The following is a 230686-nucleotide window of genomic DNA, read 5'->3' as shown; positions in this document are numbered from 1 at the left end:
TGCGCATCATCAACGAGCCGACCGCCGCGGCGCTCGCCTACGGCCTGGACAAGGGCAAGGAGGACGAGCTCATCCTGGTCTTCGACCTTGGTGGCGGCACCTTCGACGTGTCCCTCCTCGAGGTCGGCAAGGACCCGGAGGACGGCTTCTCCACCATCCAGGTCCGCGCGACCAGCGGTGACAACAAGCTCGGTGGTGACGACTGGGATCAGCGCGTGGTCAACCACCTCGTGCAGCAGGTCAAGAACCAGACCGGTGTCGACCTGTCCAAGGACAAGATCGCCATGCAGCGTCTGCAGGACGCCGCTGAGCAGGCCAAGAAGGAGCTGTCCGGCGCGACGTCGACCAACGTCAGCCTGCAGTATCTCTCGATGGGGGAGAACGGTCCGATCCACCTGGACGAATCCATTACCCGTGCGATGTTCGAGGACCTCACCAAGGACCTCCTGCAGCGCACGAAGGCTCCGTTCGAGCAGGTCATGAAGGACGCCGGCGTCACCGTGAGCGACATCGATCACGTTGTCCTCGTTGGTGGTTCGACCCGTATGCCGGCCGTCACCCAGGTCGTGAAGGATCTCACCGGCAAGGAGCCCAACAAAGGCGTCAACCCGGACGAGGTCGTCGCCGTCGGTGCCGCGCTGCAGGCCGGTGTGCTGAAGGGCGAGCGCAAGGACGTGCTGCTCATCGACGTCACGCCCCTGTCGCTCGGCATCGAGACCAAGGGTGGGCTGTTCACCAAGCTGATCGAGCGCAACACCGCGATCCCGACCAAGCGCTCGGAGGTGTTCTCCACTGCCGAGGACAACCAGCCGTCGGTCGAGATCCAGGTGTTCCAGGGTGAGCGTGAGCTGGCCAAGGACAACAAGCCGCTCGGCAACTTCGAGCTGTCCGGCATCGCGCCGGCGCCGCGCGGCGTGCCGCAGATCGAGGTTACCTTCGACATCGACGCCAACGGCATCGTGCACGTGTCCGCCAAGGACCGCGGCACCAACAAGGAGCAGTCGATGACGATCTCCGGTGGCTCCGCGCTGCCGAAGGAAGACATCGACCGGATGGTCAAGGACGCCGAGGAGCACGCAGCCGAGGACAAGAAGCGGCGCGAGGAGACCGAGGCCCGCAACACCGCGGAGCAGCTGGTCTACTCGACCGAGAAGTTCCTGGCCGACAACGGCGACAAGGTCCCGGCCGACTCCAAGTCCGAGGTCGAGTCTGCGCTGACCGAGCTGAAGGACGCGCTCAAGGACGAAAACTCCTCTGCCGAGGACATCTCCGCCAAGACCACCAAGGTCAACGAGACCTCGCAGAAGATGGGCGCGGCCCTGTATGCCGCCGAGCAGCAGTCCGGTGGCGAAGCCCCGACGGGTGACGCCGCAGGTGCTGGAGCCGGTGCCGGTGACGGCGCCGACTCGTCGCAGGCGAGCAGCGATGACGACGTGGTCGACGCCGAGGTCGTCGATGACGAGGGTGACCAGAAGTGACAGATCCGACCAAGGGTGCGCGGTCGGACGCCGCTTCGGCGGAGTCCGGCCGGCGGCCGGAGGAAGAGGACCAGACCGGGCCGGTGATCCGTGACAAACGTCGGATCGACGAGAACGGTGACGTGCGAGCGACATCGGAGGACAAGGTGACGGACGAGACCGCCGCTGAGAATGCCGACGGTCAGGCGACCGGGGAGTCGGCAACTGCCGACGACGTGGCGGGCGAGGCCGGTGAGCACCCCGACACCGTGCTCGCGGCGGAGCGCCTCGACGCTCTGCAGCGCACCCAGGCGGAGTACTTCAACTACAAGAAGCGCGTCGAGCGTGACCGAGAGGCGCAGAAGGACGCGACCACGGCACGTGTGCTGGAGTCGCTGCTTCCGGTGCTCGACGACATCTACCTGGCGAGGGAGCACGGCGATCTCGAAGGTTCGCCCTTCGAGAAGATCGCCGACAAGCTCGAAGCGACGCTCACCAAGCTGGGGTTGGCCGCTTTCGGCGCTGTCGGAGAGCCGTTCGACCCGACGCACCACGAGGCCCTGATGCACATCGAGGCCGAGGTGCCGGAGGACGCGGAAGGCACCACCATCGTGCAGGTCATGCAGCCGGGTTACCGGCTGGGCGACCGCATGGTTCGCCCCGCCCGCGTCGCGGTCGCCGACCCGTCCTGATGAAGCCCATGTCGCCCACCGAGCGGGGATTCATCACGAATCCCCGCTCGGTGAGCAGCATTCGACGTACTGGAGTGATTGATGGCTAGTCAGGATTGGCTCGAGAAGGACTTCTACAAGATCCTCGGCGTCTCCCAGGAGGCGACCGACGACGAGATCAAGAAGGCCTACCGAAAGCTCGCCCGCAAGTGGCACCCGGACCAGAACCCCGGGGACGCCGCGGCGGAGCAGAAGTTCAAGGACATCGGTGAGGCCAACTCCGTCCTTGCTGACCCGGCGAAGCGTCAGGAGTACGACCAACTGCGTCAGATGGTCGGCGGTGGCGCTCGCTTCACCGCGGGCGGCCCGGGCGGCGGTGGCGGCGCCGGCGGCTTCGAGGACCTGTTCGGTTCGATGTTCGGCGGTGGCGGCGGCCAGAACGTCCGCTTCTCCACCGGTGGCGGCGGTGAGCAGATCAACCTGGACGACATCCTCGGCCACTTCGGTGGTGGAGGTGGCGGCTACGGGTCGCCATACGGCGGCTACCAGTCCGGCCCTCGTAAGGGCGCCGACCTCGAGGCACGCACCTCGCTGAGCTTCCGCGACGCCGCGGCCGGTGAGACCGTCTCGCTGCAGGCGGCCGACGGCCAGACGATCAAGACGCGAATCCCTGCCGGGGTCAAGGACGGTCAGACGATCCGGCTGCGCGGCAAGGGCCGCCCCAGCGCCAACGGCGGACAGCCGGGCGATCTGCTGCTGCACATCACCGTCCAGCCGCACCCGGTCTTCCACCGTGATGGCAACAACCTGACGCTCGACCTTCCGGTCACTTTCGCCGAAGCCGCGCTGGGCGCCACCGTGGCGGTGCCGACCCTCAGCGGCAAGAGCGTGAAGGTCAAGATCAAGCCTGGCACGCCGTCCGGACGCAAGCTGCGCGTCAAGGGCCAGGGCATCCAGGCCAAGAGCGGTGTCGGAGACCTCATCGCCACGGTGCAGGTGGTCGTCCCGGAGAAGCTGAGCAAGGAGGCCAAGCAGGCCGTCGAGACCATCGCGGAGCAGGATCATGCCGACGGCCACGACCCCCGTGCCGAGCTGAACGCGAAAGCCGCTCAGTGATGGTCCGGTCGTCCTGGCGTGGTGCCTCGCCGCCGCCGGAGGATGCGCCGATCTACGCGATCTCCGCGGCGGCGCAGCTGGCTGGCATACACGCGCAAACGCTGCGCCAGTACGACCGATTGGGCATCGTCACGCCGTCCCGCACGCGGGGCGGCGGGCGTCGCTACTCGATGCGCGACCTCGACATGCTGCGCGAGGTGCAGCGGCTCTCCCAGGACGAGGGCGTATCGCTCGCCGGCATCCGCCGGATCCTGGAGTTGGAGGACCAGCTGGACGCGCTGCGGTCCCGTGTCCGTGAGCTGTCCGACGAGCTCTCCCGGGAGCGGAGTAAGGGTATGGGCCGGGTCTTCGCTGCGGCGCCGGACGGGCAGATCACCCCGTTGCGCCCTGGCGAGCGGGTCACACCGGTGCGTGCCGAGCGCGCCCTGGTCGTATGGCGCAAGCGCTGACCTCTGGCACAGTGGTGCCCGTGATCGAGTACCTCATGGTCTTTCAGGAGCGCGACAGCGCGGAGGAGGTCGCGGACCAACTCTCCGAAAACGACGAATTCGCCTCAGTGCGAGTCCTTTCCGAGGCGCTTGCCGGCGAGGACGATGCCGAGGACGTGGACTGGCTGGTGCACGTGACGGTGGACACGATCGACGACCAGACCGGAGCCGTCGCACGTGCGCTGGCGAAGCGGTTCACCGCCCTCGCGAAGGATCACGAGGGGTGGCTGGACGAGCTCCGCTCGAGCGGCGAATGACACAGAACGCCCACGACCATTGCGGTCGTGGGCGTTTCGATGTGCTCCGGAGGTCAGCCGAGGGCTGTGCGGAAGGTGCATGGCACGGAGACGTTCGAGCCCAGTGCGCGCTCCGTCAGGCCGATGATGCGCGGTGAGTACGCCAGCTGCAGGTGGTCGCTGAAGTCGATGCCGCAGCCGTCCTGCAAGGTGATGTTGTGCACGGTCGCGCCGGGTCCGGCGCTGAGGAACGTCCGCGTGTATGGCGTGGACACCTCGTCATACTTGCTGCCGATGATCGTGTAGTCGATGCCGGGCATGGTGTCGCCGCCGGCATTGAGCTCGGTCAGGTATGCCGACCCGATCTCCTGGTCCACGGCAGCCTGACCCAGGGTGCTGGGAACGATCGGGTTGAGCCCGAAAACCTTTGCCAGTGTGGCGAGTCCGGACAGAGTGGTGCCGTGGTTCGTTGCGCCATACGTGATGACGTTGTCGACCTTGTTGGCGGCCGGATTCGCGGCGTTGGCGCCGCCGTAGAACTTCAGGTAACCGCGCGCGACGATGCCGCCCTGTGACCACCCGACCAGGTCAACCTTCTTCGCGCCGGTCGCCGCGAGCACCTTGTCGACCTCCTGGCCCAACTGCTGCGCCGAGTCCTTCACCGGGCCGGTCAGATAAACACCGGGGAACTTGCTGATGATGGCACCGCTGGCACCGAGGTTCTCGCCATAGACGCAGTAACCCTGTTTCTTCAGAGCGGGGGCGAGTGCGGCGAAGCTGTTGTAGCGGTTCGCCCAGGTGCCCTCCACGAGCACGACCGGGTTCGGGTGCGCGGCGGACGGCTTGCACGTCCAGTCGTTCATCCCCGACGGGAGCGCCGTCGGGTGGAAGGCGCCATACGCGAGTGCTGGGTAGAAGCTGGACTGTTGCGGACCGACGGGGTCGGGTGTGGCTGCAGACGCCGTGCCCGAGAGTGCCAGGCCCGCACAGGTGAGGGCCGCGGTGGAGAGAGTGATGCGTCGGAGGAGGGGCATTGCCGCTCGCTTTCATCGAAGTGTGATCTGGCTCACGATGTGACCCAACTCACCTTACCGACGGGTAAGTACGCGGGGGTGGCGTTTCGCCACTGAATATTCGGTGGCCTGCCATGTCATCGATGCCTAGCGTTCCTGGGGTGATCCGACTCATCGACCCCGCCGACGACCGTGACATGCGTGCAGTCTTCGATGTCGGCATTGCGGCGAAAACCTTTGACCTACCGTGGTTCTCGCCGATCAACTTCTCCTCGTGGCTCATTCAGATGCGCACTCCGGACCCCGAGGACGCGCAGGAGCTCTATGCCTACTTCGACGCCGACGGCACCTGTCTGGGCACCAATCTGTTGTTCATCCCGTTGGAGGACAACACCGACAAGGTCTATTCGCTCGTGGATGTCGCTCCGGAACATCGCCGGAAGGGCGTTGGCAGTGCTCTGGTCGAGCACGGGCTCGCTCGGGCGCGGGCGCTGGGTCGCACGAAGGTCTTCGCCGAGACGTTGGTGCCCGGAGCCTTCGACGAGCAGCACGGCTTCGTACGTTTCGCGCGGTCGTCGGGCTTCTCGCAGGGGTGGGACGACATCGCTCGGCATCTCGCTCTACCGGTCCCGCAGGAGCGGCTGAGCCGGCTCGCGCAGTCAGCCGCGGTGAGATACGTCGGTGACTACCGGATCGAAACGTTCGCCGGCCGGGTCCCGGAGGTGCACCTGCCCGGCCTGGCCGAGCTGATGCGCCTGCTGGCCGTCGACTCACCGTCGGGCGACATCGACTTCGACGCGGAGGCTGTCAGCCCGGATCGGCTCCGGCGGATGTACGACCGTGAGGAAGAGCAGGGACGAATCCACCTGTCAGCGCTGGCAGTCCATGACGAGTCGGGTGCCGTTGTCGCGCAGAGTGACCTGACCATGGAACCGCCGATCGATTTCGCGGTCCAGCTCGGCACCTACGTGCATCGTGAGCACCGCGGTCATCGCCTCGGTATGGCGGTCAAGGTGGCCAATCTGCAGCAGCTCCAGCGGGATCACCCGGGACCGGCATTCGTCCGCACGATGAACGCAGAGACGAATGTGCACATGGTCTCGGTCAACGTCGACCTCGGATTCGAGATCGTCGAGACATCGACCGAGTGGGTCATGGATCCGACGACTCGCTAGTCGGCTCAGCGCTCGTCGTCGGACGCGATCTCGTGCAACAGCTCGAGTGCTCGACGGGTGACCGGGTTGCCGGCTGCCGCATCGCGTACGTGCACCGAGATGCCGCGCTGCACCAGCGGATCGGTCAGTGGGACCGCTCGGGCCCGCCTGGGGAGCGAGCCGAGTGTCAGGCGCGGTGCGAGGGTCACGCCGATGCCCGCCGCCACCAGGGCGAAGCTGGTGTGGTGGTCCTGGCACTCGGCGACCATGCGGGGCGCCAGGCCGGACTTGTTGATCGCGCGACGCAGGATCCGCCCACAGGTCTGGTCCTCGTTGCTGTCATCGATCCACGGTTCGTCGGCGAGGTCACTCATCGAGACCTCGTCCTTGTCGACCAGCGGATGCTTGGCCGGAAGCACCGCGACATATGGCTCCGTGATCAGCTCGTGTCTGGTGTATCCCTTTGGGACCACTGGCGTTTCGGTCAGATCCTCGGTCCGGATGTCCAGATCGCAGTCCGGCCGCGCGGCTTCGTTGTGCTCATTGAGGTCGACGGTGATGAGCACATCCTTGAACTCACGCTGCAGCTTCGCCACCAGTTGCGGCACCCATTCCTCGCCGGCGGACGCGAAGCAGGCGATCGACAGACTCCCGGTGCGCCCGTGGCGCAGGTCGGTCACGACGTTGTCCAGGCGGGCCAGCGCACCCATCGCGTCTTCGCTCTGCTGGGCCAGCAGCCGCCCGGTCGGAGTGGGTGAGATGCCGCGTCCGGCCTTCTCGAACAGCGTCAGGCCGGTCTCTCGTTGCAGCTGGTTGATGTGCTGGCTGACGGCGGACGGTGTGTAGCCCAGATGTGTCGCGGCCGCCTGCACCGAACCACTGGCGACGACGGACCGGAAGACCCTCAAGCGGTGTATGTCGAGCATGGATCAAAACTACAGCATCACTTAAGCATTGTGAAGAAAACGGAGCTTGTGCTGAACAGTTAAGTCGGTCAGAATAGAACACATGAAAACGACACAGTCACTGAACGCCAGCCGCCACCAGCACCACGACCACGACCGGGCCCCGCTCGGCTTCTCCGGAAGGGTCCGCGCCCTGTGGCGCAACCAGGAAGACGCGCAGCAGTTGCTGCTCGAGAAGCAGGCGCCCTGGTTGCGTCGCCGTTGAGCGCCATACCCGTCCACTGTCCGGCGAGCGTCCCCTGACCGAGGTCAGGGGACGCTCTTGTGTGTGGGTGCCGTTGTCAGGCAAGCGGATTCGTCAACAGGAGTTCGGTGTTGCGGTCAGCGGTCGAGCCCATCCTCGTGGGGACGTGGTGGTGGATGTCGTTGTAGGAGAGCTCTCGATAGAGCGATGCCAGCGCGGCAGGTGACGCGTCGTCATACGCGGCCTGATAGGGAGCGGCCGACTCGATGAGCGTCGTGAAGAGAGACAGCGTGCCGTCGGCGTTGTCGCAGATGTCGAGGATGCGGGCGTGCTGCGGGAAGTCGATGTGTGACGCGGTGTTGATCTCCCAGAAGCTGCGGGTCGGATCGCTGTGCCGGTGCGGCGTGATCTTGTTCTTGTGCGAGTGGCCGTTGGCCCAGCCGATGACGTTCGGGTAGCGCTGCAGCATGCTGACCAGTTCGGTCCCGCTGTGCCGGGTCTCGAGCAGGTCGGGTGCGGGCAGCAGGTTGTTCATCGACTCGCTGGTGTGATGGCTGAAGAGCACGAAGAGGCTGTCCGTGACGTCGCGGCGGTGCTCCGCGCCCCGGCTGTCGTAGTAGCGGCTCGACGATGCCTCGAGTGTGCGCTGTATCCAACGGAATTGCGCGTCGCCGATCGAACCCTGGACGAAGCCGGCGCGGTTGGTCGAGTCCATTGCGATGCCGGTCACGCCGGGCGCGATCGAGAAGGCGTAGTAGCCGATGCCCTGTGCCAGCGCGTCCAGCGTGAAGCCGTGGCCGTGTGGCCCGGGACCGTCGGCGGTCGGGTCGAGGTGCGCGGCCATGAACTCACGGGGCGTGAAGGGCGCGCGTCGGTCGTCGGCCGTGACCTCCCAGCGCGACTTCGGCAACCTCGAGTGCTCCGGTATAGCGGATGTCGCGCCGGCCACCGCGCTGCGCAGGGCCGTATTGCCGCTCGCGTTGGCGAAGCCGGTGAACTTGAACCGACCGGTGTAGAGATCGGCGAGGACGGACGAGTCCGAAGGCATCATCCCGCCGATGGAATCATCATGGTTCCCGAAGACGCTGTACCACTTCGTCGCCAGCCCGGCGCTGCGGTGCGGTTGCATCGCACGATCGAAAAACCCTGGTATCTGCGGGAATCCGGCCTCCTTGTATGCGTCCTGCGCGGTCGTCTCCGGCAGGTAATAGAGCCTGTCGCCGGCGCTCTGGACGCCCTCCCAACTGTTCCGCGCGCCGGTGTTCGCGGTGATCGCGCCGCCACTCATCACCGCGAGGAACCAATCGAGCTCGATCTTCTCGTGGTTGTCGGAGCTGTCTCCGGTCGTGACCACGCAGTCGAACGCGCGGTCACTGAAGGACCCGGTGCGCAACGCGTTGACCCGATCCACCAGCTGCGTGGCGCCATGGGTCCCGAGCGCCTCCTGCGGCCGGAATGCGCTGCCGGTGAGCGGGTGCAGCCACTCGAAACGCACCGGCGATTGGGCATCGAGGACGTGCAGATCGGTGAGCTGGACGACCGAGGCTCGGCCGGTGCGCCTGTCCTCGCGCCCCGACCTCGCGGCGCTGAGGTCGGTACGCACGATCAACGGATATCCCTTGCCGGCGGTCAGCCTGGTGTACCCGTTCCTGGAGACCGGCCGGGCGGCCCGCTCCAGCGTCGTGCCTGTTCCTGCTGCGATGTATTCCTTCGGCGGGGGACTGGCGTCGGTCCGTGCCCGGGCACTCGCAAGCGTCGTCACGGCCAGGCCGCCGATGCTTCCGCCGAGCAGGGTCCGGCGTCGGATGAAGGTCATGTCACTCCTCGAGATCGTGGACGTGCACGTGCGTCCAGCGTTCCGAGGTGTGGCGGCGTCCGAGTGTCCGCAGGGCGAGGAGCCGGTGAAGTCGGAACGTCCCCTGCCCATCGGGTCAGGGGACGCTCGTCATGGCTCTGCGAAGTACCGGAGGAGCGTGTCGGAGTCCCCGCGAAGTATCGGAGGAGCGTGTCGGGGTCCCCGCGAAGTATTCGGAGGAGCGGAGCGGGGGAGAAACTTCGTGGGGTGACGGAGCGGGGGAGAACTTCGTGGGGAACTAGGCCATCGGGTTCTTCAGCAGCAGTTCGGTGTTGCGGTCGGCTGCGGTGCCGATCCGGTTGGGGTCGCGGTGGATGTCGTTGTAGGACAGCTCGCGGTAGAGGGACGCCAGGGCCGACGGCGACCCGTCGTCATACGCTGCCTGGTACGGCGCGGCCGACTCGATCAGCGTCGTGAAGAGCGACAGCGTGCCGTCGGCGTTGTCACAGACATCGATGATGCGGGTATGCTGCGGGAAGTCGACGTGCGACGCGGTGTTGATCTCCCAGAAGGAACGTGTCGGGTCGTTGTGGTGGTGCGGCGTGATCTTGTTGTCGTGCGTGTGGCCGTTCACCCAGGCCACGACGTTCGGGTAGCGCTGCAGCGAGCTCACCAGCTCCGAGCCACTGTGCCGGATCTCGAGCTTGTCGGGTGCCAGCAGCAGATTGTTCATGCTGTCACTGGTGTGGTGGCTGAAGAGCACGAAGAGTTGGTCGGAGCGATCCGTGCGGTGTTCGATACCCCATCCGTCGTAGTAGCGACTGGAGGATGCCTCGATCGTGCGCTTGATCCAGCGGAACTGCTCGTCCCCGATCGAGCCGTCGGTGAAGCCGGCCCGGTTCGTCGAATCCATCGAGATACCAACGACACCCTGTGCGATCTGGAAGCTGTAGTAGCCGACCCCGTCCGCCACTGCGTCGGCGGTGAAGCCGTGTCCGTGCGGTCCGGGCCCGTCGACCTTCGGGTCCAGGTGCGCAGCCATGAACTCGCGCGGAGTGAAGGTCGCCCGCCGTTCGTCAGGGGTGATCTCCCAACGAGACTTCGCAAGCGAGGACGACTTCGGTATGGCGGACTGCCCGCCGATCGACGAGCGGCGCAGGGCGAGATTGGCGCTGGTGTCGTCGAACCCGGTGAACTTGAAACCGCCGGTGTACATGTCGGCCAGGATGGGTGTCCCCGACGGGAGCGTGCCCTCGATGGAGTCGTCGTGGTTGCCGAAGACGCTGAACCATTCCGTCTTCAACCCTTCGCTGGTGTGCGGCGTGGTCGCGCGCTCGAAGAAGCCTGGGAGGGTTGGGAATCCGACCTTCTTGTAGGTGTCGGAGGCGGTGGATTCGGGCAGGTAGTAGAGGCTGTCGCCGGCGTTCTGGACGCCCTCCCATTCCGTGGGCGAGCCGGTGTTCGCGGTGATGGCGCCGCCGCTCATCATCGCCAGGAACCAGTCGAGCTCGACGCGCTCGTGATTGTCGGAGCTGTCGCCGGTGGTCACCACGCAGTCGAACGCCCGGCCGCTGAACGGCCCCTTGCCCAACTCGTTGACCCGGCGCACGAGCTGCGCGCCGCCCTGGGTGCCGAGCGCCTCGTGCGGCCGGAAGGCGGATCCGGTGATCTGGTGCAGCCACTCGAAGCGCACCGGTGACTGGGCGTCGACGACGTGGACATCGGTGAACTGAACGATCGACGCCCGGGCCGTCCGGGTGTCGTCCCGCTTCGCCTGCGCCGGACACAGGTCGGTGCGCACGGTCAGCGGGTAACCGGGACCCGAGGTCAGCCGCGTGTAACCGCTCGAGCCCACGGGTGCTGCGGCGGCTTCGAGCGCCGTGCCCTCGCCGAGTATGGCGCGCCGGCTCCACGAGGTGAGGTCGGAATCTGCCGCTCGGGCCGGACGGGTGCCGAGCGTCATCGCGGCGGCCGCGCCGATGCCGCCGCCGAGCAGGGTCCGCCGTCGAATGGAAGTCATCTCACTCCTAGTTACTTGGACGTTCGTCCATCATGGCGGCGGCGAGTGGTCGATGGGTGACTTCAGGCTGACAAATCGGCGAAATCGACACCGAAAGCAAAGTTGAGCGGAATACACTCAACTTTGCTCTCGTTGGACGAAGGGAGACGCATGCCGTGCTTGCCCGGTCACCTCTGTCGCGAAAGGGTGGACCGGAGCAGTGCGGCATACCGCTGGAACTGACGACATACCCGACCAGGGAGGACCAACCAACGTGGCTCTACAGCTGACCACCAAGGCGCAAGAGGCTGTTTCCAATGCGGTGCAGCTTGCGACCACCGCAGGCAACCCGCAGGTGGAGCCGGCGCACCTGCTGCTCGCACTGACCGACCAGACCGACACGACCACCGGCCCGCTGCTCGAAGCGGTCGGCACGACCGCCCAGGCCGCCCGCAGCACCGCGGAGCAGGCACTGCGGACGCTGCCGGCCACCCAGGGCGCATCGGTGGCGCAACCGACGATGTCGCGCACCCTCGCCAACGTGCTGGAGCAGGGCCGCCAGGCGATGGAGTCGATGGGAGACACCTTCGTCTCGACCGACCACCTCCTGCTGGCGCTGGCGCAAACGGGTGAATTCGGTTTGAACGCAGACGCTTTGGCGGCTGCTATCCCACAGACCCGCGGCGGTCGGAAGGTGACCAGCCCCGAGCCCGAGGGCAGCTTCGACGCGCTCGAGAAGTACGGCACTGACCTGACCTCGGCCGCCCGTGAGGGCAAGCTGGACCCGGTCATCGGCCGTGACTCCGAGATTCGTCGCGTCGTGCAGGTGCTGTCCCGGCGGACCAAGAACAACCCGGTCCTCATCGGTGAGCCCGGTGTCGGCAAGACGGCGGTCGTCGAGGGGCTCGCGCAGCGCATCGTCGCAGGCGACGTCCCGGAATCGTTGCGGGACAAGCGATTGATCTCGCTCGATCTGGCCGCGATGGTCGCCGGCGCGAAATACCGCGGTGAGTTCGAGGAGCGGCTGAAGGCTGTCCTGGAGGAGATCAAGGGCTCCGACGGCGAGGTCGTCACCTTCATCGACGAGTTGCACACGGTCGTCGGTGCGGGCGCCGGCGGTGACTCCTCGATGGATGCCGGCAACATGCTCAAGCCGATGCTGGCGCGCGGCGAGCTGCGTCTGGTCGGCGCGACGACGCTCGACGAATACCGGGAGCACATCGAGAAGGATCCGGCGCTCGAGCGCCGATTCCAGCAGGTGTATGTCGGGGAGCCGTCCGTGGAGGACACCATCGCCATACTCCGTGGGCTCAAGGAACGCTACGAGGCGCACCACAAGGTGGCCATCTCGGACGCGGCCCTGGTGGCGGCGGCATCGCTGTCCGACCGCTACATCACCGCCCGGCAGTTGCCCGACAAGGCGATCGACCTGATCGACGAGTCGGCGTCCCGGCTGCGGATGGAGATCGACTCCTCACCGGTCGAGATCGACGAGCTGCGACGCTCAGTCGACCGGCTGAAGATGGAGGAGCTGCACCTGGAGAACGAATCTGACGCCGCGTCCAAGGACCGGCTCGCCAAGCTGCGCTCCGACATGGCCGACAAGCAGGAGGAGCTCAGCGCCCTCACCGCGCGCTGGGAGCAGGAGAAGGCCGGCCTCAACCAGGTCGGTGACCTCAAGGCGCAGATAGACGAGTTGCGCACGCACGCGGACCGCTTGCAGCGCGATGGCGACTACGCCGGCGCCTCCAAGATCCTGTATGGCGAGCTGCCCGCGCTCGAGAAGCAACTCGAGGAGGCGCAGGCCGCGGAGTCGACCCAGTCGACCGCCGGCGGCGAGGCGCCGATGGTCAAGGAGGAGGTCGGGCCGGACGACATCGCGGATGTCATCTCGTCGTGGACCGGCATACCCGCCGGACGCCTGCTCGAGGGTGAGACCGAGAAGCTGTTGCGCATGGAGGACTGGATCGGCGAGCACGTGATCGGTCAGAAGAGCGCCGTGCAAGCGGTCTCCGACGCCGTACGCCGCAGTCGTGCCGGAGTCGCGGACCCCGACCGGCCGTCGGGTTCGTTCCTGTTCCTCGGCCCGACCGGTGTCGGCAAGACCGAGCTGGCCAAGGCCGTCGCGGACTTCCTGTTCGACGACCCGCGCGCCGTCATACGCATTGACATGTCCGAGTACTCCGAGCGGCACGCGGTCGCGCGGCTGATCGGCTCGCCTCCCGGCTACGTCGGCTACGAGGAGGGCGGCCAGCTGACCGAGGCGGTCCGGCGGCGGCCCTACTCGGTGGTGCTGCTCGACGAGGTCGAGAAGGCTCACCCGGAGACGTTCGACATCCTGCTGCAGGTGCTGGACGACGGGCGGCTGACCGACGGCCAGGGTCGCACGGTCGACTTCCGCAACGTCATCCTGATCATGACCTCCAACTTGGGCTCACAGTTCCTCGTCGACCCGACGCTGGATCTGAAGCAGAAGCACGATTCGGTCATGAACACCGTGCGGCAGTCGTTCAAGCCGGAGTTCATCAACCGGCTCGACGAGGTCATCATCTTCGAGGCGCTGACCAAGGACGAGCTGACGCGGATCGTCGACCTGCAGGTCGACGCGATCGCGTTGCGGCTGGCCGACCGTCGGATCACCGTCAACGTCACCGACGCCGCCAGGCAATGGCTGGCCGACGAGGGCTACGACCCGGCATACGGTGCTCGGCCGCTGCGCCGGCTGGTGCAGAAGCAGATCGGTGACCAGCTGGCCAAGGCCCTCCTCGGCGGCGAGATCCGTGACGGCCAGACGGTGACGGTCGACGCCGCACCCGACGGCGATGGCCTCGACATCCAGCCAGCCTGATCGCCGAGAGGACAGCGAAACATCGAGAGGACAGGCGATTTGACCCTTGAAAGGGCCAAATCGCCTGTCCTCTCAGTCATCGGGTGTCCTGTCGGCGAGGGGGGTGCGCGTGGTCGGCGAAGGGTGCGCAGGCTCGGTGATCGCGGTCGAACCGGGATGGCAGGATCTGACGCGTGGAACGAGTCGCGCTGATCTCCGATGTCCATGGCAACCTGACCGCACTCGAGGCGGTGCTCGCCGATATTGACCGGCGGGGCATCACCCGCATCTGGAATCTTGGCGACTTCGTCGGCAAAGGCCCGCGCGGCCGCGAGGTCGTCGATATCTGCCACGAGCGTTGTGAGGTCAACATCCTGGGCAACTGGGACGATTTCCTGCCCGATGCCGATCGCGAGTTCGACGACGAGGCACTGACCTGGTGGCGGTCGCAGCTGGGCCCCGGCCAGGGGGAGTGGCTGCGGGCGCTGCCGTTCAGCCACGACGAATGGGTGAGTGGCCGCCGGCTGCGCGTCTTCCACGCCAGTGAGGAGACCGTCCACCGGCGAGTGCGCTACGTCCGCACCCAGGCCGAGTTCGAGGCGCTGTTCACCAACACCCCGGCGACCGGAGATGGCCCGTTGCCGGATCTCATCGGGTATGCCGACACCCACGACCCGCACTACGAGGTCCAGCTCGAGGCGCGCACCGTCTTCAACACCGGTGCGGTGGGCAACTCGATGGGCGACCCGACACCGATGTACTGCATCCTCGAGGGCGAGTGGGGCTCGCGGGAGCCCGCGCCGTGGTCGGTCGCCTACGCGCGCGTGCCGTATGACGTCGATGCCGAACTCGCCCACGCGCGCTCGGCCGGCATGCCTCACTACGACGGCTACGAGGTCGAGCTACGGCACGGCATCTACCGCGGCAACCTGCAGGAGTGGCAGGCCGGCGAGAAGCTCACCGGCTACCACGAGCGCCCGGTCTGATCAGGGCCCCTTCGCCGAGAGGACAGGCAACACATCGAGAGGACAGGCGATTCGGCCTTAGAAACGGCAAATCGCCTGTCCTTTCGGTTATTCGGTGTCCTCTCGGCGAGAAAGCGCCGTCGCGAACGACGGAGCGAGTGGGAGTCCATCGCCGACGAGCAGACAGATCTGCAGGGCGTGGTAGACGTCCGGCTTGCCCGCCCACGTGCCGTGCGAGACCTGGTTGTGTTCATCGAGCTCGTGGTGCCACGAGCCGCGGTCGGTGTCGATCAGGTGGTCCTGGGCATAGTGCCACCAGATGAGCAGCGAGTCATCCCAATGCTTTTCGCCGGTCACCTGCCCGAGTGCGTATGCCGCGCCGATCGCTTCGCACACCACCCAGTGCATCCGCGCCCGGACGACCGGCACACCGTCCCAGTCGGTCGTGTAGACGAAACCGTCGGCGCCGTCGGCCGCCCAACCGTCGGCAACCGCACGAGTGGCCAGTTCCGTTGCGGCAGTGACCAGCTCATCCCCGTTGTATGACGCCTCCAGGCGCAACCGGCTCGCGCGTACCGACAGGGCCAAGCGCGACCACTCCAGCCCGTGCCCGACAGTCGCTCCGAACGGCCGGAACGCGTCCGCGGGCCGGTCGCGGTTGTAGTCGGGCAGGATCCGGCCATCGGAGTCGAAGTGCTCGGGGATCCGCCAGTCCCGATCCCGCGCCCAGCCGGCGACCTGCAAGGTCATGGCCTCGGCACGGTCCAGGTAGGAGACCTCGCCGGTCACGTCGTGCAGCGCGAGGAACGCCTCGACGGTGTGCATCGTCGCGTTGACTCCGAGGTACGGCTCGGACGTGCTCCAATCAGCCGAAAAACTCTCGTGCACCAGGCTTTTCGAGGGGATCCAGAAGTGCTCGTCGTGGACCTTCCGTGCTGCGGCCAGCAGTTGATCGGCGCCCGGCCGACCGGCCACGACCGCGCTGCTCGCGGCCAACAGCACGAACGCGTGCGGGTAGCCCAGTTTGCGGTCGTCGACGCCCGCACCCGTGTCGGCGTCGATCGTCGTGAACCAACCGTCGTTGACCGGGTCGCGGAACGACGAGGACAGCGTTTGCACGCCGTGGTCGACAAGTGCCGCGAATTCGGAACGGCCGCAAAGTAATCCGAGCGCCGCGACGTGCGTCATCCGGCAGGTGAGCCATAGCTCCAGCGGGCGGTCGGTGGGCCGGCCGTCGTCGTCGAGCCAGCCGAAGCCGTGCTCGGTCCGAGAAGCCAGCGCGAAGTCGAGCACTCGGTCCGCCTCGTCACGCAACTGACGGGCCGTGTCTGCAGCGACGCTCATCGTGCGAGGTCCTCGATCGCCTTGGCCACCTGATCGGGTGCCTCCCACGGGAGCATGTGACCGAGGTCGTCGAAGGTGGTCAGCTCCGCGGCGGGCAGCCCGGCCGCGATCCGCTGCGCGAGCGTGGGCGGCGTGAGCCGGTCGCGTCGTCCGACCAGGACCCTCGTCGGGACGTTCTGCATCCCGGCCAATGCCGCCACTTCGTCGTGCTGCATCAGCGCGTCGTAGAAACCGCCGACGACGCTCAGCCGGGTGCCGCGTGTGATGACGGTGGCGTCGTGCACGTCGGCCGGATCGGCCCCGCGGCCGAACGCCGCGGCTCGGTGCGCCTTCTCCGTCATACCTCTTCCGAGGGGCACACCGACGTGCCGCAGCGCGGACATCACCCGCCGCTCGCCGGGCCGACCGGTGCCACGCAGACCGCCGGCGGCCGTCGACACCAGCACGACGCCGCGCACGCGTGCGGCGAACTCTTCCGGGGCGATGCCGGCATAGGCCAGGATCGTCATACCGCCCATCGAGTGCCCGCCGAGCACCAGCTGCTCGTCCGCCGGCGTCAGCTCGGAGATCACTGACCGCAGGTCGGCGCCCAATCGCTTGATCGACTGGTGTCCCACCTTGCGCGAGCCGCCGGCCAGTGTCGAGCTGCCGTGGCCGCGCTGGTCCCACAACACCACCCGCAACGACGGGTCGAGCGTGCGCAGCACCGGCAACCAGGAGCGGTGGTCCAGGATCCAGCCGTGCCCGAGCACCACCGTGCCGGTCGGCGCACCGACCGGCTCGCGGATGTATGCCGACAGCAGTGCGCCGTCGTCGGTGGTCACGCGATGCACATGGAGTCCGGACATGCCGTCATTCTCCCCGACCCGCCCGGCCTGCGGCGGCCAGGGAACCGCGCGACCCACACGGACGTCAAGAAGGACAGTCCACCGTCATTGCCTCGGAAGCTGATTCCGAGCAAGCACAGGAGGCTTGGGATGCGTTGGCGTTGCAGGGAGCTTACGACTCGCAACGTCCGACGCAGAATAAGTCTCCCGGGAAAGATAGGTTGCTCTATATGCGACGTACCCTGACCGTCTCCAGCTCGCTCGCGATCGCGGCGGCCCTTGCGCTCACCGGTTGCAGCAGCGGCAGCAAGGATGCGCCCGCCACGGGCGCCTCCGGCGGCTCGCAGGGCGCTGTGACCCCCAAGGCGATGCTCGCCAAGGCGAAGAAGACCCTCGACGACACGTCGGGCGTGCACCTGAAGCTGACCTCGGACAAGATCCCGCCGAAGGAGAACGGCCTGATCAGCGGTGAGGGCGACGGCTCGCACGCGCCGGCTTTCAAGGGCAAGATCGCGGTGCGCATCCCGGCCGCGGGCACCATCAGCGTCCCGGTGGTCGCGGTGGGCGGCAAGGTGTGGGCCAAGACCCCGCTGAACCCCAAGATGGCCGAGATCGACCCCAAGCAGTTCGGCGCACCCGACCCGGCCCAGATCTTCGCCCGGGACGGCGGCTTCTCCACTCTGCTGGTCGCCACCAAGTCGCCGAAGTTCGGCGACAAGAAGCGCGACGGCAAGGACATCGTGCAGACCGTCACCGGCACGCTGCCGGGCAAGACGATCAAGCAGACGCTCAACTTCGGCAACGCGAACGAGACGTATGACGCGGTCTACCAGATCACCGACAAGGGAGAGCTGCGCTCGGCCGAGCTGACCGGCGCGTTCTACAAGGGTTCCAATGACACGTCATACACCGTCGAGTTCACCAAGTACGGACAGAAGGTTGCAGTCACCAAACCCTGAGGTCGCCGCACCCGGGCGCCACGCGAAGGCCCTGCTGGCAACGGCTTCGGTGGCCGTCGCGCTCGCCGCAGCCGACACCTACGTCGTGGTGCTGGCGCTGCAGGACATGATGAATGGCGTCGGCCTCGGCGTCGACGCCCTGCAGAAGGCCACGCCGATCATCTCCGGCTTCCTGCTGGGCTACATCGCGGTGCTGCCACTGATCGGCCGGTTAGCGGACCTGATCGACCGCCAGCGCATCCTGATCGGCTGTCTCGGGCTGTTCGTCATCGGCTCCGCCGTCACCGCGATCTCCGCCGAACTCCCGGTCATGGTCGCCGGCCGCTTCCTGCAGGGTGTGGGTGGCGGCGGGTTGGTGCCCGCGACGCTGGCCCTGGTCGCCGACCTCTGGCCACCGGGCAAGCGCGGCACCCCGTTGGGGGTCGTCGGCGCGGTGCAGGAGATCGGTAGCGTCGTCGGGCCATTGCTCGGCGCCCTGGTCCTCGCCGTCTCCGACTGGCGAATGATCTTCTGGCTCAACGGATTGGCCGGGATCGTGCTGGCCCTCGGCATCGTCGCCTGCGGTGGTCGTCGGGGTCGGGACCGGGTCGGCGCTCCGGTGCCGCAGTGGTGGCGTGCGCTCACCTGGCTGGCGGTGCTCGTCGCGGTCGTGCTGCTCGGCCTCGCCCTGTGGGCCCCCGATTCACTCACCACTTCCATCCGGTGGGGCGGACCGTTCGTCCCGTATGGCGACCACACCGCCCACCTGATGACACCGATCGGGGTGTGGGGCCTCTTCGCACTCGCCGGGCTGTTGGCCCTCTCGGTGCGCTTCTGGTGGCCGATCGCCCGCAGCGTCGACGTGGTTGGTGCGTTGCTGATCGCCGTCGCGCTCGGTGCGCTGGTGCTGACCTTCGCCGCCTCCAACCCGGAGAAGCAGGTCGTCGGACCGATGGGGTGGTGGCTGCTCCCGGTCGCAGCGCTCGCCGCCGCCCTTTATGTATGGCGCCACCGCGCCGCCCGAAATCCGTTGATCGCCAAGGGTGTTGTCGTTGGCCGGGTGCGACCGGCCCTCGTGGTCTCGTTGTGCGTCGGCACCGCCATCGTCGCGGTCGTCGTCGACATACCCGTGCTCGCGCGGCTGACGGTCACCGACTCACAGACCGAGGCGGCGCTGGTGCTGCTGCGTTTCCTCGTCGCGGTGCCGGTCGGAGCGCTGGCCGGCGGTTGGATGCTGCGACGGTTCGGTGCAGCGGTGATCGCGGCGCCCGGCCTGCTGATCACGTCGCTCGCGCTGTTTCAGATGTCCACTTGGGGCACCGACGCGCTCGATTCCTGGCTGCTGCCGACCACGATGCTGGTGCTGGCCGGTCTCGGCGTCGGTCTGGCGATCGCTCCGGTCAACGATGCCGCCTTGCACGACGCACCGCAGACCGCGCACGGTGTCGTGTCGTCGCTGCTGGTCGTCGCCCGGATGGTCGGCATGGTCGTCGGTCTGGCATTGCTGACCGCGATCGGGCTGCACCGCTTCTACGGCAAGGTGCAGTCGCTGCCGCACCCGACCGAGGCGCAGGTGACCGAGGCCGGTGTGTTGCAGGTACAAACGGTGTTCCTGGGCGCGGCATTGGTGGCGCTGGTCGCCGCAGCGGTGGCGCTGCTGCTCGGCATGCGCGTGGTCGGCGTGGCCGACGCGGACGAGGAAGACGGCACCGACGCCGAATCCGACGACGACACCGACGGGTCGGCCGGCGGCTATGACGCCGAGCCGGTGAATTCGTAGTCCACCAGCTCCGGCCGGGCGAGCTTGCGCTCGTATTCGCCGACGCCGCCCGGCCACAGCACGCGATTGCGACCCTCGTCGTCGAGATACCAGCTGCTGCAACCGCCCGCCTGCCAGACCGACGAGGCGCTGCGCTCGTCGAGCCGCTGCATGTGCGCGGGCACGACCTGCGGACGCACCTGCACCGCTGTGGCGCCTCGCTCGTCGCGCTCGTCGAGCAACCTGCTGATCAGCCCGATCTGCGCTTCGATCATCAGCACGACCGAGGTGTGCCCCAGCACGGTGTTGGGGCCGAGCAGGAAGAAGAGGTTCGGGTAGCCGGGCGCTGTCACGCCGTAGTAGGTCTGGATGTCCTCGGCCCAGTCGGTGTCCAGCGTGCGCCCGCCGAGTCCGGTGATGTTCAGGTGGCGGTAGGACCCGGTGACGTCGAACCCGGTGGCGAAGACCAGCACGTCGAGCTCGTGCGTGGTGCCGTCCTCGGTCGCCAACGACGTCACGTCGGCGTCCTGGATCGGTGACGTCTCCACGGTGACATGGTCCGACGCGAGCGCGGGGTAGTAGGTGTTGGACATCGTCACCCGCTTGCAGCCCATCGTGTAGTCGGGCGTCAGCTTCGCACGCAGCTTCGGGTCCTTGATCGACGAACGCAGGTGTGCGAGAGCAGCTTTCGAGGCTGCCTTCAGTGCGGCGGGCTGTTTGGTGAAGCCACCGACGCGCACCTCACCGGCGGCGCGCAACTTGGCGCGGTGCGCCTTCATCAGCCACGGTCGCTTCTCGTACTGGTCGATCAGCCAGTCGGGGTATGCCGGGTCGACCTTGGGCAGCACCCACGTCGGTGTGCGCTGGAAGACCGTGAGTGAGTGGGCGTCCTCGGCCAGCGGCGGGATCACCTGCACCCCGCTGCAGCCGGTGCCGATGACGCCGACCCGCTTGCCGACGACGGTCGTGCCGGGATCCCACGCGGCGGTGTGCAGCAGCTCGCCACGGAACGACTCGATGCCGGGGATCTCGGGGATCACCGGCTCGTGCAGCGCGCCGACACCGAGCGCGACGGCGCCGGCGACGAGTTGGTGCGTCTCGCCGTTGCCGGTCGTGACGGTCAGGTGCCAGGCGGCAAGGCCCTCGTCATACGTCATCCGCTCGACGACGCTGCCGAACCGCATGTGCTGGCGCAGGTCGAACTTCTCGACGCAGTAGAGCAGGTAGTCCTGGATCTCATCGGCGGTCGCATAGGCCTTGGACCAGTAGGGATTGAGCTCGAACGAGAAGGAGTAGAGGTGGCTGGGCACGTCGCACTCGCAGCCGGGGTAGCGGTTGTCCCGCCAGGTGCCGCCGATCTCGTCGGCCTTCTCGAGTACGACGAAGTCGCGCCTGCGGTTCTTGGCCGCGATCGCCATGCCGATGCCGGAGAAGCCGGAGCCGACGATGACCAGGTCGTGATCGACGCGCGCGTTCATGCGGGTGCCCATGGCGTCAGGTTACGTCGGCGTGTCGGCCCGGCCGACCGGCAACGCCGCGCGCGTCCGGATCAGCGGTAATAGTGCTGCTGTGGCGCCTGATTGACGACCACGACATTGGTCTGCTGATCTGTCCCGCAGGCCATGACGAGCGCGATGACCCAGCCGATGAAGGACCAGCCGAGCAGGAAGTTGAGCGCGAAGATGCCGCCCTGGTTGGACTTGTTGCGAGTCGCGGCGATAGCCCACGGCAACAGGTAGAAGAACGTACAGACCGCGAGGATCCAGGCGATCGCGACCACTGCGCCGGACGGGCCGGGTCGACCGGTCATCACGACGGAGTTGTATGCCGGGGGCGGCCCCACGGGCCGTGGGGCGTAGGACTGCATCGGGTACTGCGGCGACGGCCCCTGGGGCGGCAGGATTTGCGGGTGGGCCGGTGAGGCGCTCGGCGGTGGCGATCCGTAATGCTGCGGGGGCGTGGAGTAGGTGCTCGGAGCCGGCGGCTGTTGGAAGCGCTGCGTCTCGGGCGTCGTCGGGATGCGCTCGGTGTCGCTGCGCCGGTCGTCCTTGTGCAGCCGGACCGGCCGGGTCGTGTCGTCGGATGAACCTGCGTGATCAGTCATGCGCGCCCCCTGCTGATGAACTACCTGCGGCCACTGTATGGCCGCGGGCGCACAGGGCGCGAGGGTATGACGTCAGTCACCGAGCGTGACGACGACCGGCGCGTGGTCGGACGCGCCCTTGCCCTTGCGCTCCTCGCGGTCGATCGATGCATCGACCACGCGGGCCGCCAAGGTCGGGGACGCCAGCGCGAAGTCGATCCGCATGCCCTGCTTCTTGGGGAAGCGCAGTTGCGTGTAGTCCCAGTAGGTGTAGGTCCCGGGCCCGGGGGTAAACGGCCGGACCACGTCAGCGAAACCGGTGTCCACGACGGAACGGAACGCCGCCCGCTCGGCGTCGGTCACGTGCGTCTTGCCGTCGAAGAACCCGATGTCCCAGACGTCCTCGTCGACCGGTGCGATGTTCCAGTCGCCGGCCAGCAGGATCTGGGCGTGTGTGTCCTCGGCGAGCCACCCGGCCGCGTTGTCGCGCAGCCGGGCGAGCCAGTCGAGTTTGTAGGAGTAGTGCGCATGCCCGACCTCGCGGCCGTTGGGCACGTAGAGCGACCACACCCGCACGCCGCCGCAGGTGGCGCCGATCGCCCGCGCTTCCGCGGCCGGCGGCTCGCCATACCCGGGCATGCCGGAGAATCCGACACTGACGTCGTCCAGCCCGACGCGGGAGACGATGGCGACGCCATTCCACTGATTGAGACCGTGCATCGCGACCTCGTATCCCGCTGCTTGCAACGGCATCTCGGGGAACTGGTCGTTGCGGCACTTCGTCTCCTGGAGCAGCAGCACGTCCAGGTCGTGGCGGTCGAGGACATCGACGACGCGGTCGATGCGGGAGCGGATGGAGTTGACGTTCCAGGTGGCAATACGCACCCGACCAATCTACGTACCCGCCAGCGCCACTTCGCCGAGAGGACACCCGTTCGCCGAGGGGATAGCCGATTTCAGCAGATATCGGCCGAATCGCCTGTCCCCTCGATGCATCCCCTGTCCTCTCGATGAGGGGCCGCGACCTCGGTGCTGCGCGGAGTCGAGCCAGAAGATTCAGTTCGCGACAGTGAAGCGTGCGCGGCGGTGCTTCGGCTGCTCGAGCTCGTCGACGATCGCGACGGCGAAGTCCTCCGCCGAGATCTTGTCGCCTGCGGGAGTGTCGTCCGCGACCTGGTAGGTGCCGGTCCGCTCGCCGGGGGCGATCTCAGGGGCGGGCGACAGGAACGTCCAGTCGAGTGACTCCGGTGCCTGGCGGATGTTGTCGAGCGCCTGCGTGGCGGTCAGGGCTTCGGCCTTGTAGCCCTCGGGGAAGCCGGGCAGGTCGACGAGGCGGGTGCCCTCGATCAGCAGCGAACCCGCGCCACCAATGACGAAGAGGCGCGTGTCGGTCGCGTTCTCCTGCGCGGTCTGCAGCGCGTCAAGCCAGATCTGGTGGTCCTCGCCGGTGCGGCTCGGTCCGGTGGCGGACAGGACGACATCGTGGTCGGCTGCCAGGGATCGGACGAAGCCGGCGTCGCCGAGGTCGCCCCGGACGCTGGTCGCCTCCGGCACCTCGGTGCCGGATCGGGTGACGCCGGTGACCTCGTGGCCGCGCTGCGACAACTCGTGCACCACGCGGGACCCGACCATGCCGCTCGCACCGATGACTGCAATCTTCATGTCTGCTCCTCCAATTCGTTGATGTTGCGGCAACAGTAACTATTGGTACCCTGGTACCTCAAGGTAACTAAAGGGAGTTGGGCAGTATGACGTCCGCAACAGCTGCCTGGGTGGGCGACGGTTACGACCCGGAGTGCCCGACCCGGGTGCTGCTCGATCGTGTCGGCGACAAATGGACCGTGCTCGTCATCGGTGTGCTCGCCGACGGGCCGATGCGCTTCACCGCCCTGCGCGATCGCGTTGGGGGCGTCTCCGGGAAGGTCCTCACCGCGACCCTGCGAGCGCTGGCGCGTGACGGGCTGGTCACGCGCACGGCATACCCGACGATCCCGCCGCGGGTCGACTACGAGCTCACCGACCTCGGCAGGTCGCTGCAGGGGCCGCTCGACGTCATCCGGGACTGGTCCGAGCAGCACATCGCGGCCGTCATCGCACACCGCGACAAATTCGACGACGGAGCGTCCGAATAGACTCACGCCCCATGGCCACTGCACTCGTCACCGGCGCGAGCGCCGGCATCGGTAAGACTTTCGCAACCCAACTGGCACAACGCGGTCATGACCTCGTGCTCGTGGCTCGCACGCAGAGCCGGCTGGAAGAGCTCAAGGCTCACCTGGAGGACCGCTACTCGGTCTCCGTCGAAGTGCTGCCCGCCGACCTCAGCGACCGACTCGACATCCAGTCGGTCGCCGATCGGCTCGCCGACGTCACCCGACCGGTCGACCTCCTCGTCAACAACGCAGGTTTCGGCCTGAAGAAACCCTTCCTGCGCAACGAGATCCGCGACGAGGAGGAGATGCTCACCGTCCTCGTCCGGGCCGTCACGGTGCTCTCGCACGCCGCCGCGCTCGCGATGCGCGAACGCGGCCACGGTGCGATCATCAACGTGTCGTCCGTCGCCGGCTTCATGGCCTCGGGCACCTACTCGGCCGCGAAGTCCTACGTGACCGTCTTCTCCGAGGGCCTGGCGAGTGAGCTGCGCGGCAGCGGGGTGACGGTGACCGCCCTGTGCCCCGGCTTCACCCACACCGAGTTCCACGACCGCGCCGGCATCAAGGGCAACGGCGGTCTCCCCGGTTTCATGTGGTTGCAGGCGGATTCGCTGGTCAAGGAGTGCCTTGACGACGTCGACCGGGGCAAGGTCATCTCCATCCCGAGTCCGCAGTACAAAGTGGCGGCGACCGCGTTGCGCGTGCTGCCCCGTCCGATCGTCCGGATGGGCAAGCTCAGCCGCAGGCACCGACCGCAGTGAGTTCCGGAAAGACGTCCGATACCGCGAGCATCGAGGAGATGGCCTTGGCCAAGCAGGAGTTGTTGGAGCACATCACGTCCGAGGCGATCGTGCGCGGCAAGGTCACCTTGTCGTCCGGGAAGGAGGCCGACTACTACGTCGACCTGCGCCGGATCACGCTCAGCGGCGCCGCCGCACCCCTGGTCGGCAAGGTCATGCTCGACCTCACCGCCGAACTGTCGTATGACGCCGTCGGCGGCCTCACCATGGGCGCCGACCCGGTGGCCACAGCGATGCTGCACGCCGCGGCCGCGGAAGGCCGCACGCTCGACGCCTTCGTCGTGCGCAAGGCCGGCAAGGCGCACGGCCTCCAGCAGCGGATCGAGGGCCCGTCGATCAAGGGTCGTCGCGTCGTCGTCGTCGAGGACACCTCCACGACCGGTGCGTCCGCCCTCGAGGCAGTGGCCGCGGTCCGGGAGGCCGGAGCCGAGGTCGTCGCGGTCGCGGTCATCGCCGACCGGGCGACGGGCGCCCGCGAGCGGATCGAGGAGGCGGGTGTGGCCTATCTCACGGCATACGGGCTCGAGGACCTCGGGCTCGCCTGATCCCACCACCTCCCGCAATGACGCGGATCGACCGCACGCCGACCGTCGATCTCTCACTGCGACGGCATTGCCGGTGAGATCACCGTGACGAGCAGGTAACACGACGACGCTGCTCGCGAAACATCCCGTTCCTACGTTCGGGTGCCAGGCCCCACTCCGGGGCTCTGGCACACGGAGGTGGGTATGGCACTCGCGACAGACCTCGGCGTCGACGATCGGAAGACCGGTGACTCGAGCCGGCCGACCATCGGCAAAGGCCGGTGGATCTCCGGTTGGGATCCTGAGAACCCCTCGCAATGGGAAGGATTCGGCCGGCGGACGGCACGGCGCAACCTCGGTCTCTCGGTGTATGCCGAGTTCCTCGGGTTCGGTGTCTTCGCGATCTGGAGCATCGTCGTGCCGCTGCTGCCGGCGTACGGCTACACCGGCGCTGCCGCGATCTCCGACAGCCAGCAGTTCTGGCTCATCTCGATCCCGACCCTGGTCGGCGCCACCCTGCGAATTCCATACTCCCTCATGGTTCCCCGGCTGGGTGGCCGCAACTGGACCGTCCTGTCGGCGTTGCTGCTGCTTCTGCCGACGGTCGGTCTGGCCGTCGCGATCGGACAGCACGCGGGATTCCCGGTGTTGCTCGCGATGGCGGCTTTCGCCGGATTCGGGGGCGGCAACTTCGCGTCGTCGATGACCAACATCTCGTTCTTCTACCGCCATGCGGAGAAGGGCAAAGCGCTCGGAATCAATGCTGCCGGCGGCAATCTGGGCACCGCGGCGGTGCAGTTCGCCGCACCGATCCTTGTGACGATCGGGGCCGGCTTCTCCACCGGTAGGCCGAACCTGCCGGTGGTCGGCTGGGTCTTCGTGCCGCTGGTGCTGGCTGCGGCGGTCGGGGCCTGGCTGCGGATGGACAATCTCACCGACGCGCGTTCGGAACCCGGCACCTATGCCGCTGCGGTCCGCTCACGCCACACCTGGCTCCTCTCGTTCGTCTACGTCGGCACCTTCGGGTCGTTCATCGGCTTCGCCGGTGTCTTCCCCAAATTGATGCGGGATTCGTTCCCCGGGCGCGGCAGCTACGTGCTGCTCGGTGCCGGGATGACGCTGGCGTTCCTGGGAGCTTTCGTCGGCTCGATGTCCCGTCCCTTGGGCGGTCTCGTCGCGGACCGGGTCGGCGGTTGGCGGGTCACGGTGGTCAGCTTCGCGGCGATGGCACTCGGTGCCGCAGGCGTCGTGATCGCCTTGCAGGCAGGCAGTTTCGGCTGGTTCATGGTCGCGTTCCTGTGGATGTTCGTCTTCACCGGCATCGGTAACGGCTCGATCTACCGGATGATCCCGGCAGTCTTCGCGGCGACCGTCGGCGACGACACCCCGGCATCGATGGCCACCGCGCGCAAGGTCGCCGCGGGAGCCATCGGGATCGTCGGAGCAGCCGGCGCGTACGGCGGGTTCCTGATCCCGCAGGTCTTCGCGATGTCGAAGTCCATGACCAAGGGCGCCGCCCACCCGACCGGCACCATCGTCCCGGCGCTGTGGGGCATCCTCGCCTGTTATCTGGTGATGGGTCTGGTGACCTGGCTGGCCTACGGGCGCAAGCGTCCGGGTGGTGTCGTCGTATGACGACGGTCGACACGCATTGCCCCTACTGCGCTCTCCAGTGCGGGATTCGCCTGGGACAGAAGGGATCCGGCCGGATCACGCTGGCGCCCCGAGACTTCCCGACCAATCGCGGTGGACTCTGCCAGAAGGGCTGGACCGCTGCCGAGCTGCTCACCGCAGCCGACCGCATCACGACACCACTGGTTCGTGACGCGACCGGTGAGCTGGTCGAAGCGAGCTGGGACGATGCCTACGCGCGGATCGTCGCGGCGGTTCGCAGCGCCCAGGGCGCGGCCGGACCCGATGCCGTTGCTGTCTTCGGCGGCGGTGGTTTGACGAACGAAAAGGCCTACACGCTGGGCAAATTCGCCCGTGTCGCGCTCGGGACATCACGCATCGACTACAACGGCCGATTCTGTATGTCGTCCGCCGCCGCCGCGGTCAACCGCGCCTTCGGCCTGGACCGAGGGTTGCCGTTCCCGCTGACCGACCTGGCCGGCGCCGACGCAGTGCTGCTGGTCGGCAGCAATCTCAGCGAGACGATGCCACCGGCGGTGCAACACCTGTCCGGGGTGCGCAGCCGTGGCGGACTGATCGTGGTGGACCCGCGGCGGACGGCGACCGCTGCCCTCACCGAGTCGGACGGCGGCATACACCTGCAGCCGGTGCCGGGCACCGACATCGCCGTGCTGCTCGGGCTGCTGCATCTGGTCACGCTGGCCGGCGACACCGACGACGCCTACCTGACCCGTCGGGTTAGTGGGTGGGACGCCGTGCGTGCTGCGGTCACCATGTGGTGGCCAGAGCGCGTCGAACGCGCGACCGGGGTCCCCGTGGGCGAGTTGCGAGCAGCAGCAACGTTGCTCGCGGGTGCGAGTCCCAGCGCTGGTGGAGCCGGAGCCTACGTGCTTACCGGGCGCGGCGCCGAGCAGCACGCGCACGGCACCGACACCGTGACCGCCGCGATCAATCTGGCGCTGGCGCTCGGCCTGCCCGGCCGGGTCGGTTCCGGCTACGGCTGCATCACCGGGCAGGGCAACGGCCAGGGCGGCCGTGAGCACGGTCAGAAGGCGGACCAACTGCCGGGGTACCGGTCGATCACCGACCCGGCCGCACGGGCGCACGTCGCCGAAGTCTGGGGCGTGTCCGAGTCGAGCATCCCCGGACCGGGCCTGCCCGCGGTTCAGCTGCTGGACGCGATCGGCCAACCGGACGGGCCGCGGGTGCTCTTCGTCCATGGTGCGAATCCCGTTGTCAGCGCTCCCGACTCGGACAAAGTGGCCCGAAAGTTGGCGCAGCTGGAGCTGCTGGTCGTTGCCGACTTCGTGCCGTCGGAGACCGCCCGGCTGGCCGACGTCGTGCTGCCGGTGCCGCAGTGGGCGGAGGAGGAAGGCACGATGACCTCGCTGGAGGGCCGGGTGTTGCGGCGCCGGCGCGTCATACAGCCGCCGGAGGGGGTGCGGGACGAGCTGCGCATCTGGCACGAACTCGCGCAACTGCTCCACATACCAGTGCAGTTCGCGGCCACTCCGGTCGAGGTGCTGGAGGAACTGGCGCGTGCCAGCACCGGCGGCATCGCCGACTACACCGGTGTCGATGTGGCTCGGCTGGACGCTGGGGAGGGGCTGCACTGGCCGTGCCCGCAGGTGGGTCATCCGGGCACGCCGCGACTCTTCCTCGATCGCTTCGACACCGCCGACGGACGCGCCCGGATGGTCTGCGTGGACACCTCCCCGGTCGACGACGACGTACGACCGGACGCCCCGATCTACCTGATCACCGGCCGGATCCTGCAGCACTACCAGTCGGGGGCGCAGACCCGCCGGGTGCCCGAGCTGCTGCGCGGTGAGGCCGGCCCGTTCGTGCAACTGCACCCGGTCCTGGCAGCTCGCCTCGGCATCGAGGAGGGCGACTGTGTGCGCGTCACGTCCACTCGCGGCAGCGCGAGCGGTATGGCGCGACTGTCGGCCGACATCCGCCGCGACACCGTCTTCATGCCCTTCCACTTCCCGGGGCAGGGCGCCGCCAACGCCGTCACCAACCCGGCGACCGATCCGGTCTCCGGCATGCCGGAGTTCAAGGTGTGCGCGGTCAGGGTCAGCCGGGAGTGGGTGTCGTGACCGAGCGAAGCGAGCGACCAAACAAGCACGGGTCGAATGCCGGCTCCCGACGGAGGAGGGAGGCAGCATGAGCAGCCGCATCGTCGTCGTCGGCCACGGCATGGTCGCGGTGCGACTGCTGGACGAGCTCGGACGGCTGACGGCGGACCGGTCCACTCGGTTGCTGGACGTCACGGTGATCGGGGAGGAGCCGCACCGTCCCTACAACCGGCTGCTGCTGAGTGAGGTGATCGCGGACCGCGCCGATCTGGGACGGCTCACGCTGCCCACCGCGACCGACAGCAGCGGTATGACGGTGCGGGTCCTCCGTGGCGTGACCGCCACGGACGTGGACCGCGACCGGTGCGTCGTGCGATGCGACGACGGCTCCGAACACCCCTACGACACGGTGGTCTTGGCGACGGGCGCAGCCGCCCGCCGGCCGCTGACCGACAGCGACGAACGCGCCGGTCAGGTCCGCGTGCTGCGCACGATCGACGACTGCCGCGAACTCCTGGCCGCGTGCTCCTACCCACGGCGGGTGACCGTCGTCGGAGGTGGGCTGCTCGGACTCGAGATCGCGTGCGGCCTGGCTTCCCGAGGCGCCGACGTGCACGTGCTGCACCGCGGCGGTCATGTCCTGGACCGGCAGCTCCCGGCATCGGCGGCGGACATCGCGCGGGCGGCGCTGGCTGCAGCCGGTGTGCAGGTGGTGACCGATGCCGAGCTGCACCGCCTGCAACACGACGGCGACCGGATCACGGCGGTCCGGCTGCGTGACGGTCGGGAGATCCCGACGGACGTGGTCGTCGCGAGCGTCGGTGTCGCACCGCGCACCGAGTTGGCCCGCGCTGCAGGCTTGCCCGTGCGCGCCGGGGTCGTGGTGACCGACGAACTGCGCAGCCCTGGCGATCCGCAGGTCGCCGCGATCGGTGACTGTGCCGAGCCGCAGTCCGGCTGCAGCGGGTTGCTCGCGCCGGGCTGGGCGCAGGCCGATCTGCTGGCGCGGCAGCTCGCGGGGTGCGCCGTGTCCGACGTCCCTGCCTCGTCGGCCGGGACGGGTCAGGTCGTGAAGCTGAAGGCGGTCGGTGTCGACGTCGTGGCGATCGGGGACGGCCCCGAGCCGCCTGCGGAGGCACGGACCGTCACGCTCAGCGACCCCGCGCATCGACGGCATGTGCAGGTCTCCGTGCTCGGGGATCGAGTGGTCGCCGCGTGCTGTGTGGGCGCGAAGCGGGTGGCCGCGGACCTGACCGCGGCATACGAACGACGTACGCCCCTGCCGGACGATCCCGCGGTCCTGTTGCTGGACGGACTGCCGAACTCCGTCGTCCCGCTCACCGGTGATCCGACCACGATGCCGGCCGCCACGACCGTCTGCCGCTGCAACGGGGTCACCAAGAAGGACATCGTCGACGCGCACGTGGCCGGCGCACGCGACCTGGTCGCGGTGTCAGCACGGACGCGCGCAACCACCGGATGTGGCGGTTGCCGCGAGGTCGTCTGCGGCCTCCTCGAGTGGATGGACGACGTCAATCCCACGAAAGACGTTCCACAGCCGAAACATTCACGAAACGACCCCGGAAACATCCATTCCGTAGCGTCGTCCCTGATCGACAAGGAGATCTCTCGATGATGACTCAGCAGCACGTCGTGGTGGCCGGCGCGGGCATGGTCGCCCATCGGTTCGTCGAGGCATTGCGGTCCCGCGACGACGCCGGCCGCTTCCGGGTCACTGTCATCGGTGACGAGCCACGACCGCCGTACGACCGGGTGGCCCTGACGACCTACTTCACCGGGCGTGACCCGGAGGACCTGCACCTCGGCGGCGCCGGCCTCTGGCAGGACCCGCAGGTCACGCTGCGCAAGGGCACCGCCGTCACCGCAATCGACCGCAGCGGCCGGCGGGTGCGCACCGACCGCGGCGACGACGTCGGTTACGACCACCTGATCCTCGCCACCGGGTCGTATGCCGCCCGGCCTCCGGTCGACGGGTCAGATCTGCGCGGCTGTTTCGTCTACCGCACGATCGACGACGTCGCGGACCTGCGTGGGTATGTCGAAACGCTTCGGGTCGGTCACGATGACCGGCCGTTGCGCGGTGTGGTGGTCGGTGGCGGACTGCTGGGCCTGGAGGCCGCCGGTGCGTTGCAGGCGCTCGGTGTCGAGAGCACCGTGGTGGAGTTCGCACCACGACTGATGCCCTTGCAGGTCGACGACGGCGGCGGCGCCGTGCTGCGTCGGCTGATCGAGCAGCTCGGCGTCACCGTGCGCACCGCGACCGCCACGGCCAAGGTCCTGGGTGCGCGGCGCGGCCGGGTCGACGGTATGCGCTTCGCCGACGGCAGCTCGCTGCCGGCGGACGTGGTGGTCTTCGCGACCGGTGTCCGGCCGCGAGACGAATTGGCCCGGGACGCAGGGCTTTCCATCGGTGAACGAGGCGGTGTCGTCGTCGACTCGTCCTGTCTGACCGACGACCCGGCGATCAGCGCGGTGGGCGAGGTCGCCTGCGTCGACGGCCGGGTCTGGGGGCTGATCGCTCCGGGGAACGCGATGGCCGAGGTGGCCGTCGACCGGCTGCTCGGCGGCGCTGCGACCTTCCCCGGCGCCGATTCCTCCACCAAGCTCAAGCTGCTCGGGGTCGATGTCGCATCCTTCGGGGATGCCTTCGGCGCCACCCCCGGCTCGCTGGAGGTGTCCTTCGCGGACGCCGTCGCCGGTGTCTACAAGAAGCTGGTGCTCTCCGACGACGCCCGCACACTGCTCGGCGGGATCCTGGTCGGGGACGCGTCGTCATACGCCGCGCTCCGGCCGATGGTCGGTCAGGCACTCGGCACCGATCCGAGTGCTTGGCTGGTGCCGGCGACGGACGGCCCGCCCGGTGGCGGGGAACTGCCCGACGGGGCCACGGTCTGCTCGTGCAACAACGTGACGGCGGGCGACATACGCGACGCGGTCACCGCGCAGGGATGCTGCTCGGTCGCCGACGTGAAGTCGTGCACGCGTGCCGGCACCAGTTGCGGGTCCTGCGTGCCGCTGGTCAAACGGCTGACCGACACCGCGCTGGAGGAGGCGGGCGTCGCTGTCGGCAAAGGGATGTGCGAGCACTTCGAGCTGACCCGCGCCGAACTCTTCAACGCCGTGCAGGTCACCGGACTGCGCACGTTCAGCGAGATCATCGCCCGGCACGGCCGCGGCCGCGGCTGTGAGATCTGCAAGCCGGTCATCGCCTCGGTGCTGGCCAGCCTCGGGACCGGCCACATCCTCGACGACGACCGTGGCACCCTGCAGGACACCAACGACCACATGCTGGCCAACCTGCAGAAGGACGGCACTTACTCGATCGTGCCGCGCATCCCCGGTGGCGAGGTGACGCCCGACGGTCTGATCGAGATCGGCCGGATCGCAAAGGAATTCGACCTCTACACCAAGATCACGGGCGGGCAGCGGATCGACATGTTCGGCGCTCGCGTCGAGCAGCTGCCGACCATCTGGCGGCGGCTGGTCGAGGCCGGTTTCGAGTGCGGCCACGCCTACGGCAAGTCGTTGCGGACGGTGAAGTCGTGCGTCGGCGACTCCTGGTGTCGGTATGGCGTGCAGGACTCCGTCGCCATGGCGATCCGGCTCGAGCTGCGCTACCGCGGCCTGCGCGCGCCGCACAAACTGAAGCTCGGCGTCTCCGGCTGTGCGCGGGAGTGTGCGGAGGCGCGCAGCAAGGACGCCGGCGTGATCGCCACCGACAAGGGCTGGAACCTGTATGTCGGCGGCAACGGCGGCTTCAGCCCGCGGCACGCGACCCTGCTGGCCGAGGACCTGGACGACGAAGGACTGGTCCGAGCGATCGACCGGTTCTTCATCTACTACATCCGCACGGCCGATCGCCTCCAGCGCACCGCCGCCTGGCTCGAGGAACTGCCCGGCGGCATCGAGCACCTGCGGGACGTCGTCCTGCACGACGGGTTGGGAGTCGCCACGGATCTGGACGCCGCGATGGAGGGGCACGTGGCGTCATACCGCGACGAATGGAGCGAAGTGCTGCACGACCCGGTGAAGCTGGCGCGCTTCACCTCGTTCGTCAACGCGGCCGACGTGCCGGACCCCGACCTGCGGTACGAGACCGAACGCGGTCAACGCCGTCCGGTGCTCACCCCACGAAGTTCTCCCCCGGTTCGCTCCTCCGATACTTCGCCGGGACCCCGTTTCATCTCCGGTGACCGGATCGAGGTGCGCCGATGAACTGGACAACGGTGTGCGAACTCGCGGCCGTGCCACGGGACGGCGCGGTCGCGGTGCTGGTGGACGGAGCACAGGTCGCCGTCGTCCGATTGGCCGACGACTCGCTGTTCGCGATCAGTCACCGGGACCCCGTCAGCGGTGCCAACGTCATGGCGCGCGGCATCGTCGGATCCGTCACGGTCGACGGTGTCGAGGTGCCGACGATCAGCTCGCCGATGTTCAAGCAGGTCTACGATCTGCGCTCCGGCCGGTGTCTCACCGACCGGCGTGCCGTGCTCGCCACCTGGGAGGTGCGATTACATGGTGGTGACGTCCAGATCGGTCCAGCACTCGCCGTGACCGTCCGGGCGGCACCAGCAGACGACCCGATCGACGCCGAGGTGACGACATGAACGACGAGGATCCCGCGGTGGTGGAGGGCTCACCGATCGGCCGAGTCGTACTGGTCGGCGGCGGACCCGGAGCCGATGACCTGATCACGGTGCGCGGGATGCGAGAGCTGTCCAAGGCCGACGTGGTCGTGGCCGACCGGCTGGTACCCCAAGGCCTGCTGCGCGATCTCGGGCCCGATGTCGAGATCGTCGACGTCGGGAAGACCCCGCACCACCACCCGGTGCCGCAGGACGCGATCAACGAGCTGCTGGTCGAGCGTGCCCGGCGCGGGCAGTATGTCGTCCGCCTCAAGGGCGGCGACCCGTTCGTGCTCGGTCGCGGCGGCGAAGAGGTTCTCGCCTGCCGCGCTGCGGGGGTGCCGGTCGAGGTCGTGCCCGGTGTCACTTCGGCATTCGCCGGACCGGCGGCGGGTGGGGTGCCCGTGACACACCGGGGCGTCTCTCGCGGCGTGCTGGTGATCTCCGGACACGATGCACTCGATGTGCCGTCCCTGGTCGAGTGGCAGCACACGATCGTGGTGCTGATGGGCATGCGCCGGCTGCGCGAGCTCACCGCCGGCCTGATCCGTGGCGGCAAGTCGGCCGAGACCTCGGTGACCGTCGTGCAGAGCGCGTGGACCGAGGAGCAGCGGCAGGTGTCGGCGTCGCTGGCGGACATCGCGGACCGCGTCGACACCGAAGGCCTGGGCAACCCGGCCGTCATCGTGATCGGTGACGTCACCGCGGTGCTCGCCGAACCTCCGGACAATCCGTGAGTCCCTCGAGCGACACGTTGCTCGGTTGCCGGGTGATCCTGACCGGGCAGCGCCGCTCCGCCGAGCTGGCGGCGGCTCTCGAACGCCGCGGTGCGATCGTCGACCACGCACCGACCCTCTCGGTCGTGCCCCACGTCGATGACGCCGAATTGCTCTCTCGGACGAAGGAACTCATCAGCAGTCCTCCGGACGACGTCGTCATCACGACCGGCGTCGGTTTCACCGGTTGGATCGAGGCGGCCGATGCCGCCGGTCTGGCCGTCCCGTTGCTGGACCTGCTCCGCGGTGCCCGCCTCGTGGCGCGCGGCCCGAAGGCACGAGGCGCCATACAGGCTGCGGGGTTGACCGCCGACTGGGTCGCCGAATCGGAGACGAGCGCGGAGATCCGGGACTTCCTGCTCTCCGAGAGTGTCGCCGGACGCCGGATCGCGGTGCAGCACCACGGATCCGGCGCTGACGGCATCGACGACGACCTGCGGGCCGGCGGCGCCGACGTCAGCGCGCTGGTGGTCTACCGTTGGGGCCCCTCGCCGGACCCGGACGCGGTGCGCGATGCCGTGCATGCGGTTGCCCGTCGGGAGTGCGACGCGGTGACGTTCACCGCGGCGCCCGGTGCGGTCGCGTTCCTGGCCGCGGCCCGCGACGAAGGTGTGCTGACCGATGTCGTCGCCGCACTGAGCGACCCGGCCGGAGTGTTTGCGGCCGCGGTGGGGGACATCACCGCAGCGCCGCTGCGCGCCGAGGGCATCGAGCCCCTGGTTCCGGACCGGTTCCGCATGGGTGCTCTAGTGCGCACCCTGGTGGCGCAGCTGGCCGACCGGCACGGGCTGCGGGTCCGGACGGCGGCCGGTGAGCTACGCGTGCTGCGCGGCGCGGCGCTGCTCGACGGTGAGGTGCTCGCGCTGTCACCCTCCGGGCTGGCTGTGCTCCGCCTCTTGGCCGAAGCCAACGGTGCGGTCGTCTCGCGAGCCGGCATCCTGGACGCGTTGCCGGGCAGCTCGACCGATGTGCACGCGGCCGAGGTCGCGATCTCTCGGCTGCGAGATGCGGCGCGCGGCAGGCAACTGGTGACTACGGTCGTCAAACGTGGCTATCGACTCACCGTCCTCGAAGCGTCCTGACCGCGCCCTGGTGCTCGTCGCCCATGGCACGGACAGCCCGTCCGGTCAGGCAACGGTCACCAGCTTGCGAGACGCCGTGGCCGAGCTGGTGCCGGAGGCGCAGGTCGTGGACGCGTATGTCGACGTGCAACAGCCACGTCTGCAACAGGTCGTCGATTCGCTGGTGCAGCAACGGATTCCGACAGTGATCGTGCCTGCCTTGTTGTCCACCGGCTACCACGTCGAGGTCGACATCGAGCGTGCCGTCGCACGTTCCGAGCTCGTGACGGCGACCCCGCCGCTGGGGCCGCACCCGATCCTCGCGGAGATCCTCGCCGACCGGTTGCACGAGGCAGGTGTCCCGCCCGAGCAGGCGGTGGTGCTCGCCGCAGCCGGGTCGTCGCGCGCGACCGGTGTCGCCGCGGTCCGGCAACAGGCCGAGATGCTGGCTGCGCTGCGGCCCGGGACGGCCACGGCCGCCTTCATCTCCGCGGCTCAGCCGTCCGTGGAGGACTCGCTCGTGGCCGTCAGGGCCGAGGGGGGAAAGGCCGCCGTCGCGGCATACCTGTTGGGGCACGGGGTCTTTCACGACCGGTTGCGCAGTCACGACGCCGTGGTGAGCGAGCCGATCGGTGCCGATCCGCGACTCGCCGAGCTGGTGCGTTTGCGCTACGTCGGCGCGACCGACGGCTGAGCAGACGACGATGCCGACCGGGTGCCAGGGCGCCCGATCGGCATCGGCACGATCACTTGTTCCGCGTTACGGCTGGGCGATCAGGTTCCGGTAGGCGTTGATCGAGGTCGGCGCGTCCGGCTTGACCAGTTCCGGCAACACGTTGTCGAACTTCTTGGCCAGCCGAAGACTCGGCATCACCTTGTTCGGGTTGTTCGAGAAGGCGACCGTTGCGGCGCCCCAGGACGACGCGGCGCGCCGCTGGTTCGGGGTGCCGTGGTGGCCGGGAGAATCGAAGGAGCAGTCACCGACGTCGTAGAACGACTCCTCCACCTGCAGGATCTGGACCGGCTTCATGCCCAGACCCTTCTTGTGGGTCGCGAAGTAGGTGCCGAACGCGTCGGCCATCAGCTCGGTCCGGCGGGTCGCCTCCGCTCCGGTCAGCGGGCTGTCGAAGAGGTTGTCCTCATATTGCACGTGATGCGACATCTCATGGCCGAGAACGGCTTTCGGTCCGACCTTGTTGAGCCCGATCGCCTTGAGCGCAGCCAGAATGCCATCGCCGAAGACCATCTTGTCCTTCAACTTCCGGATCACCGGGTCGGGATCGCCCTCGCCGGAGAACGCGAATGCGTTGAGCGTGAAGATCGCGTTGTCGCCGTTGTGCAGCGCCGGGTCGCTCTGGATCATCGTGATGAGGTCCTTGGCGATGTCGGCGGCATCGGCGGGTCCGACGCCATACATGAACTGCACGACGGAGGTGACCCGGTTGACGTCGGAGAGCATCGAACCGTGCATCGCCATCAGCTGCACGTTGTTGAGTCGTACGTCCCAAAAGCGTTGCGCGGTGCCGAAGGTCGACGTCAGGGGCGTCTTGTACTCCGGCAGCAGCTGGAAGCCGGCACCCTTCGGCGTGCCGTTCAGGATGGCGTCGTATGTCGGGACGTCCAACCCACCGAGCAGCTGGATCAAGAACAGGTTGAAGGCGTCGACCGGCTCGAGGAGTTGATCGACGTACCCGTCCAGTTTGGTCGGGCCGCATTCGTACTGCGACGGGTCGATCGCTGCCGTCGACCGGCTGCCCGCGGCGGCGACGGCCTTGGACAACTTGGTCTTGACGACGGTCGCGACCGGAGACTGCTCGATCCCGAGCCGGGCACGCGCAGCGTCCCGTCGCGCCTGCCAGTCGGCTGGCAGCTTCTGCACGATGCGCTCGTAAATCGCTTTGCTGTCAACCTTTTTTGACTGTTTGGCGACAAGCCGATGGCTGTTCGCCGAGCTGGCCGACGCACTGGGGGTAACCGCTCCGGACAGCGACACGGTGAGGACGATCACGGTGGTGAATGCGCAGACGCGTGTCAGTTTCACGTTTTCTCCCTCGGACGGACCGCGACGGGGTGTGCGGTCGCGTGCTCATCGTGAGATCGACCCGCCAGTAGGGTTGCAGGCATTTACCGAACAATTCCCAGCCTTTTACCAAGTTATGACCAGGAACATTCCTGACGCGCTACGGCCGCGGCAGGTTGAGCCAGTAGATGGCCCGCTTGTGCGAGCCCGGGGGCGCGGTGTGCGGGTCGTGGCGGTCGTCGAAGCGTGCGAGCGCCTTGGACACGAGCGTGTCGAGCTGCTCCGCCTCCTCGTCGGTGAGGTGTATGCCGCTGGTCTGACTGATCGTCGCGTGGTCGTCGGGATCGTTGCGCTCGACCATCTCGGTCACGGTCCTGGTGACTCGTTTGATGAAGTTGCCCAGCAGCGAATTCGCCACGTTCGCAGGGATACCCGTGCTCGACTCGTCGCTGATCCGGATCGACTCGGCGGCCATCCGCCAGGGGCGCTCCCGGCCGTCGGCACTCTCGACCCGCTCGACGATGCCCCAGCGTTCCATGGCACGCAGGTGGTAGCTCATCGCGGACGGGGTGATCCCACAGCGTTTCGCGGCCTCGGTCGCGGTCAGCACCTCGCCGCCACTGAGCTCGTCCATCAACTGCTGCCGGACCTCGTGTGCGAGCACCCGTATCGCGCGCGGGTCCGTCAGCGTGAGGGTGCGTCGCTCCGTCATACCGCCATCGTGCCGCACCCCGATGCGGCGTGTTCTACGGTCGAGCACATGGAACGTGTGGTGGTGCAGATCGATGCGGACGCCACGCTGCCCTTCTGGCGTGGCGCGCAGGTCTTCCGGTTCGCATCGGTCGCCTACGCGATCGGTGCACAGGTCGTGTCGGTCAACGCCGAAGTGCCGGTCGGGTCGGGGGTCCCGGCATACAGCCATCCGCTGATCAGCTGGCTGCTGATCGCACTGCTGGTGATCTGGTCCGGCGTGAGTGGGCTGGTCTACGCCTTCGAGTTGCTGCCCCGGCCGCCGATGGTGATCACCGAGCTCGTCATCACCGTCCTGCTCATCGCCTCCACCATGTGGGTGGTACGGCCGGAGTACTACCACCATCATCAGAGTCTGCCGTCGACCTTCTGGGTGACCAACGCGGTCGTGTCGGTCGCGCTGCTGTGGGGTCCGATCGCCGGCGGCGTGACGGGCGTCGGCCTCTCGCTGCTGAGCCTCGGCGTCGAGGAGCAGTTCCACAACGTCGTCACGGACGCCACCACCCCGATCCTGCTGACCGTCGGCGTGACGCTCGGGATCGGCGCGCGGATCGTGACGCGCGCACAGCAGGAGTTGTCGGCGGCGGTGCGCATGCAGGCCGCGACCAAGGAGCGCGAGCGGCTGGCCCGCGAAGTGCACGACGGCGCTCTGCAGGTGCTGGCGCTGATGCGTCGCCGGGGCGCGGACCTCGACGGTGACGCCGCTGAGCTCGGCCGTCTCGCGGGGGAGCAGGAGCAGGCGTTGCGCACCCTGATCAGCCGGCAGGCTGCCATGCCGGGCATCGACGAGACCACCGAGCTGCGCAGTCGGCTGCAGGCGGTGCTGCCCGCAGACGTCGCGTTCTCCGGACCGGCCGACGCCATCCACCTCCCGGACGCCATGGTCACCGAGCTGGTCGCCGTGGTCGTCACGATCCTGGACAACGTCGCGCGCCATGCCGGGGACGGCGCACGCGCCTTCGTGCTGCTGGAGGACCTGGGCGACGAGGTCGTGCTGACCGTCCGCGACGACGGAGTCGGCATACCGGACGGCCGGCTGGGCGAGGCCGAGGCCGAGGGGCGGATGGGAGTCAGCAAGTCGATCCGTGGCCGGATGGCCGACATCGGCGGCGAGGCGTTGCTGGATACCGGGCCCGACATCGGCACGGAGTGGGAGCTGCACGTGCCGCGAGGGGACGGGCAGGATGGGGCCCGTGACTGACGACGCAACGACGATCATGGTCGTGGACGACCACCCGATGTGGCGCGACGGCGTCAGTCGCGACCTCGAGAGTGCCGGTTTCCAGGTCGTCGCGACCGCCGACAGCGTGGCGGCCGCCGCGACCCGGGCGCAGGCCACTCAGCCGCAGGTCGTGCTGATGGACATGCAGCTCCCGGACGGCAACGGTGCGGATGCGACGGCACGGGTGCTCGAGGTGGCACCGCAGGCGAACGTGCTGGTGCTGTCGGCCTCCTCCGAGCGGGACGATGTGTTGCAAGCGGTGAAGGCGGGTGCCTGTGGATACCTCGTCAAGAGCGCGTCGGCTACCGAACTGCTCGACGCGGTCAACGCCACGGCGCAGGGGCAGGCGGTCTTCACGCCGGGCCTCGCGGGGCTCGTCCTCGGCGAATACCGCCGTATGGCGAGCGAGCCCACCCCCGTCGGCGCGGAGCCCACCCCGAGCCTGACGCCCCGGGAGCTCGAAGTGCTGCGACTGGTCGCGAAGGGCCTGAGCGCCAAGCAGATCGGGCGCCGGCTCGATGTCAGCCACCGCACCGTCGAGAACCACGTGCAGGCCACGCTGCGCAAGCTGCAGTTGTCCAACCGCATCGAGCTCACGCGCTACGCGATCGAGCACGAACTCGACTGAGTGGACTCAGGATTCGCCGGTCAGCATCCGTCAGGCGATCGTCGGATCCGTGCCGACCCGCACCAGCGACTTGCCGAAGTTCCGGCCGGCGAGCAGCCCGCGGAAGGTTTCCAGGGTGTTGTCCAGACCGTCGACGACGTCCTCGCGGTAGCGCACCGAGCCGTCGGCGATCCAGCCGGCCATGTCCCGCAGGAAGTCGTCGTGATGCGTCGGGACGAATTCGCTCTGGATGAAGCCGCGCACGGTCAGGCTCAGCGTGAGGATCGCGCCCAGGTAGGCGGGCAGTTGGTCCGGACCCTCGGGCGCCTGTGTCGCGTTGTAGTTGGCGACCAGGCCGCAGACCGGGACCCGCGCGAACTTGTTGAGCCGGCGCGTGACCGCCGCACCCACCGGGCCTGCGACGTTCTCGAAGTAGACGTCGACGCCATCGGGTGTCGTCTCCGCCAGTTCCTCGCGGAAGGACTCGGACCGGTGGTCGACGGCCGCGTCGAAGCCGAACTCCTCGATCAACGCACGGCACTTGTCCGGCCTGCCGGCGATGCCCACAGCCCGGGCGCCCTTCACCTTGGCGATCTGTCCGACCGCCGAACCGACCGGCCCCGTCGCCGCGGCGACCGCCACGGTCTCGCCCGGTTGCGGCCGGCCGATCGCCAACAGTCCGGCGTATGCCGTGAAGCCCGGCATACCGAGCACACCCAGCGCCGTCGAGATCGGCGCAGCCTGCGGGTCGAGCTTGCGGGTATGGCGCGCGCCGGCGACGGCATACGTCTGCCAGCCCGTGTAGGCGAGGACGATGTCGCCGACGGCACGCTCGGGCGAGCGGGACTCCATCACCTCGCACACCGTGCCGCCGACCATCACGTCACCGACCTCGACCGGCTCGGCATACGACTTGGCGGCGCTCATGCGTCCGCGCATGTAGGGGTCGAGGGACAGGTAGATGGTCCGCAGGAGCACCTGTCCGTCGGCGAGCTCCGGGAGGTCGGTCGTCACGAACTCGAAGTCGGTGTCCTGCGGCTCGCCCACCGGCCGTGCGGCCAGCCGGATCTGTGTCGTAGTGGTCACTGGGTATGCCGTCCTTGTCCTGTTGCCTTCGCCTGGTGGGTGCCCGGATGCCGTGGGCCGCTTGCCGCCGACTGTATCCGCGGCCGTTTCGGCCCGAACACGAGCGGGTCCGCCCACGGGCGACGCGCGTGACTCTGCACGGGTCGCCGTTGCCGACAATCCCCACGCCTGCTGAGTAGTCGTACGCAGGCTCCCGGGGCCGCGCCGAACCAGGCTTGGGGACATGAACACGACACCGCAGAATCCAGGTCCCAATGGGCCGGGCGTGCCCCCGGCCAACCAGTTCCCCGGTCGGCCGGGTCCGCACCCGACCAACCCGTTCGCAGGTCCCGCGTCTCCCTACCAACAGGGCGGCGCGGGACCTGCCATGCCGCGCCCTGCACTGCCGCCGTACCCCGTGCGACCGCCGGTGATGAAGCCGCACAAGGCGCCCTGGTGGCAACGTGAGGGCGTCGTCAGCAAGCTGCTGGTCCTCGCCGGTGGCGCCATCACCCTCATCGGCGTCGTCATGCTGCTGGTGATCGCAGCCCGCGCGGGCCTGTTGAATCCGCAGGTGCGTGTCGGTGGTGGCGCGGCCCTGTCGGTTGCGCTGATCGCCGCGGCGCTGCGAGTGCACGGACGACCCGGTGGCAGCATCGGCGGCACCGCGCTCGCCGGCACCGGCATCGCCGGCCTGTTCATCGTCACCGTCGCGATGACCAGCTTCTACGAATGGCTCCCGGCACTCGCCGGACTGGCGCTCGCCGGTGTCATCGCCGGCGCCGCCGGTGCGCTGGCCGTTCACTGGCGATCCGAGTTGCTCGCGATCACGGTCACCGTGGCCGTCGCGTCGCTGGCGCCGGTGCTCACCGGTGGCGTGACGCTGTCGCTGGTGTGGTTCCTGGTGATCCTGCAAGCCGCCGGCGTCTGGCCCGAGCGGTTGCGTGGCTGGTGTTACCTCGGCTTCGTCCGCACCCTGCCCGCCGTGGGCGTCGCGCTGGTCTACATCTCGGAGTTCCGGTCGATCTCGTCCCTGCCTGCGGTGCTGACCATCGCCGGTCTCGGCATGCTGTCGTTGGTCGTCTCGATCGGTAAGGACGACGAGTTGCATGCCGCGTGTTTCGCGAGCGCCGTGTTGCCGATCGCCGCTCAACTCAGCCATCTCGACCGTCCGGTCGCGGTCCTCACCGGTGGTGCCGTTGCGGCCGTGATGGCCGCCGTCGCGTTCGCCGTCCCGCAGCTCGGCACCGTTCGTCGCATCGCCCTCGGTGGCGTCGCCGGCCTCCTCGCGATGGAGTCCGCGTTCGTCTTCACGGACGGCTCGTGGTTGCCGGTCCTGTTGCTCCTGCCCGGCCTGCTGGTCACGGCGATCGCGGTTTCCTCGAAGTCGATCGTCACCACCGTCTTCGGGCTGGCCTTCGGCGTCGTTGGCGGCGCGGCATACATCTACTTCGCCAACCCGGCCGCCCTGGCGTTCGCCGGTCGCGCCGACGTCGAGCTGTCGCACGCCACGATGATCGGCGGCGTGCTGCTGGCCACCTGGGCGGTGCTCGCGGCTCAGGCGCTGATGGGCTCGGCGCTCCAGGTGCGGCCGACGATCGCCGCGGTGGGTGCCGGTGTGGTCGGTCTGTATGGCGCGACCGCTGCGTTCGTCTCCTTCGGTTCATCGGTCGCCGGGACGGCCGGCTTCCACACCGCACACCTCGGCGTGACGGTCCTGTGGGTGTCGGTGGCGATGTTCCTGATGGGCCTCGGCATCCGCCTTCCGCGGTATGGCGCCGCGTCGCTCGGCGCCGGTCTGCTGCTCACCGGCTGTTCCATCGCCAAATTGTTCCTCTTCGACCTGCAGGCGATGAGCGGCGCGACCCGCGCGGCCACCTTCATCGTGGTCGGTCTGGTGCTGCTGTTCGCCGGCTCGCGTTACGCGCAGGCGTATGCCCGGATGCGCGGAGGTGACAAGGCGGCGCCCGTCGCGCAGCACTGATCACCAGCAGTACCTCGAGGACCGAAGGCGGTCCGACCTTTCAGGGGGAAGGTCGGACCGCCTTCGTGTGCGTTGCTGGACCGGCAAGTATGAAGCAGTAGTTTCATAAATATGAAAGAACACCTTCAGGGATCGGTATGGCGGCACCGCGACGTGCGGATCGTGGTGCCCGGACGAGCGCTTTCGCTGGTCGGTGACGGCATGCTGACCGTCGTCCTGCTGCTGCACCTGCACGACGAGGGTTATGGCGCGCTCGCGGTGACCGGCCTGATGGTGGTCGAGGCGGCGCCGCTGGTGGCGTTGATCGGGTTGGCCGGCCGCATCGCAGACGCGTATGACTCGCGGTGGGTTCTCGTTGTCGCACTCACGACGCAGGCTCTGGCGTGCCTCGCGCTGGCCGCCGACCCGGCCCTGCCGATGGTCTACCTGCTCGTAGCGGTCCTGCAGACGGCGCAGGCGGTGGTCTCGCCGACCTGGTCCGGGCTGACGCCGCGACTCGTCGGCCAGGACGAGGTCGGGCGCCTCGTCGCGCTGAACCAGGGTCTGGCGCAGACCTTGGTGCCGGTGGGCGCGGCGTTCGGCGGGCTGGCGTACGGCGTGGCCGGGATGCGGGTCGCGGTCCTGGCCGATGTGGCCACCTTTGCGGCGTTGGCGGTGGCGGCATACGGGGTACGGACGCGGCGGGGCGGTGCGAGTGCTGCCGATCGCGTGCGCTCGGACTGGCGGGACGGGTTGCGTGTGCTGCGCGCGGACCCGGTGGTCTGGCCGTTGTTGCTGGCCTCGATCCCGATCGTCGGGATGCTCATGGGCACCAACGTGGTCGAGGTGTTCCTGGTGCGCGACGACCTCGGGATGTCGGCGCAGTGGTACGGACTCGCCGACCTGGTGATGGTCGCGGGCGCCGTACCGGGTGCCGTGCTGGCCGGGCGGATCGCGTCCGACGGGCGACGCGTGCGGGCGGTCCTCGGCGGCTTCCTCGGGCTGGCGGTGTGCATCCTGATCTGTGGCCTGACACCGTGGTTCTGGTTGTTCCTCATCGTGGTGTTCGGCATCGGGGTTGCGGCGGCGGTGATGAACTCCTGTTTCGGCGCGTTGTTCATTCTGCGCAGTCCGGAGGAGTTTCGCGGACGGGTGAGTTCGGCGGTAAATGGCGTGCTGCAGGCAGCCAGCATCACGTCACTGGTGGTGGTCGGCAGCATCGGCGCGGCGGTGGGTGCCCGGCATACGTTCGTGGCCGCCGGTGCCGTCGCGGTCGTCGTGGTGCTGCTCGCCGCACCCCGGGTGCTGGCGCGAGTGCGTGACGACGGTCCTGGGACTACTCGCCGGCCGGAGCCGCTGCAGCCTTCTCGCGGCGGTGCTTGAGGTATTCGTAGGCCATCGGGATCACCGAGATGATCACCACGACCATGATCGCGATGTCGATCTTGTCGCCGAGGCCGGGGAATGCCTTGCCTAGCACGACGCCGGCGGCCACGACGATGCCGACCCACAGAACGGCGCCGACCGCGCTCCAGGTGAAGAAACGCTTGCGATCCATCCGGCCCGCGCCCGCGACCAGGGTGATGAAAGTGCGCACGATCGGCACGAACCGGCCGATCACCAGCGCCTTGTTGCCGTGCTTGTCGAAGAACGCGTTGGTCTTCTCGAAGTACTCCTTCTTGAGGATTCGGCCGTCCCGCTCGTAGATCGGCTTTCCGACCGCGCGGCCGATCTCGTAGCCGACGACGTTGCCGGCGAAGGCGACGATCATCAGCAGCGGCACCGACACGTAGAGCGGCACGTGGAAGTTGTACTTCGCGCTGGAGCTGAACAGGCCGATCGCGAACAGCAGCGAGTCGCCCGGCAGGATCGGGAAGAGCACACCGCACTCGATGAAGACGATCAACAGAGCGATGACGAAGAAGGCGCCCCCGAACTGATCGAGCAGATAGGTCGGGTCCATGAAACTCGGGCCGAGGGAGTGCATCACGGGCGCAAGCGTACGTGAGCGCTGCTGAGGGAGCGCTTAGAGCCGGAGGCGGTCCGCGGCTGTGCGGACGTCAGCGCCGACATAGGTGAAGGCCCCGGAAAGTATGAGTTTCCGGGGCCTTCGTTCCGAGCCGCCGAAGCGATTCGGAAACTGTTCCGCCGAAGCGGTGCAGTTCGATATTTCTACCGTGCGCCGTGCATGGCGCGCAAGGGTTTCGCGGAAAATGTTCCTGCGCCACGGCGTGTCGCCTTGCCGGCGTGGCGTTAGGGAGTTTGTCGCCGGTTATTCATCGGCGTCGCGGTGTGTCGCCACGGGTGTGCAGTCTAGTCGTTGTTGACTGCAGCCGAGGCCCTGCCATGTATGAGATGGCAGGGCCACAACTGTCATCGGGCGGTATGCCGTCGGCCCGAATGCGTCCCGTGTAAGAGGACAACTTCTGTCCTCAGTATCACCGATGATGGATCCCATGGCGACGACAACGGCACGACTGCTGCAGCTGCTCGGCCTGCTCCAGGCGCAGGCCGTCTGGACCGGCGAGGACCTGGCCGATCGGCTCGGGGTGACGACGCGCTCGGTGCGCAGGGACGTCGACAGGTTGCGTGAGCTCGGCTATCCGGTGCAGTCCAGCCGGGGAACCGGTGGCGGTTACCAGCTCGGCGCCGGGCGGGCGCTGCCGCCGCTGCTGCTGGACCAGGAGGAGGCGGTCGCTGTTGCGGTCTGTCTGCGGCTTGCTGCCGGCGGGACGGTTGCCGGCGTGGGGGAGGCCGCGCTGCGCACGATGGCCAAGCTGGACCAGGTGATGCCGGCCGCCATACGAGCGCATGTGACCGCCGTCCAGGAGGCGACGGTGGCGATCGATTACCAGGGCACTACCGTCGACTCGGACGCGCTGCTGGCGCTCGCCCGGGCCGTCCGTGAGCATCATCAGGCGCGCTTCGACTACATCGCCCGTGACGGCGCTGCGTCGTACCGGCGGGTGGAGCCCTATCGGCTCATCGCGACCGGAAGGCGTTGGTATCTCATGGCTTTCGACCTGGACCGGGACGACTGGCGGTCCTTCCGGCTCGACCGGATGACGGAAGTTCGCGGATCGACGTTCGGCTTCACCCCGCGGGAGGCGCCCGACGCCGAGGCCTACATCCGGCGGTCGATGCACTCCGGGTGGGAGTACGAGGCCACCGTGCGGCTGCACTGCCCGGTCGCGGAGGTCGATGAGTATGTCGCCCGGTGGGGCACTCTGCGCGCGGTCGACGACGCCCACTGCGACCTGCAGGTCGGCTCGCAGAACCTGGACGCGATGGCATGGTGGTTGCTGCGGCTGCCGCACGACTTCGAGGTGCTGGACAACGACGAGCTGGTGGCGGCATACGCGCGGCTGGCGACCCGGACGGCGGCGTTGGCGGGGAATGCGGTTGGCTGAGTGACCGTGAGTGAGCACGAAGTCGGCGTCGGGCCGTATGTCGGTGAGTGGCCGACGCTGCCCGACGGCAGGCCGGATCCGAGGTACGACCCCGAGTTGTTGGCGCAGGGCGACCGGCGCAATGTCGAGGATCGCTACCGCTACTGGACGCACGAGGCGATCGTCGCCGATCTGGACGAGCACCGGCACGACTTCCACGTCGCGGTGGAGAACTGGGGCCACGACTTCAACATCGGTTCGGTGATCCGGACCGCGAACGCCATGGGTGCCAAGGCTTTTCACATCGTCGGCAAACGCCGGTGGAACCGTCGCGGCGCGATGGTGACCGACCGTTACCAGCACGAGTTCCATCACCCCGACGTTGCAGACCTGGCGTCGTGGGCGGCCGGCGAGCGGCTACCGCTGATCGGCATCGACAACATTCCGGGCAGCAAGGCGATCGAGACCTATGAGCTGCCGCAGCGGTGCGTGCTCGTCTTCGGCCAGGAGGGCCCGGGGCTCACGCCGGAGATGCAGCAGGCGTGCGTCGACGTGCTGCACATCGAGCAGTTCGGCTCGACACGGTCGATCAACGCCGGCGCGGCGGCTGCGATCGCGATGCACGTGTGGGTGTTGCGGCACGTGCACGGCTTCAATGGGGCGGCTGACGGTCGAAACCGTCATTGACGGTGCAGCAGCGGTGTCAATCGCCGTCTGAAGCGTCATCCGCGGTTTCGAGCGTCTACGGGGGGCCGTCGGCGAAGATCTCGTCCGGCTGAAGGACTGCGTCGGATCGCGTTGGCCGGCAAGCGTCAGAACCCGCTGATCTCAACGGGTGGGTCCGGTATGCCGTGCTCCTTCAAGTCGGCCAGTAGGTCAGGGAGAGCGCGGGGTGCGAATGTCGCTGTCTCTGCGGCGATCTCGTCCGGTGACCACCATCGGACCCCGTGCACGTGCTCGGCGGCGAGCTGCGCGCAAGTCATCTCCGGGGACGGCTCGAAGCGATCCACGCGGTACAGGTGGATGTGGTCGATCTGGCCCTCCCAGTCCGACATCTCGAACGTCGCCGTCTTGGTCCAGAGCTCCGGGCCGAGATGATCGACGTGCAACCCGGTCTCCTCCCGGAGCTCACGCTGTATGGCGTCCAGCCGGGACTCACCGGGCTCGACACCCCCACCCGGGGCTCGCCCAGAATCCACCCGCGGGCTCCAGCCCGGGCCAGTCGAAGTGCACCAGTAGGACCCGGTCGTCCGGGTCGATGATCAACGCCCGCGCGCTCTCTCGCAGTCTCATGGGACTGTGACGGTATCGGGCGATGCGGCCGGCGCGGTGCCTCCCGGCAGCCCGAATCGTGGCGCTCTCGGGAAAAGTTTGCGCCGAGTTGTCGATTCCGGTGTCGTGCGCCCGTCATCGTGCTGTCAGAGGATGTGAAGGACGCGAGTTCGAAGGGAACGAACCATGACCGAATACATGATTGTCCTCGTGGGCGACGCCGATCGCTGGTGGACGACGATGTCCGCCGAGGACCGCAAGCGTGGGTATGCCGAATACGGCCGGTTCTCACAGGAATTGGTCGCACGCGGACACAAGATCACCGGCGGTGCGGAGCTGCACGCGACTACCGAGGCGCGGCACGTCTCCCCGGGGTCCCAGACGGTGACCGACGGACCGTTCGCTGAATCGGCCGAACAACTCGGTGGCTTCTTCACGGTAGAGACCGAGAACGTCGAGGACGTGCTCGAGTGCTGCAAGATCATCACCGCCCTCGGCGACGGTGTCGAGCTGCGCCGCTGCGTGGACCCCGCGGAGCGTGAATCATGACGAAATATCTGGTCCTCATCGCCTACGAACCCGGCGGTTGGGAGAGTGCGTCCGCCGAGGAACAGCAGGCGTTCCACGACCAGCACCACGCATTCGACGCGGCGGTCGGAGCCAACCTGCTCGGCGGCCAGGCGCTCGACGGACCCGACGCGGCAAGGACTTTGCGGCACGTCGACGGAGAGCCGGTGGTGACCGACGGCCCGTTCGCGGAGACCGCAGAGATGATCGGGGGCTTCTATCTTGTCGAGGCAGCCGATCCGGACCAGGTGGTCGAGTGGTGCAAGTTGCTGCCCCCGTCATACAGCCTGGAGATCCGACCGTGCATCACGATCGAGGGCTACGAGGAGTCGGCGTGACCAAGTATCTGGTCCTGCTGGCCGGGTCGGAAGGTGAGTGGGAGAACGCTGATCCGGCCGACCGGGAGCGCTGGCACCGGGCGCACGTGACATTCGGTCGGGAGGTCGGCGCCGCGATCCTCGGCGGCGAAGCCCTGGACGGCACCGACACCGCGACGACACTGCGCCGGCGCGGCGGCAGCGTCGAACTCACCGACGGTCCCTACGCCGAGACGGCCGAATACCTCGGCGGCTTCTATCTGCTCGAGGCAGCTGATCTCGATCAGGTCGTGAAATGGTGCGCCCTGCTGCCGGAGATCTATTCGATCGAGATCCGCCCGTGCATCCAGATCGAGGGTATGACCGATTGATGGAGCCGATCGAGGTCGTATGGCGCGACGAGTGGGGCCGGTTGCTGGCCCTGCTCGTCGCACAGACGCGCCGGTTGGACCTGGCCGAGGACGCGCTCGCGGATGCGTTCGAGCGTGCCGCGCGCAGTTGGCCGGATGCGGGAATGCCGGACAACCCGCCGGCCTGGCTGATGACCGCCGCCAAGCGGCGAGTGCTTGATCGGCTGCGTGCGGAGGCCGTCGCGGCCAAGAAGCAGCCGTTGTTGGCGGTGGAGGAGGTGAAGCGGCTGGAGGGCCTCGGTCGCGATACACCGCTCGTCCCTCGCGGCACTCGACCCGCGGGCTCTGACGATCTGTTGCGGCTGGTGTTGCTCGCCGCGCATCCGGCGCTGAGCCAGGAGGCCGGTGCGGCGCTCACCCTGCGCCTGGTGCTCGGCGTCTCCACCGCGGACATCGCACGACTCTTCCTGGTGCCCGAGCCGACGATGGCTGCCCGGCTCACCCGCGCTCGCAAGAAGGTCGTTGCGGCGGGGGTCCCGCTCGCCATACCCGATGACGAAGTGTTGCCACAGCGACTGGAAACCGTTGCGCGTGTTGCGTATTTGGCGTTCACCGCCGGATACGCGCCCGGCAGCGGGGAAGGTGTGCTGCGTGCCGAACTGTCGGGGGAGGCCATCCGACTCGTGCACCTCGTGCGGGCAACCGGGCGTGCCGCTGCGGACAACTCGGCGCTGCAAGCGTTGCTCGCGCTCATGCTGTTGCAGCACGCACGTCGGGACGCGCGCGTGGGTGCTGACGGGTCGTTGGTGCTGCTGCCGGAGCAGGACCGCAGCACCTGGCACCGCGACGAGATCGACGAAGGTATGGCGTTGCTCGGAGAGCTGGTCGGCACACGAGGTGTGACTCTGGAGAGCGCGCTAGCGGCGGAGTACGTGCTGCAGGCGCTCATCGCGGCGGAGCATGCGCGGGCCACCAGTGCGGCTGACACCGACTGGCTGACGATCGCCGACTACTACCGGCAGCTGGAGGACCTGACGGGCTCGCCGGTGGTCCGGCTGAACCGCGCGGTCGCCGTAGCAGAGGCCGGCGACTTGACGGGCGCGCTCGGTCTGCTGGACGGGCTGGAGGAGGCGCTGCCGCACTCGCACCGGCTGCCCGCGGTCCGTGCGGAGCTGCTGGCGCGGGCGGGTCGCCATACCGAAGCTGTGGCGGCATTCGACCTCGCGATCGAGCGATGCGCGAACGCGCGAGAGCGGCAACAATTGGCGGCTCGGCGCAACCGAGTCGCGACCTGACCATTCTATCGAAGGAGCCCGAAGTGAAATTGCTGTTGGTTCGTCACGGCGAGACCGGGTGGAGTGTCACCGGCCAGCACACGGGCCTCACCGACATCCCGCTCACGCCCAATGGGTTGGAGCAGGCGACCAGTGCAGGGAATGCCGCGCGGGTCGTTCTCGGGGACGAGTTCGCGCTCGCATCGGCGTTCTCCAGCCCGTTGAGTCGGGCGAGGGTCACCGCGGAGTCGGTCATGGGCGCAGACCGGCCGATCGGCCTGTGCGACGAACTGTTGGAGCTCGACTACGGCGAATACGAGGGTCTCACGCCGTCCGAGATCCGCGCACGTCGTGCGGGGTGGGACATCTGGGCGGACGGCTGCCCCGGGGGTGAGACCGTCGAGGCGGTCGGGGATCGCGTCGATCGCTTTCTGGCGATGATCGAGGACGTACCCACTGTCATCGCATTCGCCCACGGGCACGTCATTCGGATCTTGGCTGCACGCGCGGTCGGGCTGCCTGCACGGTGTGGGCAGATCTTCACGTTGGACACGGCGACGGTGTCGTTGATCGCGGACGTTCGCGGTAAACGAGTCGTCAAGATGTGGAACGTCGATCCGATGCTCGTGGCCGAGGAGCAAGCGGTGCCGCGAGTGTGACTTCGCTCCATCGGCCGACGATGGTTGGATGGTGGGACGTAACGTTCGCCGACGCCTGCAGGAGGGCCTTCATGCCGATCGCGACCCCCGAGAAGTACGCCGAGATGCTCGATCGGGCCAAGAAGGGCGGATTCGCCTACCCGGCGATCAACGTCTCCAGCAGTCAGACCCTCAACGCCGCGATCAAGGGTTTCGCCGACGCCGGCAGCGACGGCATCATCCAGGTCTCGACCGGCGGCGCGGAGTACTTCTCCGGCCAGGGCGTCAAGAACATGATCACCGGTGCGCTCGCGTTCTCGGCCTTCGCGCACGAGATCGCCAAGGCGTATGACGTCAACATCGCGCTGCACACCGACCACTGCCCCAAAGACAAGCTGGACACGTTCGTGCGCCCGCTGCTCGAGGCCTCGACCGAGCGCGTCAAGCAGGGCGGCCTGCCCTACTTCCAGTCGCACATGTGGGACGGCTCCGCGGTCGAGCTGCACGAGAACCTCCAGATCGCAGAGGAACTGCTCGCCAAGTGCCGTGACGCCAAGATCATCCTGGAGATCGAGGTCGGAGTCGTCGGCGGCGAGGAGGACGGCGTCGAGGGCAAGATCGACGACAAGCTCTACTCCACTCCGGAGGATGCCATCGCGACCGCGAAAGCACTCGGCACCGGCGACCACGGCTACTACATGACCGCGTTGACCTTCGGCAACGTGCACGGCGTCTACAAGCCGGGCAACGTCAAGCTGCGGCCCGAGGTCCTGCAGAAGGCACAGGCCGCCGTGCACGAGGAGTTCAAGACCGCTGACGGCAAGCCGTTCCACCTGGTCTTCCACGGTGGCTCCGGTTCGGACCCGAAGGAGATCGCCGAGGCGGTCTCTTACGGCGTGGTGAAAATGAACGTCGACACGGACACCCAGTACGCCTTCACCCGCCCGATCGCCGGCTGGATGATCGGCAACTACGACGGTGTGCTGAAGATCGACGGCGAGGTCGGCAACAAGAAGCAGTACGACCCGCGGGCCTGGGGCAAGGCGGGCGAGACCGGTATGTCGGAGCGCGTCGTCGTCGCCTGCGAGAACCTCGGATCGGCCGGGAAGCACTGAACCCCACGAAGTTTCTCCCCCGCTTCGCTCCTTCGAATACCTCGCGGGGACCCCAATCCCAAGAACGGTTAGATCGAAATGACTGAGAATCTGCTCGGCATACCCGAGACGAAACTACCTGTGGATCCTGCGTTTTCGCCTCTGGAGCAAGGTGTCGACCCGCGGGATGTGGCTCGGTCCTATCCGAGCTCGTCGCTCGTCTGGGCGACGCTCGCCGAGGACGCGCTGGCCGACGGCGACGTGATCGAGGGTTACGCATTCGCCCGCACCGGTTACCACCGTGGCCTGGACTCGCTGCGCAAGTCGGGTTGGCGCGGCCAAGGGCCGGTGCCGTGGGAGCACGAGCCCAACCGCGGCTTCCTGCGCGCTCTGGGTGCGCTGGCCAAGGCTGCCGGTGAGATCGGCGAGACCGATGAGCAGCGCCGTTGCGCCGACTTTTTGCGGGACTCGTCGGCCACGGCGGCGCGCGAATTGGGTTTGTAGGAGCAGACCGGTGGACGGCCGTCTCGGAGTGCTCGGCGTCGGTGCGCAGGGGGAGGAGCTCTACCGGCACGTGTTGCGCACGCCCGGCCAGACACTCGCCGCGCACGTGGCCCAGTTGGGCTGGACCGACTACGAGGCCGAGCACGCCATCGAGCAGCTGCGCGCCCGGCGGCTGGTCCGCCTCACCGACCTCGGCGAGGTGGTCGCCGATCACCCGCGGGCGTCGCTCGAGCGGGTCGTCAGCGCGGAGGAGGCTCGGCTCGCGACCCGGCGGCAGGATCTCGCGCGGGTGCGCGACGCGATCGACAGCTTCGTGACTGATCACCGTGTCGGACAGGAGCTTTCGACCTCGGACCAACCGTTGCGCGAGCGAGTGGACCAAGCGGTCCTGACCTCCGTCTACGAGCATCTGGTGGCGTCGACCGTTGGCGTCATACGGCAGGCGGCACCTGGTGCGCCTCGGTCGCTCGACGAGCACCCGACGGTGCGTCAGCAGTTGGGCGCCGGCCGGGAGCAGCGCACGCTCTATCTGCCCGACACGCTGCACGACCACGCGGACGCGTTGGCCGCCTGGGCCGAACTCGGCGAGCAGCAGCGTATCGCCGGCTCGCTGCCGTCGGAGTTCGTGGTGTTCGGCGAAGAGGTTGCGATCGGGACGACCGAGTGGGGTCGCGGCGGCGGTGACCACGTGCTGCTGCGCGACCCGATGGTGGTGGCCGCGTTCATCGAGCTCTTCGACCGGCTCTGGGCATCGGCGGCTCCTGCCGAGCAGGCCGACGACTCGTCCGGTGGTGCGCTGGTCGACTGGATGCAGCAGGGCCTGACCGACGAGGCCATCGCCCGGGCGATGGGCATCTCGTTGCGCACCGTGCGCCGGCGGATCGCCGCGATGATGAGCGAGCACGGCGTCAGCACCCGCTTCCAGCTGGCGCTGCGGATCGCGGAACGTCGGCACAAGTCCTGACGTCTCTTCATCGAACACCGTCGGGCAAACGCGCGTTGCGCGTGTGAGGATGAACTGCATGAGCGAGCGAAGCGAGCGACCGAACAAACACGGGTCGAATGCTGGCTCCCGTCGGATGAGGGAGGCAATATGACCCAGCTGACCAAGGGCTCGAACACACCGTTGGACGCCGGACAGGTCCGGATCACCTTGCATTGGAGTCCCGGGCCGGGCGTGCCGGACGTCGATGCTTCTGCACTGTTGGTGCAGGAGAGCGGCAAGGTCTCCTCGGACGACGACTTCATCTTCTACAACCAGCCGGGGCACCCCAGCGGCGCGGTGCGGCATCTCGGCAAGCAGCCCGGCGCCGACGCGCTCGAGGTCGATCTGGCGCAATTGCCATCAACCGTGGCGAAAGTTGTGCTCGCGGCATCCGCCGACGGTGGTGCGTTCGGGCAGGTGCCGGATCTGCGCCTGGTGGCGTCCGATGCTACGAGTGGCGCTGAGTTGGCGACCTTCGCGATGGATGCGGAGAACGAGACTGCGTTCGTCAGCGGCGAACTCTACCAGCGGAACGGCCAGTGGAAGTTGCGGGCTGTCGGGCAGGGCTACAGCTCCGGCTTGGCAGGACTGGCAACGGATTTCGGCATCTCGGTAGAAGGCGACCCCGAGCCGCCGCCGGCCGCCGTCGACCAGCAGGCCGCTGCGCCGCCGCCACCCGCTCCCATGCCTGGTGTGCCGCCACAGGGTCCGCCGCCGGTCGGCATACCGAACGTTGCCCCGCAGGGCGTACCCCCGGCTCCGATGCCCACGACCGGGCCGCCGATGCCGCCACCGGTCCAGCCGCCGCCACCGAACCAGCCGCCGCCGCCCGCTCAAGCTGCGCCGGCGATGCAGCCGCCGCCCGCGCCGGCGGGACCTCCGGCGCCGCAGCCGGGGTCGGCCGGAGTCGTCAATCTCGACAAGGGCCGCGTCGACCTGACCAAGAAGGCCCGCGTGGACCTCACGAAGACCGGCGCACCGCCGCTGGCCAAGGTCACCATGGGCCTGGGTTGGGACCCGGCGCCCGGCCGCGGCAGCATCGACCTGGACGCGTCGGTCATCGCCTATGACGGCACCGGCAAGAAGCTGGAGATCGTCTGGTTCATGCACAAGAAGGAGTTCGGCGGAGCGATCCAGCACTCCGGTGACAACGTGACGGGTGCGGGGGAGGGCGACGACGAGCAGATCAAGGTCGACCTGCTCGCCATACCGCCGCAGGTGACGACACTGGTCTTCACCATCAACTCCTTCAGTGGCCAGAAGTTCACCAACATCCGTCGCGCGTTCTGCCGCCTGGTCGACGATGCCACCGGGCAGGAGCTGGTGCGTTTCGACCTGTCCGACTCGCAGCCGGCGACCGGCGTGCTGATGGCAGCGATGCGCCGCACCGGTCCGCAGTCGTGGCAGATGCGCGCGATCGGCGACTTCCACGACGGCAAGACCGTCAAGAAGCTCGTCAAGCCCGGCGAGGAGCACGCGCTGGCTCCGTGACCGGGGGCGGTCCTGCGTCCGGGTCGTGATCGGGTCCTGCGGAACTGCTTGTCGCGCGCGACGAAGAGTGGTCCGATGAGGACATGAAAAAGTTGATCAACGACCCGGCGGATGTTGTCTCGCAAGCGCTGCTCGGGATGGAGGTCGCTCACGGCGATCGACTCCGGGTCGATCACGAGCACAAAGTGGTCTTCCGCAAGGACGCACCGCGCAGCGGCAAGGTCGGTCTGGTCTCCGGCGGCGGCTCCGGGCACGAGCCGATGCACGGCGGGTATGTCGGTCTCGGCATGCTCGACGCCGCGTGCTGCGGTGAGGTCTTCACCTCGCCGGTGCCCGACCAGATGCTCGCGGCGACGACCGGTGTCGACGGTGGTGCAGGCGTGCTGCACATCGTGAAGAACTACACCGGCGACGTGATGAACTTCGAGATGGCGGCGGAGCTGGCCGCGGACGGCGACGTGCAGGTGCGCTCAGTGGTCGTGGACGACGACGTCGCGGTGCAGGACAGCCTCTACACCGCCGGGCGCCGTGGTGTCGGCACGACTGTGCTGCTGGAGAAACTTGTCGGGGCGGCGGCCGAGAGCGGCCGATCGCTCGACGAGGTCACCGAGCTGGCGACACGGATCAACGGCGTCGGACGCAGCATGGGCCTCGCGCTCACCTCGTGCACCGTGCCGGCGGCGGGCAAACCCACCTTCGAGCTCGGCGACGACGAGATGGAGCTGGGCATCGGTATCCATGGAGAGCCGGGCCGTAAACGCGTACCCATGACATCCGCAGCTGAAGCCGCGCAGCTGCTCGTCGACCCGATCCTCACCGATCTGCCTTACGGCACAGGTGATTCCGTCATCGCGATGGTCAATGGCATGGGCGGCACACCGTTGATCGAGCTCTACATCATGTATGGCGAAGTGCAGCGGCTTCTCGAGAAGGCCGGCATCACCGTGGCGCGGTGCCTGGTCGGCAACTACATCACCTCCCTGGAGATGGCGGGCTGCTCGGTCACGCTGGTGAAGGCTGACGACGAACTCGTCGGTCTGTGGGATGCGCCCGTGAACACTCCCGGCCTGCGATGGGGAGTTTGAGAATGGGCGACACTATCGAGGTTGCCCAGTTCAGCGACTGGATGCGTCGGTATGCCGGCGTCATTCACGAGAACGCCGCGATGCTCACCGAGTTGGACTCGGCCATCGGGGACGCCGACCACGGCAGCAACATGGACCGCGGGATGAGCGCGGTGGTCGCAGCACTGGAAGCGGGCGAGTTCGCGTCTGGCGCAGACCTTTTCAAGAAGATCGGGATGACGCTTGTCAGCTCGGTCGGCGGAGCGAGCGGACCGCTCTACGGCACGTTCTTCCTGCGGTTCGGCGGCAAGCTCGGGGACGGACCAGTCGATGCGCAGGCGCTCGGTGTCGCGCTGCGCGCCGGTGTCGAGGGGATCGTCCAGCGCGGCAAGGCCGAGGTCGGCGACAAGACGATGATCGACGCGTGGGCGCCGGCACTCGAGGCGTATGACGCGGCGGCGCCGGACGGCCTCGACGCCGCGCTGCGGGCGGCCGCGGAGGCCGGAGCCGGAGGACGTGATGCTGCGACGCCACTCGTCGCACGCAAGGGACGCGCCAGCTACCTGGGCGAGCGCAGCGCGGGACACCAGGACCCGGGCGCCACCTCCTCGGTGTTGCTGCTCGAGGCCGCCGCAGCAACGCTCGCCTGAGCCGGCAGGAGTCGGACCATGATCGGCATCGTCGTCGTGTCGCACAGCCGCGCTCTCGGTGAAGCGGTCGCCGCGCTGGCCCGGGAGATGGCCGGCGGGAACCCTCCACCGATGACGGTGGCGGCGGGCCTGGACGAGACCACCTTCGGCACCGACGCGACCGCAGTCGCCGCTGCGATCGAGGAGGTCGCCGCCGACGGCAATGACGTGCTGGTGCTCGTCGACATCGGCAGCTCGGTCCTCAGCGCCGAAATGGCCTGTGAACTCATCGATCCCGACATCGCGGAGCGGGTGCGCATCTCCGCTGCGCCACTGGTCGAAGGCATCGTCCCGGCTGTCGTGTCGGCGGCGTCCGGTGCGAGTCTGGAGGAGGTCGCCGGTGATGCGGAGGAAGGGCTGGACGCGAAGCGGGTGCATCTCGGTGCTGACGCTGGTCTCGATACACCTCCCCCGCTGCGTTCCTCCGACACTCGACCAGCGAGTGAGTCCGTCGAGGTCGTCATCGCCGACCCGCACGGGCTGCATGCGCGGCCGGCGGCGAAGCTGGTCGCACTGGTCCGCTCGTATGACGCGGACGTGACGCTGGCCGACATCGACAGCGGAGCGGGCCCGGTCCCGGCGACCAGCCTCAGCAAGGTCGCAACACTGAACGCCGGTCACAACGCCCGGTTACGGGCGACTGCGGACGGGCCGCAGGCCTCCGAGGTGCTGGCAGCGATCCGCGACCTGGTGGCGCGCGACTTCGCGGATTCACCCCACGAAGTTTCTCCCCCGCTTCGCTCCCCCGAATACTTCCCGGGGACCCCGAAACACGCACCGACTGCAGATGCGGCGCGGTCCGTCGTCGAGCCGCGGAGCGACGCCCCATCGGCGCAGGGTTCCGGCCTCGACGCGGCGCTCGGGCCCGCGTACGTCCTTCGGAACGACGTGGATCTCGAGGCATACCAGCAGGGTTCGCCCGCGGAGGAGCAGCAGCGATCCGATAGCGCGGTCGTCGCGGTGGCGGGCGCCATACGACAGCAACAGGGGAGTGATACGGGCTCGACCAGCGAGTTGTCCGACATCCTCGGTGCGCACCTCGTGTTGCTCGGGGACGACACGATGCTCGACGACGTCGCCGGTCGCATCACGCGAGGCGAGTCGGCGTCCGCGTCGTGGCAGGCCGTGCTCAACGAGTTGGCAGCGGAGTTCGAAGGACTCTCCGACGCATACCAACGGGCGCGCGCCCAGGACGTCCGCGCGATCGAGCGGCAGGTGCTGCAAGCCCTGGTGCACGGGCCCGATTCCCTTGGACACCAGGACATTCCGGATGGTGCGGTGCTCATCGTCGACGAGCTGGATCCGGCCACCGCCGCAGGCCTGGACGGAGCAGGCGTGGCCGGCGTCGTCACGATGCGCGGCGGAAGCACCGGCCACGGAGTCATCGTGGCACGGTCTCGGGGCATCCCGATCTACACCGACGGTGGCGACGCGGTTACCAACGTCGAGGACGGGACGACCATCGGATTCGACGTGAATACAAGGAAACTCGTGGTCGCCCCGGACGAGGGCCAGAGGTCCGAGCTGGTCGAGCTGCTCGCCCGGCACCGGGCGGATGCCGATGAGGCTTCGCGCAGAGCGACGGAGTCGGCCGTCACCCGTGACGGCATGCGGATCCGCGTCGGCGCCAACATCACGAGCGCGAGCGACGCGGCAGCAGCCGCCGAACAAGGCGCCGAGGGCTCCGGACTCGTGCGCACGGAGATCCTCTTCGGTGCATCGCCGACCCGGCCATCGGCAACCATCCAGGCAGCGGCCTTCGTTGCGATCGGGCGGTCACTGGGCAGCGAGCCGGTCACCATTCGCACCTGGGACGTCGGCGGAGACAAACCTCTGCCGTTCCTCCCCGGTCCGCAGGAGACCAACCCGATGCTCGGAGTGCGCGGGTTGCGGCTGATGCACCAGCACTCCGAACTCTTCGACACGCAACTCGATGCGGTCTGCGCCGCCGCAGAACAGACACCGGTGCGGGTGATGTTCCCGATGGTCACCACCCGCGACGAGGTCGACTGGGCACTCGATCGGCTGGCGGCAGCGCGTGCGAAGGTGCCTGAGGTGAACCTCGCCGTCGGGATCATGGTCGAGGTGCCGGCGGCCGCCATACAGATCGCCGACCTTGCCGCCGGTCTCGACTTCGTGAGCATCGGCACCAACGACCTGACGCAATACACCCTGGCGGCCGATCGCGGCAACGCCGGCGTCAGCGAGCTGGCCGACGGACTCGATCCCGCTGTCCTGCAGCTCATCCGACGGGTCGTCGACGAGGTGCCGGACGGAGTGGAGGTCGGCGTCTGCGGCGACCTGGCCAGCCGCGTCGAAGCGGTGCCGCTGCTCGTCGGCCTCGGAGCGCACGATCTCAGCGTCGTCGGCCCGATGGTCCCGCGCGTGAAGCAGGCGATCCGGCGGACCAGCAGGACGACGGCACGCGAGCTGGCGGACCGGGCGCTCCAGGCCGGTTCGGCCAAGGCTGTTCGGGAGTTGCTCGTTGCTCACCGGATGCCCACCGGTAGCCTGAGACACTGCTGACGACGAGCAGCCCGACCCGGTCACTGCTCACCACCGACCGGAAGAGGGGCAGCAGCATGCCAGCGATCGTGCTTGTCGGAGCCCAGTGGGGCGACGAAGGCAAGGGCAAGGCGACCGACCTCCTGGGCGACCGCATCGACTACGTCGTGAAGTTCAACGGCGGCAACAACGCGGGCCACACCGTGGTCATCGAGCAGCCGGACGGCAGCCGGGAGAAATACGCGCTGCACCTGCTGCCCAGTGGCATCCTGTCGCCGGGTGTCACGCCGGTCATCGGCAACGGCGTGGTCGTCGACCTGGGCGTGCTCTTCGAGGAGATCGAAGGCCTCGAGAAGCGCGGCATCGACACCTCCGCACTGCGGGTCAGTGGCAACGCGCACGTCATCGCCGAATACAACCGCGTGCTCGACAAGACGGTCGAGCGGTTCCTCGGCTCCCGCAAGATCGGCACGACCGGCCGAGGCATCGGCCCGACATACGCCGACAAGATGAACCGCACCGGCATCCGGGTGCAGGACATCTTCGACGAGTCGATCCTGCGGCAGAAGGTCGAGGCCGCGCTCGAGGTCAAGAACCAGATCCTGGTCAAGCTCTACAACCGGCGCGAGATCCCGGTCGACGAGGTCGTAGAGGAGCTCCTCTCGTATGCCGACCGCCTTCGTCCGATGGTCGCCGACAGCTCCCTGGAGATCGGCCATGCGCTCGACGAGGGCAAGGTCGTGCTGTGCGAGGCCGGACAGGCGACGCTGCTGGACGTCGACCACGGCACCTACCCCTACGTCACGTCCTCCAACGCGACCGCGGGCGGTGCGTGCACCGGCGCAGGCATCCCGCCGACGCGCATCGACCGGGTCATCGGCATCTTCAAGGCCTACACGACCCGCGTCGGCGAGGGACCCTTCCCGACCGAACTGCTCGACGACTCAGGCGAATTCCTGCGCAAGACCGGTGCGGAGTTCGGTGTCACCACCGGCCGCCCGCGTCGTTGCGGCTGGATCGACACCGTCATCGGACGCTACGCCTACCGCATCAACGGCGTCACCGACTTCGTGCTGACCAAGCTGGACGTGCTGTCCGGGTTGGACAAGGTCCCGGTCTGTGTCGCGTATGACGTCGACGGCGTCCGCCACGACGAGATGCCCGCCGACCAGAGCGCCTTCCACCACGCGAAGCCGATCTACGAAGAACTGCCCGGCTGGTTCGAGGACATCTCCGCGTGCCGGACGTGGGACGATCTGCCGGCCAACTGCCGGGCGTATGTCGAGTTCGTCGAACAGCGCATCGGCGCTCGCATCTCGGTGATCGGTGTCGGCCCCGGCCGGTCCGAGGTCATCGTGCGTCACGACCTGCTCGAGGACTGAGGTGCTCGCCCAGCTCGCAGCGCGCACGGTCAGTGGGAAGACGCCGCCGCTGGCGTTCCGGATCACGCTGTGGATCCTGGTCGTGTTCTTCATCGGTGTCGCCGTCGCCGGTGCCGTCACCTGGTGGCGGCTGCGCCGTACGGCGCAGGACCTGCCCGAGGGGCAGGAGCGGCAAGGCAAGTCAGGGCAGGCGGGGTGCCTGATGGCGGGCGCCATACCGGCGCTGTTGCTGGGGCTCTTCCTGCTCGACTGGGCCATCCAGGTCAGCTGACCTGGGAAAACCTCCCCTCCTGTGGGACGCTTGACGGGCGTATCGACGAGTTCTGGGGAGGACTCATGGATGAGCACGACCGCGGTCTCGAACTCGAGCCGCCACTGGCGCAGGACGCGCAGCGCAAAGGGCTGACACCGGTGGTGGCCCCCGGGCTGCAGTTCGCCAGCTCGCTGCGACCGGACCACCTGACGCATCGGATCATCGCCTGGGTCGCCCTCGGGATGATCGCGGTGTTCGTGCTGGTGTGTGCGTGGACCGTGCTGAACGGCTGACCGCCTACCCGCACTGCTGCCTGGGGCTCTTCCTGCTCGATCGGGCGATCCAGGTCGGCTGAGCGGCAGTCTCCGACATACTGCGGGTATGACGTGGTGCGCGGCCTGTGAGACGGATGGCGACGTCGTTGCCGGACGCTGCGCGTTGTGCGGTGAGAGCACGGACGCACCCGACACGGCGGCGGTGGTCGCGATGCGCTATGCGTCGTCACCGACGCCGCGTCGCCCGGCGTTCCTCGTGATCGCCCTCATCGTCGCCGGTGCCTTCGTGGCGCTCGCCTTCGTGTCGGTGTTGTTCAAGGTTGCCGTCCACGATCCCTCGACCCAGCCGACCATTCAGTTCACCGACTACGTCGACGTGCCGGACTGACCCGGAGAACTCTGCTGGACGCAGGAGACTCACCGGGCGTGGACTGGGCAGCCTTGAGCGGCCCGTAAACTTCACTGTCGTGACTGATCAGCAACTTGACGACTGGGTGTCCCGACTCGCCGACGAGACGATCGCCGACGCCAAGGCCAAGGGCACCAAGGTCGTCTGCGCGTCCGGCATCTCCCCGTCCGGACCCATTCACCTGGGCAACCTGCGCGAAGTGATGACCCCGCATCTGGTGGCCGACGAGGTACGCCGCCGCGGCATCGAGGTCGAGCACATCATCAGCTGGGACGACTTCGACCGGTTCCGCAAGGTGCCCAACGTGCCGGGCGTCGACAGCTCGTGGGAGCAGCACATCGGCAAGCCGCTGACCGACGTGCCGCCTCCGAAGGGCTCCACAGCGACCAGTTGGGCGGAGCACTTCCGGGGTCAGCTCGAGGACAGTCTCGCCGAGCTCGGGATCACCTATCGCGGGATCAGCCAAACGGGGCAGTACCTCTCCGGCGCCTACACCGAGCAGATCCTCTTCGCGATGTCGCAGCGGTCGGAGATCGACAAGGTGCTCGACCAATACCGCACGCTGGGTCCGAAGAAGGCGAAGCAGCAGAAGCTCTCCGAGGAAGAGGCTGCGGCCGCGGCCGAGGCCGAGGAGGGTTCGGGGGCCGCTGCCGAGGACGACGGCCGCGGCGAGACCGGCTACTACCCCTACAAGCCCTACTGCACCGAGTGCGGCACCGACTTCACCACGGTCACCGCGTATGACGACGCGACGACCGCGATGACCTACACCTGCCGCTGCGGGCACACCGAGACCGTCAACCTGCGAGAGTTCCGCCGCGGCAAGTTGGTCTGGAAGGTCGACTGGCCGATGCGCTGGTCCTACGAGAAGGTTACCTTCGAGCCCTCCGGTGTCGACCACCAGTCGCCGGGGTCGTCATACGTCGTCGGCAAGGAGCTGGCGCCGATGTTCGGCTGGGAGCGGCCGCTCGGCCCGATGTATGCGTTCGTCGGCATCAAGGGCATGGCCAAGATGTCGTCGTCGCGCGGCGGTGTGCCGACGCCCGCCGACGCGCTGCAGATCATGGAGCCGCAACTGCTGCGCTGGCTCTACGCCCGCCGCAAGCCCGCGCAGTCCTTCAGTGTCGCCTTCGACGCCGAGGTCGAGCGGATGTATGACGAATGGGACTCCCTCGTCAAGAAGGTCGCCGCTGACAAGGGCCAGCCGGGGGACGTTGCGTCATACACGCGGGCTTCCTCGACGGCCGTCGGCTCGCTGCGGCTGACCCCGCGTCCGGTGTCCTACCGGACGCTCGCGTCCATCGTCGATATCACAACGGGTGACCCCGACCAGACGCTGCGCATCGTGGCGGCGCTGGACGCGGACAACCCCGTGGCATCGCTCGACCAGTTGCGGCCCCGGCTGAGCTGCGTGGAGCACTGGGTCGAGACGCAGATGACCGATGAGGAACGCACCGTGGTGCGTGCGTCCGCGGACACCGACCGGCTCGCGTCGCTGACCGATGGCGAGCGCGAGGGTCTGCGAATCCTGTTGGACGGCAACGGTGCCGACCTGCATGCGCTCGAGGAGTCCTGGTCGCTCGACGGGCTGACCCACCAGGTCTACGGCGTGCCGAAGGTGCAGCGTGGGTTGGCTGCCGACCAGATCGTCAAGGGCGACAAGGAGCTCGGCGCGGCGCAGCGGCAGTTCTTCAAGCTGCTCTACAACCTGCTGGTCGACAAGGACACCGGTCCGCGCCTGCCGACGCTGCTGCTGGCCGTCGGTGCCGAGCGCACGCGGAGTCTGCTCGGCCGCTGACCAACCCGCCGGTGGCTCCCCATTGCCGAGAGGACACCCGTTCACCGAGAGGACACCCAAAAGCGGCGATTTCAGCCGAAATCCGGTGTCCTCTCGACACAGTGGGTGTCCTCTCGGCAAGGTCGCTCAGTGGGTGCCCGGCTCGTGGGCGGAGTGACTCTCCGGCTCGAGTTGGAACGTGGAGTGCTCGACGTCGAAATGCCCGTGCAGGCACGCTTGCAGATGGTCCAGCAGCTGTGGCGCATGCCCGTCGGCGAAGCACTCGTCCTCCACGACGACGTGCACCGAGACGGCCGGCAGGTCCGAGGTCACCGTCCACACGTGCAGGTCGTGCACGGCGCGAACGTGCTCTGTTTCCAACAGATGCGCGCGCAGTGAGTCCAGGTCGACGTTGCGTGGAGCGCCCTCGAGCAGGATGCGCCCGCTGTCGCGGAGCAGGCCCCAGGCGGCATACAGCATGAGGGCGACGACGATCAGCGACGCGATCGGGTCGGCGCGCGTCCACCCGGTCAGCAGTATGACGACGCCGGCGACCACGGTGCCGATGAAGCCATAGAGGTCGGTGAGGATGTGCTGGTAGGCGCCCTCCACATTGAGGCTCGCGCGGTTGGCGCGTGCGAGCAACCAGGCGGCGGCGATGTTGACGGCCACCCCGACCAGGGCAACGATCACGACGGCTCCGCCCTCGACCTCGGGCGGATGGATCAGCCGCCGGACGGCCTCGAACGCGATGATGCCCGACACGACGAGGAGCGTGACGCCGTTGCCTGCAGCGGACAGGATCTCGGCGCGCTTCCAGCCGAATGTCCAACTGCCGCGGGCGGGTTGGGCGGCCAGGTGCATCGCCCAGAGCGCGGCAGCGATCGCGCCGACATCGCTGAGCATGTGGCCCGCATCGGACAGCAGGGCCAGTGACCCGGACGCGAAGGCAGCGATGACCTCGCCGATCATGAAGAGGCCGAGGAGGGTGAGCGCGCCGATGAGGTAGCGCCGGTCCGCGTTGATGCTCACGCCGTGTGAGTGGCCGGCGTGACCACCGTGCTCATGGCCGGTGCCGGTCAGCCGCGTCCCGGGCTCGCCACCGCACAGTGGTGTCGGGTCGGTCATCGTGTTCGCCTCACCGAGATGAATGTGAATCTCATTATCGTCATATGCGCACCTGCGAATATATGAACAACTATAGTCGGTGCACATGGCGGCTTCCGAACGGGTGAACTCCCGACAGGTGAAATCACGGGAACCCGCGGACCGGCACACCGAGGACCTGTCCGCGGAGCAGGTCGACGCGGCGGTCACGACGTTCGGGCTGCTCGCCGATGCGACCCGGGTGCGCATCCTGTGGGCGTTGCGCGACGCAGAGCTGGACGTCGCGACACTCGCGGAGACGGCCGGCTGTCGCCCGACCGTCGCCAGCCAGCACCTGGCCAAGCTGCGGCTGGCCGGGCTCGTCGTGGGTGAGCGCGACGGGCGCCGGGTCGTTTATCGGTTGCAGGGCGCACACCTGCGGTCCCTGCTGACCGAGGCGCTCTTCCACGCCGACCACCAGGTCAGCGGCTGAGTGGTAACGATTTCGCGCTTGAAGCAACATGCAGCTAGTGCTGCGTTAGCTTGGATGAAACGTTCAGGTGGGAGGGCAATATGCGCAGCAGCCCATTGGTTCGAATCTCGCTCTCGGCTGTGGCGATCGGCTCCCTCATGGTGTGCCTGACCGGCTGCGGGTCCGCCGGTGGCAACGCCACGAGTCCCAGCTTCTCGACGAGCGATCCGCCGGCAACCGCGAACGTCCTCCTCGGGTATGGCGAGGACCGCCTACCCAACGAGACGCCGAAGGACTGGGTTACCTACGCCGATCACGTCGCGGTGGTTACCGTGACCGGGCAGAAGGACGTCGACATCGGCGACGCGACATCCGTCGGACGTCGGGTCACGCTGCGGGTCGAGAAGGTTCTCTGGTCCGGTGAGCACGCGGACGCTGAGTTGCCCAAGACGTTCACCCAGTTAGGGCTCGGTTGGAAGTTGCGCGACGGTGACGTGAACGACCGGCAGAAGATCGGCACGAGCGGCACTCCGCGACTCGAAGTCGGCCACACCTACATCAGCGCCTACGTGTGGGAGTCGGCCAGATGCGCCGAAGGAGACGGCAAGATACCCGCGGGGTGGCGTGGGTTGGGGACCCAGTCGACACTGCCGTACGACGACAACACGGTCGGCGTCGGAGAACTGGAAGGTACTACGCGCGGCTTGGCACAAGCGCGGGCGGCCGCGGAGGACACCCCCGTATACACAGTCGGTGCGCTGACGTTCGGCAAGTCCGCTGCGGACGTGCAGCAGTTGCTCGCGAAGACCACGCCGGGCAAGCGGAAGCAATTCGCCGTGCAGTCCGGCTCCACCTGCGAGTAGGTCCGACTCAGCGGTCCTCGCGGATGCGCTCGTGGTGATGGATGACCTCGTCGATCACGAAACGCAGGAACTTCTCACTGAACTCCGGGTCGAGTCCGGATTCGGTTGCCAGCGCACGTAATCGGGCGATCTGCGTCTCCTCGCGTGCCGGGTCGGCGGGCGGTAGCTCGTGGGTCGCCTTGTATTCGCCGACGGCCTTGGTGATCCGGAACCGCTCGGCCAGGATGTGGATAAGGGCCGCGTCAATGTTGTCGATGGAGCGGCGGTATGTCGCGAGGGTCTGATTGGACGATTCGTTCCTCGTCGTCGAATCAGACCCCATGCTGTCTGCCGGCCTTCGGCCGGACCTGTCATCCGTCATACGTCGTGCACCTCCAGAACTGTCATGCGATGCGCGGCACGGGTCAGGGCGACATACAGAACCCTTGCGCCGCCAGGGGATTCGGCGATGATCTCATCAGGATCGACCACGACGGTGGCGTCGTGCTCGAGGCCCTTGGTCGACATCGGGTCGACGAGCACGATGCGTTCGGCCTCGTGCGGGACACCTGCCAGGCGCTGCCGGTGCCGCTCCGGTGAGATCACCGCGATGCTGCCCTCGACCTCGTCGAGGAGGCTCTTGACGGCGCCACGGACCTCGTCGAGCAGCGTGTCCTGCGACGCGGACAGCTGCAGCGGCCGCACGCCGGTCTCGCGGACCGCCTGCGGGATGTCGGCGTCCGGCACGACCGGCAGGATCAGCTGCGCGGCGTAGTCGAAGATCTCCCGGGCGTTGCGGTAGTTGGTGGCCATGTGGAAGCGCCGGCGTTGCTTGTTGCCGAAGGCCTCGTCACGAGCGGCGATGGCCTCGTCGACCAGCGGCCACGAGCTCTGTGCCGCGTCGCCGACGACGGTCCACGAGGCGTAACGCCCGCGGCGACCGAGCATCCGCCACTGCATCGGCGACAGGTCCTGAGCCTCGTCGACCAGCACGTGTGCGTAGTCGTCGGACCGGCTGACCTTGCCGGCGAGCAGCCGCTCCCGTGGGTCCGCCGGCGTGACCTCGTAGCCCACCTCGTGGGCCCGAAAGCTTTGCTGCGCACCGAGTTCGGCCACCCCGCGTTCGTCGAGCTCCTCGATCTCGTAGAAGCCGCGCTCCTCGCGCGGTGCCTCGGGTACGACGCCGACCCGCGACAGGACGTCGTCGACCAACCCCACGTCGGCGACCGACCAGCTGCCCTCGGTCAGAGCCACGCGCATGGAGTCACGCAACAAGGTGGTCTGCTCCGCGCTGAGAATGCCGCGCGTGTATGCCTCGACGCGCTCGTCGTCGGCCAGCCACAGCAGCACCTCTCGCGGATCAACCGGGCGCCACCAGTCGTGCACGAACGCCTCGACATCGCGGTGATCGGTGAAGTGGTCGAGGAACTCGGACTTCTCATCCGCGTTGGTGGCCTGTCGCCAGGCACTCTCGGCCAACGCCGCGGTCGCTGCTTCGGCGCCCGAGTTGTGCTGGTGGTGGCGCAGCACCTGGCGCCGGATCCGGAGCAGCTCCGGGGTGTCGATGCGGATCGGATGGCCGTCGACCATGGCGCGGAACTGTGTCGCCGACCCGGGTGCCGTGTCACGAGCGGCCCGGCTGAGGACCTGACGGATCCGCGTCGAGCCCTTCACCTCAGCGGCAGCGGGGGAGTCGAAGCGGGTTGCCGTCATACCGTCGACGAGGTCGCCGAGCGACCGCAACGTGACGCTGTCCTCACCGAGTGAGGGCAGCACCCGCTCGATGTAGGCGGTGTATGCCGCGGACGGGCCTACGACGAGGATGCCGCCGGCCTCGAACTTCCGGCGCTGGGAGTAGAGCAGGTATGCCGCCCGGTGCAGCGCGACCACGGTCTTGCCGGTGCCCGGGCCGCCGGTGATCTCGGTGACGCCGGAGCTGTCGGCACGGATCGCTTCGTCCTGGTGGCGCTGGATGGTGGCAACGATGTCGCGCATCCGGGCACCGCGCGAGCGGGTGAGCGCGGCCATCAGTGCGCCGTCGCCGACGACGACCATGCCTTCGGGTGCCTCCGGCACCATCAGGTCGTCCTCGACACCGAGCACGCGGGAGTCGCGGCAGCGCAGCACCCGGCGCCGGACCACACCCTGCGGCTCGACGGGGGTCGCGCGATAGAAGGCGGACGCCGCCGGTGCGCGCCAGTCGATGACGAGCGGCTCGTAGGTGTCGTCGCGCACACCGAGACGGCCGATGTAGCGGACCTCTCGCGTCTCGCCGTGCTCGTCGGCCTTGTCGTGCTCCAGGTCCAGGCGGCCGAAGACCAGTCCTTCGTACTGGGTCTGCAGGCTCTGCCGACGGCGGCCGGCGTTGAAGACCAGCGCGTCGCGCTCGAAGAGGCCGGTGACCTCTTCCTCACGCGCCTCGCCGGTGCGATCGGTGCGGCCACGGGCCAGCCCCTCGGCCTCGACGAGGGCCGCGCGTTCCCCGGCCTTGGTCAGCTCGGCATACACCTGATCGACGTGTGCTTGCTCAGTGGCGATCTCCGCGGCAACGGCGGGCGACACCCCGGATCGGTCAGCGCTCACAAGGCCCCCAGGAGGTGAGTGACGAACCACTGCGAATGCAGCGAACCCCTGAGTCTAATCTGCCCATCAGATGAGACCCTGCCGGGCAGCCAACACGCCGGCCTGGAAGCGGGTCGTCGCGTTGAGCCGGTCGAGCAGGGTGCGGACGCGGCGCTCGACGGTGCGTGAGGAGATGCCCAGCTGCCGGGCTATCGCGGCGTCCGAAACACCACCCGCCATCAGCCGGATGATGCTGCGGTCGCGCGGGTCCAGCTGATCGAACTTCGACGCGGGTGCGTTGGACGGCCGCCACGGTGTCCCGAGCTGCCAGGCGAACTCCAGCGCCGCCTGGACGCGTGCACCACCGGCCGACCGGTTGAGCAGGATGCCGACCGGCGAGCCGCCGTCGTCGCCCAGGTCGATCATCGCCAGGCCCTGATCGTTGACCGCGCCGGTGAACGGCAGCCCGGTCGTGAGGCGTATGACGTCGCCCGCGTCGACCCTCGCCTGCATGATCTCCAGCACGTTGGGCTCCGGCAGCAGTGCCGGGTCGATGTCGAGCCGAACGTTCAACGGCTCGCCGCGACTGTTGAGGAACGGAGTGGTCGAGACCGGCCGCGGTGCGTCGAGCAGATAACGCGACAACGGAGAGTCGACCCTGCTGGACAGCACCCATTCCTGTGCCGTCGTGGTGACCTGGTGCAGTGCCTGAGCGACGTCCACCAGGGACTCCAGCATGACCGCGCCGGAGGTGGCGTCCGTGCGGTCGGCCGCGCGGGTGCGCAGATAGACCCGGGAAAGTGCCTGGGCGGTCGTGCGCACCATCCGAGCACGCGCCTCCAGCTCGGCGGCGAAGGCGGGCATCGCGACGTCGGGAGGGACGACGGACCAGCTGGCGCCGTCCACCCGCTGGATCATCCGCCGCTTCTCCAGGACCGGTAGCAGCCGATCGAGCTGCTCCTGCGAAAAGCCTTGGGCGCGAAGCGAATCGCGCGAGGGATGCGGCGTTTCGAGCATCGCCAGGTAGAGCGGCGCGACCTCCTCGTCAGCGGGGTCGAGCGGGTCGGCGAGGGCGGGGGTGCTTGGCTGGCGGCGTTTGCGCACGAGCGGCTCCTCGGGTGGGATTCAGGGTGGGAATCGGCTGCAGCTGGTCCCGTTGCGGCGTCGCAGAGCGGCACCGCCGTCGAACTGTCTTGGACAGACTATGGCGGATTGCCGACATTGACGAGAGTCCGCCAGCGGGCGTTTAACAAGATCGGCGCGCGCATGTCATAGTGGGTTCAACGACCTTGTGTCGTGACGAGCGCGGAAGCGTCGCCGAGTCCCCCTCCGGCTGACCCTGTGTTCGTTGGTGGGCCCCTTCCCGGGAGACCTCCCCCCTGACTTTCGGGAAGGGCCCACCGCCTAAGCACCCACCGATACTTCCCGCGGCCGTTCCAGAGCCAGAGATGCGCTGCGGCAACAGGCGCGCGCCCGCGTAGGCTCGTGCCCCGTGAGAGCCCTTGTCATCGGTTCAGGTGCCCGAGAGCACGCCATCGTCCGCGGCCTGTTGGGCGATCCGGACGTCACCCAGGTCGACGCGGCACCCGGCAATCCGGGCATCGCCGCGGTCGCCGAATGCCATCCGCTGCCCGACCTGACCGACGGCGCTGCGGTCGCCGATCTCGCCCGCTCGCTGGGCAGCGACCTGGTGGTCGTCGGGCCGGAGGCACCGCTGGTGGCAGGTGTCGCCGACGCGGTGCGGGACGCGGGTATCGCCGCGTTCGGACCGTCCGCCGAGGCGGCACAACTCGAGGGCAGCAAGGCCTTCGCCAAAGAGATCATGGCCGCGGCCGACGTGCCCACCGCGCGCAGCTACGTGTGCGCCGACGCCGACGAGGCCAGGGCCGCGCTGGGGGCCACCGGAGCGCCGTATGTCGTCAAGGACGACGGGCTGGCCGCGGGCAAGGGCGTCGTCGTCACCGACTCCCTGGACGCCGCACTGGAGCACGCTGCGGGCTGCTTCGCCGGCGGCGGCACGATCGTCATCGAGGAGTTCCTCAGCGGCCCGGAGGTCTCCCTCTTCTGCATCACCGACGGCGCCACGGTGCGACCGTTGGCTCCGGCGCAGGACTTCAAACGTGCCCGCGACGGCGATGAAGGCCCGAACACCGGTGGCATGGGCGCGTATTCACCGCTCCCGTGGGCGCCGGACGACTTGGTCGACGACGTCGTCGCGCGGATCGCACAACCGACCATCGACGAGATGCGACGACGCGGGACGCCCTTCGCCGGTGTCCTGTATGTCGGGCTCGCACTGACCCCCGCGGGGCCGCGGGTGATCGAGTTCAACGCGCGCTTCGGTGATCCTGAGACACAGGTGGTGCTGGCACGGCTGCGCACTCCGCTCGGTGCATTGTTGCGTGCCGCCGCGGACGGCACGCTCGAAGACCTGCCGCCACTGGTCTGGCAGGACGATGCAGCGGTGACCGTGGTCATCGCCAGTGAGGGATACCCCGCGGCTCCGCGCACCGGCGACGTGATCTCCGGAGCCGACGGCGAGGGCTCGGACGCGGCCTATCTGTTGCACGCCGGCACCGCACGTGACGACGCCGGATCGTTGGTCTCCTCCGGAGGCCGGGTGCTGTCGGCCGTCGGGGTCGGCACGGATCTGGCTGCGGCCAGGGCCGCGGCATACGAGGTGGTGGCGGGGGTGCAGCTGCGTGGCTCGCACCACCGGACCGACATTGCGCAGGCCGCGGCGGACGGCACGCTTACGGTGCCGACGGCCTGACGGCTGAAGAGACGACAAGAGGGCCGGCCGCGTGAGCGGCCGGCCCTCTTGATGTCTCGTGAACGACTCAGTCGAGCGCGTCCTTGGCGTCGTTCGCAGCGCCCTTCAGGTCGCCGTCCTTGATGTTCTCACCGGCCTGCTTGAAGTTGGCCGATGCCTGGTCGGCTTCGCCTTCGGCCTGCTTGTCCTTGTCACCCGTCACGTTGCCGAGGGCTTCCTTCGCCTTGCCCTTGGCTTCCTCGGCCATGTTGCTCAGATTGTCCTTCAGACCCATGTCAACTCCTGGTTCGATGTGGTCAGTACGTCCTGTCTAACGTACCCGGGCAGCAGATCGTCACCCCCGAGCCCAGGAAAGTCCGCGGACTGGAAGACTGTTGGCCATGACCAGGTCACCCCACGAAGTTTCTCCCTCGCTTCGCTCCTCCGAATACTTCGCGGGGACCCCGACCGGCGCCCTCGATCTGCCCGGATTCACGCACATCTACTCCGGCAAGGTCCGTGACCTCTACGCACCGGTCGACGACGCGGGTGAGCCCCGCACCGATCAGGTGTTGCTGGTGGCGTCCGACCGCATCTCCGCCTACGACCACGTCCTGTCGACGCCCATCCCGGACAAGGGCACGGTGCTCACGCAACTGTCGTTGTGGTGGTTCGAGCAGTTGGCGTCGCTTGTGCCCAACCAGATCGTGTCCACGCAGGTTCCGGATGCCGTCGCCGGCCGTGCGGTGCTGGTCGAACGGCTCGACATGGTGCCGGTCGAGTGCGTCGCACGCGCCTACCTCACCGGGGGCGGGCTGTCCGAATACGAAGCGAGCGGAGCGGTGTCCGGCCTCGAGTTGCCGAGTGGGCTGGTGGACGCCTCTCGCCTCGAGCCCCCGGTGTTCACCGCGTCGACGAAAGCGCCGGCCGGCGAACACGATCAGCCGATGCCGTATGCCGATGTGGTTGCGGAGGTTGGCGCGGATCGCGCCGCCGAGCTGCGCGACCTCACCGTGCGTATCCTGCAGCGCGGCAACGAGATCGCCGCACCGCGCGGCATCCTGATCGCCGACACGAAGGTGGAGTTCGGGATGCGTCCCGACGGCACGGTGGTCCTGGCCGATGAGGTGCTCACCCCGGACTCGTCGCGCTTCTGGCCTGCCGATGACTGGGAGCCGGGGCGCCGGCAGGCGTCATACGACAAGCAGTTCGTGCGTGACTGGCTGACGTCACCGGCGAGCGGCTGGGACCGCAACTCGGGCGACGAGCCGCCGGCGTTGCCGGACGACGTCGTCGAACGCACCCGCGCGAAGTACGTCGAGGCCTACGAGACGCTGACCGGTAGAACCTTCGGCTGAGGTCGGGGTCCCCCGCGAAGTATCGGGGGAGCGAAGCGGCGGAGAACTTCGTCGGGTGACTATCCCAGGTGGACGCGGGCGTTGCGGAACATCCGCAACCACGGGCTCGGCTCGTCCAGCGGGCCGTCGGTCCACGACAGCTGCACGTTGCGTTGCACGCGCTCCGGGTGCGGCATCATCGCGGTGAACCGGCCGTCCGGTGTCGTCACCGCGGTCAGACCGTCCGGTGACCCGTTGGGGTTCAGCGGGTATGTCGTCGCCGGCGCACCCTCTGCATCGACGAATCGCATTGCACGCTCGACGGTTTCGAGCGTCCCGCGCTCGGAGAAGTCTGCGCGTCCCTCACCGTGCGCGACGGCGATCGGGAGGCGGCTGCCCGCCATACCGCTGAAGAAGACCGACGGGGACTCGAGCACCTCGACCTGGCTGAGCCGGGCTTCGTACTGCTCGGACAGGTTGCGGGTGAAGCGCGGCCAGTCGTGTGCACCCGGGATCAGGTCGGCCAGGGCTGCGAACATCTGGCAACCGTTGCAGATGCCCAGTCCGAAGGTGTCCGGTCGGCCGAAGAACGCGGCGAAGGTTTCCCGCAGGCCGTCGTTGAAGAGCACCGACCTGGCCCACCCCTCGCCGGCGCCGAGCGTGTCGCCGTAGGAGAAGCCACCGCAGGCGACCAGCCCGGCGACGTCGGTCAGGTCGTGACGACCGGTCTGCAGGTCGGTCATGTGCACGTCGATGGCGTCGAATCCGGCGCGGTGGAAGGCGAAAGCGGTCTCCACGTGGGAATTGACGCCCTGCTCGCGCAGGATGGCGACGCGCGGCTTCGCACCCCGGTTGAGGTATGGCGCGGAGATGTCGTCCGCAGGATCGAAGGACGGCTCCACCACGAGTCCGCCGCGCTCGGTGCCGACCTCGGCGTGCTCGTCCTCGGCGCAGGCGGGGTTGTCACGCAGTGAGCTGATCCGCCAGGACACCTCGTCCCATGCTTTGGCAAGGTCCGGCATCGGCTCGCTCAGTGCCGGCGATCCCGCGACGGTGACGTCCAGTGTTGTGGCGACCGTCGGTCGGCCGATGAAGTGCGCGAGTCCACTCAGGCCGGTGTCCTGCAGTGCCGACTCGACGTCCCTGCGCCGGTCCGCGGGGACTTCGAGGACGGCGCCGAGTTCTTCGGTGAAGAGTGCGCCGACCGAGGCGACATCGATCGTGGCGCCGCAGCCTCCGGCGAGAGCCATCTCAACGACCGTCGCCCAGAGGCCTCCGTCGGAGCGGTCGTGGTAGGCCGTCACCAGGTCGTTGTCGCGCAGCATGGTGAGCAGGTCGACGAGTCCGAGTAGATGGGTGTGGTCGACGAGGTCCGCTGGGGCACCACCGAATTCGGCCTGCACCTGGGCGGCGATCGAGCCGCCGAGGCGTGTGTTGCCGGCGCCGAGGTCGATCAGCAGCAGCTCGGTGTCGTCCTGCGCGTGCAGCTGCGGCGTCAGCGTGCCACGCACATCGGGGAGGGAGGCGAACGCAGTGACCACCAGGGACACCGGCGACCGGACCTCGCGAGCCTCGTCGTCGTCGGTCCAGCGGGTGCTCATCGAGAGTGAGTCCTTGCCGACCGGGACGCCGATGCCCAGGGCGGGGCACAACTCCATCGCGACGGCGTGGACCGTGTCGAAGAGCGCGGCGTCCTCGCCGTCGCGGCCGCAGGCCGCCATCCAGTTGCAGGACAGCTTCACGCCGTCGAGGGCGGCGATCGGCGCCGCGAGCAGGTTGGTGATCGCCTCGCCCACAGCCATCCGGCCCGATGCGGGTCCGTCGACCGACGCGATGGGTGTGCGCTCACCCGAGGACATCGCCTGACCGGTGAATCCGACCAGGTCCGAAAGGGTTACGGCGACATCTGCCACCGGCACCTGCCAGGGGCCGACCATCTGGTCGCGGTGGGTCAGGCCGCCGACGGTGCGGTCGGCGATGGTCACGAGGAAGCGCTTGCTGGCGACCGTGGGGTGGCGGAGCACGTCATACGCGAGGGTGTGGAGGTCGGCCGACGACAGGTCGAGCTCGGTCGTGGCGCAATCGACCCGTCGGGCGTCGCGGGTCATGCGTGGCGGTTTGCCGAGCAGCACCTCCATCGGCATGTCGATCGGCACATCAGCGATGCCGGGTTCTTCGACGACCAACTGTCCGTCGTCCGACGCGGTGCCGACCACGGCGAGGGGGCAGCGTTCGCGAGCGGCGAGCTCAGTCAGCTGATCGAGCGAATCGGGAGCAAGGGCAAGCACATAGCGCTCCTGCGACTCGTTGCACCAGATCTCCTTGGGGGAGAGACCGGACTCCTCCAGCGGCACCGAGTCGAGGTGGAATCTGGCGCCGAGGCCCGCGTCGTCGACCAGCTCGGGGAACGCGTTGGACAGGCCGCCGGCGCCGACGTCATGGATGGCCAGGATCGGGTTTGCGTCACCGAGCGACCAGCAGTGGTTGATGACCTCCTGGGCGCGGCGCTCCATCTCGGGGTTGCCGCGCTGCACGGAGTCGAAGTCGAGGTCGGCTGCGTTGTCGCCGGAAGCCATCGAGGACGCGGCGCCGCCGCCCATCCCGATGCGCATGCCCGGCCCGCCGAGCTGCACCAGCAGGGATCCCGCTGGGAACAGGACCTTTTCGGTCTGGTCGGCGCTGATCGCGCCGAGACCGCCGGCGCTCATGATTGGCTTGTGATAGCCGCGGCGCACACCGTCGACCGTCTGCTCGTAGACCCGGAAGAACCCGCCGAGCCCCGGCCGGCCGAACTCGTTGTTGAACGCCGCGGCGCCGATGGGCCCGTCGAGCATGATCTCCAGCGGCGTCGCCAGGTGGTCGGGAGCGCCATACGACTCCCGCTCCCAGGGCTCGTCGGTGTCCGGCAGGTTGAGGTTGGAGACGACGAACCCGGTGAGTCCGGCCTTCGGCTGCGAACCGCGGCCGGTGGCGCCCTCGTCGCGGATCTCGCCGCCTGCGCCGGTGGCCGCACCGGCGAACGGTGAGATGGCGGTCGGGTGGTTGTGCGTCTCGACCTTCATCAGGACGTGCACGTCGTCCGGGCGCTCGACGTATTTGCTGGGTGTGTCAGGGGATTCGGGGAGCCAGCGGGTGACGCGGTCGCCCTGCATCACCGACGCGTTGTCCTTGTAGGCCACGACCGTGCCGTTGCCGGACACCTTCTCGGTGTGCCGGATCATCCCGAACAGGGAGGTGGTCTGTGCCTCGCCGTCGAGGACGTAGTCGGCGTTGAAGATCTTGTGCCGGCAGTGCTCGGAGTTGGCCTGCGCGAACATCATCAGCTCGACGTCGGAGGGATTGCGCTGCAACCCGACGAAGGACTCCACCAGGTAGTCCATCTCGTCATCGGACAACGCCAGACCGAGCTGCCTGTTGGCCCGCTCCAACGCGGCCCGGCCGCCCTCGAGCACGTCGATGCGCTGCATCGGCTCGGTGTCGGGCTCGTCGAAGAGCGCAGCTGCAGCGTCGCGCGACGGAAGCACACTCTGGGTCATCCGGTCGTGCAGCGCGTCAGCGACAGCGGTGAGTTCCTGGTCGCTGAGTGCGCCGGTCGTCAGGGCGAACTCGGTCACGCGCTCGACCCGTCGGATGTCGAGACCGCAGCTGTGCACGATGTCGGTCGCCTTCGACGCCCAGGGCGACACCGTGCCGACCCGCGGGCTGACGACGAGCGTCCGTGTCGCCCCGGTGAGTGGCTCGTGGGCCGTCCCGTAGGTCAGCAACTCACGCAGCCGCTGCTCGGTCAGCTCGTCGAGGACGTCCTCGGTGGCGACCAGGTGGACGAAGCGGGCACTGACCGCTGAGATCTGCGGCGCGATCGCCTGCAGACGAGAGAGCAGCGCGGCCGCGCGAAACGGCGAGAGTGCCGCTCCTCCGTCGAAGGTGGTCAGCACCTGGCCGTGAAGTTTATTGAGAACGGACCTCGAGCCTCGGTGGGTCGGCGTCATGGGATGTGAAGGCTCCTCGGCGAGGCTGAGTGTGACGGGTCAAGGGTATCGACCGGCGTCGGAGCACTCAGGACAGCATCAGCACAACACCCGACACCAGGGCGAAGACCAGCACGAGCAGCCGGAGCCGCTTGCTGTCAATCCGGTGGTGTACCTGCGAACTGAGCAGCAGTCCGATCACCAGGGCCGGCGCCAGCCAGGCCGCGTCGAGGACGCTGCCGACGTCCCCGACGCCGCGGGCGAGCAACAACGCGATCGAGACGAGCTCACCGAGCAGGAACGATGCGGCGACAGTGGAACGCAGTCGTGGCGCCGGCGAGTGCTGGTAGACCAGCGCCAGTGGAGGGCCGCCGACTCCGGTCGCCGTTTCGCTCAGCCCGGTCGCGAGTCCCGCCCCGAGGAATGCGGCGCGAGACGGATGGAAGTCCGGCGCGATGAGGCTGATGATCGCGGCGAGCACGGTCGCCGCCCCGATCAGCAGTCCGAGTCGGCTCTCGGGGACGGCTGTCAGGACGACCAGACCGAGCGGTGTCGAAGCGACCCGAGCGATGCCGATCCACCGGAAGCCGTGCCAGTCGACCGCCGACCTCTCGCGCCATACGACGTAGGCATTGACCGGAACCATCAACACCAACAGCGCCAGCGGCAGCATCGCTGCGTCCAGGAGTCCGGCCACCGGGGCGAAGATCAGCGCGAAGCCGATGCCGCTGAGTCCCTGGACGAAGCCGGCGACGATCACGGTCGCCGAGAGTATGGCGATGGTGATGGCGCGATCCTTTCCGTGGCGCGCTCATCGCGGTGAGTACGCCGGGCAGGGCAAATTCGTTCCCAGGAATCTACCCCACGGTCCGGCGTCATCCGCCGAAGGAAACGGGTCAGGACCGCAGATGGTCGACCGCGGCGCGCGCGGCCTTGCCGATGGATGCATCCACACGGGGGCGACGCTGCCCGAGATCGTGCACACGGGTGAAAACGGCCACTGCGTAGGACGCACCGTCCGGATAGGTCACCACTCCCGCTTCGTTGCGGATGCTCGGCAAGGTGCCGGTCTTCGCAGCGATCGTGATGCCGTCCTCGTCGAAGCCGCTCGAGAGTCGATGCGGCCAGATCTGTTTGCCCATCAGCTCACGGACCATCGCGCAGGCAGCGGGCGACGCGGCCCGATCCGTCCAGATCGCATCAAGCAGCGCGGTCACCTCCTGCGGGGTCGAGTGCGATGTCCGCACCGGATCCAGGGCACGCAAACCCCACACGGCCTCGGCGTCGGCATTCGCCAGGGTCGCATCGGGGTCGTCATCCTCGGCGATGCCCAGGTCCTCGAAGACCGTCGCGAAAAGGTCCTCGCAGCAACCGATGAGTGCGGTACCGCTGAGGCCGAGTTCGGTTGCCACGGCAGCGATCCGCTCATGCCCGAGCCGGTGATAGATCACGTCGGTGGCTGCGTTGTCGCTGAAACTCATCATGTTCAACGCAAGGTCACGCAGCGTCGCGGTGGTGTCGTCGGCGAAACCGGCGGTGCCGATGCCACCGATGCGATAGCGAGCCGTGACTGTTGCCCTCGCGACGGGATCCAGCCGCCCGGCCGCGACCTCCTCGGCGAAGGCGGTCGCCACCAGGATCTTGAAGACCGAAGCGAGCACCACCGGAGAGTCTGCGTTCAGTGAGACCTCTGGGCCGTCATCGACGCCGACTTGTTTGGCGTGCACGAACCCGGTGGCACCGGCGCGGGCGAAGATCTCCTGCAGATCGCTCTCCAAGGCGGTCGCCACGCTCAGGCAGAGACGCGACGGTCAGCGCGCCCCGTGTGCAAGTAGAGCGCTCGACCCTCTCCGTCGTCGCCGACGAACGCATGCGGCATGTACATGCCCATGGTGGGCGTCCGTGGCACCAAGGTGTCTGCACGCCACGGCAGCAACTCGACCGGTTCGGGGTCGGGCGCCATGTCGGCGAAGATGCCCTTCATCACCTGCTCCAGCCAGATGCGGCCCTGCTCGTCCACCGTCACGGTGGAGTCCGACACCGACGAACTGTAGGTGCCCTCGATCCGGTGCGCCGCCGGCGCCGGACCGGCTGCGTCCGTGGGTGCCGGGTTCGGCGGCACCGTGACATCGGCGAGCTCGTGGAGGACGCGCGGCATGATCGCGTCATACAGCGTGAACGGGTTGCCGCCGTTGGTGAGCATCGCCACGGCGATGTTCTTGCCGGGGACGATGCGCAGGAAGGAAGCCTGGCCGACGGTGTTGCCGTCGTGCCCGATCACCGGGCCGCCGTCCCACGAGTTGTACTCCCAGCCGAGCCCCCAGTCGGTGCCCAACAGCCCGAGGTCCGGCAGGTGCACCTGGGGTTGCTGCATCGCGGTCGCCGACTCCTCGGAGAGCACTCGGGTGCCGTCCTTGGCCACACCGCCGTCCAGATGCATCACGGCGAACGTGAGCAGGTCGCCGGCGGTCATCGAAAGCATCGAACCCGCAGGACTGTTCGAGCGCGCCAGGTTCCAGGTCGGTGCGGGCACGAAATCAGCGTCGGGACCTGGCACGTGGCCGATCGCGGCGCGGAACCGGATGGCCTCATAGGCGTCGGTCGCGAAGTGCGGCATACCGAGTGGTTCGGCGATGCGCTCCCGCAGCACTGTGTTGTATGGCGCATCGCGGAGCACCTCCACCAGGCGGCCGAGCATGATGAAACCGGCGTTGTTGTAGGAGAAGCGTTCTCCCGGCTGGAACAACTGCGGTGCCTTCGCCAGCACCGGCACGAACTTCTCGACACAGTCGTCGCCCATACCGGTGTCGTCGAAGTAGTCACCCTCGAAACCCGCTGTGTGACTGAGCAACTGACGGACCGTGAGGCTGTCACGTGCTGCCTCGTCAGCGATCGTGAAGTCGGGCACGTACTGCCGCAACGGGCGGTCGAGATCCACGAGCCCCTCGTCCACCAACTGCATCACCAGGGTCGCTGTGAAGACCTTGGTGATCGAACCGATCTGGAACACTGAGTCATCGGTCGCTTCCACGCCGGTGGCTGTGTTCAGCAGCCCGGCGGAGCGGCTGACGATGTGGCCATCGGCCAGGAGCGCCACGGACGCCGCAGGGATCTGCGCCTCCTCGAGCATGCCGGGCAGCTCCGCCTCGATCCAGGCGCCCACCTCTTCGACAGTCGACATGTTCTTCCTTTCACACAGGGATCGGCTGCGTCGGTGCGCCGGCCGGTTTCCTCAGTGAAACCGACCTCGGCAGTCGGTGTCTCGTCGCCGCGGACAACAAGCCGACCGCTGGTTCGTCGCCGACGACGAACCATGCCCGGCGGCGTGCGGGCAGGCTGATCGACCGATGCACCCTTCGCCGTAGTCCATCTCAGACCGTCCCCACCATCCAGGAGTGCCGCATGCGCCGTCCCACCGCTCACCGTCGCAGGAACCTCGGGCTGCTCGCCGGCGGTTGCGCCGTCACCGTGGCCATCGCCGGCTGCTCTTCGAGCTCCGGCAGCGGCGAAAACGCCGGAAAGAGTGGCAAAGTCGTCGACGGCGCCACCTTCTCGATGGCGCTGAACTCCGATCCGGGGAATCTCGATCCGCAGGGCTCGGCGGCGAACAACGTGCTCCAGATCGCCGCACTTGCCTACGACTCGCTGGTGAGCACCAGCGCGAAGGGGCGGATCCAACCGCAGCTCGCCAGCAAGTGGAAGGTCAGCGGTAGAACCGTCAGCCTCACCCTGAATTCCGGGATCACCTGCTCCGACGGATCGGCCTTCACAGCGGCCCAGGCCGCCGACAACATCAACTACGTCGGCAACCCCAAGAACAAGAGCCCACTGGTCGGCGCGTTCCTGCCCGCCGGAGCCACCGCCAAGAGTGCCGGCAGCACCGTGACCATCACATTGCCGGGACCGGCGCCGTTCATCCTCAACGGTCTGGCCTCGGTGCCCATGGTCTGTGCCAAGGGCATGGCCAACCGGAAATCGCTCGCCAAGTCCACCGACGGCACCGGGCCCTATCAACTCGACCGGGCCCAACCCAACAGCAGCTACGTCTTCAGCAAGCGTTCCGGATACACCTGGGGTCCTGCCGGTGCGAAAACCGCGACATCGGGTATGCCCGCGAAGATCGACCTGAAGGTCATCACCAACGAGACGACCGCCGCCAACCTGATGCTGTCCGGCCAGTTGAATGCAGGCACGTTCATCGGACCTGACATCACGCGACTCCAGGCCGCCAAGCTCTACTCGGTCTCGACCGCGACCATCATCGGGGAGACGTGGTACAACCACGCCGCAAGCAGTCCGACGTCGGATCCCAAAGTGCGTCAGGCGCTTTCGATGGCAACCGACAACAAGCAACTGCAGAAGGTCCTCACCTCGGGGCGGGGTTCCGGCCCGACCAGCTTCGCGGTCGCACCACCGGTCGCGTGCCGTGGCAACTCGGTCAGCGCAGCACTGCCGAAGTTCGACCTGGCGAAGGCGAAGTCGCTCCTCGAAGCCGACGGATGGGTCGCCGGCTCGGACGGCTATCGCCGCAAGGGCGGCAAGCAGCTGTCGGTGCGGTTCCTCTACAGCACCACGTTCGGAACGGCAGGGTCCTCGGCGGCCGAACTCACCGCAGCCCAGTGGAAGAAGCTCGGGGTGAAGGTGAGTATGAAGGGACAGGAGACCACGACCCTGCTGTCCACCATCTTCAGCACCGGCAACTGGGACATCGGTTGGGTCCCGCTGAACGTCAACTCGCCCGACCAGCTGATCGGCTTCATGTCCGGGCCGTCCGCGCCCAAAGGCAACAACTTCGCCGGTATCGACAACGCGACCTACCGTGCCGAGGTGGCCAAGGCACAGAGCATGTCCGGTGCCGCCGGGTGCAAGCACTGGCTCTCCGCCGAGAGCAGTCTGGTGAAGGCCGCGGACGTCATCCCGTGGGCGAACCAGAAGCGGCTCACCTTCGGCAAGGGCGCCACCTTCGAGCTCATCGGAGTGCTGCAGCCCACCAGCATCCGGATGGTGTCCTGACTTTTCACTCAGGCGAGCAGACCCCGCAGGCCACGGCCGGGGTAGGCGTCGATGAGCAGCTCACCGTGTCGGACGACGAACTCGCCGTTCACCATGAGGTGGCGCACGCCGCTCGACGGGCGGGTCGGATCGGTGTAGGTGGCCCGGTCGGTGAAGCCCTCCGGGTCCAGAACCACCAGGTCCGCGTCGCCGCCGGCACCGAGGCGACCCTTGCCACGGGAAGCCGGCGCAATGTCGTCGAGGATGCGCGCCGGCAGATAGGAGCAGCGGCGGAACGCCTCCGACCAGGTCCACTGCGCGGTGTCGTGAACCATGCGTCGTACCGAGCGGGCAAAGGTGCCTGCGGTGCGCGGATGGGTCCGACCACCGGGTGGCAACGGCCACTGACGGGTGTCCCGGGAGCCGTCCGGCCACACCACCTGCATCGCGTCGCTGGCGACGATCGAGTCCGGGAACGCCATCGCGCGGTGCAGGAGTGCACGGTCCGCGGCGTCGTTGTCGTCCAGGAACTCCACGATGCACTCGGCACCCGGATCGGCGGCGCGGAGCTCGGCGAGCCTGGTGGCCGTAGCGATCCGCTCACCGCTCTCCACCATGACGATGTTGGACGATCGAATTCCCCAGTGCGGCAAGCGATCCGGAGCAAGGAAGAACGCTCCGACACCGGTCGACCCGGCGCCGTACGGATACGCCTCCACCGTGACGGTCGAACCCTCTGCTCGAGATCGGTCGAGCAGTCCCAGCACCCGGTCGATGTGCCGGCGCGAGGTGCTGTTCACGTGGCAGTGGTGCATCCGCGCGCCGGTCTCGGCCGCGGCGATGACAAGTTCCTCGGAGCCGTCGATCGGCGTCGTCGGGTCGGCCTCGATCAGCTCGCGGACGTGCGAATAGACCGGGACACCGACCGAGGCGGCCAACCGGGCGACGGCGAGGAACTCGTCCGGATCGCTGCGCGGCGCATAACCCATGAGCACGCCGATCCCGAGCGCTCCCGCGCCCAGCTCGCCTTCCAACAGGCGCAGCCAGGCGGCGAGTTCCGTTGGGCTCGAGGAGCGTTGCCAGCCGGGATCGCCGAGGTTCGCCAGCCCGGCCGCCATACTCGCCTGTGGTTGCTGACCCAGCAACACCTGAGCGCGCGCGGAACCCCACGAAGCGCTGAACCCGTAGTTCAGCGGCCGGCCGTCCGCGGCTGCGTCCGCGTAGGCGCGCTCGATGGGCATGAGGCCGGCCTCGAGGTCGAGCGTCGTGGTCACGCCGTCCATCGCCTGCAGCCGCTGTCCGGCTATCGAGTGGACGTGACTGTGCAGATCGACGAACCCGGGACCCACGATCAGTCCCGTCACGTCGACGACGTCTGCACCAGCGGGTATGGCGAGATCGGTGCCGACCGCGTGCACGGTAACCCCGTTGACCAGCACGTCGGCGACGCGGTCCGTGCCGGAGCCCGGATCGATCACTCGACCGCCGCGCAACACGATCATGATTTGGTTCCGTTCGTCGAGGTGATCACCTGCACCAGTCAAGACACTCGGCGACCGCGGCGGTCTGTCTTCCCGGACAAGACGGGTGGGTGCATTTCGTCGAGGACGACGAACCGGCGGCGCATGGCGGCGGGCAGGCTGTTCGATCACCAGCCTCAATCCACGACGAGGAGCGCTATGCGCACGTCAGTACCCAGTCGCAGCAGATGTGCCGGCCTACTCGCCGCCGGCTGCGCAACCGGCACCGTGATCAGCTGAGGCCGGCGCGTGACAACGACCTCATCCGCAGAACCGGCGCCGTCCCTGGCCGCCGGCGTGTGGGACAACCACTGGGTGCGCTTCGCCGTCCGCCGTACCGGACAACTGCTCATCTCGCTCTGGGCGCTGGTGACCGCCTCGTTCCTGATGATCCACCTGGTCCCCGGTGACCCGGTCCGTGCCTCGCTCGGGCTGACCGCACCGCAGTCCCTCGTTGCCGCTCGGCGCGAAGCCCTGGGGCTGAATGACCCTCTGCTCGTGCAGTATTGGCACTATCTGCAGGATCTCGCCACCGGAGATTTCGGCATCTCGATGTCCTCTCAGCTGCCGGTCTCGCAGGTCATCTCCCAGCGGCTGCCCGCAACTCTCGCCCTCGCGGTGTCGGCATTCGTGCTCGCGCTGCTGATCGCCATACCGTTGGGTGCGCTGATGGGTGTCGTCACCCGTGGCGGGCGGGCACAGCGCACCGAGCTGAGCTTCACGACCGTCAGCGTCGTCGTCGGTGCCATACCCGACTTCGTCGTGTGCGTCATCCTGGTCTGGATCTTCGGCGTGAATCTGCACATGTTCCCGGTCGCCGGGAAATCGGGGCTGGACTCCTACGTCCTGCCGGTCGTCGCGCTCGCCGTCGGACCGGGCCTCGTCCTCGCCCGGATCCTGCGCGTGGAGATGCTCGCGGTGCTGCAGGCCGACTACATCCGCACGGCGCGGGCCAAGCGGCTGCCGGCGGTGGCGATCTACCTCAAGCACGCGCTGCCGAACGCGTTGACCGCGACGCTCACCCTGAGCGGGCTCCTGCTCAGTGGGCTGATCGCCGGGACCGTGCTGGTCGAGAACGTCTTCGCCTGGCCCGGCCTCGGCAGCACCATCGTGTCCTCCATACAGGGCAAGGACTACCCGGTGGTCCAGGCGATCGTGTTGGTGTATGGCGTCTTCGTCCTGCTCATCAATCTCGCGGTCGACGTCGCCCTTGCACTGCTCGACCCGCGCTCGACGATCAGGGAGAACTGAGCAATGGCAGCCAATCTCGTGACCGAACTCGAGTCGACGAGTGGACGCCGGGGCAATCGCTCCAGATGGGTGACCGTCGTGCGGACGCCGGTGGGAGCAGCCGCGGTGATCGCACTGGGCGCGCTACTCGTGCTAGCCGTCGTCGCGCCGATCCTCTGGTCCGGTCAGGCCACCCGAGCCGACACCGCGCAGATGTTGCACGGGCCGTCCGGCGACCACTGGGCCGGCACCGACAACCTGGGCCGGGACATCCTCGCCCGGGTGTTGGTCGCCACCCGACTGTCGGTGGAACTCGCTCTCCTGGCAACGCTGATCATGGTCGTCAGCGGGCTGCTCCTAGGCACCCTCGGGGTGCTCTTCGGCCGACGCGTCGGCCGTGTCACGGCAGCCGTCATCAACGTCGCAGTGGCCTTCCCCGGGCTGCTGCTGGCGTTGTTCTTCGCGGTCATCTTCGGCATCGGCACCAAGGGCGCGGTGTTGGCGATCGGGCTCGCCGGCGCACCGAGCTTCGCCCGACTCGTGCAGACCCTGGTCTCCGGTGTCGAGCAACGCGACTTCGTGCTGGCCGCTCGGGTGGCTGGGGTGAACCGCTTCCGCATCCTCCTGCGCCATGTCCTGCCCAACGTCGGCGAGGCGCTGATCGTCAATGCGACGATCGGAGCGGGTTCCGCACTCCTGTCCTTCGCCGGACTGTCCTTCCTCGGGCTCGGTGTGCAACCGCCCGACTACGACTGGGGCCAACTGCTCGGCAACGGCCTCACCGGGATCTTCGAGCACCCGGTCGCCGCGCTCGCGCCGGGCATCGCCGTGGTGCTCGCCGGCCTGGCGTTCAACTTCTTCGGTGAGGCGGTCGCCAAGGCGATCGGTGTGACCACCACGATCGGCCGGATCCGCGTCCGGGTGCCGAAACCGGCCGTTGCCCCAGACCGGTCGGAAGCCGATCGTCCCGACGGCGACACCGTCCTGCAGGTCACTGACCTGCGGGTGAGCTTCCCCGCCGCGGGCGGGGTGGTGACCCCGGTACGCGGCGTCAGCTTCGGTATGGCGCGAGGAGAGACCGTCGGCGTCGTCGGTGAGTCGGGGTCCGGCAAATCGCTGACCGCGCTGGCGATCGCCCAGTTGATCGAACGCCCGGCCGCGGTCGAGGCCGGCCGGCTGGAGTTCCTCGGCACGGACCTGCGAGGCGGGGGCACCGCCCACCGGGACCTGCTCGGGGTGCACTTCTCGATGGTCTTCCAGGACCCGATGACCTCCATGAATCCGACGCACCGTGTCGGCGGTCAGCTGGCCGAGGTGGCCAGGCGACATGGTGGCCTGTCGCGCAAGGACGCGAACGACCGCGCCGTCGACCGGCTCGACGCGGTCCAGATCCCGGACCCGCGGCGTCGGGCGCACCAGTATCCGCACGAGTTCTCGGGCGGGATGCGGCAACGCGCGATGATCGGTATGGGGCTGATGGGTGACCCCGCACTGATCGTCGCCGACGAACCGACCACGGCGCTCGACGTGACGGTGCAGAGTCGGGTGCTCCACCTGCTGGAGGAGATCCGGCGCGAACAGAACGTCGCGTTGTTGCTCATCAGCCATGACATCTCGGTGGTTCGGCAGGTGTGCGACCGAGTGCTGGTGATGTACGCCGGTCAGATCGTCGAGGACCTGCCGGCAGCAGACCTGCACAGTGCGGCACGACATCCGTACACCCGGGCGCTGATCGCCGTCGTCCCGGACATGCACACCGCCCTCAATCAACCGTTGGCGGTGATCCCTGGCCGGGCGCCCGATCCGACGTCCTACCCGGCCGGTTGCGCGTTCGCTCCGCGGTGCCCGTTGGCGACCGCGCAGTGCCGCACCGAGGCTCCACCTCTGGAGACCGATGCGGCCGGACGCCGGGTCGCGTGCTGGAACGCAGAAGCACCGATCGAAGTGATCCCCGAAAGCGCGGAGGTGCTCTGTGAGTGAGTTGCGATTCGACTGTGTGTCAGTGCATTACGGCACTCGCCGGCGTGGGACGACGGCCGTGGACGACGTCAGCCTCACCGTGCCCAGCGGCGAGATCGTCGGGCTGGTCGGTGAGTCGGGCTCCGGCAAATCCACGCTCGGCCGGGCGGCGGTCGGGCTGGCACCGCTCAGCGCCGGTCGCATCCTGCTCGACGACGAGCCGGTGCCGCTCCGGGGCCGTGACCGGCCGATACAGATGGTCTTCCAGGACCCGTCGTCGTGCCTGGACCCGCGCATGACCGTCGGCGCGAGCATGGCCGAGACCGTCCCACGCCGCGACCGGACGACGGGTGCCACCGTCAACCGTGCCAAGGAGGTCGCGCGCCTGCTCGACCTCGTCGAGCTCGACGCCGACCTCGCTGCGGCATACCCGAGCCAACTGTCGGGCGGGCAACGGCAACGCATCGGACTGGCGCGCGCACTGGGCGCCCGGCCCGACGTGGTGATCGCCGACGAGATCACCTCCGCGCTGGACGTCTCGGTGCAGGGCACCGTGCTCAACCTGATTCGCGATCTACAGCGCGAGCTGTCCATCTCGATGCTGTTCATCTCGCACAACCTGGCAGTCGTCCGGTATGTCGCCAGCAGCATCGCGGTGATGTATCGCGGCCACATCGTCGAATACGGCCCCGCCGAAGAGATCCTGACCAACCCGCAGCAGCCCTACACCCAGGAGCTGCTGGCCGCCATACCCGACTCCGTCGACCCCACCAGGAGAGCATCATGACCCGACGCCTGCGCGTGACCGATCTCGCGAAGATCGCCGTTCCGGAGCAACCCGCGCTGTCCCCGGACGGGAGCCGCATCGCGTATGTGCTGCGGACCCAGGACGTGGAGGCCGACCAGCCCGTGACGAGCCTGTGGCAGGTGCGCACCGACGGGTCCGGTCCGGCACCGCTGACGCAGGGCCTGGCGGACAGCACACCGGTCTGGTCGCCGGACGGTTCACGGCTGGCCTTCCTGCGCGCAGCGGACGGCCCGGCACAGGTCTGGCTGCTGCCCGCGAACGGTGGCGAGGCCACCCAGCTCACCGACCTGCCGCTCGGAGCGGGGGAGCCTGCGTGGAGCCCGGACGGCAGTCACATCGCCTTCGCCGCACCGGTCGACACGGCCCCCGCGGCGGACGGCAGTGACACCTCGAACACGCCCATCGTCACCGACCGCCTCGACTACCAGGCCGACGGCGCCGGCTATCTGCGTGCGATGCGCAGCCACCTCCACGTGGTGGACGTCTCGGACAAGTCCTGCCGCCAGGTCACGGAAGGCAATTGGCATGCAGCAGAACCGAATTGGTCACCGGACGGCAGTCACCTCGCATTCGTCGCAGGTATGGCGGGAGATGCCGACCTGAACTTCGTCATACCCGTGCACCAGGTCGACGTGAACGGCAGCTGGTCACGCCCGGAGCTGATCGGCTTCGCCGACGGCGTGGCCGGACTCGCCACCTGGACCGGCGACGGCCGTGAGCTCCTCGTGATCGGCAGCGGCACCGGGCCGACGGGTCAGGCAGGTCTGTTCCGGCTGCCCGCGACCGGGGCGCAGAGTGTGCCGGCGACCGAACTCATCGATCTGGCCGGACCGCTGGATCGCAATGTGATGGCCGGTGGCCCGGCATACCCGGGTGCCGCGCCACAGCTGATCGCCGACGGCCGTGAGGTCCTCTTCTGCGTGCGCGACCGAGGCTGCACCCACCTCTACCGGACCGGGATCGACTCCGGTGAACCTCAGCTCGTGCTCGGCGGCGACGACCAAGTGGTCTCCGGAGCATCTGCGGCCGGCGACACCGTGGCGGTGGTGCTCAGCACCGGCACGTCGCTCGGCGAGATCGTCACGGTCGACCTGCGGACCGGCGAGCAGACGGTCCGCACCGAGCACGGCGCGCAGCTGGCTGACGTGGAGTGGTTCGCCCGTGAGTCGCGCGACTTCACCATCTCCGACGGCACCGTCGTCCAGGGCTGGCTCATGCGTGACCCCGCGAGCTCCGGCCCACGGCCGCTACTGCTGGATGTGCACGGAGGCCCGCACAACGCCTGGAACGGTGCGGCCGACGACGTGCATCTCTACCACCAGGAGCTGGTCGCGCGCGGCTGGGCCGTGCTCCTGGTCAACCCGCGCGCGAGCGACGGCTATGGCGCCGACTTCCTCACCGCGACCATCGGCGCCTGGGGCACCGGGGACGCTGCGGACTTCCTCGAGCCGTTGGACGCGCTCGTCGCCGAGGGCGTGGCCGACCGGGAGCACCTGGCGGTGAGCGGGTACAGCTACGGCGGCTTCATGACCTGTTACCTCACCAGCCGCGACCAGCGGTTCGCAGCGGCGGTGGCCGGTGGCGTGTGCGCCGACCTGAACAGCCTCGCGGGCACGTCGGACGCCGGGCACCTCCTGGCGGCATACGAGCTTGATGCGCCGACCCGACAGCCCTCGGCGCAGCTGGACGCGATGTCGCCCTTCAGCAAGGTGACCGAGGTGACGACACCGACCCTCGTGGTGCAGGGCGCGGCGGACGTCCGGTGCCCGACCGGCCAGGCACAGCAATGGTTCTCGGCGCTGCGCGAGCAAGGCGTGCCGACCAGGTTGGCGCTCTATCCCGGAGGTTCGCACCTGTTCATCGTCAACGGTCGTCCCTCGCACCGCCTCGACTTCAACCAGCGCATCATCGACTGGCTCGAGCAGTATGGCGGAACGGGATCGAAGCGCCCGAGGCTCGACCAGGCCCACTGGCAGCGTCGAGTCGCCGAGCTGTCCCGCCGGCACAAGGTGCCTGGCGCGCAGCTGGGCATCCTCCGGCTCGGCGAGGCGGACGATGAGTTGGTCGAGGCAGCCACCGGCGTACTCAACGTGGACACCGGAGCCGAAGTGCGCCCCGAGTCGCTCTTCCAGATCGGTTCGATCACCAAGGTGTGGACGGCGACCGTGGCCATGCAACTGGTCGACGAGGGGAAGCTGTCGCTGGACGCTCCGGTGCAGGAGATCCTGCCCGAGCTGGAACTCGCCGATCCGGATGTGACCAAGAAGGTCACCCTGCGGCACCTGCTCACGCACACCAGCGGCATCGACGGCGACGTCTTCACAGACACGGGTCGGGGAGACGACTGCCTGCAGAAGTACGTCGCACTGCTCAGCGGGGAGGCCCAGAACCACCCGCTCGGACTGACCTGGTCCTACTGCAACGCCGGTTTCTCGATGATCGGCCTGCTGATCGAGCGGGTCACCGACAAGACCTGGGACGCGGCGATCCGCGAGCGACTGTTCACCCCGCTCGGACTGCAGCGGACGGTCACGCTGCCGGAGGAGGTCCTGTTGTATGGCGCTGCGGTCGGGCATGTCGGCGAGGGCGACGAACCACCGAAGGTGGCGCCGGTGTCCTTCCTGCCTCGTTCGATGGGACCTGCCGGACTGGTCACCTCCACGGTCGGCGACGTGCTCGCCTTCGCGCGGATGCACCTGACCGGCGGTCTGGCACCGGACGGCACGCAGGTGCTGCGACCGGAGACGGTCGCACTGATGCAGGAGCAGCATGCGGAGCTGCCGGACAAACACTCGTTGGGTGACTCCTGGGGCCTGGGCTGGATCCGCTTCGGCTGGTCCGGGCACCGGCTCTTCGGACACGACGGCAACACGATCGGGCAGTCGGCGTTCCTGCGGGTGCTGCCGGAGCAGAACCTCGCCGTCGCGCTGCTCACCAACGGCGGCAACACCCGGGACCTCTACGAGGACCTCTATCGCGAGATCTTCGCCGAGATGGCGGAGGTCGAAATGCAGCATTCGCTGGAGCCGCCGGCCCAGCCGGTCGAGGTGGACATCGCACCCTGGCTGGGCACGTACCGGCGCGAGTCCATGACGGTCGAGGTGTCAGCCGACGACGAGGGGCCGAGGCTGCGCGTCACGGTGACCGGACCGGTCGCCGCGACGATGGACGACCCGACCGAGGAAGCAGCGCTCATACCGGTCGCGGAGAACCTTTTCGTCATGCGGTTGCCGGGCGTCGAGACGTGGTCCCCGGTGACGTTCTATCGGCCCGACGGAGAACGGCGCTACATCCACTTCGGGGCGCGCGCCACCCCGAAGGTGTCGTGACGTGGCCCTGCTGGAGCGATTCCGCGATGCGCTGCCACAGGTCGTCGACGACATCCGGACCCTGGTGATCTGCGAGTCACCGTCGGACGACCTGGCCGCGGTCGCGGCGAGCGCCGAGCTGACCGCCGGCCTCGGCGCCCGATACCTGGGCCGCGAGCCGGAGCGGATCGTGCTGGACGGGCGCACCCATCTGCGGTGGCGGCTCGGCTCCGGCCCGAGGCGGGTGTTGATCCTGTGTCACCACGACACCGTCTGGCCGATCGGAAGTCTGCGCTCCCACCCGTGGGAGGCCACGGACACCGTCCTGCGCGGGCCGGGTTGCTTCGACATGAAGACGGGCACCGTGATGGCCTTCCACGCGATCGCTGCGTTGTCGGACACCGACGGCATCACCGTGCTGGTGACCGGTGACGAGGAGATCGGTGCCCCGAGCTCCCGGCAGCTCATCGAGGACGAAGCGCGCGGCTGCGAAGCGACGCTGGTCCTCGAATCTGCAGGAGCTGCAGGCGCATTCAAGACCGAGCGCAAAGGAGTCTCCATGTATCGAGTCGCGGCAACCGGTCTGGCGGCGCACGCGGGACTGGAGCCGGAGAAGGGCGTCAACGCCAGCTTGGAACTTGCCCATCAGCTGCCCTCGGTGGCCGCATTGAGCGCAGTGGAGCTTGGTACGACCGTGACACCCACCGTCCTGGAGGCGGGTACGACCACGAACACCGTCCCCGCGCGCGGGCAGTTCGCGGTCGACGTCCGGGTCCGCACGATCGCCGAGCAGGACCGCGTCGATGCCGCCATCCGGTCGTTGCTGCCGTACCTGCCCGGGGCGCAGTTGACGATCACCGGTGGTCCGAACCGGCCGCCGTTGGAACGCGCCTCCTCGGCGCAGCTGTTCGACCGTGCCTGTCGGCTGGCAGCGGCGCATCGCCTGCCGGAACCTCGGCAGGTGTCGGTGGGTGGGGGCTCAGACGGCAACTTCACGGCCGGGATCGGCATACCCACGCTCGACGGCATGGGCGCGAGCGGCGGCGGCGCCCATGCCGACGACGAGCACGTCCTGGTCGCGGAACTCCCCGAACGCACCGCGTTGCTCGCCGCGCTGTTGCAGGACCTGCTCACCGGCTCCGGGACCCCGGCAGGCCGACCATGACCCGGCTGGAGTCGCCGATCACCTCGGCCCAGGAGCAAGCGGCCGCGGCCGCGAACGCCGCGGCAGTCAATGTCCGCACGGTGACCGACCTGGATGAGCTGGCCGGTGTGGAGGACCTGTACGAGCGGATCTGGCACTCCGAACCCAACGCGCCGATCGGCACCGAGATGCTGCGCGCGTTGTCGAAGGCCGGCAACTACGTGGCCGGCGCCTACGTCGCGGACACGATGGTCGGAGCCTGCGTGGGGTTCTTCGCACCCCCGTCGGACCGGACCTTGCACAGCCACATCGCCGGCGTGCTGCCGCAGGCCGCACGCCGCGGCGTCGGGTACGCACTGAAGCTGCACCAGCGGGCGTGGGCGTTGGAACGCGGGATCGGTGTCATCGAGTGGACGTTCGACCCGCTGATCGCGCGCAACGCCTACTTCAACCTGGTCAAGCTCGGCGGTCGGCCGACGGAGTACCTGCCGAACTTCTACGGCGGGATGCGGGATCGCATCAACACCGGCGATGACACCGACCGCCTGCTGTTGTGCTGGGACCTGGAGGATCCCGGCGTGAGCGAGGCGTGCTCCATGCAGCGGCAGCCGACGTATGCCGCAGAACTCCGGCATCGGGACGACGTCGCGGTCGCGCTGGGACGTGGGCCGGCCGGTGAACCGGTCATCGGATCCACCGATGCCCCAACCCTCCTGATCGCCGTGCCACCCGATGTGGAGGCCCTGCGGGGCACCGATCCGGAGCTGGCCAGCGTGTGGCGGCACGAGGTCCGCAAGGTCCTCGGCGAGCTGCTGAACGGCGGCGCCCGGGCGCGGGCCTTCACCCGGGACGGCTGGTACGTGCTCGATGCCGTCCACCCGAATCAGTCACGAGGAGAAGGACATTCATGAAACTGACAGGGATCGAACTCAGGCGCGTCGGTATGCCGTTGGTGGCGCCGTTCCGGACATCGTTCGGGGTGCAGCACGAACGCGACGTGCTGCTGGTGCGCGTGGTCACGGACCAGGCCGAAGGTTGGGGTGAGTGCGTCGCGATGGGTGACCCGCTCTACTCGCCGGAGTATGTCGACGCAGCGGCAGACGTGCTGCGCCGTTTCCTGATCCCGGCGCTGGGAGACGCGGACCGGTTGACCGCCGACCGGGTCGGCCACGTGCTGCACGGCTTCAAGGGCCACCGGATGGCCAAGTGTGCGCTCGAGGCCGCGGTGCTGGACGCGGAGCTGCGGGCGGAGGGGCGGCCGCTGGCGCGCGAACTCGGTGCGGTGCGCGACAGCGTGCCCTGCGGTGTGTCGGTCGGGATCATGGATTCGGTCCCGGAGCTGCTGGACGCGGTGTCCGGATACATCGATGCGGGCTATGTGCGCATCAAGCTGAAGATCGAACCGGGGTGGGACGTCGAGCCGGTCCGCGCCGTCCGTGAGCGTTTCGGCGACGAGTTGCTGCTTCAGGTCGATGCCAACACGGCATACACGCTGGCGGACGCCGGGCAATTGGCCCGGCTGGATCCCTTCGATCTGCTGCTGATCGAGCAACCACTCGACGAGGAGGACGTGCTCGGGCACGCGCAGTTGGCGAAGCTGGTCACCACCCCGATCTGCCTGGACGAGTCGATCACCTCCGCCGCAACGGCCGCCGCCGCGATCAGTTTGGGCGCCTGCCGGATCGTCAACATCAAGCCGGGTCGTGTCGGTGGCTATCTGGAGGCACGACGCATCCACGACGTGTGTATGGCGCACGGCATCGCGGTCTGGTGCGGCGGGATGCTGGAGACCGGCATCGGCAGGGCGGCCAACGTCGCGCTGGCCGCGCTGCCCGGCTTCACCCTGCCCGGCGACACGTCGGCGTCGGACCGCTATTTCAGCACCGACATCACCGAGCCGTTCGTGCTGGACGCGGGCTACCTCACGGTCCCGACCGGGCCCGGCCTCGGCGTCGCCCCGCTATCCGATCAACTCGATGCGGTCACGACGTCCACCGAATGGATTTCGCTGTAGCGCAGGCAATTTCACCTGAACGCCGTGGAGGGACGATCGCAGCTTGTAACGTCAAGAGATGGTGTCGATGAGCGGACGACCAGCAGCCGATCTGACACGGCTGCTCGATGATCTGGGCGCCACGCTGCTCGAGCTGGTGCATGCCCCCGAGTCGCCGGCGGCTGCCGCCGGGCCGATCTCCGCGGTCGTCATACATGATCCGGTCGACGAGGCCGAGGTGCGACCGGACGCACTCGTGCTGGGCGTGGGCGTCTCCGGCAGCGAACGGATCATCCGGTTGCTGGGTGAGCTGGGCGAGCAACGCGCGACCGCACTGGTGGTTCGGGCGCCGGTCCCGCCGGATCCGCAGTTGCTGCGCACCGTCGAACAGACCGGCGTCGCGTTGCTGGCCTTCACCCGGGGAGCCTCCTGGACCCAGTTGACCGCGTTGCTGCGTGCCCTCCTGGCCGAAGGAGAGCTCGGCGGGTCCGAGACCGAGACCCTGGGCGGGCTGCCGGCCGGAGACCTGTTCGCGGTGGCCAACGCCGTCGCCGCGTTGCTGGATGCACCGATCACGATCGAGGACCGCAACTCCCGTGTGCTGGCGTTCTCCGGACGTCAGGACGAGGCGGACCAGTCCCGGGTCGAGACCATTCTCGGCCGGCAGGTGCCGGAACGATATGCCCGCCTGTTGTCCGAACGCGGCGTCTTCCGCGAGCTCTACCGCACCGACCAGCCGGTCTACATCGAGTCGCTACCCGCGTCCGCGGTGACCATGGCGCGGGCCGCGATCGCCGTCCGCGCCGGGGACGAGTTGCTCGGCTCGTTGTGGGCAGCGGTCCACGAACCGCTGAGTCCGGAACGTTCTCGCGCCTTCTCGGAGGCTGCGAAGCTGGTCGCCCTGCACCTTCTCCAGCAGCGGGCGGGGTCCGACGTCGAGCGGCGGCTTCGAGCCGACCTGCTCGGCACCGCACTCGAAGGCGGCGTCGGTGCGCGCGGTGCGCTCGACCGGCTCGGAGTCGCCGATCAGCCGATGGTCGTCCTCGCGTTGACGATCGCCGGACAGCACACGCCACCGGCCGTCGTCAGTGGGGCGGAACTCGTCAACGAGCGACAAAGACTGAGCGATGCGTTCGCCATGCATCTGAGCACGGTGCACCCTTCGTCGGCGGTGGCCGCGCTGAGCGACGTGGTCTACGGGTTGGTGCCCGTGCCGCATCAGCGGGAGCGGTATGCCGTCAGCATCGCGACCGACTTCCTCGATCGGATCGGCGACCGCGGGCATCACGCGCTGATCGCGGTCAGTCCGGTCGCCGAGGACATCACCGGTCTGGCCAGTGCACGTGTTGCGGTGGATCGAGTGCTGCGGGTGCTGCGCGAACGCGGAAGTCCCCGGGTCGCACAACTCGCGGACGTGCACGTGGAGTCCTTGATGCTGGAGCTACGCGACCTCGTCGTCGCGCGCGGCGACCAACCGACCGGGCCGGTCGCGCGGCTGATCAGGTATGACGCCGTCCACAACACCGATCTGGTGCAGACCCTGCGAGCGTGGCTCGATCATTTCGGGGACACGGTCGCCGCCGCCGCAAGTCTCTACGTACACCCGAACACCTTCCGATACCGCCTGCGACGCCTCGCTGAGGTCGGCGAGATCGATCTGGAGGACTCGGAGGCCCGGTTCGCCGCGATGCTGCAGCTGCGTGCGGTGGTGACCCGCTGACCGACCCCTGTCGTCAGCGCACGAGCCCGTAGACGCGGTCGACGTGCAGGTGCAGCGGGAGCCGGCCGTCCTCGACCATCGCGGCCCGGTAATCGTCCCAGTCATCGTGCTCGCCGCCGATGGCGCGGTAGATCGAGATGAGTTCCTCGACGCTGTCGTCGTCGGGTGCGGCAGCGACCGCATGGACGGTGGCGGTCACGTCGGCGGCGGCATACGACCATCCGTCCTTGGCGTTGACGAGGATCGTCGCACGCGAATCACGGCGCAGGTTGGCGGTTTTCGCGCGACCGTCGGTGACCGAGACGCGGATGAGATCGCGGTCGCGGTCGTAGGTGTAACTGACGTTGGACAGCTGCGGCCGTCCATCGCGGCGGATCGTGGCGAGGGTCGCCAGGTGGCTGTCGGCAATGAGGTCGCGCAGCAAGTCGTCGGTCATGAGTGCTCCTTGGTCCTGGTGGGTGCGGGTCTGAGGTCGCTTCGGTAGACGCTGACGATCACGCTGTAGCTGGGTAGTCCGGGGTCCCCGTCGGGCAGTTCGTTGACGAGCCGGTCCAGGTGCTCCGAGAGGTGTTGCGCCTGTTCCGCGGTCATGCTGATCCGGCGATTGTTGAAGAGGTGGTCGTCGTCGTGCGGGATCTCCTCGCCGATCGCCCGGAGCATCGCATCGGTTGTCTCGCCGTCCCCGGCCGGAAAGCGCAGTCGTCTCGCGACCGGTATCCAGTACTGCTCGGTCCCACCGCGGACGGTCCTGGTGTGGCCACGAGTCACCAGCCCGGCGTCGAGCAGGACGCGTAGGTGATGAGAAACGTTGCCCTTGTTGGTCTTCGCCAAGCGTGAGAGTTGGCTGATCGTCGCCCCGTCGGCAGGCAGCGCGCGCAGCAGGCGATGCCGCATCGGATGCGACAGTGCGCGCAACTGTGCCGGGCTGTCGGCTACGAGGTCCTGGGCGATCGGCATACGTCAAGCGTTAAGAAGTCTTGTCGCTTTGTCAATGGCAGGGAGAAGCTGCAGACATGGAGATCACCGAACGGGACCAGCAACTGATCGACGACCTGCGTGGCAAGGTGCGCGACCGCTACATCCTCCCCGAGCGCGGAACGGACATCGCCGACAAGCTCGCCGTGGACGAGCTGCCGTCGGCCAGCGAGCAGCCGGCCGAATTCGCAGCGGCAGCAACGACAGCGCTGCATGACCTGAGTCACGACGGCCACCTGCGAGTGCGGCACCGGTCGACCGGTGCGATGGACGGCTTCGACGGTGCTGCGTACCGGGAGTTCTACGCCCGCGAGGCAGTCGCGAATGCCGGTGGCATTCGGTCGGTTTCGCGCCTCGACGAGATGACCGGTTTGATGGTCGTGGCGCCATACCTCTCACCGATGCCGATGGCGCAGCCGTATGTCGATGCCGCCTTCGCGCTGTTGCGCGGTGTCGAGCGGCTGGTCATCGACCTGCGTGCCGGGCGAGGCGGCACGCCGGAGACGGTGGCCTGCGTGTGTGGCTTCCTGCTCGGGGACGAGCCGGTGCACCTGCAGGACGTCGTCACCCGCGACGGAACCGCGCAGCAGTTCTGGACGATGCCGCATTTCGACAGGTTGCCCGATGATGTGTCGGTCGCGGTGCTGACGAGCACGCTGACGTTCTCCGGCTGTGAGGAACTCGCCTACAACCTGCAGGCACAGCAGCGGGCGACGATCGTCGGTGAGACCACAGGTGGTGGCGCGCATCCGGTGGAGGTCTTCCGGCTCAGCGACGTGCTGGAGGTGACGGTGCCGATCGGGCGCTCGGTCAACGCCGTCACCGGCACGAACTGGGAGGGCACCGGCGTCGTGCCGGATGTGCCGTGTGCGGCGGACGAGGCGCTCTCCTGCTGGTCGAGTTGGCGAGCCCGCTGGGGCGAGCCGTATCGAGACCCGCGAACGCTCAGTCCCTGATGGTGCGCCGGCGAGACCGCGGTTGACAGGTCTTGCACCAGAAGAGGTTTCGGCCGGTGAGGATCTTCGTGCTGACGGGTGTGCCGCAGACGAGGCACTCCTGACCGGCACGGCGATAGACGTAGACCTCTCCGCCGTGCTTGTCGACCCGGGGGTCGCGGCCCATCGCCTCAGGCGTGTGCTCGGGGTAGACGGTGTCGATGCGACCGTCGCGAACACCGAGCGGCATCAGCTCGACCAGGTCGTCCCAGAGCAGGTCGAACTCGGTGCCGCGCAGGAACTTGCCGGCCATGAACGGGTCGATGTGATGCCGGTAGAGCGTCTCGGCGCGGTAGATGTTGCCGACCCCGGCAAAGATCTTCTGGTCCATCATCAGCACGCCGATCGGACTGCTGGACCTGCGGATTCGCGCTCGGGCGACCTCCGGATCGGCGTCCTCGCGCAGCGGGTCGGGACCGAGTTTGCTGATGGTCTCGGCGATCTGCTCCGGGGAGCTGAGCTCGCAGACGTTGGGGCCGCGCAACTCCATCGTGGTGTCCGGCGCGAACGTGGTCAGCCGCCAGCGGGCGTTCTCCGTCGGCGGGTCGGCCTCGGGGAAGAAGAAGAATTTGCCGATCAGCCCGAGGTGAATGTGCACCTGCTCGGGAACGTCCTCGAACGCCAGATACATGTGCTTGCCGTATGCCTGCGCGGTGTCGAACGTGCGACCGTCGACCAGCTCGGCGCCGGTGAATTTTCCCTGCGGAGAGGTCGATCGGACCTCGCGCCCGCCGAACTCGCGATTGAGCTCACCGCTGATGCGATGGGTGACATGTCCTTCCGGCATACGTCAGGACGCGGCGCGAGCCGACTTCAGGCCGCTGCCGGCCGGTGCGAAGGCGGGGTCGTCGCCGATGGACACCTGTTTGTTGGCGGTGTCGACGAACACGACCGAGCCCTTGAAGTCACGAGCCTCGGCGTCCTCGACCTGGCCGTAGCCGATGATGATCACCAGGTCGTCCGGCTTCACGAGATGGGCGGCGGCGCCGTTGATGCCGATGATCCCGCTGCCCGCTTCGCCGGTAATGACGTATGTCGACAGGCGGCTGCCATTGGTGACATCCACGACGTCGACCTTCTCGCCCTCGAGGAGGTCCGCGGCGTGCATGAGGTCAGCGTCGATCGTGATGGATCCGACGTAGTCGAGGTCGGCCTGGGTCACGGTGGCGCGGTGGATCTTGGACTTCATCATCGTCCGGAGCATGGGGACGAGGGTACCGGTGTGGCTGACCACGTCTCATCGAGCGGCAGGGATACGCATTGAGCGGCATACGGAATCGGTGGATTTCGTATGCCGCTCAATGCGTGGGTATGCCGGTCAATCAGGAAGTCGCCTTTTTCGCGAACTCCGTGGTGTAGGTCTTGCTGATGTCGATCTGGTCCTTCTTCGGCTTGACCGCGGGGGAGAAGGAGCCGAGCACATTGAGCGCGTTCTTGGCGCCCGCCGCGTCCATCAGGCCCGTGGTGTTGAAGATGCCCTTCGAGCCCTTGAGCGCCTGCACGTAGAGCGCGGGGTCGCTGCCCTTGTAGTCGCTGGGCATCTTGTCGGAGATCTGCTGCGCACTGTGGCTGTTGATCCACTTCAGGGTCTTGACGAACGCGTTGGCGACCTTCTGCACCTGCTGCGGGTTCTTCTTGACGTAGTCACACGACATGTAGAGCGAGCTGGCCGGGTAGAGCCCACCGAGCGCCTTCTTGGTGCCGGCCTCGGTGCGCATGTCGAACAGCACCTTGCCCTCGCCGGTCTTGGTCAGCCGGGCGACGGTCGGATCGGTCGTCATACCCGCGTCGATACCGCCGGACTTCATCGACGCGATGAACGTCGCGTCCGCGCCGGCCTTGACCGTTGTGTACTGCTTGGTGGAGATCCCGGCCTTGCCGGTGAAGTACTGCGTCAGGAAGTCGGTCGAGCTGCCCTGGCTGGTGACTCCGAGCTTCTTGCCCTTCATGTCCTTGGCGGACTTGATCGTGCCGGCCTGCTTCGAGGACACCATCTCGACCTCGCCCGGCACATTCGCGAACTGCACGACGCTCTCCAGGCACTTGCCCTTGGCCTGCATGTCGATCGTGTGGTCGTAGAACCCGACGACGCCCTGCGCCTTCCCGGCGATCAGCGAAGTCTCAGCAGTGACGCCCGCGGGGGTATCGATCAGCTGGACCTTGACGCCCTGGTCCTTGAAGTAGCCGAGCTGCTGGGTGAGCGCGGCCGGCATGTAGATGACCTTGCTCATACCGCCGACCATGATCTTCACGGTGTCCGACGATGCGCCGCCACCGCCGCCCGCGCCGGCGGAGGAGCCGTGGTCGTTCTTGGTGGCGCAGCCGCTGAGGGCGAGCGCTCCCGCCATACCGATGGCGGCGAGTCCGGCGAGTTTCTTGTGCATGGCTGATTTCCTGACTGTGGGTGGGATGGGGTGGAGGAGGGGGTCAGACGGCGACGGATTCGCTCTGCGATGGCGGTCGCCATTTGAGGAGCCGCCGCTCGAGGTAACCGAGCACCAACTCGGCGATGAGGGCGAGCACGGTGCTGATGAGCATTCCGGCGTAGATCCCCGCGGAGTTGAAGGACGCCTGAGCAGTGCTGATCAGCAGGCCGATGCCCTGCGTGGCGCCGGTGTATTCACCGACGATCGCGCCGATCAATGCGAAGCCGAAGGCGGTGTGCAGCGAGGCGAGGATCCACGACGTCGCGCTCGGGACGACAATCGACCGCAGCACCTGCAGCCGGCTGGCGCCGAGGATGCGTGCGTTGTTGATCAGGTTGCGATCCACCTCTCGCGCTCCCTGGAACGCATTGAAGAAGACCGGGAAGAAGACGAGGACCGTGGCCGTCGCGATCTTGGACGACATGCCGAGGCCGAACCAGATGATGAACAGCGCCGCGAGCACGATCCGGGGGACGGCGTTCGCCGCCTGGATGTATGGCGACAACACCTCGGCCAACAGGCGTGCCCGGCCCAACAGGATGCCGAGCAGCACGCCGGCGATCGCGCCGATGGCGAAGCCGATGACCGCTTCCTGCAAGGTGATCGAGATCTGGGCCCAGATCGATCCCTGCGCGGTGCCGTCGGTGAACCAGGTGCTGAGCTGCTTCCAGATCAGGCTCGGTTTGGAGTAGAAGAACGGGTCGAACCACAGGTTGACCGAGATCTCCCAGATGGCCAGGACACCGACCAGGACGAAGGCCCGCAGGCTGTAGACGAGGGCCTTGTGCTTGCGCAGCTGTGCGCGGGGGTCATGCTTGCGCTCTGCCGGCGTCGGTATCGCGCCGTTCATCGCGCCGGCGTCGGCGGTGAGGGTGTCATGCGACACGGGACGCTCCTTCGGCTCGGGCGGTCGCGACCTCGGAGGACAGCGACTGCCAGATCTTGGAATAGGTTTCGATGAACTCCGGCGTCATCCGCAGCTCCTCGACGTTGCGCGGCCGCGGCAGGTTGATCCGGAAGTCATCCTTGATGCGTGCCGGGCTCGCGGTCATCACGACCACCCGGTCGGCGAGGACGATCGCCTCTTCGAGGTCGTGGGTGACGAAGATGACGGCGGTGCCGGTGCCGGACCACAGCTCCAGCAGCTCGTTCTGCATGAGCGCCCGGGTCTGCACGTCGAGCGCGGAGAACGGCTCGTCCATCAGCAGGATCTTCGGCTCGTTCACCAGGGTCTGGGCCAGGGCGACACGCTTGCGCATGCCTCCGGAGAGTTGGTGCATGTAGGACTTCTCGAAGCCGGCCAGGCCGACGCGGGTGATCCAGTCCATGGCCTTGGCGTGTGCGTCGGACTTCGACATACCCCGCCACATCGGTCCGGCGGCGACATTGGCGAGCACATTGCGCCAGGGCAGCATCGCGTCCGCCTGGAACATGTAGCCGACGCCGTCCGGGATCCCTTGGACGGGAAGGTCGTTCACTCGTACGACGCCGTCCGACGGCGGTTCGAGTCCGGAGACGAGGGACAGGGTGGTGGACTTGCCACAACCGGTGGGGCCGACCACGGCGACGAATTCGCCGGCATCGACGGTCATGGTGATGTCGGCGGCCGCGGTGTGGATGCCGCCACCGGCCTTCACGAAACGCTTGGTCGCGTGTGACAACTCGACGAGGTGCGACATACGCGTCCTTTCTGTGCGGGGAGATTGTGACCCCACTCACATCGATGAGGGCACGGCGCAGGACGCTATGGGCTGGTGGTCGCCGCTGTCTGCGTTGCGAGCGTTGCCCGGATTTCGCACGCTGAGCGCGTTCTGCGCATTTCGCATCCGGGCCATTCATGCAGGCGAACGCCCTATCGTTGTCGGCCATGAGCCGACCCCGGCGGATGCCCTTCACCCGCCAGATGATGATGTTGCAGGTCGCCGTCGTGGCGGCTCTCGGAGTGGTGACGCTTCTCGTGGCCGGCTTCTTCCTGCGGTCGACGTTGCAGCATCAGTACGAGCAGCGGGCGCTGTCCGTGGCGCGGACCATCGCTGCCGATCAGGGGCTCGGTGACCTGGTCGCGGACGACCGTCAGCCGCAGGTGCAGAAAGTCGCTGCGGCACAGGAACGCTCCACGCATGCGCTCTTCGTCGTCATCACCAACGATCGCGGGGTCCGTCTCGCGCATCCGAATCCGGACGAGATCGGCAAGATGGTCAGCACCGATCCGGACGAGGCGCTCGCGGGCAAGGAGAACGTCTCGATCGAGCGCGGCACGCTCGGGTTGTCGGCGCGAGGCAAGGTGCCGCTGCGCGACTCGTCGGGCGGGATCGTCGGCGAGGTCAGTGTCGGTTTCGCCGCGACCGACATACATGACGCACTGCGGCGGGTGCTGTTCATCGTGCTGCCGTGGGCGCTCGCGGCCGTCCTGGTCGCCGTTCTGTTGACGGCACTGCTCGGTCGACGTCTCAAGCGGCTCACTCTCGGCCTGGAGCCGTCGGAGGTCGCGGACCTCGTGCGCGAGCGCGAGGCGGTGTTGCACGGCATCAGCGAAGGGGTGCTCGCGGTCGACACGGAGCGACGGGTGACCATGTGCAATGCCGAGGCAATTCGACTGCTGGGCAAGGAGGTTCGGCTCGGGGCCGATCTCGACGAGCTGGCGCTCGCGCCGGACCTGCAGCGGTTGATGCGGCACCCGGATGAGCACGGACGCGCGGTGACGGCGGTGTCCGGGCGGCGCGTCCTGGTCGCCAAACATCGCCCGGTCGCGTTGGAGGACGGCACCGACCTCGGTGGAGTCCTGACCGTGCAGGACAGGACAGAGCTCGAGGAGCTGACCAGCGAACTCGCGGGAGTGCGCAGTATGACGAGCGCGCTACGCGCGCAACGGCATGAGTTCGCCAACCGGATGCACACGGTGATGGGACTGTTACACACCTCTGATGTCGACGACGCGATCGAATACCTCAGCGACAGTGTGAAATTCGCGTCGAACGAAGAACTCATGGAGCACGTGCGGTCCAACACCATCCGCGCGTTCTTCGCCGGCAAACAGTCGGCCGCGGGGGAATCGGGCGTCGCGCTGGTGCTGTCCGAGCAGAGCTGGGTGCCGCGCAAGCTGATCGCACCCGTTGAGGTGATCACTGTGCTCGGGAATCTGGTCGACAACGCGATCGAAGCCGCGCGCACGTCCGCGACGCGGCCGGCGCGGGTCGAGGTCGATCTGTTGCCGGAGGGGACAGGCTTGGTGATCTCGGTGGCCAACACAGGTGACGGCATCTCGTCGGACCGTGCCGAGTCGATCTTCGTCGGGGGAGTGAGTTCGCGCGGAACCGGACGTGGCATGGGTCTGGCGATCGCGCGCACGACGGCCGAGGGGCTCGGCGGCAGCCTTCGGTTGACCGCGCTGGGCGAGGAGAGCGCGGAGACGGTTTTTGTTGCGGTGCTACCGAACGTGTTGGAAACAAGCGAAGTTCAGGAAGACCTATGACCAGTGTGCTCGTTGTTGACGACGACTTCCGGGTGGCGTCGGTCCACGCGTCATACGCCTCGTCGGTGGAGGGCCTTGAGGTCGTGGCGGTCGCGCACACCGCCGCCGATGCGCTGCGGGCGGTGTCGGAACTCAAACCGGACCTGATCCTGCTCGACAACTATCTGCCCGATCAGCCCGGTCTCGAGGTGTGCGCCGAGCTTGCCGGGAGGGGCTGCGACGTCATGATGGTCACGGCCGACGGCTCCGCCGACTCGGTGCGTGCTGCCCTGTCGGCCGGTGCGGTCAACTATGTGCTGAAACCCTTCGGCGCCGACCAATTGGTGCGACGGCTCAAGGCATGGCAGCGTTACCGCGGCCGGGTGCGGGACGGGCTGCTCGACCAGGACCAGATCGACACGGCGATGCGCGCACTGCACGAGGGCGATCGTCCGCAGGCGCCGAAAGGCCAGTCGCCGGTGACCGCTTCGTTGGTGCGCAACGCGCTCGAGGCTGCGTCGGGGCCGGTGTCTGCGGCGGATCTCGGGACCGAACTCGGTATCGCGAGGGCGACCGCGCAGCGCTATCTCGCCGGACTGGTCGAGGAGGGCGTGGCTGTCATGCGACTGCGGTACGGCGGGACGGGCCGGCCGGAGCACGAGTACCTATGGCGGCATTGATGCGGGTCGAGTGCCGGAGGAGCGTAGCGGGGGAGGTGTATCGAGACCGGGTGTCTCAGCGAGCTCGCCAGGCGCCGAGCTCGGGCGGTCGCGGTGACGCCACGACGTCCTCGTCGGTGAACGGCTTCGCTGTCGCACGCAGTGCGGACGCAGGCCGCACGGTGGTTGTTGCGGCCAAACGCGTTGCGCGGCGGCGGATCTCGTCGATATCGATCGTCGCATCGGACGCCAGTACGACGTAGTTGCCGAAGCGGCGGCCCTTCATAACGTCGGCAAGGGCAAGGACGACGGCGTGCGGGAAAGTCGTTGTCACCGTTGCGAGCTCGCGGGCGAGATGCCGTCGATCCGGCTCGTCCGCGAGGTTGAGCAGCGCGAGGCCGCCCGGGCGCAGCACGCGCGCGTAGTGCCGGACTGCGCTGGGCGAGAGCAGGTTTGCCGGGACACGGCCCTCGTCATACGCATCAAGGACGATTGCATCCGCCGCGCTGTCCCGCAGTGCGGCGATCCCGGTCGCGCCGTCCTGGGGGCGGACGCGGATCCGGTGGTTGCGGGGGAGCGGAAGCTCGCGCCGAACGGCTTCGGTGAGTGCGGCGTCCGGCTCGAGCACGATCTGCGGTGAACCCGGCCGCGTGTGCTGGACGTACCGCGCCAACGTGAGTCCGGCGCCGCCGATGTGGGTGACACCGACCGGGCCGGGCGGTAGCAGGTCGACGCCGATCGCGAGTTGGGCGATGTATTCGAAGACCAGCAACTCCGGGTCGTGCAGGTCGACGTGCGACTGCGGGTGGCCGTCGCGCAGGACGGTGACGCCGCCACGCTCGTCCGGCTGGAAGTCGAAGCGCGGCTGGTCGGTCACCGCGTCAGCGTATGCCGTCACGCCTGACGAGGACAGCCGACATCTCTGTCAACACAACGTGGTTCGGCTGCGTATCCCCTCAGGACAACGGTCACCGAGCCGACATACGACCAAGGAGACAGCCACGTGAAACGCCTCAGGACCACGCGCCGGATGATGATCAGCACCGCGACGGCGACCCTCGCGCTGAGCGGCGCCGCCGTGACGACGGCGAATGCCGATGCGCCCGAGAAGCACACGGCAGCAAAGGGATTCGTCACCAAGGTGGTGAACTTCGGCGCTTACACCAGCAAGGTCGTCGTCGATGATCCGATGGAGCCGGACGACCGCGATCCCACCGTCGACGCGACCAACAACACGCTCGCGGTGAGTCCGAACGAGAAGCTGGCTGTGGCCACGAACTCGTACTCCGACCACCTGGTCGTCATCAACGTACGCAGCGGCCGGAAGATCGCCGAGATCAAGGGATACGTCAGCCCGCGCAACATTCTGTTCGCTCCGGACAGCAAGAGCTTCACGGTGTCCGACAGCTCGCGCGGCGTGGTGGACCGCATCTCCGTGCACGGCTTCCGGGTCACGCAGCGCCTCCCGCTCGGGGCCGGCGTGTTCGGAACCGCGCAGAGCAGGGACGGGAAGTGGTTGTACGCGAACAACGCTGCGGCGAACACGGTCACGGTCGTCGATCTCGCCCACAACCGACCGGCGGACGTCATCACCGGCTTCCACGAGCCGCGGCAAGGGACCAAGCTCTCGTATTCCGGTGACAAGTTGTATGTCACCAACTACGGCGAGGGTGAGGTCTCGGTCGTCGACCTCACGAACAAGGACCACAAGATCGTGCAGCGGATCACGGGGTTCGATGGCCTGCGCGCCGTGTCGGTCAACCGCGCCGGCACTCGGCTGTATGCCGCCAACAGCAAGACCGCCGAGATCTCCGTCGTCGACACCGGATCAGGTCGGACGATCACGCGGGTCCCCGTGGGGGAGATGCCGTATGGCGCCGCGCTCTCCCCTGACGGGTCGGTCCTGCTGTCCGGGGACAAGGAGAGCAACACCCTGACCGCCATCAACACCGACGACAACTCCGTGATCGGTGCGGTGAAGAGCGGCCCGAAAGGTGCTCTGAAGGGTCCGCGGCAGGCGATCAGTTTCAGCGCCGACTCGAAGACGGCCTGGGTGCTCAACGAAGACCTGACCGTCGCGAAGGTCGATGTGCAGCAACTCGAGGTCACCGACGTGCTGGGTGACTGACGGTTCGACAGGTGCACCGGCTGGGCGCGTGACGCTGCGCCCAGCCGGAGCGTTCTGTCAGTGCGACTGCGGCTGACCGTGCGGCGGCCACCAGATCCGGAAGCTACCGCTGTCGTAGAGCATGCCCAGCATGTAGAGCATTCCGTCGTAGTAGCGGGCCTGTCCGGATGGAACGGGCGTGTTCCACAGGTCCCGGACGAACTCCAGCCGGTGCGGGTTGGTCGCGGAGATCGCCGATGAGGAGTTCATCGCGACCAACCCTTGCGCGTGCGCAGGCTCGTAGGTGTTCTGGCCCTGCGCAAGTGGAGTGCCGTCCAGGTGGTAGCGACTCACGTAGGTCGTGACGCCCTGGCCGACGAAGAAGTCCTCCAAGGTGTTGGAGTACTTCGTCTGCCACGGCTGCACACCGAACCACGAGGCATCGACGTTGGCATTGGCGACCACTCGCCAGGCGTCCTCCTGGAAGTTCTGCCCGTAGCCGTCCGGATTCGTCGGATCCCACGGCGCCGGCTGCGGTTTGCCGCCGAAGGTCGAGTAGCACGGTGCCAGCCCGGTCTGCGGGTTGTAGGCGTTCTGCAGCAACTTCTCGCCCGCTGTGACTGCGTGGTTCCACAGATCCTTGTCCGCCGGATCCACCGCGGCGAAGATCCGGTAGAACGCAGGCAGTGCGTAGGACGGATCGCTGAAGCTGACCAGTCCGGGCGGGGAGAACGTGGGCAGGTATGACGCGGCGTCGAACATGTTCACACCGCCGTGGTCGGACTCGTGCCACATCGCGTGCAGGATCTGCCGGGCTTCCTTCCCATAGTTGTAGATCCCGCCCTGGTCGCCCCATCGTCCGGCTGCGAAGCTCAGCGCAGCAGCGATCCACTGGTCGCCGTCGGGCGCGACTCCCGGGTCGATGATCTTGCCGGTGGTGTCCGTGTGCCAGGCGAAGAAGTACTGGGTCGGGCCGCTCTGCAGCTGCATCTTGGTCTTTGCGAAGTTCCACAGTGCGTCGAACTCGCGCTTGTGGCCGAGCTGCACCGCCATCATCATCGCGTAGCCCATACCTTCGGTGCGCACGTCCTGGTTGCCGATGTCTTCGACGTACGCCATGTCGGGAGTGAGCTGGTAGTAGATCCGCTGACCGTCGCTGCGGGTCGCGTCGGTGCCCGGCGTGCCGTGGAAGAGCTGCTGCCAGGCAGCGTCCAGACGAGCCTTGATCTGCGGTTCGCGGTATCCGGCCTGCTTGAACAAGTCGGGGTAATGGCCACCCCGGTGCAGGACCGGAGTGCCCGGGCTCGGTGAGGCGTCGGCGCTCGAGGCGGTCGCCACCGTGGCCGTCAACGCGGCCGTTGCCGAGAGCAACGCCGCCCCCAACTTGGTCGTCCTACGCATGTGTCGTCCCATCGTTCAGCTCACCGTCACGGTGAGGTGCTGGGTGGATTCCGGGCTGGTGTGGTTGCGCGCCCGGATGGTGATCGAGTAGCTGCCTTCGCTGCCCGCAGCCGGCGTGCCGGTGATCGTCGCGGTGCCGTCGCCGTTGTCCTTGAACGTGAGCCCTGCTGGGAGAGCGCCGTTCTCGCTGATCTGCGGTATCTCCGACGAGGTCGGCGACTGTGTCGTCGAGGTGGTGATCCCGTAGCTGCTCTGAGCGCCGACGGTGAAGGATGCTTCCGGGTCGGACGTAATGGCGAGTGGAGCCACATTGACCACGAAGCTGGTGCTGACGTGGTGGCCGCGGTAGGAAACGCTCGCTGTCACTGTGGCAACGCCGCTGCCGACGGTGCGCAGTCGCCCGTGGTCCACGCGGACGACGTCGCTCCTGTTGGACGTGTAGCGGATCTTGAGCTGCCGCGGGAGCGGGCTGCTCTGCCCCTTGGTGACATATCCGTGCACCGAACCGTCATTCATCGAGACCGTCAGCTGCGGGTCGACGGCGGTCCCGACGTCGAACCGCACGCGCTGCGCCACGTCGGCCGAAACATCTCCGGACTCAATCGGTTTCGCCGTAACGACGGAGGGAGTCTCGCCGAGGCTCCCGTGCACGGACACCTTGCCGCGCGCGACGATGTCGCTGTCGGCGCTCGAAGTGCCCAGTTCGATGCCGTACTCGCCGTTGTCCACGACGAACTTCTTCGCTGCCTCGTCGTAGAACGCCAGCTTGGAGGCCTGCACCGTGAACGTGACCTTCTTGGTCTGCCCGGGCGACACGGTGACCTTGTCGAAGGCCTCCAGGCGCTTCTTCGGCCGCTCCGCCGAAGCCGGCTCGAAGGGCGTCGTGACGTAGAGCTGCGGCACCGCGCTTCCAGTCACCGACCCACGGTTGGTGACATCGGCAGTGACACGCAGAGTTCCGTTCGCGTCCACCGAGCGCTGCTGCACCCGCAGGTTCGAGTAGGAGAAGTCCGTGTAGCTCTGGCCGTAGCCGAACGGCCACGCCGAGTCCCCGTTGAAGTACATGTACGTTCGGCCGGGATTCGTCGCGGTGGGGCGGAGGGTGTAGTCGGTGATCGGCGGAAGCTGACTGTCGTCGGCGTACCAGGTGAACGGCAGATGGCCGCTCGGGTTGACCTTGCCCAGCAGGACGTTCGCGAGTGCGGTGCCCTGCCGCTGGCCGTTGTACGAACTCCAGAGCAGAGCCGGTGTGTCCGCCTGGAAGCTCGTGGTGTCGACCCCGCCGACGGTCTCCAGGTAGACGATCGTGTGCGGGTTCGCCGCTTCGACCTGCTTGATCATCGACGCCTGCGCACCCGGGAGGGACAGGTCCTTGCGGTCCTGGTCCTCTCGAGCCGTGGTGAAGTCGGTGCCGGCGACGACGATCACCGCGTCATACTTCGAGGCGGCCGCGATGGAAGCAGGGTCAACGGTGTTCAGCTGCGACCCGAATGCGCCACCGGTGACTCCCGGGTAGAAGTCCACCTTGGCATCGGGGTCGATCCCCTCGACGGCAGACTTGATGCCGGAGTACGCATCGACGTTGTTCGCCGAACCGGCCGACTGCTGAATGCTCGAGTAACCGCCGAGGTACAGGAATGCACTCGGGTGCGCGTAGGCGCCGATGACGGCGACCTTGTAGTCACCGGAGTGCGGGACCTTCAGCGGCAGCATCGACTTGCCGTCAACCGCCTTGTTCTTCAACAGGACCAGACTCTGCTCGGCGCTCGCCTGTGCCTGATCCAGGCGCTTGGGTGTCTCGGTGGACGCCTTGTTGGCATCGCTGTTCACCCAGGTCACGCCACCGAGCCGCTTGCGAGCCGCGCGAACCCACGGCACCTGACCCTCGGAGTCGAACTCACCGGTCTCGATCCGAGCGGTGAAGAGACGCGTCAGTGAGGTGTCGACGTCACCGACGTTGTAGGTGTCGGTCTGGGTCTTGATGTGCTGCGCGATCGCCGTCGGGATGGTGTTCCCGTAGCTGTACTGGTCGTGGTAGCCGGCGTTGCAGTCCAGGTCCTCGCCGGCGGAGTTGGCAAATGCCGTGCGGCCGTACTGATCGAGCGGCGCCGACGCCTCCGGAGGCTGCCAGTGGTGGCCGGCTTGGATCTCGCGGATGGCGTCGCAATCGGAAGTGAAGTATCCGTTGAAGCCGTAGGTCTGGCGCGCCTGGGTGTCCATCAACTCGACGCTCGCTGCCGTCGGTGTTCCGTTGATGGAGTTGTAGGAGCTCATGATCGAGCCCGGGTGGCTCTGGCGGATGATGTTGGCGAATTGAGCCGTGTAGTACTCGAGCAAGGTGCGCTGGTCCATGTCGGACGAGCCGTCGCGCCGGTTCACCTCGCTGTTGTTGGCGGCGTAGTGCTTGAGGGTGGCGATCGCCTTGTAGTAGCCGTTCGCCGACGGTGGCAGCTGTCCGTCGTGGTTCTGTCCCTGCAATCCGTTGACGTACTGCGACGCGAGATTCGCCGTCAGTGTCGGGTCCTCGCTCCAGCTCTCGTCGTTGCGGCCCCACCGCGGATCACGGGTCAGGTTCACTGTGGGTGCGTAGAAGTCGAGGTTCTGCGTGTTGTTCGGCGCGGTGTCGCGGGCCTCGTCGCCGATCAGGCTCGCCTCGTCGTACACCAGGTTCGGATTCCAGGTGCTTCCCATGGACAGGTCCGATGGATAGGACGTGGTGTTGGTCAGGTTGGTGGCGTTGCCCGTTTCCGTGAGGGTTGAGGCGTTGACTCCGTGGTTCGACTCGTTCCACCAACCCCACGCGGCGATACCCAGGCGTTTCAGGGCAGGGGCTCGGCTGCTGTCCATCTGCTTGGCCTTCTCGGCCAGCGTCATCCGAGAGACGAGGTCCGAGGCACGCTCGGCGGGCGAGTACGACGGATTCAAGTAGATCGGTTCGGCCGAACGGCCCGGGGGTGCCCCTTGCAGTGGCGCTCCGCTCGCCATCGATGGTGCGTACGCACCCCCTGCCAAGGCCATCGCGGCACCGATGCCGATTGCTGCTGACTTCCTGGTGAATCGCATCGCACTGACTCGCATGGCACGGGCTCCTTTAAGACGGTCGGGGGATGAACCACTCCACATTCACAAGCGATGGACACAGTACGGAGGGTATTTTTAATTGGTCAAGACATAAAAGAGACTAAAATCACTGTAATTTGTAATAATACGGATTAAATAGGTACGCTTGAGGCATGCCGAACTCCTCGTCCGACGCCTCCGCATCGGTGCGCGCCCGGAACCTGATGCTCGTCGCCGAACACGTGCAGGCACAGCGCATTACGACCCGTGCGGAGCTGGCACGGGTGACCGGCCTGTCCAGGACCGCAGTCTCGAGCCTGGTCACCGAACTGCTTGCGCGCAGAGTGGTCGTCGAGTGTGCGGAACGGCCGGAGCCGGGCGCGGTGGGCACGGCCGCAGGTCGGCCCGCGATCGGGCTCGGTCTGGATCCATCTGGTGGTGTCCTCGTCGGGATCCACCTCGCGCACGATGGTGTGCAAGTCGCTCTCGCCGACCTGACCACGACGATCATCGATGAGACCGAGCATCAACTCGACGTCGACCACGAACCTGCCGACACCCTCGAATACGCCGCGAGCACAGCGCTGGAGTTGATCGACCGTCACGGTCTGGACCCACGCCGCGTTCTCGGACTCGGGGTGGCGATCGCGGCGCCGGTCGCTCTCTCCACCCATGCGCTGAGCCCGACGACTGTGCTTCGCGACTGGGCGGGCATCGACATCGCCGGCCGACTGCACCGCCGCACCGGGATTCCGATCCACGTCGGCAACGACGCGAACCTCGGAGCGTTGGCCGAGTGGCGGCTCGGTGCGGGGCGGGGGGTCGACGACCTCATTTACGTCATGCTTTCCGACGGGGTCGGCGCCGGACTTGTGCTCGGCGGCCGCTTGTACGAGGGAGGGGGAGGTGGTGCCGGTGAGCTCGGCCATGTCACGGTCCAGCCGAACGGTCAGGTGTGCCGATGTGGCAACCGTGGATGCCTCGAGACTGTCGTCGGCACCAAGTCCCTCGTCAGCGCGCTCGTCAACACCGGCGCGCAGGTGGACGGCACCGATGACCTCGTCGCGCTCGCCGAGGGTGGCAACCCGGGGGCGCAACGTGTCCTGACCGACGCCGGGCGCTCCGTCGGGCAGGCGCTCGCAGGGTCCTGCACGGTGCTCGACCCGCGTCTCATCATTGTCGGAGGCAAGAACGCTCGGGCGAGCGCGCCGCTGATCCAAGGCATCAACGATGCGCTGTCGCGCTCGTCGTCACCTCTGAACAACCGGTCGACAAAGGTCGTCGTGGGCGGGTTGGGGGATCGGGCTGAACTCCTGGGTGCGTTGTCCATCGCAGGCTCGAGTGCTGTCGCCCGATTACTGGAAGGTCCGGCGGACTGAACGCCGCGCAGGGCATCCGCCAGCAGTGCGGACGCCGGCGCCTTCGATGCGGACGCGGCTGTCGGTGGCTCGGCATACCGTCGTCGCATGAGTCACGCGCCAGCCATCGGCATCTGTTTCGATCGCACGTTCCAGGCATCGGAGGTGGCCGACTATGCGCGGCGCGCGGAGGCGGCAGGGCTGCAGGAGCTGTGGCTCATCGAGGACTGCTTCTTCACGACCGCGCCGCCGTTGGCCGCGGTCGCGTTGGCGAGCACCGAGCGGTTGCACATCGGGCTCGGCATCCTGCCGGCGGTCGCCCGCACCGCCGCGATGACGGCGATGGAGATCGCGACGCTGGCGAGTCTTACGCCGGCGCGAGTCATCGGCGGCATCGGTCACGGCGTGCAGCCGTGGATGGAGCAGATGGGCGTGCGACCGGCGTCACCTGTGACCGCCCTCGACGAGGTCCTGACTGTCGTGCGGAGGCTCCTGAAAGGCGAAACCGTAGATGTGGCAGGTGAATACGTCACCGCGAAGGACATCAGACTCGAGCACGTGCCAAGTCCCGTGCCGTCCGTTGTCGCCGGAGTGCGCGGGCCGAAGTCACTCGCGATGGCCGGCCGATCCGCCGACGGTGTGCTGCTCGACGCGCCCTGCACCGTCGACTATTTCGAGCAGGCGAAAGCGTCGTGTGGGCGCGATCCCGACGAGTTCGCCTACCGCTGTTTCGCCACGTTGTGCGTCATGCCGGACCGGCAGGAGGCGCGTCGGGCAGCGGCGCCGTTCCTGGCCGAGATGGTCGGCCACGGACATGCCGGGCTGGCCGCACTGCCCTTCCACGACGAGCTCTGCACGCTGGTCGAGCGCCACGGACCTAATTGGGCGGATCACGCGCCCGACGACTGGTGGACCCGGATCGGCGCGATCGGCAACCTCGACGATGCGATGTCGTATGTCGGAGCCCTTGCCGACGCCGGAATGACTGGCATCAGCTTCTTTCCGGCCGATGATCTGAGGATCGCGCTCGGACAACTCGAGACGGCCGGGCTGATCGCCGGACAGCTGCATGCGGGAGGATGACGCGTCGGAAGGAGCCCGTCGATGGCGACACGGAAGATCGATGCGCAGCAGGGTCGCGCGGCAGTGCTGGCGTGGTGTGCGGACCCCACGGTGGGGCGGTCCGTGATCGCGACCGCGGTGCGTTTCAGCCTCCAGGAGCTGGCCCTGCAGGCGCCCGGTCGCAGTGTCGAGGTGCGGGTGCCGCCATACGGCGCCGTGCAGGTGATCGAGGGTCTGACGCATCGACGCGGGACACCGCCGAATGTCGTGGAACTGGACGCTGATTCGTGGATGAAGCTCACGGTCGGCGACATCTCATGGGCTGATGCCGAACGCGCCGGAGTCGTGTCGGCGTCGGGCTCGCGATCAGACCTTTCGCCATACCTTCCGCTGCTGCCTCGCCCGTCGTAACCACCCGCTTAGGCTGTCGGCATGCGCGTAGGAATCACGATCCTTCCCGAAGCCCGCTGGGCCGACCAGGAGTCGAAGTGGCGTGCGGCGGAGCAGTTGGGCTTCGACCACGCCTGGACCTACGACCACCTGGTGTGGGGTGGCCTACCGGACTCGCCGTGGTTCGGCACCACACCCACGTTGACCGCGGCCGCGATGGTCACGTCGACCATCCGGCTCGGCACGTTCGTCACATCACCCAACTTCCGGCACCCGGTGGCCTTCGCGCGGGACGTGCTCGCCCTCGACGACATCTCCGCCGGTCGCTTCATCTGCGGCATCGGCCGCGGCGGGGACCTCGACTCCGGACTGCTCGGCGAAGCGCCCACGGTGGGCGAACGCACCGAGCGGTTCACCGAGTTCACCCGGCTGCTCGATCAGGTGCTCACCCAGGACCACGTCACGTATGACGGCAAGTTCTTCACGGCGCACGACTCCCGCAACGTGCCAGGGTGTGTGCAGCAACCACGCGTCCCATTCATCGTCGCCGCCAATGCAGCCAAGGGGATGCGACTGGCGGCCGAAGTCGGGCAGGGCTGGGTCACCTACGGGAAACCGACTGGCAGTGAAGCGGATTGGTGGTCCGGTCTGCGTGACTCGAGCGACCGTATGACGGAGATTCTCGACGCCGCCGGCCGGGACAACGCGTCCTTCGAACGGCATCTGAACGCCGATGGCGCCCGTGGGTCGGTCTACGAGAGCGTCGACCGCTTCGAGGACGCGGTCGGCCGTGCACGGGATGCGGGCTTCACCGACCTCATCACCCACTGGCCCCGCCCGGAGAAGCCCTACGCGGCAACGATCGATGTGCTGGAAACCGTTGCCGCGCAGGTGCTTCCGCGGATCAGCTGACCGCCACCCCGGCGCTCTCGTTTCCCGCCCGGTCGACGGCGCTCACGACATACGCGTGAGCGCCATCGCCGGATCCCTTGTCGGTCCAGCTGCTGTGATGCTGGTCCGCAGGTATGACCGCCGCGAGGTGGCGGGCGTCCGCGAGATCGCGGCTCTTAGCCTGGGAATGGTTGTTATCCAACGGAATTCGATAGACAGCGAAGTGCGCGGCATCCGGCGAACCGGTGTCCCAACTCAGCGTGTCACCGTCCCGGTGCAGGCGGACGACCCGAGCGGGCGGCCGCCGCTTCAGGCGTGGGGTCGCCGGTAGCAGCGCGGGTCGGGAGTACCACTTCTCGTTGAGCAACGTCGTCGCACCGAGCTCGTCCTTGCGCACCGGCACCGCGGAGAAAAAGATGTTGCCCTGCACCTGCGGGTACTGCGTGTTGAACTGCAGGTGCGAGGACAGCTCCTCGGGGTTCAGCCAATGCGGGTCGACCGCGCCGTTGGTGTTGACCTTGTAGGTGGCCTGTCCGATGTAGAGGTGCACCGGTGTGCCCTTCACGACGTCCGACCACCACGGAACCAACTTCGCGTAGTCCGCAGGGGCGAAACCGATCGACCAGTAGACCTGCGGGCAGATGTAGTCGATCCAGCCCTTCGTCACCCAGCCGCGGGTGTCAGCGTACAAGTCGTCGAAGGTCTCAGCGCCCGCCGTCGTGTCGGAGCCGATCGGGTCGGTCGCCTTGTTGCGCCATACGGCGAACGGCGAAATACCGAACTGGCACAACGGCTTTGCGCGCTTGATCCGTCGGCCGAGCTGCACGATGAGGTCGTCGATGTTGGACCGTCGCCAGTCGTCCAGGCTCTTGCCGTTGCCGTACTTCGCGTACTGCTCCTCGTCGTGGAACACCTTGCCGGCCACTGGATAGGGGTAGAAGTAGTCGTCGAAATGGACGGCATCGATGTCGTAGTGCTCGACCGCGTCCATGATCGCGTCCTCGACGAAACGACGGACGACCGGTTCGCCCGGGTTGTAGTAGAGCTTGCCGCCATACGGCAGGACCCAGTCCGGGTGCTGGCGTGCGGGGTGCGACGGGATCAGCGTGCTCGGGTCCTCGGTCATTGCGACACGGAACGGGTTGAACCATGCGTGCAGCTCGAGATTGCGCTTGTGCGCCTCCGCGACCGCGAAACCGAGTGGGTCGTAGCCGGGGTCGTCGCCCTGCTGGCCGGTCAGCCACGCCGACCACGGCTCGTACGGCGACGGCCACAACGCATCGGCGGTCGGTCGCACCTGAAGCACGACGACGTTGTGACGCTGCGCGACCGCGAGATCCAGCCAGGCGATCAGCTCCGTCTGCTGCGCCTCGGCGGAGAGGCCGGGCTTGGAGGGCCAGTCGATGTTGGCCACCACCGAGAGCCAGAACGAACGCAGGTCGCGCTTCGGGGTGGTCGGATCGGTTGGAAACTGACCCGGATGAGGTTGCGGCACAACGTAATGACGGCCATGGCTGGGTTGAGCATCGGCGCGGCAGGTCGTTGCTGCGGCTACGAACGGCGCGGCGGCAACTCCGAGCAGCACGCTGCGCCGGGCGGGGGTCCCCGGCGTACGGTCCACGGGCATGTCGGCTCCTTGGTTAGGGGTATGCCGACTCTGTCACCCAGAGTGCTGCGCTGGGTGGTTTACGTTGTGTCTATTTTGAGGAAAATTCCTAACGTCGGCTCGGGTCCCAATGCCGGAAGCCCGCGGCGGCAGCCGCGGCTTCGTCCCGGAAGTAGACCTCGGCCTCCTCGGAGTCGTATGTCGGCGACTCGGGCGAGTGGAAGATCATCGTGTCGGCGTTGCCCTTGATCCAACCGTCCGGGCCGGAGCCGTCCTCGGCGGGTGCGGTCGATCCGGGGCCGAACGGACCGTCCTCGTCGGAGTCGTCCTCGTCGGCGACCCGGGCGCTGGGGGACTCGGCTGCCGATTCCGGCGTGGCTGATGCTTCGGGTGAGCCGCCGAACTCTGCCAGGGGGAGCGGTGGTGTATCCCAGTCGTCCCCGGATGCTTTGGCCGGAGCCGACACCTGTGGCTGGGCGGGAGCCGCAGGTTCGAGGGTGGGTTCGGGTGCCCGCTCCGGCTGCTCGACCGTGGCCTCGGCTGCTGGTGCGGTGTCGTCGATCGGCGGGGGTGGGGTGTCCCAGTCGTCGCCGGACGCGGCGGGGGCAGGGGTGGCTGCTGCGGGCGTCTCGGTCGCCGGGGTTGCCGTGGGTGCGGCGGCTGCTGGTGCGGCGTCGTCGATCGGCGGGGGTGGGGTGTCCCAGTCGTCCCCGGACGCAGGAGCTGAGTCAGCGGCGGGGGTGGCGGGTTGGTCGTCGAGTGCGGGTGGCGGTGCGTCCCAGTCGTCGCCGGACGCAGGAGCTGAGTCAGCGGCGGAGGTGACGGGTTGGTCGTCGAGTGCGGGTGGCGGTGCGTCCCAGTCGTCCCCGGACGCAGGAGCTGAGTCAGCGGCGGGGGTGGCGGGCTTGTCGTCGAGTGCGGGTGGCGGTGCGTCCCAGTCGTCCGCCGCAGGCTGCGCGGCGGCGGAGGTGGCGGGCTTGTCGTCGAGTGCGGGTGGCGGTGCGTCCCAGTCGTCCCCGGACGCAGGAGCTGAGTCAGCGGCGGGGGTGGCGGGCTTGTCGTCGAGTGCGGGTGGCGGTGCGTCCCAGTCGTCCGCCGCAGGCTGCGCGGCGGCAGGCTGCTCGGTCGCGGCCGCTATCTCGTCGGAGGCAGCGTCGGGCTCCGACTTGGTGGCAGCAACTGCGACACCACCACCGGCGGCAGCACCGGCAGCACCGGCGACTGCGGCCTTCTTCCCGGTTGAACCGCTCTCGCCGGCCGTCGCGTCGTCCGATGTCCCGGCGTCGACAGCCGCGGTCTCTTCGGCAGGACTCACCTTGTGGTCGCTGCTGACGCCGTCGATGCCGACCGAGCGACCCTTCTTCGGGTCGCGGAGCAGCAGCCACATCACGACTGCGAGCACGACAATGATCAGGGCCAGGACCAGCCACACCATGCGCATTACCTCTGACTTCGATGAAGAGACGAACTAGCGCATCACCCTAACGAGTCCTGGTGCCGGCCGCCGACGCGTCTACCCGTCGGTAACAAGCGCCCACGCCAGGCGAAGCGCTGATGCGCAGGGCGCGGCATACCGAGCAACCAACAACGGCTACCGTTCTCTGCGTGACTGAGCAGGACGACCAGGACGGCCCCGGCGGCCCGCAGCGGCCGCCACGAGTGGTCCAGCGGCGGGTGCGCCGCACGCCGAACTTCCTGCGGTTCATCATCACCGGCGCGATCATCGGCTTCATCGTCGGCGCGCTGATCGCCAGTGGCGGGCCCGACGCGCAGGGCTATTCGGACCGTACCGGCGTCGTGCTCATCGGCGGCATCGTCGCCGCCTTCGGGGCGCTCGCCGGAGCCGTCATCGGCCTGTTGCTGGAGCGGTTCCTCAACCGCCGGTGACGACCACCCCGCTCGCCGTGTCACACTGGTGGCGTGGCGCGTGGAGATGGACGGCTGACGCACGATCTCTATCCCGGTGAAAAGGCACCCCAGGACGAATGCGGTGTCTTCGGTGTCTGGGCTCCGGGTGAGGAAGTTGCAAAACTCACCTACTTCGGGCTCTATGCCCTGCAGCACCGCGGCCAGGAGTCCGCAGGTATCGCGACCAGCGACGGGCACAGCATCCTGGTCTACAAGGACATGGGCCTGGTCTCGCAGGTCTTCGACGAGTCGAGCCTGACCTCACTGCGCGGGCACCTCGCCATCGGACACACCCGCTACTCCACGACCGGTGGCAGCACCTGGGAGAACGCCCAGCCCACCCTCGGCGGCAGCGACCGCGGCACCGTCGCGCTGGCGCACAACGGCAACCTCATCAACACCGCTGAGCTGCGAGACCTCGTCGACGAGAAGCTCGACGGTCGGGCCGCACGTGGCGAGCTCGCCCGCGGCAACACCTCCGACACCGCCGTGGTCACTGCGCTGCTGTCGGAGAACCCCGACAAACCGCTCGAGGAGACCGCACTCGAGGTGTTCCCGAAACTGCAGGGTGCCTACTGCATCGTCTTCATGGACGAGCACACCCTGTATGCCGCCCGCGACCCGTATGGCGTCCGGCCGCTCGCCCTCGGCCGACTCGACCGAGGCTGGGTGGTGGCCTCCGAGACGGCGGCGCTGCAGACCATCGGCGCGAGCGTGGTGCGTGAGGTCGAGCCGGGTGAGCTCATCGCGATCGACGAATACGGCCTGCGCAGTCACAAGTTCGCCGAGCCGAAGCCCAAGGGCTGCGTGTTCGAATACGTCTACCTGGCGCGGCCCGACGCGGTCATCCGGGGCCGCGTCGTCCACGAGGCCCGCGTCGAGATGGGTCGGCAGTTGGCCCGCGAGCACCCGGTCGACGCCGACCTGGTGATCGGTGTGCCCGAGTCCGGTGTGCCGGCAGCAACCGGCTACGCGCAGGAGTCCGGCATACCGTTCGGTCAGGGCTTCGTGAAGAACGCCTACGTCGGCCGCACGTTCATCCAGCCGAGCCAGACGCTGCGTCAGCTCGGCATACGCCTGAAACTCAACCCGTTGCAGCACGCCATCAAGGGCAAGCGCGTTCTCGTGGTCGACGACTCGATCGTGCGCGGCAACACTCAGCGTGCCCAGGTCAGGATGCTGCGCGAGGCCGGCGCCGCGGAGATCCACGTGCGCATCTCGTCCCCGCCGATCACCTGGCCGTGCTTCTACGGCATTGACTTCGCCACGCGTGCGGAGCTGATCGCCACCGGCCTGGGGACCGAGGAGATCCGGGCGTCCATCGGCGCCGACTCGCTCGGCTACATCTCCGAGGACGGGATGATCGCCGCCACCGAGCAGCCGAAGGACGAGCTGTGCCGGGCCTGCTTCACCGGCGAGTACCCGATCCCGCTCCCGGAGGACGGCCGCATCGGCAAGCATGTGCTGGAGACCCTGCCGATCGAGGTTCGCACCGGTCACGACACCTCGGTGGATGTCGCCGAGCAGGACCGCCGCAGCGACGCGGAGGGAGTGTCACTCGGCTTGTCCGGTGGCGCCGAGAACTCCCTGTTGCAGCCCTGATCATGAGCTTTGGGATGCGTTGGTGTTGCGAGTCGCAGGCTCCCTGCAACACCAACGTGCCTCAAGCCTCCTGTGCTTGCTCTGAATAAACCGCCATACATATGAAGAAGGACGCACGATGCCCGACTCCCCGCAGATCACGTACGCCGCAGCCGGTGTCGATGTCGAGGCGGGTGACAAGGCGGTCGAGCTGATGAAGGAGTCGGTGCGACGTGCGACCCGACCCGAGGTGATCGGTGGGCTGGGCGGCTTCGCCGGCCTGTTCGACGCGTCCGCGATCGCCCGCTTCGCGCACCCGGTGCTCGCGACCTCCACTGACGGCGTCGGCACCAAGGTCGCCATCGCCCAGGCGATGGACGTGCACAACACCATCGGCTTCGACCTGGTCGGCATGGTTGTCGACGACATCGTGGTGTGCGGCGCCGAGCCGCTCTTCATGACCGACTACATCGCCACCGGCAAAGTCGTCCCCGAGCGCATCGCCGCGATCGTGCAGGGCATCGCCGCGGCGTGCGAGCAGGCGAACGTCGCCCTCGTCGGTGGCGAGACCGCCGAGCACCCCGGACTGCTGGAGCCCAGTGAGTATGATGTCGCCGGTGCCGCCACCGGCGCCGTGGAGCGTGCCGACCTGCTCACCCCGGACCTCGTGCAGGCGGGCGACGTCGTGCTGGGCGTGCCGTCCAGCGGACTGCACTCCAACGGCTTCTCACTGGTCCGGCGGGTCATCGCCGACGCCGGTTGGGAGCTCGACCGGGACGTGCCGGACTTCGGTCACACGCTCGGCGAAGAGCTGCTCATCCCCACCCGGGTGTATGCCGCCGACCTGCTGCGACTCATCCACGCGCTGCCGGTGCACGCACTGTCGCACGTGACCGGTGGCGGGCTCGCCGCCAATCTGGCGCGCGTGCTGCCGACCGGGCTGACCGCCGTGGTCGACCGCAGCAGCTGGACGCCCCCGGCGGTCTTCTCGGTGATCGAACGCCTGGGCAATGTGCCGCAGCCGGACATCGAGCGCACGCTCAACCAGGGTGTCGGTTTCGCGGTGGTGCTACCGGAGGCAACGGTCGACGACGCGCTGGCGATGCTGGCCGGTTGGGGCCTGCCCAGCTGGGTCATGGGCACGGTCCGACCGGACACAGAGGTCGACGGCGGTGCGGCGGAGATCGTCACCGGCGCCAAGGGCGCCAGCTCCGGTGGTGCGCAACTGATCGGCGCGCACGCGAAGTGACTCGTCTTTCACCGCACAACTGACCGATCCACGGGCAACGGCCCGTGGATGTGGTGAGTGTGCTGTGTGGTGGCCCCGTCAGCTGGGGGCAGAGTCAATCGCGATGCGACGCCCAGTCGGCGTAGTCGCCGTAGTCGTCGTCGTTGCGGGACGACTCCTCGGCTTCCTCCGCCGTTTTGTGACTACTCGAGCTGAGTTCGCGCTCGAGTGCATTCAGATCGGTGTCGGGAGAGAAGTACTTCAACTCCCGGGCTACCTTGGTCTGCTTTGCCTTGGCCCGGCCGCGCCCCATGGCGAGACCCCCTCGTGTGTGTTGCCGGGGTGCGACCAGACAACGAAACGTGCGAGCACGTGACGCCGCCCTCGGACCCCGGGATCCTCGGTATATGTCGTGAGGTAAACGGTACCTCAGGCGTCTGACATTCCAAGCATCGACCGGTGTTCGGCGTCACAGATCCGCGTCATCGCCCCGAGCATGTAGCCGAATCAGTGCCGCCACGCCGCCGACGACCAGCAATCCGACCACTGCGATGCCGATGATCAGCAGTGGTTCGTTGTTCGTCTTGTCGGTGGGCCGTTCGAAACTGGGCACGGAGGTCGAGTAGCTGGTCTCGTCCGAACTCCTGCCGCTGGTTCGCTGCAGGCCGCTGCTGGACGGAGCCTTCGACGTCGGCGCTGACTTGGGTGCTGACGTGGGCCCGGCCGCTTCCGCCGCGTTGATCGAGAAGTTGAAGTTGCCGCTGACCGGATGTCCGTCAGCGGAGCTGACGTGCCATACGACGCGGACGGTGCCGGGCGTCTTGGTCGACTCGAGCCGTTGGGTGACGACGTCGTCGGCGACGACCGGGTCACCGCTCTGCAATTGCCTGCCCGAGGCGTCCGTCACCCGGACCGCGACGCCGGTGTCGTGGACGGTGTCGCTGAACGTCAGGCGGAGCGACGTCGGCGCCTTGTGCAGGTCGGTGCCGGCCGACGGATTCGAGCCGACGAGTTGATCGTGGGCCGACGCGTGGTCTGCCCCGACGAGCCAGGCCGCGAGCAACAGCGGCAGGAACAGGACGAGGCCAAAGCGGGGACGCATGCGCTCGATTATGACGATCGCGCACATACGTCCCCGCTCCGCGTACGGAATCGGCTGTGTTTCCCGATTCACTGCACGAGAGTTGCTCAGCCCAAGTGGACCGTGGCGTTGTCCTTGAACAGGCCGCCGCTGAAGTCGATGGCAATGGCTCGCACCCCGACCGGCATGTCGTAGACCAGCACGCCGTCGACCGCGTTGCCCGGGTTGATCTGCGCCAGCCAGACGTCGTTGTTGTCCATCGCGATCTCGGCGCCACTGTCGGGGCTGTACGTCTTGTTGTCGGCGTCCTTGATCTTCTGCTCGGAGTCGAGCAGCGTCTCGGAGTCGTTGCCGACATTGCGCACCGTCACGTAGACGAGCGTGTAGCGCCCCTGTGCCTTCTGGGCCATGAAGTCCTGACCGACCTGCGTCCGGTCGCGCACCACCTTGGTGACGGTGAACTGCAGGTCGCCGGACTTCACCGCGCTGCCGATGCCGGGCGCGGAGCCCTTCTTCGCGGGCGCCTTCTTCGCGGTGGTCTTCGCCGGCGTCTTCTTCTCGGCCGCCTTCGTGGCCGCCGCGGACCTGGTCGCCGCCGGCTGATCCGCGGCCGGTGCGGCCGCGTCGTCGGTGGCGGTGGCTGCAGTGGTCGCCTGCGGGTTCGAGGACCCGGAGCTCGCGGTCGCGGCGCTGCCGATCGCGATCACCGCGACCAGGCCGAAGAGACCGGTCAGGATCTTGTGGCGCGCGAACCAGTTGCGCTTCTTGGGTGCGGGGCCGGGCGGCACCGGCGGGAACGGTCCGCCGGCGTATGGCGGCCGGCCGCTCCACTGGGTCGGGTCTTCCTGCTGCTGCCGGCGGCCGTTCTCGGGGCCTTCGTAGTGGGTCATCGCTGCTCCTCCGTGGTGTTTTCGGTGATGCCCCAGTCGACCGTGGGAGCAGGGTTCCGGACTTCCGGCGACCGGCTCGACATACCTCCGCCGATCGGTGGAGGACGCAGTGTCCGGAAAGTGGAGTCGAGGCGTCGGTGGCTGGCCTTACAGTGCGGTCATGAACACCGAATCCGCGTCACAGTGGTGGCGATCGCCACGACTGCGGAGCGGTGTCGTGTCCGGGCTGATCGTGATGCTCTGCGTAGGCACTCAGATCACCACGTCGACATACGCGCAGTACCGAACTCAGGCGATCACCGACCAGGCGACGGCCGATGCGACCGAGTCATCCGGCCTCTTCATCCTGCTCGGCTTGGTCGGGATCGTCGCGGCGGTTGCGCTCGTCTGGCGGCACCGTTGGCCGGTGTGGATCTTGCTGAGCATCAGCGCGTTGACAGTGGCATTGCCGCTGGATGCGATCACGCCGTTGTTCGCCCTGTATGCCGTCGTGCTGGCCGTGTCCGGCCCGTGGCTCTGGGCGAGCATCGCGCTCGCCACCGCCGCCGAGTTCGCGAGTGTATGGCGCGATGGCACCGGCACCCAGGTCTCGTCGTGGGCCCGCAGCATGTTCTCGATGGAGGACGGTGCCGCCTTTCCGTGGTGGCTCATGGTGCTCGAGACCGTGGTCTTCGTCGCGGTGACGGTCGGGCTGGCGATGCTGGTCCGCAGCCGGAAAGCGTTGCGGGCCAGCGAGGTCAAGGAGGTGCGCAGCGAGACCAAACTGCATGCCTTGGGGGAGGAAGTCGCTCGCCAGGCCGAGCGGGAGCGTATCGCCCGTGAGGTGCACGACGTGCTCGGTCACCGGCTGTCGCTGCTGTCGCTGCACGCGTCGGGGCTCGAGCTGGCCGCCGACGACCCGAAGCTCGTCAAGAGCGCGGCGCTGGTCCGCGAGGGCGCCCAGGAGTCCATGGCCGACCTGCGCTCGTTGCTCGCGGTGTTGCGGCAGCCGAGCGATCCCGACATCAGCCAGACGCTGCCGTCCCTGATCGACCTGCCGCAGCTGATCGACGAGTCGCTTGCCGCCGGGAGCCCGGTGGCCGCCGCGGTCTTCCTCGACCGGGGCGCCGAGTTGCACGACCAGGTCAGTCGCGCGGCCTATCGGATCACCCAGGAGTTGCTCACCAATGCGCGTCGGCACGCGCCCGGTGCTCCGGTGCGGCTGCAGATCGACGGTGGCCCGGACCGCGGCGTGCAGATCAGCACCGCCAACCGCGCGCCCGACCCGACCGACCGCGCGATCCGGCCCGGCAACGGCCTGACCGGCATGCACGAGCGCGTGCAGCAGGCCGGTGGCGAGTCCTGGGTCTGGGTCGACGATGAAGGAGCCTTCCGCACACTGGTGCGGTTGCCGTGGCACTCGAGAGGAACAAGTCGGTGACTGACGTTGAGGTGCAGCCGATCCGGGTACTCCTGGTCGACGACGACCCCTTTGTGTATTCCGCGATGGAGCTGATCTTCTCCACGGTCGACGACATCCAGATCGTGAGCGCTGTGAGTGATGGAGACCAGGCCGTGGCCGCCGTGCAGCGGCATTTCCCGGACGTGGTGCTGCTCGACGTGCGTATGGCGCGACTCGATGGCATCGCCGCCACGAAGGCGCTGTGTGCCCTTCCCAACCCGCCGCGAGTGCTGGTGATGACGACCTTTGACATGGACGACGTCGTCATGCGCGCGATTGACGCTGGCGCGGCGGGATTCATGCTGAAGACCTCGGGCTCCGAAATCATCACGGCGGTGCGCAATGTGCATGCCGGTGCCGGCGTGCTGTCACCACAGAGCGTGCCGCAGGTTTTCGCGCAGATCGGTGACACCGGCGCGGAGCGCGCCGCAGCACGCGCGGCGATTGCGGCGCTCACCGATCGGGAGCGGGACGTCGTGCGGCTGGTCGGTGAGGGACTGAGCAACCAGCAGATCGGCGCTGCCCTGTATGTCGGGGAGGCGACCGTCAAGTCGCATCTCTCCTCGGCGCAGCGCAAACTCGGGGTCGAGGGGCGGGTGCGACTGGCAGTGGTCGCATCGCGTGCCGGGCTGGCCTGACCACATCCACAATGCTTGACCGATGAAAGGTTGCCTCTTATCTCATATTCTAATGTTCTTACGAATATAGGAGACGAGATGACAGGGAAGACCGAAGTGGACGAGTCGCGCGCCGGCTGGGGCGACCTGTTCGGCAAGGAGAGCCGGGCGCCGGTCATCGTGTTGGCCGGCGGCGTACTGCTCTTCGCGACGAACGTCTACGTGACCACGAGCCTGCTGCCGAACGCGATCGCTGACATCGGGGGAGCCGACCTCTACTCGTGGACTATGACGGCGTTCCTGGTCGCATCGGTGATCAGTTCGATGCTCGTCAACAACACTCTTGCCCGCTGGGGTGCGCGAGCCAGCTATCTCGGCGGCTTCCTCGGTTTCGCGGCCGGCAGCGCGGTGGCGTCCCTGGCCCCGACGATGCCGGTGCTGCTCGTCGGCCGAGCCGTCCAGGGGCTGTCGGCCGGCCTGCTCGCGGGCCTGGCCTTCACCGTGATCAGGATGGTGCTCCCGCCGCGCCTCTGGCAGCGGTCGATCGCCCTGCTCTCCGCGATGTGGGGCGTGGGCAACGTTTTCGGGCCGGTGATCGGTGGTGTGTTCGCCGAACTCGGCATGTGGCGTGCGGCATTCGGCGTGCTGGCGGTCGGGGCGCTGCTGCTGTCGGCGCTCGCCGGGCGGACCCTTCCCGCGCATGCCCGGACGGAGACGGCCCCGCAGCGGGTGCCGGGGTTCGCGCTGGCTCTGCTGTCGGCCGGGGCGGCCGCTGTGAGCATCGCCTCGATCGTGCACGGGCTGGCGACCGGCATCCTCATCGGAGTCGGACTGCTGCTGGTGGGCGGCTTCGTCCTCCGGGAGCGCTCGGCGACGGTGACCGTCCTGCCCGCAATGACCTATCGCGGGCGGTCGCCGCTGCGCTGGGTGTATGCCGCCATCGTCATACTCGCGTTCGTCTCGACGATCGAGACGTTCCTCCCACTCTTCGGACAGCGCATCGGTGGCATGTCGCCGCTCGGTGCCGGGCTGTTGGGCGCGGCACTGTCCTGGGGGTGGAGCCTGGGCTCGATCCTGAACGGCGGTGTGACGCGGCCGAGCATCACCCGGGTCGTGCGCATCGCCGGACCGGCGACGCTCGGGGTGGGTCTCCTGCTGTACGGCACACTGCAGACCGAGCACCCGGGCGACGTCGTCATCGCGGGGTGGTTCCTTGCCCTGGTGATTGCCGGATCGGGCATCGGTATGGCGTTCGCGCATTGGGTCCCGTCGGCACTGCGCGTCAGCGAGGACGAGCAGGTGGCGAGCAAGGCGTCCGCGGGCATCAACACCAGCCAGCTGATCGCGACCGCCTACGGATCAGCCTCCGCAGGGGTCTTGGTGTCGGTCGGCGGCCCGTGTGTGCTCGGTTCGGCACATGCGCTCAGCTTCGTCTTCGCGGCTGTTGCCCTGATCGGGATCCCGATCGCGATCCGGGCGCTGCGCTCCGAGCAGCGGTGGCACGCCCAGGCCTCGGCGGACATGCCGCCGAAGGTGCCGGCTCGCGCGTAATACCCTCGAGGCCAGCGCCGAAGGAGTCGGAACATGACAGATACCCGCACCTATCTCGAACTCGATGACGCCGGCGTCTACGAGCAGCTGGCCAAAGTCGGGAAAGCCTTGTCGAACCCGCTGCGACTCCGGCTGCTGGATCTGCTGGAACAAGGTGAATACACGGTCGAGGACCTCGCCGCCGCGGCGCACGCACCTGTGAAGAACACCTCCGCGCAGTTGCAGCAGCTGCGTGCTGCACAGCTCGTGAGCGCGCGTCGTGACGGCGTACGCGTCCACTACCGGCTCGCAGGAAAAAACGTGTCGCGCTTCCTGCAGCGCCTGCAGGACTTCGGGGAGGAGTCGCTGGCCGGCGTCCGCGACGAGATCGAGCAGTTGCGCGAGGCAGGCATGGAGCGCATCGATGTGGGCGAGCTCAAGCGACGGCTCCGAGAAGGGACGGTGACGCTCGTCGATGTGCGCAGCGCGCAGGAGTTCGGCCGCGGGCATGTTCCGGGTGCGATCTCGATCCCGGCGGAGGAACTGCGGCGTCGCCTCGATGAGTTGCCGTTGGACCACGATCTCGTCGCTTACTGCGAAGGGCCGTACTGCTTCGCGTCGGAGCGCGCCGTCGCGCAGCTGAGCTCACTCGGAGTCCCGGCGTACGCGGTCGATGGCGGCCTGGTCCGCTGGGTGCGTTCGGGCGGGACGCTGGCGTAGTCGACCGTATGACGGAGGGCGCCACCGCGAACGGTGGCGCCCTCCGTCATACGACATCCAAAGACAGTGGCCAGAGACGGGGTCGAACCGCCGACCTAGCGATTTTCAGTCGCTCGCTCTACCAACTGAGCTATCTGGCCCTGAGGCTTGTGCTGTATCTCTCCCAACTTCCTTGCGGAAAAAGGGATGGCGACCCCGACGGGACTCGAACCCGCGACCTCCGCCGTGACAGGGCGGCGCGCTAACCAACTGCGCTACGGGGCCTTGCGGCCTTCTTGCATCCTGCATCATCACTCGAGAGTGATGCGTATCCCCAACGGGATTCGAACCCGTGCTACCGCCGTGAAAGGGCGGGGTCCTAGGCCGCTAGACGATGGGGACTTACGGCCTCGGCGACCAGTCCTCAAGCGTTAGCCACCTCGGCTGGTGTCGAGGACTAGACGACTATAAGGGAGCGTCGGCCGATCCGCCAAAACGGGGTGCTCAACTGCCCGCGGCCCAGTCGATCAGCTGCTGCTTCGGCCAGGTGTTGACGATCCGCTCGAGCGGAATCTCGAGCCGCTGCGCGCGCTCGCAGCCGTACTCCACGAAGTCCAGTTGCCCCGGCGCGTGGGCGTCGCTGTCGATCGAGAATAGGCAGCCGGCGTCGAGCGCGAGGACGATCAGGTCGTCCGGTGGGTCCTGGCGTTCGGGACGAGAGTTGATCTCGACCGCGACGTCGTGCGCGGCGCATTCGGCGAAGACGGCCTCGGCGTCGAAGCTGGACTGGTCACGCCGCAGTGCCTTGCCGCGGCGCTCACCGTCGACCATCCGGCCGGTGCAGTGGCCCAGGATGTTGGTGCGCGGGTTGCGGACCGCCCCGATCATCCGCTTCGTCATCGCCGACTTGGCCATCTTGAGCTTGGAGTGGACGGACGCGACCCGGACGTCGAGCCTGTCGAGCATCGCATCGGTCTGATCGAGCGTGCCGTCGTCCAGAATGTCGACCTCGATGCCCTTCAGCAATGTGAAGTCACCGGTGCGCTCGTTGATCCGGTCGATGAGCGCCAACTGCTTGGAAAGGCGTTCCGCGCTGAGGCCGTTCGCGACGCGTAAGGACGGCGAGTGATCGGTGAGCACCTGATATTCGTGCCCCAGTTCCATTGCGGTGGCGACCATCTCGGGGATCGGCGAACCCCCGTCACTCCAGTCCGAGTGACTGTGGCAGTCGCCGCGCAGTGCATCGCGGTATTGCTCGCCGCCCTCGATGAGCCGCACGGGCGACTTCTCCTCCAGGCTCGTCAGGTATGCCGGACGATCGCCCGCCAGCGCCTCGCGGATCACCGCTTCGGTGGACTTCCCGATGCCTGGTAGATCGTGCAGGGTGCCGTTGTCGGCTCGCTGCTCGAGCACCTCGCGCGCGGTGCCGACCACGGTGTCCGCGGCCTGGCGGAACGCCTTGACACGGTAGGTCCCGGCGCGGGAACGCTCCAAGAGGAAGGCGATCCGGCGCAGGGCATCGATCGGCTCGATGGGCTCGTCGTGCGACATACGACCAGCTTGCCGGATGGCGGTAGGCGGGTGTCCCGAAGGGCCGACGGTCGTGATGTCGGGACGGGCTCTGGGCCGGTGGGTGTCCCGAAGGGCCGACGGTCGTGATGTCGGGACGGGCTCTGGGCCGGTGGGTGTCCCGAAGGGCCGACGGTCGTGATGTCGGGACGGATTGTGGAGTCTCGTACGCTCTGCACCGTGCGGATCTGGATCGAAGTGCCCCTCCTCGTCGCCGGGGTCGCGTGGGCGTGGTGGGTGCGGCGGCGCATGCAACAAAGCCAGCTGCAGTGGCTGATCCGCGGCGCGGGCGACAGCACCGCGAAGGCTCGAACTCTTACCGTGAGCAGTCAGCTGGCCGCCGTGGTCCTCGCGGTCATACTGCTCGCCGTCGCGCTCTGGGCGGAGCAGGCACACCGACTCTTCTGGGTGCGAATCCCGTTGGCATTGCTGGTGATCTCGGTCTACGTCCCCTTCGCGACACAGCTCGCCCCGGTCCGTGTCCGCCTCGGGAAGCTCCGGCGTTCACCGCAGCAGCGGATGGTGGAGCTGGGGGCACGCCCCCCGATCGCCGAGGCGATCGCACGCTCGGGACGGCCGTTCGCGTTCGTCGGATCGCTGATCTTCCTCGCTGCCATCACCGTGATCGCCTGGCACCACGTGCGCTGAGGATCGACTCAATAGGCTTGCCACATGTCGTATCTCGTCGAGGTCGAGAATGCATTCCGCGCACAGCAGGGATTGGTGTCGAGCGTACGGTCGGCGGAGGGGCTGCCGTCGCTCGACGGTCCGGACGGCCGCCGTGCCTACGTGCTTCGGGTAGGGCTGGGCTTCATCGACGAGGAAGTCGGCAACGAGTCGGGCCGCGGCGTCAACAGTGACGTCGTATCGCTCGTGCTCGAGGAGGAGACGCAACGTCTGGCAGCGCAGTCATGGACGTCTCTGTTCAGCTTCCGCCCGTCCCTGGAACGAGTGGCTCGGCACCTGCACGATTCGCTCGTGTCCCGCTGGGGGTCGCTGGCCTACGTCGAGATCGTGGATACTGCCGCTGGTCTGACGGTGCGCTACCAGTCTGACTGACACGCTGTGTGGGCGTCGGTCCGGTGGATCAGCCGGCCGAGATGAGCCCCGCATAGCGATCGAGGTCGACGTTGCCGCCGGAGAGGATCACGCCGACCTTGGCGCCGGGCATGGTCGGCGCGAGCGTGCGCGCGGCGGCGAGCGCCAGCGCTCCGGTGGGTTCGACGACGAGCTTGCACGTGTGCGCGAGGGTCCGCATCGCTTCGACGAGTTCGTCATCGGTCACTCGCACGATGTCCTCCACGAGCTCCTGGATGATCGCGAAGGTCAGCTCGCCCAGAGCAGTGGTCTGCGCACCGTCGGCGAGCGTGTCCGGCACCGGGATCTGCACGATGCGCCCTGCGTCGAAGGATTGCTTGCCGTCGTCTCCCGCAGCCGGCTCAGCACCGAAAACGCTTGCCTGCGGCCGCATTCCGCGCGTGGCGACAGCCGTGCCGCTGAGCAGCCCGCCACCGCCGAGCGGAGCGATCACAGCGTCCAGATCCGGCACGTCCTGCAGCAGCTCGAGCGCGGCGGTGCCCTGCCCGGCGACGATGTGCGGGTGGTTGAACGGCGGTATGACGGTCCGCCCGTCGCGCTCGGCCAGCTCCGCAGCGATCGCGGCACGGTCCTCGGTGCGCCGGTCGTAGGGGACGACCTCCGCGCCATACCCCTTGGTGGCGGCGAGCTTGATCTGCGGTGCGTCCGTCGGCATCACGATCGTCGCCGGTATGCCGAGCAACCGCGCAGCGAGCGCGACGGCCTGCGCATGGTTGCCCGACGAGAACGCGACCACTCCCGCAGCACGTGCCTCGTCGTCGAGTCTGCTGAGCGCGTTGTAGGCGCCGCGGAACTTGAACGCGCCCATCCGCTGGAGGTTCTCGCACTTCAGGTGCAGCTCGATCCCCAGCTCGGAGTCCAGACGCGACGAGGTGACCACCGCCGTGCGGTGGGCCACGCCGTCCAGTGCGCGCGCGGCGTCCTGGACGTCGGCCAGCTCGACGGCGCTCATCGGGTGGCTTCGGGGCGGCCGTCCTGCGCGGTGCCGTCGGTGCCGTCGGTGCTGGCAGCAGGTCCGGCGACCGGCGGGGTCGCGCCGTTCGAGGACGGCAACGCCGGGTTGGCGGGCTTCGTCGTCGCGGACGGCTTCGTGCCGGCCGGCTTCGAACTGCCCGGCTGCGAGCTGCTCGGCTTGCCTGCCGTAGGTGCCTTCTTGCTGGACCGGTCCTGGACCGTCTTCACTGCGAACATCACCACGACGACGCCGACCGCCATCACGACGCGCGGGTGCTTCACGCCGTGCTTGACCAGGAAGGCCTCGACCTTGTCGTCGGCCTTCATCCCCAGCCCCGAGGTGACCAGCATCAGCCCGCCGCTGGCGGCGGCCATCACGTCGCTGGCGCTGAGTGCCTTGTGCAGCGGGTGGTCGTCCGGCAGGTCGTCGCCCTGGACGACGAGGAACAGCGACCCGGCGGTGCCCGCCGTGTTGGCCCAGCGCAGTCCACGGCGGGCCCACTTCGGGAAGCGCGCAGGACGGATCAGGGTCATGGCACCGGCCGCCGCGGCCGATGCGAGGTTGAGAGCTGTGGTCTGCTTCGAGGACGCCATGGGAAAACCCTAGAGCGTGCCGGTCGCCGTCACCCGGGTGCCGTCGGACCTCGTCATACGGGTCTCAGGCGGCGTCGGTGGGGACCGGGAGGTCCTCGACCGGTGTGACGGCCTCAGCTGCAGCATGTGCCCGACGCAGCACCGGCCCGGCGAGCGCGGCGAGCACGCAGGCGAGTCCGCCCGCGGTGACGGTCACTGCGAAGGACGCGGTCGCGCCCGACAGGTCGCCCAGGCGTCCGGCGACGGCGGCGCCCACGGCATACCCGAGCCCGGTGGCGGCGGCCAGCAATGTCATGGCCGCACCTGTGCGTGACGGCGGTGTGAGCTGCTCGCCAAGCGTGAAGGTGGTGATCATGTATGGCGCCACGCAGCACCCCAGCACGATGAGCACCGGGCACAGCAACGCGAGGGAGTGGACCAGCAGCAGTGGTGTCGCCAGCACGAAGAGTCCGGTTGCGGTCACGCGCCACCGGGTGACGTAGCCGATCCGGGCCGGCAGGGCCGCCATACTCAGGCCGGCGGCGACGCTGCCGATGCCGAGCAGCGCCTGGACCAGACCCGCGACACCGGCGTGGCCGGCGGCGGTCGCGATGACGGTGGTTCCGGTCTGCACCGAGCCGAAGATCATCCCGATGATCAGTTGGGCGAGCATCAGCGTCGCCAGCGCAGGTGTCAGGAACCGTCCCGCGGCGGCGACGCCGGTGCGTGACGAACGCAGCCGCGCCGTCGGATGTATGGCGAACCAGGTGCCGAAGATCGCCAGCAGGGCTGCGGCGGTGCAGATGCCGACACCGGGATCGACCACGGCGGCGATCGAGCCGACCAGCGCGGGACCGAGCACGAACGACGCCTCGTCGGCCGAGCCCTCGTAGGAGAACGCCGTGTCGATCAGCCGCGGCGACGACCCCGGCTTCCCGCTGGAGGAGATGATCGGCCGCCACCGGACGCGGGCCAGCGGGCCGGCCTGCGGGATGAAGAAGCCGCCGACCGCGGCTGCTCCCGCGGCCCACGGCCACGCGATGCCGCTCTCGGCGGCAACGACGACCGCGACGAGACCGACGGCACTGAGGACCGATTGGATGAGCACCACGGAGCGCTGACCGAACCGGTCCGAAGCGCCACCCAGCAAGGGGGAGCCGACGGCGTTGGCGACCGCGAGCGCGCCGGCGGTGGCACCGCCGGCGCCATAACTGCCGGTGGTGTGTGCGATGAGTAGGAGGACGCCCATCTGGCTCATGGCCAGCGGCAGCCGGGCGAGGAACGCCACGACGATGTAGGTGCGTCCGGTCAGCCCGAAGAGGTGGCGGTATGACGCAGCAGGTGACACGGGGTGGAACGCCTTTCGGAAGGGTCGGCAGAAAACAACGCGCGACTTCCCGCCTCCAGCCGCGCCAGACCCTTTGCTGAACAGGCCCCAGTTTACCGCTGTCGGGCGCCCGCCAATACCACGTGAGCATCCCGGATTGCGGCGCGGCACCTTTCGATTCACCGTGATCTTTGCGACGGTGGAGGCGGACATCCGTTCGGGCGGCGGTTTGTCCGGCAACTCGAGGGGAGTTGGGGAGCGTATGGCGACAGTCTCTCGGCGGGACGCGTTGACGGTGGGGGCGGCGGCAGGTGCCGCGGCGGTGTTAGGTGGGTGCGGCGTCACGGGTCTCCGCAGTGACGGTCCGGGCGCGAAAAGCACTGGCGGATCTACTGATTCGGGCACTCATGCGTCAGCGTCCGGATCCGGGTCGCCCTCGCGGGTCGTGCGGCTGATCGGGGACGGGTCGACCTCCGACACGGGGCCGCAGCCGCATCAGCCGACGCCGCACAAGCTGCGGCCCGGCCAGGCTCCGCCGCAGTTCGTGGTGATCTCCTGGGACGGCGCCGGCGAGATCAGCGGGCTCAACCTGCTGTCGCACTTCCGCGACGTGGCCCGTGACACCAATGCCTCGATGACCCTCTTCCTGTCCGGGCTGTTCCTGCTGCCACGCGACAAGAAGGACCTCTATCACCCGCCGCGGCACGACGTCGGTGCGTCGGACATCGGCTACCTCGAGGACGAGGACATCCACGCCACGATCGAGAACATCGGCGAGGCGTGGAAGGAGGGCCATGAGATCGGCACCCACTTCAACGGTCACTTCTGTGGTCCGACAGGAGTTGGCAAGTGGTCGCCGGCCGACTGGCTCAGCGAGATCGAGCAGGCGAAGTACTTCGTCGAACACTGGCGCACCACAACCGGTTTCACCGACCTGCCGCCGCTGCCGTTCGACTACGAGAAGGAGCTGGTCGGCGGCCGCACACCATGCCTGGAGGGTGGCGACGACCTGCGCGTCGCGGCGTCCAAGCTGGGCTGGCGCTACGACAGCAGCAAGACCGGCATCCAGATGTGGCCCTCCAAGGACCGCAACCTGTGGGACCTGTCGATGCAGTCGATCCCGTTCGCCGGGCACACCGGCCAGGTCATCTCGATGGACTACAACATCATGTACAACCAGACCGGCGGCACCACCCGCGGCAAGCCCTCGAAGCGCCCGCAGTGGCAGCAGGAAGCGGTCGACACCTACCTCGCGGGATTCAAGCGGGTCTACGACTCCAATCGCGCGCCGCTGATCATCGGCAACCACTTCGAGGGATGGAACGGCGGCATCTACATGACCGCTGTCGAGCAGGTGATGCGCAAGATCGCGACATACCCCGACGCACGCATCGTGTCCTTCCGGCAGCTCGTCGACTGGATCGAGGCGCAGGACCCGACGGTCCTGGCCAAGTTGCGCTCGGTGCCCTACGGCAGCAAGCCGATCGGCGGATGGGCGCAGTTCCTGGCAGGATGAGCGCTGCCGTCCTCAAGTCTGGAGAGTGCCTGTGCGGTCGTTCCACATCATCGCCAACCCGTTGTCCGGCGGTGGCCGGGCTGTTCGTGCCGCACGCGAGGTGGCCGCCGATCTCGGCGACGCCGGCGGTGCGGTCCGCATCACCTTCTCGCCGGGCATCGAGGCCGCCGACGGGCTGGTGCGCGACACCGCTGCGGCGGGGGAGACCGCCGTCGTGGTGGGAGGTGACGGCATGGTCAGCTCGATGGCCGGGCCGTTGCACAAGTACGACCTGACCGCGGCGATCATCCCGAGCGGCCGCGGCAACGACTTCGCCAGGCAGCTCGGCATACCCGAGAACGTCCACGACGCAGCGCGATTGGCGGCCGGCGGGGTGGAGACCAAGGTCGACGCGATCGACGTCGCGGACCGGGTCGTCGTCGGCAGCGTCTACGCCGGTGTCGACTCGCGGGTCTCCGAGCTGGTCAACTCCAGCTCAGGTCGGTTGCCGTCCGGAGCGCAATATCAGCTCGCGTCGGTCCGCGGCCTCCTGCAGTTCAGCCCGCGCGACTACCGGGTCCAGGTCGACGACGAGGTCTTCGAATACCGCGGATTCACTGCGATAGCAGCCAATTCCGGCTACTACGGCAAGGGCATGCACATCGCTCCGGACGCCGACGTGTCCGACGGGCTGCTCGACGTGGTGATGGTCGGAGCGGGCAGCCGGCTGAAGTTCGTGCGCTCCCTCCCGCAGCTCTACCGCGGCACCCACCTGAAGAACCCCGAGGTGAGCGTCGCGCGCGGAGCCGAGGTGCGCATCGAGGCCGACGGCGTCGAGGCGTATGCCGACGGCGAGCCCCTGGCCCCGGCGCCCGTCACCGCCCGGGTGCTGCCCGGCGCGCTGCGGCTGTTGTTGAATGGCTGAACAGCCACCCATCACCGCGAAGGACTCCGCATGACTGCCAAGGGATATTGGATCTGCCGCGTGCAGGTGCACGACGACGAGGGCTATGCGGAGTATGTCGCCGCGGCCAATCCTGTCTACTCCGCCCACGGCGGCACACCGATCGTGCGGGGCGGGCAGTACGAAGGCGTCGAGGGCAGTTCCCGGCCACGCAACGTGGTGATCGAGTTTCCGTCTTACCGAGCGGCGCTGGACTGCTACAACTCGCCGGAGTATGTCGCGGCCCGGGCGATACGGCAGCGGGTCGCCGAGGCCGACATCGTCGTGGTCGAGGGTCCCGAGAGCAGTTAGTCGGACGCCCTAGGCACCGCAGCCGAGCGCCTGACGCATCGGCACCAGCTTGGCGTCCGACTCACCTAGCTCTGACTCCGGCTCGGAGCCGGCGACGATCCCGCATCCGGCGAAAAGCCGCATCTGGGAAGGGGTTTCGAGCTCGCCGCAACGTAACGCGATGCCCCACTCACCGTCACCGGCGGCGTCCAGCCAGCCGACCGGCCCGGCATACCGGCCGCGGTCCATCTGCTCCAGCTCGGCGATGAGGTCGCGCGCGGCCAGTGTCGGCGTGCCGCACACGGCGGCCGACGGATGCAGGGACGCGGCCAGCGTGAGGGAGGACACGTCCTCGTGCAGCACGCCCGCGACGTCGGTCGCCAGATGCATGACGTTGGGCAGGTGCAGCACGAATGGCGACTCGGGCACGTTCATCGACGAACAGTGCGGCGACATCGCGTCCGCGACCGAGCGCACCGCGTATTCGTGCTCCTCCAGGTCCTTGCTCGAGCGGGCCAGCGACGCGGCCAGCGCCAGGTCGTGCTCGTCGTCGCCGGTGCGCCGGATGGTGCCGGCCAGGACCCGCGAGGTGACCAGGCCCTTCTGCCGGCGCAACAGCATCTCCGGAGTCGCGCCGATGAGCCCGTCGACGCTGTAGGTCCAGGTGTTGGGGTAGGAGTCGGACAGATTGCGCAGCAGATAGCGCGGATCGATGTCGGTCTCGGAGCGGATCACCACGTCCCGGGCCATCACGACCTTGTCGAGTGCCCCTGACTGGATCCGGCCGACCGCCGCGCCGACCGCCGCAGTCCACTCCGCGTCGGTCAGCGAACCGTGGGTGACCTCGGAAACCTTTGGCGCCTGGGGGATTTCGCCACTCTGCAGCTTCGGGGTGCTGGGCAACTCGGCGGCGGTGCTGGTGGTGGTGACCCACGCGACACCGTTGCGGCGTCCGATGACGATCGCCGGCACGTGCAGCACGCCGCCCGCGTCGGACGCGGCGGCGAACGCGAACGAACCGACCGCGATGAGCCCGGCGCCGGGCAGGTCGACCTCGGCGCGTACGACGGACTGGCGCACGATGCCCCGCCACCACTGCTCGGCGTCGGCGAAGCGTGCCGTTCCCTGCGTCTGGATGGCGGTGGCGGTGCCCCACCCGACGAAACCGTCCCCTTCACGCAGCCAACTCACCGGCGCTTCGGCATCGGCGGGGATCAAGGAGACGAGATCACCCGGGTCCGGAATGCGCATCGAGCGCACCACCAGAGCCGGTTCGGTTTGCGGCAACGGCATGGTCACGACCGGTCACCTTACGCCCGAGTCATCAGCCGGTGGCCGACCGCGTCGTGTCGGCATACGGACAACGATGGGGAACAATGTCGCCTATGAATCGTGCGAGCCTCGACAAGCAGCCACGTGACGTGGCCAAGATGTTCGACCAGGTGGCGGCCCGCTACGACATCACCAACGACGTGATGGCGATGGGCCAGAACCGCCGGTGGCGCAAGGTCGTGGTCGAGTCGGTGGCTCCCCGCCCGGGCGACCTTATCCTCGACATCGCCGCCGGCACCGGCACCAGCAGCGAGCCGTTCGAGCGGCTCGGCGCTCGCGTCGTGCCGGCCGACTTCTCGCTCGGCATGCTTCGCAAGGGCAAGCAGATGCGCCCCGAGATGGCGTTCACCGCCGCCGATGCCATGCAGCTGCCCTTCGCCGACGGGGTCTTCGACGCGGTCACGATGTCGTTCGGCTTCCGCAACGTCCAGTCGCCCGAGGAGACGCTTCGCGAGTTCCGCCGGGTCACCAAACCGGGCGGGAAGGTGCTGATCTGCGAGTTCTCCACGCCGACCAACCCGGCCTTCCGCAAGGTCTACAGCGAGTACCTCATGAGCGCGCTGCCGCGGGTCGCTCGCAAGGTCGGCTCCAACGCCGACTCCTACGTCTATCTGGCCGAGTCCATCCAGGCCTGGCCCGACCAGGCGGGCATCGCCTCGTTGATGCAGGACGCGGGCTGGTCGAAGGTCGAATGGCGCGACCTGACCGGCGGCGTCGTCGCCCTGCACCGCGCCACGAAACCGATCACGATGTGAGGACAGCGGATTAGGTCCGCCTAAGTAGGTTCGCTGACCCGGCTGGGAATACAGTGCATGGGTTAGTGAAGACGTTCACAAGCTAGAAAGATTCACCCAGTGAGCCTCCCCGGCGTTAGCCCTGCCCTGGACGAGAGCGCCGACGTCATCGTCGTCGGCGCCGGCCCCGGTGGATCAGCCACAGCCGCTTACCTCGCAATGGCCGGCATCGACGTGCTGTTGCTGGAGAAGACCCATTTCCCGCGGGAGAAGGTCTGTGGCGACGGTCTGACCCCACGAGCCGTACGCGAGTTGATCACGCTCGGCGTACCGACCCCCGAAGACGATGGCTGGATCAAGAACAAGGGTCTGCGGATCATCGGCGGCGGCATGCGGCTGCAGCTGGACTGGCCCGACGTCGCGAGCTTCCCGCCATACGGCCTGGTCCGCACCCGCCAGGACTTCGACGACATCCTCGCCAAGCACGCCGTCAAGCACGGTGCGCGACTGCGCCAGGGCGTCAACGTGGGCGGTGCGATCCGCGACGACAAGACCGGTGCGATCGTCGGCGTCGAGGCCAAGGAGATGGGCGAGAACGACCGCCCGACCGGCCGCAAGCTGACCTACCGCGCACCGCTGGTGATCGCCGCCGACGGCAACTCCTCCCGGCTGTCGCTCGCGATGGGCCGCGACAAGCGTGACGACCGCCCGATGGGTGTCGCGGTGCGCGCCTACTACACGAGCCCGCGGCACGACGACGACTACCTCGAGTCCTGGCTCGAGCTGTGGTCCAAGGACAAGAACGGCAAGCGGGTGCTGCTGCCCGGCTACGGCTGGATCTTCGGCGTCGGTGACGGCACCAGCAACCTCGGCCTGGGCATCCTCAACACCTCCAGCGCGTTCGGCAAGACCGACTACAAGGACGTCATGCGTCAGTGGGTCGCGACCATGCCGGAGGAGTGGACCTACAACGAGGAGACCATCACCGGCCCGATCCGCGGGGCGGCACTGCCGATGGGCTTCAACCGGCAGCCGCACTACGCCGACGGTCTGATGCTCGTCGGCGACGCCGGCGGCATGGTCAATCCGTTCAACGGTGAGGGCATCGCCTACGCGATGGAGTCCGGGCGGCTGGCCGCCGAGGTGGTCGCGCAGGCCTTCGGTCGCACCGACGACGCCGGACGCGAGCGGGTGTTGCAGTCTTATCCCAAGGTCATGAAGGACGCCCTCGGCGGCTACTTCACGGTGGGCCGCTACTTCGCGCAGCTCATCGGCCACCCGGAAATCATGCGCTTTGCAGTGCGTTACGGCTTGCCGCGTAAGACGATGATGCAATTCTTGTTGAAGGTGATGGCCAACCTCGGCGACGAGCACGGTGGCAAACTCGATGACCGCGTGATGTCGATGATGTCTCGGATGGTGCCGGCGGCATGAGGATCACGGTTTCGAACAGCGACGTTCGGAAGGACTCGTAAGCAATGAACTACTCCTACGCACCGCTGCTGTTCTTCGCGGGTATCGGCGCAGCCTTCGCGATCTTCTCGGTGCTCGGCGCCAGCACGCTGGCCGGCCCGAAGCGTTACAACCGCGCCAAGGCCGACGCCTACGAGTGCGGCATCCAGCCGAGTCCCCACGCCGAGGGCGGCGGACGCGTGCCGATCAAGTACTACCTGACGGCGATGCTGTTCATCATCTTCGACATCGAGTCGGTGTTCCTCTACCCGTTCGCCGTCTCGTTCGACCGGTTGGGGCTCTTCGCGCTGATCGAGATGGTGCTTTTCGTCGTGACTGTGTTCGTCGCATACGCCTTCGTATGGCGCCGCGGCGGACTTGAGTGGGATTGAGGTCTTCAGGACATGGGAATCGAAGAGAAGCTGCCTGCGGGCTTCCTGCTGAGCACGGTGGAGCAGGTCGCCGGCTACATGCGCAAGAGCTCGGTCTGGCCGGCGACGTTCGGTCTGGCCTGCTGCGCGATCGAGATGATGGCCGTCGGCACGCCCGACTACGACATCGCCCGCTTCGGCATGGAGCGCTTCAGTGCGACTCCGCGCCAGGCCGACCTGATGATCGTCGCCGGGCGGGTGAGCCAGAAGATGGCTCCCGTCGTGCGTCAGGTCTACGACCAGATGCCGGAGCCCAAGTGGGTCATCTCGATGGGCGTGTGCGCCAGCTCGGGCGGCATGTTCAACAACTACGCGATCGTGCAGGGTGTCGACCACGTCATACCGGTCGACATCTATCTGCCCGGTTGCCCGCCGCGGCCGGAGATGCTGCTCAACGCGATCCTCGAGCTGCACAAGCAGATCCAGAACACCAAGCTGGGTGTCAACCGGGTCGAGGCCGCACGCGCGGCCGAGCAGGCCGCGATGGCGGCGACGCCGACGCACCAGATGAAGGGTTTGCTGGCGTGAGTGACGACAAGAAGCCCGACGCTCCCAGCGCCGAGGCCACCACCACCGACGCGGTGACGCCGGGCGAACTCGTGGAGACCACGACCGTCGGCGAACCGATCAAGATCGCCGAGCGCAAGGGCATGTTCGGCTCCTCCCTCGGCAACGACACCAGCGGGTATGGCGGACTCAACCGCCCGGTGTTCTTCCCGGGCACCGCGGGCAAGCCGTACGGCGGCTACTTCGACGCGCTGACCGACGCGCTGGAGGTTGCGCTGGCCCGCAACGGCGGCAGCTACGAAGTCGCCGTCGAACGCGTCGTCGTCGACCGGGGCGAGCTGACCCTCTTCGTGCCGCGCGAGCAGCTGCCGCTGGTGGCGCGCACCCTGCGTGACGAGCCGACGCTGCGCTTCGAGCAGTGCCTGAGCGTCAGCGGTGTGCACTACCCGCAGGACACCGACCGCGAGTTGCACGCGGTCTACCACTTCGTCTCGATCACCAACGGCAGCAAGCGAGTTCGCGTCGAGGTCGCAGTGCCCGACTCGGACCCACACCTGCCGTCGATCGTGGAGACCTACCCGGGCGTCGACTGGCACGAGCGGGAGACGTGGGACATGTTCGGCATCATCTTCGACGGCCACCCGGCGTTGACCCGGATCCTGATGCCGGACGACTGGCCCGGCCACCCCCAGCGCAAGGACTACCCGCTCGGCGGCATACCCGTGGAGTACAAGGGAGCCACCGTGCCCCCGCCCAGTGATCGGAGGTCGTACAAGTGACCGCACGTACCGACGCCTTCGGCGCCACCACCCACGACGTCGACGACGACACCCCGGTGCTCAACGCCGTCGGCGGCGACTGGGACGACCTGGTCGACGAGGCCACCGCCCTCCACGAGGAGCGGATCGTCGTCAACATGGGTCCGCAGCACCCGTCGACGCACGGCGTGCTGCGCCTGATCCTCGAGCTGGACGGCGAGACCGTGACCGAGGCCCGTGCGGGCATCGGTTACCTGCACACCGGCATCGAGAAGAACATGGAGTTCCGCACCTGGACCCAGGGCGTGACCTTCTGCACGCGCATGGACTACGTCATGCCGTTGTTCAACGAAGCGGTCTACTGCCTGTCGGTGGAGAAGCTGCTCGGCATCACCGATCAGATCCCGGCTCGCGCCCAGGCCATCCGGGTGCTGCTGATGGAGCTCAACCGGATCACCTCGCACCTGGTGTGCCTCGCGACCGGCGGTATGGAGATGGGCGCGACGACCGTCATGACCATCGGCTTCCGCGAGCGCGAGCGCATCCTGCGGATCTTCGAGGCGATCACCGGGCTGCGCATGAACCACGCCTACATCCGGCCCGGCGGCGTCGCCTCCGACCTGCCCGCCGGCACGATCGACCAGGTCCGCGAGAACCTCCCGCTGGTGCGCAAGGGCATCGGCGAGCTCGAGGCGCTGCTCAACGAGAACCCCGTGCTCAAGGGCCGCATGTGCGACGTCGGCTACCTCGACCTCACCGGCTGTATGGCGCTGGGTATGACGGGCCCGGTGCTGCGTGCGACCGGCCTGCCGCACGACCTGCGCAAGTCCGACCCCTACTGCGGCTACGAGACCTACGACTTCGAGGTCCCGGTACGCGACACCTCCGACGCCTACGCCCGATACCGATTGCGCGTCGACGAGATGTACCAGTCGCTGCGCATCGTCGAGCAGGTCATCCAGCGGCTCGACGAGAACCCCGGTCCGGTGATGGTCGAGGACAAGAAGATTGCCTGGCCGGCTCAGCTGGCCGTCGGCTCGGACGGTCAGGGCAACAGCCTGGACCACATCCGCGAGATCATGGGCGAGTCGATGGAGTCGCTCATCCACCACTTCAAGCTGGTGACCGAGGGCTTCCGGGTGCCGCCGGGTCAGGCGTATGCCGCGATCGAGAGCCCCAAGGGCGAGCTCGGCTGCCACACCGTCTCCGACGGTGGCACGCGGCCCTACCGGGCGCACTTCCGCGACCCGTCCTTCAACAACCTGCAGGCGGTCGCCGCGATGGCCGAGGGCGGCTCCGTCGCCGACGTGATCGTGGCCGTTGCGAGCATTGACCCCGTCATGGGAGGCGTCGACAGATGACAGAGCTCAAGCACGTGCACGCGGAGGAGCGGGCGCACAAGTCGAACGCGATCCTGCATCCGCAGACGCCGCTGCAAGCGAGCGCCGAGCCCTACACCGACGAGCAGCTCGCGCAGCTCAACACCGACATCGACGAGATCATCGCTCGCTACCCGGTGAAGCGATCGGCACTGCTGCCGATCCTGCACCTGGTCCAGAGTGTCGACGGCTACGTCACGGGCCGCGGTGTGCGGTTGTGCGCCGAGCGGCTGGGCCTCACTGAGGCCGAGGTCAGCGGTGTCGCGACGTTCTACACCCAGTACAAGCGCCACCCCAACGGCGACTACACGATCGGCGTCTGCACCAACACGCTGTGCGCGGTGATGGGCGGAGACCTGATCTTCGACGCGGTCTCCGAGCACCTGGGCATCGGCCACGACGAGACCACCGAGGACGGCAAGATCACCCTGGAGCGCGTCGAGTGCAACGCGGCCTGTGACTACGCACCTGTGGTGATGGCCAACTGGGAGTTCTTCGACAAGCAGACGCCGGAGTCGGCGGTGCGTATGGCGGACGACCTGCGTGCCGGCAAGGACGTCGTGCCGACCCGCGGCGCCGCCAAGGTCTGCACCTTCAAGCACATCGAGCGGGTGCTGGCCGGCTTCCCGGACGAGCACGCCAACGAGGGTGTCGGCGCCGGCGAGCAGTCCCTCGAGGGACTGCGCCTGGCGCACCAGAACGACTGGCGGGCACCCGGTGACGAAGGCGGGCCGCTCTCGGAGGAGCCCGTCCAGAACACCGCGATCACCGACGAGACCGGTGGGCCGCTGCCGGGCGAGCCGCACAGTTCAGCCGATCGTCAGGAGGACTGAGATGGCAACCACACTGACCCCGGTGCTCACCAAGCACTGGGACGACCCGCGCAGTTGGACGCTGGAGACCTACCAGCGCGACGGGGGTTACCAGGCGCTCGACAAGGCGCTGCACACCGACCCGGCAGCGCTGATCGACGAGGTCAAGAACTCCGGACTGCGCGGTCGTGGCGGCGCCGGCTTCCCGACCGGCCTGAAGTGGTCCTTCCTGCCTGAGCCGGACGGTGGTCCCCGCTACCTCGTCGTCAACGCCGACGAGTCCGAGCCGGGCACCTGCAAGGACATCCCGCTGATGATGGCGACACCGCACATCCTCCTGGAGGGCGTGGCCATCACGTCGTTCGCCATCGGCTGCAACCATGCGTTCATCTACCTGCGCGGCGAGGTCGTGCACGTCTACCGCCGGCTCATGAACGCCGTGCAGGAGGCGTATGACGCCGGCCTGCTCGGCAAGGACATCGGTGGCACCGGCTTCGACCTGGACGTCACGGTGCACGCGGGTGCGGGCGCCTACGAGTGCGGTGAAGAGACCGCACTGCTGGACTCCCTGGAGGGCCGTCGCGGCCAACCGCGCCTGAAGCCGCCGTTCCCGGCGGTCGAGGGTCTCTACGCCCGACCCACCGTGGTCAACAACGTCGAGTCGGTCGCGTCCGTTCCGAGCATCATCGCCAACGGCGCCGACTGGTTCTCCGGCATGGGCACCGAGAAGTCCAAGGGCTACGGCATCTTCAGCCTGTCCGGTCACGTGACACGTCCGGGCCAGTACGAAGCCCCGCTCGGCATCACGCTGCGTGAACTGCTCGACATGGCCGGCGGCGTGCGCGAGGGGCACGAGCTGAAGTTCTGGACACCGGGTGGCTCGTCGACGCCGATCTTCACCGCCGCGGAGCTCGACGTGCCGTTGGACTTCGACTCGGTCGCGGCGGCCGGCTCGATGCTCGGCACCCGCGCGCTGCAGATCTTCGACGACACCGTGTCGGTGGTGCACGCCGTCGCGCGGTGGACCGACTTTTACGCCCACGAGTCGTGCGGCAAGTGCACGCCGTGCCGTGAGGGCACCTACTGGATGAAGCAGATCATGACCCGTCTCGAGCACGGGGAGGGCACGGCGGAGGACATCGAGACCCTGCTGGACGTCTGCGACAACATCTTCGGCCGCTCGTTCTGCGCCCTCGGTGACGCGGCGACGTCACCGGTCACGTCCGGCATCCAGCACTTCCGCGAGGAGTTCGAGCTGGGCACCCACACGCCGTGGTGGGAGGCCTTCCCGCCGGAAGCCTCCGCACTCTTCCCGGTTGCGACTTCGAAGGAGACCGTGTCGGCATGACCGCGATCACCGACAAGACCCCGGAGGCACCTCCGGCGGAAGACCTGGTCACGTTGACCATCGACGGGGCTGAGGTCAGCGTTCCCAAGGGCACCCTGGTGATCCGGGCGGCCGAGAAGCTCGGCGTCCAGATCCCGCGCTTCTGCGATCACCCGTTGCTCGACCCGGTCGGCGCCTGCCGCCAGTGCCTGGTCGAGGTGCCCGATGCCGGCAACGGCCGCGGTATGCCGAAGCCGCAGGCGTCCTGCACGCTGGCCGTCGCCGAAGGTATGAAGGTCGAGACGCAGGTGACCTCCGCCGTGGCCGACAAGGCACAGCACGGTCAGATGGAGTTCCTGCTCATCAACCACCCGCTGGACTGCCCCGTCTGCGACAAGGGTGGCGAGTGCCCGCTGCAGAACCAGGCGATGTCCAACGGTCGGCCTAAGAGCCGCTTCGAGGACGTCAAGCGCACCTACCCAAAGCCGATCAACATTTCGTCGCAGGTGCTGCTCGACCGCGACCGGTGCATCCTCTGCGCGCGGTGCACCCGCTTCTCCGACCAGATCGCCGGTGACCAGTTCATCGCGCTCATCGAGCGTGGTGCACTGCAGCAGGTCGGCATCTACGAGGAGAAGCCGTTCGAGTCCTACTTCTCCGGCAACACCGTGCAGATCTGCCCGGTGGGCGCGCTGACCGGTGCGGCATACCGCTTCCGGTCCCGCCCGTTCGACCTGGTGTCGACCCCCTCGGTGTGTGAGCACTGCGCCAGCGGCTGCTCGATCCGCACCGACCACCGACGCGGTGTCGTGCTGCGCCGGATGGCGCTGGACGACCCGGCGGTCAACGAGGAGTGGAACTGCGACAAGGGTCGCTGGGCGTTCAAGTACGCCACCAGCAGCCGCCTGCAGACACCGTTGGTGCGCGACGAGAACGGCGACCTGCGCGTCGCCGCCTGGCCGGAGGCACTGGAGATCGCCGCCAAGGGTCTCGCGCAGGCAAAGGCTGCAGGCGGCGTCGGTGTGCTCACCGGCGGCCGCGTCAGCGCCGAAGACGCCTACGCCTACAGCAAATTCGCGCGACTGGTGCTCGACACCAACGACATCGACTTCCGCTCCCGGCCGTTGTCCGCCGAGGAGGCCGACTTCCTGGCGAGCTCGGTCGTGGCGACCGACCCCGATGGTGATTCGGTCACCTTCACCGACCTGGAGAAGGCGCCGTCGGTGCTGCTGGTCGGCATCGAGCCCGAGGAGGAGTCGCCGATCATCTTCCTGCGGCTGCGCAAGGGCAACCGCAACAACAAGGTCAAGGTCATGTCGGTCGCGCCGTTCGTCACGCGCGGCCTGGCCAAGATGGGCGGCACGCTCATCGCCGCAGCGCCCGGCACCGAGGCCGAGGTGCTCGACGCAATCACTGCCGCGAGCGGCGACCTCGCGGAGACCGCGGAGCAGCTTAGTGCCGACTCGGTCATCCTGGTCGGCGAGCGTATGGCGACCGTGCCCGGTGCGTTGTCGTCCGTCCTCGCCCTCGCCCGCGCCAAGGGTGCGCGGGTGGCCTGGGTGCCGCGACGCGCCGGTGAGCGCGGTGCGCTCGAGGCCGGTGCGATCGGCAACCTGCTGCCCGGTGGCCGCCCGGTGGGCGACGCCGCAGCACGGGCCCAGGTCGGCACCGTATGGGGTGCCGCCGAGTTGCCGGAGCAGGCCGGCCGCGACACCGACGCGATCCTGGCGGCCGCAGCGTCCGGCGACCTCGCCGGCCTGGTCGTCGGCGGCGTCGATCCGCGCGACCTGGCCGACCAGCACACCGCGCAGGACGGTCTGGAGAAGGCCTTCGTGGTCTCGCTGGAGTTGCGGGAGAGCCCCGTCGCGCCATACGCCGACGTCATCCTGCCGGTGGCCGCGCAGCAGGAGAAGGCCGGTTCCTACGTCAACTGGGAGGGTCGCGTGCGGCCCTTCGAGCGGGCCATCGAGAGCACCGACATCCCGGACTTCCGCGCACTCGACCTGTTGGCCGCGGAGCTGGGCGAGTTCCTCGGCACCCGGTCGACCGCCCAGGTGCAGGCCGAGATGCGCGAGCTGGGGGCGTTCTCCGGTGAGCGTCCGAGCCCGCCTCGGGTGAAGTCTCGTGGCGTGCCGCGTCCGCTGATCGGGGAGGCCGTGCTGGCAACCTGGAGCCATCTGCTCGACAAGGGCGCGCTGCAGGACGGCGAGCCGTTCCTGGCCGGCACCGCGTTCGCGTCCGTCGCCCGACTGTCGGCGGCGACCGCTGCGAGTGTCGGTGTGCGCGAGGGTGAGCGGCTCGAGGTTTCGACCAAGCACGGCGCGATCACGCTGCCGGTGGTCATTACCGAGATGCCCGACTACGTCGTGTGGCTGCCGACCAATTCGACCGACAGCGCCGTGCGTGCCACTCTCGGTGCCGACGGTGGCGCGATCGTTGCGCTGGCCAAGGCACCGGCCGAGGCGACCGCCGAGCAGTCCACCACCGAGGAGAGTGCGCAGTGAACGCCACCCCACGAAGTTTCTCCTCCGCTTCGCTCCTCCGAATACTTCGCGGGGGCCCCGCCGTGACCAAGCTGCGTGACGTCTTAGGAGACGAGGCATGAGTATGTTGGCGCTCGCCGGCCCGGCGCTGGCGACCAGCACCGATAACCCGGCTGCCGACTTCAGTGACACCCCGTGGTGGCTGTCGCTGATCAAGGCGCTGTTCCTGTTCGTCTTCCTGCTGCTCAACACGTTGCTCGTCATCTGGTTCGAGCGCCGCGTGATCGGCCGGATGCAGGAGCGTCCCGGCCCCAACCGCACCGGTCCCTTCGGCCTGCTGCAGACCCTCGCCGACGGTGTGAAGCTGGCGCTGAAGGAGGACATCACTCCGCGCAAGGCGGACAAGCTGATGTTCGTCCTGGCGCCGATCATCGCCGGTGCGATGGCGTTCGTGTCGTTCGCGATCATCCCGTTGTCCGGCAACGTGTGGATGTTCGGCCACTACACGCCGCTGCAGCTGACCGACGTGCCCGTTGCCGTGCTGCTGGTGCTGGCGGTCGCCGGTGTCGGCGTCTATGGCATCGTGCTGGCGGGCTGGTCGTCGGGTTCGACATACCCGCTGCTGGGTGGCCTGCGCTCGAGCGCGCAGGTGATCTCCTACGAGATCGCCATGGGTCTGGCGCTGGTCGCGGTGTTCTTGTATGCCGGGTCGATGTCCACCAGCCAGATCGTGCTGGCCCAGAACGACCTGTGGTTCGCCATCCCGGCGTTCTTCTCCTTCGGCGTCTACATCATCACCATGGTCGGTGAGACCAACCGACTGCCGTTCGACCTCGCCGAGGGCGAGGGCGAGTTGACCGGTGGTTTCCACACCGAGTACTCCTCACTGAAGTTCGCGATGTTCTTCCTCGGCGAATACGTGAACATGTTCACCGTTTCCGGCCTGGCCACCACGCTGTTCCTGGGCGGTTGGCAGGCCCCTCCGGGGATCGCCGCGATCGGTGGCGGCATGTTCAACGGCGGCTGGTGGGGCCTGTTGTGGTTCGTCATCAAGCTGTGGCTGTTCATGTTCTTCTTCGTCTGGTTGCGTGGTTCTCTGCCGCGTGTGCGGTACGACCAGTTCATGCGCTTGGGCTGGAAGGTCCTCATCCCGTCCACCCTGGTGTGGGTCGTGGCGGTCGCCTTCCTGCGCGCTTCCAACGAGGGCTTCCTCGGTAAGACCATGGTCCTTGGCGGCCGGATACATCGGTCCACGTTGATAACCATCGTGATCATCGTGCTGCTGGTGCTTGCCGCTGCATGGATCTACGACTACAAGGCCGCCGCCCGGGAGAAGGCCATCCCCGAAACGCCCACCGAGATCGACCCCTACGCCGGGGGTTACCCGGTGCCGCCACTGCCGGGACAGACCCTGCGCGAACCGGCGCCTGCGCTGACCGCGCCCCCGGCCTACCAACCAGGCGAGACCGATTCCGAGGAGGAGGAGACTCGTGGCTGACAACAACACTGCTGGATCGAACGCTTCGGAGGGACAGCCCGGATTCCTGTCCGAGCTGTTCGCTCCGGTGGCCGGTTTCGGCGTGACCTTCGCGACGATGTTCCGCAAGGTCACCACCGAGGAGTACCCCGAGGAGAAGCGGCCGACCCAGCTGCGTTATCACGGCCGGCACCAGCTCAACCGCCACCCGGACGGACTGGAGAAGTGCGTCGGCTGCGAACTGTGCGCGTGGGCCTGCCCGGCGGACGCCATTCTGGTCGAGGGCGCCGACAACGACGACGCCACCGGCCAACGGTTCTCCCCCGGTGAGCGATACGGCAGCGTCTACCAGATCAACTACTTGCGCTGCATCTTCTGCGGGCTGTGCATCGAGGCGTGCCCGACCCGGGCTCTCACGATGACCAACGAGTACGAGCTGGCCGACGACAACCGCGCGGACCTGATCTTCACCAAGGACCAGCTGCTGGCACCCCTGCAGTCCGGTATGACGCCCGCCCCGCACCCGATGGTCGAAGGCATGGACGAGAAGGACTACTACAAGGGCAAGGTCACCGGCGCGACGAGCGCCCAGCAGGACTGGGTCGCCGAGCACAACGCCGAGTCGACGCAGAAAGAGGAAACGGTATGAGGCTCGGAGGCGCGGAGGCAACGCTGTTCTTCTTCGGCGCTCCGCTCGCGGTCATCGGTGCGCTGGCGCTGCTGTTCGCTCGCAAGGCGGTCCACGCAGCAATGGGTATGGCGCTGACCATGGTCATGCTCGGCGTGTTCTACATCGCCGAGCAGGCCGAGTTCCTCGGCATCATCCAGGTGTTCGTCTACTCCGGCGCCGTGATGATGCTCTTCCTCTTCGTCGTCATGCTGGTCGGTGTCGACTCGTCCGACTCGCTCATCGAGACGATCAAGGGGCAGCGCGTCGCAGGCATCCTGCTGGCACTTGCGGTGATGATCAGCCTGCTGGTCAGCGTCGGCAAGATCAGCTTCGGCGGTGCGAAGGGCCTGGACAAGGTCAACCAGGACACCGGCAACGTCAGCGGGCTCGCCAACCTGATCTTCGGCCCCTACGTGTGGGCGTTCGAGGTCACCTCGGCCCTGCTGATCACCGCTGCAATCGGCGCCATGCTGCTCGCGCACCGGGAGCGGTTGCGACCGAAGGCGTCGCAGGCCGACTGGTCGCGCGGCCGCGTCCGCCGCAACGAATTCGTCGCGGGTCTTCCGGTGCCGGGTGTCTACGCCCGGCACAACGCTGCTGACGTCCCGGCGCTGCTGCCGGACGGCACACCCGCCGAGGACTCGGTGCAGCGCGTGCTCAAGGCGCGCGGCCAGGTCGGTTCCCCGGGTGGGTATGTCGCCGCCGCGCACGAGATCGAGGGCGAAGCCGGAGACAGCACCAGCAAGGAAGTCGGTGACCGACAGTGAGCACCCCACAAAGTTCTCCGCTCGTTCCTCGCTCCGATACTTTGCGGGGACCCCGCTCTGTCGATGAAAGCGGTGGCATCCGATGACTCTGACTTCTTACATCTACTTGTCGGTGGTTCTGTTCTCGATCGGCAGCGCTGTCGTGCTGCTGCGTCGCAACGCGATCATCGTGTTCATGGGCATCGAGTTGATGCTCAACGCCGCCAACCTCGCCTTCGTCACGTTCGCCCGGATGCAGGGTTCGCTCGACGGCCAGGTCATCGCGTTGTTCGTGATGGTGGTCGCCGCCGCTGAGGTCGTGGTCGGCCTGGCGATCATCATGGCCATCTTCCGCGCCCGCAGGTCCGTGTCGGTCGACGACGCCAACCTGCTGAAGTTGTGAGTTAGGGAGTATTCGTGACCATGCATGACGCCACAGGTGTGGCATCCATCGGCTGGCTGATGATCGGCCTGCCCGCGCTGGGCGCAGCGCTGCTGCTGCTCGGCGGGAAGAAGCTGGACAAGGCCGGGCCCTATCTCGCGACGCTGCTGTCCTGGGCCTCGTTCGTCATCGGTCTGCTGATCCTGCTGCAGCTGCGTGGCAAGTCGCCCGAGGACCGGGGGATGCACCAGCACCTCTTCGACTGGATCACCACGGGCAAGTTCAACCTGTCCGCCGGTCTCCAGTACGACCAGCTGTCGCTGACCTTCGTCATGCTGATCACCTTCGTGGGGTCGCTGATCACGGTCTACTCCTTGGGTTACATGGAGCACGACCCGGACAAGCGCAGGTTCTTCGCCTACCTCAACCTCTTCGTCGCCAGCATGTTGCTGTTGGTGCTCGCCGACTCGTACACCTTGCTGTTCGTCGGCTGGGAGGGCGTCGGCCTGGCGTCATACCTGCTGATCGGCTTCTGGAACTGGAACCCGGCATACGCGACAGCGGCCAACAAGGCGTTCTTCCTCAACCGCATCGGTGACATGGGCATGCTCATCGCGATGTTCGTGATGTTCTGGGCATTCGGCAAGGTCGACTTCGCCGGCGTCAACGCCGGTGTCGAGCACGCCGGCAAGGGCACGATGCTTGCGATCGGCCTCGCACTGCTGGTGGCCGCCTGCGGTAAGTCCGCGCAGTTCCCGTTGCAGTCCTGGCTGGGTGACGCGATGGCCGGTCCGACGCCGGTGTCCGCGCTGATCCACGCGGCAACGATGGTGACCGCCGGTGTCTACCTGATCGTCCGCAGCCACGTGATCTTCAACGCCTCCGAGGACGCCCGCCTCGCAGTCTGCATCGTCGGTGCGATCACGCTCTTCGCCGGTGCGGTGATCGGTTGTGCGAAGGACGACCTGAAGAAGGCGCTCGCCGCGTCGACCATGTCGCAGATCGGCTACATGGTGCTGGCGGCCGGGCTCGGCCCGGTGGGCTACGCGTTCGCGATCTTCCACCTGCTCACCCACGGCTTCTTCAAGGCCGGGATGTTCCTCGGCGCCGGCTCGGTCATGCACGGTATGAACGACCAGGTCAACATGCGCCGGTTCGGTGGATTGTGGACCGTCATGAGGATCACCTGGGTCACCTTCGGCCTCGGCTTCCTGGCCATCATCGGCTTCCCTGGCCTGTCCGGGTTCTGGTCCAAGGACAAGATCATCGAGGCGGCCTTCGAGGGCTCCGGCTGGAAGCCGTGGGTCTTCGGTCTGACCGCGCTCATCGCGGCCGGCATCACCGCGTTCTACATGTCGCGGATGTTCTTCATGACCTTCATGGGCAAGCGTCGGTGGACCGAGGACGTGCACCCGCACGAGTCGCCGCTGACGATGACTATCCCGATGATGGTGCTGGCCATCGGCTCCGCCTTCCTCGGCCTCATCCTCGGCCCGACCGGCATCATCACCGACTGGCTGGAGCCGGTCGTCGGCAAGCACGAGGGCGGCGAGCACGTCCTCGGCGCCGCCCCGCTGATGGTCGCGACGTTCGTGCTGATGGTCATCGGCGTCGCGATGGCCTGGCGGATGTACTGGCGCGATGCTGTGCCGGTCGCTCCACCGGTCGGCTCCCCGCTCACTCAGGCCGCTCGTCGTGACCTCGGTCAGGACGACTTCAACCAGGCCGCCATCCAGCGCCCAGGTCTGCACCTGACCCGCGCACTCGTCTTCTTCGACAACAAGGTCGTCGACGGCGTGGGCAACGGTTCGGCGGCCGGCATCGGCGGCAGCTCCGCTCGACTGAAGAAGATGCAGAACGGATTCGTGCGTACTTACTCCCTGACGATGCTCCTGGGCGTCGCGGCAATCCTCGGCGCAGTGTGGGTGGTGCGGTGATGTCGGACTTCCCCTGGCTGACCACGCTCGGCGTCATACCTCTGGTGGGTGCGGCGGTCGTCGCACTGCTGCCCAAGGGCGCGACCCGCAACGTGCGCCCGATCGCGCTGGCGTTCTCGTTGCTGACCCTGGTGGTCGGCATCGTCGCCGCGACCCAGTTCAAGACCAGCGGTGACAATCCGCAGTTCCAACTGGCCGAGACCCATTCGTGGATCCCGCAGTTCGGAGTCTCCTACGCCGTCGGCGTGGACGGTATGGCGCTCTCGCTCATCCTGATGAGCCTGGTGCTGGTGCCGATCTCGCTGCTCGCGGCCTGGAACGACATTCCCGAGGGCGGCCGTCGACAGCAGAGCTACTTCGCGTTGCTTCTGGTGCTGGAGACCTTCATGGTCGGGGTGTTCGCCGCGACCGACGTCTTCCTCTTCTACGTCTTCTTCGAGGCGATGCTGATCCCGGTCTACTTCCTGATCGGCATGTTCGGCGGCCCCCGCCGGCAGTACGCCGCGGTGAAGTTCCTGCTGTTCTCGCTGTTCGGCGGACTGATCATGCTGGTCGCGGTCATCGCGCTCTACCAGCAGGGCCCCGGTGGCGACCACGGCTTCCTGGTCAACTCGCTGACCGGACTGCACATGTCCGAGAGCACGGAGCGCCTGCTGTTCGTCGGCTTCTTCATCGCGTTCGCCATCAAGGCGCCGATGTGGCCGGTGCACACCTGGCTGCCGGATGCCGCGTCGGAGGCCAAGCCGGCCGTCGCGGTGCTGCTGGTCGGTGTGCTCGACAAGGTCGGCACCTTCGGGATGATCCGGTTCTGCCTGCAGCTCTTCCCGGACGCCAGCAAGTGGGCCACGCCGGTCGTGATCATCCTGGCGGTCATCTCGATCATCTACGCCGCGATCGCGGCCATCGGCCAGAACGACATGATGCGGCTGATCGCCTACACGTCGGTGAGCCACTTCGGCCTGATCGTGCTGGGGATCTTCGCGGTCACCCAGACCTCGGTGATCGGCTCGCAGCTCTACATGGTCAACCATGGCATCACGACCGCGGCGCTGTTCCTCTTCGCCGGTTTCCTGATCATGCGTGGCAAGAGCAAGAACATCACCGACTACGGCGGCTGGCAGCGCACGACGCCGGTGCTCGCCGGTGTCTCGCTGGTCGCCGGACTGTCCGCGTTGTCGTTGCCGGGTCTGAACTCCTTCATCTCGGAGTTCCTGGTTCTCATCGGCACCTTCGAGCGCTACCCGGTCGCGGCCGGCATCTCGGTCGTAGCCGTGGTGCTCGCGGCGCTCTACATCCTGCTGATGTACAAGAACATCTTCACCGGCCCGAAGCAGCAGCTCGTGGCTGCTCCCGACGGCACGCTGGCGATGGCCGGTGTCAACGGGCAGGGCGGTCGTCCGTCGACCGGGGTCACCAAGACCCTGTTCGACGAGCCGGACACCGATATCGCCGACATACCGGCCGAGGCCAAGGTGCGCGGGTCCGCCATACGTGATCTGGACGTGCGGGAGAAGACCGTCGCGGGTGTGCTGATCGCGATCATGCTGTTCCTCGGGTTCTTCCCGAAGCCGGCACTGGATCTGCTGAAGCCGGCCGTCCGCGACACCCTGCAGCACGTCAATGTCCACGACCCGGCTCCCCATGCCGGTGTCACCACCGAGGGGAGCAGCAAGTGACCTCGCCCGCCACCTTCACCCAGGCACACATCTCGTATGCCGCTGTCGTGCCGATGCTCGTCATCTTCGGCGCGGCCATGGTGGGTGTCCTCGTCGAGGCCTTCGTGCCCCGCGCGATGCGCTACTGGACGCAGCTCGGCGTCACCTTCGCCGGTCTCGTGGCCAGCTTCCTGACGCTGGTGCTGATCTCGCGCAACAACAAGGGCATCACCGCTGCCGACGCGGTCGTGATCGACGGTCCCGCGCTGATGCTGCAGGGCACCATCCTGGTGCTGTCGGTCCTCGCCGTGATGCTGATGGCCGAGCGTTTCGACACCCGGTCGGCGGACGCCTTCACCCAGTCGGGTGCCTCCGTGCCCGGGTCGCCGATGGAGACCAACGCGGTGCGGCTGGGTGCGACGAGCACCGAGGTCTTCCCGCTGGTGCTCTTCTCGGTCGGCGGCATGATGCTCTTCGTCGCCGCGGGTGACCTGCTGGTCATGTTCATCGCGCTCGAGGTGCTGTCGCTGCCGCTCTACATCCTGACCGGACTGGCTCGGCGCCGGCGCCTGCTGTCGCAGGAGGCTTCGCTGAAGTACTTCCTACTCGGCGCGTTCTCGTCGGCGTTCTTCCTCTTCGGCTCGGCACTGGTCTTCGGCGCCACCGGGTCCATCAAGTTCGGTGAGATCGCCGACGCGGTGGGCAAGGTCAACGGCCGGGACGACATCCTCATCCCGGGCATGCTGCTGGTCGCGGTCGGCCTGCTCTTCAAGATCGGCGCCGTGCCGTTCCACACCTGGACACCGGACGTCTACCAGGGGGCACCGAGCCCGGTGAGCGGCTTCATGGCCACCACCGTCAAGGTCGCCGGCTTCGGCGCCATGCTGCGGTTGTTCTACGTCGCGCTGGAGGGTCTGAGCTGGAACTGGCAGCCAGTCATCGCGATCGTCGCCGTCCTCACCATGGTCGTCGGCGCCGTCTTCGCGGTCACCCAGACCGACATGAAGCGGCTGCTGGCCTACAGCTCCATCTCGCACGCCGGCTTCCTGCTGGTGGGCGTCGTGGCACTGAACAAGACCGGCCTGTCCGGCACGATGTTCTACCTGGTCGCCTACAGCTTCACCACGCTGGCGGCGTTCGGCATGGTGCCGCTGGTGCGCTCGGCCGGCTCCGAGGCGACGCACCTGTCGCAGTGGGCGGGCCTGGGCAAGACCAGCCCGATCCTGGCCGCGACGTTCTCTTTCCTGCTGCTCGGCTTCGCCGGGATCCCGCTGACCTCCGGTTTCACCGCGAAGTTCGCGCTGTTCTCCGGTGCGGTCGGTCACGGCGCGACCTGGCTCGTGGTCATCGCGATGCTGATGAGCGCGGTCACCGCGTTCGTCTACATCCGGATCATCGTGCTGATGTACTTCTCCGACCCGACCGGTGACACGCACGTGCTGTTCCCGTCGGCGCTGACCGGCATCTCGGTCACCGTCGGCGCGCTGGCCACGCTGGTGCTAGGTGTCGCCCCGGCGCCGCTGCTCAACCTGGCGCAGCACTCGTCGTTGTTCCTGCGATGAAAGCCACCCCACGAAGTTTCTCCCCCGCTCCGGCACCCCACGGAGTTCTCCGCTCGTGCCTCGCTCCGATACTCCGTGGGGACCCCGCCGTGCTCCTCCGAATACTTCGCGGGGGCCCCGGCCAAGGAGAAGTAGTTCATGGGTAAAGCCGCAAGCTTGATGCCGTCGGCCAGCGATGCGCTGGCCGACCGGCTCACCGGCGGTCTCGCCTCGGTCGAGTCGCGGTTGGTCGAGGTGGTGCAGCACGAGGACGAGTTCATCGCCGGTGCCTCGCAGCACCTGCTGACCGGAGGCAAGCGCTTCCGCCCGCTGCTGACGCTGCTCACCTCCGAGCTCGGCAGCGGTGTCAACGACGCGGTCATCGACGCGGCGGTCGGGGTCGAGCTGACCCACATCGCGTCGCTCTACCACGACGACGTGATGGACGCCGCCGAGCGGCGGCACGGCAAGGCCAGTGTCAACGCCGAATACGACAACATCACCGCGATCATCGTCGGAGACCTGCTCTTCGGCCGCGCGTCGGAGATCGTCGCGGGGTTGGGCAGCGAGGCCGCGCGGATCCAGGCGCAGACCTTCGTCCGCCTGTGCGCCGGACAGATCAGGGACGATCGGCAGGCTCCTGCCGACGCCGATCCGATGGAGCACTATCTCGGTGTGCTGGCGGACAAGACCGGCTCGCTGATCGCCACCGCAGCCCGCTACGGCGCGATGTTCGGCGGTTGCTCGGCGGAGACCGTGGAGCTGCTGCGGCAGTACGGCGAATACGTCGGCATGGTCTTCCAGCTGTCCGACGACGTGCTCGACATCGTCTCCGAGGAGTCCGGCAAGACCCCGGGCACCGACCTTCGGGAGGGCGTCACCACGTTGCCCGTCCTCTACGTCCGCGCCTCCAAGGACCCTGCCGACGCACGTCTGCAGGACCTGGTGTCACGGCCGCTGCTCGATGACGCCGAGCACGCGGAGGCGCTGCAGCTGCTGCGTTCGCACCCGGCCCTGGAGCAGGCTCAGCGCCATACGGCTGCAGTGGCGGAGCAGGCGGTGGCGCTCCTCGAGCCGCTCGGCGACAGCGACGCCCTCGCGGTTTTGCGGGACCTGCCCGGGCAGGTGGCTTCGCGCACGGCCTGATTGGTGTCGCGCTGGTGCGGGTCGACGAGGATAGCCGCCGGATTCATGGACGGGCGTCCAAGTAGGTGGGTAGACTTGCGCGCATGCCACGTCTGTCTGCCGAGGATCGCCGGGTCGAGCTGATCGACGCGACGGTGCGGGTCGCGGTCGCCGAGGGGCTCGATGCCGCGACCGTTCGCCGCATCGCCCAGGAAGCCGGCGTGCCGCTCGGCACCGTGCACTACTGCTTCGGTTCCAAGGCAGCCCTGATCAGTGCCGTCGCGGACAGCATCGAGCAGCCCACCATCGACGTCGCGTTGCTGGAGTCGTTGCCGACCGACCAGGCGCTGGTGACCGCGTTCCGCTCCTACTGGGAGCAGATCGGCAGCGACCGCCGCCGTCAGCTGCTGATCTACGAACTGTTGACGCACCTCTCGCGCGGTGACGACGCGAGCCGGGAGATCGCCCGCCGGCTGATCGATCGTGCGTATGGCGCGGTCCTCGGCGCCATACGTGCCTATGCCCAGGACCTCGGCCGCACGCTGCCCGTCGACCCGACGGTGTTGGCGCGACTGGTGATAGCGGTGACCGACGGAGTCAGCCTCGCCTGGATCGTGAACAACGACGACGACCAGGCGCAGGTGGTCATGGAGACCTTCGCGCGGTTACTCGCCGTGGTCATCGACTCCGGGGCGGAGCAGGCGTGAGGCTTCCGCTGCGACGTGGCAGCCGCGGTGAGCGGACGGCGGTCTGGGACGCGATCACCGAGGCCGGTGCTCCCATCGCTGCTCTCGACCTGACGGCTTGCGAGCACAACATTGCCGAGATGCGGTCACGGGCGAATGGGCTGCCGATCCGCCTGGCATCCAAGTCGATTCGCGTCCGAGGACTGATCGACAAGGTGCTCGCGGAGCCCGGATACCACGGTGTGCTCGCCTACTCGGCGGCCGAAGCGCGATGGCTCGCAGAGCACGGGGTGACCGATGTGCTCGTCGCTTACCCGACGGTCGATGCCGCGACCATCGGCGCAGTCGCGGCCGATGCGACGTTGCGCGAGCGGGTCACCTTCATGGTCGACCTGCCGGAGCACCTGCAGTTGATCGAGCGCGCTGCCGACGGACAGAGCGTGCGGGTCTGCCTCGACGTCGACAGTTCGTTGGACCTCGGGCCCGTGCACCTCGGCGTGCATCGCTCGAGCGTGCACTCACCTGAGCAAGCTGGCGAATTCGCCCGCATTGCAGCAGGATTCAACTCCGCGCAACTTGTCGGGCTGATGTTCTACGATGCCCAGATCGCGGGGATGCAGGACAGCAGTGCCGCCATACGGCTGGTGAAGCGGAAGTCCGCCGACGACCTGCGCGTGCGTCGCCAGGAGGTGCGGGCCGCCGTGGAGCAGCATGCCGAGCTGGAGCTCGTCAACGCCGGCGGCACCGGCAGTCTGCACGCCGACTGGGACTCGTCCGTCACCGAACTCGCAGCCGGGTCAGGGCTTTTCACACCCACGCTCTTCGACGGGTATGACGACACCGACCTGCACCCCGCGGCGTTCTTCGGCACGCCCGTGGTGCGCAAGCCGCGGCGTGACGTGGCGGTGGCGTTCAGTGGCGGGTATGCCGCGTCCGGTGTTGCGGGAGCATCGCGGTCGCCGCGGCCGGTGCACCCCGGGGGCCTGCAGCTGATCCGCACCGAGGGCGCTGGAGAAGTGCAGACACCGTTGCGCGGCAAGGCAGCTCAGTCCCTGGGGCTGGGTGACCTGGTGTGGTTCCGGCACGCCAAGGCGGGGGAGATGTGCGAGCGCTTCAACGAGATCGTGCTGGTGTGTGACGGTGCGATCGTCGACCGGATGCCGACCTATCGCGGAGAAGGACAGAACTTTGGCTGAGTGGAGCAACTGGGCCGGCACGGTCACGAGCCGGCCGGAGGAGACGGTCATGGTGCGGGATGTGCCGCACCTGCAGTTGTTGTGCGAGGAGTCGATGCTCGCTGGGCGTCGCGTGAAGGCGGTCGGTGCGGGGCATTCGTTCACCGGCATCGCGGAGCCGACCGACGTGCTCGTCCGGATGGATCGGTTGTCCGGAGTTCGTTCGGTCGACGAGTCCACCGGTCGGGTGTGGGTGCACGCGGGCACGTCTTTGCACGTGCTCGGCCCGGAGCTGCACCGGCGCGGCCTGGCGATGACCAATCTCGGCGACATCGACCGGCAGACGATAGCCGGCGCTGTGTCGACCGGCACGCACGGGACCGGCGTCGGCTTCACCGGGTTAGCCGGCCAGCTGACCGGTGTCGAGCTGGTGCAGGCCGACGGCTCGTTGCTGCGGGTGACCGAGACCGAGAACGCCGAACTGTTGCCGGCGGTCGCGCTCAGCCTCGGCGCGCTCGGCATCGTCACCGCGCTGGAGATCCAGTGCGTGCCGAAGTTCCTGCTGCGAGCGGTCGAGGCCCCAGCGTCGCTCGACGAAGTGCTCGATGGCATCGACGAACGTGTAGATGGCACAGACCATTTCGAGTTCTACTGGTTCCCGCACACCGACCGGGTGCTCACCAAGACCAACACCCGGCTGACCGATGAGTCCCAGCGTGCGCCGTTGCCGGCCTGGCGTTCCCGGCTCGACGACGATCTGCTGTCCAACAAGCTCTTCGGCGCGCTCAACAAGGCCACGACCCGGACCCCGCGCATCATCCCGGCCATGAACCAGGTCTCCGCGCGTGCCTTGTCGCGCCGGGAGTTCACCGACTGGTCCTACCGGGTCTTCGCCTCCGAGCGGGATGTCGTCTTCCGAGAGACCGAGATCGCCATACCGCGTACGGCTGTGCCGGACCTGCTGCGCGAGCTGCGGTCCTGGTTGTCCCGCAAGGTGGAGGTCGTGACCTTCCCGGTGGAGGTGCGGTTCGCCGCCGCGGACGACCTGTGGTTGTCGACGGCGCACGAACGGGAGTCGGGCTACATCGCCATACATCAGTACGCCGGGCGTGACCACCGCCGCTACTTCGACGCGTTCTGGTCGATGCTCGACGGCCTCGACGCGCGACCCCACTGGGGCAAGATGCACGACCTCGGCGCCACCGAACTCCGTTCTCGCTACCCGAAGTTCGACGACTTCGTCGCACTCCGTGACCGCCTCGACCCGCAGCGGGTGTTCACCAACCCCTACCTCGACAAGGTCCTGGGATAGCCGCTTTCGGCGCCCCACCCTTCTCGCCGAAAGGACACCCGTTCGTCGAGGGGACAGGGGAATCGACCCAAATTGGGCGTCAGGAGGTCCCCAGGGCCTGTCCTGTCGGCAATCCCCTGTCCCTTCGGCAAGTGGGGCGGCGGGCCCGCGGGCCCGCGGGCCGCGGCGCACCTTTTGCCGGCCGATTTGCCCTCGCGCCGCATTCGGCGATTTCGGACCAGCAGCAGGTGCGCCCCACCGCACCTGCTGCTGGTCCTTGGTCTGCGCACCCTCGGTCGGCGGCCGTGGGGACGGCAGATCGTGCGGAACACGTCGCGCACCTTCTGCAGGACACATCGCAAGGTGCCTGGCGGCCGGGCCTGCAGCATCGATGAGGTGCTGTGCGGCAAGTATGTAGCCTTGCGGGTATGTACCCATATTGGTACATTGCTGCGATGGACGCAGTTCTGCAGGCGCTGGCCGATCCGAGCCGACGCACGGTGTTGAAGATCCTGCGTGACCACGAAGCGACGGCCGGCGAGCTGGCCGACGCGTTGCCGATCGCGCGTCCCGGAGTCTCTCGGCACCTTCGGGTGTTGAGGGAAGCCGGGCTGGTCGATGTGCGCCAGGAGGCGCAACGACGGATCTACGCGCTACGTCCGGAAGCGCTCGTGCCGGTCGACGACTGGCTGGCGGACTACCGCGCCCTGTGGGAGAACCGCCTCGACGCGCTGCACACCGAGATCGCTCGAGGAAAGAAGGCGCGGAAGTGACCACTGCAAATGCGAAAACCCTTGCCACCACACGGAAGCTGGACGAAACGCACGGCGCGATCCGGGTTGAGGACGTCTACGACACCGACATCGACGACCTGTGGGAGGCATGCACAAAGCCGGAGCGGCTCGCCCGCTGGATCGCGCAGGTGTCCGGTGACCTCCGGGTCGGCGGCATCGTCGAAATGACCTACACGAGCACCGCCAGTGGACCGTCGCGGATCGAGGTGTGCGAGGCGCCGCACCACCTGTTGCTGCGCCACGAGCCGGACGCCGACGACGGCGGCGAGACCGAGGCATGGCTCACCGCCGAAGGACTGAAGACCCGGTTGGTGGTCGAGCAGCGCGGTCTTCCGGCCGACGGAATGCACTTCTACTGCTCCGGTTGGCAGGCCCACCTGGAGGACCTGGCCACCACGCTCGCGACCGGGGAACCGGTGCATCCCGGTGGCTGGTCGGCGCAGCGCCCTGCTGCGGCGTTCGACGCGCGCTTCCAGGAGCTCATCCCGATCTACGAGAAGGCGAGCGTCTGACACACGCCCGGGCCGAGGTCGTCGACGGCTGCACGTCGACGCCGTGGGACGTGCGGGTGTCTCCCCAGTGTCGATCTACGAGCGCATTGCCGGGTGTTGGGCGTGCGGGGCGTGACACTGGGGAGACCTATGACCGTGCTGCCGGGTGTTGGGCGTGCGGGGCGTGACACTGGGGAGACTTATGACCGTGTTGCCGGGTGTTGGGCGTGCGGGGCGTGACACTGGGGAGACTTATGACCGTGTTGCCGGGTGTTGGGCGTGCGGGGCGTGACACTGGGGAGGCCTATGACCGCGGGAATCGACGAGGGTCGACGGCGAGCAGCACCGAGGCAGGTCAGATCGCGCAGTTCTCGGCCGCACGCGCGAGCCGCCGCGCCCGGGTGCCAGCGGTGAGGGAGTCGATTGTCAGCAGGATCAGGGCGACCCAGACGATGGCGAAGCCGATCCAGCGCGCGATCGGCATGTGCTCGCCGAGCAACAGCACGCCGCACAGCAGCTGCAGGATCGGCGTGATGAACTGCAGCATCCCGATCGTCACCAGCGGCACCCGGCTGGCCGCCGCCGCGAAGAGCAACAGCGGCACGGCGGTGACGATGCCCGCACAGAGCAACAGCACGGAGTGGCCGGTGCCGTGCCCGTTGAAGGTCGCGTTGCCCGTCATACCGACCACGATCAGCACGCCGATCGCGATCGGCGTGAGCACGGCGCTCTCGGCGGTGAGGCTCTCGATGGCGGTCAGGGAGCCGCCGATGCGCTTCTTCATGAAGCCGTAGCTGGCGAAGGAGAGCGCCAGCACGACCGAGATCCACGGGGGCCGGCCGTAGTCGATGGCGAGGTAGACGCAGGCAAGCGCACCGACGCCGACAGCGACCCACTGCATCAGCCGCAGACGCTCACGGAGCACGACCACGCCGAGGCCGACCGTGACCAGCGGATTGAGGAAGTAGCCGAGCGCGGCCTCCACCGTGTGACCGGTGATGACCGCCTGGATGTAGACCGTCCAGTTGACCGCGATGAACAGGCCCGCGAGTGAGGTCGCCACGAGCTGGCGCGGGCTCGCCGCCAGGCGACGCAGGAAGGACAGGTTGCGGGTGACCGCGAGCGCGACCAGGCAGACGACGAGCGTCCACACGATGCGGTGCGACAGCACCTCCCAGGCGCCGGCCGGCTTGAGCGCGTTGAAGTAGAGCGGAAACGCGCCCCAGATCAGATAGGCCAGGAAGCCGTATGTCGCGCCGTTGCCGTCCTTCGTCGAAGCCCCGTGGGGCACGGTCTTCGACGAGGTGGTCTGCACAGCGGTCATTGTTCCACTGTCACGCACGGCCACGATGTAGCACCAGCGAAATCTCCTTCACTACTGTGAAGTGCGACTGCAGCATGCCCGACGGCGGGACGGGCGGTCCTGCACGGCATACCGTTGAGCCATGATCCGACGCCTCCTGCTGGTGTTGCTCGCTGTCTGCGCGGCCGTGCTGCTGCCGTGGACGACCTACCTCGGACGTACTCTGCCGGCCAGCCATCAGGCCGACGGGTGGCGGGTGGCGTGGGTGGGGTTCGACATCGCTCTGATGCTGCTGCTCGCTTGCGCACTGTGGCTCGGCCGACGCCGGCACCGGATGGCGACCTCGGTGATGACCGCGACCGCCGCGTTGCTCGGCTGTGACGCCTGGTTCGACATCGTGCTCGACTGGGGCGCGCCGGACGACTGGGCGAGTATCGCGATGGCTTGTGTCGTCGAAATCCCTTTGGCGGTGGTGCTTCTCGTCTCCGGCCGGCAACTGCTCTCCGGTGGTATGGCGCGCCATACGCTCACTGCGGAGGACGTGCGACTGCAGCGCCGGCCGAGCACGGCGCAGATCCTGGAGGCGTTGGAGGACGGACCGGCCACGGTGGAGGCGATCATCGAGCTGACCGGTCTGCAGCCGTCGGTCGTCGAGGAGACGTTGCGCGGGTTGCGGCGCTCGCGACATGTCCGTCGCAGTCGCGGCGGCCGCTGGGTTGCCGTGCCGATCTCGTTGCAGCGCCCGGCAGCCGAGTCGCTGAGTCCCGAGGACCGGCAAACGGTCGAGGCGTTCTACGACGGCAAGATCCTGCAGGAGACCGAGCTGTTCGAGTGGGCGGCTGCGCAGCACTCGGAGTTCGCCGATTGGGTCAAGGGGAGCCGCTCGCGCATGTTGCTCACCGAGCGCGAGCTCATCCGCTTCGACCGTGAGTACCTCGATCTGGTCATGCGTTATGCGCAACTGCACGCGGCGCCGACCGGGCAGACCCGCGAGCTGGCCGTCCGCTGGTATGCGTTCCCGACCCGTGAGGACCACGAACGCGTCCTCGCCGCCGGCGCGGACCGCTGACGGTGTCAGCCGGCGACGGTCCAGGTGTCCTTGCCGTGCAGCATCTGCAGCAGCTCGTCATCGCTCGCCGGACCGTTCGGCGACGCGGCCGCGACCTGCGCGCGCACGCCGTCGTCATACGTCGGGCGCTGGACGTTGCGGAAGATGCCCATCGGCACGCTCGTCATGGCAGCACCGTCCAGGCGTGAGAGTGCGAACGCCGTCGACGGATCGTCGGCCGAGGTGTCGTGTCGCAGCACCCGTGCGGGATCGGCGGTCGCTTCCGGCGCCAGCTCGAGGTTGCCGTCCGCATTGCGTATGACGACCCGCGCCTGCTCACCCTCTCCGGAACGCACCGGCTCGCCGTCGCCCAGTCGCAGGATGCGGCCCTCTCCTTCGTCGGCGTCCTTGAGGACGTCGAACGCGCCGTCGTTGAAGATCGGGCAGTTCTGGTAGATCTCCACCAGTGCGGTCCCGCGGTGCTGAGCGGCCGCGCGCAGCACGTCGGTGAGGTGCTTGCGGTCCGAATCCATCGTGCGCGCAACGAAAGTCGCCTCCGCGCCGAGCGCGAGCGAGACCGGGTTGAACGGCTGGTCGACCGAGCCGAGCGGGGTCGACTTGGTGATCGCGCCGATGTCCGAGGTGGGGGAGTACTGCCCCTTGGTCAGGCCATAGATCTTGTTGTTGAAGAGCAGGATCTTGAGGTTGACGTTGCGGCGCAGCGCGTGGATCAGGTGGTTGCCGCCGATCGACAGCGCGTCGCCGTCGCCGGTGACGACCCACACCGACAGGTCCGGCCGGCTGGTGGCCAGCCCGGTCGCGATCGCCGGCGCGCGCCCGTGGATCGAGTGCATGCCGTAGGTGTCGAGGTAGTAGGGGAAGCGGCTCGAGCAGCCGATCCCGGAGATGAAAACGATGTTCTCCCTGCGCAGTCCGAGCTCCGGCAGGAAGCTCTGCACCGCGTTGAGGATGATGTAGTCGCCGCAACCGGGGCACCAGCGCACCTCCTGATCGGAAGTGAAGTCGCGCTTGGTCTGCTTCTCGCCGTCGGCCAGCAGCGGAACGCCCGCGACGCCGCTGGCGCCGGGCATACCGAGATCGATCGAGGAGGTCATGAGGGGCTCCCTTCCAGGACGTCCAGGTGTTCGCCGATCACCGCTGCGATCTCCGCTCCGGTGAAGGGCAACCCACGCACCGCCGTGTGGCTCTGTATGTCGACGAGGTATTTGCCGCGCAGCAGCAGGGCGAGCTGGCCGAGGTTCATCTCCGGCAGGACGACCCGCTCGTAGCGGCGCAGCACATCGCCGAGGTTGGCCGGCAGTGGTGCGAGGTTGCGCAGGTGCGCGCGCGCGACCTTCGCGCCGGTCGCACGGGCCAGGCGCGCGCCCGCCGCGATCGGTCCGTATGTCGAACCCCAGCCGAGGACAAGGAGTTTCGCGTCATCACTCGGGTCGTCGACCTCGATGTCGGGGACCGTGATGCCGTCGATCTTGGCCTGGCGGGTGCGGACCATGTGGTCGTGGTTGGCCGGGTCGTAGCTGATGTCGCCGGTGCCGTCGGCCTTCTCGATGCCACCGACCCGGTGCTCCAGACCCGGTGTGCCGGGGACGGCCCACGGGCGTGCGAGGGTTTGCTCGTCGCGGACGTAGGGGTGGAAGGTCGGATTGCCCTTGGCGTCGGTGGCGTTCGGCTCGGTCGCGAACTCGACACTCACCGAGGGGAGGTGGTCGATGTCGGTCGGCAATCGCCAGGGTTGCGAGCCGTTGGCCAGGTAGCCGTCACTGAGCAGGATGACCGGTGTGCGGTAGGTGGTCGCGATCTGCACCGCCTCGACCGCCGCGTCGAAACAGTCGGAGGGAGAGTTGGCTGCGATCACCGCGACCGGGGACTCACCGTTGCGGCCGAACATCGCCTGCAGCAGGTCGGCCTGCTCGGTCTTGGTCGGCAGACCCGTCGACGGCCCACCGCGCTGCACGTCGATGATGACCAGCGGAAGCTCCAACGAGACTCCGAGACCGATGGTTTCGGACTTCAACGCGAGACCCGGGCCGCTGGTGGTGGTGACCCCGATAGATCCGCCGAACGACGCACCGAGCGCGGTGCCGATCGCCGCGATCTCGTCCTCGGCCTGGATCGTCGTGACCCCGAAGTGCTTGAGACGGGACAGGTTGTGCAGCAGGTCGGAGGCCGGCGTGATCGGATAGCTGCCGAGCACGAGCGGTAGTTTCGCGCGGTGTGCCGCGGTCGTGAGCCCGTAGGCCAGGGCGACGTTGCCGGTGATGTTGCGGTAGGTCCCGGCCTCCATCGGCGCCGGAGCCACCGCGTATTGCACCGAGAACGCCTCGGTGGTCTCGCCATACGCATGACCCGCGCGCAGCGCGGCCAGGTTGGCCTCCAGGATGTCCGGCTGGTCGGCGAACTTGGTGGCCAGGAACGCACGGGTGCCGTCGAGGGTGCGGGTGTACATCCAGGACAACAGGCCGAGCGCGAACATGTTCTTCGCGCGCTCCTTGTCCTTGCGGCCCAGGTCGAAGTCGGCGAGCGCTTCGACGGTGATCGACGTCAGCGGCACCGGGTGGACCTGCCAGGCATCGAGCGAGTCGTCGTCCAACGGGTTGTCCGTGTAGCCGACCTTGGACAGGTTGCGCTTGGTGAATTCGTCGGTGTTGACGATGATCGTCGACCCACGCGGCAGGTCGCCGAGGTTGGCCTTCAGGGCTGCCGGGTTCATCGCGACGAGCACGTCCGGCGCATCGCCGGGAGTCAGGACGCTGTGGTCGGCGAAGTGCACCTGGAAGCTGGAGACGCCGGGGAGCGTCCCCTGAGGTGCGCGGATCTCCGCCGGGAAGTTGGGCAGCGTCGACAGGTCGTTGCCGAGCACGGCGGAGTCGCTGGTGAAGCGATCGCCGGTCAGCTGCATGCCGTCCCCGGAGTCTCCGGCGAACCGCACGACGACGCTGTTGATCTGTTTCAGGTTGCTCACTGGTTCTCCCGCTATTGGATCTACGACCAAATCTACGCGGCCCGCCTCCACCGATTACAGCCGGGTGGATATGCATAACTCAAACTTATAGTTCGAGTCGGCTGGAGGTTTTGGTCGGCGTCGGGAAGTAGTGCAGCTCGACTCAGGTCGCGCCGAGCTTGTCGGGGTTGCCGGGCACGAGCAACTCGTCGATCAGCCCGTCCCGCACCCTGAGACTGATGAACCGGGTGAGGCCGTCGGGGTGGATCTCCAGGGTCGGTAGGCCGTTGATGTCGGCGACGCGAATCACGTCGTGCTCGCGGGTGATCCCGACCAGGAAACGGGCGATCTTGACTCGCCCGTGGATCGGCTTGAGAGCGGAGCTGACCTTGCCGCCACCGTCGGCCCACAACACGGCCTCATGGGCGAGCAATGTCTCCAACTCGCGCAGGGCGCCGTCCCGCGCCGCGTGCAGCAGCGCGTCGAGCAGCCGGCCGTGCGTCGAGGGGTCGGCGTCGAAGCGCGCATCGGCGCCGAGTCGAGCGGTCGCCCGGCGATACAGCTGCCGGCACGCGCTCTCGGTGTGGTCGATGACGACGCCGATGTCGCGGAACGAGTAGGCGAAACCGGTACGCAACACGTAGGTCGCCCGCTCCGGCGGGGTGAGTCGTTCCAACAGCTGAATTGCCGCCAGCGACAACAGATCCCGGTCGATCGCCGCGTCCTCCGGCAACAGGTCGGAAGCGACGGGCTCGGCGATCCACGGGCCGATGTAGTCCTCCTGGCGGCGCTTTCGCTGCCGCAGCCGGTCGATCGCCAGCCGGGTCACCGTCGTCGTCAGGAACGAGTCGGGTGTGCGTATGTCGTCGGCTGTCGCCATACGCAGCCACGCCTCCTGGACGACGTCTTCGGCGTCCTGCCAGGAGCCCAGCATCCGATAGGCGTGCGCGAGCATCCGGCCGCGTGCAGCAGCCCAGACCGCTGCGCGCGCGGAGGCCTGGGCTGCGTGGTCGGCGGGTGCTCTCACCGCTTCGGCGGCTGCATCCTGGTCGGTATGGCGACGCGGTTCCACACATTGATTGTCGCAATCGCGACCAACAGGTTGGCGAGCTCTTCCTCGCTGAACTCGTCCGCGGCGTTGTCCCACACCTCGTCGGTGACGCCCTCCTCGCCGAGTCGGGTGACCTGGTCGACCAGGGCGAGGGCGGCGCGTTCCTTGTCGGTGTAGCAACCGACCTCACGCCAGGCCATCAACTCGAAGAGTCGCTGCGGCTTCTCGCCGGCCTTCATCGCGTCATGGCTGTGCATGTCGATGCAGAATCCGCAGCCGTTGATCATCGAGGCGCGCAACTTGACCAGCTCGTAGAGGGTGGGGTCGACGTTCGCCGAGGCGTACTGCTCGAGCGCGATCACCTTCTCGTAGGCCTCGGGTACAACGTTCGCGATCTTCATCCGTGGTTCCATCGTTGCTCCTTCCGAGCGTTCTGCTCTGTCTTCAGGTATGACGAACGGCGGCCCTCAGAACGTGACAACGCGAGCAGGCCCGCTCACAACGTGCGGCTGAGGCCCTTCTCGGTGGCGACCCGGCGGTAACCGAGCGAGTCGTTGACCGCGAGCATCGGGCCGTTCCGATCATCGTTGGACGTGAACGCCCGGCTGACGCCGTGCGCCGCGGCCCGGTGCAGGGCGGCCGATTTGACCAGCTTGGACAGGCCACGCCCGCGGTGCTGGGGGACCGTCCCGCTGAACGCCGACCACAACCGCTCGCCGTCGGTCTCGACGATCGTGAACGCCAGCACCTCGTCACCGGACACCGCTGCGGTGCTGAGGGTCCGGTCGATCGACGGGTTGTTCCAGAAGTCGGTCAACCAGCGGTCGTAGTCGATCGAGTCCAACGGGGCGTCGCCCGGCTCGTCGGCGGATGCCAGCATCTCGGCGGTGTAGACGGCGTGCGGGTCGAGTTCGGCGTCGTCATAGGCGTGCACCCGTACCCCGGCCGGAGCATCGGGCTGCGGGGGCAGATCGGTCAGCGGCACGCCGGCGTAGTGCATCGTCCGGGTGACCTCGTAACCGCGGCGCTGCGCGAAGGCTGCGCTGTCCTGCCGGGCGAAGACCTGGGTCCTCGCGGCGCCCGCGGCCGCGAGGTGGTCGTGGAAGCATTCGACGAGCGCGCTGCCGATCCCGCGCCCGCGGTGCTCGGGGTCGACCAGGACCGAGATGTTGCTCTGTCCGGCGACGCTGGTCCAGATGTTCAGCCGGGCGGTGCCCCAGCCCACGATGCTGCCGCCGGCCTCGGCGACCATCGCGAGCGAGCGTTCTTCCGGCTGGTGCCTGGTGATCGAGCGGCGAACCATCGCGGCCGGCATCAGCTTGTAGGGGAACACCACCCGCCGGAGGGCGGCCATCGCGTCCGCATCTTCGACGGTCGCGGGTCGGACGGTCACGCTGCTCGTCATACATTCGAAGCTAGTCACGGTTCGGAGGGCCCGCTACGCATTATTGTGCGGAGATGACCGTTGGACACGTAGTGGTGGGCTCCGGCCCCGTTCATGTGCTCGCGCTGCACGGCTGGTTCGGCTCGGCGAAGGGATGGGGCGATCTGCCGCTGCTGATCGACCAGGACCGCTACACGTTCGCGTTCCTGGACTACCGCGGTTATGGCAGCCGACAGGACGAGACCGGCGACTACGACCTGGCCGAGATCAGCGTCGACGCGCGCAGGCTCGCCGACGAACTCGGTTGGGATCGTTACGCATTGCTCGGTCACTCGATGGGCGGCACTGCGATGATGCGGACATTCGCGGACGCGCCCGAGCGTGTGACTGCGCTGGTCGGCGTGTCCCCGGTGCCACCGACCGGCATACCGTTCGATGCCGAGTCTTGGGCGCTGTTCGACGGCGCCGCGGCCAGCGACGACAACCGTGCCGCGATCATCGCCTTCACGACCGGCAACGCGCATCCGAAGGAATGGGTTCAGGAGATGGTGCGCTTCTCGGTCGCCAACTCCCGACGCGAGGCGTTCGCTGCCTACCTGCCTTCGTGGGGCACGACCGATTTCCACGACGAGGTGCCGACGGTCGACGTCCCGCTGCGTCTCATCGCCGGTGCCAGGGACCCGGCGCTCGGTCCGCAGACCTGCGAAGCGACCTGGCTGCAGCTGTTCCCCGACGCGCAGTTGGACGTCATCGAGGACGCCGGGCACTACCCGATGTACGAGTCGCCGGGTGAGTTCATGGCGGACCTGAACCGCACCCTCGACGCACTGGACTGAGCCCGTATGGCGCACCCGTCGACCGCCCCGCTGCACGACCCGGACACCTACACCACCGGCGTCCCGTTCGACCTGCTCGAGCAGTTACGTGCTCGCGGGCCCGTGCACTGGGTGGACGAACCCGAATTGCCAGGGTTGCCAGCAGGTTCGGGCTATCACCTGGTGATCGATCACGGTCTGGTCACCGAGGTCGTGCGAGACGCGGCGACCTACTCCTCGGCGCTCGGCGGCACCCAGATCCGCGACCCTGCGACGGAGCGCGACCTGCACTACGTGCAGCGGATGATGCTCAACATGGACCCGCCGGAGCACACCCGGCTGCGCCGGATGATCGCAGCGTCGTTCACTCCGCGTGCGGTGCGTGCTCTGGAGGACCGGATCGCGGGGCATGCCGAGCGGATCGTCGATCGCATGCTCGCCGGTCCTCAGGAGTGCGACTTCGCCAAGGACGTCGCGGCCGATCTGCCCCTGCTCACGCTCGCGGACATCCTCGGCGTGCCGGCGGAGGACCGCTGGCTGATGTTCGACTGGTCCAACAGGGTGATCGGCTTCCTCGACCCCGACTACGCGAGCTCCGCGAGTTTCGATGCGGGACAAGGCACTTCGATCGCCCGCGAGGCGGTGGCACTGCGGCCTGCGCCGGATGCCGACGGCCGGATGCCGGACCCGCGCGGCCGCGACGGTATGCCGGACCTCTACCACTACGCGCACCTGCTCGGTGACGCCAAGCGCGCCGAACCCGGCGACGACGTGATGTCGATCCTGCTCGCCCAGCGGAGCGAGGACGGCGGCGAGCTGTCGGTCGAGGAGTTCGAGAACATGTTCTGGCTCTTCGCCGTCGCGGGGAACGAGACACTGCGCAACGGACTGCCCGGCGCGATGATCGCGCTGTTGTCGAATCCGGACACGATGACGACCCTGCGTGCGGACCCGTCGCTCATCCCGGGTGCTGTCGACGAGTTGCTGCGCTGGTGGACACCGGTGATGACGTTCCGCCGCACCGCGACCTGCGACACGGTGCTTGCCGGGACCGCGATCGCTGCCGGGGACAAGGTGGTGGTGTCCTACCTCGGCGCCAACCGCGACCCAGCCGTGTTCGAGCGCTCGGACGAGCTGCTCATCGGTCGAAAGCCCAACAACCACAGAGTTTTCGGGCACGGACCGCATGTCTGTGTCGGTGCACACTTCGCTCGCGTGCAGATGACGCATCTCTTCCGTGAGGTGCTGGGGCGCACGCGCGCCATACAACTTGCCGGCGAGCCGGTGTTGCTCCGCTCGAACTTCCAGCGCGGCGTCAAGCGACTGCCAATCAGCTGGGAGTAGGCGGCCGACTCACTTCACGTAGACGTCAACGTCGAGCGCGGCGACCTGCTTCTTGTATTGCCGGGACCAGCCCTTCTCGACCGACGCGAGGTCGTGTTTGAAGACGTGCGCGAAGCTGGCGGCCGTGCTGCCGTAGGCCGGTTCGAGCGACCGCTTGTAGAAGCGGATAGCGGCAGCCTGGCCGAAGCGCGCAACCAGGTAGGAGACGAACATGAAAGATTGCGCGTAGGCATCGGTGGCTCTGACTTTCGCGAATTCAGAGTTCGTCACCGGCAGGGTCGGCGGCGGTGCGGTCTGCGGAAACACAACGATCGCCGTTGACCCTGCCCACTCGGCGTATCCCTCCGTGACCCACAGCGGTGCGTTCCCTGCACTGTCGGACTCCGGCAGGGTGTTGGCATGAAAGAACTCGTGGCGAATGTCGTGTTCCAACCATGCGCGGTTGTCGAGCAGTGTTCGGCCGGGGCCGATGCTTGATGCGGTGTCGATGACGATCCAGCCTTGGGTGCCCGGGGACCCCGGTGGGACGTACCCTCCGGCTACATCTTTCGAAGAACCGACTATCCACTTCTTGAACTCGGCACCGTTGCGCGGGAGAAGCATGAGCTACGCCTCATTCGGGTGGATCCCGGTGATCCGCTCGATGGCGGCGACAGACTCCTGGGCAAAAAGCGCGCACTCCGAAAGGTCGCTCGCGGCGATGTCGCCGACTGTGATCACCCGCGCCGACACCTTGCTTCTCAGGTCGGTGCGCTTCCACAATTCGACGGGGATGTCGCTGCTGTCCTCGATCCGGCCGACGACGTCTGCAGGCAGATTCGCTGGGTGTTTCGAACTGCTCGCGGCCGCAGCCCCATTGCTGCACGCACCGAGGACGGCCGCCGTACCGCCCGCTCCGATCAGCGTCAGCACGTCGCGACGGGTGGGACTGATGCGGTCCCCTGAAACTGCCACGAGCGGAAAGTAGCGCACCGGGCTGATAGCCCGTCTCGTACGGTGTTTGGGTGCTGATCTGGATCAACGGTGCCTTCGGGGCGGGAAAGACGCAGACTGCTCATGAGCTGCAGCGTCGAGTGGAGGATGCGCATGTCGCGGACCCCGAGCTACTCGGCTACGCACTGCACAAGATGCTTCCGGCGCACGAGCGGGGCGACTTCCAGGACATCCCGCAGTGGCGGTCCGGCATCGTCGACACCTTGCAGCAGGCTGAGCGTGCCGCACGCGGGCCGGTCATCGTGCCGATGACGATCGTGCGGGACGACTACTTTGACGAGATCGTCGGCGGTCTGCGAGGTCGTGGCGTCGATGTGCGCCACTTCGCGTTGTCGGCAACTCCGGAGACCTTGAAAAGTCGCTTGAGGTCACGACTTTCGACAATCGTCGGTTTCGAGGACACGTTCGCACTGAGCAACATCGATCGCTGTGTGGCAGCACTGAGAGGGGATCGATACGCGACCCACGTGCCGACCGACGACCTGTCGATCGACCAGGTCGTGGAGCGGATCGCAGCCGACGCCGGACTCCCGCTGACCGGTGCCCGGATGCGGCCGGCGCGATACCAGGTTCGGCGGCTCGCCGTCGGCATACGACACATCCGGCTGTAGCCGCGATGCATCAACACGCCATACCGCGCACTCCTTGATGACATGGAAGACAATCTGGAGATGACCGCCGAGGTGACGACCTACCGTTACCTGCGGTCCTGCCTGCTGGCGCTGCTCCTGGCGCTGACCGTCTCGGTCGGGATCGAGACGGTCCGTGGCGGCTGGCAGACGTCGATCAGCGCGTACTACTACACACCCGCCGGGCCGGTGTTCGTCGCGGTGCTGGCGAGTGTCGGGGTCTGCTTGGTCGCGCTGCGCGGCTACACCGATGCGGAGAACGTCTGCCTCAAGCTTGCCGGCATCAGCGCCCCGATGGTGGCGTTCGTGCCGACGCCGGAGAGTGGGCGGTCACCGGACGTGGTCGCGATCACCAACAACGCTGCGACCTTCCTGACCGTGCTGGGCATCGGCTACTTCATCGTGTTGGGGTTCGCCGTTCGGCGAGTACGCCGACACGAGCGCGTGTCCGGCTGGAGCGTCATCGGACTGGCGTCGGTGGCACTCGCCTGGCTGGTCGGGGTGGTGTGGCTGGCGGTGGATCGCACCTCATTCGCCGGCCACGCGCACACGCTGGCGGCGACGTTCACCTTCCTACCGTTCGCCGGAGTCGTGGCGCTCAACACCGACTGGGGTGTGCGGGTGATCGCCCGGAAGGCGACTGCGAGCCGCACCCGCTTCGACTTGGCCTACTGGGTGGTGCTCATCGGAATGGGTTGCGCCGCGGTCGGGTTCGCGATCTTTCGGACGTCGTGGGACTACGCGATGCTGGGGCTGGAGATCGCGCTCTTGGGTCTCTTCGCAGCTTTTTGGATCCTGCAGACCGTCGATCTGATGGACCCGCGCCGCGATGCCGCGACTAGTCTGCCGGGCCGAGCAGCGCCCGATGTTCGACCTTGAGGCAGCGGTCCATCACGACCGTGAGGCCGGCCGAAGTCGCTGCGGTTGCCAGCCTTTCGTCATACAGGCCAAGCTGGAACCACAGGGTGTTCGCGCCGACGGCGATGGCCTCGTCGGTGATGCCGGGCAACTCGCTCGAGCGTCGGAACACGTCGACGATGTCCGGTGCGGACGGCAGCGCGGCAAGACTCGGGTAGACGGTCCGGCCGAAGAGCGTGGTCAGGTGCGGGTTGACCAGCCACACCTCGTAGTGGGTGTGCTCGATCAGGTATGCCGCCACGCCGTGGCTGGGCCGGGCGGGCTTGTCGGAGACGCCGACCACCGCGACCGTCCGGGCGTCGCGCAGTAATCCACGGAGTTCGGGGCGGGTCGGACCGGTCCACTTCGGCTGCTCACTCACGGACCCACGGTATGCCAGCCGGGTGCTCGAGTCCGCACTGCGATTCCGCTGCGAGCGCCCGGCCCGCGTCGCAGTCGATTCGCAGGGCGAGCCCCTAGCTTCCTGGACCGTAGCCGGAACCTCAGTAGTCAGGAGAACCCCATGAAGCTTCGTCGCACAGCCGCCGCCCTCGCCATCGCGGCCGCAGCCTCCACCACCGTGGTGCTCGCAACGCCCGCGCAGGCCGCCGGTTACCGCACCCCCGTGTCGACCTTCCCGGTCGGCGATCCGGGGATCCTCTGGGACAGCGGGCAGTTCGTGAACTTCTACACCGGCTGGCGGGGGAAGGTCGCGACCGCGCCATACGCGAACGGCCGTGGAAGCAGGTGCCCCACGCGATGAACGCCGATCCGGTGTGGTCGAAGCAATCGACGTCGACGTCGCACCCCGCGGTCTGGGCACCCTCGGCCATCAAGGTGTCGACCGGGAAGTACATGCTCACCTATGCGGCCCAGCGGAAGGACTCGAGCTACCTGCGCTGCATCGGTGTCGCCTTCGCGACGAAGGCGACCGGTCCCTACACGCCGGCCAAGACGCCGCTGTCCTGCGTCAACGGGCGGTATGGCGCACCCGACGTGATGGCTGGTGCCGCGTCGAACGACTCGGTGATCGATGCGACACCGCGCTTCCTGACGGTCAACGGGTCACGGGGCCTCTACGTGACGTACAAGACGCAGCACAGCGTCGGCACGAAGGGCCAGCCAGGTTTCCACTACTACTCGACGATCCGGATGGTGCGGGTGCAGGCCGCCAGCAATGCGACGGCGGTGAAGATCTGGGGAGCGAGTCACATTCTCACGACACGCCCCGACAACATCGAGGAGAACCCGGTGATGGTGCAGCGCGGCAACACCTTCACTCTGTTCACCTCGCTCGGTGGTTACACGCTGTGCAGCTATCACACGGAGTACCGGACTTCGACGCATCCGTGGAGTTGGCCGTCCACCTCCCATCGGTTGAGCTTCCCGGCCAACACCAACACCTGTGGTCAGGGCGACGCGGACGTCTACTACTCACCGCGGGCGAAGGCCTACCGGATCTTCTGGTCCGGCCGGCCGGGTGGTGCGGGGAAGTCGCACCCGTTCTATCTCTACAGCGGTGAGTTGGGCTTCTTCAGCGGCGTGCCGAAGGTCACCGGGGTGGACGCGCGCAAGTCGTGACGCGCGACGGCCGGACAGGAGTCGCCCTGCCCGGCCGTTCCTAGTGCCCCGGCGTCAGGCTGCGCCGTGTGCGCTGCCGACCGTGGTCGCTTCGAACGCGGCGTCGAGGATCTGCGCCACGTCACTGACCGGTCGTATGTCGAGCGCGGACTTCACCTCGTCGGGCACGTCCTCCAGGTCGGGTTCGTTCCGCTGCGGGATGAACACCGTTGTCAGGCCTGCGCGTTGGGCCGCGAGCAGCTTTTGCTTCACACCGCCGATCGGGAGGACACGACCGTTGAGGGTCACTTCTCCCGTCATACCGACGTCGCTGCGGACTGGGCGACCGGTGGCCAGTGACGTCAGCGCGGTCACCATGGTGACACCCGCGGACGGACCGTCCTTCGGCGTCGCACCGGCGGGCACGTGCAGGTGGATCTGCCCGGCGAGCGTGGACACGTCGACGCCGTGCTCGGACCCGTGCGCGCGCAGGTAGGACAGCGCGATCTGCGCGGACTCCTTCATCACGTCGCCCAGCTGGCCGGTGAGGGTCAGCGACGGCGCGGAATCCTTGTCGGCAGAGGTGGATTGCAACGTCGTCGTCGGCTTCGCCGCCTCGATGAAGAGCACGTCACCACCCATGCCGGTGACGGCGAGTCCGGTGGCCACACCGGGCACCGCGGTGCGCTCCGGTGACTCCGGAGTGAAGCGTGGCCTGCCGAGGTAGTCGTGCAGGTCCTCCACCGTCACTCGCACCGGCGCTTCCGCCTTGTCCATCGCGAGATTGGTGGCGACCTTGCGCAGGATCTTGCCGATCATTCGCTCCATCTGCCGGACGCCGGCTTCGCGGGTGTAATCGCCTGCCATCTCACGCAATGCAGCGTCGTCGATGGTGACGTCGTCAGCGGTCAGTGCCGCGCGCTCGAGCTGCCGGGGCAGCAGGTGCGTCGACGCGATGGCCACCTTGTCGTCCTCGGTGTAGCCGTCGAGGGCGACCAACTCCATCCGGTCCAGCAGGGCGCTGGGGATCGTCTCGAGCGTGTTGGCCGTGGCGATGAAGACCACGTCGGACAGGTCGAGGTCGAGTTCGAGGTAGTGGTCACGGAACGTGTGGTTCTGTGCCGGGTCCAGCACCTCGAGCAGCGCGGCCGCCGGGTCGCCCCGGAAGTCGGAGCCGACCTTGTCGATCTCGTCGAGCAGCACGACCGGGTTCATCGAGCCGGCTTCCTTGATGGCGCGGACGATCCGGCCGGGAAGAGCCCCGACATACGTGCGCCGGTGACCGCGGATCTCGGCCTCGTCACGCACACCGCCGAGGGCGACGCGCACGAACTTGCGGTCGAGCGCACGCGCCACGCTCTCGCCGAGCGACGTCTTGCCGACCCCGGGCGGGCCGACGAGGGCGAGCACGGCGCCGGAGCCACGACCACCGACGACCTCCATGCCGCGCTCGGCGCGGCGGCCACGCACGGCGAGGTATTCGACGATGCGGTCCTTCACGTCGTCCAGGCCGTGGTGGTCGGCGTCGAGCACCTCGCGGGCAGCAGTGATGTCCGTGCGGTCGGAAGTCTTGTCGTTCCAAGGGAGTTCGAGGACGGTGTCGAGCCAGGTGCGGATCCAGCCGCCCTCCGGGCTCTGCTCACTGGAGCGCTCCAGCTTCCCGACCTCGCGCAACGCGGCGTCCCGTACGGCGTCGGGCAGCTCGGCTGCCTCGACCCGGGTGCGGTAATCGTCCGCGCCCTCGGGCTCGTTCTCGCCGAGCTCCTTGCGGATCGCGTCCAACTGCTGGCGCAGCAGGAATTCGCGCTGGCTCTTCTCCATGCCGTCGCGGACGTCGGTGGCGATCTTGTCCGACACTTCCTGCTCGGCAAGGTGGTCGCCGGTCCACTTGATCAGTGTCTCGAGCCGCTTGTCGACGTCGGTCTCCTCGAGCAGCTGGATGCGCTGCTGCGGTGAGAGGTATGACGCCCAACCGGCCAGATCGGCGAGCGCGTGCGGGTCGCTGGTCGACTCGACATGGTCGATCACCTGCCACGCATTGCGGTGCTTCAAGGTCGCGACCACGAGCCGCTTGTAGTCGGTGGCTAGCTCCAAGGTGTGCTCGGTCGGCTCGCCGGGCTCGACGACCTCGGCTTCCACCCAGAGGGCGGCACCGGGACCGGCCACACCGCGACCGATGCGGGCGCGGTCGGTGGCGCGCAGCACTGCGGCTGCCTCGCCATTCGGCATCCGGCCGACCTGCTCGATGGTCACAACCGCGCCGACCGTCGGGTATTTGTCGTCGATGCGCGGCGCGAGCAGCAGCTGCTCGATGTCGGCTGCGCGGGCCGCATCGACCGCCGCGCGGGCCTCGTCGTCGAGTTCGATCGGCAGCGTCATACCGGGCAGTGCCACCTGGTCGTGCAGAAACAGCACCGGCAGCTGTGTTGTTCGGGTCATCGCTCTCCTCGTGAGGCGTATGGCGACACGAGCGGGTTCGTCGGCCGGTGCCGGTGGACGGGTCGTGTCGCGGTGAAAGTTGAGTCTTATCGGCTCAAGGCTCGGTGCGGGAGATTTGTTCCCGAAGGGTTGTTCGCCGGGAGCGGAATGCGCGATGTCCGCGTCATACCGAGGAAACTGCGGCATACGAGGAGATGGGCATGGGCTTGTTCCGGAAGGCGAAGAAGACCGGGGCGGACAAGATGTCCAGCCCGGAGATGGTGGCGATGCAGGAGCAGATGCACGCGCTGATGGTGCAGGGCAAAGACTTCGCCGAGGCGCACGGTCTGGGTTACACCCGGAGCGAGATGGCTCAGGTCGAGGACATCATCGCCGCCGCGCTCGAGCAGTCGCTCACCGATGACGCGAAACGGGTGTTGCACCGGCAGGTGACCGGGTATCTCTATGCGACGATCATCAGGGACTTCCCGGACCGTTGGTTCGTGAGCAGCGCTCCGGGGAATCCGGTGATCATGGTGGTCGGCGAGCCGCGGAACAACGTGAAGGTGCTGGGCTGGCAGAAGGTCGAGGGGCGCATCTCGAACGGCGCCGAGGACAACCTGCAGTTCTTCTATGAGGGGATCGTCGACTATTCCGAGAGGCCGGGTGTCCACACGTTGATGTGAGCCGACGCGACCGCGCCCGGGGTTGGGGCCGGCAGGAGATGCGGCCACGTTTCGAAGAACGTGCGATTCTCGTCGGCCATCATAATCCGGTGAGTGACGAGGAGCAGATTCCGGAATGCGCCATCAACGCTGCCGGGGGATCGGAGTGGTACGAGCGGCTGTATGCCGAAGCATGCGACGGCTCGGTTGCCGTGCCGTGGGATCACGGCGAGCCGACGCCTTACTTGGTGACGTGGCTGCGCGAGCGCTTTCCGAAGGGCATCGGCAGCGGTCGGTCGGTGCTCATCGGCGCGGCGTATGGCGACGATGCCGAGCTCGTGGCGTCATACGGCTTCGATGTCGTGGGGTTCGACGTCTCGGCGGCGGCGGTTGCGGCGGCGCGTGCCCGGCACCCGGACTCGGTCGTCGACTACCGGCTCGCCGACCTACTCGATCTGCCGGTTGGGTGGCGCCAGGCGTTCGACCTGGTGGTCGAGTGCACGACGCTGCAGAGCATGCCGCAGGCGCTGCACATGCGCGGCGCGGCAGGTGCCGCGTCACTCTGTGCAGAAGGTGGGGAAGTGCTTGTGATCGCGCGGTGTCCTGGTGTTGACGATCCGCCCGGGCCGCCATTCCTCCTGCCGCGCGGTGAAGTGGAGAGCGTTGCGGTCGGAGGAGTCCGACTCATGCGCCTACGCCGGATCCCGATGCGTGGCGGTGATCGGTGGGTGGGCGAGTTCACGCGACCGGCTGACTGCTGAAGGTCAGTCGAACCGATCCGCGATTCGTGTCAGGCGCTCGCAGTGCGCCGGCCAGTCGGTGGTGTCCGGCACGTTGCTGTGACCGGGTAGCAGGCCGACCGATCCGTCGAGTTGCTCGCGCAGGATATCGGCGTGGCCGGCGTGACGCTGCAGGTCCGACGTCTTGTGGACCAGGATCTCGTGGAGCGTCACCTCCGCGTCGCCCCAGTGGGCGACATGGCCGATCGCGTCGAGCGGCAGGGCATCGATGGTGTCGTCAGCAAAGACCTGCACGCGGCGGTAAAGGTCGATGATGCCTGCGGCCGTCTCGTGCTCGGTCGCGTACCAGCCGGCGCGCGGGTCGGGATCGTCCGGCGCGACGAGCTCATCAGGTGTCGGCCAGGCGCGCCCGAACGTCGGGCCGAAGTAGATCACCTCGGTGTTGAGCGCGTGCTTGACCAGGCCGAGCAGGTTCGTCCCTGTCGGCGTTCGAGGTAACCGCATCTCGCGCTCGGACAGTCCGTCCAGCTTCCAGACGAGCACGTCTCGCGCACCCTGTAGGTAGTTCTTCAGTGCGTCCTTGGGGTCCGTGGCCATGTGCGTCAGTTTTGCACCTGATCGTTTGCCGGACGCTCAGACAAGCCCGAAGAACGGCACGCAGTCGTCGAATCCGTTGACTCTGATGCGGGTTTCGGGTTTGCGGGTCGTCCGGGCGTCTCGGTCCAGCGTCAGATGCTGCAGGTCGACCACACCGTCGTCGGTGATGTGCGGGGTGACCTCGGTGTCGCGGTAGCCGAGATGCCGGCTCACACCGAGCGACGCTTGATTGGTCACGACGGCGGATGTGATGGCCCTTCTTGCCTCGAGTTGCTCGAATGCGAAAGCGAGCACCAACTCGCGAGCTTGTATGCCGAAACCCTTGCCGCGGAACGGTTTCGCGATCCACGACGCGGTGTCGACCGTGCGGTCGGCCGGGAATCTCGTGCCCTCGAGGGTCTGTATGCCGACGGGTGTGCCGTCCCGCCATACACCGAAGTCCAGGGCCCAGTCGTCGACTGACCAGCAGCCGCGGTGCCGCCAGATGCTTTGAACGAGAAGGCGTTCGCGGTCCGTGGCCGGCGGCAGTTCGGGCAGCGGAGGAAAGCGCGGGTCCAGGTCGAAGTCATCCGGGAAGATCGCGACGAGATGCTCGATGTCGGCGTCCCGCACGGGTCGGAGCAGCACGTCGCGCCCGGTGATCGTCAGCTCGTCGAACGGCCACTGCAGTGTCATGAGGCCAGCCTCGCAGAGCGGATCCCGCGAGTCATTGCGTATATCGAGCTGGGGTCCTGCAGATCTATCTGCTTCCCGCGAATAATGCTGCAAAACGACGACTTTGATGCGCTGCAGGGTTGTTCAGCACATCGAACACAGGTATCACTCTGGTATGTCGCAGCAACGGCTTCTCGTCGCAGGGGATCCCATCATCGGCGCGTCCGTCGACGAGCTGCTCGCGACCGCACACGCGTTGGTGCGGGCTGCGACGGGCAAGGCTCGGACCGGGACAGTGGGCGTCTCTCGGGACGCACTGATCGAGCAGGTGGTCACCTGCCGGCAGGTGCAGAATTCCGTGTGGGCAGCTCAGTCCGTCCGACTTGCACAGGTGGCCGCGACCGAGGAGGTTGTGTCACCCGGTGAGAAGCCGCGTGAAGTCCGGCACGCGATCGGCACGTATACCGACGAATGGCTGCCCCAGGAGATCGGTGCGCGACTCGGCTGGTCCGACCGGCAGACCACCGACCGTCTCAGCGAGGCGGTCGACGCAATCCGTTGCACGCCAGCGATGTTCGAGCTCACCGCGAGCGGGTCGCTCGACGCGCGCAAGATCAACATCGTCGCCGACACCCTGTCCGGGGTGAGTTCGAAGGCAGCCCGGGCAGTCGAGGACGAGCTGCTCGCCGCGATCGAGGACGCACGAGCCGACAACGCTGCAGACGACGAGACCGGTGAGCCGGTGCCGTTCACCTCGACCAAGCTCGTCCGGCGGACGCGCCGACTGCTTGCAGACCTGTGGCCGGCCGAGGCCGAGCACGCCGCTGCCAAGCGCCGTGTCAATGCGAAGGGCGCCCGGGCGTTTCCGCACCACGAGCCGGCATTGAGTGTGTTCCGCGCATTGCTGCCGACAGGGGACGCGATGCGGATCATGGCCGGCATCAACGAACTGGCGCGGCAGCTGCACAAGGACACCACGACCGGCAAGAGCCTCGACGAGTGCAGAGTGGACGCGTTCGTCGATCTCATGCTCGGCAACGTCGCGGTCAGCACCACGTGTGTAGTGCAGGCTCCCGTCCTGCCCGGCACCACGAGTGCTGCGGGCAACGGTTCGCCCGCCGGGACTGCCGTGGTGCCGCGCACCTTCGAAGCTGACTCGACCGGTGCCGAGTGGTCGGCATCGACACCTGCCGCGACCGGGCTCGAGCAATTGATCCGGCAGAGCGTGGCGGCCGGACTCGACACGTTGACGAGGCTGGACACGCCGACGACGACCGTCGGGGTCCGCACACCCTGCGACGCGGACTCATTGGTGGCTGAGAAGTTCGTCAGGTCCGGCGAGCACCCCACAGCCAGCGGCAGGATCCGACCACGACTCCGAATCGGTTTCGGATCAAACGGTTCCGCATGCTCTCAGCGGTTCGACCAGATCGACCGAAGACGACCGGACGGACGCAAACAGTTGCACCAGGCGGTAGCTTCCGGGCCTCCTGACACCCACCACGTGACTGACGCTGTCGTCGAGGGACTCGGCGTCATACCCGCCTCCGTGCTGACCGGTCTGTACCGGGCACTCGGCACCAAACTGACGCGTGCTCTCGTCGACATGAGGACTGGCGCCACCATCGAAACCGCCGACGTCACCTACCGACCCGGTGCCCGCCTACGACACCTCGTGGTCACCCGAGACCAGCAGTGCCGTTTTCCCACCTGCACGAGGCCGGCACGACTCGATGACGTCGACCACGTCATCCGCTGGCCCGACGGGCCGACCGCCGCATGGAACCTGCAGTGTCTCTGCCGACACCATCACAGGGCGAAACACGAAGGCGGCTGGGCTGTTTCGATGACACACGACGGCGTCTGCACGTGGACGAGTCCGTCCGGTCGTCGATACCTGACACGGCCCGGCGACTGAGAGTCCGCGTGCGGCCGCGCGCGTCGGGTAGAAGACTGCGAACGCGCAGGCAAGCAAGCCGATTCCGCTGGTGAACCCCATGAACACCACATGAACAGGGCATCACGTATAGGAGTCGAGCCCAGCTCACGGCCGGCCGAGAATCTCGATCCTCATGCCGGCGATGGTGTCCTGGTCGGCGCACATGTCGATACGGACGATTCGGCCCTCTTCCACCCGAGCGGCGATGGCCGAAAGCACGTGCCCGCCGGGTGCGTAGACAGCGCCGATCACACCGTCGATCAGAGCCAGCTCGGCGCCGCGCGCACGGCCCTGGAACGCGGCCGCGACGGCGTGCACGCCGTGCAGTGAACTGTCGATGTCAGGTGCGCCGCCGGGAGCGGCCGCCGCCGCGGCCACCGCGACCCGGTCCGCGCGCAACTCGATCTCCGGGTCGAGCACCTCCAACAGGCCGGCCAGGTCACCACTGCGCGACGCCCGCAGGAACGCTGACACCGCGCTGCGTTGCTGCTCACGCGCGCTGGACACGTCCGCCTCGCGCAACCGGCGCCGGGCGCGCGACGCCAGTTGCCGGGTGGCATCGGGGGAGCGCTCTATGACCGCGGCGATCTGCTCGAAGGGGACACCGAAGAGGTCGTGCAGCACGAACGCCAGACGCTCTGCCGGGCCGAGCCGATCGAGCACGACGAGCAGCGCACCGGTGACTGAATCGTCATGGACAGCAACGAACTCCGGCTCTTCCGTGACAGGCGCCGACGGTGCGTCACCATCGTCCAGCTCGTCCTCGGCACGCGCGCGACGGGAGCGCAGCATGTCCAGGCAGATCCGCGACACCACTGTCGTGAGCCAACCGCTCAGATTGTCGATGCTGTCGCGATCAGTCCCCGCCAGGCGCAACCACGCCTCCTGCACGGCGTCGTCCGCGTCGCCATACGTCCCGAGGACCCGGTAGGCGACCGCCCGCAGCCGCGTCCGGTGCGTGTCGAACTCGTGCGCCAGAAATTCGTCGTCGCTCACCTGTCACATTCTCCCTGCGTCGTACGTCACCTGCTGTGAACCAATCCAATCAGGACAAGGAGCACACGATGGAACCCCGTATGACGAACCCTGCCTACCTGCTCGATCCCTCCGGCATCAAGGGGATTCAAGCGCTGGCCGCATCCGTTCACGGACAGGGCGTGCCGGATGCGACGCTGGAGCTCGTCCACTTGAGGGTGAGCCAGATCAACGGCTGCTCGTGGTGCCTGCAGTACGGCATGGAGAACGCGAAGAAGGCGGGGGAGAGCGACGAGCGGCTCATCTCGATCGCCGGCTGGCGCGATGCGCCGTACTTCACCGACGACGAGCGCGCCGCGCTGTTGCTCGCCGAGCACATGACCCGGATCGCCGACAGCCTCGACCCCGTCCCGGACGCGGTCTGGGACGAGGTGGCCGACCGGTATGACGAGAAGGCGCTCGCCGCGCTCGTGGCGTGGATCGCCACGACCAATCTCTTCAACCGGATCAACGTCACCACGCGACAGCTCGCCGGCACTCGCTGATCGCCACAGGTCACCGTGCCGTGGCAGGCTTGCTTCGAGTGAGGTGAGCTGTATGACGGCCTGGGTCCTGCACGTCGACATGGATCAATTCCTTGCTGCCGTCGAGATCCAGCGTCATCCGGAGCTCGCGGGCAAGCCGGTCGTGGTCGGTGGGCGTGGCGATCCGACCGAGCGGGCTGTCGTCTCGACAGCGTCCTACGAGGCGCGCGAGTTCGGTATCCGCTCGGGTATGGCGCTCAAGATCGCGGCCCGCCGCTGCCCGGACGCCGTCTTCCTGCCGGTCGATTTCCCTGTCTACGAAGCTGTTTCGGCAAAGGTGATGCAGACGCTCCGAGATTTCCCGGGCGCCGTCGTCGAGTTGTTGGGTTGGGACGAAGCGTTTGTCGGCATCGACACCGATGAGCCGATGGAGACCGCGCAAACGGTGCGGCGCGCCGTCTTCGACGCGACCGGCCTGCATTGCAGCGTCGGTGTCGGCGACACCAAGATCCGCGCCAAGGTGGCGACGGACCTGGGCAAACCGCGCGGCGTCTTCCAGCTGACCAGGGACAACTGGCTCGAAGTGATGGGCGACCGACCGGTCAAGGCACTGTGGGGTATCGGCAGTCAGACCTCGAAACGACTCGAGGCACACGGCATTCGCACCGTGAACGAGCTCGCCGTCACCGCGGACGACGTCCTTGCCGCCGAGTTCGGACCCAACACCGGTCCGCACATCGGGCGGCTCGGCCGCGGCTCCGGCAGTGCTGTCGTGGACGACACACCGTGGGTCGCGCGAGCACACGGACACGAGACCACCTACCAGCAGGACCTCACCACACCCGACGAGATCCGCGAGGCGATCGGTGAGCTCGCCGTCCTGGTCGAGAAGGACATGCGCCAGGAGGGACGACCGTGCCAACGAGTGCACCTGAAGATCCGCTTCGCACCGTTCTTCACCTTCACACGCGTGCGCAAGCTGCCGGAGCCGACATACGATTCGGCGGTCATCGCCGACACCGCATTCGCCCTCTACACCAAGCTTTCCGATGAACGCCCGGTGCGGCTCCTCGGTGTCCGGGGCGAGATGGTGCCGCCCGAGGGCGGGTATGACGCCCCGCGCACGCATGGCCGCCGTGGGGGCCCGTGACGGGATGCGGGTCGACTGTCGAGATCATCCATGTCGGAAACCCGCGAGCGCGAGAAGGGCGTCCCTTCTAACGTTGGCTCCATGATTCAGACCGAACGCGCAGCCGCCTTCCACGCTCTCCACGGCGACCTCCTGGTGCTCCCCAACTGCTGGGACGCTGCCTCCGCAGCGGTCATCGAGCACGCCGGCGCCAAAGCGCTCGCGACCTCGAGTGCAGCGGTCGCGTGGTCCCTGGGCACCCGGGACGGCAACATGCTGGACCGTGGCCTGATGCTGGAGCACCTGCAACGGATCTGCGCGGTCGCCACCGTGCCGGTGTCGTGTGACGTCGAAAGCGGATTCGGCGACAGCGCAGCGGATCTCGCCGAGACGACACGTCTGGTGATCGAGGCCGGTGCCGTGGGAGTCAACCTCGAGGACGCGCTCTCCGGTGCGCTCCGTCCCGTCGAGGAGGCGGCCGATCGGGTGCGGGTGGTCCGTGAAGCGGCCGATGCAGCAGGCGTGAACCTCTACCTCAACGCCCGCACCGACAGCTACCTCCTCGGCGCGGCCGACTTCGAAGGCACCGTGGCGCGTGCGGTGGCATACCTCGGTGCTGGCGCGAGCGGCATCTTCGTGCCCGGCGTGACCGATCTCGAGGAAGTCGCGCGACTCACCGCCGCGATCGACGCCCCGGTCAACATCCTGACCGGCCCTGGCGCTCCAGCCGTCCCTGCACTGAAGGAGGCCGGAGCGCGGCGGGTGTCCGCCGGGTCATCCCTGGCCGGCGCGATCTTCGGCCACATCGAGCGGGCTACCCGCGAACTGCTCGAGCACGGGACGTATGACGAACTGGCGGGGCCGCGAAGCTGGGGTGAGATGAACGGACTGTTCGCGTAACAGTTACCGGCGAAGAGCCTTGCGCGCCAACGCATTCCCGCCGAACTGCGCGAGCTGGACGAGCGCGATGATGACGGCCACGGCGATCCAGGTAACTGCCCAGTCGAACCGGTGGTACCCGTACGTGATTGCGAAGTCACCGAGTCCATCGCCACCGACAGCGCCGGCGATCGCAGTCATGTCGACGACCGCCACGAAGATGAACGTATAGCCCAGGATCAATGGACCGAGTGCCTCGGGCACCAGCACGGATCGAACGATCTGCCACGGGCCGGCGCCCATCGCCTCCGCGGCTTCGATGACTCCGGGATCCACTGAGACCAGAGACTGTTCGACGATGCGGGACACTCCGAACGTCGCGGCGATGACGAGCGGGAAGAGGACAGCCTTGGTCCCGATCGTCGACCCCATCGCCTGCAAAGTCAGCGGTGCGATCGCGGTTACGAAGATGATGAACGGGATCGGGCGCACGATGTTGACCAGCACGTTGAGCACCGTGTTGACCGCGCGGTTCTCCATCAGCCCGCCGCCACGTGTCGTGAACAGCGCGACGCCGAGGATGAGTCCGAGGATGCCACCGATGAGGATGGTCACGACCGCCATCAGCAGCGTCTGCCAGATGGCTGTCTGGAAGGTGGGCCAGAGTGTCGACCAGTCGGTGGTCATGCGGTCGCCCCTTCCACGGTCCCAGCGGCACTCAACGCATCGACCGTCGCGAGCACCCCGGTGTCGGGTCCACGCAGCGCCAGCGTGAAGGAGCCGATCGACTCGTGCTTGAGGTCGGTGATGCCGCCATACACGATCTCGAAGTCGACGCCGTGCCTCCTGGCGGCAGCGCTGAGCACCGAACCCAATGCACGCTCGTCGGTCACCGTGACGGTGACGAGGGTGTCGTCATACGCCTCGCGAAGCTGTTGCAAACGGTCAGCATTCGGCCGGTTCCCGACCGTGGCCGCAACGAACCGCTGCGTCGTTTCGGACTGCGGTGCACCGAGTATGTCGCGCACGCTCCCGGTTTCGACGACGCGCCCCGAGTCCAGCACCGCAACGCGGTCGGCGATCGCACGCACCACGTCCATTTCGTGCGTGATCACCACGATGGTGATGCCGAGCTCCTCGTTGACCCGTCGCAGCAGGGCCAGCACCTCGCGAGTCGTCTCGGGGTCGAGGGCCGAGGTCGACTCGTCGGCGAGCAGTAGATCGGGGTCCGACGCCAGCGCCCGTGCGATGCCGACCCGCTGCTTCTGCCCGCCGGACAGTTCCTCCGGGTAGGTCCACGCCTTGTCGAGGAGGCCGACGAAGGACAGCAGTTCCGCGACCCGGTCCTCCTGCTCGGCGCGACCCAGACCTGCGAGCTGCAGGGGGTACGCGACGTTCCCGAAGACAGTGCGCGAGCGCATCAGGTTGAACTGCTGGAACACCATGCCGATGCGACGACGTATGGCGCGCAGCGGTTTTCCCCGCAAGCGGGTGATGTCGACTCCGTCCACGGTGACCGTGCCGGACGTGGTCTGTTCCAGGCCGTTGATGAGCCGGACCAGGGTGCTCTTGCCGGCGCCGGAGTAGCCGATGACTGCGAAGATCTCGCCGCGGCGGATCTCCAGGTCGACATCGTCGAGTGCGCGGTGGCCCTCATCGTCCTTGCCGAAGACCTTGGAGACGGACTCGAGCCGGACAAGCGTGTCTGGTGGAACTACCGCCTCGCCAGTGCTTTTCGCCAGTGGTGCGGTCACTTCCCGGTCACCGTCTTCTCGTATCCCTTGAGCAGCTTGCGCAACTCGGCGGCAGGTTTGACCACCGGCACGCTGGTGTTCTTGGACTCGGCAACGACAAGTTTCTCCACACGCGGGTCGTGATAGAGCTTCACGATCTCGGCATACGTCGGGTTGTCCTTGTCGGCCGCCCGGGACACGATCACGTTCGTGTAGGGCTGTGCGGTCGCCGACTTCGGATCGTCCGAGTAGAGCGCCTTCTTCGGGTCGAGGTGACCATCGAGCGCGAAGTCGTTGTTGACGACCGCTCCGTCCACCGATGACAGCGAGGTGACCGTCTGGGACGCGTCGACCGGGGTCACCTTCACCTTGGAAGCACCCTTGTCGATGTCCGCGGGTGTCGACACGATGTTGCCGCCGTCCTTGAGCTTCACCAGGCCGGCCTTCTGCAGCACCAGCAGGGCTCGTGCCTGGTTGGTCGCGTCGTTCGGGATCGCGATGTCGGCACCGTCGGGGATCTGACTCAACGACGTGTGCTTCTTCGAGTAGAGGCCGAGCGGCACGACATACGTCGATCCGACCGGCGTCAGGGTCTGATGCGCCTGCTTGTTGTAGCCGGCCAGGAAGACGAGGTGCTGGAAGAGATTGAGGTCCAACTGTCCTTGGGCGACAGCAGGATTCGCCTGTGTGTAGTCGGAGAAGTTGACGGTCTCGATCTTGATGCCGTGCTCCCGGGCGAGCTTCTTCAGCACCGGCCAGTAGTCCTGGTCCGCATCGGTGACCCCGATCCTGACGGTGGTGACCTTCGTGCCCGACGACGCGTCACTCGCCGTCGCCCGCCCGACCGCGAAGCCTCCGCCGGCGCCGATGATCAGCGCCAGTGCGGCGGCGCCGAGCCAGGTCCGGCGCGGACGCCCCGGGCGCGGCGGGAGAGTGGGTCGCTCCGGGAGGGAGGCGCCGCTCGACAGGTCGGGTGGGGTGTTCGCTGACATCGCTGGTCCTCAGGGGTCGCTGGTATGACGAATGCGCCCGGCCGTGCTCAGGTCGCCCCACGCGATCGGCGTCGGGCGAACAACGGGGTACTGCCGTGCTTGCCACACTGCGGATCGGTCAATCTCACACTGCGGCCTAGTCATTCACCTGGGGCACCCCGCCACGTGCGTGAGGGTTGCCGCCCAGCAAGCCAGGGCTTGTCGCTGGGTCTCGTGACTTCGTCAAACATAAGTCCGCGTTACTGGATAAGTCAAAACGTGTAGTGACGCTACGTAGTTGTGAGTTGCATCACGTGACCTCGCTCAGCCGCCGTGCCGGACCGGCGTCTCCCGTATGGCGCTCTCCATCGCTCGCAGCAGTTCCGTCACCGCGGCCGTGTCCCGGTCGGCCGGAACCAGGGCGAAGATGCTGCGACTCAGGTTCAGCCACGGCGCACGCAGGGTGAGCACGCCGTCCGGGAGCGCTGCGCTGACGCCCAGGCGCGGGACGGGCGCCGCCCCCAGCCCGGACGCCACCATGGTCAACGTGGCGGTCAGGTCGTCGCAGTAGGCCGCCACCTGGGGTCGCATCCCCATCCGGGCGAAGACTGCGTCCGTCATGGCGGCGTCGCCGGTGCCCGGCACATTGAGGATCCATGGCAGGTCCAGGAACTGCTCGATCGCGTATGGCGCAACGGGTGCCGGCCAGTCGGCGGGGTAGGCCACCACGAAGGGATCCTCGGCCAGCCAATGACGTCGCAGCGACGACGGCCAGGACAGCCCGCTCTGCCCTACCTGATAGACGACGACCACGTCGAGGTCGCCCTTCGCCCCCAATTGACCCAAGAGTGCGGATGGTTCGCCGATCACCAGTCGCAGCCCATCGCGCGCCGCGGGCTCCAGGCGGTTGAGCAGTGGCGGCAGTCCCCACGTCGCGAAGCTGGGAAAACAGCCGAACCGGGTCACTTCCGCCGACTGGTTGCGCACCTGATCGGCTGCCGCGACCAGCCGGTCGATCTCGGTCAGCACGACGTTGGAGTGCCGTGCCAGCATGTGCGCCGCCTCCGTGGGCACGATCGATCGCGCAGAGCGGTGGAAGAGCTCCACGCCCATCTCGCGTTCGAGCGCGGACATCTGCTGGGAGACGGCCGACGAGGTGTAGCCCAGGCGGTTCGCCGCCTGCGCGAAGGACCCGAAGCGCAGGACTTCGCGCAGGGTCAGCAGGTGCTCCGGTCGAAGCATCAGATCTCCTTAGGCTCAGCTGGCCCGATCGTCGTGTCCACGGGTCTTCTCAGAGTGTGACCGAGCTCATACAGTCATGCCCAACTTAAAGCAGTTCCACGTCGATTCGCCGGAGCGTCCCGGCATCGACCTACCCCATGCCGTCGATGAGCAAGAGGATCACTGATGCCCGTGCAGGTCTTTCGTCACGCCCGGATCCGGACCGGTGTGCCCGGCGGAGCTACGGCGACGGCGATCGCGACCGAGGCCGGCCGCATTGTCGCGGTGGGTGGCGAAGCCGAAGTGCGAGCCGTCGTCGGTGCGGGCGCCGAGCTGGTCGACCTCGAGGGCGCGTGTGTGCTGCCGGGCATGTATGACGCCCACCTGCACACCGAGAACCTGGCCGAGAGCCTCACCACCGTCGACCTGCGCGGTGCCCACGATCTCGACGAAGCCCTGCGCCGGATCGCCGCATTTACCGCGAATCTGCCTGCAGGCGAATGGGTTTCCGGCGGGCGGTGGGATGCCAACCGCTGGACGGGACGGGGCCGGCCGACTCGTGCAGCCCTCGACGCCCTGCTGGGAGACCGGCCCGCCGTCCTCGACAGCGTGGACGGACACAGCGCCTGGATCAACTCAGCGGCGCTGCGCATCGCCGGCATCGACCGGACGACGTCCGACCCGGCAGGAGGCGCCTACGACCGCGACGACCGGGGCGAATTCACCGGCATCGTGCGGGAATCGGCGATCGCGCAGTTCCGCGAGCTCGCGCGTCGGTCGTCCCGAGCGGACCTTCCGGAGCGACTCCTCGCCGTGCAGCAGGTGCTGCACAGCGTCGGACTCACCAGCATCCACGACATCGACGGCGAGAGTGTGCGTGCGGCATACCTCGCACTGCGCGACCAGGGTCGCTTGGGCATTCGCGTGCACAAGGCCATCCCCGTCGGGGCGCTGGAGACCGCGATCGAGCAGGGACGCAAGACCGGCGACGGCGACGACTGGGTCAGCACCGGTCCGGTGAAGCTCTTCAGCGACGGTGCCCTCGGGTCGCACAGCTGCCACCTGACCCAACCGTTCGCCGGCACCGAGAACCATGGCATGGCAGTCACTTCCGCGCAGGAGATGCTGCGCTTGGTATTCCTCGCCGACGCGGCCGGCATCGCCGTCGCAACCCATGCGATCGGTGACCGGGCCGCCCAGTTGGTGCTCGACGCCTACGAGCAGGTCGCCGCCGGCGGGAGCGGGCTGCGGCACCGGATCGAGCACGCGCAGCATCTGCGTCCCGACGACATCCATCGGATGGCCGCGCTCGGAGTCGTGGCCTCCATGCAGCCCACTCACTGCACGAGCGACATCGACCTGGTCGAAGAACTGCTCGGTGACCGTGACGTTGCGTCATACGCCTGGCGTGACCTGCTCAACGCGGGTGCACCACTCGCATTCGGTTCGGACGCTCCCGTCGAGGACCCGAACCCGTTCCACGGTCTGTATGCCGCGGTCACCCGAGCGCGGCCCGACGGCACGCCGGCCGGCGGGTGGCAGCCCGAGCAACGGCTGGGCATCGGTGACGCGATCACCGCCTACACGCTCGGATCGGCATACGCCGCAGGGCAGGAACAACACAAGGGCCTGCTCACACCAGGACGACTAGCCGACTTCATCGCCGTCGACACCGATCCGGTCGAGGCATCCGCAGCCGAACTTCGTGGCACCGAAGTGCTCACCACCGTGGTGGGCGGTGCCGTCCGATGGCAGCGATGAAGCAGCATCCAGCAGAAGGAGCTTCGATGACCAGTCCACGACGTCTCGCCGCCTGCGTATCGGCGGTGCTCGCAGGTGCGGTCCTGGTCGCGGGCTGCGGTGCACGGCCGCTCAGCGACCTGCACAAGTCCGAGGCCGCCGCCGCGACAGCGCTGACGTCGCAGGACGCGTCGAAGCTGGATCCGTCTGCGAAGACGATCAATTCGATCGCACCGGACAAGAAGTTGGCCAAGCTGGTGCCGACCTCCGTGCGCAAGAACGGCCTGCAGTTCAGCACCTCGCAGGGCTACCCGCCCATGGAACTGTTCGCGTCGGACGGGTCCACGATCATCGGTGTCGACCCGTCGATCGGCTGGGCGATCGCGCGCGTGCTTGGACTGAAGATCACCATCAACGACGCCGACTTCAATGCGCAGATCCCCGGCGTCCTCACCGGCCGCTACGACATCGTCATGTCGTCGATGTCGGACACCAAGGAACGCCAGCAGAAGGTGTCGTTCGTCGACTACGTCCAGGCGGGCGCCGCGATGCAGGTGCGCAAGGGCAACCCGGACCGACTCAGCGGTCCGAGTGACCTGTGCGGACGGACCGTCTCAGTGGTCGACAACGGGTCGTCGCTCGCGGTCGCCGAGGGTTACAACAAGGACTGCGTGAAGGCGGGCAAGAGGAAGATCAAGATCCTGCGATTCACCGGTGACCAGGATGCGCTGCTGGCACTCAAGAGCGGCCGCGCGAACACCAACATCACCGACTACGTGGTCGCTGCCAGCCACGCCGCCGACCCGAAACAGAAGCTCGATGTCGTCCCCCTTAAAGGCACCGAGAGCCTGTGGGGCATCGCGATGAATCCCGCTGAGAAGAAACTGATCTCGGCGGTCCAGGGTGCGCTGAACAAGCTGATCGCCAACGGGAAGTATCACCAGATCCTTGCGGCATACAACATGAAGGAGTTGGCCGTGAAGAAGGCGACCATCAACGGTGGCTCAGAATGAGAGACCACCCCACGAAGTTCTCCCCCGCTCCGCTCCTCCGATACTTCGCGAGGACCCCGGAATGAGCGTCCGAACCGCACCGATCGCCCACCCGGTTGACGGCCGCGAGATCGCAGTCGCCCGGCCGAAGCACGTATGGCGCTGGGTGGCCGGCATCGTCGTGCTGGCCGTCGTCGCGTGGTTGCTCTGGGAGATCGTCGCCAACCCGCGGCTCGACTGGTCGATCGTGGGGGACTACCTCTTCGACAAGCGCATCATCGACGGCATCTGGGTGACGATCGAGATCTCCATCCTGGCCACCGTGCTGGGGCTCGTGCTCGGTGTCGTGCTGGCCGTCATGAAGCTGGCTCATAACCCGGTATTGCGTTGGACAGCAACGGGTTACATCGGCTTCTTCCGGGGAACGCCACTGCTGGTGCAGCTGATCTTCTGGTACAACCTCGCCTTCCTCTTCCCGATCCTGATCGTCAAGATCCCCTTCACCGAGACCGGCGTCTATTGGGACACCAATGCGGTGATGACCGGCTTCACCGCAGCCATGCTGGGTCTCGGACTCAACCTCGCGGCCTACTTCGCCGAGACGGTCCGGGCCGGGATCCAGGCGGTCGACCCGGGTCAGTCGGAGGCGGCATACGCACTCGGTATGACGCCGGCCAAGCGGATGCGTGTCATCGTGCTGCCCCAGGCCCTACGGATCATCATCCCGCCGACCGGCAACGAGTTCATCTCGATGCTGAAGACGACTTCCCTGGTGTATGTCGTCGCCGGGCATGACCTGATGACCAACGCCAGCCAGATCTACAAGCAGAACAACCAGATCATCGAGCTGCTGATCGTCGCGAGCGTCTGGTACATGGTGATGACCGCGATCGCCACGTTGCTGCAGTCCCGCCTCGAACGGCGCTACGGCTCCGACGCGGTCCGCATGGTCCGCAAGGGCGGCGTCGCCGATCGGCTGCTCCGCAAGCAGACCGCACCCACGGCAGGAGTCCTGGCATGAGCGAACGAAGTGAGCGTCTTGACACGTCCGTCGTCATCGCCGATCAGGTCCGGATGGGCTTCGGCGACGTCGAAGTCCTGCGCGGGGTCGACCTCGAGGTGGACGCCGGGGAGGTCGCCTGCATCGTGGGGCCGTCCGGGTCCGGGAAGTCGACCTTCCTGCGCTGCATCAACGGCCTCGAGACGGTCGAGCAGGGCAGCCTGCGCGTGCTCGACCAGCAGGTCGGTTTCGAGCTCGGCAACGGCAAGTATCACCCTTGGAGCGCAAAGCGATTCGCGACGTTCCGCACCGACATCGGCATGGTGTTCCAGCGCTTCAACCTCTTCGCGCACCAGAGCGTGATTGAGAACGTCATGTGCGCGCAGGTGCAGGTCGCCGGGCGATCCAAGAAGGTGGCGCACGACGAAGCGGTCGCCCAACTGGAGCGGGTCGGCCTGTCCGAGCACGCCCACAAGAAGCCGCACCAGTTGTCCGGCGGTCAGCAGCAGCGCGTCGCGATCGCCCGTGCGCTCGCGATGCACCCGAAGGTGATGCTCTTCGACGAGCCGACGTCCGCGCTTGACCCCGAGTTGGTCGACGAGGTGCTGGTGGTGATGAAGGCACTGGCCGAGGACGGTATGACGATGGTTGTCGTCACCCACGAGATCGGCTTCGCCCGGGAGGTGGGTGACACGCTGTCGATGTTCGCCGACGGGGTGATCATCGAGCACGGGCGCGCTCGCGACGTGCTGGACGACCCGCAGCACGAACGCACCAGGAATTTCCTGGCCAGCGTTCGGTGAGCCCCTGACTCGACCTCGCGTTGACTCGCTATTCGGTTCTCGCCTCGATGTATTCGAAGACGGCGCCGTCCGGGTGCTTTGCGATGAGGCGGCGGCCGTTGGGTCCACCGGTCGGGCCCTCGACAACCGCACCGCCCTCAGCGTCCACCGCCTGAAGGACCGGCGACAGATCGGCCACCTCCACCGTGGCCACTCGATCACGGTAGGACGCGGTGTTGCCGGCGAGCAGCAGGAAATGCCCGACACGAGCCAGTTCCACGTCGCGGAAACCGAACCGCTGCGCGGTCGACCCGGTCAGCGCCTCGTAGTACGGCAGCGCTTCGTCCAGGTCGTCGACGAAGACGCGGGCAAGGACATCGATGATGTTGGAGGAGGCGTTCGACATGAGTGGGCCAACGGAACTCGCGCGCTTCCTATGCCCGGTGGCTCGGTAGCCTCAGGTCGTGCCCGGTTCGGAGATCGTCGTCAGCGCAGTCGTCTTCCGTGACCCGGAAGGCCGTGTGCTGACGGTCCGCAAGACCGGCACCACGAAGTTCATGTTCCCCGGCGGCAAACTGGAGCCGGGGGAGCGCGCCATCGATGCGGCCGTGCGAGAAGTCGGCGAGGAACTCGACATACAGGTGCATGCAGCGGACCTGCGCCTGGTCGGCACGTTCGCCTCGGACGCTGCCAACGAGCCCGGTCACACGGTCACCGCGACCGTGTACGAGCACGCCTATGTGCCGGTGGCGGATCCTGCCGCCGAGATCGCCGAACTGCGCTGGGCGGACTTGTCTTGCGAAGCACCGGTCGACCTTGCGCCACTGCTCGCGCTCAGCGTTTTCCCAGCCTTGCGTGCCGGGAGCTGATTGACACCGAGGGTCTTGACCAGTCGGTAACTTGTGCTCCACAGTTGCCCCTGCGTGACGTGCGTCACAACCCTCGAATGATCGGATGACCCGTGAATGCCTTGAGCCACCAACGTCGTCGGGCCGCTGTCGCAATCGCAGCAGGCGTTGTCGTATCCGCTGGACTGGCCGCGCCGGCGGCCACGGCATCCCCGGCGCCGCTCAACTACGTCGCCATGGGCGACAGCTACAGCGCCGGCTCCGGCATCCTTCCGCTCTCGGACGCCACGCCCCTGTGCACCCAGTCGTCGCTGAACTCCGCGCACGTCATCGCCGCGGCCAAGAGCTTCGCGCTGACCGATGTGTCGTGCGGCGGCGCGACCACCGGTGACTTCGCGGGAAAACAGTTCGGTGTCGTGGCACCGCAACTCAACGCGCTCAGCACCTCCACCGATCTGGTCACCATGACGATCGGCGGCAACGACAACAACACGTTCGTCAGCATGATCGCTGCCTGTGGCAGTGCGGGTATGGCGACGCTCGGCTTCGGCAGTCCCTGCAAGGCCTTGTATGGCGACAGCTTCGCCAACAGCATCAACAACTCCACCTACCCGAACCTCGTCGCCGCGCTGAAGTCCGTGCGGGCCAAGGCGCCGAACGCCCGAGTCGCGATCGCCGGCTACCCGCACGTGATGCCGGCGGACAACTCGAGTTGCTTCGCCGTGATGCCCATCGCCTCCGGAGACGTCGCCTACGTCAACTCGATCGAGGCGACGCTCAACAGCGCGGTGCAGCGCGCCGCAGCCGAATCGGGTGTCACCTACGTTGACATGTCCGCCCCGACCGTCGGTCACGACGCCTGCAAGCCGGTCGGTACCCGCTGGGTCGAGCCCGCGATCGGGGGCACGAACTACGTGCCGGTGCACCCGAACGCCGCAGGTGAGAAGGCATACGCCGACCAGTACATCGCCCGACTCGGCCTCTGAGCGGAGACTGCGTATCCCTGGCGGTCTCCAGCGGTCGCCGAGAGGACCCTTGATGCTGTGAGCGAGCGCTCTCACGACATCCGTCGACCTCTCGGCGCGCTCGCGGAGCCCGAAACGGCGCCGGCGACCCGGATGTACCGTCCATTCTGGGAGCGCCTCACCCACCGCGGGCCCCCTGCTGGTTAGGCTCTCCGGGTGTCCACGGGAGTGACCGGTTACTTGGTGCTGCTCGGCGTCGGTGTCGCCGGAGCAGTGCTTTTCGTTGCCGCGATGGCCTCCCGGCGGCTGTTGGCGCCCCGCGCGCCCAGTCTGGCGAAGCTGACGACCTACGAGTCGGGCGTCGATCCGGCCACCGGCGGCTGGGCCCAGAACCACTTCCGCTACATCACCTACGCGTTCCTGTATGTCGTCTTCGCGGTCGACGCCGTCTACCTCTTCCCGTGGGCCCTGGTCCTGCGTGACCATGACCTGGGCGTCGCCAGCCTCGTCGAGATGGCGATCTTCATCGCGGTCGTGCTCGTCGGCCTGCTGCACGCAGCCCGCCGCGGGATGCTCACCTGGGCCGACCGCGAGGACGCACCGGAAGGAGCGGACCAGTGACCACTGACCTGCCCATGCCCCGTGTCGGCGTCGGCCAGGCCGTCGCGCCGAAGCCGATGCGCATCGTCCTCAACTGGGGGCGCCGCTACTCGCTGTGGGTCTTCAACTTCGGATTGGCCTGCTGTGCCATCGAATTCATCGCCGCCTCGATGGCTCGCCACGACTTCATCCGGCTCGGCGTCATCCCCTTCGCGCCCGGGCCCCGCCAGGCCGATCTGATGGTCGTGTCGGGCACCGTGACCGACAAGATGGCACCCGCCGTGCGACGGCTCTACGACCAGATGCCCGAGCCCAAATACGTCATCAGCTTCGGCGCCTGCAGCAACTCCGGCGGTCCCTACTGGGACTCCTACTGCGTCACGAAGGGCGTCGACCAGCTGATCCCGGTCGACGTCTACGTGCCCGGTTGCCCGCCGCGTCCCGAGGCGCTGCTGCACGGCATCCAGGTGCTCCAGCAGCAGATCGCCGACGAGCGGCTGCAGACCAAGGGGCTGCGTGCCAAGCTCGGCGGGTATGCCGGTCGCAAGGCCTCCGCCGCCGAGGTGAGCCGCCCACTCGTCGCGCCGCCCGCCAAGGAGAAGACGGCGTGACCGACGAGACCTACGAGGTCCCCGCCGTCACATGTGAGCCCGGGGACTGGCTGAGCACCCTGGAGCGCCTGCGCGGCGAAGGCTTCGGCTTCTTCGACTTCCTCACCGCGGTCGACGAGACCGATGCCGACGAGACACCCGGCTTCGACGTCGTCGTGCACCTGTATGACGTCACACCCGGCGCCCTCCGCGAGACCCTGGTGCGGGCCAGGATCGCCGACGGCGACACGATTCCGAGCTGCACCGGCCTCTGGACCGGCGCCGCCTGGCACGAGCGTGAGACGCACGAGATGTTCGGCATCGGCTTCGACGGCTATACCGACGCCAACCACGGCAAGCTGCGGAAACTGTTGCTGCCGGACGGTTTCGACGGCCACCCGCTGCGCAAGTCGTTCGTCCTGGTGGCCCGCGCGAGCAAGCCGTGGCCCGGCGCGAAGGAGCCCGGGGGAGGCGGCACGGACGGTAAACCGGCCCGTGCACCCCGTCGCCGGATGCAGCCGCCCGGCGTCCCCGACGAGTCCTGGGGTCCCCGGTAGATGAGTGACTTCCTCGAGATCGTGCTGCGGTCGGCCTGCGTCCTGGCGGCGTTCCTCGTGCTGCCGCTGCTGGTCGGGCAGACCGAGCACAAGGTGATGGCGCACATGCAAGGTCGCCTCGGTCCGATGGAGGCCGGCGGTTTCCACGGCTGGGCGCAGCTGATCGCCGATGGTGTGAAGTTCGCGCAGAAGGAGGACGTCGTCCCGCTCGCCGCGGACAAGAGCGTCTTCCGGGTCGCCCCCGCGCTGGGCATCGTGTCCTACCTGTTCGCGCTCGCGGTCATCCCGTTCGGGCCGCACTTCTTCGGCGCGAACGTCCCCGGCAGCCTGATCTGGGTGCTCGCGGTCAGCGGCATCGGCACGGTCGGCACGCTGATGGCCGGCTGGTCCAGCGGCAACAAGTACTCGCTGCTCGGCGGCATGCGGACCGCGGCGCAGTTGGTGTCCTACGAGCTGCCGCTGATCCTGGTCAGCGCCTCGTTCGCCATCGCGGCCGGGTCGCTGTCACTGGTCGGCATCGCCCACGCCTGGAACCCGTGGTGGCTGATCTGGCAGCTGCCCGGAGCGCTCGTTTTCCTTGTCGCTGCAACGGCCGAGTTGCAACGCCCGCCGTTCGACATGCCGGTCGCCGACTCCGAGCTGGTGATGGGCCCCTACACCGAATACACCGGGCTGCGCTTCGCGCTCTTCCTGCTCGCCGAATACGCCGGCATCGTCGTGATGTCGTTCCTGCTGGCCACGCTCTGGCTCGGCGGCTGGACCGGCCCCTTCGACCACGCCATCGGCTGGCTCTGGGTGCTGATCAAGGGCGGCATCTTCTCCTTCCTGATCATCTGGATCCGCGTCGCGTGGCCTCGGCTGCGCGAGGACCAACTGCAGCGCGTCGCCTGGCTCGGCCTTGTCCCGATCGCGTTGCTGCAGCTCGCAATAACGGCAGTGGGAGTGGTGGTGACGTCTCAATGAGTAAATTCCTCACAGGCCTCGCGAAGGGTATGGCGACCACGGGTCGCACGATGGTCACGCACGCCCACACCCAGCAGTACCCGCACGTGCAGCCCGAGCTACCGCAGCGCAGCCGTGGCGTCATCGCACTGCTGGAGGAGAATTGCACCTCCTGCATGCTCTGCGCACGCGAGTGCCCCGACTGGTGCATCTACATCGACTCCCACAAGGAGACAACCCCGCCGGAGACCGAAGGCGGCCGCGCCCGGCAGCACAACATGCTCGACCGGTTCGCGATCGACTTCAGCCTGTGCATGTACTGCGGGATCTGCATCGATGTGTGTCCCTTCGACGCGCTCTTCTGGAGCCCGGAGTTCGAATACGCCGACGGCGACATCCGGAACCTGTTGCACGAGAAGGACAAGCTCGGCGAGTGGATGCCGACCGTGCCGCCGCCGGCGCACGTCGACAGCGGGCTTTCAGAGAGCCCTGGACATGGATCCGGGGTCCCCGCGAAGTATCGGGGGAGCGAAGCGGAGGAGAACTTCGGGGGGAGTTCGTGACGACATACGACGTGCTGTTCACCATCGCCGGTGCCATCAGCGTCGCCTCCGCACTGCTCGCGGTCAGCACCAAGCACCTGATCCACTCGGCGCTCTGGCTGATCGTCAGCCTGGTGGCCCTGTCCGGGTGTTACTTCGTCCTGGGTGCCGAATTCGTCGCACTGGTGCAGCTTCTCGTCTACGTCGGCGCCGTGGTCATCCTCGTGCTCTTCGCGCTGATGCTCACCCGCGCACCCATCGGCCGCAGCCACGAGCACGACACACCACTGATGCAGCGCGCCGCGGCCCTGGTGGTCGGTGCCGCCACCGCGGCACTGCTCGCGACGGTGCTGATCAGCGCGTTCGGCAACGACAAGAAGCGTGTCGACGGCGGCACCACCCACGCGCTCGCGACGCGGCTCTTCGGCACCTGGGTATGGCCGTTCGAGCTGCTGTCGGCCCTGCTGCTGGTCGCCCTGATCGCCGCACTTGCGTTGGCACGCCTGCCGATCGGGCGGCGTGACACTGCGAGGGGAGCCGTGAAGTGATCCACTCCGCGCTGCCGATGATCGTCGTCGGGCTGCTCTTCGGTATCGGCCTGTATGGCGTCCTCGCCCGCCGCAATGCCGTGCTGGTGCTGATCGGCGTCGAGCTGATGCTCGCTGCCGCGGGCCTGCTCTTCGTCACCGTGGGATCACTGACATCGGACGCGATGCGCGCCGGGCAGGTGATGACGATCTTCGTCATCACGATCGCCGCCGCCGAGATCGCCGTTGCGCTCGGCGTGATCCTCGCGGTCTTCCGCGCCCGCGGCAACATCGACATGGCGCAGGCGGGTGAGCGCGAGTGATGCTTACCGACGGCCGGTTCGACACCAGCACCTTGGCACTCGACTTCCCCCTCCAGCCCAGCCACCTCGCCGTGGTCCTGCAGGTCGCGATCCCGGTCCTGATCCTCCTGGTGACCCGGCGCAGCTCGCACGCGTTCGCGATCGCCGGGCTGTTCAGTTTCCTCGGCCTGGCTGCAGCCGTCGCGCTGCTCGTGCAGCAGACCCGTGGCGGTGCCGTGATCAGCCCCGACAGCATCGGCGAACTGCCGCTCGGCCCGGGTATCGACGTGCCGCTGCACCTGCAGGTCGACCGGCTGTCGGTGCTGGTCGCGGTCGCCGTCGGACTGGTGTCCTGGGCGGTTCAGCTGTTCACCCGCTGGTACCTCTACAGCGACCCGCGCTACCGCCAGTTCGCTTCCGCCGTGGGCCTGTTCACCGCTGCGATGGAGCTGGTGGTCCTCTCCGGCGACGTGCTGCTGATCCTGGTCGGCTGGGAGTTGATGGGCTGGTGCTCCTACCTGCTCATCGGCCACGAGTCCGAACGGCCAAAGGCGCGGCGGGCGGCATACAAGGCGTTCATCGTGACCCGCATCGCCGATGCGCCTCTGGTGATCGGCCTGGCGATCCTCTCCCTCGGCGCACACAGCACCGGCATCGACGCCATCCTCCGCCACTGGTCGGCCGCAGCCGACGCCCACGGCACCGCGCTCACCGCCGCGCTGCTCTGCCTGATCTGTGCGGTCGCCGGCAAGTCCGCACAGGTGCCCTTCCAGGACTGGCTGCCCGATGCGATGGAAGGCCCGACCCCCGCGTCGGCACTCATCCACGCCGCGACGATGGTCGCCGCCGGCACCGTGGTGCTCGGCAAGCTGGTGACCTTGCTGGAGTTGTCCGACACCGCCCGCGTCGTGCTCGCCCTGGTCGCCTCGATCTCGATGGTCGGTGCCGGTGTGCTCGCCTTCCTGCAGCATGACCTCAAGCGGCTGCTCGCCTGGTCCACCGTCTCCCAGGTCGGGCTGATGCTGCTCGGCCTCGCCGTCGTCTCGGCCGATCAGACCGCGGACCTCGGCATCGCCCACCTGCTGTCGCACGCGATGTTCAAGGCGTTGCTGTTCCTCATGATCGGGTGGCTGTCGGTGGTCGTCAGCGGCACCACCGTCGAGCGGTTGTCCGGAGCGCTCAGCAAGCATCCCGAAGCGCGACGGATGGTCGGCATCGGCCTCCTCGCGCTCGCTGGTGTGCCGCCGCTGGTCGGTTTCGTGTCCAAAGACCTCATCGTCGACGAGGCCGCCCGGCGCGGCATCGACGGCGACTTCACCGCCCGGATCGCGTTCGCCGCGCTGATCTGTGTCGTGCTGCTCACCGCGGCATACACGATGCGGATGTGGCTGATCCTGATCCACCGCACCGGCAGCCAGCGGGTGCAGGTGCGCGAGTGGGTCGAGGACAGCTACGACGTGCAGGACGTCGGCATCGTCGAGATGCTGACCGACCTGCCCCAGGTCGACATCCACGGCCGCCCGACCGACCGCACCGCGCCCATCGAGCTGCCGGACGACCTCGAGCTCGCCGACCAACAGCCGGGTGGCGGAGCGCGATTCGGACTCCAGCTGCTCGCGCTGCTGTCCGTGGTCGGTGGCCTGCTGGTCCTGTCGCCGATGCTCGACGTCGACTGGAAACACCCCAACGTCTGGCTGATCGGCGCCTCGCTGTTGCTGATGGGCGCGGTCGGGCTCCTCGTGCGGCTGATGTCCGTGGGCACCGTCTACGGCGACGCGGCCGCCCGAGTGCCGCTCTTCGTGCGTGCCTCGGCCTCCCGAGGCTTCGCCGTCGACAGCCTGTATGTCGCCTTCGGCCGCTCGATCGTCGCTCTCGCACAGGCGGTTTCACGTCTCGACGACGTGCTGGACAGAGGCGTGCAACGACTCCCGGCACTGTCCGCGACCGTCGTCCGCCGCGCCGACCGCCTGCACACCCACCGCCCCACGAGTGGCCTGGTGGCGGTGTCCGTCGGACTCGTCGCGGTCGGCCTGATGGGAGTCATCCTGTGGTAGCAGCGCTCTTCGCCGCTCCGCTGGCACCCGTCGTCGCCGGCCTCGCGCTGGTCGTCGGCGACCGCAGCATCCGGTCGGTGAGCCGGCACACCGCATACATCGTGTCGCTCGTCGCGATGCTCGCGTCGTTGCTCGCCTCGATCGTCGTCGCCTACGACCGGCCCGTGCTCGACCGGCAGTGGGTCCCCGAGGTCGGCATGCGACTGCACCTCGCGGTCGACGGCATCAGCGTCCCGCTGCTGCTGATGACCGCGGCCGTCGGAGTCCTCGTCGTGCTGCACGCCCGGCACGAGCAGCCCGCCGGCGGCACGCCGGCGACGTTCTTCGGCTGTCTGCTGCTGGTGATCGGCGGTGGCATCGCCACGTTCCTGGTGCAGGACGCGATCAGCTTCTTCCTCGCGTTCGAGGTGGTGCTGGTGCCGATGTGGGTTCTCATCAACCGGTTCGGCGATCGACGTGATCCGCGCGAACGCGCCCGCGCCGCAGGCACGTTCGTGCTCTACACAGTGCTCGGCTCCACGCTGATGCTGGTCGGCATCCTGACCATGTCGTTCGCGGCCGGCACCACCGACCTGGCCGGCCTCGCCGCGAACCCGATGTCGCCCGGGAAACAGACGGCCGTCGCGGCCCTGCTGCTGATCGGTCTCGGCATCAAGGTGCCGATGTGGCCGCTGCACTCCTGGCTGCCGCGAGCGCACACCGTCGCACCGACGGCCGGGTCGATCCTGCTCGCCGCGGTGCTGCTGAAGATGGGCACCTACGGTGTGGTCCGGCTGGTCGTCGCGCCACTGCCGGACGGTGTCGAGCGCCTGGCGCCATACGTCGGCACCTGCGCGGTCATCGGCATCATCTGGGGCGGTCTGGTCTGCCTCGTCGAGCGCAGCCTGAAGCGACTCGTCGCCTGGTCGTCCGTCGCGCACATGGGTTTCGTGCTGCTCGGATTGATGAGTGGCACGACCATCGGGTTGCAGGCGGCGCTCTTCGCGAACATCGCACACGGCGTCATCTCCGCGCTGCTCTTCGCCGTCGTCGGCGGGCTCAAGCACCGTTGGGGCGACGACGACCTGGACACAGCGCGGCGCTCGCTGCGTGACGTGTCGCCGCGGCTCAGCCTCGCGCTGGTGATCGGCTTCGCGGCATCGATGGGACTACCCGGCCTGGCCGGATTCTGGGGAGAGGTGCTGGCGATCTTCGGAGCGTGGACACCGGGTGGTGACCGACCGACCGGTTGGTTCCGGGTGCTGGCGATGTTCGCCTCGCTCGGCGCCGTGCTGGCCGCGGGCTACGCGCTGCGCGTGCTGCGGATCGTCTGGCACGGTCCCGCCGAGGGCGGTTTGCCACCGGAGCCCGAGCCGGCCGGCGACGCCCGCGGCAACGAATGGCTGGTCACCTCCGTGCTGAGTGCTGCGACGATCGTGCTCGGCGTCATACCGCTGATCCTGCTGCAGACCACCTCCGGTGCCGTGGACCAGCTGATGGCGGTGATCGGCCGATGAAGCTGACCTACGACTGGCTGCTCCTGGCACCCGTCCTCTTCCCGGCCATCGGAAGCGTCCTGCTGCTGGTGATCGACGCCGTCGCGCCCCGCCTCGGCCGGGTGCACTGGGCGATCGCCGCGGTGTTGCTCCTCGCCGGTGCGGCCGCCGCGGTGCCGGGCACGCTGCCCTCGGCCGACAACCCGCGACGCACGCTGTGCCTGCCACCCAACACCTGCCTGTATGCCGTCGACCACGTCGGCGTCGGCCTGCAACTGACCGCGCTGGTCAGTGGTGCCGTCGTCGCACTGCTGGCGTTGCCGATCCGCGTGCCGGCCGAGCGGGCCGCCGTGCAGGCGACCCTCGTGCTCGCCGCGACCGCCGGCGCGACCGGTGTGGTCGCCGCCCGTGACCTCGGATCCTGGCTGGTGATGCTCGAGCTTGCGACCCTGCCAGCCATCGCTCTGGTGGCATTGCGCGCCCGCCGCGCCGCCGTCGACGGTGCCCTGGCCTTGCTGACGACGTCACTGGTGAGCTTCGCCATCACCGCCATGGGCGCCGCGCTGTGGTTCGCCGCGACCGGGTCCGCGCTGTTCTCCGGCGACGCCGTGCTGCACGCCTCCAACGACCCCGACTCGCGCCGGATCCTCGTGCTCGCAGTCGTGTTCATCGTGGCGGGCCTGGCGTTCAAGATCTCGCTCGTGCCGTTCCACGCCTGGACGCCCGAGGCGTTCGGCGGTGCCTCCGTGCCGATCGGCGCCTTCCTGGCCGTCACCTCCAAGGTCGCCGCGCTCGCCGCCCTGCTGGTCATCTTCCGCGGGGTGACCGTGCTCGGCACCTCCGCGCTCGCCGCGATCGGGGTGCTGTCGGCGTTGTCGATGACGCTCGGCAACCTGATGGCGTTGCGGGAGAAGAAGACACTCCGCTTCCTGGCCTGGTCGACCGTGTCGCAGGCCGGCTGGGTCGTGCTGCCGCTAGCAACCGTGTCCTCCCGCGCCGTGCGCTCGGCCGCCGCCTACCTGATCGTGTATGCCGTCGCCACCCTGGTCGCGTTCATCGTCGTGACCGCGCTGGCCCACGCCGACGGACGCGAGCACGCGACACGCCTGTCGTCATACGGGGGACTGCTGCAGCGCCGGCCCCTCCTCGCGGTGACCCTCGCGCTGGCGCTGCTGACTCTGATGGGCCTGCCGCCCGCGGTGATCGGCCTGGTGGCCAAGGTCGCCGCGATCGGGCCCGTCGCTGGCAGCCGGCTCTGGGTGCTGGCGATCATCGCGGCGATCAACGCCATGCTCGGCGTCGCCGTCTACCTCCGCTGGTTGCGGATCCTCTTCGGCGCACGCAAGGACCCCGACAACCCCGAGGCGCTGCACCCGGTGCACCAGACCCTGGTGATCGTCGGCGCACTCGCGCTGGTCGTGACGAGCATCGCGCCGCACTCGCTGCTGCAACTCGTCGGCCGCTGACGACCGGAAAGATCACGAGGACGGCTGCCGGAACAAACCCGCAGGTCATGGACGTTTCTCCGGTATGCACCGTCACTTCAACGGCCTGAAGACCGCCGCGCTCTTCGGCGGCATCTGGGTCGTGCTGCTCGCCATCGGTGGGCTGGTGGCCGGTGGCCGCTACATCTGGATCTTCGCGCTGATCGGTGTCGCGACCACGGCATACAGCTACTGGAACTCCGACAAGCTGGCCATCAAGGCGATGCGTGCCTACCCGGTCAGCGAGATGGAGGCACCGGCGATGTACCGCATCGTCCGGGAGCTGTCGACCAAGGCCGGCAAGCCCATGCCCAACCTCTACATCTCGCCCACGGACGCACCCAACGCGTTCGCCACCGGCCGCAGCCCCCAGCACGCGGCAGTCTGCTGCACGCAGGGCATCCTCGACCTGCTCGACGAGCGCGAGCTGCGTGGTGTCCTCGGGCACGAGCTGATGCACGTCTACAACCGCGACATCCTGACCTCGTCGATCGCCGCGGCGCTCGCGGGCATCATCACCTCGGTTGCACAGATGATGATGTGGTTCGGGATGTTCGGCGGCGGTGGCAGCAACGACGACGACCGGCCCAACCCGCTCGCGATGCTGGCCATGGCGTTCCTCGCGCCGGTTGCCGCGAGCCTGATCCAGATGGCCATCAGCCGCACCCGCGAATACGACGCCGACGAGGACGGCTCCGCACTCACCGGCGACCCGCTGGCGCTCGCCTCCGCGCTGCGCAAGCTCGAGACCGGCACGGCGCGGACCCCGCTCGCGCCGGAGCCCAAGGTCGTCAACGCGAGCCACATGATGATCGCCAATCCCTTCCGGGCACAGGATGTTTCGCGGCTGATGTCGACCCACCCGCCGACCGAGCAGCGCATCCAGCGGCTGGAGGATCAGGCATACGGTCGGCAGATCTCCGGTCCGCGCTGACTCACCCCACAAAGTTTCTCCCACGCTCCGCTCCTCCGAACACTTCGCGGGGACCCCGAGTTCCTCCGATCAAGCATTTCGCGAGGCACGTGCCATGAAAGGCTGAACTCATGGGTTCATTGCTGCGCACCGAGGCAGAGGCACGTGCCGATCTGATCGACCTCACCTCCTACGACGTCGCACTCGACCTGGATCAGGGCGCGGAGACGTTCGGGTCCGAGGTGACGATCGGCTTCGACTGCCGCGAGCCCGGCGCGTCGACGTTCCTGGACCTGGAGGCCGTCTCGGTCATCTCCATCACCCTGAACGGTGAGGACATCGACCCGGCGACGGTCGCCGACCGCCGGGTGACGATGGCCGGGCTGGCCCCGCACAACACCGTTCGAGTGGTCAGCGTGATGCGTTACCGGCAGGACGGCGAGGGTCTGCATCGTGCGGTCGACCCCGCCGATGGGCGCCACTACGTCTACGGCATGTCGTTCCTCGACGCGGGGCCGTCGATCTTCGCCTGCTTCGACCAGCCGGACCTCAAGGCGCCGTATGACGTGCGAGTGCGCGCGCCACATGACTGGATCGTCGCCGGCAACGGTGCGGCGGAGCGGACTGCGCCCGGCGAATGGACCCTGGCGACGACGCCACCGCTGTCGACATACTTCGTGACGATCTGTGCCGGCCCGTATGCCGTCGAGACCGACGAACACGACGGCATCCCGCTGGGCATCTACGTCCGTGCTTCGTTGGCGAAGCAGCTCGCCGAGCAGCGTGACGACATCTTCGAGGTCACCAAACAGTCCTTCGACTACTACCACCGGCTCTTCGGGATCCGCTATCCCTGGGGCAAATACGACCAGTTCTTCGTGCCGGAGTTCAACGCCGGCGCGATGGAGAACCCCGGCTGTGTCACGCTGCGCGACGACTACGTCTTCCGCGGTGCCCACACTCGGACCGAACTGCTCACGCGCGCCAACACGATCGCCCACGAGATGGCACACATGTGGTTCGGCGACCTGGTCACCATGCAGTGGTGGGACGACCTGTGGCTCAACGAGTCGTTCGCCGAATACATGGCGCACCGGACCACCGCGGAGGCCACGCAATACACCGAGGCGTGGGTCGACTTCGGCATCTCCCGCAAGACGTGGGGCTACGGCGTGGACCGCAGCCCGTCGACACATCCGATCGCGGGGGCATCGGCGCCGGACGCCGAGTCGGCGCTGACCAACTTCGACGGCATCTCCTACGCCAAGGGTGCCTCCGCGCTGCGTCAGCTAGCTGCGTATGTCGGCGACGACGCGTTCATCGCCGGGGTCCGAAAGCACTTGACCGACAACAGTTTCGGCAACGCAACGATGTCCGACTTCCTCGGTGCGGTCGAAGCTGCGAGCGGCCGGTCGCTGACCGAGTGGACCGAAGCTTGGCTGCGCAGCTCCGGTGTCGACGAGATCAGCGTGGACGTGCACGAGCGGGACGGTGTGATCGAGCGTGCAGAGCTGGTCGTGACCCCGCCGGAGGGCGGGGCGGGCGGACGGCCGCACGTGCTCGAGATCGGTGCGATCAGCGATGGCCACGAAGAGCGGCGGGTCAGCGTGCAGAGTGATACGACACGCACGACGCTGACTGAGCTGGCCGGGGCACCGCGGCCGAAACTGTTGCTGCCCAACGTTTCCGACCTGACCTGGGCGACGAGCCTGCTCGACGAACGGTCACTCGACTCGGTGGTCGAGGAGCTGGCCGCGAGCGAGGATCCGTTGACTCGGCTGGCGATCTGGTCGGCGCTGCTCAGCGGAGCGGACACCGGGCGCATCGATCCGATCCGCGTCGTCGAGGCGTTCGGTGCCGCCTGGCCCCAGGAGCCGGTGCCGTCGTTGAGCGACACGTTGTCCGGGCGCGTCCGGACGCTCTACCCCTACCGCCTGGTGCCGCATGCCGATTCGGCAGACGCGTCTGCCGTGCTGCAGGACGCCGGCCGACGACGGCTCGCATCCGTGGACGGGACGTCGCCGTCAGCGCTGACCGCGGCTCGGCTCGTGGCAGCGACCAGCACCGACGCGAACCTGTTGTCCCAGTGGGCTTCGGACGTCGATCGGCCCGCGGCCGCCGCGGGTGACCAGGACTTCAGCTGGGCAGTGGTGGCGCGGCAGGCCGAGCTCGGCCAGATCGCGAGCGCCGACGTGGACCGGGCCGCCGCGGCCGATGAGAGCCTCAGCGGTCATCTGGCGACGCTGCGCTCGCGGGCCGCGCTGCCGACCGAGGAGGCGAAGACCTGGGCCTGGGATCAGCTCTTCGGCACCGTGGACCTGTCCAACTACGAAGGTCTCGCGATCGCGCAGGGCTTCTTCGCGGGGTATGGCGAGAACGCCGCCGCCGAGCTCCTGCGGTCCTACGTCGATCAGTTCTTCGCCGCATTACCAATCGTTCCGAAGAAGTTCGGCGACATGGCCGCCGAGAAGTTCGTGCTGATGGCCTTCCCACACCGCGTCGTCGAGCGTGCGGTCGCGGACGCGGCCCGGACGGCTATCGACTCCTCGGACAACACGGCCGGCGTCCGCCGGGCACTGGCCGACTCCCTCGACCGGTTGGACCGTGCCCTGGTCGCCCAGGACCGCTACTCCACCGCAGCTTCGAAGCACCCGACCACGGAAGGTTGAGCACTGTGTCGTCCCTACTGCGCACCGAGGCCGAGGAGCGCGCATCGCTCGTCGACGTCACGTCCTACGAGCTGGCGCTGGACTTTACCCGGGGAGCTGAGCTCTTCGGGTCGGCGGTCACCATCCGTTTCACTTGCTCCACACCCGGCGCGTCGACATTCGTCGAGTTCGACCCCCGTGAAGTCGGCTCGATCACGTTGAACGGCAACGCGATCGACGAGTCACAGGTCAAGGGCGGCCGGCTCTGGCTGGACCACCTGGACGCCGACAACGAGCTGGTCGTCGACGCCACCATGGGCTACGTCCGCGACGGCGAAGGCATGCACCGAGCCGTCGACCCGCAGGACGAGCAGGCCTACCTCTACGGCAGCCCGGCATCGTCGACCGCGGGCAAGATCTACGCCTGCTTCGAGCAGCCGGACCTGAAGGCGCCATACACGGTGCGGGTGAAGGCGCCGGAGGAGTGGGTGGTGGCGGCGAACGGTGCGGCGAACGAAACCGTCGACGGCTGGCGCACGTTCGAGACCACGCGGCCGATCGCGACCTACTTCTTCACGGTGTGCGCCGGACCCTTCGCGGTCCGCACCAGCGAGCACGACGGGATCCCACTCGGCATCTACGCACGCGCGACGCTGGCCGACCAGCTCGCCGACCAGGCCGAGGAGATCTTCACCATCACCCGGCAGGGCTTCGACTACTACCACCGCGTCTACGGCATCCGCTATCCGTGGGGGAAGTACGACCAGGTCTTCGTGCCCGAATTCAACATGGGTGCGATGGAGAACCCCGGCTGCGTGACCCTGCGCGACGAGTTCGTCTTCCAAGGGCACGCGTCCCGCGCCGAGCACCTGTTGCGTGCGGTGGTGATCATCCACGAGATGGCGCACATGTGGTTCGGCGACCTGGTCACCATGCAGTGGTGGGACGACTTGTGGCTCAACGAGTCCTTCGCGGAGTTCCTCGCCCAGCAGGGCACGGCCGAGGCCACCGAGTTCTCCGAGGCGTGGATCGACTTCTCCGCCATACGCAAGAACTGGGGGTATGCCGCCGACCGCGCGCCGTCCACCCACCCGATCGCCGGGACGCCCGCGCCCGACGCGAACGCAGCGCTGGAGAACCTGGACGGCATCACGTACCCGAAGGGTGCCTCCGCGTTGCGGCAGCTTGCGGCATACCTCGGCGAGGAGGTCTTCCTCTCCGCCGTGCGGAAATACCTGCACGCACACGAGTTCGGCAATGCCAGCCTGCATGACTTCCTCCAAGCGATGAGCGAGGAGAGCGGCCGGGACATCCAGGACTGGGCGCGGGCCTGGCTGCTGACCCCGGGCACCGATGTCATGACGGCATCCGTCGACGGCGACGCAGTGTCGATCACCCGCACCGCGCCGACGCAGTTCCCGGCACAGCGGCCGCACGTGACCGACATAGCGGCCTTTCGGCACGGTGTCCAGATCTCCCGCGTCGACGTGCGCATCGATGCCGACCGCACCGAGGTCCCCGATCTCAATCCCGGCCGGACACCGAACCTGTTGCTCCCCAACGCAACTGACCGCACCTGGGCGATCGTCGCGCTCGACGAGGCGACCCAACGGCAGTTGCCCGAGGAGCTGCCGCATCTACGCGACGCGACCGCGCGGGGAGTGGTCTGGTCGTCGTTGTTCAACGGTCTCGCGCTCGGCACCGTCGATCCGTCGCTGGTGATCGACACCTTCGAGGCTGCATGGCCCGTCGAAGACGTCGATCCACTGCTCGAAGCCGTCGCCACCATGACCTCCGGACTGCTTCCCGGACGGTTCCTGACCATCGCGAAGACTCCGGCCGCGCTCGACCGCCTGGCCGCCACTGGGACCCGTGTCTTCGAGGCGACTTCGGCCAGCGACTCGCGGCGGCTGACCGCCGCACGACTCGTCGCGGCCACCTCTGCCGACACGGACCTGCTGCGCGACTGGCTCGCTGGTCGTGGGCTGCCGGCCTTCCTCGCCGGCGACGACCAGTTCCGCTGGTCGGTCATCAGCCGGCTGGCGTCGCTGGGCGCGATGGGTGTCCCGGAGATCGACGAGTGGCGGGCCAAGGACCCGTCGGTCAGCGGTGTGCTGCGGTCGTTGTCGGCCCGCACCCGCATCCCGACCGCGGAGGCGAAGACCTGGGCGTGGTCCCGGCTGACCGAGTCCGACAACGCCAGCAGCCACGAGCTCGGGGCGGTGGCCCGGACGTTCTTCGGGGCGACCGACCAGGAGATCACCCGGCCGTATGTCGAGCGCTTCTTCACCGAATTACCCCAGCTGTCCAGCAAACTCGGCGACATGGTGCTGCACCTGCTCGCCGCCGACGGCTATCCCACCACCGTCGTGGAGGAACGCACCGTCGAGCTGGCAGAGAGTGCACTGGCCGGCCAGCTCCCGGCAGGCGTGCGACGCTCGTTCGTCGATGGCACCAGCAGACTGCGAGAGCAGCTCGCGGCACAGCGGCGGTTCGGAGATGTCGCATGAGTATCCGTTGGAGCATCCTGGCGGTGCGGCTCGACGACCTCGCCGCGGCGCCCTGGATCGAGCAGTCGTCCGACCTGGTGCTGAAGACCGCGTCGGTCGGCAAGCTCCTGGTGCTCGGGGACGTCGCTCGCCGAATCGACTCCGGCGAGCTGGCTGCCGATCTCCGGGTCAGCAAGACCGGTGCACGGTTCGTGCGCGACTCCGGGCTGTGGCACACACTCGACCAGGACGAGCTGACCCTCGTGGACGCGTGCCGGCTGGTCGGTGCGGTGAGCGACAATCTCGCGACCAACGTGTTGCTGGACCTGGTTGGGCTGGATGCCGTTGCGGCATACGGGGATTCGATCGGCGCCAAGCCGATGGAGATGCTCGACTACGTGAGCGGCGAAGCACGGGACCGGTCGGTCCCGGGCACCCCGGAGACTCTCTCGCGAGCCAGCGCCGCAGCACTCGTCCACTACCTCCGGCAGCTGTATGACGGCGTCGTGTCCGCCCGCGTCGAGGAGTGGATGTCGCTGAGCACCGACCTGTCCATGGTCGCGTCGGCGTTCCTCGAGGACCCACTGGCGCACAACACGATCGATGAGGTCGGGCATCCCTTCCTGATCAACAAGACCGGCACCGACGACGGAATCCGTGCCGACGTGGGACTCGTGCGTGACGGCGACCGAGCCGTGGGATACGCAGCCGTCGCCAACTGGCCGACCGATGACTCCCCGCCCGGACTGTCCTCGGTGATGGCTCGGATGGGCCGCATCGGTGCGGAGATTCGCGATCGGATGGCCGAGGGCTGAGTCGTCAGTCGAGCTCGCCCTGCTGTCGCGCCAGGTCGACGGCTTCGGTCCGGTTGGCCGCGCCGAGCTTGGCCAGGATGTTCGAGACGTGCACGCTCGCGGTCTTGGTGCTGATGAAGAGCTTGCCGGCGATCTGCCCGTTCGTCATACCTTCGGCGACGAGTTGGAGCACGTCGCGCTCGCGTGGCGTGAGTCCGCTGCCGCGACCGGTCTCGGCGCGTGGCCGACCGCGCAACTGCGCGATCAGGTGCGTGGCTCCGAGTCGTCGTGCGGTCGCCAGTGCATGCCCGGACAGCGTGCGAGCTTCGCTCAGCTCGCCGGTCACCTGCAGCGCCCGTGACAGGGACAGCTCGGCGACCGCCTGCTCGTAGACGAACCCGGCATTCTCGAAAAGCTTTACTGCCTCACGATATTCGTCCACGGCAAGAGCGTCGTTGCCAGCCAGTCGGGCAAGCTCCCCCTGCGCCCGTGCGAACCACGCACGTGACTCCTCACCCAGCGACTCCCGCCATCCGCGCACGGACAGGATCTCTTCCAGTGTGTCATTGAGCTGCTCCACCCGGGCAGACCAATCGGTGGCTTCACGCGGCCTCACCGCGACAGCATCGGCGATGTGCGTCAGCAGCAGCGCGGTCATCCGGATCTCGGCGTCGAAGACGGGCAGTCGCCATACACGGCGGACGGTGGCAACGGCTTCGTCATAGACCGCAACCGCGCCGGCGAGGTCGCCCGTCGCACCCAGGACGTCGATCGTCGCCGGTGCATCGTGGGCCACGATGAACATGTCCTGCGACCAGTGCGACCGCAACTCCTCGTGCGCGGCCAGCGCACGATCGAAGCGACCGCGCGCGACATCGACCGTCTCACGCACGGCGGCGGCGGCCGCAGTGACGATGCGCGGCAGGGCATCGGTGTCCGCGAGCAGTTCGTCGACGTGCCCCCAATCGCCCATCTTGGCCGCGAGCGTCGCGCCGAAGACGAGCGAGTCCAAGCCGTAGAGCTCGGTGCGAGCGTGCGCCTCGGTGGCCCGCCGGACCGCCTTGTCGAAGGTCGCGGCGGCCGCGGTGTGCTGGTCGGCCCGGGCCTGCAGGCCGGCGAGTTGATGCAGTGCGCGTAGTTCGGCGCGGATGTCGCCTTCGGCTGCTGCTTGTTGCCGCACGTGCTCCAGAGTCGTCAGCGCAGAGGTCATGTCGCCGGCGAGTCCGTCGAGCTTCGCCTGCGTGGTCATCGCATCGGTGATGATCATCGGCTCGTCGACCGCGCGCCCGACGAGGAGTGCGTCTCCTGCGGCGACAGCCGCTTCGTCGTGCCTCTCGAAGGACAGCAGGTAGCGCGCCCGGAGCGCCAGGAACTTCCCGAGCAGGACGTTCTCCTCGCACTCGCGGGCCCACCCGATGCCGACGTCGAGCAGTTCGTCGGCGTCGTCGGGCAAGCCGTCGATGCCGAGTTTGGTGCTCGTGGTCGGCAGGTCGGTCAGCAGCAGGGCGGACAGGAAGAGGCGTAACAGCTCTGCCCGCTCCACCAGCGTGCCGCTATGTGTTCGCAGTGCGTCGCGGACGAGCTCGGTCGCACGGTGCGGGTCACCGGCGGCGAGCAACGCCCGCGCGGCGCGTCGCGGCAGGTCGGTCGGGACATCCGTGAGCTCCGGGTGCCAGGCGGCCAGCGAGATGGCGGCCTCGAAATGTCGCGCGGCGTTCGATGGGGCGGCCGTCTCCATGGCGTCGTCGCCGGCTCGAAGTCTGGCCTGCAGCGCGGTCTCGAAGCGGCCCGCCTGCTCGGCGTGCATCGCCAGCGTTGCGGGTCGGTAGGAATCGCCGCACTCGAGGAGTATGTCGGTCAGCGTGTCGTGCAGCCGGACGCGTTCGCCGGGGAGCAGGTCGTCATACACGGCCTCGGCCAGGAGCGCGTGTCGGAAGGTGTAGGTGTCGTCGCGACTCGTGACGAGGAGGTGTGCGTCGATGGCAGCGCGCAGGGCGTCCTGCAACCGCTCCGGCGGCAGATCGACCAGACCCCGCAGCGTCCTGTCGCAGGCGGCCGAGCCTGCGACGGCCGCGGCGCGAAGCACTCGACGCGGGTCATCGTCGAGCGAGTCGGCACGCACCAGCAACAGGTCGGCGAGATCGCCGGGCAGCGCCGGCCCACCGGCGTCGCGAGGTTGCATGGAAGCGGCGACGAGTTCTTCGGCGAAGAAAGGATTTCCGCCGGAACGGCGGATGATGTCGCCGGCGTCGGGATCGGCCAGGCCGGGTCGTAAATGGTCGACGAGCGCGCGCGACGGCTCAGCCGTGAGCGGCTCCAGCAGCACCCGACGCACGGTGGGCAGGCGGGACCACTCGGCGAGTGCGGGCCGCAGGGGATGCCTCCGGTGCAGGTCGTCGGTGCGGTAGGTCGCCACGACGTGCACACCGGGCCGGACGTCGTGGGTGAACTGGTAGGTGAGCAATTCGCGCGTCGCGCGGTCGGCCCAGTGCACGTCCTCGAGAACGACGAGCACGGGTGCGAGCCCGGTGAGTTCGTCGAGCATGGTGGCGACCGTCTCGAAGTATTCGACGGGTCGGACGCCCTCGCTCGGCACCAGGCGCTCGGTCGAGACGACGCCGTCCGCGGCGGGCAACTCACGCAACGAGCGTGCGATGTCGGTGATCGGGAGGTATGGCGCAGCACTGTCGCCCAGGTCGAGGCAGCGCCCGACGAGAACGACACCGCCGGCCTCGCGGCAGATTGCCGCGATCTCCTGCATCAGCCGGGTCTTGCCGATGCCGGCGTCACCGCCGAGCAGCGTGATCGACGACTGCGCGCGGTCCCCGAGCAACTGCGCGAAGTCGTCGATCTCCGCAGTGCGGCCGAAGATCGGGCCGGCAGGGGCGGAATCGGGGATCACGGCCCCATTGTCCCCCGCGAACGGCTCCGGCGGATCGGTCAGCGCCGATCCGCCGGCGGTCACCGCCATCCGAGACGGTCGGGGGTGACCAGGTTCGTGTTCGGGCGCGGTGTCGGCTTCTGCTCCGCGGGCTGCCGGCGGCGTCCGAAGAGCCGACGGACGCTCAGCTCCCAGCCGTGCGCGACGGCGAAGTCGTGCGCGATCTGTTGCTGCCGGAACGCGATCTCCGCGTCGACGATGGGTGAGGTGGAGTACGAGTACTTCATCAGAGTGCCTTTCGATGTCTTGTGCTGGTGACATCGAGATTCGTCGGCTGAGGTAGCACGCCGCGTCGGGCAGATGCCCTATTTGTGGCTGAGGTAGTGCCTCAGACACCTCACGTAGCGCCCGGACTCCTTACGCCGGTCCCTCGTACTCCTCAACGCAGTCTCGCGGAACCCCTTCGCCGAGCGGACAGGAACGCACCGAGCGGACAGGAAAATTCGCCGGGATTCTGCGATTTTTCCTGTCCGCTCACTAGGTATGCTGTCCGCTCGATCGGAGGAGCGGCGACGGGCGTCGATCAGTCGTAGGGACCGCCGGCGACATACAGGACCTGGCCGCTGACGAAGCCGGCGTCCTCGCTGCAGAAGAACGACGCCGCGTTGGCGATGTCGGCCGGTCGACCGACGCGCTGCACGGGGATGTCGTTGGCGGCCAGTTGCTGGAACTCGTCGAAGTCGATGCCGACCCGGTCCGCGGTTGCCTTGGTCATGTCGGTGACGATGAAGCCCGGCGCGATCGCGTTGGCGGTGACCCCGAACTTGCCGAGCTCGACGGCCAGCGTCTTGGTGAAGCCCTGCAGTCCCGCCTTGGCCGCGGAGTAGTTGACCTGACCGCGGTTGCCCTGCGCCGACGTGCTCGACAGGTTGACGATGCGGCCGAACTTCGCCGCGGTCATGTGCTTCTGTGCCGCGCGCGTCATCAGGAAGCTGCCGCGCAGGTGCACGTTCATCACGGTGTCCCAGTCGTCCGCGGTCATCTTGAAGATGAGGTTGTCGCGCAGCACGCCGGCATTGTTGACCAGCACTGTCGGCGCTCCGAGCTCGGTCGCGACCCGCTCGACGGCGGCCGACACGGACTCCTCGTCACTCACGTCGCAGCCGACTGCGAGTGCTTTGCCACCACCCTGGTTGATGTCGTCGACGACGCCCTGGCAGGCACCCTCGTCCAGGTCGAGGACGGCGACGGCGAGGCCGTCCGCGGCGAGGCGCCTCGCGATCTCAGCGCCGATGCCGCGTGCGGCACCGGTGACGATGGCGGTTCGCTGGTCGGTCATGGTTCTCCTTGGGTGTGCGGGTTGGTCAGATGACGGTTCAGGAGGTGGGGTGCCAGACGAGCCGCCCGATGGTCCGGCCTGCGGCCAACTCGGTGAGTCCGTGCGGCAACTCCTCGAAACCTAGCTGCCTGCTGATCAACGGTCGTATGACGCCCTCGGCCGCCAGCCGGGACAGCTCGGCGAACCCTTGGGCGATGACCGCGGGGCGCATCGTTTGGTAATAGCCCCAGTGCAAGCCGAGGATCGCGTAGTTCTTCAGCAGCATGTGGTTGAGCGGGGGCGCCTGGATCCGGCCACCGGAGAAACCCACGATCACGATGCGGCCCTCGAAAGCGACGCACTTGGCCAGCAGCTCATAGGCATCTCCGCCGACGGGGTCGAAGATGACATCGGCCCCGCGTCCGTCGGTGGCGTCCTTGACCTTCGCCACGACGTCGTCCCTAGTGCGGTCGATCACGACGTCAGCGCCCAGTGCCGTTGCAGCGTTTGCCTTTTCGGCGCCACCGACGATCGCGATGACCTTGTTGCCGTTGTTCTTCGCGAGCTGCACCGTCGCAGATCCGACGCCGCCCGCGGCCGCCTGCACCAGCACCGTGTCATCGGGCTGCAGCCCCGCCCGACGGAAGAGGGCTGCCCACGCGGTCTGGTAGGCGATGGTCAGCACCGCTGCCGCGTCGTCGTCCAGCGATGGGGGAGCGAGTGCGCTCGCCGCGGGCATCAACGCCGTCTCGGCGAAGCCGCCGTGTGGCAGGGCCGCCATCCCGATGATCCGGTCACCCACGTTCCGGTCGGTGACGCCGTCGCCGAGAGCGGTGATCTCCCCGCAGAGCTCGGCGCCCGGGGTGAAGGGCAGTTCCGGCCGTACCTGGTAGAGGCCCTGGCACATCAGCACGTCCGGGAAGTTCAGTGCCGCGCTGCGAACACGGACCTGCACCTGACCCGCCCCGGGCTCCGGCTCCGGAATGTCGTTCTGGTGCAACGCATCCGCGGGTGCCGCGAGCTCTCGGACCTGCCATGCCTTCATCGCGATTCTCCTGCCTCGTCGATCCTCTCCTGCAATCGCTGCATGCCCCTGAGCCACTTGTCGGTGTCAGTCCCGCGCATCGCGAAGTAGTCCTTCACCTCCGGGTGCGGCAGCACCAGGAAGTCGCCGGTGGCAAGGGTCCTCACCAGCACGTCGGCGACGTCCGCCGGCTCCAGAGCGCCGTCGTGACCGATGACGTCGGCGACCGGGTCGTCGCCCGGACCGGGATACATGTCGGTGCGCACGCCTTGCGGGCAGATCGCGTGCACGTCGATGCCGCGATGGCCGTAGGTCACCGCGAGCCATTCGGCGAACGACTCGGCGCCGTGTTTGGTGACTGCGTATGACGGCTGGCCCAGCACCGTGAGTAGGCCGGCGGCGGATGCGGTGACCACGAAACGGCCGGACCCGCGTTCCAGCCACTCGGGCAACAGCAGCCGGGCGGCGCGCACGTGTGCCATCACATTGACCGACCAGGAGGTCTCCCAGTCGGTGTCGGGAGCATCGAGCCCGGCGCCACGGGCGACACCGGCGTTGCCGATCCACACATCGATCCCGGACAGGTGCTCGCGCGCGGTGGACACGACCGAGCGGACGCCGTCCTCGGTCGAGATGTCAGCCGAGATCGGCTGTGCGCCGATGCGATCCGCGGTCTCCCTCAGCTGGTCCTCGAGCAGATCGGTCACCACGACGCGCGCCCCGAGCGACAGCAAACGCTCGGCGACCGCGGCACCGATGCCGCGAGCGGCGCCCGTGACCACGACTCGTTGGTCCTGCCAGGTCGTGAGTGGTCTGGGCACGATGCTCCTTCGAGGTCTGCGGGGCGGCGGTGCGACCACGTCTCCCGGGTCGGCCGGGTCGGTCGGCTGCTCGCTACTAAGCGCTTGCTTAGCGTCGCACGCTGCGGCATGCTCGTCAACGCATCGGCAACCGCCGGTGGAGTGTCGAGCGGGAAGGGAACCGATGGACCCGTCGCCCTCGGCAGCGCAACGCAGACTGCTGGATGCTGCGCGGGATGCCTTCGGCGCCAAGGGGTTTCACGGCACCACTACTCGGGACATCGCCGCCGCAGCCGGTATGTCGCCGGCGGCGGTCTACGTGCACCATCGCACGAAGGAGTCGCTGCTCTTCGCGATCTCGCTGGGCGGGCATGAGGCCAGCCTGCGCGCGTTGCGCGAGGCTGCGGCCGCCGCCGACACCCCGACGGAGCAGCTCGGCGCGATGATTCGCACGTTCGTGCTCGGGCACACGACCGACCACACGCTCGCCCGAGTGGTGAATTACGAGCTCGCCGCACTCGCGCCGGAGCACCGCGCCACGATCGACGCGTTGCGCCACGACATACAACAGCTCATCCGCGGTGTCCTTGCCGACGGCGCGGCGACCGACGAGTTCGACTGCGCCGACGTCGGTATGACGACCAACGCGATCATGGGCATGTGCATCGACGTCGCCCGCTGGTACGACGAACGCGACGCCTGGGCGCCGGAACGCATCGCCGACCACAGTGCCCGGATGGCGCTGCGGATGGCGGGCGCGTCCAGCGGGCGGTAGCTCCTTGACCGGTCAGCGGTAGTTGGTGAACTGCAGCGCGACATCCAGATCGGCGCCCTTGAGCAGCCGCTGGACCTCCTGCAGGTCGTCCCGCGACTTGCTGGTGACGCGCAGCTCGTCACCTTCGATACGCGACTTGACCGACTTGGGGCCCTCGTCGCGGATCAGCTTGGAGATCTTCTTGGCGTTCTCCTGGCTGATGCCGTCCTTCAGCGTCGCCTCCAGGAGATAGTCCTTGCCGGACAGCTGCGGCTCGCCGTCGTGGGACAACTCGAGCGACTTCAGTGACACGCCGCGCTTGACCAGCTTGGTCTGGAAGACGTCGAGCACGGCGAGCGTGCGCTCCTCGGAGTTGGCCTTCATGACGATCTTCTCGCCGGACCACTCCAGCACCGCGCCGACATTGCGGAAGTCGTAGCGGGTGGAGATCTCCTTGGCCGCTTGGTTCAGCGCGTTGCTGACCTCTTGCTTGTCGGTCTTGCTGACGATGTCGAACGAAGAGTCGGCCATGGTGCTGCTCCTTCTGACGGCTGGATTCCTCGCCCGAGTATGCCGCCCGCGGCCGTCGCGACGGCCGTGGGACTCCGATTGGCTCGGGCCGCCCGTGCTTGTTATCCTCGTCCACGCACGCCAGGTTGCCCGAGCGGCCAGCGGGGTCGAGTGGTCCGAAGGACACCGACTTGCTAGCCTGCCTCGAGCACCACGCCAGGTTGCCCGAGCGGCCAATGGGAGCGGACTGTAAATCCGTCGCAGTAATGCTACCTAGGTTCGAATCCTAGACCTGGCACCAGTGCACGAAGGCCCCGGCAATCTCGCCGGGGCCTTCGCCATGTGCCGGGCGCGGGCGGACGCGTCATACGGCGATGAGGGCGATGCCCGCCAGCACCACGACCGCGCCGGCGAACTTCCGTGCCGGCGCCGGCTCGTGGAAAAGCTTCCACGCCAGCAGAGACCCGACGACGATGCTCGACTCGCGCGCCGGCGCGACCAGCGCGACGGATGTCGTCGTCATCGCCTGCAACACCAGCATGTAGGCGAGCGGGGAAAGCACTGCGACACAGACGATTTCGCGCCAGTGATCGCGCGGGGCGCGGGCCAGCTCGGTGCCCCGACCGCGCAGCCCCGGCACCATCAGCAGGCTCTGCCAGGTGGTGCTCAGCGCGAAGTAGGGGATCGGCAGCAGGGCCAGCTGCGTCATCGAGTGGTCGTCCCAGAGCGTGTATGACGCGATGGCCAGCCCGGTCAGCGTGCCCCACTGCAATCCCTTGTATGCCGACCTGCGTGCTGCTCCCGTATGGCGCTGCCGCGCTCCGGGAGCGCGCGCCGAAGCCACTACCGCGACGCCCGCGACGATCACGAAGCCACCGCAGATGGCCACGCCACCGGGTCGTTCGGCGAGCACCAGGATGGCGAAGAGCATCGTGAGCAGTGGCCCGGTCCCACGGGCGACGGGGTAGACCACGCTCAGGTCGCCCTTGCGGTAGCCGGTCTGCAACGCCAGGCCGTAGGCGATGTGCAGCAACCCCGACAGTGCGGTCGCGCCGAGCAGCGCCCACGTGATCCCGGTGTCGTTCGCCAGCAACACGATCAACCCGATCGGCAGCCAGAGGACAGCGGACAACGCCGCGTAGCAGAAGACGAACACGTAGCCGCCGTTGGCGACGCGCTTGGCCGCGATGTTCCAGATCGCGTGCAGCAGCGCTGCGGTCAGCACCAGAGCCAGAGCGGTCGCGGACATTCCCTCGACGCTAGCGAACGACGAGGATGGGACCGCAGCCAGGGAATGATGCTGATCACGGGAGCCTTGATGTGCAGATGACGGACGAGGTCGAGCCGACCCGGCTGCTCGCGATGAACGAGCCCGCCGGTCGTCGGCTGCTGGCAACGACCGTGCTCGGGTCGGGCATGGGCTTCCTGGACGGCACCATCGCGAACGTCGCGCTGCCGCACATCGGCGACGACCTACACGCCGAGCTCGCCGGCCTGCAGTGGGTGGTCAACGGCTACACGCTGGCGCTCGCGTCGCTGATCCTCATCGGCGGCTCGCTCGGCGACCGGGTGGGACGCAAGCGGGTATATGGCTGGGGTGTGGCCGGTTTCGCCATCACCTCTGTCATCGTCGCGCTGAGTCCGACGATCGAGGTGCTCGTATTCGCGCGCGTCCTGCAGGGTGTGGCCGCGGCCCTGTTGACCCCGGGCTCACTGGCGATGCTGCAGTCGTCGTTCCGCAAGGAGGACCGGATGCGGGCCGTCGGCGCGTGGACCGGCACACTCGGCATCGCCACCGCCGCCGGTCCCGTCGTCGGTGGCTGGCTGGTCGGCATCGACTGGCGCATCGCGTTCTGGATCAACGTGCCGATCGCCGCTGTCGTGTTGTGGTTGCTCCGCACCGCACCGGAGTCCCGTGAGGCCGGTCCGCTGCACCGCCTCGACTGGTGGGCGGTCGTGCTCGCGCCGATCACGCTGGCCGGGATCACCTGGGCGCTGACCGCCTGGCCGGACACCGGGGCATCCACGTCGACCGTGTCGGCGCTCGCGGTGGGCATCGTCGCCGGTGTCGCCTTCATCGTGGTCGAGATGCGTGAACCGCACCCGATGGTTCCGCCCGACCTCTTCCGGTCGCGGGACTTCTCGGTGATCAACGTCGTCACCCTGTTCGTCTACGCGGCGCTGACCGGCTCGATGCTGTTCCTCGCGATCTTCCTGCAGGTCAGTGCCGGCTGGACGCCGCTCGAGGCCGGCGCGGCAACCGTGCCGATATCCGTCCTGATGTTCTTCCTTGCATCCCGATTTGGTTCTGTGGCAACGAAGTTCGGTGCCCGTATGCCGATGATCGGCGGTGCGGTCGTGCTGATGGTCGGGTTCGCCTGGTTGGCCCTCGCGCCGGACGACCCGTCGTACCTGACGCAGATCCTGCCCGGTGTGGTGATCATGGGCCTGGGGTTGTCGATGCTCGTCGCGCCGCTGACCGGCACCGTGCTCGCGGCGGTGCCGGACGGGCAGTCAGGACTCGCCAGCGGGATCAACAACGCGATCTCACGCACCGCAGGGCTCATCGCGGTGGCGGTGCTGCCACTGCTCACCGGTCTGTCGGGCACGGCATACCGCGACCCGATCGCCGTCGGTGACTCCTACCGGGCATCGATGTGGTGGTGCGCGGGCGTCGTTCTCGCCGGTGGATTGCTCACCGCAGTGGGGTTGCGCCGGGCTTCCGGAGCCGCCGGTGACGCCCGCGCGGCGACCTGATCCACGGGCCGATCGGGCGGCTCGCGTCTCGTTCCGCGAACCCCTGGGGGCGGTAGGTGCGATCCACCGGCCATAGAGGGTAGGCTTGGCAGTGGTCAGCAGTTGTTGTTCCTTCACGTCTTGAGCGCGCTGGATCCATGCAGCGCTCGACGCGGAGGTGCCGACGATCCTTGTCGGACGCCCGCGACGTTGACGTTTGGCCCCGGGCTCGCGCACCGTGTGCGGCCCGGCAGAAAACCCGAAGGGAATCGCCACCATGGCAACAGGAACCGTCAAGTGGTTCAACGCGGAAAAGGGCTTCGGCTTCATTGCTCCCGAGGACGGCAGCCCCGACGTCTTCGTGCACTTCTCCGCCATCAGCGGCAGCGGCTACAAGTCGCTGGAGGAGAACCAGAAGGTCGAGTTCGACTCGGCCCAGGGTCAGAAGGGCCCGCAGGCCGAGAACGTTCGCGCGATCTGATCGCCTGAACTTTTTCATCGAAGCGGGCGCATCCGGGATCTTCCCGGGTGCGCCCGCTTTGCTTTTGCCGCTGTATGGCGCTCAGCGCCATACAGCGCGTTAGTCCTCCGCATCGTTGCCGGGCTCGCCATACTGCAGGGATGCGGTGGTACTGGGGGACGTTGTTGGCGCTGCACGACATGAAGATCCACGGTGTCAGGCACCTGCAACATCGCGGCTGGCAGCGAGCCGTCACAGTCGACACTTCGGAGACGACGAAGAGTTTCGACGGCACACCGGACCCCGAAGCCCACATCTTCTCCTTCGAACTCGTCCGGCACGACAGCTCCCAACCGTGGCGGATCATCGACTTCGGTGAGGGCTGAGCCGGACCTCACGTTTCGGCGCTCCACGGCGACTACCCGGTGATGATGAACAAACCATTCGAGAACGCGATCGACGCACACGGGCCCACCGTGCTGCGGGTATGTCGCGCAGTGCTCGGTATGACGCCCGACGCCGACGACGCCTGGTCCGAAACGTTCCTGGCCGCGCTCCGTGCCTGGCCCGACCTGCCGGACGACACCAACGTCGAGGCCTGGCTGGTGCGGGTCGCGCAACGCAAGACGGTCGACGTCATCCGCGCACGCAGCCGGCAACCGGTGCCGGTCGACGAACTGCCGACGTCCATCGCCGGCACCGACGGCATACCGCACGAGGCGGACCCGGACCTGTGGTCCGCGGTCGCGTCGCTCCCGGAGCGCCAGCGCCTCGCGGTGGCCTATCACTACGTAGGCGGACTGCCACACAAGGAGACCGCCGCACTGATCGGCGGCACCACCGAGGCGGTCCGCAGGGCGGCGGCCGACGGCATCACGCGGCTGCGGACCACGTATGGCGCGAGCGCAGCTCAGGAAGGAACACGATGATGGACACGAACAACACTCCCGAGTTCGACCTGGCATCCGCGTTGACGGTCGGCGCAGACGAAATGGACTCGCTGCGCAGCGAATTGGCGCGTCGAGCGGCGGACGACAACCTGCTCGACGTCACCTACCGCACGATCGACACCCCGCTCGGCCAGCTGCTGTTGGCCGCTACCGAGCGCGGACTGGTGCGCGTCGCCTACGAGCGCGAGGAGTTCGACCGGGTGCTCGACACGATCGCCCAACGGGTGAGCGCCCGCATCCTGCGGACGCCCGCACGGCTGGACGACGTCGCCCGCGAGCTGGACGAGTACTTCACCGGCCGGCGCACCACCTTCGACCTGGCACTGGACCACTCGCTCTCCTCGGGATTCCGCGCCGAGGTGCAACGCAGCCTGCCGTCGATCGCCTACGGACACACGGCGTCATACGGCGAGATCGCGGCACTGGTCGGCCGCCCGCGCGCGGTCCGTGCCGTCGGTACCGCGTGCGCGACGAACCCACTGCCGATCGTCGTCCCCTGCCACCGAGTCGTGCGCAGCGACGGCTCCTACGGCGGGTATGTCGGGGGAGTCGACGCCAAGACGAAGCTGCTGACCATGGAGGGTGCCGCGTGATGAGCACGTGGAGCGACCGCGTCGACTCCGGCGACTGGACGGCGATCACCGAGGAACTCGACGAGTACGGCGGAGCGCTGCTGCCGCAGTTGCTCGACGCGGGGGAGACCGCGCGGATCCGCGCGCTCTACCCACGCGACGAGCTCTTCCGCAGCACGATCACCATGGGCAGGCACCGGTTCGGTGAGGGCGAATACCGTTATTTGCGGGCGCCATACCCCGAGCCGATCGACGAACTGAAGCGGGCGCTCTACCCGCGACTGCTGCCGATCGCACTGAACTGGTGGACCAAACTCGGGCGCGACCCGATCTGGCCGGACACCCTCGACGAGTGGCTCGCGATGTGCCACGAGGCCGGCCAGACCAAGTCGACCGCCATCCTGCTGAAGTATGGCGAGAAGGACTGGAACGCCCTCCATCGCGACCTGTATGGCGATCTGGTCTTCCCACTGCAGGTGGTGATCAACCTCAACGAGCCCGGCGTCGACCACACCGGTGGTGAGTTCCTGTTGTTGGAGCAACGCCCCCGTGCTCAATCTCGTGGCACCGCAACGCTGTTGCCGCACGGTCATGGATATGTCTTCACCACCCGTGACCGGCCGGTGCGGTCGCAACGTGGCTGGTCCGCGGCACCGGTCCGACATGGCGTCTCCGCGATCCGCTCCGGTGAGCGGCACACGTTGGCACTGGTGTTCCACGATGCGGCCTGATGGGCCTGCTGGCGAAACGCCTTCTGGCGCCAAGACGTTCACACTGCTCGGCGCCGACCGCGCGCCATACGAGTCGGCTGTGCCGGGCACGTTCGGCGGCAACCGCCGAAACCACCTCTACGGTCGCCTCGACTGTCCGTCGGCGCTGCGAGCGCTCGAACGAGGGGGATACGTGAAGGTGCGCGTCTTCTTCGCCGACGAATCCACCGCGGTAGCAGCGGGATACCGGCCGTGCGCGGTGTGCCTGCCCGAGAAGTACCGAGCCTGGAAGAGCAAGGCGTAACGTCGCTCTCATGCTGCTCTCGGAGGAATTGCTGTTGTTGTGCACGACCGAGGACGGGAAGTGGCTGGCCAGCGGCCAGTCCGTTCCGGTTGCTCTCGCCGGCGGCCTACTCGCCGAACTCGCCCTGCAGGGACGTGTCGCGGTCGATGAGCGGGATCGTCTTGCGCTGCCGGGCGGCGCCACCCCGCAGGGCGATCCGACGCTCGATCGCGCGCTGGAGACGTTCCGGTCGAAGGCCGGCAAGAAGCCCAAGGACGTGCTCGGCCGCGTGGCCAAAGGCCTCGGCGACGAACTCTACGATCGGCTGGCCGCGGCCGGCATCGTGGCGATCGAGCGCGGAAGATTCCTGCGTCCCAACCGTTTCCCCCTGCGTCGGCCGGACGTACGCGCCCGCGTGTGGAACGACGTCGCGGCCGTGTTGGTGGGGACCGCTCGACCCGATCCGCGCACCGGGACCCTGCTCGGACTCGTCCAGGCGTGCGGCGCGGTGCCGGCGATCTTTCCGCCCGAGCAGTTCGGCATGAGCAAGAAGGAACTGATCAAACGGGCCAAGGAGCTGACGGACGGTGACTGGGCCTCCGGCGCAGCCGGGCGCGCTGTCCGCGAGGCTCAGGCGGCGACCATGGCGGCGGTGACCGCGGCAGTCACTGCTGCAACCACGACGGCGACCATCAACTCCTGAGCCGACTCATCCAGCGGTGTCACCGCTCGGATTCGGGGCGGTAGTAGTCAGCCATCAGCTCGGTCGACCACTCCGGTTGCCGCACCGCACCCCGCGGTCCGAACTCCACCATCCACGGCTTGATGTCCAGCACCGGGGTCCCGTCCACGGCGTCCAGCCCCTCCACCACGAGCGACCTCCCGTCGACCTGCAGCAGCCGACATCGACTCACGCCGAGGCGATTCGGCCGACGCTTGCCGCGTTGCCCGAAGATCCCCACCAGCGGCCAGTCGTCCCGGTTTCGCGGATGGCGTGCGGTGGTCTCGACCGACTCCGGGTCGACACGGTCGAAGACGTAGACGACCTCGAGATGTGAGAAGTCACCCAGCCCCGCCAGGCTCTCCGGCTCGTATGCCGCGGTCAGCTCGATCCGGCATACCGAGTCGCCCCAGTAGTCGTCGTCGGGTGTGGCACGGCCTTCGCGAACAACTGCTACGGGTTCCATGACGAGATCCATGGCACGGATTCTGGCACCGCTCGCGCACCGAGCGGTCGATGGATGTCAGGTGACCTGAAACCGCCCGTGAAACCCGTGAAGGTACGGCGAAACCACCCTGAAAGTCAGCGTCCATAGCTTCCTCAGCAGACCGAATCCCTCGAGCCTGCCAAGGAGGCCGCCATGACGAACACCACTCTCTCCCCACCGACCACCCCGAAACCACCACAGCGAAAGACCTATTCGTCGCTGCGCGCAGCATGGATCCCGCTCGCAGCGCTGTGCCTCGCCTTCTTCGTCGAGATGGTCGACAACACGCTGCTGTCGATCGCGCTGCCGACCATCGGTCGCGACCTCGGCAGCGGCACCACCGCGCTGCAATGGGTCACCGGCGCCTACTCGCTGACCTTCGGCGGACTGCTGCTGACCGCCGGCTCGATCGCCGACCGCTTCGGGCGCCGGCGCGTGCTGCTCATCGGACTCGGCCTCTTCGGGCTGATCAGTCTGGCGGTCGTCTTCGTCGACTCGACCGGCCAACTCATCGCCCTGCGCGCCGCGCTCGGTGTCGCCGCCGCGGCCATGGCGCCGATCACCAACTCGCTGGTCTTCCGGCTCTTCGACGGCAAGGACCTGCGGATGCGGGCGATGACGGTGATGATCGTCGTCGGCATGTCCGGCTTCATCCTGGGCCCGCTGCTCGGCGGCACCGCACTGGCGCACATCCGCTGGGAGTGGCTGCTCGTCGTGAACGCGCCGATCGCTCTGATCGCCGCCATCGGTGTATGGCGAGGTGTGGCTCCCGATGACCGTGACGGCCTGACCAACGACAAGCTCGACCTGCCCGGCGCGGCCCTCAGCATCACGATGATCGGCCTGGCCTGCTACTCCCTGACCAGCGGCGTCCAGCACGGCTGGCTCTCACTGGCCACCATCGCGTCGATCGCCGGCGCGATCCTCGCCGGACTCGCTTGGGTGTTTCGCGAGCGGACCAGCAAGGCACCGATGCTGGACCTCTCCGTCCTGTCGAACGGCACCGTCCGCGGCGCCCTCCTCGCGCAGGTCGCCACGGCGATCGCCATGGCATCGGTGATGTTCGGCCTCATCCTGCACTTCCAGTACGCCTACGGCTGGAGCCCGGTCCGGGCCGGACTGGCGAACCTGCCGATGATCGTGACCATGCTGGTGGCGACTCCGCTGTCGGAGTGGCTCGGCAAGCGCTTCGGTCACCGCATCGCCTGTCTGGTCGGCGCCGCGTGCCTCGGCGGCTCCCTCGTCGGTATGGCGTGGGGCGTCGAGCACGGCTACCTCGCCATCGCGGTCTCCATGGTCGTCATGACGATCGGCCTGCGCACCGTGATGACGATCTGCGCGGTCGCGCTCGTCGACGCGATGCCGGAGAACCGCACGTCGATGGGCACAGCGCTCAACGACACCGCACAAGAGGTCGGCACCAGTGTCGGCACCGCCATCGTCGGAACGCTGATCGCGGCGCTCGTCACCGCGACCCTGCCGGCCGGCGTGTGGAGCAGCAGCCTGGTGGCGTCGTTCTTCCACGGCGAGCGGATCACCTACCTGGTGCTCGCCGCAGTGGTCGGCGGCATCGCCACCCTCGGCGCGGTGACTCTCACCGACTCACGCTCGGTGGAGGAGCAGCACTGAGCAGGTTGCCGGCTCGACGCACGCTGTGCGGCGGATCGCGGCAGGTCCGAGGGCGGCGACGTTCGTGCCGCGGGCGGGTTCTCATCCCCTCGGGCTCCGCCGCGCGTTGCCGCTCGAGCAGTTCAACCCGGAAACCAGGTTGCGACGGATCTTCCAGTGCGGCTTCATTGGTGACATGGCAGATGTACACGTTGGCCCGGCTCGCGACGCCCGGCGGTTCCTCGACACCGACGAGCTCGTATGGTTCGCCGAGCCGTCGCGGGAATCGCCGGCGCAGGCGCTCTCCGGCATTCGGGAGGACCAACGGTTCGCGGCCGAGGTCGCGGACGGTGACCCTGCCTACTACGCAGGCGTCTATGGCGTCTACCCGCTGACGCTCACCGTGCCCGGGAGTAGACAGAGCCTGCAGCAACTGCCGGTGAGCGGTCTCACCTTCGTCGGCGTGCACCCTGACGAGCGTCGGCGAGGTGTCCTCACCGCGATGCTGCGCGACCACTTCGAGCGCGTGCGTGGCGGCGACTGGTCTGGATTGTCGGTGCTCCACGCGAGTGAGCCGGCGATCTACGGCAGACACGGCTACGGAGTTGCGTCGTTGGAGACCCGGGTGACACTGAGTAGGGGTGCGACCTTCACCGCCCCGACCCTCGAGCAGGAGGTGTCAGCACTCCGGACACGTCTCGTTGCCGCTGGCGAGCCGGGCGTCACGGACCGCATGAAGGCTGCCGCACAGCACGCCGGCGCGCTTACGCTCGGCTCTGTGGTCCGGGAACTCGAGACCTACGAGATGTTCGGCCGCGATACACCGCAGACGCTGCGGGACAAGGAACCTCAGCGCATCCTGTTCGCGACCCGTGACGGCAGTGATGTCGGCTATGCCTGGTTCCGCCGTAAACAGAAATGGGAGGAGGGTCGCCCCGACGGCACGGTCGAGGTCGGCGAGCTGGTCGGTGACCCCGCCGCCGAGCTCGCCCTGCTGCGGCGTCTCGTGGACCTCGACCTCACCTCCTCGGTCATCCTCAACGGCCGTGGGGTCGATGATCCCGTGCTCGCGTGGGCAGGTGGTGACCGCAGCATTCACGGTCCGACCTGGGACAGCCTTTGGATCCGACTCGTCGACCTGTCGCTCGCCATGGAACGACGCGGGTATGCCGCCCCGGTCGATCTCGTGCTCGAGATCGAGGACGCCGCCTGTGCGTGGAACCAGGGACGATGGCGGCTCACCGTCGACGAGGAGGGCACCGGGCACCTCGCGCGCACCGACGACAGTCCGGACCTGGTGCTCGCCACGCAGTTGCTGGCGACCGCCTACCTCGGTTCGCGCAGCCTCGAAGCCGCGCGCGTGGCCGGGCTGCTCGTCGAGCAGCGCGCAGGGGCAGCCCGGGAGCTCGACGACGTCCTGCGCATGCCGCTGGTCGCGGCCGCCGCCGTCGGCTTCTGACAGCGGGGAGTGGTCGCCGTCACCGCACGATCGGTGCGGTGATCAGCTCCTCCGGCACGCCGAGCGCGTCGACGAGGGTGGTCGACTGCTCGCGCAGTTCCTGGCACAACGAGTTCACGGACGCGGTCACCGCGCGGCTGCGAGCCGTGGTGATGCGGCCGTGCTCGATGAACCAGCCTTTGTCCTCCTCGATCGAGCTGAGTGCGTAGAGGATCAGCACTCGTTCGAGGAGGTCCTTGGCGGGGCCGTCGGACATGCCCTGCTGTGCGTCGACCGCTGCTTCCAGGACGCAGCGGTCGATGTGCGTGCGGGCGGCGAAGAGGACGTGATCCTGCGCATTGTTGAACAGCTCGAAAGCGTTGTCCTTCGTGGCCTTCCGCAACCTGTTGCCGAGCGTCTCCAATGCGTGGTCGGCGCGTTGCTCGAACATCGAGCCGGCCCACGCGAGGCTGTCGGTGGCGGTCTCGTCGTCCCGGCCGGTCGCGGCGTCGATGAGACGCTGGATGCCCGCACGGCCCGTGGTCCGTTCGACGATGAACTCGCCGACCTGGCCGGCGACCTTGCCGACCATGCCGGGAACATCGAGGTCGCCCCACATCGCCTTGTAGTCCGTCAGCAGGCCCTTGGCGGCGAGCTGCAGCAGCACGGTGTTTTCACCCTCGAACGTCGTGAAGACGTCGACGTCGGCGCGCATCTGGGTGAGTTGGTTCTCGGCCATGTAACCGGCCCCGCCGCAGGCTTCGCGGCAGGCCTGGATGGTGTCGAGCGCGTGCCAGGTCGTGACCGCCTTGAGCCCGGCGACGCGTGACTCGAGCTCGCGCTGACCCTCGACGTCGCGCTCTGCGTCGGCCGGTCCGCCCTGCAACTCCTGCAGTCGCTCGGTCACGGCGTTCTGAGCGAAACTGAGTGCGATCGACTTCGCCAGACGCGGGAGCAACTTCCGTTGGTGCGCAAGGTAATCCAGCACGACGATCTCGTCCTGGTCCTCCGACGCGGCGAACTGGCGGCGGGTGGCGCCATACCGCAGGGCGATCGCGAGAGCCTTCTTCGCCGAGGCGCCGGAGCCGCCGCCCACGCAGACCCGGCCGCGCACGAGCGTGCCCAGCATGGTGAAGAAACGACGGTTCGGGTTGTCGATGTCGGAGACGTACTGGCCGTCGTCATCGATGTCGCCGAAAGCGTTGAGCAGATTGGCCTTCGGCACGCGGACCTTGGCGAAGGAGAAGGTGCCGTTGTCGACGCCGGGCAACCCGCCCTTGGGTCCGTTGTCGCCGATCGTCACGCCGGGCAATGGATTGCCGTCCTCATCACGCACGGGGACCAGCACCGCGTGCACGCCGTGCTCGCCCTCGCCGGTCACCAGTTGGGCGAAGACGACCGCCATCCGGGCGTCCCGCGCCGCGTTGCCGATGTAGGTCTTGACGCCACCCTCGGTCGGGGTGTCGATGACGATCTCTTTGGTCGAGTCGTCATACGTCGCAATAGTTTCCAGGGCCTGGACGTTGCTGCCGTGACCGACCTCGGTCATCGCGAACGAGCCGAGCAGCCGCCCAGTCATGATGTCCTCGAGGTATGTCGCGTGGTGTCGCTCCGTGCCCAGTCGAGCGACCGCGCCACCGAAGAGGCCGAACTGCACGCCCGTCTTGACCAGCAACGACAGGTCGCCGAACGCCTGCATCTCGAAGAGCACGCAGGAGGCGGCGTAGTCGAGCTCGCCACCGAACGCCGTGGGGAATCCTGCGCGCCCGAAACCCATCTCGGCCAGCTTCAGCAACGACTCGGTTGTCCGGTCGCGGTGCTCCTCGGTCGTGAGACCGGCGGGTGCCAGCATCAGCTCGGCGGGCAGTTCCTTGCGTGCTCGCTGCCGCAACTCGATCCAGCGACCATCGAGGACATCGCGCAACTGGTCTGCAACAGGGTCGGTCATTCCGTGCTCCTTCAGGCTTGTTCAGCGGAAGATCTTCGGACCTGGCGCCCCGGCGATCTTCCGCTGGGCAAGCCTGGTCGCCTGTGTTGAATCAAATACTCCTTGTGTCGAGGCCGAGGGCTCCAGTCAATCCGTAGGTGGCGAATTCCGCCATGTGCCGCACGATCTCGGCGCGTGCCGGACGGTCGGGATCGGCCAGCCAGCGGTCGGCCGACTCCCGGACGAAGCCGATCAGCCCGTGCGCCCAGATGCGTGCAGCGGTGGTCGGTTGGCCGGCGTCGCGCAGCGCATCCGCGAAGATCGGCTGCAGCACGTCGGCGATGGTGTCGCTGATCCCGATGACCGGGTCGTCCTCGGGGGAGACGTTCAGCGCTGGACGGCGTACGACGAACCGATAGACCTCCGGATCGCGCTCGACCTGTGCGAAGTAGCTGTCGATGACCGCCTCGATGACGGCACGGGTGTCGCCTGCGAGCGGGGTCGCTCCGGCGGCTTCCCCAACGTGGGTGAGCACCTGCTGGAGGTCGCCGAGGACGTTGCTGTCGACGCTCGCGCAGACGGCGAGGTAGAGGCCGAGGCGGTCGCCGAAATGGCGGTAGATGACGGTCTTGCTGGTGCCGGCCTCCGCGGCGATCTCGTCCATCCCGACGGTCGCGCCGTGGTGCCGGATCGCCCGCAGCGCCGCATCGGTCAGCTCACGCCGACGCTGCTCACGATGCTCGGCCCACCGCGCATCGCGACCGTCGACTCGAGTGTCCTGGCGCCCGCTCATGCACCGAGAGTATCCGAAACGCGCTGTACCTGCTACTCTCAGTATCGGTAATTTTCAGTAGTGAATCATGGGAGATTCCTCAATGAGTGTTCGCGACGTTTACGTCCTCGGCGGCAACCGCATCCCGTTCGTCCGATCCGGAGGCAAATACCTCAAGGCCTCCAACCAGGACATGCTGACGGCGGCCATCGACGGCCTC

At 67.8% G+C, this 230686-nt stretch carries 217 protein-coding genes, 4 tRNA genes, 1 pseudogene and 1 riboswitch (2 of these 223 only partly in view); of the genes and pseudogenes, 146 read left to right on the top strand and 76 right to left on the bottom strand.

The features are described from left to right. The 5 genes from dnaK to IEX71_RS09925 all read left to right on the top strand — a co-directional run. Positions 1-1478: the 3' portion of a molecular chaperone DnaK gene (gene dnaK / locus IEX71_RS09945; protein ID WP_188836857.1), read on the top strand. The gene continues 424 nt to the left of window position 1, outside the view; only the last 1478 of its 1902 coding nucleotides appear in the window; its start codon lies beyond the left edge, outside the window; its stop codon occupies positions 1476-1478. Continuing rightward, the gene (locus IEX71_RS09940; RefSeq protein WP_229749628.1) at positions 1475-2149 is read left to right on the top strand and encodes a nucleotide exchange factor GrpE; all 675 of its coding nucleotides are present in this window, start codon (positions 1475-1477) and stop codon (positions 2147-2149) included. The genes dnaK and IEX71_RS09940 overlap by 4 nt, the downstream gene beginning before the upstream one ends. Before the next feature lie 81 nt (positions 2150-2230). Then, positions 2231-3244, top strand: a complete 1014-nt coding sequence (locus IEX71_RS09935; protein ID WP_188836856.1) for a DnaJ C-terminal domain-containing protein — start codon at positions 2231-2233, stop codon at positions 3242-3244. Beyond that, positions 3244-3693, top strand: a complete 450-nt coding sequence (locus IEX71_RS09930; RefSeq protein WP_188836855.1) for a heat shock protein transcriptional repressor HspR — start codon at positions 3244-3246, stop codon at positions 3691-3693. Before IEX71_RS09935 ends, IEX71_RS09930 begins: the two co-directional genes overlap by 1 nt. Before the next feature lie 20 nt (positions 3694-3713). Continuing rightward, entirely contained in the window at positions 3714-3989 is a 276-nt protein-coding gene (locus IEX71_RS09925; RefSeq protein WP_188836854.1) for a hypothetical protein, read from the top strand. A 53-nt stretch (positions 3990-4042) separates the two neighbouring features. Here IEX71_RS09925 and IEX71_RS09920 read toward each other — a convergent pair whose 3' ends face one another. Continuing rightward, positions 4043-5002, bottom strand: coding sequence for an esterase/lipase family protein (locus IEX71_RS09920; RefSeq protein ID WP_188836853.1), 960 nt, complete (start codon positions 5000-5002; stop codon positions 4043-4045). Between the two features lie 140 nt (positions 5003-5142). Between IEX71_RS09920 and IEX71_RS09915 the strand changes: the two genes are divergently transcribed. Then, the gene (locus IEX71_RS09915; protein ID WP_188836852.1) at positions 5143-6156 is read left to right on the top strand and encodes a GNAT family N-acetyltransferase; all 1014 of its coding nucleotides are present in this window, start codon (positions 5143-5145) and stop codon (positions 6154-6156) included. Positions 6157-6161: 5 nt separating this feature from the next. Here IEX71_RS09915 and IEX71_RS09910 read toward each other — a convergent pair whose 3' ends face one another. After that, on the bottom strand, positions 6162-7061 hold the full coding sequence (locus IEX71_RS09910; protein ID WP_188836851.1) for a LysR family transcriptional regulator: 900 nt from the start codon (positions 7059-7061) through the stop codon (positions 6162-6164). A gap of 82 nt (positions 7062-7143) precedes the next feature. On the opposite strand from IEX71_RS09910, the gene IEX71_RS09905 reads away from it, so the two are divergent. Then, positions 7144-7305, top strand: coding sequence for a hypothetical protein (locus IEX71_RS09905; protein WP_188836850.1), 162 nt, complete (start codon positions 7144-7146; stop codon positions 7303-7305). A gap of 76 nt (positions 7306-7381) precedes the next feature. Here IEX71_RS09905 and IEX71_RS09900 read toward each other — a convergent pair whose 3' ends face one another. Both IEX71_RS09900 and IEX71_RS09895 read right to left on the bottom strand, forming a co-directional pair. Next, on the bottom strand, positions 7382-9100 hold the full coding sequence (locus IEX71_RS09900) for a TIGR03767 family metallophosphoesterase (protein ID WP_188836849.1): 1719 nt from the start codon (positions 9098-9100) through the stop codon (positions 7382-7384). 277 nt (positions 9101-9377) lie between these two features. Further along, a complete protein-coding gene (locus IEX71_RS09895; RefSeq protein WP_188836848.1) occupies positions 9378-11099 on the bottom strand; it encodes a TIGR03767 family metallophosphoesterase in 1722 nt (573 codons plus the stop codon). A gap of 253 nt (positions 11100-11352) precedes the next feature. On the opposite strand from IEX71_RS09895, the gene clpB reads away from it, so the two are divergent. Together clpB and IEX71_RS09885 are read left to right on the top strand one after the other, a co-directional pair. Continuing rightward, on the top strand, positions 11353-13926 hold the full coding sequence (clpB, locus tag IEX71_RS09890; RefSeq protein ID WP_188836847.1) for an ATP-dependent chaperone ClpB: 2574 nt from the start codon (positions 11353-11355) through the stop codon (positions 13924-13926). Positions 13927-14099: 173 nt separating this feature from the next. Next, complete coding sequence (locus IEX71_RS09885; protein WP_188836846.1) at positions 14100-14891, top strand: metallophosphoesterase family protein; 792 nt, start codon at positions 14100-14102, stop codon at positions 14889-14891. An 87-nt stretch (positions 14892-14978) separates the two neighbouring features. On the opposite strand, the gene IEX71_RS09880 is transcribed toward IEX71_RS09885, so the two are convergent. Then, a complete protein-coding gene (locus tag IEX71_RS09880) occupies positions 14979-16214 on the bottom strand; it encodes an AGE family epimerase/isomerase (protein ID WP_188836845.1) in 1236 nt (411 codons plus the stop codon). Further along, positions 16211-17062 (bottom strand): alpha/beta fold hydrolase, encoded by an 852-nt coding sequence (locus IEX71_RS09875; RefSeq protein WP_188836844.1) that lies wholly within the window; start codon positions 17060-17062, stop codon positions 16211-16213. Before IEX71_RS09875 ends, IEX71_RS09880 begins: the two co-directional genes overlap by 4 nt. A gap of 209 nt (positions 17063-17271) precedes the next feature. Between IEX71_RS09875 and IEX71_RS09870 the strand changes: the two genes are divergently transcribed. Together IEX71_RS09870 and IEX71_RS09865 are read left to right on the top strand one after the other, a co-directional pair. Further along, on the top strand, positions 17272-18000 hold the full coding sequence (locus IEX71_RS09870) for an LppX_LprAFG lipoprotein (RefSeq protein WP_188836843.1): 729 nt from the start codon (positions 17272-17274) through the stop codon (positions 17998-18000). Beyond that, positions 17981-19759, top strand: a complete 1779-nt coding sequence (locus IEX71_RS09865; RefSeq protein ID WP_229749627.1) for an MFS transporter — start codon at positions 17981-17983, stop codon at positions 19757-19759. Before IEX71_RS09870 ends, IEX71_RS09865 begins: the two co-directional genes overlap by 20 nt. Here the strand turns inward: IEX71_RS09865 and IEX71_RS09860 are convergent. From IEX71_RS09860 to IEX71_RS09845, 4 genes are all read right to left on the bottom strand, one after another. Next, positions 19732-21228: a flavin-containing monooxygenase gene (locus IEX71_RS09860; protein WP_229749626.1), complete on the bottom strand. Its 1497-nt coding sequence runs from the start codon at positions 21226-21228 to the stop codon at positions 19732-19734. The genes IEX71_RS09865 and IEX71_RS09860 overlap by 28 nt on opposite strands. Before the next feature lie 59 nt (positions 21229-21287). Next, positions 21288-21842: a superinfection immunity protein gene (locus tag IEX71_RS22505; protein ID WP_229749625.1), complete on the bottom strand. Its 555-nt coding sequence runs from the start codon at positions 21840-21842 to the stop codon at positions 21288-21290. A gap of 72 nt (positions 21843-21914) precedes the next feature. Then, positions 21915-22706: an exodeoxyribonuclease III gene (locus IEX71_RS09850; RefSeq protein WP_188836841.1), complete on the bottom strand. Its 792-nt coding sequence runs from the start codon at positions 22704-22706 to the stop codon at positions 21915-21917. A gap of 171 nt (positions 22707-22877) precedes the next feature. Next, a complete protein-coding gene (locus tag IEX71_RS09845) occupies positions 22878-23483 on the bottom strand; it encodes an NAD(P)-dependent oxidoreductase (RefSeq protein WP_188836840.1) in 606 nt (201 codons plus the stop codon). 86 nt (positions 23484-23569) lie between these two features. Here IEX71_RS09845 and IEX71_RS09840 point away from each other — a divergent pair, with 86 nt between their 5' ends. The 11 genes from IEX71_RS09840 (at position 23570) to IEX71_RS09790 (ending at position 36188) form a co-directional block, all read left to right on the top strand. Then, positions 23570-23953 carry a winged helix-turn-helix transcriptional regulator gene (locus IEX71_RS09840; RefSeq protein ID WP_188836839.1) on the top strand — a complete coding sequence of 128 codons (384 nt, stop codon included), beginning with the start codon at positions 23570-23572 and terminating at the stop codon, positions 23951-23953. 11 nt (positions 23954-23964) lie between these two features. Further along, positions 23965-24735, top strand: a complete 771-nt coding sequence (locus IEX71_RS09835; protein WP_188836838.1) for an SDR family NAD(P)-dependent oxidoreductase — start codon at positions 23965-23967, stop codon at positions 24733-24735. Positions 24736-24773: 38 nt separating this feature from the next. Continuing rightward, the gene (gene pyrE, locus IEX71_RS09830; protein WP_188837257.1) at positions 24774-25319 is read left to right on the top strand and encodes an orotate phosphoribosyltransferase; all 546 of its coding nucleotides are present in this window, start codon (positions 24774-24776) and stop codon (positions 25317-25319) included. Positions 25320-25502: 183 nt separating this feature from the next. Next, positions 25503-26933, top strand: a complete 1431-nt coding sequence (locus IEX71_RS09825; RefSeq protein ID WP_188836837.1) for an MFS transporter — start codon at positions 25503-25505, stop codon at positions 26931-26933. Then, positions 26930-29032, top strand: a complete 2103-nt coding sequence (locus tag IEX71_RS09820; protein WP_188836836.1) for a molybdopterin oxidoreductase family protein — start codon at positions 26930-26932, stop codon at positions 29030-29032. The genes IEX71_RS09825 and IEX71_RS09820 overlap by 4 nt, the downstream gene beginning before the upstream one ends. Before the next feature lie 67 nt (positions 29033-29099). Beyond that, positions 29100-30647, top strand: coding sequence for an FAD-dependent oxidoreductase (locus tag IEX71_RS09815; RefSeq protein ID WP_188836835.1), 1548 nt, complete (start codon positions 29100-29102; stop codon positions 30645-30647). Then, entirely contained in the window at positions 30647-33247 is a 2601-nt protein-coding gene (gene nirB / locus IEX71_RS09810; protein WP_188837256.1) for a nitrite reductase large subunit NirB, read from the top strand. Before IEX71_RS09815 ends, nirB begins: the two co-directional genes overlap by 1 nt. Next, complete coding sequence (gene nirD / locus IEX71_RS09805; protein ID WP_188836834.1) at positions 33244-33639, top strand: nitrite reductase small subunit NirD; 396 nt, start codon at positions 33244-33246, stop codon at positions 33637-33639. The genes nirB and nirD overlap by 4 nt, the downstream gene beginning before the upstream one ends. Next, positions 33636-34394: a uroporphyrinogen-III C-methyltransferase gene (cobA, locus tag IEX71_RS09800; RefSeq protein WP_188836833.1), complete on the top strand. Its 759-nt coding sequence runs from the start codon at positions 33636-33638 to the stop codon at positions 34392-34394. Before nirD ends, cobA begins: the two co-directional genes overlap by 4 nt. Then, positions 34391-35515 carry a uroporphyrinogen-III synthase gene (locus IEX71_RS09795; protein WP_229749624.1) on the top strand — a complete coding sequence of 375 codons (1125 nt, stop codon included), beginning with the start codon at positions 34391-34393 and terminating at the stop codon, positions 35513-35515. The genes cobA and IEX71_RS09795 overlap by 4 nt, the downstream gene beginning before the upstream one ends. After that, positions 35481-36188, top strand: a complete 708-nt coding sequence (locus IEX71_RS09790; protein ID WP_188836832.1) for a sirohydrochlorin chelatase — start codon at positions 35481-35483, stop codon at positions 36186-36188. Before IEX71_RS09795 ends, IEX71_RS09790 begins: the two co-directional genes overlap by 35 nt. Positions 36189-36254: 66 nt before the next feature. Here IEX71_RS09790 and IEX71_RS09785 read toward each other — a convergent pair whose 3' ends face one another. Together IEX71_RS09785 and IEX71_RS09780 are read right to left on the bottom strand one after the other, a co-directional pair. Next, positions 36255-37535, bottom strand: coding sequence for a hypothetical protein (locus IEX71_RS09785; RefSeq protein WP_188836831.1), 1281 nt, complete (start codon positions 37533-37535; stop codon positions 36255-36257). 139 nt (positions 37536-37674) lie between these two features. Continuing rightward, complete coding sequence (locus IEX71_RS09780) at positions 37675-38226, bottom strand: ArsR/SmtB family transcription factor (RefSeq protein ID WP_188836830.1); 552 nt, start codon at positions 38224-38226, stop codon at positions 37675-37677. Between the two features lie 48 nt (positions 38227-38274). On the opposite strand from IEX71_RS09780, the gene macS reads away from it, so the two are divergent. Together macS and IEX71_RS09770 are read left to right on the top strand one after the other, a co-directional pair. After that, the gene (gene macS, locus IEX71_RS09775) at positions 38275-39465 is read left to right on the top strand and encodes a MacS family sensor histidine kinase (protein ID WP_188836829.1); all 1191 of its coding nucleotides are present in this window, start codon (positions 38275-38277) and stop codon (positions 39463-39465) included. Beyond that, positions 39449-40114, top strand: coding sequence for a response regulator (locus tag IEX71_RS09770; protein ID WP_188836828.1), 666 nt, complete (start codon positions 39449-39451; stop codon positions 40112-40114). Before macS ends, IEX71_RS09770 begins: the two co-directional genes overlap by 17 nt. A 30-nt stretch (positions 40115-40144) precedes the next feature. On the opposite strand, the gene curA is transcribed toward IEX71_RS09770, so the two are convergent. Further along, on the bottom strand, positions 40145-41179 hold the full coding sequence (gene curA, locus IEX71_RS09765) for an NADPH-dependent curcumin/dihydrocurcumin reductase (protein WP_229749622.1): 1035 nt from the start codon (positions 41177-41179) through the stop codon (positions 40145-40147). Positions 41180-41546: 367 nt separating this feature from the next. Between curA and IEX71_RS09760 the strand changes: the two genes are divergently transcribed. Together IEX71_RS09760 and IEX71_RS09755 are read left to right on the top strand one after the other, a co-directional pair. Beyond that, on the top strand, positions 41547-43142 hold the full coding sequence (locus tag IEX71_RS09760) for a DUF2339 domain-containing protein (RefSeq protein WP_188836826.1): 1596 nt from the start codon (positions 41547-41549) through the stop codon (positions 43140-43142). 111 nt (positions 43143-43253) lie between these two features. Then, positions 43254-44504 (top strand): MFS transporter, encoded by a 1251-nt coding sequence (locus IEX71_RS09755; RefSeq protein ID WP_188836825.1) that lies wholly within the window; start codon positions 43254-43256, stop codon positions 44502-44504. Here IEX71_RS09755 and IEX71_RS09750 read toward each other — a convergent pair. Next, complete coding sequence (locus tag IEX71_RS09750; RefSeq protein ID WP_188837254.1) at positions 44458-45108, bottom strand: DedA family protein; 651 nt, start codon at positions 45106-45108, stop codon at positions 44458-44460. The genes IEX71_RS09755 and IEX71_RS09750 overlap by 47 nt on opposite strands. 469 nt (positions 45109-45577) lie before the next feature. Between IEX71_RS09750 and IEX71_RS09745 the strand changes: the two genes are divergently transcribed. Together IEX71_RS09745 and IEX71_RS09740 are read left to right on the top strand one after the other, a co-directional pair. Beyond that, positions 45578-46531, top strand: coding sequence for a helix-turn-helix transcriptional regulator (locus tag IEX71_RS09745; protein WP_188836824.1), 954 nt, complete (start codon positions 45578-45580; stop codon positions 46529-46531). 6 nt (positions 46532-46537) lie between these two features. Then, entirely contained in the window at positions 46538-47197 is a 660-nt protein-coding gene (locus IEX71_RS09740; protein ID WP_373284601.1) for a TrmH family RNA methyltransferase, read from the top strand. Positions 47198-47322: 125 nt separating this feature from the next. Here IEX71_RS09740 and IEX71_RS09735 read toward each other — a convergent pair. Beyond that, positions 47323-47721: pseudogene (locus IEX71_RS09735) on the bottom strand (NUDIX domain-containing protein); the annotation flags it as partial. Positions 47722-47968: 247 nt separating this feature from the next. On the opposite strand from IEX71_RS09735, the gene IEX71_RS09730 reads away from it, so the two are divergent. The 17 genes from IEX71_RS09730 (at position 47969) to lysS (ending at position 63377) form a co-directional block, all read left to right on the top strand. Next, the gene (locus IEX71_RS09730; RefSeq protein ID WP_188836821.1) at positions 47969-48331 is read left to right on the top strand and encodes a YciI family protein; all 363 of its coding nucleotides are present in this window, start codon (positions 47969-47971) and stop codon (positions 48329-48331) included. Continuing rightward, entirely contained in the window at positions 48328-48687 is a 360-nt protein-coding gene (locus IEX71_RS09725; RefSeq protein ID WP_188836820.1) for a YciI family protein, read from the top strand. The genes IEX71_RS09730 and IEX71_RS09725 overlap by 4 nt, the downstream gene beginning before the upstream one ends. Next, on the top strand, positions 48684-49037 hold the full coding sequence (locus IEX71_RS09720) for a YciI family protein (RefSeq protein ID WP_188836819.1): 354 nt from the start codon (positions 48684-48686) through the stop codon (positions 49035-49037). The genes IEX71_RS09725 and IEX71_RS09720 overlap by 4 nt, the downstream gene beginning before the upstream one ends. Next, positions 49037-50311: an RNA polymerase sigma factor gene (locus IEX71_RS09715; protein WP_188837253.1), complete on the top strand. Its 1275-nt coding sequence runs from the start codon at positions 49037-49039 to the stop codon at positions 50309-50311. The genes IEX71_RS09720 and IEX71_RS09715 overlap by 1 nt, the downstream gene beginning before the upstream one ends. A 23-nt stretch (positions 50312-50334) precedes the next feature. Beyond that, positions 50335-50949 carry a histidine phosphatase family protein gene (locus tag IEX71_RS09710; RefSeq protein WP_188836818.1) on the top strand — a complete coding sequence of 205 codons (615 nt, stop codon included), beginning with the start codon at positions 50335-50337 and terminating at the stop codon, positions 50947-50949. Positions 50950-51020: 71 nt separating this feature from the next. Continuing rightward, positions 51021-52043, top strand: coding sequence for a class II fructose-bisphosphate aldolase (gene fbaA, locus IEX71_RS09705; RefSeq protein WP_188836817.1), 1023 nt, complete (start codon positions 51021-51023; stop codon positions 52041-52043). Positions 52044-52121: 78 nt separating this feature from the next. After that, positions 52122-52526, top strand: coding sequence for a DUF3151 domain-containing protein (locus IEX71_RS09700; RefSeq protein WP_188836816.1), 405 nt, complete (start codon positions 52122-52124; stop codon positions 52524-52526). 10 nt (positions 52527-52536) lie between these two features. Next, positions 52537-53490, top strand: coding sequence for a helix-turn-helix transcriptional regulator (locus IEX71_RS09695; RefSeq protein WP_188836815.1), 954 nt, complete (start codon positions 52537-52539; stop codon positions 53488-53490). A gap of 129 nt (positions 53491-53619) precedes the next feature. Further along, on the top strand, positions 53620-55002 hold the full coding sequence (locus tag IEX71_RS22665) for a TerD family protein (RefSeq protein ID WP_188836814.1): 1383 nt from the start codon (positions 53620-53622) through the stop codon (positions 55000-55002). An 83-nt stretch (positions 55003-55085) separates the two neighbouring features. Next, positions 55086-56087: a dihydroxyacetone kinase subunit DhaK gene (gene dhaK / locus IEX71_RS09685; RefSeq protein ID WP_188836813.1), complete on the top strand. Its 1002-nt coding sequence runs from the start codon at positions 55086-55088 to the stop codon at positions 56085-56087. Between the two features lie 2 nt (positions 56088-56089). Then, positions 56090-56716, top strand: coding sequence for a dihydroxyacetone kinase subunit DhaL (dhaL, locus tag IEX71_RS09680; protein WP_188836812.1), 627 nt, complete (start codon positions 56090-56092; stop codon positions 56714-56716). An 18-nt stretch (positions 56717-56734) separates the two neighbouring features. Further along, a complete protein-coding gene (ptsP, locus tag IEX71_RS09675) occupies positions 56735-59281 on the top strand; it encodes a phosphoenolpyruvate--protein phosphotransferase (protein WP_188836811.1) in 2547 nt (848 codons plus the stop codon). A 56-nt stretch (positions 59282-59337) separates the two neighbouring features. Next, on the top strand, positions 59338-60642 hold the full coding sequence (locus tag IEX71_RS09670) for an adenylosuccinate synthase (protein ID WP_188836810.1): 1305 nt from the start codon (positions 59338-59340) through the stop codon (positions 60640-60642). A gap of 1 nt (position 60643) precedes the next feature. After that, positions 60644-60913: a hypothetical protein gene (locus IEX71_RS09665; protein WP_188836809.1), complete on the top strand. Its 270-nt coding sequence runs from the start codon at positions 60644-60646 to the stop codon at positions 60911-60913. A gap of 65 nt (positions 60914-60978) precedes the next feature. Then, positions 60979-61188 (top strand): hypothetical protein, encoded by a 210-nt coding sequence (locus IEX71_RS09660; protein WP_188836808.1) that lies wholly within the window; start codon positions 60979-60981, stop codon positions 61186-61188. Between the two features lie 88 nt (positions 61189-61276). Next, positions 61277-61558 carry a hypothetical protein gene (locus IEX71_RS09655; protein ID WP_188836807.1) on the top strand — a complete coding sequence of 94 codons (282 nt, stop codon included), beginning with the start codon at positions 61277-61279 and terminating at the stop codon, positions 61556-61558. Positions 61559-61637: 79 nt separating this feature from the next. Beyond that, the gene (gene lysS / locus IEX71_RS09650) at positions 61638-63377 is read left to right on the top strand and encodes a lysine--tRNA ligase (protein WP_188836806.1); all 1740 of its coding nucleotides are present in this window, start codon (positions 61638-61640) and stop codon (positions 63375-63377) included. A 126-nt stretch (positions 63378-63503) separates the two neighbouring features. Here lysS and IEX71_RS09645 read toward each other — a convergent pair whose 3' ends face one another. Further along, positions 63504-64484, bottom strand: coding sequence for a cation diffusion facilitator family transporter (locus tag IEX71_RS09645; protein ID WP_188836805.1), 981 nt, complete (start codon positions 64482-64484; stop codon positions 63504-63506). A gap of 85 nt (positions 64485-64569) precedes the next feature. Here IEX71_RS09645 and IEX71_RS09640 point away from each other — a divergent pair, with 85 nt between their 5' ends. Both IEX71_RS09640 and IEX71_RS09635 read left to right on the top strand, forming a co-directional pair. After that, positions 64570-64935 (top strand): ArsR/SmtB family transcription factor, encoded by a 366-nt coding sequence (locus IEX71_RS09640; RefSeq protein WP_188836804.1) that lies wholly within the window; start codon positions 64570-64572, stop codon positions 64933-64935. Between the two features lie 80 nt (positions 64936-65015). Further along, positions 65016-65777, top strand: coding sequence for a hypothetical protein (locus tag IEX71_RS09635; RefSeq protein WP_188836803.1), 762 nt, complete (start codon positions 65016-65018; stop codon positions 65775-65777). Positions 65778-65784: 7 nt separating this feature from the next. Here IEX71_RS09635 and IEX71_RS09630 read toward each other — a convergent pair whose 3' ends face one another. The 3 genes from IEX71_RS09630 to IEX71_RS09620 form a co-directional block, all read right to left on the bottom strand. After that, positions 65785-66099: a chorismate mutase gene (locus IEX71_RS09630; RefSeq protein ID WP_188836802.1), complete on the bottom strand. Its 315-nt coding sequence runs from the start codon at positions 66097-66099 to the stop codon at positions 65785-65787. Positions 66100-66134: 35 nt separating this feature from the next. Further along, positions 66135-68339, bottom strand: coding sequence for a HelD family protein (locus IEX71_RS09625; RefSeq protein WP_188836801.1), 2205 nt, complete (start codon positions 68337-68339; stop codon positions 66135-66137). Between the two features lie 66 nt (positions 68340-68405). Then, positions 68406-69422, bottom strand: a complete 1017-nt coding sequence (locus tag IEX71_RS09620; RefSeq protein WP_188836800.1) for a helix-turn-helix transcriptional regulator — start codon at positions 69420-69422, stop codon at positions 68406-68408. Between the two features lie 388 nt (positions 69423-69810). Between IEX71_RS09620 and purD the strand changes: the two genes are divergently transcribed. Continuing rightward, the gene (gene purD, locus IEX71_RS09615; RefSeq protein WP_188836799.1) at positions 69811-71091 is read left to right on the top strand and encodes a phosphoribosylamine--glycine ligase; all 1281 of its coding nucleotides are present in this window, start codon (positions 69811-69813) and stop codon (positions 71089-71091) included. 67 nt (positions 71092-71158) lie between these two features. On the opposite strand, the gene IEX71_RS09610 is transcribed toward purD, so the two are convergent. Next, entirely contained in the window at positions 71159-71365 is a 207-nt protein-coding gene (locus IEX71_RS09610; protein WP_188836798.1) for a CsbD family protein, read from the bottom strand. Positions 71366-71471: 106 nt separating this feature from the next. Between IEX71_RS09610 and IEX71_RS09605 the strand changes: the two genes are divergently transcribed. Beyond that, on the top strand, positions 71472-72428 hold the full coding sequence (locus tag IEX71_RS09605; RefSeq protein ID WP_188836797.1) for a phosphoribosylaminoimidazolesuccinocarboxamide synthase: 957 nt from the start codon (positions 71472-71474) through the stop codon (positions 72426-72428). Between the two features lie 59 nt (positions 72429-72487). Here the strand turns inward: IEX71_RS09605 and purL are convergent, their stop codons facing one another. The 4 genes from purL to IEX71_RS09585 form a co-directional block, all read right to left on the bottom strand. Beyond that, on the bottom strand, positions 72488-76342 hold the full coding sequence (gene purL / locus IEX71_RS09600) for a phosphoribosylformylglycinamidine synthase (RefSeq protein ID WP_505673600.1): 3855 nt from the start codon (positions 76340-76342) through the stop codon (positions 72488-72490). 121 nt (positions 76343-76463) lie between these two features. Further along, a complete protein-coding gene (locus tag IEX71_RS09595; protein ID WP_229749621.1) occupies positions 76464-77135 on the bottom strand; it encodes a sulfite exporter TauE/SafE family protein in 672 nt (223 codons plus the stop codon). 136 nt (positions 77136-77271) lie between these two features. Further along, positions 77272-78165: a serine hydrolase gene (locus IEX71_RS09590; protein WP_188836795.1), complete on the bottom strand. Its 894-nt coding sequence runs from the start codon at positions 78163-78165 to the stop codon at positions 77272-77274. Between the two features lie 2 nt (positions 78166-78167). Beyond that, complete coding sequence (locus tag IEX71_RS09585; protein WP_188836794.1) at positions 78168-79556, bottom strand: serine hydrolase domain-containing protein; 1389 nt, start codon at positions 79554-79556, stop codon at positions 78168-78170. Positions 79557-79777: 221 nt separating this feature from the next. Here IEX71_RS09585 and IEX71_RS09580 point away from each other — a divergent pair, with 221 nt between their 5' ends. After that, positions 79778-81388, top strand: coding sequence for an ABC transporter substrate-binding protein (locus IEX71_RS09580; protein WP_188836793.1), 1611 nt, complete (start codon positions 79778-79780; stop codon positions 81386-81388). An 8-nt stretch (positions 81389-81396) separates the two neighbouring features. Here IEX71_RS09580 and IEX71_RS09575 read toward each other — a convergent pair whose 3' ends face one another. Next, positions 81397-83019 carry an amidohydrolase family protein gene (locus IEX71_RS09575; RefSeq protein ID WP_268235947.1) on the bottom strand — a complete coding sequence of 541 codons (1623 nt, stop codon included), beginning with the start codon at positions 83017-83019 and terminating at the stop codon, positions 81397-81399. 117 nt (positions 83020-83136) lie between these two features. Between IEX71_RS09575 and IEX71_RS09570 the strand changes: the two genes are divergently transcribed. The 8 genes from IEX71_RS09570 (at position 83137) to IEX71_RS09535 (ending at position 95049) form a co-directional block, all read left to right on the top strand. Next, positions 83137-84138, top strand: coding sequence for an ABC transporter permease (locus IEX71_RS09570; RefSeq protein ID WP_229749619.1), 1002 nt, complete (start codon positions 83137-83139; stop codon positions 84136-84138). A 3-nt stretch (positions 84139-84141) separates the two neighbouring features. Continuing rightward, the gene (locus IEX71_RS09565) at positions 84142-86097 is read left to right on the top strand and encodes a dipeptide/oligopeptide/nickel ABC transporter permease/ATP-binding protein (protein WP_188836792.1); all 1956 of its coding nucleotides are present in this window, start codon (positions 84142-84144) and stop codon (positions 86095-86097) included. Positions 86098-86155: 58 nt separating this feature from the next. Next, positions 86156-86863 (top strand): ABC transporter ATP-binding protein, encoded by a 708-nt coding sequence (locus IEX71_RS09560; protein ID WP_229749618.1) that lies wholly within the window; start codon positions 86156-86158, stop codon positions 86861-86863. Continuing rightward, positions 86860-90213 carry a serine hydrolase gene (locus IEX71_RS09555; protein ID WP_188836790.1) on the top strand — a complete coding sequence of 1118 codons (3354 nt, stop codon included), beginning with the start codon at positions 86860-86862 and terminating at the stop codon, positions 90211-90213. Before IEX71_RS09560 ends, IEX71_RS09555 begins: the two co-directional genes overlap by 4 nt. Position 90214: 1 nt before the next feature. After that, on the top strand, positions 90215-91357 hold the full coding sequence (locus IEX71_RS09550; protein ID WP_229749617.1) for a M20 family metallopeptidase: 1143 nt from the start codon (positions 90215-90217) through the stop codon (positions 91355-91357). Continuing rightward, a complete protein-coding gene (locus IEX71_RS09545) occupies positions 91354-92247 on the top strand; it encodes a GNAT family N-acetyltransferase (RefSeq protein WP_188836789.1) in 894 nt (297 codons plus the stop codon). Before IEX71_RS09550 ends, IEX71_RS09545 begins: the two co-directional genes overlap by 4 nt. Further along, entirely contained in the window at positions 92244-93350 is a 1107-nt protein-coding gene (menC, locus tag IEX71_RS09540) for an o-succinylbenzoate synthase (protein WP_188836788.1), read from the top strand. The genes IEX71_RS09545 and menC overlap by 4 nt, the downstream gene beginning before the upstream one ends. A gap of 67 nt (positions 93351-93417) precedes the next feature. Next, a complete protein-coding gene (locus tag IEX71_RS09535) occupies positions 93418-95049 on the top strand; it encodes a PucR family transcriptional regulator (protein ID WP_188836787.1) in 1632 nt (543 codons plus the stop codon). Positions 95050-95062: 13 nt separating this feature from the next. Here IEX71_RS09535 and IEX71_RS09530 read toward each other — a convergent pair whose 3' ends face one another. Both IEX71_RS09530 and IEX71_RS09525 read right to left on the bottom strand, forming a co-directional pair. Beyond that, positions 95063-95485, bottom strand: coding sequence for a PPOX class F420-dependent oxidoreductase (locus tag IEX71_RS09530; RefSeq protein WP_188836786.1), 423 nt, complete (start codon positions 95483-95485; stop codon positions 95063-95065). Then, on the bottom strand, positions 95482-96006 hold the full coding sequence (locus IEX71_RS09525; protein WP_188836785.1) for an ArsR/SmtB family transcription factor: 525 nt from the start codon (positions 96004-96006) through the stop codon (positions 95482-95484). Before IEX71_RS09525 ends, IEX71_RS09530 begins: the two co-directional genes overlap by 4 nt. 56 nt (positions 96007-96062) lie before the next feature. On the opposite strand from IEX71_RS09525, the gene IEX71_RS09520 reads away from it, so the two are divergent. Then, positions 96063-96980, top strand: a complete 918-nt coding sequence (locus IEX71_RS09520) for a S41 family peptidase (RefSeq protein WP_229749616.1) — start codon at positions 96063-96065, stop codon at positions 96978-96980. Here the strand turns inward: IEX71_RS09520 and IEX71_RS09515 are convergent. From IEX71_RS09515 to IEX71_RS09495, 5 genes are all read right to left on the bottom strand, one after another. Beyond that, positions 96970-97806 carry an Fpg/Nei family DNA glycosylase gene (locus IEX71_RS09515; protein WP_188836784.1) on the bottom strand — a complete coding sequence of 279 codons (837 nt, stop codon included), beginning with the start codon at positions 97804-97806 and terminating at the stop codon, positions 96970-96972. The two genes, IEX71_RS09520 and IEX71_RS09515, sit on opposite strands and share 11 nt — an antisense overlap. A 3-nt stretch (positions 97807-97809) precedes the next feature. Beyond that, complete coding sequence (gene panD, locus IEX71_RS09510) at positions 97810-98223, bottom strand: aspartate 1-decarboxylase (protein WP_188836783.1); 414 nt, start codon at positions 98221-98223, stop codon at positions 97810-97812. A gap of 118 nt (positions 98224-98341) precedes the next feature. Continuing rightward, positions 98342-99403, bottom strand: a complete 1062-nt coding sequence (locus IEX71_RS09505; protein ID WP_188836782.1) for an ABC transporter substrate-binding protein — start codon at positions 99401-99403, stop codon at positions 98342-98344. Between the two features lie 43 nt (positions 99404-99446). Beyond that, complete coding sequence (locus tag IEX71_RS09500) at positions 99447-100331, bottom strand: ABC transporter permease (RefSeq protein ID WP_229749615.1); 885 nt, start codon at positions 100329-100331, stop codon at positions 99447-99449. After that, positions 100321-101124, bottom strand: coding sequence for an ABC transporter ATP-binding protein (locus IEX71_RS09495; RefSeq protein ID WP_188836781.1), 804 nt, complete (start codon positions 101122-101124; stop codon positions 100321-100323). Before IEX71_RS09495 ends, IEX71_RS09500 begins: the two co-directional genes overlap by 11 nt. Positions 101125-101312: 188 nt before the next feature. Between IEX71_RS09495 and IEX71_RS09490 the strand changes: the two genes are divergently transcribed. Together IEX71_RS09490 and IEX71_RS09485 are read left to right on the top strand one after the other, a co-directional pair. Continuing rightward, the gene (locus IEX71_RS09490; protein WP_188836780.1) at positions 101313-102917 is read left to right on the top strand and encodes an ATP-binding protein; all 1605 of its coding nucleotides are present in this window, start codon (positions 101313-101315) and stop codon (positions 102915-102917) included. Continuing rightward, positions 102914-103576 (top strand): response regulator, encoded by a 663-nt coding sequence (locus IEX71_RS09485; RefSeq protein ID WP_188836779.1) that lies wholly within the window; start codon positions 102914-102916, stop codon positions 103574-103576. Before IEX71_RS09490 ends, IEX71_RS09485 begins: the two co-directional genes overlap by 4 nt. 55 nt (positions 103577-103631) lie before the next feature. Here the strand turns inward: IEX71_RS09485 and IEX71_RS09480 are convergent, their stop codons facing one another. Further along, on the bottom strand, positions 103632-104432 hold the full coding sequence (locus IEX71_RS09480) for a spermidine synthase (protein WP_188836778.1): 801 nt from the start codon (positions 104430-104432) through the stop codon (positions 103632-103634). 126 nt (positions 104433-104558) lie between these two features. Between IEX71_RS09480 and IEX71_RS09475 the strand changes: the two genes are divergently transcribed. After that, complete coding sequence (locus IEX71_RS09475) at positions 104559-105683, top strand: YncE family protein (protein ID WP_188836777.1); 1125 nt, start codon at positions 104559-104561, stop codon at positions 105681-105683. Positions 105684-105740: 57 nt separating this feature from the next. On the opposite strand, the gene IEX71_RS09470 is transcribed toward IEX71_RS09475, so the two are convergent. Together IEX71_RS09470 and IEX71_RS09465 are read right to left on the bottom strand one after the other, a co-directional pair. After that, the gene (locus tag IEX71_RS09470) at positions 105741-107063 is read right to left on the bottom strand and encodes a family 8 glycosyl hydrolase (RefSeq protein ID WP_188836776.1); all 1323 of its coding nucleotides are present in this window, start codon (positions 107061-107063) and stop codon (positions 105741-105743) included. A gap of 15 nt (positions 107064-107078) precedes the next feature. After that, positions 107079-110141, bottom strand: a complete 3063-nt coding sequence (locus IEX71_RS09465) for a glycoside hydrolase family 3 C-terminal domain-containing protein (protein WP_188836775.1) — start codon at positions 110139-110141, stop codon at positions 107079-107081. A gap of 155 nt (positions 110142-110296) precedes the next feature. On the opposite strand from IEX71_RS09465, the gene IEX71_RS09460 reads away from it, so the two are divergent. The 4 genes from IEX71_RS09460 to IEX71_RS09445 all read left to right on the top strand — a co-directional run bounded on the left by IEX71_RS09460 (position 110297) and on the right by IEX71_RS09445 (position 113845). Beyond that, positions 110297-111502: an ROK family protein gene (locus tag IEX71_RS09460; protein ID WP_188836774.1), complete on the top strand. Its 1206-nt coding sequence runs from the start codon at positions 110297-110299 to the stop codon at positions 111500-111502. A gap of 87 nt (positions 111503-111589) precedes the next feature. Next, the gene (locus IEX71_RS09455) at positions 111590-112564 is read left to right on the top strand and encodes an LLM class flavin-dependent oxidoreductase (RefSeq protein ID WP_188836773.1); all 975 of its coding nucleotides are present in this window, start codon (positions 111590-111592) and stop codon (positions 112562-112564) included. Between the two features lie 21 nt (positions 112565-112585). Then, entirely contained in the window at positions 112586-112954 is a 369-nt protein-coding gene (locus tag IEX71_RS09450) for a sterol carrier family protein (protein WP_188836772.1), read from the top strand. A 21-nt stretch (positions 112955-112975) separates the two neighbouring features. After that, positions 112976-113845 (top strand): LLM class flavin-dependent oxidoreductase, encoded by an 870-nt coding sequence (locus IEX71_RS09445; protein WP_188836771.1) that lies wholly within the window; start codon positions 112976-112978, stop codon positions 113843-113845. Here the strand turns inward: IEX71_RS09445 and IEX71_RS09440 are convergent. Together IEX71_RS09440 and IEX71_RS09435 are read right to left on the bottom strand one after the other, a co-directional pair. Beyond that, the gene (locus IEX71_RS09440; RefSeq protein WP_188836770.1) at positions 113838-115451 is read right to left on the bottom strand and encodes a glycoside hydrolase family 10-like protein; all 1614 of its coding nucleotides are present in this window, start codon (positions 115449-115451) and stop codon (positions 113838-113840) included. The genes IEX71_RS09445 and IEX71_RS09440 overlap by 8 nt on opposite strands. Positions 115452-115539: 88 nt before the next feature. Continuing rightward, a complete protein-coding gene (locus tag IEX71_RS09435) occupies positions 115540-116865 on the bottom strand; it encodes a sunset domain-containing protein (RefSeq protein WP_188836769.1) in 1326 nt (441 codons plus the stop codon). A 170-nt stretch (positions 116866-117035) separates the two neighbouring features. On the opposite strand from IEX71_RS09435, the gene IEX71_RS09430 reads away from it, so the two are divergent. The 3 genes from IEX71_RS09430 to purM all read left to right on the top strand — a co-directional run bounded on the left by IEX71_RS09430 (position 117036) and on the right by purM (position 120168). After that, a complete protein-coding gene (locus IEX71_RS09430) occupies positions 117036-117317 on the top strand; it encodes a hypothetical protein (protein WP_188836768.1) in 282 nt (93 codons plus the stop codon). A gap of 33 nt (positions 117318-117350) precedes the next feature. After that, complete coding sequence (gene purF, locus IEX71_RS09425; RefSeq protein ID WP_188836767.1) at positions 117351-118940, top strand: amidophosphoribosyltransferase; 1590 nt, start codon at positions 117351-117353, stop codon at positions 118938-118940. Positions 118941-119058: 118 nt separating this feature from the next. Beyond that, positions 119059-120168: a phosphoribosylformylglycinamidine cyclo-ligase gene (gene purM / locus IEX71_RS09420; RefSeq protein WP_188836766.1), complete on the top strand. Its 1110-nt coding sequence runs from the start codon at positions 119059-119061 to the stop codon at positions 120166-120168. Between the two features lie 94 nt (positions 120169-120262). On the opposite strand, the gene IEX71_RS09415 is transcribed toward purM, so the two are convergent. The 3 genes from IEX71_RS09415 to IEX71_RS09405 all read right to left on the bottom strand — a co-directional run bounded on the left by IEX71_RS09415 (position 120263) and on the right by IEX71_RS09405 (position 122118). Next, positions 120263-120412 (bottom strand): DUF3073 family protein, encoded by a 150-nt coding sequence (locus IEX71_RS09415; protein WP_373284599.1) that lies wholly within the window; start codon positions 120410-120412, stop codon positions 120263-120265. 204 nt (positions 120413-120616) lie between these two features. Beyond that, on the bottom strand, positions 120617-121249 hold the full coding sequence (locus IEX71_RS09410) for a copper resistance CopC family protein (RefSeq protein ID WP_188836764.1): 633 nt from the start codon (positions 121247-121249) through the stop codon (positions 120617-120619). A gap of 86 nt (positions 121250-121335) precedes the next feature. Beyond that, positions 121336-122118 carry a DUF4352 domain-containing protein gene (locus IEX71_RS09405; protein ID WP_188836763.1) on the bottom strand — a complete coding sequence of 261 codons (783 nt, stop codon included), beginning with the start codon at positions 122116-122118 and terminating at the stop codon, positions 121336-121338. A gap of 160 nt (positions 122119-122278) precedes the next feature. Between IEX71_RS09405 and IEX71_RS09400 the strand changes: the two genes are divergently transcribed. The 4 genes from IEX71_RS09400 (at position 122279) to IEX71_RS09385 (ending at position 126426) form a co-directional block, all read left to right on the top strand. After that, a complete protein-coding gene (locus tag IEX71_RS09400) occupies positions 122279-123538 on the top strand; it encodes a sensor histidine kinase (protein WP_188836762.1) in 1260 nt (419 codons plus the stop codon). After that, positions 123535-124197, top strand: a complete 663-nt coding sequence (locus IEX71_RS09395) for a response regulator transcription factor (RefSeq protein WP_229749614.1) — start codon at positions 123535-123537, stop codon at positions 124195-124197. The genes IEX71_RS09400 and IEX71_RS09395 overlap by 4 nt, the downstream gene beginning before the upstream one ends. A 78-nt stretch (positions 124198-124275) precedes the next feature. Beyond that, positions 124276-125727, top strand: coding sequence for an MFS transporter (locus tag IEX71_RS09390; protein ID WP_188836761.1), 1452 nt, complete (start codon positions 124276-124278; stop codon positions 125725-125727). 33 nt (positions 125728-125760) lie between these two features. Next, positions 125761-126426: an ArsR/SmtB family transcription factor gene (locus IEX71_RS09385; protein ID WP_188836760.1), complete on the top strand. Its 666-nt coding sequence runs from the start codon at positions 125761-125763 to the stop codon at positions 126424-126426. 67 nt (positions 126427-126493) lie between these two features. Here the strand turns inward: IEX71_RS09385 and IEX71_RS09380 are convergent. The 4 genes from IEX71_RS09380 to IEX71_RS09365 form a co-directional block, all read right to left on the bottom strand. Then, positions 126494-126566, bottom strand: a tRNA-Phe gene (locus IEX71_RS09380). 47 nt (positions 126567-126613) lie between these two features. Further along, positions 126614-126690 (bottom strand) — tRNA-Asp (locus IEX71_RS09375). Between the two features lie 44 nt (positions 126691-126734). After that, positions 126735-126807 (bottom strand) — tRNA-Glu (locus IEX71_RS09370). A 102-nt stretch (positions 126808-126909) separates the two neighbouring features. Then, positions 126910-127956: a PHP domain-containing protein gene (locus IEX71_RS09365; RefSeq protein WP_188836759.1), complete on the bottom strand. Its 1047-nt coding sequence runs from the start codon at positions 127954-127956 to the stop codon at positions 126910-126912. A 198-nt stretch (positions 127957-128154) separates the two neighbouring features. On the opposite strand from IEX71_RS09365, the gene IEX71_RS09360 reads away from it, so the two are divergent. Continuing rightward, positions 128155-128622, top strand: a complete 468-nt coding sequence (locus tag IEX71_RS09360) for a hypothetical protein (protein ID WP_188836758.1) — start codon at positions 128155-128157, stop codon at positions 128620-128622. Positions 128623-128646: 24 nt separating this feature from the next. Continuing rightward, complete coding sequence (locus IEX71_RS09355) at positions 128647-129033, top strand: hypothetical protein (protein WP_188836757.1); 387 nt, start codon at positions 128647-128649, stop codon at positions 129031-129033. Between the two features lie 28 nt (positions 129034-129061). On the opposite strand, the gene IEX71_RS09350 is transcribed toward IEX71_RS09355, so the two are convergent. The 3 genes from IEX71_RS09350 to IEX71_RS09340 all read right to left on the bottom strand — a co-directional run bounded on the left by IEX71_RS09350 (position 129062) and on the right by IEX71_RS09340 (position 131947). After that, positions 129062-130024: a threo-3-hydroxy-L-aspartate ammonia-lyase gene (locus IEX71_RS09350; RefSeq protein ID WP_188836756.1), complete on the bottom strand. Its 963-nt coding sequence runs from the start codon at positions 130022-130024 to the stop codon at positions 129062-129064. Beyond that, positions 130021-130620: a hypothetical protein gene (locus IEX71_RS09345; RefSeq protein ID WP_188836755.1), complete on the bottom strand. Its 600-nt coding sequence runs from the start codon at positions 130618-130620 to the stop codon at positions 130021-130023. Before IEX71_RS09345 ends, IEX71_RS09350 begins: the two co-directional genes overlap by 4 nt. A 64-nt stretch (positions 130621-130684) precedes the next feature. After that, positions 130685-131947 (bottom strand): MFS transporter, encoded by a 1263-nt coding sequence (locus IEX71_RS09340; RefSeq protein ID WP_188836754.1) that lies wholly within the window; start codon positions 131945-131947, stop codon positions 130685-130687. Positions 131948-132371: 424 nt separating this feature from the next. Here IEX71_RS09340 and IEX71_RS09335 point away from each other — a divergent pair, with 424 nt between their 5' ends. Genes IEX71_RS09335 through IEX71_RS09325 form a run of 3 tightly spaced genes read left to right on the top strand, consistent with a single transcriptional unit; the run spans position 132372 to position 134676 of the window. Then, positions 132372-133442 carry a polysaccharide deacetylase family protein gene (locus IEX71_RS09335; RefSeq protein WP_229749613.1) on the top strand — a complete coding sequence of 357 codons (1071 nt, stop codon included), beginning with the start codon at positions 132372-132374 and terminating at the stop codon, positions 133440-133442. A gap of 25 nt (positions 133443-133467) precedes the next feature. Continuing rightward, a complete protein-coding gene (locus tag IEX71_RS09330) occupies positions 133468-134346 on the top strand; it encodes a diacylglycerol/lipid kinase family protein (protein WP_229749612.1) in 879 nt (292 codons plus the stop codon). Between the two features lie 30 nt (positions 134347-134376). After that, positions 134377-134676: a DUF1330 domain-containing protein gene (locus tag IEX71_RS09325; RefSeq protein ID WP_188836752.1), complete on the top strand. Its 300-nt coding sequence runs from the start codon at positions 134377-134379 to the stop codon at positions 134674-134676. 9 nt (positions 134677-134685) lie between these two features. On the opposite strand, the gene IEX71_RS09320 is transcribed toward IEX71_RS09325, so the two are convergent. Further along, positions 134686-135948 (bottom strand): isochorismate synthase, encoded by a 1263-nt coding sequence (locus tag IEX71_RS09320; protein WP_188836751.1) that lies wholly within the window; start codon positions 135946-135948, stop codon positions 134686-134688. A 92-nt stretch (positions 135949-136040) separates the two neighbouring features. Between IEX71_RS09320 and IEX71_RS09315 the strand changes: the two genes are divergently transcribed. From IEX71_RS09315 to IEX71_RS09210, 22 genes are all read left to right on the top strand, one after another. Further along, complete coding sequence (locus IEX71_RS09315) at positions 136041-136742, top strand: demethylmenaquinone methyltransferase (protein WP_188836750.1); 702 nt, start codon at positions 136041-136043, stop codon at positions 136740-136742. Between the two features lie 99 nt (positions 136743-136841). Further along, on the top strand, positions 136842-138155 hold the full coding sequence (locus IEX71_RS09310; RefSeq protein WP_188836749.1) for a geranylgeranyl reductase family protein: 1314 nt from the start codon (positions 136842-136844) through the stop codon (positions 138153-138155). 44 nt (positions 138156-138199) lie between these two features. Further along, positions 138200-138565, top strand: coding sequence for an NADH-quinone oxidoreductase subunit A (locus IEX71_RS09305; RefSeq protein ID WP_188836748.1), 366 nt, complete (start codon positions 138200-138202; stop codon positions 138563-138565). Between the two features lie 12 nt (positions 138566-138577). Beyond that, a complete protein-coding gene (locus IEX71_RS09300) occupies positions 138578-139132 on the top strand; it encodes a NuoB/complex I 20 kDa subunit family protein (protein ID WP_188836747.1) in 555 nt (184 codons plus the stop codon). Beyond that, the gene (locus IEX71_RS09295) at positions 139129-139890 is read left to right on the top strand and encodes an NADH-quinone oxidoreductase subunit C (RefSeq protein ID WP_188836746.1); all 762 of its coding nucleotides are present in this window, start codon (positions 139129-139131) and stop codon (positions 139888-139890) included. The genes IEX71_RS09300 and IEX71_RS09295 overlap by 4 nt, the downstream gene beginning before the upstream one ends. Continuing rightward, positions 139887-141230 carry an NADH-quinone oxidoreductase subunit D gene (locus IEX71_RS09290; protein WP_188836745.1) on the top strand — a complete coding sequence of 448 codons (1344 nt, stop codon included), beginning with the start codon at positions 139887-139889 and terminating at the stop codon, positions 141228-141230. The genes IEX71_RS09295 and IEX71_RS09290 overlap by 4 nt, the downstream gene beginning before the upstream one ends. Further along, complete coding sequence (nuoE, locus tag IEX71_RS09285; RefSeq protein WP_188836744.1) at positions 141227-142081, top strand: NADH-quinone oxidoreductase subunit NuoE; 855 nt, start codon at positions 141227-141229, stop codon at positions 142079-142081. The genes IEX71_RS09290 and nuoE overlap by 4 nt, the downstream gene beginning before the upstream one ends. A 1-nt stretch (position 142082) precedes the next feature. Then, positions 142083-143408: an NADH-quinone oxidoreductase subunit NuoF gene (gene nuoF / locus IEX71_RS09280; RefSeq protein WP_188836743.1), complete on the top strand. Its 1326-nt coding sequence runs from the start codon at positions 142083-142085 to the stop codon at positions 143406-143408. Beyond that, positions 143405-145891, top strand: a complete 2487-nt coding sequence (locus tag IEX71_RS09275; RefSeq protein ID WP_188836742.1) for an NADH-quinone oxidoreductase subunit G — start codon at positions 143405-143407, stop codon at positions 145889-145891. The genes nuoF and IEX71_RS09275 overlap by 4 nt, the downstream gene beginning before the upstream one ends. A gap of 97 nt (positions 145892-145988) precedes the next feature. Further along, on the top strand, positions 145989-147368 hold the full coding sequence (gene nuoH / locus IEX71_RS09270; RefSeq protein WP_188836741.1) for an NADH-quinone oxidoreductase subunit NuoH: 1380 nt from the start codon (positions 145989-145991) through the stop codon (positions 147366-147368). Beyond that, positions 147361-147996: an NADH-quinone oxidoreductase subunit NuoI gene (gene nuoI, locus IEX71_RS09265; protein WP_188836740.1), complete on the top strand. Its 636-nt coding sequence runs from the start codon at positions 147361-147363 to the stop codon at positions 147994-147996. The genes nuoH and nuoI overlap by 8 nt, the downstream gene beginning before the upstream one ends. Beyond that, positions 147993-148784, top strand: a complete 792-nt coding sequence (locus tag IEX71_RS09260; RefSeq protein ID WP_188836739.1) for an NADH-quinone oxidoreductase subunit J — start codon at positions 147993-147995, stop codon at positions 148782-148784. Before nuoI ends, IEX71_RS09260 begins: the two co-directional genes overlap by 4 nt. Positions 148785-148866: 82 nt before the next feature. Next, positions 148867-149166, top strand: coding sequence for an NADH-quinone oxidoreductase subunit NuoK (gene nuoK / locus IEX71_RS09255; RefSeq protein ID WP_188836738.1), 300 nt, complete (start codon positions 148867-148869; stop codon positions 149164-149166). 20 nt (positions 149167-149186) lie between these two features. Continuing rightward, the gene (gene nuoL / locus IEX71_RS09250; protein WP_188837244.1) at positions 149187-151082 is read left to right on the top strand and encodes an NADH-quinone oxidoreductase subunit L; all 1896 of its coding nucleotides are present in this window, start codon (positions 149187-149189) and stop codon (positions 151080-151082) included. Beyond that, on the top strand, positions 151082-152758 hold the full coding sequence (locus IEX71_RS09245; RefSeq protein ID WP_188836737.1) for an NADH-quinone oxidoreductase subunit M: 1677 nt from the start codon (positions 151082-151084) through the stop codon (positions 152756-152758). The genes nuoL and IEX71_RS09245 overlap by 1 nt, the downstream gene beginning before the upstream one ends. Further along, positions 152755-154299 (top strand): NADH-quinone oxidoreductase subunit NuoN, encoded by a 1545-nt coding sequence (nuoN, locus tag IEX71_RS09240; protein ID WP_188836736.1) that lies wholly within the window; start codon positions 152755-152757, stop codon positions 154297-154299. Before IEX71_RS09245 ends, nuoN begins: the two co-directional genes overlap by 4 nt. A gap of 138 nt (positions 154300-154437) precedes the next feature. After that, positions 154438-155424: a polyprenyl synthetase family protein gene (locus tag IEX71_RS09235; protein ID WP_188836735.1), complete on the top strand. Its 987-nt coding sequence runs from the start codon at positions 154438-154440 to the stop codon at positions 155422-155424. 83 nt (positions 155425-155507) lie between these two features. Then, positions 155508-156110 (top strand): TetR/AcrR family transcriptional regulator, encoded by a 603-nt coding sequence (locus tag IEX71_RS09230; protein WP_188836734.1) that lies wholly within the window; start codon positions 155508-155510, stop codon positions 156108-156110. Continuing rightward, positions 156107-157285 (top strand): alanine racemase, encoded by a 1179-nt coding sequence (locus IEX71_RS09225; protein ID WP_229749611.1) that lies wholly within the window; start codon positions 156107-156109, stop codon positions 157283-157285. The genes IEX71_RS09230 and IEX71_RS09225 overlap by 4 nt, the downstream gene beginning before the upstream one ends. Further along, entirely contained in the window at positions 157278-158576 is a 1299-nt protein-coding gene (locus IEX71_RS09220; RefSeq protein WP_188836733.1) for a D-arabinono-1,4-lactone oxidase, read from the top strand. The genes IEX71_RS09225 and IEX71_RS09220 overlap by 8 nt, the downstream gene beginning before the upstream one ends. A 434-nt stretch (positions 158577-159010) precedes the next feature. Then, positions 159011-159328, top strand: coding sequence for an ArsR/SmtB family transcription factor (locus tag IEX71_RS09215; RefSeq protein ID WP_188836732.1), 318 nt, complete (start codon positions 159011-159013; stop codon positions 159326-159328). Continuing rightward, on the top strand, positions 159325-159861 hold the full coding sequence (locus IEX71_RS09210) for an SRPBCC family protein (RefSeq protein ID WP_188836731.1): 537 nt from the start codon (positions 159325-159327) through the stop codon (positions 159859-159861). Before IEX71_RS09215 ends, IEX71_RS09210 begins: the two co-directional genes overlap by 4 nt. 334 nt (positions 159862-160195) lie before the next feature. On the opposite strand, the gene rarD is transcribed toward IEX71_RS09210, so the two are convergent. Beyond that, a complete protein-coding gene (gene rarD / locus IEX71_RS09205) occupies positions 160196-161164 on the bottom strand; it encodes an EamA family transporter RarD (RefSeq protein ID WP_188836730.1) in 969 nt (322 codons plus the stop codon). A 121-nt stretch (positions 161165-161285) separates the two neighbouring features. Between rarD and IEX71_RS09200 the strand changes: the two genes are divergently transcribed. After that, positions 161286-162212: a hypothetical protein gene (locus IEX71_RS09200; RefSeq protein WP_188836729.1), complete on the top strand. Its 927-nt coding sequence runs from the start codon at positions 161286-161288 to the stop codon at positions 162210-162212. A gap of 5 nt (positions 162213-162217) precedes the next feature. On the opposite strand, the gene IEX71_RS09195 is transcribed toward IEX71_RS09200, so the two are convergent. The 5 genes from IEX71_RS09195 to IEX71_RS09175 all read right to left on the bottom strand — a co-directional run bounded on the left by IEX71_RS09195 (position 162218) and on the right by IEX71_RS09175 (position 167609). Continuing rightward, on the bottom strand, positions 162218-163306 hold the full coding sequence (locus tag IEX71_RS09195) for a 2-oxoacid:ferredoxin oxidoreductase subunit beta (RefSeq protein ID WP_188836728.1): 1089 nt from the start codon (positions 163304-163306) through the stop codon (positions 162218-162220). Continuing rightward, on the bottom strand, positions 163303-165174 hold the full coding sequence (locus IEX71_RS09190; protein ID WP_229749610.1) for a 2-oxoacid:acceptor oxidoreductase subunit alpha: 1872 nt from the start codon (positions 165172-165174) through the stop codon (positions 163303-163305). Before IEX71_RS09190 ends, IEX71_RS09195 begins: the two co-directional genes overlap by 4 nt. A gap of 142 nt (positions 165175-165316) precedes the next feature. Continuing rightward, positions 165317-166225 carry a sigma-70 family RNA polymerase sigma factor gene (locus tag IEX71_RS09185; protein WP_188836727.1) on the bottom strand — a complete coding sequence of 303 codons (909 nt, stop codon included), beginning with the start codon at positions 166223-166225 and terminating at the stop codon, positions 165317-165319. Then, the gene (locus IEX71_RS09180; protein WP_229749609.1) at positions 166177-166617 is read right to left on the bottom strand and encodes a carboxymuconolactone decarboxylase family protein; all 441 of its coding nucleotides are present in this window, start codon (positions 166615-166617) and stop codon (positions 166177-166179) included. The genes IEX71_RS09185 and IEX71_RS09180 overlap by 49 nt, the downstream gene beginning before the upstream one ends. An 83-nt stretch (positions 166618-166700) precedes the next feature. Continuing rightward, positions 166701-167609: a GNAT family N-acetyltransferase gene (locus IEX71_RS09175; protein WP_229749608.1), complete on the bottom strand. Its 909-nt coding sequence runs from the start codon at positions 167607-167609 to the stop codon at positions 166701-166703. 53 nt (positions 167610-167662) lie between these two features. Here IEX71_RS09175 and IEX71_RS09170 point away from each other — a divergent pair, with 53 nt between their 5' ends. Continuing rightward, entirely contained in the window at positions 167663-168424 is a 762-nt protein-coding gene (locus tag IEX71_RS09170; protein ID WP_188836726.1) for an alpha/beta fold hydrolase, read from the top strand. A gap of 6 nt (positions 168425-168430) precedes the next feature. After that, positions 168431-169747, top strand: a complete 1317-nt coding sequence (locus IEX71_RS09165) for a cytochrome P450 (RefSeq protein ID WP_188836725.1) — start codon at positions 168431-168433, stop codon at positions 169745-169747. Positions 169748-169756: 9 nt separating this feature from the next. Here the strand turns inward: IEX71_RS09165 and IEX71_RS09160 are convergent, their stop codons facing one another. Both IEX71_RS09160 and IEX71_RS09155 read right to left on the bottom strand, forming a co-directional pair. After that, a complete protein-coding gene (locus IEX71_RS09160) occupies positions 169757-170350 on the bottom strand; it encodes a hypothetical protein (protein ID WP_188836724.1) in 594 nt (197 codons plus the stop codon). 3 nt (positions 170351-170353) lie between these two features. After that, positions 170354-170659 (bottom strand): hypothetical protein, encoded by a 306-nt coding sequence (locus IEX71_RS09155; RefSeq protein ID WP_188836723.1) that lies wholly within the window; start codon positions 170657-170659, stop codon positions 170354-170356. Positions 170660-170751: 92 nt separating this feature from the next. Here IEX71_RS09155 and IEX71_RS09150 point away from each other — a divergent pair, with 92 nt between their 5' ends. Further along, positions 170752-171351, top strand: a complete 600-nt coding sequence (locus IEX71_RS09150; RefSeq protein WP_188836722.1) for an AAA family ATPase — start codon at positions 170752-170754, stop codon at positions 171349-171351. Positions 171352-171393: 42 nt separating this feature from the next. Then, positions 171394-172248, top strand: a complete 855-nt coding sequence (locus IEX71_RS09145) for a hypothetical protein (protein WP_229749607.1) — start codon at positions 171394-171396, stop codon at positions 172246-172248. Here IEX71_RS09145 and IEX71_RS09140 read toward each other — a convergent pair. Continuing rightward, positions 172208-172648 (bottom strand): CoA-binding protein, encoded by a 441-nt coding sequence (locus IEX71_RS09140; RefSeq protein WP_188836721.1) that lies wholly within the window; start codon positions 172646-172648, stop codon positions 172208-172210. The two genes, IEX71_RS09145 and IEX71_RS09140, sit on opposite strands and share 41 nt — an antisense overlap. Positions 172649-172789: 141 nt before the next feature. Here IEX71_RS09140 and IEX71_RS09135 point away from each other — a divergent pair, with 141 nt between their 5' ends. Together IEX71_RS09135 and IEX71_RS09130 are read left to right on the top strand one after the other, a co-directional pair. Then, a complete protein-coding gene (locus IEX71_RS09135) occupies positions 172790-173029 on the top strand; it encodes a hypothetical protein (protein ID WP_188836720.1) in 240 nt (79 codons plus the stop codon). Next, positions 173026-173847, top strand: a complete 822-nt coding sequence (locus tag IEX71_RS09130; protein ID WP_188836719.1) for a family 43 glycosylhydrolase — start codon at positions 173026-173028, stop codon at positions 173845-173847. Before IEX71_RS09135 ends, IEX71_RS09130 begins: the two co-directional genes overlap by 4 nt. Positions 173848-173901: 54 nt before the next feature. Here the strand turns inward: IEX71_RS09130 and lon are convergent, their stop codons facing one another. Further along, complete coding sequence (gene lon, locus IEX71_RS09125) at positions 173902-176265, bottom strand: endopeptidase La (protein WP_188836718.1); 2364 nt, start codon at positions 176263-176265, stop codon at positions 173902-173904. Positions 176266-176465: 200 nt separating this feature from the next. On the opposite strand from lon, the gene IEX71_RS09120 reads away from it, so the two are divergent. After that, positions 176466-176930: a hypothetical protein gene (locus IEX71_RS09120; protein WP_188836717.1), complete on the top strand. Its 465-nt coding sequence runs from the start codon at positions 176466-176468 to the stop codon at positions 176928-176930. A gap of 89 nt (positions 176931-177019) precedes the next feature. After that, positions 177020-177670, top strand: a complete 651-nt coding sequence (locus tag IEX71_RS09115) for a class I SAM-dependent methyltransferase (protein WP_188836716.1) — start codon at positions 177020-177022, stop codon at positions 177668-177670. A gap of 3 nt (positions 177671-177673) precedes the next feature. Here the strand turns inward: IEX71_RS09115 and IEX71_RS09110 are convergent, their stop codons facing one another. After that, a complete protein-coding gene (locus IEX71_RS09110; protein WP_188836715.1) occupies positions 177674-178246 on the bottom strand; it encodes a DinB family protein in 573 nt (190 codons plus the stop codon). A 36-nt stretch (positions 178247-178282) separates the two neighbouring features. Further along, positions 178283-178921 carry a GNAT family N-acetyltransferase gene (locus IEX71_RS09105; RefSeq protein ID WP_188836714.1) on the bottom strand — a complete coding sequence of 213 codons (639 nt, stop codon included), beginning with the start codon at positions 178919-178921 and terminating at the stop codon, positions 178283-178285. Between the two features lie 154 nt (positions 178922-179075). Between IEX71_RS09105 and IEX71_RS09100 the strand changes: the two genes are divergently transcribed. Further along, complete coding sequence (locus IEX71_RS09100) at positions 179076-180818, top strand: HNH endonuclease signature motif containing protein (protein WP_188836713.1); 1743 nt, start codon at positions 179076-179078, stop codon at positions 180816-180818. Positions 180819-180944: 126 nt separating this feature from the next. Here IEX71_RS09100 and IEX71_RS09095 read toward each other — a convergent pair whose 3' ends face one another. Next, positions 180945-181835, bottom strand: coding sequence for a sigma-70 family RNA polymerase sigma factor (locus IEX71_RS09095; protein WP_188836712.1), 891 nt, complete (start codon positions 181833-181835; stop codon positions 180945-180947). Between the two features lie 80 nt (positions 181836-181915). Here IEX71_RS09095 and IEX71_RS09090 point away from each other — a divergent pair, with 80 nt between their 5' ends. The 3 genes from IEX71_RS09090 to IEX71_RS09080 all read left to right on the top strand — a co-directional run bounded on the left by IEX71_RS09090 (position 181916) and on the right by IEX71_RS09080 (position 184367). After that, a complete protein-coding gene (locus IEX71_RS09090; protein ID WP_229749606.1) occupies positions 181916-182359 on the top strand; it encodes a carboxymuconolactone decarboxylase family protein in 444 nt (147 codons plus the stop codon). Between the two features lie 52 nt (positions 182360-182411). Continuing rightward, positions 182412-183488, top strand: coding sequence for a DNA polymerase IV (locus tag IEX71_RS09085; protein ID WP_188836710.1), 1077 nt, complete (start codon positions 182412-182414; stop codon positions 183486-183488). Between the two features lie 81 nt (positions 183489-183569). Continuing rightward, complete coding sequence (locus tag IEX71_RS09080) at positions 183570-184367, top strand: isocitrate lyase/PEP mutase family protein (protein ID WP_188836709.1); 798 nt, start codon at positions 183570-183572, stop codon at positions 184365-184367. 3 nt (positions 184368-184370) lie between these two features. Here the strand turns inward: IEX71_RS09080 and IEX71_RS09075 are convergent, their stop codons facing one another. The 4 genes from IEX71_RS09075 to IEX71_RS09060 all read right to left on the bottom strand — a co-directional run bounded on the left by IEX71_RS09075 (position 184371) and on the right by IEX71_RS09060 (position 188292). Continuing rightward, positions 184371-185033: a methionine ABC transporter permease gene (locus IEX71_RS09075; RefSeq protein ID WP_188836708.1), complete on the bottom strand. Its 663-nt coding sequence runs from the start codon at positions 185031-185033 to the stop codon at positions 184371-184373. Continuing rightward, complete coding sequence (locus IEX71_RS09070) at positions 185030-186100, bottom strand: methionine ABC transporter ATP-binding protein (RefSeq protein ID WP_229749605.1); 1071 nt, start codon at positions 186098-186100, stop codon at positions 185030-185032. Before IEX71_RS09070 ends, IEX71_RS09075 begins: the two co-directional genes overlap by 4 nt. Continuing rightward, complete coding sequence (locus tag IEX71_RS09065) at positions 186097-187071, bottom strand: MetQ/NlpA family ABC transporter substrate-binding protein (protein ID WP_188836707.1); 975 nt, start codon at positions 187069-187071, stop codon at positions 186097-186099. Before IEX71_RS09065 ends, IEX71_RS09070 begins: the two co-directional genes overlap by 4 nt. A gap of 90 nt (positions 187072-187161) precedes the next feature. Next, a riboswitch (SAM riboswitch) is annotated at positions 187162-187290 on the bottom strand. Between the two features lie 84 nt (positions 187291-187374). Then, complete coding sequence (locus IEX71_RS09060) at positions 187375-188292, bottom strand: LysR family transcriptional regulator (protein ID WP_188836706.1); 918 nt, start codon at positions 188290-188292, stop codon at positions 187375-187377. 165 nt (positions 188293-188457) lie between these two features. Between IEX71_RS09060 and IEX71_RS09055 the strand changes: the two genes are divergently transcribed. The 4 genes from IEX71_RS09055 to IEX71_RS09040 all read left to right on the top strand — a co-directional run bounded on the left by IEX71_RS09055 (position 188458) and on the right by IEX71_RS09040 (position 192806). Beyond that, entirely contained in the window at positions 188458-190032 is a 1575-nt protein-coding gene (locus IEX71_RS09055) for an amidohydrolase (RefSeq protein WP_188836705.1), read from the top strand. Between the two features lie 26 nt (positions 190033-190058). Continuing rightward, positions 190059-191024: an ABC transporter substrate-binding protein gene (locus IEX71_RS09050; RefSeq protein WP_188836704.1), complete on the top strand. Its 966-nt coding sequence runs from the start codon at positions 190059-190061 to the stop codon at positions 191022-191024. Positions 191025-191085: 61 nt separating this feature from the next. Then, positions 191086-192024 carry an amino acid ABC transporter permease gene (locus IEX71_RS09045; RefSeq protein WP_188836703.1) on the top strand — a complete coding sequence of 313 codons (939 nt, stop codon included), beginning with the start codon at positions 191086-191088 and terminating at the stop codon, positions 192022-192024. Next, on the top strand, positions 192021-192806 hold the full coding sequence (locus IEX71_RS09040) for an amino acid ABC transporter ATP-binding protein (RefSeq protein WP_188836702.1): 786 nt from the start codon (positions 192021-192023) through the stop codon (positions 192804-192806). Before IEX71_RS09045 ends, IEX71_RS09040 begins: the two co-directional genes overlap by 4 nt. Positions 192807-192834: 28 nt before the next feature. On the opposite strand, the gene IEX71_RS09035 is transcribed toward IEX71_RS09040, so the two are convergent. Next, positions 192835-193191 (bottom strand): VOC family protein, encoded by a 357-nt coding sequence (locus IEX71_RS09035; RefSeq protein WP_188836701.1) that lies wholly within the window; start codon positions 193189-193191, stop codon positions 192835-192837. Between the two features lie 58 nt (positions 193192-193249). On the opposite strand from IEX71_RS09035, the gene IEX71_RS09030 reads away from it, so the two are divergent. The 16 genes from IEX71_RS09030 to IEX71_RS08955 all read left to right on the top strand — a co-directional run bounded on the left by IEX71_RS09030 (position 193250) and on the right by IEX71_RS08955 (position 210536). Then, a complete protein-coding gene (locus IEX71_RS09030; RefSeq protein WP_188836700.1) occupies positions 193250-193654 on the top strand; it encodes an NUDIX hydrolase in 405 nt (134 codons plus the stop codon). Positions 193655-193746: 92 nt separating this feature from the next. Next, complete coding sequence (locus IEX71_RS09025; RefSeq protein WP_188836699.1) at positions 193747-194619, top strand: SGNH/GDSL hydrolase family protein; 873 nt, start codon at positions 193747-193749, stop codon at positions 194617-194619. Positions 194620-194826: 207 nt separating this feature from the next. After that, on the top strand, positions 194827-195219 hold the full coding sequence (locus IEX71_RS09020; RefSeq protein ID WP_444542664.1) for an NADH-quinone oxidoreductase subunit A: 393 nt from the start codon (positions 194827-194829) through the stop codon (positions 195217-195219). Next, positions 195216-195809 (top strand): NADH-quinone oxidoreductase subunit B, encoded by a 594-nt coding sequence (locus IEX71_RS09015; protein WP_308420966.1) that lies wholly within the window; start codon positions 195216-195218, stop codon positions 195807-195809. Before IEX71_RS09020 ends, IEX71_RS09015 begins: the two co-directional genes overlap by 4 nt. Next, complete coding sequence (locus IEX71_RS09010) at positions 195806-196345, top strand: NADH-quinone oxidoreductase subunit C (RefSeq protein ID WP_188836698.1); 540 nt, start codon at positions 195806-195808, stop codon at positions 196343-196345. The genes IEX71_RS09015 and IEX71_RS09010 overlap by 4 nt, the downstream gene beginning before the upstream one ends. After that, positions 196346-197308: a complex I subunit 1/NuoH family protein gene (locus IEX71_RS09005; RefSeq protein WP_188836697.1), complete on the top strand. Its 963-nt coding sequence runs from the start codon at positions 196346-196348 to the stop codon at positions 197306-197308. Continuing rightward, on the top strand, positions 197305-197850 hold the full coding sequence (locus IEX71_RS09000; RefSeq protein WP_188836696.1) for a NuoI/complex I 23 kDa subunit family protein: 546 nt from the start codon (positions 197305-197307) through the stop codon (positions 197848-197850). Before IEX71_RS09005 ends, IEX71_RS09000 begins: the two co-directional genes overlap by 4 nt. Then, on the top strand, positions 197847-198377 hold the full coding sequence (locus tag IEX71_RS08995) for an NADH-quinone oxidoreductase subunit J family protein (RefSeq protein WP_188836695.1): 531 nt from the start codon (positions 197847-197849) through the stop codon (positions 198375-198377). Before IEX71_RS09000 ends, IEX71_RS08995 begins: the two co-directional genes overlap by 4 nt. Continuing rightward, positions 198374-198679 (top strand): NADH-quinone oxidoreductase subunit NuoK, encoded by a 306-nt coding sequence (gene nuoK, locus IEX71_RS08990; protein WP_188836694.1) that lies wholly within the window; start codon positions 198374-198376, stop codon positions 198677-198679. Before IEX71_RS08995 ends, nuoK (IEX71_RS08990) begins: the two co-directional genes overlap by 4 nt. Continuing rightward, entirely contained in the window at positions 198679-200712 is a 2034-nt protein-coding gene (locus tag IEX71_RS08985) for an NADH-quinone oxidoreductase subunit 5 family protein (RefSeq protein WP_229749669.1), read from the top strand. The genes nuoK (IEX71_RS08990) and IEX71_RS08985 overlap by 1 nt, the downstream gene beginning before the upstream one ends. Next, on the top strand, positions 200706-202208 hold the full coding sequence (locus IEX71_RS08980) for a complex I subunit 4 family protein (RefSeq protein ID WP_188836692.1): 1503 nt from the start codon (positions 200706-200708) through the stop codon (positions 202206-202208). Before IEX71_RS08985 ends, IEX71_RS08980 begins: the two co-directional genes overlap by 7 nt. Continuing rightward, positions 202205-203653, top strand: coding sequence for an NADH-quinone oxidoreductase subunit N (locus tag IEX71_RS08975; protein ID WP_188836691.1), 1449 nt, complete (start codon positions 202205-202207; stop codon positions 203651-203653). The genes IEX71_RS08980 and IEX71_RS08975 overlap by 4 nt, the downstream gene beginning before the upstream one ends. A gap of 64 nt (positions 203654-203717) precedes the next feature. Next, positions 203718-204605, top strand: a complete 888-nt coding sequence (gene htpX, locus IEX71_RS08970) for a zinc metalloprotease HtpX (RefSeq protein WP_188836690.1) — start codon at positions 203718-203720, stop codon at positions 204603-204605. Between the two features lie 110 nt (positions 204606-204715). Further along, positions 204716-207253, top strand: coding sequence for an aminopeptidase N (gene pepN, locus IEX71_RS08965; protein ID WP_188836689.1), 2538 nt, complete (start codon positions 204716-204718; stop codon positions 207251-207253). A gap of 5 nt (positions 207254-207258) precedes the next feature. Next, positions 207259-209742 (top strand): aminopeptidase N, encoded by a 2484-nt coding sequence (gene pepN / locus IEX71_RS08960; protein ID WP_188836688.1) that lies wholly within the window; start codon positions 207259-207261, stop codon positions 209740-209742. Continuing rightward, positions 209739-210536: a serine hydrolase gene (locus tag IEX71_RS08955; RefSeq protein WP_188836687.1), complete on the top strand. Its 798-nt coding sequence runs from the start codon at positions 209739-209741 to the stop codon at positions 210534-210536. The genes pepN (IEX71_RS08960) and IEX71_RS08955 overlap by 4 nt, the downstream gene beginning before the upstream one ends. A 4-nt stretch (positions 210537-210540) precedes the next feature. Here IEX71_RS08955 and IEX71_RS08950 read toward each other — a convergent pair whose 3' ends face one another. The 5 genes from IEX71_RS08950 to IEX71_RS08930 all read right to left on the bottom strand — a co-directional run bounded on the left by IEX71_RS08950 (position 210541) and on the right by IEX71_RS08930 (position 216559). Continuing rightward, the gene (locus tag IEX71_RS08950) at positions 210541-213417 is read right to left on the bottom strand and encodes a helix-turn-helix transcriptional regulator (protein WP_188836686.1); all 2877 of its coding nucleotides are present in this window, start codon (positions 213415-213417) and stop codon (positions 210541-210543) included. Between the two features lie 59 nt (positions 213418-213476). Further along, positions 213477-213683: a hypothetical protein gene (locus tag IEX71_RS08945; protein ID WP_188836685.1), complete on the bottom strand. Its 207-nt coding sequence runs from the start codon at positions 213681-213683 to the stop codon at positions 213477-213479. 296 nt (positions 213684-213979) lie between these two features. After that, positions 213980-214735, bottom strand: a complete 756-nt coding sequence (fabG, locus tag IEX71_RS08940) for a 3-oxoacyl-ACP reductase FabG (RefSeq protein ID WP_188836684.1) — start codon at positions 214733-214735, stop codon at positions 213980-213982. 37 nt (positions 214736-214772) lie between these two features. Then, positions 214773-215759 carry an NADPH:quinone oxidoreductase family protein gene (locus IEX71_RS08935; RefSeq protein ID WP_188836683.1) on the bottom strand — a complete coding sequence of 329 codons (987 nt, stop codon included), beginning with the start codon at positions 215757-215759 and terminating at the stop codon, positions 214773-214775. Beyond that, positions 215756-216559, bottom strand: coding sequence for an SDR family oxidoreductase (locus IEX71_RS08930; protein ID WP_188836682.1), 804 nt, complete (start codon positions 216557-216559; stop codon positions 215756-215758). Before IEX71_RS08930 ends, IEX71_RS08935 begins: the two co-directional genes overlap by 4 nt. A 163-nt stretch (positions 216560-216722) precedes the next feature. Here IEX71_RS08930 and IEX71_RS08925 point away from each other — a divergent pair, with 163 nt between their 5' ends. Further along, positions 216723-217313 (top strand): TetR/AcrR family transcriptional regulator, encoded by a 591-nt coding sequence (locus tag IEX71_RS08925; RefSeq protein WP_188836681.1) that lies wholly within the window; start codon positions 216723-216725, stop codon positions 217311-217313. A gap of 12 nt (positions 217314-217325) precedes the next feature. On the opposite strand, the gene IEX71_RS08920 is transcribed toward IEX71_RS08925, so the two are convergent. Continuing rightward, positions 217326-217823: a YajQ family cyclic di-GMP-binding protein gene (locus IEX71_RS08920; RefSeq protein WP_188836680.1), complete on the bottom strand. Its 498-nt coding sequence runs from the start codon at positions 217821-217823 to the stop codon at positions 217326-217328. 194 nt (positions 217824-218017) lie between these two features. Between IEX71_RS08920 and IEX71_RS08915 the strand changes: the two genes are divergently transcribed. Next, positions 218018-218103: transfer RNA gene (locus tag IEX71_RS08915), tRNA-Tyr, on the top strand. A 63-nt stretch (positions 218104-218166) separates the two neighbouring features. Here IEX71_RS08915 and IEX71_RS08910 read toward each other — a convergent pair. Then, on the bottom strand, positions 218167-219051 hold the full coding sequence (locus tag IEX71_RS08910) for an EamA family transporter (protein ID WP_188836679.1): 885 nt from the start codon (positions 219049-219051) through the stop codon (positions 218167-218169). A 77-nt stretch (positions 219052-219128) separates the two neighbouring features. Between IEX71_RS08910 and IEX71_RS08905 the strand changes: the two genes are divergently transcribed. From IEX71_RS08905 to IEX71_RS08870, 8 genes are all read left to right on the top strand, one after another. After that, entirely contained in the window at positions 219129-220559 is a 1431-nt protein-coding gene (locus tag IEX71_RS08905) for an MFS transporter (protein WP_188836678.1), read from the top strand. 256 nt (positions 220560-220815) lie between these two features. Next, on the top strand, positions 220816-221019 hold the full coding sequence (gene cspE / locus IEX71_RS08900; RefSeq protein WP_188836677.1) for a transcription antiterminator/RNA stability regulator CspE: 204 nt from the start codon (positions 220816-220818) through the stop codon (positions 221017-221019). A gap of 140 nt (positions 221020-221159) precedes the next feature. Further along, positions 221160-221384: a hypothetical protein gene (locus IEX71_RS08895; RefSeq protein WP_188836676.1), complete on the top strand. Its 225-nt coding sequence runs from the start codon at positions 221160-221162 to the stop codon at positions 221382-221384. A gap of 45 nt (positions 221385-221429) precedes the next feature. Next, positions 221430-221927 carry an RNA polymerase sigma factor gene (locus IEX71_RS08890; RefSeq protein WP_188836675.1) on the top strand — a complete coding sequence of 166 codons (498 nt, stop codon included), beginning with the start codon at positions 221430-221432 and terminating at the stop codon, positions 221925-221927. Next, positions 221924-222541, top strand: coding sequence for a methylated-DNA--[protein]-cysteine S-methyltransferase (locus tag IEX71_RS08885; protein WP_188836674.1), 618 nt, complete (start codon positions 221924-221926; stop codon positions 222539-222541). The genes IEX71_RS08890 and IEX71_RS08885 overlap by 4 nt, the downstream gene beginning before the upstream one ends. Continuing rightward, positions 222541-223251 carry a 2OG-Fe(II) oxygenase gene (locus IEX71_RS08880; RefSeq protein WP_188836673.1) on the top strand — a complete coding sequence of 237 codons (711 nt, stop codon included), beginning with the start codon at positions 222541-222543 and terminating at the stop codon, positions 223249-223251. The genes IEX71_RS08885 and IEX71_RS08880 overlap by 1 nt, the downstream gene beginning before the upstream one ends. Continuing rightward, positions 223241-223534 carry an Ada metal-binding domain-containing protein gene (locus tag IEX71_RS08875; RefSeq protein WP_188836672.1) on the top strand — a complete coding sequence of 98 codons (294 nt, stop codon included), beginning with the start codon at positions 223241-223243 and terminating at the stop codon, positions 223532-223534. Before IEX71_RS08880 ends, IEX71_RS08875 begins: the two co-directional genes overlap by 11 nt. 10 nt (positions 223535-223544) lie before the next feature. Then, positions 223545-224216, top strand: a complete 672-nt coding sequence (locus IEX71_RS08870) for a GOLPH3/VPS74 family protein (RefSeq protein ID WP_188836671.1) — start codon at positions 223545-223547, stop codon at positions 224214-224216. 19 nt (positions 224217-224235) lie between these two features. Here IEX71_RS08870 and IEX71_RS08865 read toward each other — a convergent pair whose 3' ends face one another. Then, positions 224236-224712: an SAM-dependent methyltransferase gene (locus IEX71_RS08865; protein ID WP_188836670.1), complete on the bottom strand. Its 477-nt coding sequence runs from the start codon at positions 224710-224712 to the stop codon at positions 224236-224238. A gap of 162 nt (positions 224713-224874) precedes the next feature. Here IEX71_RS08865 and IEX71_RS08860 point away from each other — a divergent pair, with 162 nt between their 5' ends. Both IEX71_RS08860 and IEX71_RS08855 read left to right on the top strand, forming a co-directional pair. After that, entirely contained in the window at positions 224875-226350 is a 1476-nt protein-coding gene (locus tag IEX71_RS08860) for an MFS transporter (RefSeq protein WP_188836669.1), read from the top strand. 175 nt (positions 226351-226525) lie between these two features. After that, entirely contained in the window at positions 226526-227788 is a 1263-nt protein-coding gene (locus tag IEX71_RS08855) for a GNAT family N-acetyltransferase (RefSeq protein ID WP_188836668.1), read from the top strand. A gap of 19 nt (positions 227789-227807) precedes the next feature. Here the strand turns inward: IEX71_RS08855 and IEX71_RS08850 are convergent, their stop codons facing one another. Together IEX71_RS08850 and IEX71_RS08845 are read right to left on the bottom strand one after the other, a co-directional pair. Further along, positions 227808-229715 carry an acyl-CoA dehydrogenase family protein gene (locus IEX71_RS08850; RefSeq protein ID WP_188836667.1) on the bottom strand — a complete coding sequence of 636 codons (1908 nt, stop codon included), beginning with the start codon at positions 229713-229715 and terminating at the stop codon, positions 227808-227810. A 91-nt stretch (positions 229716-229806) separates the two neighbouring features. Beyond that, complete coding sequence (locus tag IEX71_RS08845; RefSeq protein ID WP_188836666.1) at positions 229807-230487, bottom strand: TetR/AcrR family transcriptional regulator; 681 nt, start codon at positions 230485-230487, stop codon at positions 229807-229809. Between the two features lie 82 nt (positions 230488-230569). On the opposite strand from IEX71_RS08845, the gene IEX71_RS08840 reads away from it, so the two are divergent. Beyond that, positions 230570-230686, top strand: the 5' end (the start) of a protein-coding gene (locus IEX71_RS08840) for an acetyl-CoA C-acetyltransferase (protein WP_188836665.1). It continues 1164 nt past the right edge of the window; only the first 117 of its 1281 coding nucleotides appear in the window; its start codon is at positions 230570-230572; its stop codon lies off the right edge, out of view.

It is taken from the genome of Flexivirga endophytica, assembly GCF_014640635.1.
GTDB classification, from domain to species: Bacteria; Actinomycetota; Actinomycetes; order Actinomycetales; family Dermatophilaceae; genus Flexivirga; species Flexivirga endophytica.
Note: the sequence above shows the minus strand (reverse complement) of the source record. Positions and strands in the feature narration are given on the sequence as shown.

Coding starts and splice junctions, on each gene's coding strand:
- IEX71_RS09935 (WP_188836856.1), top strand. CDS start 2,231: ATGGCTAGTCAGGATTGGCTCGAGAAGGACTTCTACAAGATCCTCGGC.
- IEX71_RS09930 (WP_188836855.1), top strand. CDS start 3,244: ATGGTCCGGTCGTCCTGGCGTGGTGCCTCGCCGCCGCCGGAGGATGCG.
- IEX71_RS09920 (WP_188836853.1), bottom strand. CDS start 5,002: ATGCCCCTCCTCCGACGCATCACTCTCTCCACCGCGGCCCTCACCTGT.
- IEX71_RS09910 (WP_188836851.1), bottom strand. CDS start 7,061: ATGCTCGACATACACCGCTTGAGGGTCTTCCGGTCCGTCGTCGCCAGT.
- IEX71_RS09905 (WP_188836850.1), top strand. CDS start 7,144: ATGAAAACGACACAGTCACTGAACGCCAGCCGCCACCAGCACCACGAC.
- IEX71_RS09900 (WP_188836849.1), bottom strand. CDS start 9,100: ATGACCTTCATCCGACGCCGGACCCTGCTCGGCGGAAGCATCGGCGGC.
- IEX71_RS09895 (WP_188836848.1), bottom strand. CDS start 11,099: ATGACTTCCATTCGACGGCGGACCCTGCTCGGCGGCGGCATCGGCGCG.
- IEX71_RS09880 (WP_188836845.1), bottom strand. CDS start 16,214: ATGAGCGTCGCTGCAGACACGGCCCGTCAGTTGCGTGACGAGGCGGAC.
- IEX71_RS09875 (WP_188836844.1), bottom strand. CDS start 17,062: ATGTCCGGACTCCATGTGCATCGCGTGACCACCGACGACGGCGCACTG.
- IEX71_RS09870 (WP_188836843.1), top strand. CDS start 17,272: ATGCGACGTACCCTGACCGTCTCCAGCTCGCTCGCGATCGCGGCGGCC.
- IEX71_RS09860 (WP_229749626.1), bottom strand. CDS start 21,228: ATGGGCACCCGCATGAACGCGCGCGTCGATCACGACCTGGTCATCGTC.
- IEX71_RS22505 (WP_229749625.1), bottom strand. CDS start 21,842: ATGACTGATCACGCAGGTTCATCCGACGACACGACCCGGCCGGTCCGG.
- IEX71_RS09845 (WP_188836840.1), bottom strand. CDS start 23,483: ATGAAGATTGCAGTCATCGGTGCGAGCGGCATGGTCGGGTCCCGCGTG.
- IEX71_RS09840 (WP_188836839.1), top strand. CDS start 23,570: ATGACGTCCGCAACAGCTGCCTGGGTGGGCGACGGTTACGACCCGGAG.
- IEX71_RS09835 (WP_188836838.1), top strand. CDS start 23,965: ATGGCCACTGCACTCGTCACCGGCGCGAGCGCCGGCATCGGTAAGACT.
- pyrE (WP_188837257.1), top strand. CDS start 24,774: ATGGCCTTGGCCAAGCAGGAGTTGTTGGAGCACATCACGTCCGAGGCG.
- IEX71_RS09825 (WP_188836837.1), top strand. CDS start 25,503: ATGGCACTCGCGACAGACCTCGGCGTCGACGATCGGAAGACCGGTGAC.
- IEX71_RS09820 (WP_188836836.1), top strand. CDS start 26,930: ATGACGACGGTCGACACGCATTGCCCCTACTGCGCTCTCCAGTGCGGG.
- IEX71_RS09815 (WP_188836835.1), top strand. CDS start 29,100: ATGAGCAGCCGCATCGTCGTCGTCGGCCACGGCATGGTCGCGGTGCGA.
- nirB (WP_188837256.1), top strand. CDS start 30,647: ATGACTCAGCAGCACGTCGTGGTGGCCGGCGCGGGCATGGTCGCCCAT.
- nirD (WP_188836834.1), top strand. CDS start 33,244: ATGAACTGGACAACGGTGTGCGAACTCGCGGCCGTGCCACGGGACGGC.
- cobA (WP_188836833.1), top strand. CDS start 33,636: ATGAACGACGAGGATCCCGCGGTGGTGGAGGGCTCACCGATCGGCCGA.
- IEX71_RS09780 (WP_188836830.1), bottom strand. CDS start 38,226: ATGACGGAGCGACGCACCCTCACGCTGACGGACCCGCGCGCGATACGG.
- macS (WP_188836829.1), top strand. CDS start 38,275: ATGGAACGTGTGGTGGTGCAGATCGATGCGGACGCCACGCTGCCCTTC.
- IEX71_RS09770 (WP_188836828.1), top strand. CDS start 39,449: ATGGGGCCCGTGACTGACGACGCAACGACGATCATGGTCGTGGACGAC.
- IEX71_RS09760 (WP_188836826.1), top strand. CDS start 41,547: ATGCCGCGCCCTGCACTGCCGCCGTACCCCGTGCGACCGCCGGTGATG.
- IEX71_RS09755 (WP_188836825.1), top strand. CDS start 43,254: ATGAAAGAACACCTTCAGGGATCGGTATGGCGGCACCGCGACGTGCGG.
- IEX71_RS09750 (WP_188837254.1), bottom strand. CDS start 45,108: ATGCACTCCCTCGGCCCGAGTTTCATGGACCCGACCTATCTGCTCGAT.
- IEX71_RS09745 (WP_188836824.1), top strand. CDS start 45,578: ATGGCGACGACAACGGCACGACTGCTGCAGCTGCTCGGCCTGCTCCAG.
- IEX71_RS09730 (WP_188836821.1), top strand. CDS start 47,969: ATGACCGAATACATGATTGTCCTCGTGGGCGACGCCGATCGCTGGTGG.
- IEX71_RS09725 (WP_188836820.1), top strand. CDS start 48,328: ATGACGAAATATCTGGTCCTCATCGCCTACGAACCCGGCGGTTGGGAG.
- IEX71_RS09715 (WP_188837253.1), top strand. CDS start 49,037: ATGGAGCCGATCGAGGTCGTATGGCGCGACGAGTGGGGCCGGTTGCTG.
- fbaA (WP_188836817.1), top strand. CDS start 51,021: ATGCCGATCGCGACCCCCGAGAAGTACGCCGAGATGCTCGATCGGGCC.
- IEX71_RS09700 (WP_188836816.1), top strand. CDS start 52,122: ATGACTGAGAATCTGCTCGGCATACCCGAGACGAAACTACCTGTGGAT.
- IEX71_RS22665 (WP_188836814.1), top strand. CDS start 53,620: ATGACCCAGCTGACCAAGGGCTCGAACACACCGTTGGACGCCGGACAG.
- dhaK (WP_188836813.1), top strand. CDS start 55,086: ATGAAAAAGTTGATCAACGACCCGGCGGATGTTGTCTCGCAAGCGCTG.
- dhaL (WP_188836812.1), top strand. CDS start 56,090: ATGGGCGACACTATCGAGGTTGCCCAGTTCAGCGACTGGATGCGTCGG.
- ptsP (WP_188836811.1), top strand. CDS start 56,735: ATGATCGGCATCGTCGTCGTGTCGCACAGCCGCGCTCTCGGTGAAGCG.
- IEX71_RS09670 (WP_188836810.1), top strand. CDS start 59,338: ATGCCAGCGATCGTGCTTGTCGGAGCCCAGTGGGGCGACGAAGGCAAG.
- IEX71_RS09660 (WP_188836808.1), top strand. CDS start 60,979: ATGGATGAGCACGACCGCGGTCTCGAACTCGAGCCGCCACTGGCGCAG.
- IEX71_RS09655 (WP_188836807.1), top strand. CDS start 61,277: ATGACGTGGTGCGCGGCCTGTGAGACGGATGGCGACGTCGTTGCCGGA.
- IEX71_RS09645 (WP_188836805.1), bottom strand. CDS start 64,484: ATGACCGACCCGACACCACTGTGCGGTGGCGAGCCCGGGACGCGGCTG.
- IEX71_RS09640 (WP_188836804.1), top strand. CDS start 64,570: ATGGCGGCTTCCGAACGGGTGAACTCCCGACAGGTGAAATCACGGGAA.
- IEX71_RS09635 (WP_188836803.1), top strand. CDS start 65,016: ATGCGCAGCAGCCCATTGGTTCGAATCTCGCTCTCGGCTGTGGCGATC.
- IEX71_RS09630 (WP_188836802.1), bottom strand. CDS start 66,099: ATGGGGTCTGATTCGACGACGAGGAACGAATCGTCCAATCAGACCCTC.
- IEX71_RS09610 (WP_188836798.1), bottom strand. CDS start 71,365: ATGGGTCTGAAGGACAATCTGAGCAACATGGCCGAGGAAGCCAAGGGC.
- IEX71_RS09605 (WP_188836797.1), top strand. CDS start 71,472: ATGACCAGGTCACCCCACGAAGTTTCTCCCTCGCTTCGCTCCTCCGAA.
- IEX71_RS09585 (WP_188836794.1), bottom strand. CDS start 79,556: ATGTCGACTGTCGAAGAGGTGGGCGCCTGGATCGAGGCGGAGCTGCCC.
- IEX71_RS09580 (WP_188836793.1), top strand. CDS start 79,778: ATGCGCCGTCCCACCGCTCACCGTCGCAGGAACCTCGGGCTGCTCGCC.
- IEX71_RS09565 (WP_188836792.1), top strand. CDS start 84,142: ATGGCAGCCAATCTCGTGACCGAACTCGAGTCGACGAGTGGACGCCGG.
- IEX71_RS09555 (WP_188836790.1), top strand. CDS start 86,860: ATGACCCGACGCCTGCGCGTGACCGATCTCGCGAAGATCGCCGTTCCG.
- IEX71_RS09545 (WP_188836789.1), top strand. CDS start 91,354: ATGACCCGGCTGGAGTCGCCGATCACCTCGGCCCAGGAGCAAGCGGCC.
- menC (WP_188836788.1), top strand. CDS start 92,244: ATGAAACTGACAGGGATCGAACTCAGGCGCGTCGGTATGCCGTTGGTG.
- IEX71_RS09535 (WP_188836787.1), top strand. CDS start 93,418: ATGAGCGGACGACCAGCAGCCGATCTGACACGGCTGCTCGATGATCTG.
- IEX71_RS09530 (WP_188836786.1), bottom strand. CDS start 95,485: ATGACCGACGACTTGCTGCGCGACCTCATTGCCGACAGCCACCTGGCG.
- IEX71_RS09525 (WP_188836785.1), bottom strand. CDS start 96,006: ATGCCGATCGCCCAGGACCTCGTAGCCGACAGCCCGGCACAGTTGCGC.
- IEX71_RS09520 (WP_229749616.1), top strand. CDS start 96,063: ATGGAGATCACCGAACGGGACCAGCAACTGATCGACGACCTGCGTGGC.
- IEX71_RS09515 (WP_188836784.1), bottom strand. CDS start 97,806: ATGCCGGAAGGACATGTCACCCATCGCATCAGCGGTGAGCTCAATCGC.
- panD (WP_188836783.1), bottom strand. CDS start 98,223: ATGCTCCGGACGATGATGAAGTCCAAGATCCACCGCGCCACCGTGACC.
- IEX71_RS09505 (WP_188836782.1), bottom strand. CDS start 99,403: ATGCACAAGAAACTCGCCGGACTCGCCGCCATCGGTATGGCGGGAGCG.
- IEX71_RS09495 (WP_188836781.1), bottom strand. CDS start 101,124: ATGTCGCACCTCGTCGAGTTGTCACACGCGACCAAGCGTTTCGTGAAG.
- IEX71_RS09490 (WP_188836780.1), top strand. CDS start 101,313: ATGAGCCGACCCCGGCGGATGCCCTTCACCCGCCAGATGATGATGTTG.
- IEX71_RS09485 (WP_188836779.1), top strand. CDS start 102,914: ATGACCAGTGTGCTCGTTGTTGACGACGACTTCCGGGTGGCGTCGGTC.
- IEX71_RS09470 (WP_188836776.1), bottom strand. CDS start 107,063: ATGCGTAGGACGACCAAGTTGGGGGCGGCGTTGCTCTCGGCAACGGCC.
- IEX71_RS09465 (WP_188836775.1), bottom strand. CDS start 110,141: ATGCGAGTCAGTGCGATGCGATTCACCAGGAAGTCAGCAGCAATCGGC.
- IEX71_RS09460 (WP_188836774.1), top strand. CDS start 110,297: ATGCCGAACTCCTCGTCCGACGCCTCCGCATCGGTGCGCGCCCGGAAC.
- IEX71_RS09455 (WP_188836773.1), top strand. CDS start 111,590: ATGAGTCACGCGCCAGCCATCGGCATCTGTTTCGATCGCACGTTCCAG.
- IEX71_RS09450 (WP_188836772.1), top strand. CDS start 112,586: ATGGCGACACGGAAGATCGATGCGCAGCAGGGTCGCGCGGCAGTGCTG.
- IEX71_RS09445 (WP_188836771.1), top strand. CDS start 112,976: ATGCGCGTAGGAATCACGATCCTTCCCGAAGCCCGCTGGGCCGACCAG.
- IEX71_RS09440 (WP_188836770.1), bottom strand. CDS start 115,451: ATGCCCGTGGACCGTACGCCGGGGACCCCCGCCCGGCGCAGCGTGCTG.
- IEX71_RS09435 (WP_188836769.1), bottom strand. CDS start 116,865: ATGGTGTGGCTGGTCCTGGCCCTGATCATTGTCGTGCTCGCAGTCGTG.
- purM (WP_188836766.1), top strand. CDS start 119,059: ATGCCCGACTCCCCGCAGATCACGTACGCCGCAGCCGGTGTCGATGTC.
- IEX71_RS09410 (WP_188836764.1), bottom strand. CDS start 121,249: ATGCGTCCCCGCTTTGGCCTCGTCCTGTTCCTGCCGCTGTTGCTCGCG.
- IEX71_RS09405 (WP_188836763.1), bottom strand. CDS start 122,118: ATGACCCACTACGAAGGCCCCGAGAACGGCCGCCGGCAGCAGCAGGAA.
- IEX71_RS09400 (WP_188836762.1), top strand. CDS start 122,279: ATGAACACCGAATCCGCGTCACAGTGGTGGCGATCGCCACGACTGCGG.
- IEX71_RS09390 (WP_188836761.1), top strand. CDS start 124,276: ATGACAGGGAAGACCGAAGTGGACGAGTCGCGCGCCGGCTGGGGCGAC.
- IEX71_RS09385 (WP_188836760.1), top strand. CDS start 125,761: ATGACAGATACCCGCACCTATCTCGAACTCGATGACGCCGGCGTCTAC.
- IEX71_RS09365 (WP_188836759.1), bottom strand. CDS start 127,956: ATGTCGCACGACGAGCCCATCGAGCCGATCGATGCCCTGCGCCGGATC.
- IEX71_RS09355 (WP_188836757.1), top strand. CDS start 128,647: ATGTCGTATCTCGTCGAGGTCGAGAATGCATTCCGCGCACAGCAGGGA.
- IEX71_RS09350 (WP_188836756.1), bottom strand. CDS start 130,024: ATGAGCGCCGTCGAGCTGGCCGACGTCCAGGACGCCGCGCGCGCACTG.
- IEX71_RS09345 (WP_188836755.1), bottom strand. CDS start 130,620: ATGGCGTCCTCGAAGCAGACCACAGCTCTCAACCTCGCATCGGCCGCG.
- IEX71_RS09325 (WP_188836752.1), top strand. CDS start 134,377: ATGACTGCCAAGGGATATTGGATCTGCCGCGTGCAGGTGCACGACGAC.
- IEX71_RS09320 (WP_188836751.1), bottom strand. CDS start 135,948: ATGCCGTTGCCGCAAACCGAACCGGCTCTGGTGGTGCGCTCGATGCGC.
- IEX71_RS09315 (WP_188836750.1), top strand. CDS start 136,041: ATGAATCGTGCGAGCCTCGACAAGCAGCCACGTGACGTGGCCAAGATG.
- IEX71_RS09305 (WP_188836748.1), top strand. CDS start 138,200: ATGAACTACTCCTACGCACCGCTGCTGTTCTTCGCGGGTATCGGCGCA.
- IEX71_RS09300 (WP_188836747.1), top strand. CDS start 138,578: ATGGGAATCGAAGAGAAGCTGCCTGCGGGCTTCCTGCTGAGCACGGTG.
- nuoE (WP_188836744.1), top strand. CDS start 141,227: ATGACAGAGCTCAAGCACGTGCACGCGGAGGAGCGGGCGCACAAGTCG.
- nuoF (WP_188836743.1), top strand. CDS start 142,083: ATGGCAACCACACTGACCCCGGTGCTCACCAAGCACTGGGACGACCCG.
- IEX71_RS09275 (WP_188836742.1), top strand. CDS start 143,405: ATGACCGCGATCACCGACAAGACCCCGGAGGCACCTCCGGCGGAAGAC.
- nuoH (WP_188836741.1), top strand. CDS start 145,989: ATGAGTATGTTGGCGCTCGCCGGCCCGGCGCTGGCGACCAGCACCGAT.
- IEX71_RS09260 (WP_188836739.1), top strand. CDS start 147,993: ATGAGGCTCGGAGGCGCGGAGGCAACGCTGTTCTTCTTCGGCGCTCCG.
- nuoK (WP_188836738.1), top strand. CDS start 148,867: ATGACTCTGACTTCTTACATCTACTTGTCGGTGGTTCTGTTCTCGATC.
- nuoL (WP_188837244.1), top strand. CDS start 149,187: ATGCATGACGCCACAGGTGTGGCATCCATCGGCTGGCTGATGATCGGC.
- IEX71_RS09245 (WP_188836737.1), top strand. CDS start 151,082: ATGTCGGACTTCCCCTGGCTGACCACGCTCGGCGTCATACCTCTGGTG.
- IEX71_RS09235 (WP_188836735.1), top strand. CDS start 154,438: ATGGGTAAAGCCGCAAGCTTGATGCCGTCGGCCAGCGATGCGCTGGCC.
- IEX71_RS09230 (WP_188836734.1), top strand. CDS start 155,508: ATGCCACGTCTGTCTGCCGAGGATCGCCGGGTCGAGCTGATCGACGCG.
- IEX71_RS09215 (WP_188836732.1), top strand. CDS start 159,011: ATGGACGCAGTTCTGCAGGCGCTGGCCGATCCGAGCCGACGCACGGTG.
- rarD (WP_188836730.1), bottom strand. CDS start 161,164: ATGACCGCTGTGCAGACCACCTCGTCGAAGACCGTGCCCCACGGGGCT.
- IEX71_RS09200 (WP_188836729.1), top strand. CDS start 161,286: ATGATCCGACGCCTCCTGCTGGTGTTGCTCGCTGTCTGCGCGGCCGTG.
- IEX71_RS09195 (WP_188836728.1), bottom strand. CDS start 163,306: ATGACCTCCTCGATCGATCTCGGTATGCCCGGCGCCAGCGGCGTCGCG.
- IEX71_RS09180 (WP_229749609.1), bottom strand. CDS start 166,617: ATGGAACCACGGATGAAGATCGCGAACGTTGTACCCGAGGCCTACGAG.
- IEX71_RS09175 (WP_229749608.1), bottom strand. CDS start 167,609: ATGACGAGCAGCGTGACCGTCCGACCCGCGACCGTCGAAGATGCGGAC.
- IEX71_RS09170 (WP_188836726.1), top strand. CDS start 167,663: ATGACCGTTGGACACGTAGTGGTGGGCTCCGGCCCCGTTCATGTGCTC.
- IEX71_RS09165 (WP_188836725.1), top strand. CDS start 168,431: ATGGCGCACCCGTCGACCGCCCCGCTGCACGACCCGGACACCTACACC.
- IEX71_RS09160 (WP_188836724.1), bottom strand. CDS start 170,350: ATGCTTCTCCCGCGCAACGGTGCCGAGTTCAAGAAGTGGATAGTCGGT.
- IEX71_RS09145 (WP_229749607.1), top strand. CDS start 171,394: ATGGAAGACAATCTGGAGATGACCGCCGAGGTGACGACCTACCGTTAC.
- IEX71_RS09135 (WP_188836720.1), top strand. CDS start 172,790: ATGAAGCTTCGTCGCACAGCCGCCGCCCTCGCCATCGCGGCCGCAGCC.
- IEX71_RS09130 (WP_188836719.1), top strand. CDS start 173,026: ATGAACGCCGATCCGGTGTGGTCGAAGCAATCGACGTCGACGTCGCAC.
- lon (WP_188836718.1), bottom strand. CDS start 176,265: ATGACCCGAACAACACAGCTGCCGGTGCTGTTTCTGCACGACCAGGTG.
- IEX71_RS09120 (WP_188836717.1), top strand. CDS start 176,466: ATGGGCTTGTTCCGGAAGGCGAAGAAGACCGGGGCGGACAAGATGTCC.
- IEX71_RS09110 (WP_188836715.1), bottom strand. CDS start 178,246: ATGGCCACGGACCCCAAGGACGCACTGAAGAACTACCTACAGGGTGCG.
- IEX71_RS09105 (WP_188836714.1), bottom strand. CDS start 178,921: ATGACACTGCAGTGGCCGTTCGACGAGCTGACGATCACCGGGCGCGAC.
- IEX71_RS09100 (WP_188836713.1), top strand. CDS start 179,076: ATGTCGCAGCAACGGCTTCTCGTCGCAGGGGATCCCATCATCGGCGCG.
- IEX71_RS09090 (WP_229749606.1), top strand. CDS start 181,916: ATGACGAACCCTGCCTACCTGCTCGATCCCTCCGGCATCAAGGGGATT.
- IEX71_RS09085 (WP_188836710.1), top strand. CDS start 182,412: ATGACGGCCTGGGTCCTGCACGTCGACATGGATCAATTCCTTGCTGCC.
- IEX71_RS09080 (WP_188836709.1), top strand. CDS start 183,570: ATGATTCAGACCGAACGCGCAGCCGCCTTCCACGCTCTCCACGGCGAC.
- IEX71_RS09075 (WP_188836708.1), bottom strand. CDS start 185,033: ATGACCACCGACTGGTCGACACTCTGGCCCACCTTCCAGACAGCCATC.
- IEX71_RS09065 (WP_188836707.1), bottom strand. CDS start 187,071: ATGTCAGCGAACACCCCACCCGACCTGTCGAGCGGCGCCTCCCTCCCG.
- IEX71_RS09060 (WP_188836706.1), bottom strand. CDS start 188,292: ATGCTTCGACCGGAGCACCTGCTGACCCTGCGCGAAGTCCTGCGCTTC.
- IEX71_RS09055 (WP_188836705.1), top strand. CDS start 188,458: ATGCCCGTGCAGGTCTTTCGTCACGCCCGGATCCGGACCGGTGTGCCC.
- IEX71_RS09050 (WP_188836704.1), top strand. CDS start 190,059: ATGACCAGTCCACGACGTCTCGCCGCCTGCGTATCGGCGGTGCTCGCA.
- IEX71_RS09045 (WP_188836703.1), top strand. CDS start 191,086: ATGAGCGTCCGAACCGCACCGATCGCCCACCCGGTTGACGGCCGCGAG.
- IEX71_RS09040 (WP_188836702.1), top strand. CDS start 192,021: ATGAGCGAACGAAGTGAGCGTCTTGACACGTCCGTCGTCATCGCCGAT.
- IEX71_RS09035 (WP_188836701.1), bottom strand. CDS start 193,191: ATGTCGAACGCCTCCTCCAACATCATCGATGTCCTTGCCCGCGTCTTC.
- IEX71_RS09005 (WP_188836697.1), top strand. CDS start 196,346: ATGAGTGACTTCCTCGAGATCGTGCTGCGGTCGGCCTGCGTCCTGGCG.
- IEX71_RS09000 (WP_188836696.1), top strand. CDS start 197,305: ATGAGTAAATTCCTCACAGGCCTCGCGAAGGGTATGGCGACCACGGGT.
- IEX71_RS08985 (WP_229749669.1), top strand. CDS start 198,679: ATGCTTACCGACGGCCGGTTCGACACCAGCACCTTGGCACTCGACTTC.
- IEX71_RS08975 (WP_188836691.1), top strand. CDS start 202,205: ATGAAGCTGACCTACGACTGGCTGCTCCTGGCACCCGTCCTCTTCCCG.
- htpX (WP_188836690.1), top strand. CDS start 203,718: ATGCACCGTCACTTCAACGGCCTGAAGACCGCCGCGCTCTTCGGCGGC.
- pepN (WP_188836689.1), top strand. CDS start 204,716: ATGGGTTCATTGCTGCGCACCGAGGCAGAGGCACGTGCCGATCTGATC.
- IEX71_RS08955 (WP_188836687.1), top strand. CDS start 209,739: ATGAGTATCCGTTGGAGCATCCTGGCGGTGCGGCTCGACGACCTCGCC.
- IEX71_RS08945 (WP_188836685.1), bottom strand. CDS start 213,683: ATGAAGTACTCGTACTCCACCTCACCCATCGTCGACGCGGAGATCGCG.
- fabG (WP_188836684.1), bottom strand. CDS start 214,735: ATGACCGACCAGCGAACCGCCATCGTCACCGGTGCCGCACGCGGCATC.
- IEX71_RS08935 (WP_188836683.1), bottom strand. CDS start 215,759: ATGAAGGCATGGCAGGTCCGAGAGCTCGCGGCACCCGCGGATGCGTTG.
- IEX71_RS08925 (WP_188836681.1), top strand. CDS start 216,723: ATGGACCCGTCGCCCTCGGCAGCGCAACGCAGACTGCTGGATGCTGCG.
- IEX71_RS08920 (WP_188836680.1), bottom strand. CDS start 217,823: ATGGCCGACTCTTCGTTCGACATCGTCAGCAAGACCGACAAGCAAGAG.
- IEX71_RS08910 (WP_188836679.1), bottom strand. CDS start 219,051: ATGTCCGCGACCGCTCTGGCTCTGGTGCTGACCGCAGCGCTGCTGCAC.
- IEX71_RS08905 (WP_188836678.1), top strand. CDS start 219,129: ATGACGGACGAGGTCGAGCCGACCCGGCTGCTCGCGATGAACGAGCCC.
- cspE (WP_188836677.1), top strand. CDS start 220,816: ATGGCAACAGGAACCGTCAAGTGGTTCAACGCGGAAAAGGGCTTCGGC.
- IEX71_RS08895 (WP_188836676.1), top strand. CDS start 221,160: ATGCGGTGGTACTGGGGGACGTTGTTGGCGCTGCACGACATGAAGATC.
- IEX71_RS08890 (WP_188836675.1), top strand. CDS start 221,430: ATGAACAAACCATTCGAGAACGCGATCGACGCACACGGGCCCACCGTG.
- IEX71_RS08885 (WP_188836674.1), top strand. CDS start 221,924: ATGATGGACACGAACAACACTCCCGAGTTCGACCTGGCATCCGCGTTG.
- IEX71_RS08880 (WP_188836673.1), top strand. CDS start 222,541: ATGAGCACGTGGAGCGACCGCGTCGACTCCGGCGACTGGACGGCGATC.
- IEX71_RS08875 (WP_188836672.1), top strand. CDS start 223,241: ATGCGGCCTGATGGGCCTGCTGGCGAAACGCCTTCTGGCGCCAAGACG.
- IEX71_RS08870 (WP_188836671.1), top strand. CDS start 223,545: ATGCTGCTCTCGGAGGAATTGCTGTTGTTGTGCACGACCGAGGACGGG.
- IEX71_RS08865 (WP_188836670.1), bottom strand. CDS start 224,712: ATGGATCTCGTCATGGAACCCGTAGCAGTTGTTCGCGAAGGCCGTGCC.
- IEX71_RS08860 (WP_188836669.1), top strand. CDS start 224,875: ATGACGAACACCACTCTCTCCCCACCGACCACCCCGAAACCACCACAG.
- IEX71_RS08855 (WP_188836668.1), top strand. CDS start 226,526: ATGGCAGATGTACACGTTGGCCCGGCTCGCGACGCCCGGCGGTTCCTC.
- IEX71_RS08850 (WP_188836667.1), bottom strand. CDS start 229,715: ATGACCGACCCTGTTGCAGACCAGTTGCGCGATGTCCTCGATGGTCGC.
- IEX71_RS08845 (WP_188836666.1), bottom strand. CDS start 230,487: ATGAGCGGGCGCCAGGACACTCGAGTCGACGGTCGCGATGCGCGGTGG.